Source organism: Paenibacillus sp. FSL R7-0312 (genome assembly GCF_038004445.1).
Classification (GTDB): domain Bacteria; phylum Bacillota; class Bacilli; order Paenibacillales; family Paenibacillaceae; genus Paenibacillus_AQ.
Map to the genome: position 1 here is coordinate 4,724,352 of NZ_JBBORE010000001.1, position 230,686 is coordinate 4,955,037.

179 protein-coding genes and 2 riboswitches (2 of these 181 only partly in view) are annotated in these 230,686 nt (G+C 52.2%); of the genes, 137 read left to right on the forward strand and 42 right to left on the reverse strand.

The window, feature by feature from the left end; all coding sequences use genetic code 11:
• The 6 genes from MKX70_RS20745 to MKX70_RS20770 all read left to right on the forward strand — a co-directional run.
• Nucleotides 1–112, forward strand: partial view of an MFS transporter gene (locus tag MKX70_RS20745; RefSeq protein ID WP_042242679.1) — the end only. Its footprint begins 1,025 nt before the window's first position; 112 of the gene's 1,137 nt are visible here — the last part of the coding sequence; its start codon lies off the left edge, out of view; its stop codon occupies nt 110–112.
• 89 nt (nt 113–201) lie between these two features.
• Nucleotides 202–927: a phosphonate ABC transporter ATP-binding protein gene (locus tag MKX70_RS20750; RefSeq protein WP_042137817.1), complete on the forward strand. Its 726-nt coding sequence runs from the start codon at nt 202–204 to the stop codon at nt 925–927.
• Between the two features lie 36 nt (nt 928–963).
• Nucleotides 964–2,250, forward strand: coding sequence for a hypothetical protein (locus MKX70_RS20755; RefSeq protein WP_340785714.1), 1,287 nt, complete (start codon nt 964–966; stop codon nt 2,248–2,250).
• On the forward strand, nt 2,243–2,941 hold the full coding sequence (locus tag MKX70_RS20760) for a response regulator transcription factor (RefSeq protein ID WP_039299112.1): 699 nt from the start codon (nt 2,243–2,245) through the stop codon (nt 2,939–2,941). The genes MKX70_RS20755 and MKX70_RS20760 overlap by 8 nt, the downstream gene beginning before the upstream one ends.
• Nucleotides 2,938–4,344 carry a sensor histidine kinase gene (locus MKX70_RS20765; RefSeq protein WP_042236839.1) on the forward strand — a complete coding sequence of 469 codons (1,407 nt, stop codon included), beginning with the start codon at nt 2,938–2,940 and terminating at the stop codon, nt 4,342–4,344. The genes MKX70_RS20760 and MKX70_RS20765 overlap by 4 nt, the downstream gene beginning before the upstream one ends.
• Entirely contained in the window at nt 4,341–5,426 is a 1,086-nt protein-coding gene (locus MKX70_RS20770; RefSeq protein ID WP_340840638.1) for a GNAT family N-acetyltransferase, read from the forward strand. Before MKX70_RS20765 ends, MKX70_RS20770 begins: the two co-directional genes overlap by 4 nt.
• Nucleotides 5,427–5,518: 92 nt before the next feature.
• Here the strand turns inward: MKX70_RS20770 and MKX70_RS20775 are convergent, their stop codons facing one another.
• On the reverse strand, nt 5,519–6,742 hold the full coding sequence (locus tag MKX70_RS20775) for a glucose-1-phosphate adenylyltransferase (RefSeq protein WP_340840639.1): 1,224 nt from the start codon (nt 6,740–6,742) through the stop codon (nt 5,519–5,521).
• Between the two features lie 218 nt (nt 6,743–6,960).
• On the opposite strand from MKX70_RS20775, the gene glgB reads away from it, so the two are divergent.
• Nucleotides 6,961–8,880 carry a 1,4-alpha-glucan branching protein GlgB gene (gene glgB, locus MKX70_RS20780; RefSeq protein ID WP_042236836.1) on the forward strand — a complete coding sequence of 640 codons (1,920 nt, stop codon included), beginning with the start codon at nt 6,961–6,963 and terminating at the stop codon, nt 8,878–8,880.
• Nucleotides 8,881–8,910: 30 nt separating this feature from the next.
• Entirely contained in the window at nt 8,911–10,347 is a 1,437-nt protein-coding gene (gene glgA / locus MKX70_RS20785; protein ID WP_340785723.1) for a glycogen synthase GlgA, read from the forward strand.
• A gap of 62 nt (nt 10,348–10,409) precedes the next feature.
• On the opposite strand, the gene MKX70_RS20790 is transcribed toward glgA, so the two are convergent.
• Nucleotides 10,410–10,781, reverse strand: a complete 372-nt coding sequence (locus MKX70_RS20790; RefSeq protein WP_340785725.1) for a nuclear transport factor 2 family protein — start codon at nt 10,779–10,781, stop codon at nt 10,410–10,412.
• Between the two features lie 159 nt (nt 10,782–10,940).
• Nucleotides 10,941–12,686, reverse strand: coding sequence for an alpha-glycosidase (locus MKX70_RS20795; protein WP_042236833.1), 1,746 nt, complete (start codon nt 12,684–12,686; stop codon nt 10,941–10,943).
• A gap of 369 nt (nt 12,687–13,055) precedes the next feature.
• Between MKX70_RS20795 and MKX70_RS20800 the strand changes: the two genes are divergently transcribed.
• From MKX70_RS20800 to MKX70_RS20815, 4 genes are all read left to right on the forward strand, one after another.
• Nucleotides 13,056–13,871, forward strand: a complete 816-nt coding sequence (locus tag MKX70_RS20800; protein WP_042236830.1) for a transporter substrate-binding domain-containing protein — start codon at nt 13,056–13,058, stop codon at nt 13,869–13,871.
• A gap of 134 nt (nt 13,872–14,005) precedes the next feature.
• Nucleotides 14,006–14,665: an amino acid ABC transporter permease gene (locus tag MKX70_RS20805; RefSeq protein WP_042236829.1), complete on the forward strand. Its 660-nt coding sequence runs from the start codon at nt 14,006–14,008 to the stop codon at nt 14,663–14,665.
• Nucleotides 14,652–15,374, forward strand: coding sequence for an amino acid ABC transporter ATP-binding protein (locus MKX70_RS20810; protein ID WP_039299084.1), 723 nt, complete (start codon nt 14,652–14,654; stop codon nt 15,372–15,374). Before MKX70_RS20805 ends, MKX70_RS20810 begins: the two co-directional genes overlap by 14 nt.
• A 128-nt stretch (nt 15,375–15,502) precedes the next feature.
• Nucleotides 15,503–17,029, forward strand: coding sequence for a Ppx/GppA phosphatase family protein (locus MKX70_RS20815; protein ID WP_042236827.1), 1,527 nt, complete (start codon nt 15,503–15,505; stop codon nt 17,027–17,029).
• Here the strand turns inward: MKX70_RS20815 and ppk1 are convergent.
• Nucleotides 16,977–19,097 (reverse strand): polyphosphate kinase 1, encoded by a 2,121-nt coding sequence (gene ppk1 / locus MKX70_RS20820; protein ID WP_042236825.1) that lies wholly within the window; start codon nt 19,095–19,097, stop codon nt 16,977–16,979. The genes MKX70_RS20815 and ppk1 overlap by 53 nt on opposite strands.
• Nucleotides 19,098–19,488: 391 nt before the next feature.
• Between ppk1 and MKX70_RS20825 the strand changes: the two genes are divergently transcribed.
• Complete coding sequence (locus MKX70_RS20825) at nt 19,489–20,166, forward strand: 3D domain-containing protein (protein ID WP_042236823.1); 678 nt, start codon at nt 19,489–19,491, stop codon at nt 20,164–20,166.
• Nucleotides 20,167–20,319: 153 nt separating this feature from the next.
• Here the strand turns inward: MKX70_RS20825 and MKX70_RS20830 are convergent, their stop codons facing one another.
• Entirely contained in the window at nt 20,320–21,183 is an 864-nt protein-coding gene (locus MKX70_RS20830; RefSeq protein ID WP_340840640.1) for a polysaccharide deacetylase family protein, read from the reverse strand.
• Between the two features lie 193 nt (nt 21,184–21,376).
• Here MKX70_RS20830 and MKX70_RS20835 point away from each other — a divergent pair, with 193 nt between their 5' ends.
• The 8 genes from MKX70_RS20835 to MKX70_RS20870 all read left to right on the forward strand — a co-directional run bounded on the left by MKX70_RS20835 (nt 21,377) and on the right by MKX70_RS20870 (nt 27,965).
• A complete protein-coding gene (locus tag MKX70_RS20835) occupies nt 21,377–22,417 on the forward strand; it encodes an NADH:flavin oxidoreductase/NADH oxidase (RefSeq protein WP_042236820.1) in 1,041 nt (346 codons plus the stop codon).
• Nucleotides 22,418–22,503: 86 nt separating this feature from the next.
• Nucleotides 22,504–23,208 (forward strand): dihydroorotate dehydrogenase electron transfer subunit, encoded by a 705-nt coding sequence (locus tag MKX70_RS20840; RefSeq protein WP_042236818.1) that lies wholly within the window; start codon nt 22,504–22,506, stop codon nt 23,206–23,208.
• A complete protein-coding gene (locus MKX70_RS20845; RefSeq protein ID WP_042236817.1) occupies nt 23,201–24,133 on the forward strand; it encodes a dihydroorotate dehydrogenase in 933 nt (310 codons plus the stop codon). Before MKX70_RS20840 ends, MKX70_RS20845 begins: the two co-directional genes overlap by 8 nt.
• A 97-nt stretch (nt 24,134–24,230) precedes the next feature.
• Nucleotides 24,231–24,569 (forward strand): prenylated flavin chaperone LpdD, encoded by a 339-nt coding sequence (lpdD, locus tag MKX70_RS20850; protein ID WP_042236816.1) that lies wholly within the window; start codon nt 24,231–24,233, stop codon nt 24,567–24,569.
• Between the two features lie 79 nt (nt 24,570–24,648).
• The gene (locus MKX70_RS20855; protein WP_039299055.1) at nt 24,649–25,317 is read left to right on the forward strand and encodes a PspA/IM30 family protein; all 669 of its coding nucleotides are present in this window, start codon (nt 24,649–24,651) and stop codon (nt 25,315–25,317) included.
• Between the two features lie 138 nt (nt 25,318–25,455).
• Nucleotides 25,456–25,866 (forward strand): DUF350 domain-containing protein, encoded by a 411-nt coding sequence (locus MKX70_RS20860; protein WP_042236814.1) that lies wholly within the window; start codon nt 25,456–25,458, stop codon nt 25,864–25,866.
• Between the two features lie 104 nt (nt 25,867–25,970).
• Nucleotides 25,971–26,477, forward strand: a complete 507-nt coding sequence (locus MKX70_RS20865) for a DUF4178 domain-containing protein (RefSeq protein WP_340840641.1) — start codon at nt 25,971–25,973, stop codon at nt 26,475–26,477.
• A gap of 195 nt (nt 26,478–26,672) precedes the next feature.
• The gene (locus MKX70_RS20870; protein ID WP_340840642.1) at nt 26,673–27,965 is read left to right on the forward strand and encodes a molybdopterin molybdotransferase MoeA; all 1,293 of its coding nucleotides are present in this window, start codon (nt 26,673–26,675) and stop codon (nt 27,963–27,965) included.
• Nucleotides 27,966–29,082: 1,117 nt separating this feature from the next.
• On the opposite strand, the gene MKX70_RS20875 is transcribed toward MKX70_RS20870, so the two are convergent.
• Nucleotides 29,083–29,961, reverse strand: coding sequence for a pentapeptide repeat-containing protein (locus MKX70_RS20875; protein ID WP_231637671.1), 879 nt, complete (start codon nt 29,959–29,961; stop codon nt 29,083–29,085).
• A gap of 60 nt (nt 29,962–30,021) precedes the next feature.
• Nucleotides 30,022–31,116 (reverse strand): tyrosine recombinase XerS, encoded by a 1,095-nt coding sequence (gene xerS, locus MKX70_RS20880; protein WP_042242666.1) that lies wholly within the window; start codon nt 31,114–31,116, stop codon nt 30,022–30,024.
• 171 nt (nt 31,117–31,287) lie between these two features.
• Here xerS and MKX70_RS20885 point away from each other — a divergent pair, with 171 nt between their 5' ends.
• The 8 genes from MKX70_RS20885 (at nt 31,288) to MKX70_RS20920 (ending at nt 37,658) form a co-directional block, all read left to right on the forward strand.
• Nucleotides 31,288–31,797 carry a GNAT family N-acetyltransferase gene (locus tag MKX70_RS20885; protein ID WP_042236810.1) on the forward strand — a complete coding sequence of 170 codons (510 nt, stop codon included), beginning with the start codon at nt 31,288–31,290 and terminating at the stop codon, nt 31,795–31,797.
• A gap of 105 nt (nt 31,798–31,902) precedes the next feature.
• Nucleotides 31,903–32,934 (forward strand): hypothetical protein, encoded by a 1,032-nt coding sequence (locus MKX70_RS20890; protein ID WP_340840643.1) that lies wholly within the window; start codon nt 31,903–31,905, stop codon nt 32,932–32,934.
• 81 nt (nt 32,935–33,015) lie between these two features.
• Complete coding sequence (locus MKX70_RS20895) at nt 33,016–33,417, forward strand: RrF2 family transcriptional regulator (protein WP_042236806.1); 402 nt, start codon at nt 33,016–33,018, stop codon at nt 33,415–33,417.
• A gap of 110 nt (nt 33,418–33,527) precedes the next feature.
• Nucleotides 33,528–34,181, forward strand: a complete 654-nt coding sequence (locus MKX70_RS20900; protein ID WP_042236805.1) for an MBL fold metallo-hydrolase — start codon at nt 33,528–33,530, stop codon at nt 34,179–34,181.
• Nucleotides 34,182–34,205: 24 nt separating this feature from the next.
• Nucleotides 34,206–35,312: an AbrB family transcriptional regulator gene (locus MKX70_RS20905; RefSeq protein ID WP_340840644.1), complete on the forward strand. Its 1,107-nt coding sequence runs from the start codon at nt 34,206–34,208 to the stop codon at nt 35,310–35,312.
• A 287-nt stretch (nt 35,313–35,599) separates the two neighbouring features.
• Nucleotides 35,600–36,229: a TetR/AcrR family transcriptional regulator gene (locus tag MKX70_RS20910; protein ID WP_042236801.1), complete on the forward strand. Its 630-nt coding sequence runs from the start codon at nt 35,600–35,602 to the stop codon at nt 36,227–36,229.
• A 35-nt stretch (nt 36,230–36,264) separates the two neighbouring features.
• A complete protein-coding gene (locus MKX70_RS20915) occupies nt 36,265–37,131 on the forward strand; it encodes a hypothetical protein (protein WP_081956560.1) in 867 nt (288 codons plus the stop codon).
• Between the two features lie 41 nt (nt 37,132–37,172).
• Nucleotides 37,173–37,658, forward strand: a complete 486-nt coding sequence (locus tag MKX70_RS20920; RefSeq protein ID WP_042236799.1) for a flavodoxin domain-containing protein — start codon at nt 37,173–37,175, stop codon at nt 37,656–37,658.
• A gap of 365 nt (nt 37,659–38,023) precedes the next feature.
• Here MKX70_RS20920 and MKX70_RS20925 read toward each other — a convergent pair whose 3' ends face one another.
• Entirely contained in the window at nt 38,024–38,959 is a 936-nt protein-coding gene (locus MKX70_RS20925; RefSeq protein WP_042236797.1) for a Gfo/Idh/MocA family protein, read from the reverse strand.
• A 118-nt stretch (nt 38,960–39,077) separates the two neighbouring features.
• On the opposite strand from MKX70_RS20925, the gene MKX70_RS20930 reads away from it, so the two are divergent.
• Nucleotides 39,078–40,034: a helix-turn-helix transcriptional regulator gene (locus tag MKX70_RS20930; RefSeq protein ID WP_340840645.1), complete on the forward strand. Its 957-nt coding sequence runs from the start codon at nt 39,078–39,080 to the stop codon at nt 40,032–40,034.
• 180 nt (nt 40,035–40,214) lie between these two features.
• On the opposite strand, the gene MKX70_RS20935 is transcribed toward MKX70_RS20930, so the two are convergent.
• The gene (locus MKX70_RS20935; protein ID WP_340840646.1) at nt 40,215–41,456 is read right to left on the reverse strand and encodes an MDR family MFS transporter; all 1,242 of its coding nucleotides are present in this window, start codon (nt 41,454–41,456) and stop codon (nt 40,215–40,217) included.
• 142 nt (nt 41,457–41,598) lie between these two features.
• Here MKX70_RS20935 and MKX70_RS20940 point away from each other — a divergent pair, with 142 nt between their 5' ends.
• Nucleotides 41,599–43,374 carry an ABC transporter substrate-binding protein gene (locus tag MKX70_RS20940; protein WP_340840647.1) on the forward strand — a complete coding sequence of 592 codons (1,776 nt, stop codon included), beginning with the start codon at nt 41,599–41,601 and terminating at the stop codon, nt 43,372–43,374.
• A gap of 144 nt (nt 43,375–43,518) precedes the next feature.
• On the forward strand, nt 43,519–43,878 hold the full coding sequence (locus MKX70_RS20945) for a hypothetical protein (protein ID WP_340840648.1): 360 nt from the start codon (nt 43,519–43,521) through the stop codon (nt 43,876–43,878).
• 106 nt (nt 43,879–43,984) lie between these two features.
• On the opposite strand, the gene MKX70_RS20950 is transcribed toward MKX70_RS20945, so the two are convergent.
• Nucleotides 43,985–44,158: a hypothetical protein gene (locus MKX70_RS20950; RefSeq protein WP_179093450.1), complete on the reverse strand. Its 174-nt coding sequence runs from the start codon at nt 44,156–44,158 to the stop codon at nt 43,985–43,987.
• Nucleotides 44,159–44,509: 351 nt separating this feature from the next.
• On the opposite strand from MKX70_RS20950, the gene MKX70_RS20955 reads away from it, so the two are divergent.
• The gene (locus MKX70_RS20955) at nt 44,510–45,727 is read left to right on the forward strand and encodes an aminotransferase class I/II-fold pyridoxal phosphate-dependent enzyme (protein ID WP_042236788.1); all 1,218 of its coding nucleotides are present in this window, start codon (nt 44,510–44,512) and stop codon (nt 45,725–45,727) included.
• 12 nt (nt 45,728–45,739) lie between these two features.
• Here the strand turns inward: MKX70_RS20955 and MKX70_RS20960 are convergent, their stop codons facing one another.
• Complete coding sequence (locus tag MKX70_RS20960) at nt 45,740–47,068, reverse strand: outer membrane protein assembly factor BamB family protein (protein WP_042236786.1); 1,329 nt, start codon at nt 47,066–47,068, stop codon at nt 45,740–45,742.
• Nucleotides 47,069–47,292: 224 nt separating this feature from the next.
• On the opposite strand from MKX70_RS20960, the gene MKX70_RS20965 reads away from it, so the two are divergent.
• On the forward strand, nt 47,293–47,649 hold the full coding sequence (locus MKX70_RS20965) for a hypothetical protein (protein WP_052416472.1): 357 nt from the start codon (nt 47,293–47,295) through the stop codon (nt 47,647–47,649).
• Between the two features lie 130 nt (nt 47,650–47,779).
• On the opposite strand, the gene MKX70_RS20970 is transcribed toward MKX70_RS20965, so the two are convergent.
• Nucleotides 47,780–48,730, reverse strand: a complete 951-nt coding sequence (locus MKX70_RS20970; RefSeq protein WP_042236784.1) for an alpha/beta hydrolase — start codon at nt 48,728–48,730, stop codon at nt 47,780–47,782.
• Nucleotides 48,731–48,920: 190 nt separating this feature from the next.
• Nucleotides 48,921–50,237 (reverse strand): APC family permease, encoded by a 1,317-nt coding sequence (locus tag MKX70_RS20975; RefSeq protein WP_042236781.1) that lies wholly within the window; start codon nt 50,235–50,237, stop codon nt 48,921–48,923.
• Between the two features lie 117 nt (nt 50,238–50,354).
• On the opposite strand from MKX70_RS20975, the gene MKX70_RS20980 reads away from it, so the two are divergent.
• Both MKX70_RS20980 and MKX70_RS20985 read left to right on the forward strand, forming a co-directional pair.
• Nucleotides 50,355–51,269, forward strand: coding sequence for a LysR family transcriptional regulator (locus MKX70_RS20980; protein ID WP_042236779.1), 915 nt, complete (start codon nt 50,355–50,357; stop codon nt 51,267–51,269).
• Nucleotides 51,266–52,198, forward strand: a complete 933-nt coding sequence (locus MKX70_RS20985) for a tyrosine-type recombinase/integrase (protein WP_042236777.1) — start codon at nt 51,266–51,268, stop codon at nt 52,196–52,198. The genes MKX70_RS20980 and MKX70_RS20985 overlap by 4 nt, the downstream gene beginning before the upstream one ends.
• A 368-nt stretch (nt 52,199–52,566) precedes the next feature.
• Here MKX70_RS20985 and MKX70_RS20990 read toward each other — a convergent pair whose 3' ends face one another.
• The gene (locus MKX70_RS20990) at nt 52,567–53,490 is read right to left on the reverse strand and encodes an L-lactate dehydrogenase (RefSeq protein WP_042236775.1); all 924 of its coding nucleotides are present in this window, start codon (nt 53,488–53,490) and stop codon (nt 52,567–52,569) included.
• Between the two features lie 267 nt (nt 53,491–53,757).
• Between MKX70_RS20990 and MKX70_RS20995 the strand changes: the two genes are divergently transcribed.
• The 17 genes from MKX70_RS20995 (at nt 53,758) to murB (ending at nt 72,581) form a co-directional block, all read left to right on the forward strand.
• A complete protein-coding gene (locus MKX70_RS20995; RefSeq protein ID WP_042236772.1) occupies nt 53,758–55,143 on the forward strand; it encodes an APC family permease in 1,386 nt (461 codons plus the stop codon).
• 34 nt (nt 55,144–55,177) lie between these two features.
• The gene (locus tag MKX70_RS21000) at nt 55,178–56,470 is read left to right on the forward strand and encodes a WD40/YVTN/BNR-like repeat-containing protein (protein ID WP_042236770.1); all 1,293 of its coding nucleotides are present in this window, start codon (nt 55,178–55,180) and stop codon (nt 56,468–56,470) included.
• 214 nt (nt 56,471–56,684) lie between these two features.
• Nucleotides 56,685–56,861 (forward strand): hypothetical protein, encoded by a 177-nt coding sequence (locus MKX70_RS21005; RefSeq protein WP_197072938.1) that lies wholly within the window; start codon nt 56,685–56,687, stop codon nt 56,859–56,861.
• A 226-nt stretch (nt 56,862–57,087) separates the two neighbouring features.
• Nucleotides 57,088–57,480: a DUF2500 domain-containing protein gene (locus tag MKX70_RS21010; protein WP_042137749.1), complete on the forward strand. Its 393-nt coding sequence runs from the start codon at nt 57,088–57,090 to the stop codon at nt 57,478–57,480.
• Nucleotides 57,481–57,772: 292 nt separating this feature from the next.
• Nucleotides 57,773–58,195, forward strand: coding sequence for a cell wall hydrolase (locus tag MKX70_RS21015; protein WP_042137747.1), 423 nt, complete (start codon nt 57,773–57,775; stop codon nt 58,193–58,195).
• Between the two features lie 268 nt (nt 58,196–58,463).
• Entirely contained in the window at nt 58,464–58,877 is a 414-nt protein-coding gene (gene gerQ / locus MKX70_RS21020) for a spore coat protein GerQ (protein ID WP_231637903.1), read from the forward strand.
• A gap of 313 nt (nt 58,878–59,190) precedes the next feature.
• Complete coding sequence (locus tag MKX70_RS21025; RefSeq protein ID WP_042236768.1) at nt 59,191–60,507, forward strand: hemolysin family protein; 1,317 nt, start codon at nt 59,191–59,193, stop codon at nt 60,505–60,507.
• A gap of 206 nt (nt 60,508–60,713) precedes the next feature.
• A complete protein-coding gene (locus MKX70_RS21030) occupies nt 60,714–62,633 on the forward strand; it encodes an ATP-binding protein (protein ID WP_052416469.1) in 1,920 nt (639 codons plus the stop codon).
• Between the two features lie 93 nt (nt 62,634–62,726).
• Nucleotides 62,727–63,482, forward strand: a complete 756-nt coding sequence (locus MKX70_RS21035; protein ID WP_052416467.1) for a DsbA family protein — start codon at nt 62,727–62,729, stop codon at nt 63,480–63,482.
• On the forward strand, nt 63,479–63,913 hold the full coding sequence (locus tag MKX70_RS21040; RefSeq protein ID WP_039298958.1) for a disulfide oxidoreductase: 435 nt from the start codon (nt 63,479–63,481) through the stop codon (nt 63,911–63,913). Before MKX70_RS21035 ends, MKX70_RS21040 begins: the two co-directional genes overlap by 4 nt.
• 226 nt (nt 63,914–64,139) lie before the next feature.
• A riboswitch (cyclic di-AMP (ydaO/yuaA leader) is annotated at nt 64,140–64,299 on the forward strand.
• Nucleotides 64,300–64,427: 128 nt separating this feature from the next.
• Nucleotides 64,428–66,245: an APC family permease gene (locus MKX70_RS21045; RefSeq protein WP_042236765.1), complete on the forward strand. Its 1,818-nt coding sequence runs from the start codon at nt 64,428–64,430 to the stop codon at nt 66,243–66,245.
• A gap of 198 nt (nt 66,246–66,443) precedes the next feature.
• Nucleotides 66,444–67,466, forward strand: a complete 1,023-nt coding sequence (locus tag MKX70_RS21050; RefSeq protein ID WP_081956558.1) for an iron-hydroxamate ABC transporter substrate-binding protein — start codon at nt 66,444–66,446, stop codon at nt 67,464–67,466.
• Nucleotides 67,467–67,684: 218 nt separating this feature from the next.
• Complete coding sequence (locus MKX70_RS21055; protein WP_042236764.1) at nt 67,685–68,743, forward strand: FecCD family ABC transporter permease; 1,059 nt, start codon at nt 67,685–67,687, stop codon at nt 68,741–68,743.
• Between the two features lie 11 nt (nt 68,744–68,754).
• On the forward strand, nt 68,755–69,777 hold the full coding sequence (locus MKX70_RS21060) for a FecCD family ABC transporter permease (RefSeq protein WP_042242642.1): 1,023 nt from the start codon (nt 68,755–68,757) through the stop codon (nt 69,775–69,777).
• A gap of 58 nt (nt 69,778–69,835) precedes the next feature.
• Entirely contained in the window at nt 69,836–70,642 is an 807-nt protein-coding gene (locus tag MKX70_RS21065) for an ABC transporter ATP-binding protein (protein WP_042236762.1), read from the forward strand.
• Nucleotides 70,643–70,683: 41 nt separating this feature from the next.
• Nucleotides 70,684–71,493 (forward strand): (2Fe-2S)-binding protein, encoded by an 810-nt coding sequence (locus tag MKX70_RS21070; RefSeq protein WP_042236759.1) that lies wholly within the window; start codon nt 70,684–70,686, stop codon nt 71,491–71,493.
• A 173-nt stretch (nt 71,494–71,666) separates the two neighbouring features.
• Nucleotides 71,667–72,581: a UDP-N-acetylmuramate dehydrogenase gene (gene murB, locus MKX70_RS21075; RefSeq protein ID WP_042236756.1), complete on the forward strand. Its 915-nt coding sequence runs from the start codon at nt 71,667–71,669 to the stop codon at nt 72,579–72,581.
• Nucleotides 72,582–72,716: 135 nt separating this feature from the next.
• On the opposite strand, the gene MKX70_RS21080 is transcribed toward murB, so the two are convergent.
• Nucleotides 72,717–73,052 carry a hypothetical protein gene (locus tag MKX70_RS21080; protein ID WP_042236754.1) on the reverse strand — a complete coding sequence of 112 codons (336 nt, stop codon included), beginning with the start codon at nt 73,050–73,052 and terminating at the stop codon, nt 72,717–72,719.
• A gap of 215 nt (nt 73,053–73,267) precedes the next feature.
• On the opposite strand from MKX70_RS21080, the gene MKX70_RS21085 reads away from it, so the two are divergent.
• The 12 genes from MKX70_RS21085 to MKX70_RS21140 all read left to right on the forward strand — a co-directional run bounded on the left by MKX70_RS21085 (nt 73,268) and on the right by MKX70_RS21140 (nt 82,291).
• Nucleotides 73,268–74,116, forward strand: a complete 849-nt coding sequence (locus MKX70_RS21085) for an ABC transporter ATP-binding protein (protein WP_052416461.1) — start codon at nt 73,268–73,270, stop codon at nt 74,114–74,116.
• A gap of 134 nt (nt 74,117–74,250) precedes the next feature.
• Entirely contained in the window at nt 74,251–74,796 is a 546-nt protein-coding gene (locus MKX70_RS21090) for an ABC transporter permease (RefSeq protein WP_331281872.1), read from the forward strand.
• A gap of 98 nt (nt 74,797–74,894) precedes the next feature.
• Entirely contained in the window at nt 74,895–75,635 is a 741-nt protein-coding gene (locus MKX70_RS21095; protein ID WP_042236748.1) for a ZIP family metal transporter, read from the forward strand.
• A 90-nt stretch (nt 75,636–75,725) separates the two neighbouring features.
• Nucleotides 75,726–75,769, forward strand: a riboswitch (PreQ1 riboswitch).
• Between the two features lie 175 nt (nt 75,770–75,944).
• Nucleotides 75,945–76,445, forward strand: a complete 501-nt coding sequence (gene queF / locus MKX70_RS21100; protein WP_042236746.1) for a preQ(1) synthase — start codon at nt 75,945–75,947, stop codon at nt 76,443–76,445.
• Nucleotides 76,446–76,493: 48 nt separating this feature from the next.
• Nucleotides 76,494–77,156, forward strand: a complete 663-nt coding sequence (gene queC / locus MKX70_RS21105) for a 7-cyano-7-deazaguanine synthase QueC (RefSeq protein ID WP_042236744.1) — start codon at nt 76,494–76,496, stop codon at nt 77,154–77,156.
• Nucleotides 77,156–77,638 carry a 6-carboxytetrahydropterin synthase QueD gene (queD, locus tag MKX70_RS21110; protein WP_042236742.1) on the forward strand — a complete coding sequence of 161 codons (483 nt, stop codon included), beginning with the start codon at nt 77,156–77,158 and terminating at the stop codon, nt 77,636–77,638. Before queC ends, queD begins: the two co-directional genes overlap by 1 nt.
• Complete coding sequence (gene queE / locus MKX70_RS21115) at nt 77,631–78,353, forward strand: 7-carboxy-7-deazaguanine synthase QueE (protein WP_340785801.1); 723 nt, start codon at nt 77,631–77,633, stop codon at nt 78,351–78,353. The genes queD and queE overlap by 8 nt, the downstream gene beginning before the upstream one ends.
• A 215-nt stretch (nt 78,354–78,568) precedes the next feature.
• Entirely contained in the window at nt 78,569–78,730 is a 162-nt protein-coding gene (locus tag MKX70_RS21120) for a hypothetical protein (protein WP_167549552.1), read from the forward strand.
• 213 nt (nt 78,731–78,943) lie between these two features.
• Nucleotides 78,944–79,090 carry a hypothetical protein gene (locus tag MKX70_RS21125; protein WP_156123175.1) on the forward strand — a complete coding sequence of 49 codons (147 nt, stop codon included), beginning with the start codon at nt 78,944–78,946 and terminating at the stop codon, nt 79,088–79,090.
• 89 nt (nt 79,091–79,179) lie between these two features.
• Nucleotides 79,180–80,316, forward strand: a complete 1,137-nt coding sequence (locus tag MKX70_RS21130; RefSeq protein ID WP_042236738.1) for a zinc-dependent alcohol dehydrogenase — start codon at nt 79,180–79,182, stop codon at nt 80,314–80,316.
• 158 nt (nt 80,317–80,474) lie between these two features.
• Nucleotides 80,475–81,389, forward strand: a complete 915-nt coding sequence (locus MKX70_RS21135) for a DMT family transporter (RefSeq protein WP_340840651.1) — start codon at nt 80,475–80,477, stop codon at nt 81,387–81,389.
• Nucleotides 81,390–81,454: 65 nt separating this feature from the next.
• Nucleotides 81,455–82,291: a class I SAM-dependent methyltransferase gene (locus MKX70_RS21140; protein ID WP_340840653.1), complete on the forward strand. Its 837-nt coding sequence runs from the start codon at nt 81,455–81,457 to the stop codon at nt 82,289–82,291.
• A gap of 451 nt (nt 82,292–82,742) precedes the next feature.
• Here the strand turns inward: MKX70_RS21140 and MKX70_RS21145 are convergent, their stop codons facing one another.
• Nucleotides 82,743–83,672 (reverse strand): LysR family transcriptional regulator, encoded by a 930-nt coding sequence (locus MKX70_RS21145; RefSeq protein ID WP_340785808.1) that lies wholly within the window; start codon nt 83,670–83,672, stop codon nt 82,743–82,745.
• A 259-nt stretch (nt 83,673–83,931) separates the two neighbouring features.
• Here MKX70_RS21145 and MKX70_RS21150 point away from each other — a divergent pair, with 259 nt between their 5' ends.
• From MKX70_RS21150 to MKX70_RS21190, 9 genes are all read left to right on the forward strand, one after another.
• A complete protein-coding gene (locus tag MKX70_RS21150; protein WP_039298912.1) occupies nt 83,932–84,879 on the forward strand; it encodes a phosphate ABC transporter substrate-binding protein PstS family protein in 948 nt (315 codons plus the stop codon).
• 99 nt (nt 84,880–84,978) lie between these two features.
• Entirely contained in the window at nt 84,979–85,881 is a 903-nt protein-coding gene (pstC, locus tag MKX70_RS21155; RefSeq protein ID WP_039298909.1) for a phosphate ABC transporter permease subunit PstC, read from the forward strand.
• Nucleotides 85,878–86,774, forward strand: a complete 897-nt coding sequence (pstA, locus tag MKX70_RS21160) for a phosphate ABC transporter permease PstA (protein ID WP_039298906.1) — start codon at nt 85,878–85,880, stop codon at nt 86,772–86,774. Before pstC ends, pstA begins: the two co-directional genes overlap by 4 nt.
• Before the next feature lie 95 nt (nt 86,775–86,869).
• Complete coding sequence (pstB, locus tag MKX70_RS21165; RefSeq protein ID WP_042236732.1) at nt 86,870–87,646, forward strand: phosphate ABC transporter ATP-binding protein PstB; 777 nt, start codon at nt 86,870–86,872, stop codon at nt 87,644–87,646.
• 151 nt (nt 87,647–87,797) lie between these two features.
• On the forward strand, nt 87,798–88,007 hold the full coding sequence (locus tag MKX70_RS21170; protein ID WP_042236731.1) for a helix-turn-helix transcriptional regulator: 210 nt from the start codon (nt 87,798–87,800) through the stop codon (nt 88,005–88,007).
• Complete coding sequence (locus MKX70_RS21175; RefSeq protein WP_340840654.1) at nt 88,004–88,477, forward strand: DUF6773 family protein; 474 nt, start codon at nt 88,004–88,006, stop codon at nt 88,475–88,477. Before MKX70_RS21170 ends, MKX70_RS21175 begins: the two co-directional genes overlap by 4 nt.
• Nucleotides 88,478–88,611: 134 nt before the next feature.
• The gene (locus MKX70_RS21180) at nt 88,612–89,340 is read left to right on the forward strand and encodes an MBL fold metallo-hydrolase (RefSeq protein WP_340785816.1); all 729 of its coding nucleotides are present in this window, start codon (nt 88,612–88,614) and stop codon (nt 89,338–89,340) included.
• On the forward strand, nt 89,333–89,917 hold the full coding sequence (locus MKX70_RS21185) for a TetR/AcrR family transcriptional regulator (RefSeq protein WP_340840655.1): 585 nt from the start codon (nt 89,333–89,335) through the stop codon (nt 89,915–89,917). The genes MKX70_RS21180 and MKX70_RS21185 overlap by 8 nt, the downstream gene beginning before the upstream one ends.
• Before the next feature lie 24 nt (nt 89,918–89,941).
• Entirely contained in the window at nt 89,942–90,634 is a 693-nt protein-coding gene (locus MKX70_RS21190) for an AlkZ-related protein (protein ID WP_340785819.1), read from the forward strand.
• Between the two features lie 138 nt (nt 90,635–90,772).
• Here the strand turns inward: MKX70_RS21190 and MKX70_RS21195 are convergent, their stop codons facing one another.
• From MKX70_RS21195 to MKX70_RS21205, 3 genes are all read right to left on the reverse strand, one after another.
• Complete coding sequence (locus MKX70_RS21195; RefSeq protein WP_156118649.1) at nt 90,773–90,946, reverse strand: hypothetical protein; 174 nt, start codon at nt 90,944–90,946, stop codon at nt 90,773–90,775.
• Between the two features lie 298 nt (nt 90,947–91,244).
• Nucleotides 91,245–92,474: an aminopeptidase gene (locus MKX70_RS21200; RefSeq protein ID WP_340840656.1), complete on the reverse strand. Its 1,230-nt coding sequence runs from the start codon at nt 92,472–92,474 to the stop codon at nt 91,245–91,247.
• Between the two features lie 53 nt (nt 92,475–92,527).
• A complete protein-coding gene (locus tag MKX70_RS21205) occupies nt 92,528–93,766 on the reverse strand; it encodes an aminopeptidase (protein ID WP_340785823.1) in 1,239 nt (412 codons plus the stop codon).
• A 166-nt stretch (nt 93,767–93,932) separates the two neighbouring features.
• Between MKX70_RS21205 and MKX70_RS21210 the strand changes: the two genes are divergently transcribed.
• Nucleotides 93,933–94,214 (forward strand): hypothetical protein, encoded by a 282-nt coding sequence (locus tag MKX70_RS21210; RefSeq protein WP_039298880.1) that lies wholly within the window; start codon nt 93,933–93,935, stop codon nt 94,212–94,214.
• 133 nt (nt 94,215–94,347) lie between these two features.
• On the opposite strand, the gene MKX70_RS21215 is transcribed toward MKX70_RS21210, so the two are convergent.
• Complete coding sequence (locus MKX70_RS21215) at nt 94,348–95,694, reverse strand: TrkH family potassium uptake protein (RefSeq protein ID WP_340785826.1); 1,347 nt, start codon at nt 95,692–95,694, stop codon at nt 94,348–94,350.
• Nucleotides 95,695–95,844: 150 nt separating this feature from the next.
• Here MKX70_RS21215 and MKX70_RS21220 point away from each other — a divergent pair, with 150 nt between their 5' ends.
• Genes MKX70_RS21220 through MKX70_RS21230 form a run of 3 tightly spaced genes read left to right on the forward strand, consistent with a single transcriptional unit; the run spans nt 95,845 to nt 97,232 of the window.
• Nucleotides 95,845–96,204, forward strand: a complete 360-nt coding sequence (locus MKX70_RS21220; RefSeq protein WP_340785828.1) for a VOC family protein — start codon at nt 95,845–95,847, stop codon at nt 96,202–96,204.
• A 58-nt stretch (nt 96,205–96,262) separates the two neighbouring features.
• Complete coding sequence (locus MKX70_RS21225) at nt 96,263–96,697, forward strand: GNAT family N-acetyltransferase (RefSeq protein ID WP_340840658.1); 435 nt, start codon at nt 96,263–96,265, stop codon at nt 96,695–96,697.
• Nucleotides 96,698–96,713: 16 nt separating this feature from the next.
• Nucleotides 96,714–97,232: a GNAT family N-acetyltransferase gene (locus MKX70_RS21230; RefSeq protein ID WP_340840659.1), complete on the forward strand. Its 519-nt coding sequence runs from the start codon at nt 96,714–96,716 to the stop codon at nt 97,230–97,232.
• Between the two features lie 111 nt (nt 97,233–97,343).
• On the opposite strand, the gene MKX70_RS21235 is transcribed toward MKX70_RS21230, so the two are convergent.
• Nucleotides 97,344–98,666: a hemolysin family protein gene (locus MKX70_RS21235; RefSeq protein ID WP_340785834.1), complete on the reverse strand. Its 1,323-nt coding sequence runs from the start codon at nt 98,664–98,666 to the stop codon at nt 97,344–97,346.
• 115 nt (nt 98,667–98,781) lie between these two features.
• Between MKX70_RS21235 and MKX70_RS21240 the strand changes: the two genes are divergently transcribed.
• From MKX70_RS21240 to MKX70_RS21260, 5 genes are all read left to right on the forward strand, one after another.
• Nucleotides 98,782–99,546, forward strand: a complete 765-nt coding sequence (locus tag MKX70_RS21240; protein ID WP_340785836.1) for a DUF1836 domain-containing protein — start codon at nt 98,782–98,784, stop codon at nt 99,544–99,546.
• Between the two features lie 82 nt (nt 99,547–99,628).
• Nucleotides 99,629–100,840: an MFS transporter gene (locus tag MKX70_RS21245; RefSeq protein ID WP_042242629.1), complete on the forward strand. Its 1,212-nt coding sequence runs from the start codon at nt 99,629–99,631 to the stop codon at nt 100,838–100,840.
• A 676-nt stretch (nt 100,841–101,516) separates the two neighbouring features.
• The gene (locus MKX70_RS21250; RefSeq protein ID WP_340840660.1) at nt 101,517–103,166 is read left to right on the forward strand and encodes a TerB N-terminal domain-containing protein; all 1,650 of its coding nucleotides are present in this window, start codon (nt 101,517–101,519) and stop codon (nt 103,164–103,166) included.
• A gap of 8 nt (nt 103,167–103,174) precedes the next feature.
• On the forward strand, nt 103,175–104,494 hold the full coding sequence (locus MKX70_RS21255; RefSeq protein WP_340840662.1) for an ATP-binding protein: 1,320 nt from the start codon (nt 103,175–103,177) through the stop codon (nt 104,492–104,494).
• Nucleotides 104,491–106,692, forward strand: coding sequence for a DEAD/DEAH box helicase (locus MKX70_RS21260; protein WP_340785842.1), 2,202 nt, complete (start codon nt 104,491–104,493; stop codon nt 106,690–106,692). The genes MKX70_RS21255 and MKX70_RS21260 overlap by 4 nt, the downstream gene beginning before the upstream one ends.
• Before the next feature lie 149 nt (nt 106,693–106,841).
• Here the strand turns inward: MKX70_RS21260 and MKX70_RS21265 are convergent, their stop codons facing one another.
• On the reverse strand, nt 106,842–107,678 hold the full coding sequence (locus tag MKX70_RS21265) for a class I SAM-dependent methyltransferase (RefSeq protein WP_340840663.1): 837 nt from the start codon (nt 107,676–107,678) through the stop codon (nt 106,842–106,844).
• Nucleotides 107,679–108,244: 566 nt separating this feature from the next.
• Between MKX70_RS21265 and MKX70_RS21270 the strand changes: the two genes are divergently transcribed.
• From MKX70_RS21270 to MKX70_RS21290, 5 genes are all read left to right on the forward strand, one after another.
• A complete protein-coding gene (locus MKX70_RS21270; protein WP_340840664.1) occupies nt 108,245–109,618 on the forward strand; it encodes an extracellular solute-binding protein in 1,374 nt (457 codons plus the stop codon).
• 171 nt (nt 109,619–109,789) lie between these two features.
• The gene (locus tag MKX70_RS21275; RefSeq protein ID WP_039301056.1) at nt 109,790–110,680 is read left to right on the forward strand and encodes a carbohydrate ABC transporter permease; all 891 of its coding nucleotides are present in this window, start codon (nt 109,790–109,792) and stop codon (nt 110,678–110,680) included.
• Nucleotides 110,681–110,698: 18 nt separating this feature from the next.
• Complete coding sequence (locus tag MKX70_RS21280; RefSeq protein WP_042236710.1) at nt 110,699–111,523, forward strand: carbohydrate ABC transporter permease; 825 nt, start codon at nt 110,699–110,701, stop codon at nt 111,521–111,523.
• A 93-nt stretch (nt 111,524–111,616) separates the two neighbouring features.
• Entirely contained in the window at nt 111,617–113,395 is a 1,779-nt protein-coding gene (locus MKX70_RS21285; protein WP_042236709.1) for a cache domain-containing sensor histidine kinase, read from the forward strand.
• Complete coding sequence (locus MKX70_RS21290) at nt 113,392–114,603, forward strand: response regulator (protein ID WP_042236707.1); 1,212 nt, start codon at nt 113,392–113,394, stop codon at nt 114,601–114,603. The genes MKX70_RS21285 and MKX70_RS21290 overlap by 4 nt, the downstream gene beginning before the upstream one ends.
• 61 nt (nt 114,604–114,664) lie before the next feature.
• On the opposite strand, the gene MKX70_RS21295 is transcribed toward MKX70_RS21290, so the two are convergent.
• The 4 genes from MKX70_RS21295 to MKX70_RS21310 form a co-directional block, all read right to left on the reverse strand.
• Nucleotides 114,665–115,030, reverse strand: coding sequence for a DUF4190 domain-containing protein (locus tag MKX70_RS21295; protein WP_042236705.1), 366 nt, complete (start codon nt 115,028–115,030; stop codon nt 114,665–114,667).
• 91 nt (nt 115,031–115,121) lie between these two features.
• Nucleotides 115,122–115,895, reverse strand: a complete 774-nt coding sequence (locus tag MKX70_RS21300; protein ID WP_197072937.1) for a GNAT family N-acetyltransferase — start codon at nt 115,893–115,895, stop codon at nt 115,122–115,124.
• A 52-nt stretch (nt 115,896–115,947) separates the two neighbouring features.
• Nucleotides 115,948–116,724 (reverse strand): glutamate racemase, encoded by a 777-nt coding sequence (gene murI, locus MKX70_RS21305; protein ID WP_042236701.1) that lies wholly within the window; start codon nt 116,722–116,724, stop codon nt 115,948–115,950.
• Nucleotides 116,725–116,937: 213 nt separating this feature from the next.
• Complete coding sequence (locus MKX70_RS21310) at nt 116,938–117,108, reverse strand: hypothetical protein (protein WP_179093454.1); 171 nt, start codon at nt 117,106–117,108, stop codon at nt 116,938–116,940.
• Between the two features lie 192 nt (nt 117,109–117,300).
• Between MKX70_RS21310 and MKX70_RS21315 the strand changes: the two genes are divergently transcribed.
• On the forward strand, nt 117,301–117,861 hold the full coding sequence (locus MKX70_RS21315; protein ID WP_231637669.1) for a GrpB family protein: 561 nt from the start codon (nt 117,301–117,303) through the stop codon (nt 117,859–117,861).
• Here the strand turns inward: MKX70_RS21315 and MKX70_RS21320 are convergent.
• From MKX70_RS21320 to MKX70_RS21330, 3 genes are all read right to left on the reverse strand, one after another.
• Nucleotides 117,767–118,915, reverse strand: a complete 1,149-nt coding sequence (locus MKX70_RS21320; protein ID WP_042236697.1) for a C45 family autoproteolytic acyltransferase/hydolase — start codon at nt 118,913–118,915, stop codon at nt 117,767–117,769. The genes MKX70_RS21315 and MKX70_RS21320 overlap by 95 nt on opposite strands.
• Nucleotides 118,916–119,470: 555 nt before the next feature.
• Entirely contained in the window at nt 119,471–119,593 is a 123-nt protein-coding gene (locus MKX70_RS21325) for a hypothetical protein (protein WP_269322068.1), read from the reverse strand.
• Between the two features lie 93 nt (nt 119,594–119,686).
• On the reverse strand, nt 119,687–119,908 hold the full coding sequence (locus MKX70_RS21330; protein WP_042236694.1) for a hypothetical protein: 222 nt from the start codon (nt 119,906–119,908) through the stop codon (nt 119,687–119,689).
• A 298-nt stretch (nt 119,909–120,206) separates the two neighbouring features.
• On the opposite strand from MKX70_RS21330, the gene MKX70_RS21335 reads away from it, so the two are divergent.
• Both MKX70_RS21335 and MKX70_RS21340 read left to right on the forward strand, forming a co-directional pair.
• Nucleotides 120,207–122,753, forward strand: coding sequence for a diguanylate cyclase domain-containing protein (locus MKX70_RS21335; RefSeq protein ID WP_340840666.1), 2,547 nt, complete (start codon nt 120,207–120,209; stop codon nt 122,751–122,753).
• A 157-nt stretch (nt 122,754–122,910) separates the two neighbouring features.
• Nucleotides 122,911–123,591 (forward strand): succinylglutamate desuccinylase/aspartoacylase domain-containing protein, encoded by a 681-nt coding sequence (locus MKX70_RS21340; RefSeq protein ID WP_340840668.1) that lies wholly within the window; start codon nt 122,911–122,913, stop codon nt 123,589–123,591.
• 11 nt (nt 123,592–123,602) lie between these two features.
• Here the strand turns inward: MKX70_RS21340 and MKX70_RS21345 are convergent, their stop codons facing one another.
• Nucleotides 123,603–125,087 (reverse strand): hypothetical protein, encoded by a 1,485-nt coding sequence (locus MKX70_RS21345; RefSeq protein WP_340840670.1) that lies wholly within the window; start codon nt 125,085–125,087, stop codon nt 123,603–123,605.
• Nucleotides 125,088–125,307: 220 nt separating this feature from the next.
• Here MKX70_RS21345 and MKX70_RS21350 point away from each other — a divergent pair, with 220 nt between their 5' ends.
• The 3 genes from MKX70_RS21350 to MKX70_RS21360 are packed head-to-tail and all read left to right on the forward strand — an operon-like array spanning nt 125,308 to nt 127,185.
• Entirely contained in the window at nt 125,308–125,688 is a 381-nt protein-coding gene (locus MKX70_RS21350; RefSeq protein ID WP_039291902.1) for a GntR family transcriptional regulator, read from the forward strand.
• Nucleotides 125,685–126,554 carry an ABC transporter ATP-binding protein gene (locus MKX70_RS21355; RefSeq protein WP_340840671.1) on the forward strand — a complete coding sequence of 290 codons (870 nt, stop codon included), beginning with the start codon at nt 125,685–125,687 and terminating at the stop codon, nt 126,552–126,554. The genes MKX70_RS21350 and MKX70_RS21355 overlap by 4 nt, the downstream gene beginning before the upstream one ends.
• Nucleotides 126,547–127,185 carry an ABC-2 transporter permease gene (locus tag MKX70_RS21360; RefSeq protein WP_042236684.1) on the forward strand — a complete coding sequence of 213 codons (639 nt, stop codon included), beginning with the start codon at nt 126,547–126,549 and terminating at the stop codon, nt 127,183–127,185. Before MKX70_RS21355 ends, MKX70_RS21360 begins: the two co-directional genes overlap by 8 nt.
• A 101-nt stretch (nt 127,186–127,286) precedes the next feature.
• Here MKX70_RS21360 and MKX70_RS21365 read toward each other — a convergent pair whose 3' ends face one another.
• Nucleotides 127,287–127,634: a ribosomal protein L7/L12 gene (locus tag MKX70_RS21365; RefSeq protein WP_340785876.1), complete on the reverse strand. Its 348-nt coding sequence runs from the start codon at nt 127,632–127,634 to the stop codon at nt 127,287–127,289.
• Nucleotides 127,635–127,814: 180 nt separating this feature from the next.
• On the opposite strand from MKX70_RS21365, the gene MKX70_RS21370 reads away from it, so the two are divergent.
• The 42 genes from MKX70_RS21370 to MKX70_RS21575 all read left to right on the forward strand — a co-directional run bounded on the left by MKX70_RS21370 (nt 127,815) and on the right by MKX70_RS21575 (nt 222,868).
• Nucleotides 127,815–128,159, forward strand: coding sequence for a hypothetical protein (locus MKX70_RS21370; protein WP_039291910.1), 345 nt, complete (start codon nt 127,815–127,817; stop codon nt 128,157–128,159).
• A 77-nt stretch (nt 128,160–128,236) separates the two neighbouring features.
• Entirely contained in the window at nt 128,237–128,428 is a 192-nt protein-coding gene (locus MKX70_RS21375) for a hypothetical protein (RefSeq protein WP_039291913.1), read from the forward strand.
• Nucleotides 128,429–128,571: 143 nt separating this feature from the next.
• A complete protein-coding gene (locus tag MKX70_RS21380) occupies nt 128,572–129,552 on the forward strand; it encodes a patatin-like phospholipase family protein (RefSeq protein ID WP_340840672.1) in 981 nt (326 codons plus the stop codon).
• A 352-nt stretch (nt 129,553–129,904) separates the two neighbouring features.
• Nucleotides 129,905–131,653, forward strand: coding sequence for an indolepyruvate ferredoxin oxidoreductase subunit alpha (gene iorA, locus MKX70_RS21385; protein ID WP_340840673.1), 1,749 nt, complete (start codon nt 129,905–129,907; stop codon nt 131,651–131,653).
• A 7-nt stretch (nt 131,654–131,660) separates the two neighbouring features.
• A complete protein-coding gene (locus MKX70_RS21390; protein ID WP_042236675.1) occupies nt 131,661–132,251 on the forward strand; it encodes an indolepyruvate oxidoreductase subunit beta in 591 nt (196 codons plus the stop codon).
• Nucleotides 132,241–140,697, forward strand: coding sequence for an SDR family NAD(P)-dependent oxidoreductase (locus MKX70_RS21395; RefSeq protein ID WP_340840675.1), 8,457 nt, complete (start codon nt 132,241–132,243; stop codon nt 140,695–140,697). The genes MKX70_RS21390 and MKX70_RS21395 overlap by 11 nt, the downstream gene beginning before the upstream one ends.
• Before the next feature lie 5 nt (nt 140,698–140,702).
• Nucleotides 140,703–147,005 (forward strand): beta-ketoacyl synthase N-terminal-like domain-containing protein, encoded by a 6,303-nt coding sequence (locus tag MKX70_RS21400; RefSeq protein ID WP_340840676.1) that lies wholly within the window; start codon nt 140,703–140,705, stop codon nt 147,003–147,005.
• 34 nt (nt 147,006–147,039) lie between these two features.
• Nucleotides 147,040–153,375 (forward strand): SDR family NAD(P)-dependent oxidoreductase, encoded by a 6,336-nt coding sequence (locus MKX70_RS21405; protein WP_340840678.1) that lies wholly within the window; start codon nt 147,040–147,042, stop codon nt 153,373–153,375.
• Nucleotides 153,368–155,506, forward strand: a complete 2,139-nt coding sequence (locus tag MKX70_RS21410; protein ID WP_340840679.1) for a beta-ketoacyl synthase N-terminal-like domain-containing protein — start codon at nt 153,368–153,370, stop codon at nt 155,504–155,506. Before MKX70_RS21405 ends, MKX70_RS21410 begins: the two co-directional genes overlap by 8 nt.
• A 60-nt stretch (nt 155,507–155,566) precedes the next feature.
• Complete coding sequence (locus MKX70_RS21415; protein WP_340840680.1) at nt 155,567–168,013, forward strand: SDR family NAD(P)-dependent oxidoreductase; 12,447 nt, start codon at nt 155,567–155,569, stop codon at nt 168,011–168,013.
• Entirely contained in the window at nt 168,010–171,837 is a 3,828-nt protein-coding gene (locus MKX70_RS21420) for a beta-ketoacyl synthase N-terminal-like domain-containing protein (protein ID WP_340840681.1), read from the forward strand. Before MKX70_RS21415 ends, MKX70_RS21420 begins: the two co-directional genes overlap by 4 nt.
• Nucleotides 171,821–181,063 carry an SDR family NAD(P)-dependent oxidoreductase gene (locus tag MKX70_RS21425; protein ID WP_340840682.1) on the forward strand — a complete coding sequence of 3,081 codons (9,243 nt, stop codon included), beginning with the start codon at nt 171,821–171,823 and terminating at the stop codon, nt 181,061–181,063. Before MKX70_RS21420 ends, MKX70_RS21425 begins: the two co-directional genes overlap by 17 nt.
• A gap of 53 nt (nt 181,064–181,116) precedes the next feature.
• Nucleotides 181,117–190,098 (forward strand): SDR family NAD(P)-dependent oxidoreductase, encoded by an 8,982-nt coding sequence (locus MKX70_RS21430; protein ID WP_340840683.1) that lies wholly within the window; start codon nt 181,117–181,119, stop codon nt 190,096–190,098.
• Nucleotides 190,095–192,653, forward strand: a complete 2,559-nt coding sequence (locus MKX70_RS21435; protein ID WP_042236669.1) for an alpha/beta fold hydrolase — start codon at nt 190,095–190,097, stop codon at nt 192,651–192,653. Before MKX70_RS21430 ends, MKX70_RS21435 begins: the two co-directional genes overlap by 4 nt.
• Before the next feature lie 141 nt (nt 192,654–192,794).
• Nucleotides 192,795–193,472 (forward strand): MBL fold metallo-hydrolase, encoded by a 678-nt coding sequence (locus MKX70_RS21440; RefSeq protein ID WP_039291928.1) that lies wholly within the window; start codon nt 192,795–192,797, stop codon nt 193,470–193,472.
• Between the two features lie 26 nt (nt 193,473–193,498).
• Nucleotides 193,499–196,897 (forward strand): ACP S-malonyltransferase, encoded by a 3,399-nt coding sequence (fabD, locus tag MKX70_RS21445; protein WP_042236667.1) that lies wholly within the window; start codon nt 193,499–193,501, stop codon nt 196,895–196,897.
• Nucleotides 196,894–197,133, forward strand: a complete 240-nt coding sequence (locus MKX70_RS21450; protein ID WP_042236666.1) for an acyl carrier protein — start codon at nt 196,894–196,896, stop codon at nt 197,131–197,133. Before fabD ends, MKX70_RS21450 begins: the two co-directional genes overlap by 4 nt.
• Nucleotides 197,120–198,424, forward strand: a complete 1,305-nt coding sequence (locus tag MKX70_RS21455) for a beta-ketoacyl synthase N-terminal-like domain-containing protein (protein WP_042236665.1) — start codon at nt 197,120–197,122, stop codon at nt 198,422–198,424. Before MKX70_RS21450 ends, MKX70_RS21455 begins: the two co-directional genes overlap by 14 nt.
• Nucleotides 198,425–199,657: a hydroxymethylglutaryl-CoA synthase family protein gene (locus MKX70_RS21460; RefSeq protein WP_340840684.1), complete on the forward strand. Its 1,233-nt coding sequence runs from the start codon at nt 198,425–198,427 to the stop codon at nt 199,655–199,657.
• A 12-nt stretch (nt 199,658–199,669) separates the two neighbouring features.
• A complete protein-coding gene (locus MKX70_RS21465; protein ID WP_340841681.1) occupies nt 199,670–200,452 on the forward strand; it encodes an enoyl-CoA hydratase-related protein in 783 nt (260 codons plus the stop codon).
• A 10-nt stretch (nt 200,453–200,462) separates the two neighbouring features.
• The gene (locus MKX70_RS21470; RefSeq protein WP_340840685.1) at nt 200,463–201,236 is read left to right on the forward strand and encodes a 4'-phosphopantetheinyl transferase family protein; all 774 of its coding nucleotides are present in this window, start codon (nt 200,463–200,465) and stop codon (nt 201,234–201,236) included.
• Between the two features lie 33 nt (nt 201,237–201,269).
• Complete coding sequence (locus MKX70_RS21475) at nt 201,270–201,782, forward strand: flavodoxin domain-containing protein (RefSeq protein ID WP_340840686.1); 513 nt, start codon at nt 201,270–201,272, stop codon at nt 201,780–201,782.
• 31 nt (nt 201,783–201,813) lie between these two features.
• Complete coding sequence (locus tag MKX70_RS21480) at nt 201,814–202,566, forward strand: electron transfer flavoprotein subunit beta/FixA family protein (protein ID WP_042236659.1); 753 nt, start codon at nt 201,814–201,816, stop codon at nt 202,564–202,566.
• A gap of 139 nt (nt 202,567–202,705) precedes the next feature.
• Nucleotides 202,706–203,728 carry an electron transfer flavoprotein subunit alpha/FixB family protein gene (locus MKX70_RS21485; RefSeq protein ID WP_340840687.1) on the forward strand — a complete coding sequence of 341 codons (1,023 nt, stop codon included), beginning with the start codon at nt 202,706–202,708 and terminating at the stop codon, nt 203,726–203,728.
• Between the two features lie 4 nt (nt 203,729–203,732).
• On the forward strand, nt 203,733–204,002 hold the full coding sequence (locus MKX70_RS21490) for an acyl carrier protein (RefSeq protein WP_340840688.1): 270 nt from the start codon (nt 203,733–203,735) through the stop codon (nt 204,000–204,002).
• A gap of 26 nt (nt 204,003–204,028) precedes the next feature.
• A complete protein-coding gene (locus tag MKX70_RS21495) occupies nt 204,029–205,102 on the forward strand; it encodes a 3-oxoacyl-ACP synthase III family protein (RefSeq protein ID WP_340840689.1) in 1,074 nt (357 codons plus the stop codon).
• 17 nt (nt 205,103–205,119) lie between these two features.
• Nucleotides 205,120–206,154: a hypothetical protein gene (locus MKX70_RS21500; RefSeq protein ID WP_042236650.1), complete on the forward strand. Its 1,035-nt coding sequence runs from the start codon at nt 205,120–205,122 to the stop codon at nt 206,152–206,154.
• 22 nt (nt 206,155–206,176) lie between these two features.
• Complete coding sequence (locus MKX70_RS21505; protein WP_340840691.1) at nt 206,177–207,823, forward strand: class I adenylate-forming enzyme family protein; 1,647 nt, start codon at nt 206,177–206,179, stop codon at nt 207,821–207,823.
• A gap of 56 nt (nt 207,824–207,879) precedes the next feature.
• Nucleotides 207,880–209,034: an acyl-CoA dehydrogenase family protein gene (locus MKX70_RS21510; protein ID WP_340840692.1), complete on the forward strand. Its 1,155-nt coding sequence runs from the start codon at nt 207,880–207,882 to the stop codon at nt 209,032–209,034.
• Nucleotides 209,027–210,634 carry an amino acid adenylation domain-containing protein gene (locus MKX70_RS21515; protein WP_340840693.1) on the forward strand — a complete coding sequence of 536 codons (1,608 nt, stop codon included), beginning with the start codon at nt 209,027–209,029 and terminating at the stop codon, nt 210,632–210,634. The genes MKX70_RS21510 and MKX70_RS21515 overlap by 8 nt, the downstream gene beginning before the upstream one ends.
• A 30-nt stretch (nt 210,635–210,664) precedes the next feature.
• Nucleotides 210,665–210,928 carry an acyl carrier protein gene (locus tag MKX70_RS21520; RefSeq protein WP_231637901.1) on the forward strand — a complete coding sequence of 88 codons (264 nt, stop codon included), beginning with the start codon at nt 210,665–210,667 and terminating at the stop codon, nt 210,926–210,928.
• Nucleotides 210,929–210,933: 5 nt separating this feature from the next.
• Nucleotides 210,934–213,870 carry a non-ribosomal peptide synthetase gene (locus MKX70_RS21525; RefSeq protein WP_340840694.1) on the forward strand — a complete coding sequence of 979 codons (2,937 nt, stop codon included), beginning with the start codon at nt 210,934–210,936 and terminating at the stop codon, nt 213,868–213,870.
• Nucleotides 213,867–215,237, forward strand: a complete 1,371-nt coding sequence (locus MKX70_RS21530; RefSeq protein WP_042236638.1) for a radical SAM protein — start codon at nt 213,867–213,869, stop codon at nt 215,235–215,237. Before MKX70_RS21525 ends, MKX70_RS21530 begins: the two co-directional genes overlap by 4 nt.
• The gene (locus MKX70_RS21535) at nt 215,234–215,482 is read left to right on the forward strand and encodes a phosphopantetheine-binding protein (RefSeq protein WP_039291970.1); all 249 of its coding nucleotides are present in this window, start codon (nt 215,234–215,236) and stop codon (nt 215,480–215,482) included. The genes MKX70_RS21530 and MKX70_RS21535 overlap by 4 nt, the downstream gene beginning before the upstream one ends.
• A 46-nt stretch (nt 215,483–215,528) precedes the next feature.
• Nucleotides 215,529–216,233: a response regulator transcription factor gene (locus MKX70_RS21540; protein ID WP_042236637.1), complete on the forward strand. Its 705-nt coding sequence runs from the start codon at nt 215,529–215,531 to the stop codon at nt 216,231–216,233.
• Nucleotides 216,230–217,261: a sensor histidine kinase gene (locus tag MKX70_RS21545; RefSeq protein ID WP_340785929.1), complete on the forward strand. Its 1,032-nt coding sequence runs from the start codon at nt 216,230–216,232 to the stop codon at nt 217,259–217,261. Before MKX70_RS21540 ends, MKX70_RS21545 begins: the two co-directional genes overlap by 4 nt.
• An 87-nt stretch (nt 217,262–217,348) precedes the next feature.
• Nucleotides 217,349–218,116 carry an ABC transporter ATP-binding protein gene (locus tag MKX70_RS21550; protein WP_042236636.1) on the forward strand — a complete coding sequence of 256 codons (768 nt, stop codon included), beginning with the start codon at nt 217,349–217,351 and terminating at the stop codon, nt 218,114–218,116.
• Nucleotides 218,106–220,064: an ABC transporter permease gene (locus tag MKX70_RS21555; RefSeq protein WP_340840695.1), complete on the forward strand. Its 1,959-nt coding sequence runs from the start codon at nt 218,106–218,108 to the stop codon at nt 220,062–220,064. Before MKX70_RS21550 ends, MKX70_RS21555 begins: the two co-directional genes overlap by 11 nt.
• A 181-nt stretch (nt 220,065–220,245) precedes the next feature.
• Nucleotides 220,246–220,698, forward strand: a complete 453-nt coding sequence (locus tag MKX70_RS21560; RefSeq protein ID WP_052416434.1) for a hypothetical protein — start codon at nt 220,246–220,248, stop codon at nt 220,696–220,698.
• Nucleotides 220,699–220,763: 65 nt separating this feature from the next.
• Nucleotides 220,764–221,327 (forward strand): GNAT family N-acetyltransferase, encoded by a 564-nt coding sequence (locus MKX70_RS21565; RefSeq protein ID WP_340840696.1) that lies wholly within the window; start codon nt 220,764–220,766, stop codon nt 221,325–221,327.
• 130 nt (nt 221,328–221,457) lie between these two features.
• A complete protein-coding gene (locus MKX70_RS21570; protein WP_340840697.1) occupies nt 221,458–221,880 on the forward strand; it encodes a MerR family transcriptional regulator in 423 nt (140 codons plus the stop codon).
• Nucleotides 221,881–221,896: 16 nt separating this feature from the next.
• Nucleotides 221,897–222,868 (forward strand): aldo/keto reductase, encoded by a 972-nt coding sequence (locus MKX70_RS21575; RefSeq protein WP_042236631.1) that lies wholly within the window; start codon nt 221,897–221,899, stop codon nt 222,866–222,868.
• Nucleotides 222,869–223,056: 188 nt separating this feature from the next.
• Here the strand turns inward: MKX70_RS21575 and MKX70_RS21580 are convergent, their stop codons facing one another.
• The 9 genes from MKX70_RS21580 to MKX70_RS21615 form a co-directional block, all read right to left on the reverse strand.
• Entirely contained in the window at nt 223,057–223,728 is a 672-nt protein-coding gene (locus tag MKX70_RS21580; protein WP_052416432.1) for a hypothetical protein, read from the reverse strand.
• Between the two features lie 903 nt (nt 223,729–224,631).
• Entirely contained in the window at nt 224,632–225,054 is a 423-nt protein-coding gene (locus tag MKX70_RS33465; protein ID WP_445323673.1) for a rhodanese-like domain-containing protein, read from the reverse strand.
• 75 nt (nt 225,055–225,129) lie between these two features.
• A complete protein-coding gene (locus MKX70_RS21585; RefSeq protein ID WP_042236629.1) occupies nt 225,130–225,363 on the reverse strand; it encodes a rhodanese-like domain-containing protein in 234 nt (77 codons plus the stop codon).
• A 40-nt stretch (nt 225,364–225,403) separates the two neighbouring features.
• Nucleotides 225,404–225,673, reverse strand: coding sequence for a metal-sensitive transcriptional regulator (locus MKX70_RS21590; RefSeq protein WP_340841682.1), 270 nt, complete (start codon nt 225,671–225,673; stop codon nt 225,404–225,406).
• Nucleotides 225,674–225,785: 112 nt separating this feature from the next.
• Nucleotides 225,786–226,571 carry a sulfite exporter TauE/SafE family protein gene (locus MKX70_RS21595; protein ID WP_340840698.1) on the reverse strand — a complete coding sequence of 262 codons (786 nt, stop codon included), beginning with the start codon at nt 226,569–226,571 and terminating at the stop codon, nt 225,786–225,788.
• A 314-nt stretch (nt 226,572–226,885) separates the two neighbouring features.
• Nucleotides 226,886–227,113, reverse strand: a complete 228-nt coding sequence (locus MKX70_RS21600) for a sulfurtransferase TusA family protein (RefSeq protein ID WP_042236625.1) — start codon at nt 227,111–227,113, stop codon at nt 226,886–226,888.
• A 17-nt stretch (nt 227,114–227,130) separates the two neighbouring features.
• Entirely contained in the window at nt 227,131–228,279 is a 1,149-nt protein-coding gene (locus MKX70_RS21605; protein ID WP_340840699.1) for an MBL fold metallo-hydrolase, read from the reverse strand.
• Between the two features lie 19 nt (nt 228,280–228,298).
• On the reverse strand, nt 228,299–228,694 hold the full coding sequence (locus MKX70_RS21610) for a DsrE/DsrF/DrsH-like family protein (RefSeq protein ID WP_042236621.1): 396 nt from the start codon (nt 228,692–228,694) through the stop codon (nt 228,299–228,301).
• 35 nt (nt 228,695–228,729) lie between these two features.
• Complete coding sequence (locus tag MKX70_RS21615; RefSeq protein ID WP_042242596.1) at nt 228,730–229,296, reverse strand: sulfurtransferase TusA family protein; 567 nt, start codon at nt 229,294–229,296, stop codon at nt 228,730–228,732.
• A 254-nt stretch (nt 229,297–229,550) separates the two neighbouring features.
• Here MKX70_RS21615 and MKX70_RS21620 point away from each other — a divergent pair, with 254 nt between their 5' ends.
• Nucleotides 229,551–229,760 (forward strand): hypothetical protein, encoded by a 210-nt coding sequence (locus tag MKX70_RS21620; RefSeq protein ID WP_081956545.1) that lies wholly within the window; start codon nt 229,551–229,553, stop codon nt 229,758–229,760.
• Between the two features lie 87 nt (nt 229,761–229,847).
• On the opposite strand, the gene MKX70_RS21625 is transcribed toward MKX70_RS21620, so the two are convergent.
• Together MKX70_RS21625 and MKX70_RS21630 are read right to left on the reverse strand one after the other, a co-directional pair.
• Nucleotides 229,848–230,066: an SHOCT domain-containing protein gene (locus MKX70_RS21625; RefSeq protein WP_052416427.1), complete on the reverse strand. Its 219-nt coding sequence runs from the start codon at nt 230,064–230,066 to the stop codon at nt 229,848–229,850.
• A gap of 21 nt (nt 230,067–230,087) precedes the next feature.
• Nucleotides 230,088–230,686, reverse strand: the 3' end of a protein-coding gene (locus tag MKX70_RS21630) for a sensor histidine kinase (RefSeq protein WP_340840700.1). The gene runs 754 nt beyond the window's last position; the window shows 599 of its 1,353 coding nt (coding positions 755–1,353); the start codon falls outside the window, past its right edge; it ends in the stop codon at nt 230,088–230,090.

The following is a 230,686-nucleotide window of genomic DNA, read 5'->3' on the forward strand; positions in this document are numbered from 1 at the left end:
CGGGTTGCTCCTGCAATTCGGCTGGGGTGGCAGTGTATTTGCAGTAATGGGTGGTTTATATATTCTGTTCGGACTGACAGGCTTATTATTCTCGCCACGGAAGAACATTTGAGGTAAGATAAGAACGAATGCTCGCATGGAATTTGATCCCGCTTTCAGAGTACACTATAGAGTAGAGTTGAAGACAGGAGAGGCTGAACTATGATTACAGTTGAACATTTGGCCAAAGCGGTCGGGGAAGATAAAGCACCGGTTCTGCAGGATATCGGATTTCAATTAGAACCGGGTGAATTTGTGGTTATTCTGGGAGCCAGCGGAAGCGGGAAATCGACACTTCTGAAATGCCTGGCGCTGCGCGAGAAATGGGATAGAGGGAATTTCCGGGTAGACGGCAAGGACATCATGAAGAGCCCTTTTGCCGGCAAACGCAAAATCCGCCGCGAATGGGCCTATCTGGAGCAGAATGCGGAGCTGAATCCGAACCGTACGGCACTGAAGAACGTGCTGATCGGACAAGCCTCACAGACACCTCTGTGGCGGATGGCTACAGGAATGGTCCGCTCTGATGATTATATGGGGGCGATGGACCAGCTTGATCTGCTGGGTCTGCTGGACAAAGCAAAGATGAAGACGAGCCACCTCAGCGGCGGTGAACGTCAGCGTGTGGCCATCGCCCGCGCATTGGTTCACGGTGCTAAGGTTATACTTGCCGATGAACCTGTTACTGGTCTGGACCCCAAGACTGCGGAGAATGTGCTTGAAACGCTCCGTAAGCTGTGCAAGGAAACTGGACTAACCGTGATTACCGTACTGCCGATTGAACTGGCGGAGCGTTTCGCCAGCCGGTTATGGGTACTGGAAGACGGAAGAATCAAACATGATGTGAAGGGGCGCCGGCTGACCTCACAGGAGCGGCTGCATCTGTGAAGCGGCAAGGCGTGCAATAAGGAGAGAGTGATGAAGTTGAATAAACGGTTACTCGGAAGGCTTACAGCAGCCTCTTTGTCCCTGTTTGTAATGTCCGGCTGTACCTTCATCAGCGATCCTGTTTCCCAGATGAAGGTGCCGCAGCTGTCCGCTGACAAAGCTTCGCTGATGACAGCGATTAATTCCTCGCTGAAGCCGCTCGATGCAACGCTGATCCGTCCGGCCAATGATGATGACAGTTCTATTTTCACCGAGGATCTGGACAAGGATGGGATTATGGAGACGCTTGTCTTCTACCAGACGAAGAATGAAGCTGTAGTGATCCACGGGATGATTCTGGAGAAGCATGAGGACACCTGGGTCAAGAAGCTTGTTTTTGACGGGGACGGAACCATGCTGGATTCGGTTGATCTTAGAGATGTGACGGGTGACGGGAAGCTTGATATTGTTACCGGCTATTCGCGCGGGGAAGAAAAGGGCATGGTGGTCTACAGTTATTCCGGCGGAGAGCTGGAAGAAATTCTGACAAAGCCTTACACCAAATATATACTGGATGATTTGAACGAGGACGGGGTTGCCGACATTACAGTCGTGTATTTCAAGCGCAATGAATTCGCCACAATAACTACCTACCAATATAACGACAGCTTCAAGGTGCTTGACGAACTGGATAATCTGGACCCCTATTTCGATAATTATTACAATATTGTCTCAGGAAAAGTGGCGGAGAACAAAGAAGGTATAGTTCTGGACTCTGCTGTGGATTCTCGCTCTGCCTATACAACAATTGTTGTTATGGAGAATAACAAGCTGCGCGTAGCCATTCCGGGGGATGTACGGACCTTCAAGGACCGGAAGATTGTCAGTGAGGATATTGACCTGGATGGAATTATTGAGATCGGAATGCTGGAGCCTCCCTCGGGATGGGAGTATTTCGACCCTGAGACTATACCCTATTTCAATTCTTATTACAAATGGGACGGAAAAGACGGCTTGACCTTTAGTACTCAGTTGTATAATGATCCTTCGGACCGGTTTACCATTAATTTTTCTCCGGAATGGCATAAGAATGTCACAGTGGATACCAAGTCCGTTCAGGACAAATCGCTTAAATTCATTATGCTCGACACCGGGGAGACTGTCGCTGAGGTATCGTTCTTCTCACCGGCAGAATGGGATAGGGTAAAGAACTCCGGCTGGAAGCTTCTGGGGCGTGATCTGGACAAAATGATCGGCTACCGGGGGGAGCTGGAGCAAAACACCATCGGGGGAGAGAACGGAAGAGTCAAATCTTCTATAGAGAGGAAGGGAATCGATGAGTAAAGTACTGATTCTGGAGGATGAAGAATCCATCCGCAGTTTTATTGTAATCAATCTTAAACGCAACGGGTTTGAAGTGCTCGAAGCCGCTGACGGCAATGAGGCCCTGCATAAGCTGACAACGGTTCCGGATATTGATATTGCCCTGCTGGATGTCATGGTGCCCGGCATCGACGGCTTTGAGGTCTGCAGACGCATTAGAGAAACTAACGAGCGGCTCGGCATTATTTTTCTGACAGCCAAAGTTCAGGAGCAGGATAAGGTATACGCACTGTCTGTGGGTGCAGATGATCATGTCAGCAAGCCGTTTAGTCCAACCGAACTGATTGCCCGTATCCAGTCCCTGCTGCGCCGGGTCAATGTTCACCGTGAGCAGTCGGCCAAAGTCTCTTTTCACTCGGGCCCGTTTACACTGGATCTGATTTCGAAGCAGTTCAAGAAGAGCGGTGAAGCGATTGAGCTTACGCCTACTGAATTTTCGCTGGTGCAATTCTTCCTTGAGAAGGAGAATACGCCGCTCAGCCGCGACTCCCTGCTTGATCACGTATGGGGTAAGGAGTACATGGGTGATCCCAAAATTGTTGACGTGAATATACGCCGCTTGCGCCAGAAAATCGAAAATAATCCGTCAGAGCCTGAATTCCTGCAGACGGTGTGGGGGCACGGCTATAAATGGAAAGGCCAGGTACAATGATTAAGAAGGGGATGCGCAGACAGATCGTACTGCACTATATTCTTGTAGTCTTTGTGGCGCTTCTCCTCGTGGAGACTATTTTTCTGCTGGCGATCCGGACGTATTATTACGACAGCATCTACAGCAAAATCACCACTCATATCAGTGCGGGGGAGACTTTCGTAAAATATGAATTCTCAGCGGAACGATCGCCGAATCAACTCCTGAACCTGCTCGACTTCTTCAACTTGGAGTATACCGAACTAGAAGTTCTGACATTGAATGGAGATATCATTACCAGTTCCACCGGATTTCAGCCGGACCGGACCATCACCACCAGTGATGTTCCCGAGGCTGTGGGCGGTAGTGTCGGGCGCTGGGTGGGGCGGCAGGCCGGGACGAATGAAAGTGTAATGGCCGTCTCCAAGATGGTGCAGATCAACTCGCATGAAACTTACATCTTGCGTTACCTGACTTCCATGGAGGGGGTCAACAAGGATCTGCTTAATCTGACACTGCTCTCTATTGGCATCGGGGCGGCGGTTATGTCGATCGTGGTCTTGTTCAGCTTCGGTCTCGCGAATTCCATTGTACGGCCGCTCAACAATATCACGGCTGTGTCAGCGCAGATGGCCAAAGGGAAGTTCACCACCCGCATCAAGGGGGATTACCGGTACGAAATCGCTGAACTGGCTTCAACGCTCAATTATATGGCAGAGGAGATTGTCCGCAGTAATCAGATTAAGGATGATTTCATTTCTTCGATCTCCCATGAGCTGCGGACACCGCTGACCAGCATCAAGGGCTGGAGTGAAACGCTCATCTCAGGCGGCTACGACCCCGAGGAAACCAAACTGGGCATGGGTATCATCTCCAAGGAGAGCGACCGGCTGATCGGGCTGGTGGAAGAGATTCTGGACTTCTCCAAGCTGCAGCAGAACGAAATGAAGCTGTCGATTGCCCAGGTGGATATCAAGGTGCTACTGCAGGAGACGCTGCTGAATATCTGGGCCAAGGCCGAGAAGAAGCGGATTCACCTGCTGCTGGAATGCGAAGAGACTATCTTCATAAGAGGCGATGCGAACCGGCTGAAGCAGGTGTTCCTCAATCTGGTCGACAATGCTGTGAAGTTCTCGCCTGAGGATTCCAGTATCGTCCTGTCCGCTGAACGCCTGTCGAATACGGAGATGGCCGTAATCGTAAGGGATAGCGGGATCGGCATCAGCGAAGCGCATCTGTCCAGAGTGCGGGACCGGTTCTTCCAGGTCGATGCGCTTAACGGCGGGACCGGCCTTGGCCTTGCGATCTCCCAGCAGATTGTAGAGCTTCATAACGGCAAGCTGGAAATGGACAGCGAGCTCGGCAAGGGTACTCAGGTTACCGTTATTTTGCCGCTTGTTGATGTGCAGGAGGAGAAGGCATGAATACACAGGAACCAGGGAAATCTTCTTCAGAACAAAGGCTCGAGATGATCCGCGGCGGACGTGAACATTCAGCGGATATTCTGAAGCTCCTCCGTGAAGCGGCAGGCTGGATGGAGAGTAAAGGAATCAACCAGTGGACACCGGGGCAGTTCAGCATCCGCGATGTAGAGGATTATTTGAGCAGCAGAGAGGTTTATCTGGCCATGGAGGGAGCAGCTCTTGCCGGGATGTTCACCCTGCAGTTCAGCGATATCCAGTACTGGGGAGACCGCAATGACGAATCCTACGCCTATCTGCACCGGCTCGCTGTAGCCAAATCCCACCGCGGCATGGGGCTTGGCGGCCAGATGATCCGTTTTGCGTTACGAAGAGCGGAGGAACGGGGATGTGCCGGTCTAAGGCTGGATACAGTAGCCCATAATATTAAGCTGAACCGTTACTATCAGAGCCTGGGATTTCACTATATGGGTACCCGGGATGTCAGCGCAGGCCGGTTGGTTAACCTGTATGAGTATGAAGCGGAGACCGGCGATCCGGGCAGCGTAATTCTCCGGTATATGGGGGAAGCTGATTACGCTTTAATGAGGGAATGGAGTGTTTCCCCGGAGTATTTGAAGAAGTGGGCAGGTCCATCGTTGTCCTACCCTCTGGATGACCGGCAGCTAGAGCGATATCTGGACGGAGCCAATCATCCGGCAGAATCTGGTCTGCTGGTCTATTGTGCGGTGCTAAGAGCTACCGGTCAAACGGTTGGACATATAAGCTTATCCGCAATCGACCGTGAAAACGGTTCGGCCAGAATAAGCAGGGTCGTCGTCGACCCCGGGAGCCAAGGGCAGGGAATCGGACTGCAGATGGTTCGTGAAGTCCTGCGTATCGGCTTCGACGGGCTGCGGCTCCACCGGATATCCCTTGGAGTATTCGATTTCAATACGGCGGCTCAGAAAACCTACGAGACAGCCGGTTTTACACGGGAGGGGATCTCACGTGAGGCCGCAATATTCGGCGGGCGCTATGCCGATTGCATCGAGATGGGCATATTGGACAGGGAGTGGAGGACAAGCCGCCTCTCCGGCAAATGAATAGGAAGAACCTACAAAAGGGATACAGCATAAGGTCGGATAGACCATAGCTGTATCCCTTTTATGTAGCAGCCGTAAAGGCTGATTAAAGATTATGAAGGCATCCCTTCCGCGCGCAGACGGCCGGTCTTCTCATAGACTTCCTGAAGGAGACGGGAAGGCTGGGTACGGATGATTGGTTTGGCTGCTACGATCTCATGCGGGCCGACAACTACAATATTGTCCGCGCTGCCTTTAATCACAGCGCCGTCTTTGATGACTGCACCCTCACCGATAATCGCATTCTCAATCAGAACACCGCGGCCGATGCGGACGCCCGGCATAATTACACTCTGCTTGATCTTACTTAGCTTGCCGATCTCTACACCGCCGAAGATAACGGAACGCTGAAGACTGCCTTCCATCGTGCAGGATTCGTGCATCAGGCAATCTGCTGGCGGTGCCTGAACCCGTGGTTTATAGGCAGCCAGCTTCGTACGGTAAGCCCGGCTGTACATCGGCCAGCGGGAGTTGTCGAGCTTGAAGCCATTCTCGGACTGCAGAAGATCCATATGCGCCTCCCAGAGGCTGTCAACCGTACCTACATCTCTCCAATACCCGTCAAAGCGGTATGCGAACAATGGGTCATTGGCATCCAGCATGGACGGAATGACATCCTTGCCGAAGTCATGGCCGGATTCCGAATTAGCAGCATCCCGCAGCAAATAACCCTTCAGATATTCCCATTCAAACATATAAATACCCATGGAAGCGAGGTTGCTCTTCGGAACCTTTGGCTTTTCGGCAAATTCAGAGATCTGGAGATCGTCATTAACATTCATCACACCGAACCGGCTGGCTTCATCCCAAGGCACTTCCATGACCGAAATGGTGGCTTTGGCTGCTTTGCCTACATGGTAATCCAGCATTTTACGGTAATCCATATGATAGATATGATCTGCAGACAGGATAAGTACATTCTCCGGATTCTGGCTGTCAATGTATTCTATGTTCTTATAAATGGCATCGGCTGTACCCGAGTAGCTGTCTCTGCCTTCAATCCCTGAAGGAAGCAGCTTCACGCCTTTATCGCTGCGGCTGTGCAGTCCCCAAGGTTCACCTTCACCAATATGCTGATGCAAGGAATCGGCTTCATATTGTGTTAGTACCCCGATAGTGTCGATCTTGGAATTCACACAATTGCTGAGTGGAAAATCAATGATTCTATACTGTCCTCCGAAAGGGACTGCAGGCTTAGCCATACTGGAGGTCAAGGGGGCTAATCTGCGGCCTTCCCCGCCAGCCAGGAGCATGGCGATACAATCTTTTTTACTCATTTGTTATCCCTCCCATTTTTTTGTCAATGCTTGTAATATAACCTGCCGGCAAGCGCTTGAAACGACATAGGTGAATTATATTGCTGTGCTTCAAGAAAAATTACATTATTAATTTTCTTTATTCAGAAATCATTGAATCCGCCTGCAAAATTCATTTTCAAACGGCACATATTGGGGTAATGTAATAGGTGCATCCTATATATTAAGGTGGTGATGATTTGGCCGAAATACCAAAAACAGTAAACCTCCCGTCAACTGAAGATATTTATCTGTTCCATGAGGGCACGAATTATCGCAGCTATACGATGCTTGGCGCGCACATTGCCGTGGAAGAAGGGCAAGCCGGCGTTCGCTTTACCGTGTGGGCTCCTCATGCGGCATATGTAGGACTGGCTGGTGATCGTAATGGCTGGGATGGAACATTGGACTCCGACTCGTTATATAAGATACCCGATTCAGGATTTTGGAGTCGTTTTTTTCCGGGTATAGAGCCGGGAACTTTTTACAAATACAGGATTCATGGTGCAGATGGAACAAGCTTCCTCAAGGCTGATCCTTACGCATTCAAAGCTGAAGTACGTCCGGCCACCGCTTCCGTTGTGGCGAATCTGGATGGTTACCAATGGGGCGACGCCGCATGGCGCCGGAAGAGCAAAGCTCCGTACAATGCGCCTATGAACATTTATGAAATGCACTTCGGGACCTGGCGCCAGAAGGACAATGGGGAACTCTATACTTATAGAGAGATGAGCAGCCTGCTGATTCCGTATCTGACGGAGATGAGTTACACTCATGTGGAGTTTATGCCGCTTGCTGAGCACCCGTATGATTTGTCCTGGGGGTATCAGGGGACCGGTTATTTTGCGGCCACCAGCCGCTTCGGCGAACCGCAGGATCTGATGTACCTGATTGATCAGCTGCATCAAGCCGGCATTGGGGTTATCCTCGACTGGGTTCCGGCCCATTTTGCCAAGGATGCCCACGGCCTGAGAATGTTTGACGGTTCGCCGCTATATGAATACGCCGATCCGATGCTGGCCGAGAAGCCGGGCTGGGGCACGCTATCCTTTGATTTCAGCAAACCGGAGATCATATCGTTCCTGATCTCTAATGCTCTTTTTTGGTTTGAGATGTATCATATTGACGGCATGCGTGTGGATGCCGTAACCAGTATGCTGCGGCTTGATTTCGAGAAGCAGCACCATCAGTACAGAAAGAACATGCACGGGGGCCTTGAGAATCTGGAAGCGATCGCGTTCATCCAGCAGTTGAATACGGCGATTTTCCGGTATTATCCGAAGGCTCTGATGATGGCCGAAGAATCCAGTGCCTGGCCTGGCGTAACCTCACCTGTTCATGAAGGGGGGCTCGGCTTTAATTACAAATGGAACATGGGCTGGATGAATGACACTCTTGGGTACATAGAACATGATTTCGGGGCGCGGCCCTACCATCATAATTTGTTGACCTTCCCGATCGTCTATGCCTATGCCGAGAACTATACACTGCCTCTGTCCCATGACGAAGTGGTGCACGGTAAGAAGTCGCTGCTGAACAAAATGCCCGGCTCCTATGAGCAGAAGTTTGCCGGTCTGCGGGCATTGCTCGGTTACCAGATTAGTCATCCGGGCAAAAAGCTGCTGTTTATGGGCGGTGAGTTTGGTCAATTCATCGAATGGAAGGATCAGGATCAGCTCGACTGGCTTCTGCTGGATTATGAGGCCCATCGCCGGATGCTCGCTTACACCGCTGCCCTAAATAAGCTCTATCTCACGGAAAAAGCGCTGTGGGAGCTCGACCATGACATGGAGGGCTATCAATGGATTGACGCCGATGACAGCGGCCAGAGTGTTGCCTCCTACATCCGCAGAGGGAAGAGGCCTGTGGATACTTTGCTGATCATTATCAATTTCCAGCCGGTGGAACGGCGTAATTACCGGATCGGTGTGCCGCGTCCGGGGACCTATGAAGAGATATTCAGCTCGGAGACCCGCGAATACGGCGGTTCTGGTATTCATAATGAACCTGTTAAGAGTGAGAAGAAGGAATGGCATAACCAGCTGAACAGCCTGGAGCTGAACCTTCCGCCGCTTGGATTCCTGGTGCTCAAGAAATCCGGACGCAAAACGATTAAATAAACTATTCTTATCTATAAGGGGGAAATCTGGATGAAAGTTCTATTTGCTGCAGCTGAAGCCCATCCATTTATCAAAACAGGCGGGTTAGCCGACGTAATTGGCGCCCTGCCGAAGGCGCTTAAGGCGGCCGGAGTGGATGTTCGGGTAATTCTGCCCAAATACAAGGGGATCGCTGAGAAGTATTCCTCCCAGATGGAGCATGTCGCTGTCCTTGAGGTGCCGATCGGCTGGCGCAATCAATATTGCGGGATTGAACGGATTGTCTTTGAGGGAGTTCCTGTATACTTTATCGATAATGAGTATTACTTCGGTCGTGACGGCATCTATGGGTATATGGATGACGGCGAACGTTTCGCTTTCTATAACCGCGCTGTGCTTGAATGCCTGCCGGCGATTAACTTCCAGCCTGATGTGCTGCATTGCCATGACTGGCATGCGGCCGTAATTCCGCTGCTGCTGCAGGCGCACTACCGCCATAATCCGTTCTACAGTGAGATGCGTACGGTGTTCACCATACATAATCTCCTGTATCAAGGCGTGTTCCCTTATTCCGTACTGGGTGAGCTGCTGGGTCTCGACAACAGCTATTTCCCTGGGGTAGAGTATTACGGGAACGTGAACTATATGAAGGGCGGAATTGTCTACAGTGATCATGTCACCACGGTCAGTCCGACCTATGCCGATGAAATCCGAACACCTTATTATGGATATGGCCTGGACGGACTGCTGACCTCACGTTCAGATGCCCTAAGCGGAATTGTCAACGGGATTGATACCAAGAGCTACAATCCATCCAGCGATCCGTCTATTTTCACCCGTTACCGTTCTAACCTGGTCAAAAAGGCTGAGAATAAGCTGGGACTCCAGCAGGAACTGGGCTTGCCTGTAGCTCCTTATATTCCAATGGTAGCTATGGTTACACGTCTCGTGGATTCCAAAGGGCTGGATCTGCTGACCCGGGTTCTCGATGAACTGCTCTACTATGACGACATTCAGTTTGTCCTGCTGGGCACCGGTGATGAGATCTACGAACGCTGGTTCCGTGAGGCACAGTGGCGTTATCCGACCAAGCTGTCGTCGCAGATTACATTCAGTGATGCCTTGTCCCGCAAAATATATGCGGCCAGCGACCTGTTCCTGATGCCGTCCAAATTCGAGCCTTGTGGCATCAGCCAGCTGCTGGCTTTGCGTTATGGCAGTATTCCTGTAGTGCGTGAGACCGGTGGACTTAACGATACCGTTCATGCGTACAACGAGGAGACCGGAGAGGGCAATGGCTTCACCTTCAAGGACTATAACGCCCATGATATGATGCATACGCTCCGCCGCGCCGTATCGTTCTACCACAAGCCGGAACACTGGAAAAAAGTAGCGAAGAATGCCTTCACCGGCGATTACAGCTGGAATGTATCCGCGCAGCAGTATATTGATATATATAATAAGATTTCGGATAAAGTTACGGAGTAGAAGAACTATTGTATAGAAAAGGCATTCCCCGATCATGGTGATGGGAGGAATGCCTTCTTGTACTATGTATACGGATAATAATGTGGTGTTTTTGATTGGAACTCCTTTACATTCACAATCAGGTTCTCCGTATTGAATTCAATTAATGAGACCCCGTCAAATGCTCCGGTTTCTGACTCATACTCACATTCGAAGTACCATTCTACGGCAGTCATGCTGTCTTGGTGAATAAATTGTTTTATCGTCCAGACCAAAACTGTACCTCGTGTATTCCAGTCGTCAAACCATTTTTCTATAGTGTCTAATCCGTGATATTCAGGTCCGTAACATTCTGTATAGACGATATTTGGATCGAAGATTTTGCTTAATACGGTAATATTTTTATCAATCCATGACTGAAAATAGTTTTCAATAATCTGTTCTCGTTTAATCATCGTATTCCCCCCTTTTATTGCTATAAGTGTACTACAGAATATCTATCATCCGTGTGGGATTTTCCAACTCTCCGAGCCAAAAAAGGTGATGTTCCAAGCAGCCACTTCCAGGCTTCTGGGACACCACCTTCTTTTGTTTACAGTTATCTGTTAGTTACCTCAGCTTAAATTCCGGTACAGAATCCGGTACCCATACGGATCAAGCGCAACATTCATCATTCCGCCCTCCGGAACCACAGCTTCTCCCGTCAGTGCATCCAGCCAGTCATCGGTCTCCATCGGGTGGCTGAGCGTGCGGGGCTGCAGTGAATTGTTCATCCAGACGGTGAAATGGATCCGCTCATCTGCCCGCTCATAGACGATGCACGGGTCATTCTCACAGGCCTGGAGAATCCGGAAGCGGCCTTCACGGAGTGCTTTATGTTCCTTACGCAGCGCAATCATCATCCTGTAGAAGTCATACAGTTCAAGGTCCTGCTTCGTTTCATCCCATTCCATACATTTGCGGCAGTCCGGATCTTCACCCCCGGTCAGGCCGATTTCGTCCCCGTAATAGATACAGGGAGTGCCCATGAACGTGAACAGGAAGACGACGGTCAGCTTCAATTTGCGTTTATCTTCCCCCAGTACGGTGAGCAGGCGGGGGGTGTCATGGCTGCCGAGCAGATTGAATACAACCTCGTTCGTCTGCTGGGGATAACGCATGAGGAGCCCGCCGATCCGGTGGCCGAAGGTGATTCCGTCCATCCCGCCGTTGAAGAATTCCAGCACCGTCCCCGAGAAGGGATAGTTCATCACAGAATCAAACTGGTCTCCGAGCAGCCAGGTTAAGGAGTCACTCCACACCTCGCCTACAATATAGGCATCCGGGTTCGCGGCTTTGACTACTTTGCGGAAATCGCGCCAGAAGTGATGATCCACCTCATTGGCCACATCCAGCCGCCAGCCGTCCACCTTGATCTCCTTGATCCAATACTCAGCAACTTCAAGCAGGTAGGACTTCACTTCATGATTGGCGGTGTTGAACTTTGGCATATTGCCATAAAAGCCGAACGTGTCGTAAGTGGGAATACCGTCAACAATCTCAGCCGGAAAAGAATTCATATGGAACCAGTCGCGGTAGACGGAGAATTCGCCTTTTTCGAGAACGTCCTGGAATGGTGGGAATTTGTCACTGCAGTGGTTGAACACGGCGTCCAGCATGACGCGGATACCCCGTTTGTGGCATTCTTCTACGACCTTCTTCAGCAGCTCATTATCGCCGAAATGCGGGTCGACTTTTTTATAATCCACGATGTCGTATTTATGGTTGGAAGGGGAGACGAACAGCGGTGTGAAGTAGACAGCATTGATGCCCAGCTCCTGCAGATCATCCAGATGATCCAGCACACCCTGAAGGTCACCGCCAAAGAAATTATCGAGCTTCGGTTTGCCGCCCCAGGGTTCAGTGCCTTCCGGATCGTTCAAGGGATTGCCGTTGGCGAACCGCTCGGTCATGATCTGATAGAACACCGCATCCTTAGCCCATGTGGGCACTTTGAACAAATCAATTCCGTGTATATAAGGAAACTCGTAGAAGTGATTTGGCGGCTGTGGACAATCGGAACGGATGCCGTTATCGAGCAGGTACACAGTCTCCGAACCTTTGCTGACGCGAAAAGTATAGCTGAGGCGCTTATATTTTGGACGGACAGCCGCTTCCCAGTAGTCGAATTTATCATCGGAGGCAGCTTTTTCCATTATGATGTCGTAAGAGGTATGCTGCCAATCGTACTTGTCGCCAGTGAGCGCAACTACGTAGTCAACATCATCACGTTTGGTACGCACCCGCAGATGTATGGTTTTGGCATCGTAGGCATAAGCCCACTTATCGCGGGGAACATGGTACATCGCTTCCAGCAGCATGACTTCACCTCCTAAAAGTTTTGTAAGCAACTGCTTTCCGATAACGCTACGCAAAACTCGCTTCGAAAGCATACGCTTAAGTATTGTGAGCCTATTCACCTTATCCGTTAAATAACGCCTGCAGCGGCATCTGAACCAGCCCGGTTATTCCGGCGGCAAATGGAGATAGTAAATAGTATATACCTCTTTTCATAGGATGTGCAAAATGGGGGAATAGCAGACCCGGCCAACAGCCTGCAATTCATTCATGAATTTAACAGGTTTTGTCACAAATTTGTCTTTGCATATTCATGCGGAGTGATTTATAATAAATCGGTCAATGAGACTACTTAGAGAAATGAACATAAAGAGAATAGGGGAGAGAGACAAATGAACAAATGGGGTAAGCTTTCAATGGGACTGCTGCTGGCAGCGGGACTACTAGCCGGATGCGGCTCTAATAACAACGAGAATAATACCGCAGCAAGCGGAGACGCCAATAAGGGAACTGAAGCTAAGACGCTTACTTTGGGTACCAGCGCGGATTTCCCACCGTATGAATTCCGCAAAATGGTAGACGGCAAGGATACTATCGTTGGTTTCGATATTGAGATTGCCAAGGATATCGCCGCTGATATGGGTGCGACACTTGAGATTAAGGATCTGCCCTTTGACTCCCTGCTGAATGAATTGTCGAGCGGCAGAATAGATATGGTGATCTCCGGACTCAGTCCGACACCGGAGCGTGCAGAGGCTGTAGGCTTGTCTGATATCTACTACAAAGCCGAACAGGCTGTGGTCGTGCGTGAAGCAGACAAAGATAAATATGCAACAATGGACTCGCTGAAGGGTGCCAAGCTTGGGATTCAGACCGGTTCGATCCAGGAAGATATCGCCAAAGGCATTGAAGGCGCACAGCTGACATCCCTGGGTAAAATTTCTGAAATCGTACTGCAGCTGCAATCGAACCGCGTAGACGCTGCTATTATGGAGGGACCAGTTGCCAAGTCCTTTGTGAAGAATGTTAAAGGACTGGTAATTACCGATGCCAAACCGGAAGTGGAAGATGACGGTTATGTAATCGGGGTGAAGAAGGACAACACAGAATTGCTGGAACAAGTGAATAAGACATTGACCCGCCTGAACTCGGAAGGCAAGATTGATGAGTATGTAGCGGCAGCAAGCGAGCTTGCTGAGAGCAAATAGAACGCGAAACCGTCCAACGGTTAGCCTGAATTAAGTACAACCCGCAGACTGCTGCGGGACAATGCTCTACTTTGCAGAAAATGGCGGTGATCCGCTGTTTTCTATTTTTTTGAGAACAGGAGGATTTGCCGACTATGAGTGTATTGGAACTTGCCTATGATTACCGCAATTTTTTCCTATCCGGTCTGAAGTACACACTGCTGCTTGCTGTGATGGGCGTATTCTTCGGCTTCGTGCTGGGTATCGCGGTTTCGCTGCTGCGGATGTCCAAATGGAGAATTCTGCGCTTTATCGCCACCGCCTGGGTGGAGTTTCTGCGCGGTACGCCGATGCTGGTGCAGCTGTTCCTAATCCACTATGGCCTGCCGGAGTTCGGTATTTCGCTGTCCCCGATCCAGTCGGGTGCGATAACGCTAACGATTAACAGCTCAGCTTACCTGGCGGAGATTTTCCGTGCCGGAATTCAAGGGGTGGACCGCGGTCAGATGGAAGCGGCACGCTCGCTCGGGATGAAGCAGGGGATGACCATGCGTTACATCATTCTGCCGCAGGCGCTGAAGAATGTGCTGCCCGCAATCGGAAATGAATTTATTACCATTATTAAAGAGTCTTCCATTGTATCGATGATTGGGGTGGCTGATCTGCTGTTTGAAGCAAGAGCCATTACTTCGATCACCTATGAAGGACTTAGCCCGCTGATCGTGATTGCCGCCATGTATTTTGTGCTGACCTTCACGTTATCCAAGCTGCTGGGCATTTTGGAACGGAGGCTGAACACGGATGATCGAGGTTAAGAACCTGCAGAAGAGCTTTGGTAAGCTGGAGATCCTTAAGGGGATTGATCTGAATATTCACAAGGGTGAGGTTGTTGTAGTGATCGGTCCCAGCGGTTCAGGCAAAAGCACCTTTCTGCGTTGTCTAAACCTGCTGGAGCAGCCAACCGGCGGTGAGATTTCGTTTGAAGGCCAATCAATCACAGCCAAAAAGCATGATATCAACGTGACCCGTGAGAAAATGGGGATGGTATTCCAGCAGTTCAATCTGTTCCCGCATAAGTCGGTGCTGCAGAACATTATGCTCGCGCCATTGAAGGTACGAAAACAGCAAGCTTCCGAAGCGGAAAAAATCGCCACGGAGCTGCTCCGCACCGTCGGCCTTGAGGACAAGCGGGATGCGTATCCGGCCCAGCTCTCCGGAGGACAGAAGCAGCGGATCGCTATTGCCAGAGCACTGGCGATGCAGCCGCATGTGATGCTGTTCGATGAGCCTACATCGGCGCTTGACCCGGAGATGGTCGGCGAAGTGCTGGAGGTTATGAAACAGCTGGCTGTAGACGGTATGACGATGGTCATTGTGACGCATGAAATGGGCTTTGCCCGTGAAGTCGGCGACCGGATCCTGTTCATGGATGGCGGGGTTATTGTAGAGCAGGGGACCCCGGCAGAGGTGTTCGGTAATCCCAAACACGCCCGTACCCGTGATTTCTTGAGCAAAGTTTTATAGAATTACTGGAACAGCCGCTGAAAATTCCTTCAGCGGCTGTTTTTATGAGGGAAGTATATTTTGGCGGAGCGTGAAATGGGTGATATAGTATACAAATGATCAATCTACTTGAAAAGGAGTACATACAGATGAGAGATGATCTTTGCCGGATAGGCATTATTGATATTGGTTCCAACTCCATACGGCTTGTAATTTATGATACGACGCAGGCAGGCGGCTACAAAATTATTAAGGAATGCAAGTACTCTGCCCGCCTGAGTGAGAAAATTACCAGGGAAGGAAGACTGGAGAAGAAGGATATGGATACGATTATTCCTGTCCTCCACCAGTTCAAGGAAATCTGTGATGATTTCGAAGTGGATAACATCCGCGCAGGAGCTACCGCCGCAATCCGTAACGCAGCCAACTCCGCCGAGATTATAAGCTATCTGTCTGAGGCGTCATCCATCCGGATTGAAGTAATCAGCGGGCATCAGGAGGCTTATTTCGGATTTCTTGGGGTCATCAATGCCTTTGATATTCAGGACGGGTTCGTCATTGACATCGGAGGCGGAAGTACAGAGGTCACCTTGTTCCGAGGACGGCGTTATCAGCACAGCATCTCTTTCCCGTTCGGTGCGGTCAATACGAATCTGATGTTCAGCCAGGGCGGCAACTGGAACGCTGATCAGGTCCGTAAGCTGCAGCTATATGTTACCGGCAGGCTGGTAGAGCATGATTGGCTCACTACGGGCAACGGGCTTCCGTTATATGGACTCGGTGGAACGCTGCGTTCACTCGGCAAGCTGGACCAGAAGAACCGGGACTACTCGCTGCCGAACTCCCATGGCTATGTGCTTGAAGGGGAGACTATAGAGAAGTTCATGGAGACCCTGCCAGCGACTCCATATGAGAAGCGCAAGGACCTGGATGGTTTGTCGAAAAGCCGGGGAGATATCATCGTGTCCGGTCTGGTTATTTTCCATACGGTGTACCATTATATCGGGGCCAGCCGTGCTGTGATCAGCGGGGAAGGCTTGCGTGAGGGCATGCTGCATGATCTGCTGAAGCCGGAGCAGCCGGTCCGTGACAGCGCGCTGGAGTACAGTCTGGATACCATTATCCGCTTTGATATCCGTACCTCCAAGCGGCATCTGGATCATATCTATAAGCTGGCACTCGGCCTGCTGGGGGCTTTTGAGAGGGAAGGTGACCGGGAGGAGCATGAGATGCTGATCTACGTGGCAATTATGCTGCACCGTACCGGCTCCAACATTAATTATTATCAGTCCAAGCGGCATACCCGCTACTGGCTGATGAATTCCCCGATCCGCGGCCTGACCCACCGGCAGCTGATTCTAAGTGCGTACATTGCTTCCTACAGCACCAAAAGCCGGAAGCAGAAATTGTCCCAGATGCATAAGGACATTTTGCTGGCTTCCGACGAAGAGTGGATTCATAAGCTGGGTACGCTGGTGCAGTTAAGCATTGCCCTGGACAGCACCGAGATTGGCATTGTCAGCGGGGTCAACGCCCGTCTGCATAACAATACGCTTGATCTGGAGCTGCAGGGCGGACAAGTTCTTATCGGGCTGGAGGACATTGAGAATGCGCTCAAAGCCTTCAGGAATGCTTGGTCGGTGAAGGTAAAGCTCGGCTTCCCTTCCAGCGGTTAACATTCATAGCAGCGAACTGGCTCCGGAACGGGGCCTTTTTGTCGTCCGCCCGTTCGTAATACCCATTAGGCTGCAGGAAGCTGGATTTCACATTATCCATCAGCGACAGGTCCAGTATTTTGACGATCTGATTGCGGATGCTGCTGTCCTTCACCGGACACATCAGTTCGATCCGCCGCGTCAGGTTCCGGGTCATCCAGTCCGCACTGGACAGATAGACCTCCGGTTTGCCGCCGTTCTCAAAATAATAGATGCGTGAATGCTCCAGGAAACGGTCAACAATGCTGCGGACAGTAATCCGTTCGCTTAATCCTTCAATGCCCGGACGCAGACAGCAGACACCGCGTACAATCAAATCAATCGATACACCGGCCTGCGCTGCGCTGTACAGGTTGTCGATGACCTCCTGATTGGACAGGGAGTTCATCTTGGCGATGATCCGTGCAGGTCTGCCTGCGGCAGCATGCTCTGCTTCGCGCAGGATCAGCTTCTGGAGTGACAGGCTCATATTAGTCGGTGCCACAATGAAGGAGTTCCAGTTATAGTTGGCAGAATAACCAGTCATCTGGTTGAACAGCTCCGAGGCATCCAGGCCAATCTCATGATTGGCGGTGAACAGGCTAAGGTCTGTATACGCCTTGGCCGTGCTGTCATTATAGTTACCTGTCCCTACATGCACATAACGGCGCAGCTCAGGGCCTTCCTGGCGGACTATCAGCGTGACCTTGGCATGGGTTTTGAGACCGACAAGGCCATAGACCACGTGGCAGCCGGACCGCTCCAGCTTACGCGCCCATGCAATGTTGCGTTCCTCGTCAAAACGGGCTTTCAGCTCCACTACTACCGTAACCTGCTTACCTGATTCTGCGGCGTTCGCCAGTGCTGTGATCAGCGGGGAGTTTCCGCTGACCCGGTACAGAGTCATTTTGATCGCCATAACCTGCTCATCTTCAGAAGCCTGAATGATGAAGTCCGTCATGGCATCGAAGGATTCATAAGGATGATAGACCAGCACATCGCGTTCGCTAAGCACCTCGAAGAAATTCTCATTCTCCTCAAATTCCGCCGGATAGAGCGGCTCGATCGGTGCATGATGCAGATAGCTGAAGCCCTTAAGGCTGCCGGCAAACCCCCGCAGGAAACTGAGATCCAGCGGACCTTCAATTTCAAACACGAAATCTTCAAGCTCGAATTCGGCCTGCAGCTGCTCCAGGGCATAAGGGTGAATCCCTTTCTGTACTTCAAGGCGGGCAGGGACGCCGCGGCGGCGTTTGCGCAGCTCCTTCTCAATCTCCTCCAGCAGATCCTCTGCGCCTTCCTCATCAATGGTCAGATCGGAATTGCGGGTCAGGCGGAATTCACTGACAGCCACAGGATCATACCCGCTGAACAAAGTCTGGATATGCTGGCGGATCACATCTTCAATGAAGACAAACTGCCGTTTCTTACTGTTGGAGCGGTGGGGCAGCGGGATACAGCGCGGCAGATTCGATGGAATCTGCAGGATTGCGAAATAAGGTTCTTCTTCCTGGCTGTTCTTGCGTGTCAGCACTACTGCCAGATAGATGAACTGGCTGTGCACAAGTGGAAACGGACGGCTCTGATCTACGGCCATCGGCGTTAAGACTGGATAGATGATATCACGGTAATATTGCTCAATGGATTGCTCCTGGGCATGCGTGAGGTCCTTGTAATCGACGAACACGATCCCTTCCTTGTGCAGACTCCGGGAAATATCCTTGAATGTACGGTATTGGTCGGCGATGATTTTGGTGACCCGTTTGATCAGACGCTTGTACAGGCCGGAGGGGGTGTAGCCGGTGAAATCCTTTTTGGTATAACCCGCCCGGATCTGATCCTGAATGCCCGCTACCCGGACACTGATGAATTCATCCAGATTGCTGGACACAATCGCCAGGAATTTGGCCCGCTCCATAAGCGGGTTCTCCGGATCCTGTGCCTCTGCAAGGACACGGCGGTTGAATTCAATCCAGCTCAAATCGCGGTTCAGATAGGCTGTTGCGGGACTGGTGTGGTTGTTTTTTTTCTCTTCTGCATTCACGTTCATTGACCCTCCAAGTTATGCTTCAGTCTCTACATTATCTATCGTATTCTATCATTCTACTATTTGCCAAAGGGAGAAATGTTAAAACTGTGTAAAATTTTCGCGAAAACTTAAAAAAAATTGCTGAAATCACGATAATTCCAACGCTAAATATTAAGAATATGTAATAATTAACCCGATGAAAACGCTGTATATAGGCAAAATATTTCCAAACGTAACAAAAACATAGCCTCTGGTTACAAAGTTGTGATATATTCATAACTGTTAGTTTACAAAGCACCGCAATTCCAGAGACCTGGCAACAAAAAAGTACATAGGTCCAGCGTTATCTTGGCGTCACTGGCGGAGCGTATCCGTTATGTCCTGGACGCCCACTAATGAAGGAGGCTATTCAATGAAAATCAAGTTCGGAGCCATCACAGCCCTGGCTGCTGTACTGGGACTCGGCACCTTGCTCCAAGCCGCCCCTGTTCAAGCTGACAGCGTACATATCGCTGGAGAAGCTACTACCTATTATACTCTATCCAATCACTATGGCATCAGCATGGAAGAACTGATGAACGCCAATCCGCAAATTTCTGCGAGCAACATCTACCCGGGGCTTAAGCTGGCCATTCCGGGCACCGTTCAGGCTAAAATGGTCGCAGTAACAGAAACGGCAGCCGATTCGGTTGTAACTAATGGAGACTTGTCCTTACTAAGTGTTGAACCTGCGTCGAACACCGTTCAAGCCTGGGGCAAAGCTTTTACGTATGCCAAATCCATTCAGGTGAAGGCTTCGGCCTATTCCTCGGCTGCCAGTGAGAACGGAAAGTGGGGAGCGGTTGATTATTTCGGCAATGCGCTTAAGCTGGGAACGATTGCAGTTGACCCTAGTGTCATTCCACTGGGTACCAAGGTTCTCGTTACCGGATATTCTCATCCGGGTCTCCCGAAGCAGGCATTCCTGGCGACCGCTACTGACATGGGGAGCGCGATCAAGGGCAACCGGATTGATATCTTCATTCCCGGCAGCCAGAGCTTTGTAGCCGACTTCGGCTATCAATATGTACAGCTGTATATTATTCAATAACCCGATAAATGAATAGCTGCACCATTTACCAAAGGAAACAAAACCTGCCGGAGAACGGACGGGTTTTGTTTCCTTTTTTAATATATAAAGGCTTCAGCTATAATTGATCCCTCTGTTTCTGATAGATATGCAGGCTCCGGTGCATCAGCTGGTTCATTTGCTTTTGCTGACTTCAAACATTTGCGGAACAGTCACGAAGCTATACCCGCGTTTGCGCATAATGCTGATGACTTCCGGAAGCGCCTGTATGGTACCCTGCAGATTGCTGCCCCGGCCGCCGCCGCCGTGCTGGAGTATAATTGCACCTTTTCCGGCCCTGGAGAGGATATTGTTCCGTACCTGGGTCTTGGATAAGCCTCTCCAGTCCAGGGAGTCGACGTTCCAGTTCACCAGCTTGTAGCCGTGGGCTCTGGCCCATTTCAGCTGCTGCTCACTGATGTCACCGTACGGGGGACGGATCAGCCGCGGTTTATAACCCGCAAGAGCCTGGATAATATTCTCGGTACGGATAATCTGGGTGCGGAATTCATTCATCCCCAGCTTACCGAATTCGGGATGATTGTAGGAGTGGTTGCCGATCGCATGGCCTTCACGGATGATCCGCGCAACCAGACCGGGATGTTTCTCGGCACGGCTGCCGACCACGAAAAAGGTAGCCTTAACATTATATTTATGGAGAACATCCAGCAGCTGCGGGGTAAAGCGCGGATCAGGCACATCGTCAAAGGTCAAGGCAATGATCTTGCGCCGCGGACCCTGGGTCTTGATCGTATCCGGATATTTGCGCAGCAGCTGGCTTAGAGAAAGTCCTTTATTTCTTTTGTGGCGCCGGGCTGAAGACTGGGAGGAGGCGGTGGAACCGGCCGGAACGGCAGGATCTTCTTCCATAGAGACATTCGGCCGGGCGGAGGCTGGAGCCGATGCAGAAGCAGACGTAGCTATCGGGATGATGCTGGGCAGGATCACTATTATTATGAATATAAGGAGCAAAACGCGGCGGATTCTTGCCAACTTCATGGGTTATGCCTCCTCTGATCACACAGCTGGATATTTTGAAATACAAGGGTTGTTATTCCCAGCCTTTGCGAAATTATGCTGTCAGTATGTGAATCATCTAAAGATTTAACCTGTCCGTAAATACGTGTATACTTAATGAATACGGGGGTAAGTCCGCCAAATGATGAGAGAAACGGGAAGGATGGAGACAAGCATGACAGATTTGTTTACACCTTATGAACTGAAGGCCCTCACTTTGAAGAACCGGGTGGTTATGCCGCCGATGTGCCAATACGCAGTTGAGAAGCAGGATGGGATTCCTACGGACTGGCACTTTGTGCATTATGTCAGCCGCGCTGTCGGCGGTACCGGATTTATTATTGTAGAGATGAGCGGAATTCATCCAGACGGGCGGATTACCAATCAGGATACGGGGATCTGGGAAGACGGGCAGATTGCGGGGTTTAAGCGGATAACAGAGGCTGTTCATGCTCATGGTGCCAAAATCGCCATTCAGCTCGGACATGCCGGCCGTAAGGCGGTGGATGCCAATCCCCCGGTTGCGCCTTCGGCGATCCCTTTTGATGCACATTCTCAAACGCCCCGTGCGCTGACCCGGGACGGGATTACAGAGATGATCATGGCATACCGGGAAGCTGGTCGCCGGGCTGTTGAGGCCGGATTTGATACCGTTGAGCTGCATGGGGCCCACGGGTACCTGATCCACCAGTTCCATTCCCCGCTATCCAATGTCAGGGATGATGAGTACGGCAGCGATCCCGCGCTGTTCGGTGTGCAGGTAGTGGAGGCGGTGCGTGATGTGCTGCCGGCAGAAATGCCGCTTCTAATGAGAGTTTCCGCCAAGGAATATGTAGAAGGCGGATATAATGAAGCTTACGCGCTGGAATTCTGCCGCCGCTACAAAGCTGCAGGAGTAGACATGTTCCATGTATCATCTGGCGGGGAAGGTCCGATCGGCTCAAATGGAGGTCCTACTGCAGGGCCGGCTTATCAGGTGGAGCTTGCTGAGTACATACGCAGCGGACTGCAGGTGCCGGTAATAGCTGTAGGCCGTCTTGAATCCTACAGGGAGGCCCAGGCGGTAATTACTGAAGCGAGGGCAGAACTTGTGGCTGTCGGCAGGGGGATGCTTAGTGATCCGTACTGGGCTTTGCATGCGGAAGAGACGCTCGGAGGGGTACATCAGGCCAATTTGCCTAAACCTTATATGCGCGGGATTTGGAACAAGAAATAGAAGGCTGTGATTGTGAACTATGTCACAGATTTTAAGCTCCTTCTAAGGCATGGTTAATAAGATTAAATTTGAAGGAGCTTGATAACGTGGCGACGGTGATTAGTAACGAGCGGCTGGGAGACGGAGTATACCACCTGGTGGTTGAAGGAGGTAACGGCGGTGCGATGGGTCAATTCTACATGCTGCGGGCATGGGGAGCCTATCCGCTGCTGTCCAGACCGCTTAGCATACATCAGGTGAATGACAGCGGTGTTGATTTTTTGTATCACGTAGTAGGGGAAGGCACGGAGATTCTTGCCGGACTGAAGCCGGGCGACAAGCTTGAACTCGAAGGGCCATTCGGCACCGGCTTCCCGCATGTGGAAGGCAAGGTCGCGTTAGTAGGCGGGGGCATCGGAATTGCTCCGCTCTATTACTGCGCCCAGGAGCTTCCGGAGAGTGACATCTACCTCGGCTTCAGCCGGGAATCTTTTCGTACCGAAGCCTTCCGTCCGCTTGCTGCCGAGCTGACTGTCGATGTGGGCGGCCACATTCTGGACAGCGTGGATTTCACGGATTATGATCATATATTTGTCTGCGGTCCGCATCCCATGCTGAAGGCGGCACAGCTCAAGGGTATAGCTGCCGAAACAGCCGGCAAGCGCCCTGACGTGTATCTGTCGCTGGAGAACCGCATGGCCTGCGGCATCGGTGCCTGTCTCGTCTGCAGTGTATCCTGCAAGGATGGACAACGGAAGGCCTGCGCGGACGGACCCGTCTTCCTGGCTGGGGAGGTGCTGTTCCATGATTAATACAACTGCTACTATTGCCGGTGTTCATTTCAAGAATCCAATTGTTATGGCTTCAGGCACGTTTGGCTTCGGCCGTGAATACGGGAAGCTCTATGACGTGTCCCTGCTTGGCGGCATCTCCGGCAAAGGGCTCACACTCCATGCCAAAGCGGGAAATCCCGGTGTACGCGTGTATGAGACTGCTTCGGGTATGCTGAACAGTGTAGGACTTGAGAATCCCGGAGTGGAAGCGTTCCTGGCCAAGGAGCTTCCATACTGGGAGACACTGGACACGGCGCGTATCGTGAATCTGGGCGGCAACACACTGGCTGATTACGTGCTCGGTGCCCAGCTGATCCAGCGCGATGCGGATGCCCGTCTGCTTATAGGCAAACCGGCAGTGGATATGATCGAGCTGAATATCTCTTGTCCGAATGTGAAGGAAGGCGGCATCGCCTTTGGCGTGAAGACTCCGGCAGCGCTTGAGGTCGTCCGGGCAGTTAGAGCAGCAACCCGTCTCCCGCTGGCCGTGAAGCTGTCGCCGAACGCCGAGGATATCGCAGAGATGGCTGAGATGTGTGAGGCTGAGGGGGCGGATGCTGTCTCGCTGATCAATACGATCTCAGGAATGAAGATTGATGTGCGCCGCCGCCGCAGTGTATTTCATAATCAGTATGCCGGGCTATCGGGACCTGCGATTAAGCCTGTAGCCTTACGGATGGTGCATCAGGTATCCAAACGTGTATCCATTCCGGTTATCGGGATGGGCGGCATCACCTCAGCTACCGATATTATAGAATTCATTATGGCCGGTGCAGCCGTCATTCAAGTGGGAACGTACAACTTCATGAATTTACGGGCCGGCAGTACGCTTGTCGAAGAACTGCAGCAGTTTATGGCTGAAGAGAATATCAGCTCGCTGGATGAAATCCGCGGTATTGTATAGCTGGAAGGCTGAGCCTGCGATTTAGTATAACTTTTTTGCACAGCCTGAGAGATCTTCACTTGCCATGGTTAATATAATGGGTAGGGGGAATTCTGTTATGATATCCGATCAGCTGCATCCTGATGACATTGAGCTGTCTGAAATCACGGTTGGCCGTGACCTGCTGCTGCTGATTACCGGAGGTGTCCGTCATATCGGTTCGGCAAGCACCGCTTATATGGACGGTGACACTGCCAGGGTCATGACTTCGGCGGTACCGCATCATAAGGAGCATACGATCAGCGAATCCATTGCACTCCGGACAGCAGCTTCACTGAACCGGACAGTCACGGTTGTGATGGGGATTCATTATGACAATCTGACTAAAGATGGCATTATGGAAGTCGTAAATATTGTGAATTCCAAAGTGGACCAATATTTATTGCAAAAGATTTAACAATTTTGAAACGATAGTGGCACTCCCTGCGTAAAAGATACCAAATGAGCAACTAACTTTTATTTTGGAGGAATGAACCATGTCTATATTTAAAAGATTGCGTGATCTGACCATGTCCAATGTGAATGCGATTATTGATAAAGCGGAAGACCCGGTCAAAATGACCGACCAATACATTCGTGATATGACCGAGGATCTGGAAGATGCCGAGAAAGCGGTAGCTGCCCAGATTGCCATTGAGAAGAAATTCAAGCAATTGTATGAAGAGCAGGAAGCTCTGGTGAACAAGCGTAACCAGCAGGCACACGCTGCCGCTCAAGCCGGTAATGCCGATCTGGCCCGCCGTGCACTGGAAGAGAAGAAATCGGCTGAAGCTAAGCTCGTAGAGTACAAGACCAGCTTCGACCAGAACAAGGCTTCAGCGGACAATCTCCGCGGCAAGCTAGAAGAAATGCGCAAACAGCTTACGCAGATGAAGAACAAACGTGAGACACTTGTTGCCCGTTACAACGCAGCGAAGGCCCAGACTGAAATCAACAAAGCTATGAGCGGGTTCAGCTCCGATTCGGCTTCCGCAGGTCTCAAACGGATGGAAGACAAAATGCTTCAGGCAGAAGCACAGGCAGAAGCTAGCAACGAGATGAGCTCCGGCAACAAATCGCTGGATGATGAATTCGAGAAGCTGGGTAAAGACCAGGCGGTTGAGGATGAGCTGGCTGCACTGATGAAACAGTACGACAAACAATAACATATAGGCATAAGCCGGAGTTCAGGCGGTTGTCCACAGGCGAAGGGGAGACAGAACTAGCGGTTTCTCCTTCGCCTTATCTTTGTCTTACCTGTTGTCTTACCTGGAAGGTAATCTGAATAAGCGGGGGCTAAAGCAATGGATTTCCATTCCCTGGTGTCCATGGTAGTGTGGACGGTCAGCGGCGCAGTGCTGCTGTGTGTGCTGATGTTTGTGGATTCGCTGTTTACCCGTTATGATGATTTGGAAGAGCTCAAGGCAGGCAATATGGCAGTCACAACGCGCTTCATAATGAAGCTGGGGGCTCAAGGCTATATCTTATCGTCGTCCATTGCTGCAGCAAGCCGGCTCGGGGAAGCGATGGTTGTCTCTATTGTATCTTTTGTACTGTTGTTCGTTCTGGAAAAATCAGCCGAGCTGCTGCTGGGCAGGGTAGGCAAGCTTGATCTCGATCATGGCACTCAGCTGGGCAAAGTCGGCTACGGTCTGCTTGCAGGCTCATTGCATGTAATCGGGGCTCTAATTATTGCTGCATTTATTCGTGGATAACATACTTACTCTGACAGAACTTAAGCGGATACTTTCGAAACGAGTTTTGCGGAGGGAAATCGATGTAGTGTGTGCTGACAAAACTTTTAGGAGGATTGATGGCTTTGGGTTTATGGAAAAGAATCGGTAATATGTTCTCGAAGCCGGAGGCGCCTGCGGTGCCCAAAAGCATGCTCGACCTGTCTCCCGGAGATATTTGTGAAGTATCCCTGGTAACATACGAAGTAACGGGCCGGACGAAGACCAGCGGCCGCAATGCTGCTGTATTGACGCTTCGTGACGGAAGCCAGATTTCCTACCTGTATATTGAAGAACGGGAGCAGCTGCAATACAGATTGTATCATCCGATCGACGGGCGTCTGGATAGCCCTTCCGAGGTGCCGGCTACCCTGGAGCTGGATGACTGTACCTTTTATCTGGAGGAAGAATACGAGGGGTATGCAGCAGTTACAGGTCAGACTCCTTACATGAATGGCGGAGAACAGCACGTCTGGCAGTACCAGTCGGATGATTCGCAGCTGCTACGCGTGGAATGGCAGAATGGCCGGTTCATGCTCTATGAAGGTGAAACTGTCATTCCGGCTGATGTCAGAGTGATTCGTGCGTCTTAAGGTTTACATGGAGCAGAGGAGATCAGTCTGCTAGAAATCAAGGGATGCCACCGCCTGTTGCAGGCCGTGTGCATCCCTTTTTGTCTGTGAGCCAACCCGAAGCTAAATTTCCCTTTGTAGTGCCGCATGTTAAAATGGGCGTAGCTCAGCAGATGCAGGAAACTGCCAACTTAACAAGGAGGATGGACTACTTCCATGGCTAACCCAGAGAACAATAACAAGGAATATACCAATGATAAATTTCAGCGCTCAGCGCTTCAGGTGACAGAGGCTCAGGTCCGGCTGACAGCATATGCATTCCCCCTTACCGATGAAGAGGTTCCTTTGAATCAAAGCTGCGGGCGCTATCTGGCCCAGTCCGTTCATGCACCGCATCCTTTTCCGGCATTTGACCGCTCAAGTATGGACGGCTATGCTGTTATCGCAGCAGATACAGCATCGGCTGGCGATAACAACGTGGTGTGGCTTGAAGTGGTCGATGTTATTCCCTGCGGCGCAGTAGCGTCAAGAGAGATTACGACGGGGACTGCTGCGCGGATCATGACCGGAGCGCAGGTTCCGGATGGCGCGGATACTGTAATTATGCTGGAAGCCACAGAGAGCCGGATGGAAGGTGGTGTTACTTATGTGGGCATTCGCAAGCCGCAAGCGGAGGGACTTCATATTACGCCGCGCGGCCTGGAGCTGGGGACAGGAGAACTGGTGCTGCCTGAAGGGCAAATGATCGGTGCCGGTGATATCGCTGCACTGGCTGCGCTGGGTGTCGCGAATGTTCCCGTACATCGCCGACCTAAGGTGGCAATCTTCGCCACCGGGACTGAACTGCTTGAGGTGGACGAGCCGCTGGCTCCGGGTAAAATCCGCAACAGCAACTCTCCTATGCTGGAGGCGCTTGTACGGGAAGCAGGCGGAGAACCTGTAATGCTTGGTGCGATTGCAGATGATCTGGAGCTTGCCCGGAGTAAGGTGCAGATGGCTCTGGAAAGCTATGATCTTGTAATTACTACGGGCGGTGTATCCGTAGGGGATTATGATATTATGGGTGATCTGATCCGCGAGCAAAGCGGCGAAATGCTGTTTAACAAAGTAACCATGCGACCGGGCAGTGTTACAACAGCGGCTGTACGTGGAGGAACCCTTCTGCTGGCCTTATCAGGCAACCCGGGAGCCTGCTTTGTAGGGTTTCAGCTGTTCGCCCGGCCTGTCATCGGGCTGATGCAAGGGGCGGCGCAGCCTTTTTTGCCGGAATGGACTGCAGTGCTAGGCGTGGATTATAAGCGGGTAAACTCCTTCACCCGGTATGTCCGGGCCCGGCTGGAGATCCGGGAGGGCATTCTCTATGCTTATCCTGCCGGCGTAGACGAATCCTCCGTGATGGTTACGATCAAAGACAGCGATTGCCTCATCGTCATTCCGCCGGATAGCGGGCAGATGACTTGCGGGGACAAAGTAACCGTGCTTAAGCTGCCGGGGGAGACCCGGGGGTAAATAGTGGGGGAGACGGGAACTAACGAAGCACGTATTAGCTTTGAACGGAAAGGCTTAGAAACTGTACAGATGCAAATAGAGCAAGTAGAGCCCGGGCGCGAACCCGGACCGGACGCGCGAACCCCGACTTTAACCTGAACGGGAATCTGGGCGAAACCTCATAGATGGGCGCTCACCAGTGTGGACAAGCGTATGACCATGCTGAGCATGTCATTTTGTAAGAAAATGTAATGGGAATACTGGGGTGAACATTATTTAATATTTTCACCATATGAAAAATTCGAAATAGAGAAGTGACTTATGGGGACCTGAGATGCTAAAGTTTGCTTAAGTTTCATATCGAAGCGGTTTAAATGTTGTACGTAATGCAGCTCGGCCTCTAAGATATAGGAGTGTTCGGACAGATTGTTGTATGAAATACAACGATTGTTTCGCTCAACGGCTTGGGGGAGGAGAAATGATGCCTTTTGTACAACAATTCTCGATAATAGCCGGAATCATATGGTAATTGTTGTATTCTGTGCAGGATTTGGCAAAGTAATCAGTTCCTCACACGCTGCGGGTTGAAAACGTAAAATCTTGCCCCAACATCTCAAAAGATCGAATATTTACTGTGATGAAGGCAATAATTGATGTGATTATTTTCAATTCTGCTATGGGCAGCAACGGGGCTAATTATAATATTACATCATATGAAAAATTCACAATAGAAAATCAAAAATCGTAGAGCAACCTGCCAGCAGGATCATCCCATCGTGCTCCTATTTTCATAATGCGCCTACCGAAAGACGGGTTACAAGGGAAAGCCCTAAGTTCTCAGAATACTTAATGAATATCAAAAAGAAACCCGGATCAACTACGATCCGGGTTTCTTGATAATCTAAGCTCAGAAGCAGAAGTACGCTTCAACCCGCTGCTTTGTTGAGTAGAGCCCGAATCAGGCATATGGATACCCATGATCATTCGCATGCGGCTGAAAAAAGGAGAATCAGGTGTACAAATGTGCTTGTATCCGAAGATATGGAACAGACAGTCTGATAACCACAATCAACACACAAATAAGCCAGTAACTAGCCACCTGTTGCTATATAAAACAGCAGAGCAGCCTAACTTAGTCTCACCCTTTGTCCGCTGACCAGTGCTCAGGATGCGTAAGCGATCCCGGCAGCTTGGTAGCCGAATCTCCCTTAGCAGCCTGCAGCTGCGCTTGGGTAAGGAAGAGGCTATCCCGCAGATCGGCGCCGCTCAGATTCGTGTCGCGGAGATCAGCGCCGATCAGGTCAGCATGCCGCAGATCCGCACCGCTGAGGTCAGCGGCGATCAGATAAGCGCCGCGTAAGCTGACACAGCGGAGATCGGCCTTACGCAGCTTGGCGCCGATCAGATCAGCCCCGCGGCCGTAGTTTTTCTGCCGCTTGGGAGCTGGTTCCAGCTGCGTCCGCGCGGTATTGCGTGCCAATTCGCTGGCACGCAGCAGCAGTTCATTGACTTCAGCACGATGAACGTGCACATCGAGCTTCAGGAGTTCCGCAGGACTTAGTATGGTCAGATTCAGGGTCTGCTCCATCATCAGCATGAGAGAATCATGCAGAATATCAGCGCCTTGGAATGCCAACGCTTCACGCAGATACCACAGCAGCTCGTGAAGCTGGCGCATCACCAGGAAGACCTCGAACATCTGCCCGGCGGTTTCAGGGGCCTGCCGCCAGTCACGGCTTCCATAGGTCAGATTGGAGACCTTCTGCCCGGCTCCGAAGCAGTCATACACTGTGCAGCCACGGAAGCCTTTCTCCCGCAGTTCCGTGTGAATTCCGCAGCGGAAGTCCTCCCGCAGATTGGGGCAGGGCTGTCCGGCATTCTTATCTATTGCGAAGTCGGAGGAAGCGGCAAAAGGAAGCGCCGCGCAGCACAGGCCAAAGCAGTTCAGGCAGTCAGAATGCAGTTCAAGCAGTCCAGTGTCCTGAGTTTCAGTCCAATTCAAATAATTTTCTATCAAAGGAATAATACCTCCACATCAATAATGAGACTCGGCCCGTAGCCTTTCGCAAATGTCAGACTATTGGGAGGATTCACTCTCCAGACGGCGTTCAATAGCTTCTGACATCGTTTTGTCCGTGAGATGGGCATAGATTTCGGTGGTTTCAGTTGAAGCATGTCCGAGCTGTTCCTTCGTTCTGTAGATATCATTTTGCAGATAATAGTCGGTTGCGAAGGAGTGCCGCAGCTTGTGTACAGTCAGATAAGGTTTGCCGAACCGCTTGGCGTATTTGATAATCATCTCTTGAATCGCCCGCTTGGTCATCCGTTTGCCCTCAGTGCTGCCATTTGGCAGGGTGATGAAGAGCGCCTTTTCCCGTTTCGGAGTCTTGTATCTGGACTGGCGGAGGCTGAGGTACAAGCTGAGATCGTCCTTGGCCTGCTCGCGGAAATAGACTGGAGTCTTGAAGGTTTCGTCATTATGACCCTTGCGGAAGACATAGAGCAGCTTGTTGTTCACATCCAGATCATCCACATTAAGATTGACCACCTCGGATACGCGCAGGCCGGAGTTCAGAATCAGACTGGCAATACAGGCATCCCGCTCACGATTCAGCTGAAAAGAATAATAAGCCTGCTTGTTGGCTTCTACATCTTTGCCATAACCCTCATAGATATAGCCTACGAATTCCAGCAGCTCCTCATCCTCCAGAATTTTGCCCTTTAGCTTGGCAGCCGTATCCTTCGGTTTGTGAATCCGTTTGATCTCCACCTTGGCCATAATATTACGCTTAAGCAGCGGATAAAAGTTCTCATCCTCCGCAATCTGGCTTAAGTAGTGGAAGAGGGAGCGAAGTGCAGACAGCTTACGGGACACGGTAACGCGTGTATTCGCACTCTCAGCCCGGGTTGTCAGATGCAGGCGGTAACCGACAATGCTGTCCATATGCAGGGTCTCCAGATCGAGCAGCGTAATTTCAGTATTCTTCGCAGCTGCGGATAGACCTTCACCGCGCAGCCAGCCGAAAAAGGATTCATAATCCCGGATATACTCTAACAGCGTGGAGGGGGACAGATCCGGACGCTTATAATCGATGAACTGCTGCACGAACCAGGGCATCTGCGGCAGACGCTGGTCGAGGTTTTTCCGGTCGGTGGTTTTTTGAATACTGATAGGAATCACCTTCTTTTTAGTTTGCCGGAAGCCCGATAGGGCTGTCATTCTATCTTAACATGTTTTAGCATTTTATGGCTTGAATCTGTATCCGGGAGAGGTAGTGCCCTTGCTCCTGATGTGACAAAGTTATATGATGTGAAGTAAACGAAAACGGCAGAGGTGAACCTGATGGAACTTGGAATCGAGCTGGTTCCTAAAGAGCAGAAGCAGATTATAAGCAGATTAATGCAGTTCTATTTGTATGATTTTACGCGGTACCTGGAGCTGCAGGTGGACCGTGACGGATTGTTTCCGTCCTATCCCGGGCTGGAGGCCTACTGGAACAGCGGTCTAAACAAGTTTGCCTACTTATTCACGGTAGACGGCAATATTGCCGGCTTTGCGCTTGTAGACCGGCTACTGCGTGATCCGGAGGGACAGTTCTATATGACGGAGTTTTTTGTGATGCAGAAATACCGCCGCAGCGGCGTAGGAACCTGGGCTGCACACCGGCTGTTCGATATGTTCCCCGGCGATTGGAAGGTCTCGCAGATCCGTGCGAATACACCTGCGCGTAACTTCTGGCACCGGGTGATCGGTTCGTATACAGGAGGGGAGTTCCAGGAGAGGTTCAACTCCCGGCAAGGCAATCCCAGTCAATACTTCAGCACATTAAATACTAATCGAATTAATAAATAAATGTGGAATGCCTGAACATGAATTCACCGGTTCATCACATACAATTCCCAGAATGGCACGCAACTTTAAGGAGCTTCCAGCGTCTGGTAACTGAGGTGATCACAAATGTCCATGCGTAAGAGTGTATTCGGAGCGGGCTGCATTACAATTGTATTAGCGTTCAGCTCAGGCTGCGGCAACGGGGCAGAGATTCATTCGTCCGGTGCCGGGGGGATGGCACAGCCGTCCGCAACGACAGCTGCAACAGCCGCAGTATCCGTTACTCCTTCCCCAGCCCCTGCTACGCCAGCAGTAATCAAGACTGAACCCCCTGGGGTCAAGTCAGTGGCTCTGATTCCGGCAGTACCGGATTATAATGAAAGCGGCAGAGGATATGAAATTAAGGGTGAGATTGTCCAAGCTGCGTTTTCCGCAGATCAGACCCTACCATTGGGGCTGTTCATGCCCGAAACGATGGTGCGGTTTGAACAGGATAGAAGATCTGCCTGGGGCACACCGGATAAACAGAATTATATTACTTTGATGAAACCTGTTGCAGGGGATGCGGCAGCTGGTGATGGAGAATTTGAGCCAGGCAATGATCGTGAGCTGCTGAAATACAAGGAATACCTCGGAAGCAAGGTAGAAGGAGACCAGACGGCTGAAGCATTCGAATTTACAGCCAAGGAGCAGACTTACAGAGCAGAACTTCATCTACAGGCTGAACAACGCGCAGCGCTGCTTCCCGTGTTCATTGCTATGCTTAGAGATGTAGAATATATGGAGAAACAACCGCCCCTCACTCCAGGTGTGTTCTTAACAGCGCCAGATGTTGGAAGTGATCCCGGGAATAAGCAAGCGCTGCAGGAAACAATGGACTGTCTTGAAGCCTGGTCGGCAGGGGACAAGGAGAAGTTCGCGGCTACTATGTTCTCCCCGCAGCTGAATGAAGCTCTGCAGTTTTTCCTGGATAATAAGAATGTCTACCGGTTCTATGAATTAACACTGACAGGCATCCCGATTGAAGGAACCAAGCGGGCCGGCTTCTGGGTCAGGTATACGCGGATGAACTCAGAGGGCTACATTATTGGCGGAGGGAATGAGATCTCCCTGCTCAAGAACAAACAGGGCGAGTGGAAGATTGCCAACATTGATTAGATGTAAGAAGAAGATTGTACGCAGATAATAAGTGTGCTATAATTTGCACATTAAAACCGCAAAGAGGAGTCAATACTTCCTATGGCAGAGATCAAACGATTTGGTTATGGATTGCAGGCGTTAGTCGTGCTGGCTTCAACAGCAGGACAGTACTCGAGTGTGGAGATTGCAGAACAGATCCGCTGCGAGCCGACTGCACTGCGTAAAATTCTGTCCCGGCTTACAGAAGCCGGTTATATCGAAGTACGCCAAGGGCGGGGTGGCGGTTATACACTGGCTAAACCACCCGGAGAGATTACTCTGGCAGAAGTATATTTGTCCATGCATGATGATGTGCCTATGCTGGACGGTATGCTGGATACTACCGGCAATCATTTGTTTGGACAGAAGGTCCGCCTGTCGTTCGATCAGATTATGACGGATATCCGTTATCAAGTGGAGCATGTGCTGAAATCTTATACGATTGCTGACTTAGTGGAGTGACGTGAGAGGTCCGGGAAGCCAGTTTCAACAGCTGGTTTTTTTTGTGATAAAGTGTGCTGATAAATGCACATTTAACAGCCTGATCATTTTATTTTGGAGGAGAGAAAATAATGAAAATTCACTGGTTTGGACACTCCGCATTTCAGCTCATATCACAGCAGGGGACGGTAATTCTGATTGATCCCTACGGGAAATTCCTTGGTTACCGGATGCCTAAAGTTAAGGCGGATATTGTAGCCATTACCCATGATCATAAGGACCACAGTCAGATTCAAGTGGCTGAAGGTCCCTATGAACTGATTAACCAGCCCGGGCATTTCAGTGTACGGGGAGTGGAGATTCAAGGGGTAGCCACGTATCACGATAATGTGGAAGGGGCAAAAAGGGGCAATAATATCATCTTCGTGTTCACGGTAGACGGACTCCGGATTTGCCACGCCGGTGATCTCGGCCATGCTTTGAATGTCCAGCAGTTGGAGCAGATTGGCAGGGTTGATGTACTTATGATCCCTGTCGGCGGAAAAGCAACGCTTGATGGTACGGGTGCGGCAGCCGTAATGAAGCAATTGCAGCCGGCGGTTGCCATACCTATGCATTACAGCACCAAAGCGCTGGGGTTGCTTGGCCGGTTGTTTTTTGCCAAAGCAGATAAGTTCTTGCAGGCTGCAGGGCAGCCTGTTAACGTAGTAGAAGAACTGGTCGTTACCAGCGAGACTCTTGCCAGACAACGTGGTGTATATACTCTCCAATATGAACCAAGCTGAATGGGCTGGAAAAGAGGATTATCAATGTCAACCCTATCTGTGACTCGGCGTAAGTCCCTATATGTCCTATTTACCCTAATTACGGCGTTGGCTGGCGGGGGGATCTTTGTGCTGCTGCATCTCCCGCTGCCTTGGCTGCTCGGCCCTATGATCGCTGTGCTGACCGGTTCCAATCTGCGTAAGCAAGTATATATCTGGCCCGGACAAATACGGAATACCGGGATGATTATCGTCGGCTATACGATTGGTCTCTCGTTGACCGGTTCTGCACTGAATCAAATAGCTTATCAGTTGCCCTCCATGCTGCTTATGACTACGCTTCTGCTGCTGTTCTGCGCCGGAATTGCGGTCATTGTATCTAAGGTGTCGGGGACCAACTACAAGACTATTCTGCTTGGAAGCATCCCTGGCGGCTTAACCCAGATGCTAGTGCTAGCCGAAGAGTCTGAGGATATCAATCTTACGGTTGTAACCGTCATTCAGGTGGTCCGGCTGATGATGATTATTATCTGTGTGCCGCTGCTGATCTACAGTCCGCTGTTTGCCTGCTACGCTGGCGGGGGAGAGAATACAACTCTTCTGGTTGAATCTGCGGCCGGTTGGGGAGAGCTATTCCCGAATATCTTTTATTTTGGCGTCGCTTGTACGGTATGCGGAATTGTAGGCCAAAAGATTAAATTTCCCACCGCGTATCTCCTCGGTCCGGCTATTATTACAGCTATTCTGCAGATCAGCGGTCTTCAGGGGCCCGCACTTCCGGATATTCTGATCAATGCCGCGCAGCTGATGATTGGCGTATATGTCGGACTGCTGCTCGATCCGCGTAAGCTGAACAATAAACTGCTGACACTATCGCTGGCTGTAAGCAGCGGGGCAGTGCTGATAGCAGGGGCGTATGGCCTGAGTCTGCTGTTCGCTTACCTGGATCCGGTATCATCAGCAACTGCGCTTCTCAGTCTTGCTCCCGGAGGGATGGATCAGATGAGTCTGATCGCGCATGAGGTAGGGGCGGATTTGCCAACGGTGGCGGGCTATCAGTTATTCCGGACGTTTTTCATCTTTTTTGCGGTTCCGCCGTTGTTTAAATGGATCTTCCGGGAGAAAAAACGCAAGACGGCAACGGTTAGTTAACATAATAATGATTATGTTAACTAAAATCTGAGTTTGATCTGCAAAAGCGGGGTTGAAGTGAAAAGAGAACTTAAAGGAGAACTTAAAAGAGAACTTAAAAAAAAGCTTGGGATGCCCTCTGGGGGCTGTCCCAGGCTTTTTCTGCTCGTGTAATTGGGGAATTTCTCAAAATGTAAAAATAATCACATCATTTAAGGTATCCCGGTGCATATAATCTGTATTGAACAGTGTTAAAAAACATTGCAGTGTTAAATTTAATAACGCCTTGTTAAAGGAGTCTTACAATCATGAGTAAAGAAGAGAGACAAGAGCAGGAACGGAAAGCGATGCGTAATTTGATTCTGACAACGGCTGGTGAATTAGTGGCCGAGAAGGGGATTGGGCAGCTGTCTATCCGAAAGATCGCTGAACGGATGGAGTATTCCGCCGGGATCATTTATCACTATTTTCAAGGAAAAGAGGATATAGTGGAGCAGCTTCTTCAGCAGGGGTACAGGGAGTTGATGGGCGGACTAGCAGCCGGATCAGACACTGCGCAGAGTGAAGTATCAGCTGAGGATAACTTAAGCCAGTCGCTGTCACAGTTTATCCGGATGACCATCGCGGAAGGATCGCAGTACCGGAATATGATGCTAAATGATTCGCCTGCTGTACTTAACCATACTGCAGTACTGCATAAAGGGGCTGCACTGGAGCGTAATGCAATCAGCATGCTCTGCAGGGCTCTACGTCAATTCAAAGGGATGGCCGCCCGCAAAGAGGAGGAAATTGAACTTACTGCCCAAGTGATTTGGAGTGCGGCATTTGGACTGATCATGAGGCTGAGCGTCGAGAAGAATCTGCCCGAGGAGCAGAAGGAAGCGCTGATTACCCGGCATGTCGAGGCAATGCTGCTTATTGCAGGGAGTCGGGAATAAGTTTTTACGACTATTCGGATAAGGGGTAGAAGGCGATGGGGTATAGACGATCAGTTGGCATTTTAACAGGTTTAATTATTATCCTTGCGATTGTCGCGTCGGGGTACGGATTGCTGTCAGGTCACGGGCCGGGTTCTGAATCCTTTACCTCAATCCGGGGGGAGAAGGTCGAATTATATGGTAGCGGGATCTATAAATACGATTCAATTTCCGTCGTCGCCCAGGCCAAAGCCCAGGATGGAGTTACACTGATACTGGGGGTTCCCTTGCTGCTCGTTTCACTGGTTATGAGCTTCAGAGGGCGGGTCAGAGGGCGGCTGCTGCTAGCTGGAGCCTTGGGATATTTTACGTATACTTATGCGTCTTACAGCTTCCTGTCTATGTACAATAACCTGTTTCTAATCTATGTAATATTGTTCTCATCCAGCTTATTTGCATGTATTCTGACTCTGCTGTCATTAGAGAAGGAGAAGGTAGAACGATTTTTTAGACCAAGTTTACCGGCACAAAGCATAGGGTTATTCCTGCTTTTCACCTCAACAATGATCATGTTGTTATGGCTGGGCAGGCTCGCGGATTCTTATCGCCAAGGGACAGCACCTGAAGGATTGGAGCATTACAGCACATTGGTGATTCAGGCACTCGATTTAGCCATTGTTATTCCGCTATCTTCAATTACCGGGGTACTGCTCATTCGCAGACGGCCTTATGGTTATTTGCTTGCTTCTGTAGTCATAGTAAAAGCCGCAGCCCTGCTAACCTCGATTACAGCCATGATCATTGGGATGCTGAGGGCGGGAGTAAGTGTATCTACAGTAGAGCTGGTAGCGTTCCCTGCGTTTAATGTAGGTGCTATTGTTTGTTTATACCTTATATTGAGCAATGTACAGGAACCGGGATAGTCTTATAACCTATTCACCATAGATAAGGGGCGGCGGATAATATGAGTAATAGAACACTGATTTTATATGCAGGCAAGTATGGATGTACCGAGAAAGCGGCATTTCTGTTGAAATCGAGGCTTGGAGAGGCTGAGGCTGTGAATCTAAAATATGCCAAAGTGCCGGCGCTGGCTGCCTATGACACGGTGATTCTGGGCGGCTCCATCTACTACGGTAAAATCCGTAAAGAAATGGCGGCATTCACTTCCAAAAACTTGCAGGAGCTGTCGGGTAAGCGGCTCGGGTTATTCATCTGTGCAGGTGTGACGGGGGAGAAAGCGGAGCAGGAGCTTCAGCAAGCCTATCCTGAGGTTTTATACAAGAAGGCACTTGCCAAGGAAATCCTGGGCGATGAGATTTATCCGGAGAAAATTTCAGCACTGGACAAATGGGTTCTGCGGATGGTCAAGGGGAAAGGGAATGAAGCTGGAGCAGGATTATCGATGAATAAGCTCGAAGGATTCGCGCGGGCAATGACAGTGAGTTAGATTAACTGGAAGCCAACGGTGGGGCTGGAATGGTACAGTTTCTGTAAAAGAGCGGCAGCTAAGGAGATTGATCCTGTGCAAAGAGCTGCCGCTGCATTGATTTTGGGAAGATATTGCACTTAGGGTAACATAAATATAATTATGTTAACTAACATTCTGTATGTATCTCTAAAATAACAGATCGTCACCCATGTGTTATACTATTTCAACATATGAAAAATTCATAATAGAAAGCCCTCGCCAAATACTCCACTTAGCTACCACACTCGTCTGCAAATTCAATATGTATCTATCAATTAACAGACGGAAAAAGGATGGAAATACCACAACTAGCTACAGAAATCAACAGTATTTATCGCGAATAATTAACGGAGTACTTCCGTCAATTTGGACGCCATTTCCAGGGACTTCTGCGCATGCTGCAGAGAAAGGATGGAGTCCGTACCGTCCTGCAGACATTGGAGTGCATGGCGTAAGCTTTTTTCATATGGATTGTTAGGGGTCAACGGAATACTCTCTTTGCCTATAGACGTATATGCGGTTAAGCTGGCCTCTATATCCCCGTTCGCATAACCGATCTCGTGGAACACCAGCTTCGCCTGATCGAAATAAGCTTCATAACCGACGGTAAAAGGATAAGACTCCGGCATCTGCGAAGAGACAATCAGCTGTGCGCTCACCCCAGGTTGAAGGAAGGAAGCATGCACCAATGCTTGACCGTCTGTAGCTCCAGAGGCACCCCAGACCGCAGAAGGTGCAGGTGAATCCAGCAGCCATTCAATGAAATCCAGATCATGAATCATCAGATTAGCTGCGATCTTGGAGAGGCCCAGGTCCCCCCATAGCGGTGCCGTTTCCCGGCGCAAGGTGACTTGCAGCAATTTTCCATATGTAAGATCCTGAACTGCCTTATATAAGTACTCATAAGCATAATCGAATTTGATGAATTGATTGACTAGAATTCTCCGGCCGTATTGCTGCTCAGCCAAGAGCATCTCCCGTGCATCTTCCGGCTCCAGGGCAACCGGCGTTTCGCAAAATACATGCTTCCCGCGTCTCAGCGCCTCCACAGCATAAGTCTTATGAAGCGCAGAAGGCAGACAGATATCTATTACATCCAACCCGGGATCAGACATTATATCTTCTATAGACAACGTGATCTCTACCCCAAGCTCTTCCTTCAGCTTCAGTAGCTTGGCCTCATTACGTCCAAAGATGACCACACGGTCTGTAGACTCCAGTTGCTTCAAGATCGATGCATGATAGGCTCCAAAACCTGTTCCCAATATGCCAATATTCATTTACAGCAGCTCCTTAGATTTGATACATTCATCATAACGTCCTATTGTTGACAACAGAGTGGCAAGAATAGAGTTGTGAAACGATGCGTCATTGAAATGTAGAAACTGGAGGGATAGGATGCGGCTGCACCGATTGATTGCAATTCTTTTATTGGTTGAATCCAGGGGCAGGATGAAGGCAGCTGCTCTGGCAGAGGCCCTCGAAACTTCTGTCCGCTCCATATACAGAGATATTGATGTCCTGGCTGAATCGGGCATACCTCTCGTTACAACAACCGGGCCCAACGGCGGAATTTCATTGATGGAGGGCTATACGGTGAATCTGCGGCGGCTGCATGGCGAAGAGGTGGTTCAGCTGTTTTTGACAGGGATGGGGATGCCTGCAGGCGGTTCGGGCGAGACCGGCCTTCTGCTCCAAAATGCTCTGCTGAAGCTGGAAGCAAATCTGCCCGCTCCTTATCAGGAGGATATCCGTACCGCGCAGAGCCGTTTTCTGTTCGATGATACACCGTGGTGGAGTGATCGGGCGGCAGTGCCATATCTGGAGACGCTGCGCACTGCGGTGTGGCGAGGCAGACGGATTGAGACGAAGTACCGCAAAGTGAATGGAGAGCTCTCCTGCCGGAAGCTGCATCCCTATGGACTTGTTGTCAAGCAGGGCGATTGGTATCTGGCCGCTTTTTGCGAGGGGGCAGAGGCTATTCGTACGTTTAAATGCGAGCGGTTTGCAGCGGTGTCGTTAATGGAAGAGACCTTTACTATCCCTGAGCAATTCTCCCTGCAGGAATACTGGAAGGAAGGAGAGCTTGCCTTCATTAATGCCAGCAAAGCACGGGAAATCTACCCCGTAGTCATCCGCACGCCTGTGCATAATCAGGGGATCAGTAAGAGGTTAGAAGTTATGAACACGGAATCAGAGGGTGAATTCCAGATCATCACTGCGAATATGTACGACTATGAGACTGCGTGTGAGAAGGTGCTGCTTTTGCTCGCCCAAGCTGAAATTAGGGAACCGGCAGAGCTTCGGGAGTACATTAGCAGTCAGGTGAGTATATGGAAAAAAATGTATTGTTAAGATTGATATTATTGAAAATTGTTAACATAATTAATAATATGTTAACTAATCAACGATAAGAGGTTGTTAAGCAATAGCTCGAGAGTGAATTTATGGCAGCGTGTTATTGTTATAGAGCAAGGTAGGCAAAATAATCCCCAGACCTAAGCTTCTCAGCCGAGTCTGGGGATTATTGATGTCTTAGGCACTTATGTTAGCCTTATTTGCAGCTTCGGCAAGCTCTCTGCTCCGGAGTCTTTTGTGCGCCGTAATCAGGAAAGGAAGACCCAGCGCGGTTGTCAAAGCGAGCGGCACGAATACGGCCGGACCATTCGCCGTACCGAATTGATCGAGCAGCAGGCCTCCCAGAATAGGTGCTATCACATTGCCTAGATTATTGAAGCCGATCGTTCCGAAATAAGTACCTTTCCACTCCGGACGGGCAATCCGGTCAATCAGCATATCCATCATCGTAAAGAGCAGGACTTCCCCGACTGTGAACAGCACGACACTGAACATAATCAGCGCGACTCCGCCAGGCATGCCAAACAGCAGCAGACTGAGAGCAACGCAGCTATTACCCAGGATCAGAGGAATGACCGGTGGGAATTTGCTGGCTGTGCGGACGATCGGATACTGTACAATCAGCACCGTTATCGCATTCAGAGAGAGCATGTAGGAGAAGAGCTGTCTGCCATTACTGAAATGGGGGTTGTTCGCCAGATATTGCGCCAGTGTTGAACTAAAGTGCCCATATCCCAGCACGCAGAAGATCGTACCGAGCAGAACGGGCAGGAAGACCTTATCCCTTCCGGTGGTAGACAACGCTTCTAGCAGCTTAGGTGTCCGGGCTTCGCCATGAACTGGCAGGCTGGCACGGTGTACAGAGAATTGCAGGAACAGTACAAGTCCATAGGCGATATAGACGATCCCGGCGATCATGAACGGGAATGTAGATTTGGCTGAGCCCAGCTGCAGGCCAATGATCGGCCCGAAGACTACACCCAGATTCACCGCTGCATACCGGAGATTGAAGACCAGCAGCTTGTGATCCGGAGGTGTAATATCCGAGAGTAAAGCCCGCGAGGTCGGTTCGAATACTGCACGGCATAGCCCATTTAGCGTATTGACGAGGAAAAAGACCCATAAATGCTGCGCGGCTGAGAAGCCGAAGAATACGCAGGCCCAGCCGAACACAGAGACCAGCATAACGATTTTGCGGCCGATCACGTCAGAGATGTAACCGCCATAGAAGCTGATCAGAACACCCGCCAGAGAGCTGACGGCTACCGTAAATCCTGTTTGGGTGGCAGTAGCGCCCAGGACCTGCGTCAGGTAAATCGATAGAAAAGGGATACTCATGGAGGTGACCAGCCGGCCAAACATCGTTCCGATGATAATGGTCCAAGCCAGAGGATGAATGTGCCGCAGATGCTGTTTCATAGAATCAGGTGTCTCCTAATCGGGTGGTTTGAATTTGTGAATGCTTCTTGATGCTGGATTAAGTATAATTGTATAGATAAAAGGATGAAATAAAAGTGTAAGAATTTCATGTGACTTTTCACCTTTAAAGGAGTCTGGATATATGGACAATAGCAGCATGAATTATCTCTGTTTGGCTGCGGCTTTAGACCCGGCTTTTTGTATACAGCAGCCCATTCCGGTCACTATTGAGCAACTAACCGGCATCCTGTGCTGCACCCCGCGCAATGTAAAGTTTATTCTGCGGAAGCTTGAGGAACAGCAATTGATCACATGGATACCCGGCAGAGGCAGAGGGAATTATTCGCAGCTGACGTTCCTGCGCAGTGTGGACGAGGTGCTGGAGGAGAAGTTTCAGGACATGGTCCATAAAGGCCGGATTAAACCGGCGATCGAGTTAATTGGCCAATATCAGGTTAACGAGCCGCTTAAGGAACGCCTGCTGGCAGTACTCGACAAACAAATGGGCTTCTGGAGTGAGCCGGACTCCACATCCGGGCAGGAGGTGCTGCGGATTTCACGTAACCGCCCGATGGAGAATCTGGACCCGGCGATGGTGTACACAGCTTTTGAAACCTATTTGCTGGGGCATATTTGCAGTACATTAATTACGTATGATGCAGAGAATGGCAGTTTTCTGCCTGGGCTGGCGCATACTTGGGAGGCCAATCCCGACAGTACAAGTTACCTGTTCTACTTGCGTAAGGGGGTAAGGTTTCACCACGGACGGGGGATGACTTCACGAGATGTCAAAGAGACCTTGCAGCGTCTGACCGATCTGAATAGTCCGGCGATCAGCCATTTTAAGGATATCTGTCATGTTGAGCTGGAAAGTGATTATCGTATCCGGTTTGACCTCGTGCAGCCCAATACCTTTTTTCTGCATCTGTTCAGTTCAATCTATATGTCTATTCTGCCTTATGATGTGGATTTCGCCGCTAATCCGGTAGGGACGGGGCCATATCAGGTACTGGATCTGAATGAGGATGTACTGGTGCTAGGCGCATATGACCTCTATTACGGAATCCGCCCACTGCTGGACCGGGTAGAAATCTGGTATTTACCGCATTTGGGATCGAGTGTCCGCCAGTATCAGCTTACGGATGCCGGGCACAACCCGCCTCCTGCCGGGGAAGAGCAGGGTCATAGCATTGATTACCCGGCCTTGGGCTGCCGCTACATCCTGTTTAATTTTAGAAGAGAAGGCCTTCATCATCAGCAGGCTGTACGGGAAGCGTTACGGATATTGTACAATCAGCCGGCTATGATCCGGGAGCTCGGGGGCAACCGGATTATGCCGGCGGACAGCTTTTTGCCCTGGAAGAGTAATCAGCAGGAGTTCAGAGAGCCATCGCTTGAGGAAGCAAGAGCGCTGCTTCAGGCTGGCGGCTACGGGGGGGAAGTGCTGACGATTGCCTACCGGAGCCGGAAGGAGGATCAGGAGGAGGCTTTATGGCTGCAGGAACGCGGCGGGAGGATCGGACTTAAGCTCCAGCTGCATCCTTTGACCGAATACGATCTCGCAGATATCATGGGCTATGCCGACTTGCTGATTGCCGAAGAGGTGCTGGAGGATGACTGGCAGTGGGGGATGATCAATTATTTCCGCAATGAGTCGAACTATCTGCATGATCTGCTGCTGGATCGTCAGAAACTGGCGCTGCAGCGGGTTCTGGAGCATTTCTCCCGACTGCCTGCTGAAGAGCGGGCGGAGCTGCTGGATCTGGCGGAAGACCAATTGCGCGACAACTGCTGGGTGCTCTATGGCTGTCATATGAACAAAAAAGCGCAGCTTAGCCAAAACCTGTTCGGACTTCAGACCGGCTCTTTCGGATTTCTGGATATTTCGAAGCTATGGGTTAAATCGGGATTCCAGTAATTAGACCTCAACTCACCGCAGCTGATAGAAAATTACCGCATGGGGTATATAGATACATAGACCACGGCGGGAGCCGTACGAAATCAGCTGCGCTTAAGGAGGCTGCCGGCTTTCGGTATATGAGCTTAAGAAGGCTGCCGGATAATGGAGCAGACAAACGAAAGCATAAGAAGCTTAATCAAGAAGAGCAATAAATCCTCAGGCTCGGCTGCCATCGGCAATACAGGTATTGCCATCGTCAAGGGAATCGCTTTTGCACTTACGGGTAGCGGTTCAATGTTTGCCACAATGATGCATTCGATTGCCGATGCCGTGAATGGGCGTTATTACCACGTCGAAGGGCGTATCGAGCTGAAACGGGGATTGACGCTTGCCGATGCCGACGACATTAAGTTCAAGGTAAGGGACAAGTTGCTTGCAGATCCGCATATTTCCGATGTGACACTCGGCATACTCGAGGATAACGGCATTCAGAACTGGGTGCCGCAGTATGATCTGCAATGAGTCTTAGCTTAAGCTGGAACTGGAGAAAGGGTTTAACTGTAGAAACGGCTGCTTCCCCTAGGGGACAAGCAAGCCGTTTCTTTGTGCAGGCGAAGCTGGGATTAGCTCAGACCGCTGCCTGTTGCTTGCCGTCACATTTCTTGCAGACGGTGAGCTTCTCGCCCGCAGGACCTTTTCCGAAATACAATAGCTTAATACGGGTGCTCCCGCAAATCGGACAGGTGCCTCTTGCTCTGGAAGGCGTGCGCCAGAGTGCTTTGCCGCGCTTGTTTTTGGCCATGATACGTCCCACCTTTGTAATGTATACCCTATCTTATGCCCGGAGGGAACTTACGGTTCTGCCGGAGCTGAAATCATTTGAAGGGAAAGGGTGGCGTTGAAAAAGGGGCTAAAATGGCCGAAATATGCCCCGAAAAAACAGCGTATAACATAAATTATACGCTGTTTCAGTTCTGAGAGATTTTTATATGAATTCAGGCACTAGTGATCAGCTCAAATAGAGTCAAATTGGTAGAATAATAATATATTAATGTAATATAATCCCATTCGCGAAATTTGCTTAGGCTTTCATGGTTTCTGCACTCTGAACGCATGCTATAATAATTGGAAAACAAATGCAGGAGGTATTGTATTGGTACATAGCAGCCCGAAACATAAATGGAGATCGGACAAGCTGTCTCATCTGGGGTCGTCGATTTTTGCAGAGGTGGCCATCTGGAAGGCGGAAGCACGAAAGTCTGGACTGGAGGTCATTGATCTCGGAATTGGCAGTCCGGACCGGGCGCCTCTGCCTGAAATCCGTCATGCCTTAAGCGAAGCGGTGCTGCGGGAGGACAGTTATTCTTATCCGGCTTCCAAAGGAAGCGATGCGTTCCGCAAGCAGGCGGCCAAATGGATGAAGTGGCGTTTCAACGCTGAAGTTGATCCGGATGAAGAAATCGTATCCCTGATGGGTTCGCAGGACGGACTGGCGCATCTCGCACTCGCGGTCTGCAATCCTGGGGATCTGGCGATTGTGCCGGACCCCGGCTATCCGATCTATTCAGGGTCATTAGCTATAGCGGGGGTTAGAGCGTGGCCGCTACCTCTATTGGAGGAGAATGCCTTCCGACCCGACCTCGAGAGCATCCCTGATGAAGTATGGTGTGAAGCGGTATTTATATTACTCAGCTTTCCCGGCAATCCGATATCTGTCACGGTAGATCTGGCTTATATGGAGCGGTTAGTGGAGCTTGCTCTTAAATGGGATGTGCTGATCATTCATGACCTGGCCTATTCGGAGATGGGCTTCGACGGCTACCGGCCCATTAGTATACTTCAGGTTCCTGGAGCGCTGGATACTGCCGTTGAATTTCATTCCTTTTCCAAAAGCTTCAATATGGCCGGCTGCCGCATCGGCTTCATGACGGGCAATGCTGAGGCCGTCGGAGCGCTGCGGGAGCTGAAGAGCAATGTGGATTACGGTGTCTTCGATCCCATCCAGGAAGCGGCAGTCGTAGCGCTGGAGCAGGCGATGACTTCCGGACCGGTGCAGGGAGTGGCTGCGCTGTATGAACGCCGCAGGAATGTTTTTGTGGAAGCCATGGCATGTGAAGGATGGATGGTGCCATTGCCGGAAGCAACGATGTTTATCTGGGCGAGGCTGCCCGCGGAATTTTGTGCCGGTCAAACGGAGCGTTCGCGGCGGCTTGCGCAGGAGCTGCTGCTGAAGACCGGGGTAGCGGTGATTCCCGGAAGTGCTTTTGGGAGCCAGGGCGAAGGGTTTGTGCGGATTGCACTGGTGGAGGATGAAGAGCGGCTTCTGGAAGCCGCCCGGAGGATAGGGGAGTTTCTGCGTACGAACGTTTAAACTTCGCGTAAATTACTGATATTCTTTTGGCAGGGCAACGGCTAAAATATGGTGTTCAGTAGGAATCAGCGCGGTTCCATGATCGATGGTTATATTGCCGAAGTATGGATACTTTGCGCCGCTGTTGATCATCCCCAGCAGTGCGCCGGTATCGGAATGGTTGATCGAGATATAGCCATTCTTGTAAATGGCGAATACAGCCTTGCCAACGCGCCGCAGGTGCTCAATCTTGTCTGCCGGCTGATCGAATGGAACAACGCTGTCGCTCGCAAGGTTAATTCCACTAACCACTGTCTCATGCTGGAAGAAGGCCATTCCGTCTACCGGACCGGCCAACCAGTTGCCGAAGCTAGCATAGCTTGTGGGGGCCGTATAGGTATCCGCTCCACGCTTAAAGCGCGTAAGAGTATATCCATCCTGGTCGAGATTGCCGTCTGCTGTATAAACATAAGAGTTCTGGATGGAGGTAGCGGCACTCCCCAATCTGGAGATGTCGTCCAGCGGATTATAATTTTCACGGCCGGAAATCTTGCCTGTAGCGGGATTCAGCTGTACGAGAGTCAGCTGGTAACCCGGCACGGCCGTTGCCGTATTCCCCGCTGCAGTCTTTGCCTGCTCACGGAGTATTATTTGTCCATTCTGATAAGTCACATAACTGTATAACCCCTCAATTCTCCACAGCCGCTTTCCGGTATCCGGATCAAGACCGTAGAATTGGGTGCGGATGTTATCGACCGTGCTGGAAACGACAAACATACCTGAATATTCTCCATTAATGGTCCCCGCATACATAGGAATATCCATATTATCCCATAGTTTCTTTCCTGTAACCGGGTTATAGGCCGCGACAACGCCGTACTCATTGGCAAAATAGACCTTTCCGTTAATCAGGCGGGCCTGTGCCCCAATCTCTATTGGCCGCTCCGACACCTTAACCTTCCAGATCAGCTTTCCGGTTGCAGCGGATACTTTGACGAGCTGTTCCTGATTGTCGATGAAGATTACGGAGTTATTCGTGACGATTTGCGGATGCGCCCCCTGTTTATAGGACCACTTAATTTTGCCGGAGGCTATATTTTTGGCATAAAGTGTATTGTTGCTGTCTGAGTAGTAGAGAATTCCGTTCATAACAGGCGGCTTGACGTCATACATGCCCATGCCATCCGTGGCTACCTGCCACTTCAGAGGCAACAGCTTATCTTTGGAAATCGCAGTGACTGTATTGTTCGAGGAAGCAGCGTATGCTGTACCCGGCAAAAGGTCTGCTGAAGAGATAGCGGTGAGGGATGAGAGCAGGGAAAGGGCGAGTAAGCTGGTGAAAAGGGGTTTCATTGGCGGCATCTGAGTCATCTCCTTGATGTGGTCTTATTCTAAATAGTAAGACGCCGGGTGGAAGGATAGGTTGCTAAAATAAGGAAGACAATATTGTAACCAAAGGTACAGCCACAACGATAACTATAATCATAGCTATAATGTAACATAATATGTATTATGTTAACTTGGTAATTCACTGAGCGGTATTTAGGGTAATAAGGAGCAACTACAGTTATCAGGAGGTTGCCTTTATGGGATTCAATTTCGGAGGCTTTGGCGATAAAATACAAGGATTAGTTGAGACATTCAAAGAGGGCGGAGTCGGTGAGCTGCTGCAAAAGCTTCCGCTAGACCAGCTGCCTGTCGATCAGCTCCTGGAGAAGCTGCCGCTGGATCAACTGCTGTCGGGTTCTTTTCTGCAACAGTTCACTCCGTTCGAGTCACTGACCGAGCTGTTGCAGAGTGGAGGGTTCTCTGCCGGATCAGCAGAGGAGCTGAAGGCGCTGCCGCAGGATCAGCTGAACGAGCATGTCACGAAAACTACCTCCTTCAGCTCACTGAAGGACATGCTGGTCAAAGCGGCAGAGTTCTATTCCCAGCGGAAGTAGCGCATTTATCTCCATCATTTGACCACTGGGAACCAGTCTAATTCAATAAAACAGCGGCAGTTCTGGATGTATATCATCCATGGCTGCCGCTGTTTTCATTATTATGTGATTTCGTATTTTAACGTAATCTTTATTGCTTGAGCCAGGCCGTTGCCAGCAGCAGGGCCCCTTTGTTGGCATGGGTCTCTGCCAGGGCGTTAAGCATCACGAAGTCGTGGATGATGCCCTGGAACCGGACTGCCGTAACTGGTACTCCAGCTTCGCGGAGTTTGGCAGCGTAGGCTTCGCCCTCATCCCGCAGCACATCTGCTTCGCCAGTGATGATTAAGGCTTCCGGCAGACCGCTAAGCTGCTCCAGGCTGGCCCGCAGCGGGGAAGCGGTAATCTGTGCCCGCTCCTCCGGATCAGTGGTATATTGATCCCAGAACCATTTCATGCCGGTGCGCTGCAGGAAATATCCTTCGGCGAACAGGTGATACGATTCTGTATCGAAGGCAGCATCGGTTACCGGATAGAACAGCAGCTGCTTGGAGATTGCCGGGCCGCTGCGTTCCTTGGCCATCAGTGTGATGGCCGCAGTCATATTGCCGCCTACACTGTCTCCGGCAACACTAAGCTTGGACGCATCTAATCCGTATGTGGAGCCTTCTTGGGCGATCCATTCCAGTACAGCGTAGATTTCTTCAATGGCTGTAGGATATTTGGCTTCGGGAGAGAGGCTGTACTCCGGGAAAACGACGGCAGCTTCGGCACCAACGGCCAGCTCGCGGATTAAGCGGTCATGCGTATGGCTGTTGCCGAATACCCAGCCGGCTCCATGAATATAGAGTATGACCGGAAGAGAGTTAGAAGCAGAGCCGATAGGACGGACAATGCGTACCTTCACCTCACCACCAGGGCCGCCGGATACCGTCAGATCCTGAATATCGGCTTCGGGCTTGAATATTTCACTGGATTGGACTGTATTTACAGTTTCGCGGCCTTTCCCAGGCCCAAGGTCGGGCAGAAAGGGAGGCTCGGAGTTGTCATCAGCGAATTTCTGGGCTGCGGGCTCAAGAACAATTTTGTTGTCTTCAGGCATGGTTTATAGTCTCCTTCTTAGATCTGGTTTAAGTCAGGCTCTCCTTCATCCATAACCATCTGACACTTTTCTGAAACGTAAAGCGAACGGAAGACCCTCGTCAGGGGCTGGAAACTCCGCCGCTCATATAGAAAAAACAGGCTGCATCGTCCAATTAAGGAGGAGTGCGGCCTGTTTCTTTTAAGCGTTCTTATAATGCGTGCCGGGAAATCTCTTCTGCATCCGTAGCTACAGGATTATTCCCTTCACGTTTACGTGCCTGTCTTAAATAATCCACCAGAACAAACAACAGTGTGATCAGCAGCGGATACACGATCGCCCAGCCTGTGAACGGAAACACGGCTACCGTTGCGGCAAAAGAAATCCAGCTGATCATCACGCCTGCCCGGCTGCCCCGCAAGAGGCGGATTCCTGCAGCACAACCGCCAATATAGGTGAGGATGAAGGTGGCATTGGGGAATTTAATCAGTGTCGTAATCGAGAGCAGGCCGCTACCGTAGAGCGATAACACTGCTGCGAAGCAGAGGGTCAGGAAGCCGATCGCTCCGACGGGTGTCTGATAACGGTCCGATAAGCGGCCCATCCATTTCGGGGCATATCCCTGCCGTGACAAGGCATAAGCTACACGCGATGCAGCGCTTGAATAGGCAATAATCGTCGCCGTACAGATGAATAATCCGGTGAGTCCGGCAATGAATCCGCCCCAGGCTCCAAGCGGCTGGCTGATGATCCAGACCAGAGATGAGTCGGCTCCTCCCCGCAGATAGCTCTGCGTACCGACTGTAGCAAGTGCCGAGAGGAAATAGAGGACTCCGACAATGACCGCAGCAATGGTCACACCCTTGACGGCAGCGCGCTGCGGGTCCTTGAATTCTTCAGACAGATGCGAAACGGCCTCCCAGCCGATGAAGCACCAGAAGAGAATCGCTGCCGCCTGCCCGACACTCATCCAGCCATGCGGAACAAACGGTGTGAAGTGGACGCTCTCCATTCTTGGCAGAGCCGCAGCAAAAGAGAAGACCAGCACGGCAACAATCGCGATAACCACGGCGATTTGTACTTTCCCGGCCACTTTCATCCCGATCCAGTTGACAATCAGGCCAATGGCCAGCATTCCTGCAGCGATGGCAATTCTGGCCGGATCGCCCCAGCCCATGGCGGCTGTCATATACCCCGCTCCGGTCAGTGCAGCGACAGGACCGCCAATCGGCACGGACATGAGGAAGAACCAGCCAACCAGTGCACCTGCCTTAGGGCCGAAGGCCAGGGTGACAAAGTGGGATACTCCGCCGGCATTAGGGAATTTGGCCGAGAGCAGACCCATGGACAGCGCAAGCGGGAGAATCAGCAGGGTCATGAATCCCCAAGCCAGCAGAGAAGCCGGTCCAGCCATCTCCGCTGCCAGTCCGGGTACGATTAACACACCTGAGCCGAGGACGGCTCCTATGTACAGGGCAATAGCCTGTGGCATCCCGATATTCCGTTGTAATGATTTATTTTCCTTCATATAAATAGTCCCGCTTTCCTTGTATTTAAATATAGAGTATCAGATAATAGATCCATTGGAAAAACGGAATTATCGAATGGAATCGATTCGAATAACCGATAGGTTGAAGGAGGTACTATGGAGTCTAAGCATCTGTTCACCTTTCTCGTTGTAGTTGAGACCGGCAGCTTTACCCGCGCGGCCCAGAAGCTTGATTACGCCCAGTCCAGCATTACCGCACAGATACAGGCGCTGGAGGCAGAACTGGAGCAGCCCCTGTTTGACCGGATCAGCAAAAAGATCATTCTCACCGATGCCGGCCGCCGTCTCTTGCCGTATGCCCAGGAAATCTCCAAGATGCACACGATGGCCGAGAACGCCCTGCGGTCGGAGACGGAAATATCCGGTTCGCTGCGGATTGGTGCACCTGAATCTTTGGCGGCCTTCCGCCTCCCGGGCATTATCAAGGAATTCCGCAGCCGGCACCCGCAGGTGCAGATTACGCTGAAGCCGGGAGCCTGCTGGGAACTGACGGAGTTCGTCCGCTCAGGAGAGCTTGATCTAGCCTTTCTTCTCCAACCGGAGACGGAATATAAGGAGATGTACTGTGACACGCTGATCCATGAAGTCATGACGCTGGTCGCTCCGCTCGATCACCCGCTGCTGGAATTGGAAGAAGTACATCCTTTGCATCTTAAAAATGTTACGATTCTGCATACGGAAACAGGCTGCACCTACCGCACCTTATTTGAGCGGCATCTGAACAGTTATGGAGTATTCCCCGATCCGAATCTGGAGTTCTGGAGCATTGAAGCGATCAAGCAATGCGTAATGGCAGGACTCGGTATCTCATTCCTGCCGATGATTACGGTCCGCAGGGAATTGGCGGAAGGCAAGCTGGGCAGGCTGAACTGGAATGATGAATCACAGCGGGTAGCGACCCAAATTGCATATCACAGCAAAAAGTGGAAATCCCCAGCGTTAAGTGAGTTTCTTGGAACGGTGCAGAAGCATGCTGTAAGGTGGAGGGAAGAGGAGGAGCACAGGGCATGAATGAGCCGGAGCTTGAATATGAAGAAGAGCTGGATGCCTTCCTGATCTGGATGAAGGACGCCGGCTACACAGCATATACGCAGAAATCCTATCTTGCTGATGTACGGGAATTTCTGGGCAGTCTGAACGGACGGGAGCTGGGTACTGTAAAAAAACTGCAGGTTGTCTCCTATCTGACTTCGGTGCGGGAACGCGGGGTAAGTGATGCGACACGAAACCGCAAGCATGCGTCAATAAGCTGCCTCTTCAAGGCGCTGACGGAGCTGGAGCTGCTGAATATCAACCCGGCTTCCGGAATCAAGAAGTCCAAAACCGAAAAAAACCGTGAGCCTGTCTATCTGGATGAACAAGACCTGCAGCGGTTTCTGTCAGCGGTAGACGGCAAATACAGAAGCCGCAATCTGGCTGTTTTTTTGCTGATGTCGTATATGGGGCTGCGGGTAGGGGAAGTACACACGCTGAATCAGAGTGATTATAATGTAGAGAGACGTTCACTGCGTGTCTTCGGCAAAGGACGCAAATGGCGCAACGTCCCGGTTCCTGAGGATATTGCCCCGTATCTTGACCAGGCGCTGACGGACCGGCTTAATCCTTGGCACAGCAAGGAGGAGGCGATGTTCATCTCGCAAAAAGGCCGCCGGCTCTCCATCCGCGGCATCCAAGGGATTGCTGCGGATACATTCAGCCGCTTCCAGAGTGAAGTGCCTTCGTCCCAGCGCCGGCCGTACTCCAGCCATAAGCTGCGGCACTCCTTTGCCACCATGCTGCTGCGCAAGGGAGCGGATCTGCGCACGGTGCAGGAGCTGCTGGGCCATTCCTCGATCCAGACGACCACTGTATACACACATATTACGAACCGTGAGAAGGAAGAAGCTATGTCCAGACTGCAGATCGGTATGCCGTATAAGACAGGCAGCGGTGATTTGTGAACCTGGGGCTAACAGCGTCAATACACACTATGAACTATTGTTCAAAACATAACGCATAAATCACACGGAATGTGCATTTTTATAATGACAACACCGCCGTGAATTGCTACCATGAGAAGGGGTTATTATTCAGAGTAGAAGGCGCAGAGGGACAAGCCTCGAAGTCGCAGACACAACGATTAAACCATGGATAAAATAAGTTGATAAGCTGGACGGCGATTTTGACTTTAATTGGTTAACGCGTCTTCGCACGTCTGATGGTAAGGCGGCTGGAGAAGAAGCAGAGTCTGTATCTTGAATCTCTTCCTATAAGTAAAATAGCCGCCAATCCCAAACGGATTGGCGGCTGGCTTGTCCATGCGCTGATATTAAAGCTCCAGCTTGGCGATCTCACCTTTGAGCTTATCTGCGGACTGCTGGAAGAGAAGCTGCTCCTCGTTGCTGAGCGGAAGGTCAAGCACTTCACGCACACCGGAACGGTCTACGACACACGGAGCACCGAGGAACACATCTGACACGCCGTTGTAATTGTTCAGCAGTGTAGATACATTCAGGACGGAGCCTTCATTATTCAGGATGGAAGCGACAATCCGGTCCAGAGCCAGTGCGATGGCATAGGAGGTAGATCCTTTGGCATCTATAATCTCGTAGGCGGCATTCTTGGTGTCATCGAAGATCTCATTACGTTCCGCTTCATCGAAGCCCAGATCAATTCCCGCGACATTGGCGAGACTCCAGACCGGCAGCTCGGAATCGCCATGTTCACCGATGATCTGTCCATGGATACTGCGCGGATCGATTTCCTTATGAAGCCCAATCAGGTATCGGAAGCGGGCACTGTCCAGTACAGTACCGGAACCGATAACCCGTCTGCGGTCGAAGCCGCTGATCTTCAAGGTGGCATAGGACAGAATATCGACCGGATTTGTGGCAATCAGCAGGATAGCGTGATGATTGTATTTCGTGATTTTTTGGATAATATCTTTGAAGATCGAGATGTTCTTGCGCAGCAGGTCGATCCGGGTTTCACCAGGCTTCTGGGAGGCTCCGGCAGTGACGATGATGATGTCCGCTTCCTTGCAGTCCTCATAGGTGCCGGCCCACAGCTTCACACCGCCGACAAATGGCATGCCATGGTTCATATCCAGCGCTTCACCAAGCGCCTTCTGATGGTTCACATCGATGAGTACTAGTTCGGGCATGCGCTTACGCAGCAGCAGCGTATAGGCTGTCGTTGTTCCGACTGCACCGGTGCCGATCACTACGACACGATTGGGCTTAAATGGGGCCATTGTTAGATCTCCTCCAGCTTTCGAATTTTGAAATATAAGGGTTTATGTGTTAAACACCATCATTCCTCCTTATATTTCTTGCTGAAACGGTACCATCCTATAGAAGGAAGGCAAAGCCGCTTCCACTTACGGTCCAATCTTATCCATCATAATCTCTAGGAATAGTGTTTTCAAGCTGTCCACTTTTAATCCATTACCCCAAAACGGGCATGCTAACAATGTATTTCTTATTATCCACTCAACCATTTGACAGGAGCGAATTTCAGAATGGATTTATTCCGCAAAAAACCGCTGGCTATTCCAGAGAATACCGGAGCGGAGAAACTTAGCAAGACACTGGGTGCAATGGATCTGACCATGCTCGGTGTAGGGGCCATTATCGGCACCGGAATTTTTGTAATGACGGGAGTGGCTGCTGCGGAGCATGCAGGCCCCGGACTTGTGCTATCCTTCATTATCGCCGGCTTTGCCTGTGTGTTGTCGGCACTGTGTTACTCCGAATTTGCTTCTACACTGCCCGTATCCGGCAGCGCTTATGCATACAGCTATGTCGCCTTCGGTGAACTGCTGGCCTGGATTCTCGGATGGGATCTGGTGCTCGAATACGGCGTAGCCGCAGCAGCGGTAAGCAGTGGGTGGTCCGGTTATTTCCAGGGACTGCTGGAAGGCTTCGGCATTCATTTGCCCACCGCTTTGTCAGGGGCGTATAATGCAGATACAGGAACCATTATTAATTTACCCGCAGTTATTATTATCCTGCTTATTTCTTACCTGCTGACACGTGGGGTCAAGGAGACCGCCCGTTTCAATGCAGTGATGGTTGTGATCAAAATATCAGTGGTGCTGCTGTTTATTGTCACCGGTATGTTCTATGTGAAGCCGGAGAACTGGACGCCATTCCTGCCGTTTGGTTTCCATGGTGTAGTGAATGGTGCGGCAACCGTATTTTTTGCCTATATCGGATTTGATGCCATTTCGACTGCTGCGGAAGAAGTGAAGCGTCCACAGCGCGATCTTCCGATCGGTATTATCTCGTCGCTTGCGATCTGTACCGTGCTCTATATCGCTGTATCCTTAGTACTTACAGGGATCGTGCCATATCAGAACCTCAATGTAAGTGATCCGGTATCGTTCGCCCTGCGGTTCGTTGACCAGAATATGATTGCCGGTCTGATCTCTGTAGGTGCGATTGCCGGGATGACTACCGTGCTGCTGGTAATGCTGTTCGGACAGACCCGTCTGCTGTTTGCTATTTCCCGTGACGGATTGCTGCCGCAGAGCTTGTCCAAGGTCAGCCCCAGAACACATACACCGGTGCGCAGCACATGGATGGTCGGCGGACTGATTGCTGTTCTTACCGGCTTCGTCCCGCTTGACCGGCTGGCCAATCTGACCAGTATCGGGACCTTATTCGCCTTCCTTGTGGTTTCGCTGGGTGTTATTGTGCTCCGCCGTACGAAAACGGATCTCAGAAGAGGCTTTAAGGTTCCCTGGGTTCCCTTTATTCCGCTCCTTAGTGCAGCGGCCTGCGGGTATCTAATGTATAATCTGGGAAGAGAAACTTGGATGGGCTTCCTGATTTGGCTTGCGGTAGGACTGCTAATCTACGGTCTGTACGGATACAAACGCAGTAATTTAAATACGAAGAAATAGAAATAACGGATTAACGGGAAGAGGAGAGAGAGCATTGTCATCCACAGCTTCAGGTTACAAGGTTCTGAGAAGGGGGCTGCTGCTTCTCCTGACCTTACTTATTCTCTCGGCTTGTTCTTCTGCTCCCGCTCCCGAGCCTTCCCAGCCCCCGCAGCCGACGGAAGCGCCGGAAGAAGGGCAGATGATTACGGTCATCACACCGGATGCCAAGAACGTCGATAATGAGAATGCCCCGAAATATCAGATTCAGACCCGGCTGACAGACTTCAGGCTGCTTAACCCGTCAGCGGGAATAGCCTGGGGCGTCACCAAAAATGAGCTGCGCATGTATATGACCCTTGATAACGGCAAAACCTGGGCCAATATCTCGCCGGCTACGACTGTACAGTTTCTGAGCAACCCGGTATATGGCAAAGAGATTTTCTTCACCGATCCAAGCAACGGCTGGATTATACGAAGCTCTTTCGGCACGACCGAGACCGTGGTGCTGCGCACGACAGATGGGGGACACACCTGGAAAGTTTCTGCTTTTCCTGACACCAATACCTTGTCTTCGTTCTACTTCAGTTCACCGACCCATGGCTGGCTGATGACTTCCTGGGATGCCAGCTCCACCAAAGAGAGCAAAGCCTTGTATGCTACGCAGGACGGCGGTGCTACCTGGGCCCTGGTCATGCAGAACGAACAGTATAATCCGAATCTCCCTAACAATACAATTCCGCTGCCGGGCGTTACGACCGGAATGATATTTAAGGACGGAAGCCGAGGATTCGTAACACTGCAGACCGGGGCACTGCCTAAGATATATGTCACCAAAGACGGAGGCGCAACCTGGGCGGCAGGCTCTGAATTTCTGGTTAACGAGAGCTTTGGAGGCTGTGACCGGGTCATTGCCGGTGAACCTGAATTCTTTGGTACGGATCATACAAGCGGATGGCTGTCTGTAGGGTGTCAAAAAGAGAAAGAGGCCAGCATGACCTACAACGGCTATTTCACTGCAAACGGGGGAGAGAACTGGAAGTTCATCAGCCTCAGCCGGCCGGCGATGACGGGAATTAACCGGCATGTGGCACCTGAATTCCTCAGCTCGCAGGCGGGCTGGTCTTTAGAGGGGAACCTGTTGTACAAGACGATGAATCAGGGACAGACCTGGACGGTACTTCCGGCCAGCAGTGTACTGCAGTCCAAGCTGCTGGAATATCCGGAAGTAGTGAAGCTGCAATTCATCTCTGAGGATGTAGGCTGGCTGCTGATCCAGAAAGAAGAGGACCGCAGATCTATCCTGCTGCAGACTACGAATGGCGGAGTGAGCTGGCGGGTCATGTAAAGGTAATTAAGAGGTTGTCCGCATTAGCGGGCAGCCTTTTCTTTTGTGAATACGGCCGCAAAGCCCTCTTAATATAAGGAAAAAACTTATTTAAAATTTTCTTTAAAAATGTGAAAAAAATCACATGACAAACTTTCACTCCTGTGATATATTTAACACATAGAGAACAAGTTCATTTTTTCACAAACTTTCATCCCGAAGAGGAGAGATTATTATGAAAACATTTGAAACGGATTATATGACAAGAAACCTGCTGCAATTGTGCTACAACTGTGCCGATGCTCACCTGTGTGAAACGGAAGAACAATGCAGAGCTTGCTGGGCAGATAGCGGTATGCTGCCGGAAGAAACAAGCGAAACCAGACAATTGCTAGACCTCGTACATGCATAATGTGATCGCCTCACTTGGTATAATGAAGACCATTTAGGTCCCCGGATATAGGGGGATTTAGGTGGTCTTTTTGGCGTGCTGTCATCATCGCAAGTGAAGATTCTTCCGGAGCAGCCGGGGTTATTACACATTTGTTATGCTGTCTTGAAGGGAAGAGGCATATACATGTACAGAAGACCTGCAAGCGCAGGGAATCTAACCAGATGGGAATAAGGGGGAAGAGACCATGGGAACGGGACCGGATCCATCCTGGATGTTTGATTTTACAGGAACGGTATTGCCGATATTCCTCGCTGTAGTCGTGGGGATTATCGCTGTGTCTGCAGGCAGAGGACTGCTTCAGTGGAGCCGGAACAATAATGCCCCCCTGCAGTCCATACCCGCCCGCATTGTAAGCAAGCGCAGTGAAGTCCGCCAGCAGCAGGCACAGGATGAGAGCAGCCGTACCAGCACAACCTATTACCTGACGTATGAAGCGGAGGATGGCGTCCGCAGAGAGTTCAAGGTAGACGGCCATGAATATGGCATGAGTGCTGAAGGGGACAGGGGGGTGCTGACATATCAGGGTACAAGGTATCATGGCTTTCAGCGGCGCCCGCATTACTCCACTGCAGAGTAGTGAACAGGCTTGTTTATTGATAGAGTGAAGATTATTTGAAAAGCATTACGCAGTACCCTCTTGTTATCGTAATCGGTGCAAGGGGGTATTTGGGTTGTGTCTGGCCTCAGGCTCAAAGCAGGGATTCACGGTATACCAACGTATTGCTGTAGACCCTCAGGAAATTGGGCGGGGACTGTCACCTCTTAGGCGAATGCACATACAATACAGCGAGCAGTAAAGAACAGCGGATGCTTGGCGTTACAGCTTTGTTCCATAACTGTCAATGAAGTGATTACAAGGAGGAGAACGCGTGGCCGTCATCAAAACGAACTCGGAGGATGTAAGGGTGCTTGCGCGGCTGATGCGGGCGGAGGCCGAAGAGGATGGGGAGTCAGGCATGCTGATGGTCGGCAATGTCGGGGTCAACCGGATTCTCGGTAACTGTCTGGACTTCAACAACATCCGCAGTGTGAATGATATGGTGTACCAGAGTCCGGGAGGCTTTGAAGCCCCGCAGAAGGGGTACTTCTATCAGCGAGCACGGGAGGCCGATATCCGTTTGGCAAAACGCGCTATCGCAGGGGAAAGAACCTGGCCTGCATCCAATGCGCTGTGGTTCTTCCGGCCTGTCGGGGCCTGTCCGGCCAACTGGTACAATCAGCAGAACACCGGCCGCTACAAGGCACACTGCTTCTTCACGCCGACCCAGGTGGATTGCCCGTCATTATTCTAGGTACCGCCAGCCAGGAGAGGACTGGGCTTACAGCGGCTGCATGCAGTAGCCTGGGCTCCCGGGCTGGATCTGAAAGAAGCCAATGGTCACATTACTTAAGTGAAGGCTAATCTAAATTCTAGGAGGTTATTCGTAAATGATCGTTCAACCCTACCGTCCCGTTACTTATACGATGGGCAGCAACCCAGCAGGTGGCATGAGCAATATGAACAACATGAACAACATGAACAACATGAACGGCATGGGCCCGATGAATACTATGGGTGCCATGAGCAACAAGGGAAGCATTGGAAACATGGGCACCATGGGCACGATGGGTACTATGAGCAGCATGCCGCCACAGGTCACCAGCGGCAGCCCCATGACGCCAGCCGGAACCGTGGTCTCAACAACTGCACCGGTGTTCGAACAGTCTTATGTAGAGAACATCTTCCGACTCAACCTTGGCAAGGTCGGCACCTTCTACTTTACCTATGAGAATAACAAAGACTGGAACGCCAAGGTCTACACGGGTGTGCTTGAAGCTGCCGGCCGCGACCATCTTATTATCAGCGACCGGGCGACCGGACAGCGGGTTGTGCTGCTCATGGTCAACTTCGATTATGCCACCTTTGAAGAGCCGCTTGTCTATCAATATCCCGGAGTTATCGGAAATCCGGCGGTTGTACGGAGCTGCCGATAAGCTTTCTGGCCATTTATCCATAGAATAACGCAAAAACGGCTGTCCACCTTTGTTTAAAGGCGGTCAGCCGTTTCTTTTGCTACCGTGCGCACATATGCTGTATTTTTCGAGGGGACACGCATGCTTGCTGTTTCACCTAATATATTTATATAATAAAAGTATTATTTATAATCCGTGATTTATGTACAGGAGATGAAGGCATTGGGAAATTGATACGGAAAGGAACAGTCGGCATGATCCAGTCTGACATTTTGAACAAACGAAGGAGGTGGGCCTATCCGCCTGCACAGGAAACGGCGGATAGGAGTATAAATTGAGCGACCCTTTACCCGGTATATTAAATGTAGGTCTTATTATTTTGATTGTGCTGCTTAACGGTTTTTTTGTTTCGGTTGAGTATGCGATGGTGAAGGTGCGCAGCGGGCGCATCGATTCACTGATTGAAGAAGGCAGCAAGAGAGCCCCTGCCGCACGAAAAATCGTTCATAATCTGGATGGTTATCTATCGGCCTGTCAGCTTGGCATCACGCTTGCCTCGCTTGCGCTGGGCTGGCTCGGAGAACCGGCAATTGCTACGATTGTGGGGCCTATTATTACGAACCTTGGCTTCGGAGAAACAACTGTTTTTGTGGTTTCGCTTATCATTGCCTTTATGTTTATCACCGTTCTGCATATTGTACTGGGCGAGCTTGCCCCGAAGACCATTGCGGTAAATAAAGCGGAGGCTGTCCTTCTGCTTGCCGCGGGTCCGATGAATGTTTTTTACCGGATCATGTATCCCTTCATCTGGGTGGTTAACGGCCTGGCACGCGGGCTGCTGCGTATCTTCCGTCTGGCGCCGGCATCGGAGCTGGCTACAGCACATACAGAGGAAGAAATACGCATTCTGATGCAGGAGAGCAACAAAAGCGGATTGATCGACAATACGGAAATGACGCTGGTGGACAATATCTTCGAATTTGCCGACACGATGGCCAGGGAAATCATGATTCCGCGCACGGAAATGATCTGTCTCAACACACATCTGGAGACGGACGAGAATCTTGAAATTGCCTTTGACGGAATGAGAACCCGTTATCCGGTCTGCGACGGAGACAAGGACCATATTCTCGGCTTCATTCATATCAAGGATATGATCCGAGATAATGCGCCCAAGTATAACGAATTGATCCGTCCGATATTGACTGTCCCGGAATCGATTCAGATTAGCAGCCTCCTCAAGGTCATGCAGCGTGCCAAGACCCAAATCGCTATCCTGATTGATGAGTATGGCGGTACCTCGGGGATGGTTACTCTGGAGGATATTATGGAAGAGATTGTAGGAGAGATTCAGGATGAGTTCGACGAGGAACGTCCCGGCATCGAGAAGCTGGGGGAGGATGAGTTCTCAATCGACGGCTTGATGCTGATCGAGGAGATCAATGATACGCTCGGAATCCATATGGAGACGGATGATTACGATACGATAGGCGGCTGGCTGTATTCCAAGCTGGAGGTCAATCCTCCGCAAAAAGGCCAGACGGTGGAGTTCGACAACCATTTATTCGTGGTTGAAGAGACCGATAATAAGCGGATTTCCCGGATTAAGCTGCTGAAGGTGCAGTTTTTGACGGAGGAAGCCGGAGCATAGGTTACGAATAGACAAGAGCATGGCGCTATTACAGAGCGCTGTGCTTTTTTGCATACAGGGGCTCCTGTTCTGGTGGCGCTTTGCTTAGGCAAAAACTGTCTGTCCCATTAGGCACAATCTACGATTCGACTGGATTCACCCAGGGTAAGGTTAGTGTAAATAGGTGAAATGCAATATCTTAATGTTCATGAAGGGAGAGAGAGGCTATGGAGCATCATCCGAATCATTACAATGATCTGCTTGTCCTCTTATCTGTTGCTATAGCATTTCTATCGTGCTTCACAGCCCTTGATCTGGCGGAACGGCTGCTCCGTGGCCGCAAGGGGAATCTCTATATTCTGCTTATCTCTGTAGTGCTGGGCACAGGGATGTGGAGTATGCATTTTATCGGAATGCGGGCGATGGATTTGGGAGTTCCGGTATCGTATGATCTGTTGCTGCTTGTGTTCTCGCTGATCATTCCTGTGGCTGCTTCTTATATGCTGTTCGTAATGCTCGGCAACCCCCATACCCGCAGCCGTGTCTATCTGGGTCTTGGCGGTATGCTGTTCAGCAGCGGAATCCTGATCATGCATTTCAGCGGCATTCTGGCGATGAAGCTATCGGCAACGTATGAACAAGGGTTCTCTTCCATTATTTTGTCTATCCTATTCGCCCTGGTTGTCCCTGTCATTACTGCATCCTACGACCCGAAATGGCTGGAGAATGCCTACAATATGCTTAGTGTCAAAAAACTGCTGCTCGTGTTAACCCTGACCGGAGTGTTCACAGGAATACATTATTCTGCAATGGCCGGTGCATCCTTCACAATAGTAGACTCATTCTTGTATACAGGTCGCGCTCCGCTCTTGGATGAATCACTGCTGGGCATCATTCTGGGCGGTTCCTTCTTATTCATTGTGATGATTGTGCTTGGCCTGCTCTATAGGGACCGGCAGCATGTACTCCGCTTTGCAGCGTTTAATGAGCAGCGTTATATGGCCTTGTTCGAGCATAGCCCGGATATGGTGCTATGTATTGATCCGGCCCTTAAGAAGATCATCAGTGCTAATCCTTCCCTGCGGTATACCACGGGATACGGAAGAGAAGAACTGGGGGAATTCAAGAACATCCTGTACAGTGCCAGGGATGAAGCCGCAGTCAAGGAAGCTGTGCGCAATGCCTCCCAAGGGAAGTCCTCCAAGCTGGAGCTGAAGGTAATCACCAGGGACGGCCAGCAGATGATCTGCAGCGTAACGGTGTTTCCATTGCTTCACAATAAGCAACAGCTGGTCTATATCGTTGCCGAGGATGTCACTGCCCTGATGCAGTACCAGCATGAACTGATTCAAGCCCGGGACGCGGCAGAGAGTGCAGCCAGGATGAAAAGCGAATTTATGGCGACAATGAGCCATGAAATCCGTACGCCATTGAACGGAATTATCGGCATCAATCAGCTGCTGGCCGAAGAGATCAGCAAGCCCGAGCATCTGGAGCTGCTGAAGCTGCAGAGTACCAGCAGCCAGGCGTTGCTCCATGTAATGAGTGATGTTCTCGATATTTCCCGCCTGGAAGCAGAGGGTCTCGTGTTGAACCAGGAGCCGTTTCAGCTGAATGTGCTGCTGCAGGAGTGTATGGATCTGTTCGAAGTGATCACCAGAGACAAGCAACTGTCGTTTGTGCTGTCTGTAGAAGAGGGGCTTCCCGGCAAGTTCGTAGGAGACATTGCAAGGATCCGTCAGATCCTGGTTAACTTAATCGGCAATGCGGTGAAATTCACTCCTTCGGGAGCGGTTACAGTTACTGTTGAGTCCTGCGGCCTGGAGGGAGCGTCTGAGACGCTGCAATTCAAAGTGCATGATACGGGCATTGGCATTCCGCCGGATAAGCTGCAGCTGCTGTTCCAATCCTTTTCCCAGGTGGATGCTTCCCACACGCGTAAATATCCGGGTACCGGTCTGGGATTGGCCATTTGCAAGAAGCTGGTGGAGCTTATGCAGGGAGAAATATGGGCGGAACCGGCGCCGGGCGGCGGGACCCAGTTCTTTTTCAGAATTGTGCTACAGTCGCTGGATTTATCGCCGGAGCTGATTTACAACCAAGAAAATGAAGACAGCGGAGTGCCTGCGACTACCAAAGCCGTATAATGTAGAGTTTGCCAAGGAGAGAACTTTAATTATATAATTTTAAAGTAACTTATCTTTTATCACGAAAGTCCTATGGACAGAAAGGAACTCTCTTTGAGCAAACCGAAAAAGAACAATGTCGCGCTTCCCCAGATGAGCAAGCAGGAGAAACGCCGGGCAGAGCAGGAGCAGCAGAAGCAGAAAACGAGAATCCTGATCGTGAGTACAGTGGCGTTAGTCGTTATTATTTTTGTGGGATTATTCATGCTGGCCTCGAAGGACGGCTCAACCACAGGATCTGCTGCGGCTCCCGTTGACTTCAATTACAGTGAAATGGCACGGCTGGGCAAAGAAGATGCTCCAGTCAAAATCGTTGAATTCGGCGATTACAAATGTCCGGCTTGCGCCCAGTTCACCGGGGTGATTAAACCGCAAATCGTTCAGGAGTATGTCAATCAGGATAAAGCAGCCTTTTACTTCGTCAACCTGGCCTTTATTGGTACAGATTCGAGAACAGCTTCACTAGCGGCACTGTCCGTATATCATCAGAATGAAGAGGCTTTCTGGAAATTCTTCGATGCCATCTATGCTAACCAGGGTGAAGAAAAGGTGGAGTGGGCAACACCGGACTTCCTGGTAAGTCTGGCACAGCAATTAGAACTGCCCATTGACTTCGACCTGCTGCGTAAGGATATTGAAGACAAGACCTATGAAAGCGAACTGGAGAGAGATATCCAGGTTGGCACAGACACCGGTGTAACCAACACGCCATCACTGTTTGTGAATGGAGTCAAGGTGAATGAACCTTTTAATATGGAGGAAATTGATGCTCAAATCAAGGTAGCTGCGGAAGCTGTGGCTGCACAATGAATAAATTCTCTGCATTCTGCCGCCGGAATTGTCTCTACTTGGCCTGGTTCGTCTCGGTTGTTGCTGTAGCAGGCAGTCTGTATCTCAGTGAAGTGCTGAAATATGAGCCCTGCAAGCTATGCTGGTTTCAGCGGATATTTATGTACCCGCAGCTTATTTTGCTCGGAATCGCCACTTACCGGGGGGATAAGCGCATTATCCCTTATGTGCTGCCCTTAAGTTTGATTGGCGGAAGCATTTCGATCTATCATTACGCAGAGCAGAAAATTCCGGCACTTAGCAAGGTGCTTCCATGTACAATCGGTGTCCCGTGCAACACGGATTATCTGAATTATTTCGGATTCATCACCATCCCGCTGCTGGCACTCATTGCGTTCGCATTAATCACAATTCTGCTATGGACAGGGCGTAAAGAGGATGCAGGTGAGTAAGAAGCCGTCAGGCAGAATGAAGAGTAACTATTTCCCTTAAATTGAGTGTAAATTATTAAGCAGAAATGCTGTAAAATCACGCGATAAAGTGATAATGAAAGAGAATGAAAGATCAAGACATACCGGATCATGGATTTGGTTGTTTTGGTTGTTTTTCATTCTTTTTTCATTTGTTTCAACGCTTTACGGAAGAGTCATTGTAGATTAATATTAGTCCTTGTGAGAAGTTGAATATGCGCTGAATTTTCCGGAAGGAAAAACGGGGGAACCAAACTTGGCCGAGTGCCAACGGGGTGAATCGGAAGCGGGTCAGCAGACTCGAAAACCGTAGGGCTACCACAGCCCGAATCCGCCAGCTAACCTCGTAAGCAATAGTGGGATAATGACCATGCACTCAAGGCATGCGGATCATTTCCGTATGCCTATTTCTGTGCCTGCATTTATGAAATCCACTTATGAAAACAGCGCGCGGTACTGCCGTTTCAACTTAACAAAGAGAGGAAATGTTACTACAATGGTAAGCAAGGTAAAACGACTATTGATCGGGCGTCCGATGAAGTCGAACGAACTCGATCATGAAAAGTTATCCAAGGTGAAAGCACTGGCTGTCCTGTCTTCTGATGCGCTCTCGTCTGTAGCCTACGGAACAGAACAAATCTTAATTGTACTCGTGGCCGCAGGCTTCACAGCTATCTGGTACTCATTGCCAATTGCATTAGCCGTATTGGGCCTGCTGGTCATCTTAATCCTGTCTTATCGGCAGACCATTTTTGCTTATCCGCAGGGCGGAGGCGCCTATATTGTCGCCAAAACTAATCTCGGGGTTCATACCGGCTTGCTTGCCGGAGGCTCTTTGCTGGTGGATTATATTTTAACGGTGGCGGTAAGCGCCTCGGCGGGAACGGATGCGATCACATCAGCGTTCCCGGGTCTTCATAATCATAGTGTACTTATAGCGGTTACTGTCATTCTGCTCTTAACGATTGTCAATCTGCGGGGGGTTACTGAATCAGCTTCATTCATAGCCATTCCGGTATATCTGTTCGTCGTCTCCATCTTTGTGCTGATTATCGCGGGAGTCTTCAAGTATGCAACCGGCGGTGCTCATGCCCAGGTTCCTGAGATCGGCTCGGCGGTATCGAATGTCAGTATGTTCCTTCTGCTTAAGGCCTTCAGCTCCGGCTGTTCGGCACTGACCGGGGTAGAAGCTGTATCTAATGCGATCCCTAACTTCAAAGCACCGGCTGAGAAAAATGCGGCTAAAACACTGGTGCTTATGGGTCTGATTCTCGGGGCTATGTTCACGGGGATTACGCTTTTGGCTTATTGGTACGGTATCATGCCGAACGAGAAAGCAACGGTTGTGTCGCAGATTACCGAGTCTACCTTTGGCCGCGGCGGTTTGTACTTCTTCATCCAAGGCATCACCGCAGTAATCTTGTTCCTGGCGGCGAATACAGCGTATTCGGCATTCCCGCTGCTGGCATTCATGTTCGCCAAAGACAAATATTTACCCCACGCCTTCATGGTACGCGGAGACCGGCTGGGATTCTCCAACGGCATTATTTTCCTCGGCGTAATGTCGGCTGTGCTTGTAGCCGCTTTTCACGGTAATACCGAAGGGTTGATTCCATTATACGCCGTTGGGGTATTCATTCCGTTTACCCTTTCACAGCTTGGCATGATGGTCCAGTGGTACAGAACCAAGCCTAAGGGCTGGCAGAGCAAATTCGCAGTGAATACAGTAGGCATGCTCACAACCTTGACCATTACGCTCATCTTCATTATTACTAAATTCTCGAGTGTATGGATGGCCTTCATCTTCCTGCCGCTTGTAATCATCGTGTTCCACCGGATTCACCGCCATTATATGAATATTGCCGATCAGCTGCGCATTTGTCCGGCTACGGATAAACCTTGCATTAAAGGAAGCACAGTGGTTGTACCTGTTGCCGGTGTCACCCGCGCGGTACTGCATTCAATCAGCTATGCGAAGTCATTGACTGAGAATGTGGTGGCTGTATATGTCGGATTCGATGAAGAAGAGATTCACAAAATGGAACAGAAGTGGGAAGAGTGGAACCCTGGGGTTCGCCTGATTGTACTCCGCTCGCGTTACCGCAGCATCATCCGCCCGCTGGTGAAATTCATCGATACGGTGGAGTGGAAAACCGCTTCAACAGACCATATTACTGTACTCATTCCGCAATTTGTTACGAAGCATTGGTGGCAGGCGATTCTGCATAATCAGACCAGCTTGTTCATCCGCTCTTATCTGATGAATCAGAAGGATATCGTTATAGCAACTGTGCCGTATCATTTGCACAAATAGACATACCCTTTATATGTATAACGGTTGTTTCCGCAGGTTGCGGGAGCAGCCGTTTTTTGTTATGCGCAGTGTGAGTGTACATGGAACCAGATAATTTAGTTGACAGAGAGAATGAGAATCAATATCATCAGTTTATGTGAGGCGAAGGCCACAATCACCTTTGACCAATAATGAATGTATATACAGGAGGGGTATTATATGTTTTCGTTCAACCTGCAAAGATCAACAAGCATGAAGCTGGCTATGGCCGGACTCATGACCACGACGTTGTTACTATCCGCATGCGGGAATAACAATGCAGTCAATAACGGAGGAGCGGCAACTACGGCACCTGCAACAACTGCAGAAGCTACAACTGCACCGGAAGAAACGACAGCCCCAGCGGTAGACCAAACAGTAACGGATGCCATGGGACATAAAGTCACTATCCCTGCGAACCCGCAGCGTGTGCTTGCTTCTTATCTGGAAGACTATCTGGTCGCACTCGGCGTGACTCCGGTTGCCCAATGGTCCGTGACAAACGGCACTCAGGATTACCTCGCAGCTGAGCTTAAGGATGTTCCAACCATCAGCTATGACCTTCCACTCGAAGCCGTAACTAGTTTTGCACCGGACTTCCACATCGTACAATCGGAAGGCACAGTCCAGAACGGTCTGTATGATCAGTTGAACAAAATCGCACCTACGTATGTACTCGGCGATGAAATCAGTAAAGACTGGCGCAAATCGCTGCTCCAGATCGGTGAGCTACTGAACAAAACGCCGGAAGCTGAAGCAGCCATTGCTGCCTATGATCAAAAAGCGGCGGAAGCCAAAACAAAAATCTCTGCTGCGATCGGCGATGAGTCTGTTGCCATCCTCTGGCTGGTATCCAAGAACTTCTATATAGTAGATGAAACCCGCAGCAGCGGGGCAGTCCTGTATGGTGACCTTGGCCTGAAGCTTCCGAATCTGGTTACCGAAATTCCTGCAGAGTCCAGAGCAACGTGGAATCCCATTTCACTTGAGAAATTGTCTGAGCTGACTGCAGATCATATCATCCTTGTGAACAGTGACGGGGCGGATGCTGCTGAAGTTACGGATGGCGCGATCTGGAAGGGGATTCCGGCTGTTAAGGCGGGGAATGTTCATGAGTTTGGCAGATCAACCAGCTGGCTGTACAGCGGTCCTATAGCTAACTCCAAAACAATTGATGATGCTCTGAGCAGTCTTGTAAAATAAGCAGCGTTCAAATGCCGGTAATCAGCTTTTGCCGGTAGAGAGTGTGCAGGTCCTTGTATCCCCGGATACGATGATCTGCACCTTTTTTAAATGGAGCGATAGATGAGGGCGTCCAGTATAGATTACGCGTTATCTGCTTGTACAATATTCATATATTTGCGATAATGAGAATGATAATCAATTAGAAGCAAGTAATAATCCTGTTAAGGAGACGGCTTATGGTTTCATCCACACGTTCTAACCTCAATCCTTCTACGGCTGCAGAGGATAAACCCATCAAGTCGCGGCCGGTGGCTGCAGCTACGATCCTGCTGCTCGGAATAGCCGCCATCGTCTTCGGGCTGATGCTGTCTGTATCGGTAGGAGCGGCAGATATCCGGCTGGCTACTGTATGGGAAGCTGTCTTCCGTTTCAATCCGGAGCTGGGACAGCATCAGGTCATCCGGGAGCTGCGGATCCCCCGCGCTTTGGCCGGAGCGCTGGTGGGTGCATGTTTTGCTGTTGCCGGCGCGATCATGCAGGGGATGACCCGGAATCCGCTGGCGGATTCGGGGCTGCTGGGACTTAACGCCGGAGCCGGTGTTGGCCTGGCATTGGCTTTCGCCTTTGCCCCTTCGCTGTCTTTCATGTATATCATGATCTACTGCTTCATTGGAGCAGCTGTGGCATCGCTCTTAGTCTTCGGCATCGGTTCGCTGTCCCATAGCGGGCTGACACCGCTACGCCTGACCTTAGCGGGTGCTGCGGTCAGTGCCATGCTGCTGGCGCTCAGCCAAGGCATCGCCATTCTGTATCACCTCTCCCAGGATATCGCGTTCTGGATGGCAGGAGGGATTGGCGGAGCCAACTGGACACAGCTCAAGATTATGTCCCCCTGGGTTGCATGTGCGCTTATCGGGTCGCTGGTGCTCTCGCGTTCCATCACGCTGTTAAGCCTGGGAAGGGATGTTGCCGCAGGACTGGGGCAGCGCACACGGCTGGTACAGACCGCAGGGATGATCATTGTGGTCATTCTTGCCGGAGCGGCAGTCTCGACGGTGGGGCCGATTGCTTTTGTCGGATTAATGATTCCGCATATTACCCGTTATCTGGTGGGGGTGGATTACCGCTGGATCATTCCTTGCTCGGCAGTACTCGGGAGCGTGCTGATCCTCTTTGCCGATATCGCTGCGAGAATGATTAATGCGCCTTATGAAACACCAATAGGTGCCCTGATTGCAGTAATCGGCGTACCGTTCTTCATCTATCTGGCCAGCAAGCGCAAGGGGGAGCTGTAATGAACAGGACCATGTCTGTACCCTCAGCGAAATCGCGCCGCACCAGAGAAGCCGGTATTCTAATGCTGCTTGCTGTACTTATCATCATTATTTTTATTGTCAGTATGAATACCGGCTTCATGCGCTTATCACCATTTGATGTTCTACATACTCTGCTCGGTGAAGGAACCAAACAGCAGAACCTGATTCTGTTTGATTTTCGGCTGCCGCGTATAGTGATCTCATTGCTCATCGGGGCGGGATTCGCAGTATCAGGATCTATTCTGCAAGGCCTGTCGCGCAATGCTCTTGCCGAACCTTCAACTCTAGGTATTAACGCCGGAGCAGGATTTGCAGTGCTGATCTTCATTTCATTTGTCCCGGCAACCACGGCGGGGCCCATCTTTGTTCTTCCGCTGCTGGCGCTGGCAGGTGCCGCGCTTACGGCCACACTGATCTATTTTCTCTCCTACCGGAGAGCCGACGGACTCTCGCCGACACGCCTGATCCTGATCGGTATTGCCGTAGGTGCCGGCATTTACGCTTTTCAGCTGATCCTGTCGTTGAGACTGGACCCGCAGAATTATCAGTTCGTAGCCATCTGGCTGGCCGGTAAAATCTGGGGCGGAGACTGGCGATTCGTGCTGGCACTGCTCCCCTGGATATTGATTCTGCTGCCGTTCGCGTTCTACAAAGCTCGGGTGCTTAACGTACTGAACCTAGGGGATGAAACCTCCAAGGGACTTGGGCTGCCGCTGGAGCGGGAACGTCTGCTGCTCTTGGCTGCTGCAGTGGCTCTCGCAGGCGCCTGCGTTTCGGTCAGCGGAGGCATCGGCTTTGTCGGACTGATTGCACCGCATCTCGCCCGCAGACTTGTAGGCCCGCGTCATCAGATCATGCTGCCTGCAGCCGCTTTGATAGGCGCGCTGCTGCTGCTCACCGCAGACACTATCGGGCGCTGGATTCTGCAGCCAACAGAGATACCTACAGGTATCGTGGTGGCAATCATCGGCGCCCCGTACTTTTTATATCTTTTGGCAAAATCTAAGGCTTAACATAGGCATTCATAAGCGAAGTTATCATGAAAAATTAAAATTCTGAGGAGTGAGTATCATGTCGGAACGTTTGAATACAGAACAGCTGAGTATCGGATACGCAGAGGCGCTGATTGTGAAGGGGCTGAACCTGTCACTTCCGACAGGGAAGATTACAGCGCTGGTTGGTGCGAACGGCTCAGGTAAATCAACTATTCTGAAGACGATGGCGCGCATCATGAAGCCGAAGAGCGGCAGTGTCATGCTCGACGGCAAATCCATTCATAACCTGTCCACCAAAGAGGTGGCCAAGCAGCTGGCGATTCTGCCGCAGAATCCTACTGCGCCTGACGGTCTGACTGTATCTGAGCTTGTGGGTTACGGCCGCTACCCGCATCAGAAGGGCTTCGGCACCATGACGCCTGAAGACCGCAGCATCATTGCTAATGCAATCGAAGTTACCGGTATGACAGAATTCCATGACCGCCCGATTGACCGGCTCTCCGGCGGACAGCGTCAGCGGGCCTGGATTGCCATGGCTTTGGCGCAGCAGACAGATATTCTGTTCCTTGATGAACCGACGACATTCCTGGATATGGCCCATCAGCTGGAGGTGCTCCAGCTGCTGCAGAAGCTGAATGAAGAAGAAGGCCGGACGATTATCATGGTGGTACATGATTTGAACCATGCTTCCCGTTATGCACAGCATATGGTAGCGATCAAATCCGGTAATGTGATCAGTGAAGGGGCGCCGGTTGACGTAATGACACCGGTAGTTCTACGCGAGGTATTCGGCATTGAAGCCGATATTGTGCCTGATCCGCGTACCGGAGTGCCGCTGTGCCTTCCTTACGAGCTGGCCGCGTACAAGGCAGCTGGACTATAAGCGCGAGCTGTGCGGACTAGTGAGCGGAAAGGGGCAGTGCAATGAACGAACAATTGATTCAGGAATTCACCACCAAGTTTGACCTGCATCCTGCGGTGCCGGAGGGGGCTCTGCACTCCTTCGCTGCGGCTGAACTGGTGCATGAGCAGGGTATGAGGGCATTTGTAGACACTTACGGGCCGTTAATGAAAGCGTTGGACGATAAAGCAGTTGCGGCATATTTCGGCGGCTATATGTCCAATCTGGCGCTTGCGGTTCAGTATTCAGTCACAGGATTCTCCTTCGTTCCTGGGCTCAGCCTAGCGAATCTGGGGATTCATCTCATTCCGGCAGACGGATATTGCCGGATTGCCTTCTCCCTTCACGTGTGGAAGACCGAGCAGGCTCCTGAGGAACAGCAGAGCAGGGACGCGTGGCGAAATGATGTGTTTGCCCGCTTTTATCAAGAGACTGCCGGGCCTCTGGTACGCTGTATTTCACAGGTGAGCGGTTTATCACTTGGTGAGGTCTGGGGACAGATGCCGTCCAAATTCAATTATTATGTGGAGTCCTTTGCAGCCGGAATTACTGATCCTGCGGTGCTTAAGCAGATTGAAGCAGATTACAGCTATCTGAAAGATGAACTGCCTGCTGAAGTATTCCAGATGCCCCGGAATCCGTTTCATGTGAAGGTACGGAGAATTGAATCGATCGCTGACCCGGAGCAGACTGTACAGATGCGCAACCGCTGCTGTATGTATTACCGGACAGAAGGCGGCCGTCTATGTTATACCTGCCCCCGGATGAAAGAAGAGGAACGTGCAGCGAGAAGGGAAGAATTCCGCTCAGAGCGTGCTGCGGCCGGGAGTTAGGTTATAATCGGGAATGATGAAACATAATAATGCTGTATGCAGCTTCCAAACAGGCTCCTGTCATTGACAAGGGAGCCTGTTCGTTGTTAAAGTTGTGGTTGCCGCGATGCACAGACAGTTGAGGCAGGCAGACGATCACGATCATCATTTCCATAGAGTTAGGAGCATGAAGTATGAATATAGACAACATATATAAAGACCTGCAGCAGCTGGTCACCGCAGGCTCGCTGAAGCATCATGAGAGTCTTAAGCATCTGGTGTATACCCGCATGGGCGGGGAAGCGGATATTTGGGCTGCTCCGGCAACCTACGATGAAATTCAGAGAATATATACATATGCGCAGGATCATAATATTCCGCTTACTGTACTTGGAAACGGCTCGAATGTCATTATCCGTGACGGCGGCATCCGTGGTATTGTGCTTCAGACCTCTGACATGACGGAAATGGGCATCCGGGACGGACTGCTCTACGCGCAGTGCGGGGCGAAGATTATTGATGCTTCAAGATATGCGCTGGAGCAGGAGCTTACGGGGCTGGAGTTCGCCTGCGGCATCCCCGGAACGGTAGGCGGGGCGCTGTATATGAATGCCGGAGCTTACGGCGGTGAGGTTAAGGATGTGCTGCAAAGTGCACTTGTGATTGATAAGGACGGACAGCTAATTACTATGCAGGGTGACCAGCTTCAGTGGGGCTACCGCAAAAGTATCTTTGCCAGCGGAGAGTATATTGTGCTGGAGGCCAGATTTGCCCTTCAGCCGGGTGATCCTGCTGCGATCAAATCCTCCATGGATGAGCTGACCTATCTCCGGGAATCCAAACAGCCGCTGGAATATCCTTCTTGCGGCAGTGTGTTCAAGCGGCCGCCGGGCCGCTATGCCGGCCAGCTGATTCAGGAGAGCGGCCTGCAGGGTACCCGCATCGGCGGAGCGGAGGTATCGCGCAAGCATGCCGGATTCATCGTCAATGCGGATAATGCCACGGCCAGTGATTACATCGGACTGATTCAGCATGTGCGTTCAACGGTCAAGGATAAATTCGATGTCGAGCTGGAGACGGAAGTCGAGATTCTCGGGGAAGAAGCATAGATCAGCTAGTAAATTCTTATATTTGAATCATAGACGTGTGTAAGGCCATGGGTGTGTTTCACCCATGGCCTGTATGTGTCTCAAGTAGAGGGGAAATAACAAGACGCGCTCAACTTCCCTGCAGTACTAGAGCATTTAGCTCAAAGCCAGCGAATATTTCGCTCTGTCCGTCTCCAGTTCAACATTATCCTCAGCTATTGTATTCAGCTTCAGCCCGCTTACTGCGATCTCATAATTAGGCTGCGGAAGCGGCACAAGCTCACCGTCTGCATTGAGTGTATTTCCCGTTCCCCGCAGAATCAGTGCACTGCCCAGGTATTCATCAAGGACATCCTCGGCATTGCGGTAGTCTACCGTGTCCAGATTAAAGTGAACAGTATCCAGATCATCCAGCTCCTGCTTCTTGATCACCAGGGTTGCATGCTCCGGCGACTCCAGCCAATCGATAAGCTTCTGTACATTTTGTTCCATATAGGATCCCATCCTTTGGTTAGTAAGAGATTGATAATTCTAAGTTACCCTTTTCCCGGCAAATGAATCCATCGGCCTGTCACATCTCCGCTCTCCCATCACAGGAAACGCAGGAGCTTAAGGTGAATGTTATAAATATCATGCCGGAGGGATGTTCATCTGCTTATAAGAATAAGCTTGGATAAGGCAAACTATAAGCAAAGGTGGTTAGGCCATTGATTCAGCTTAAGGAGGTCTCCAGACTATATCAGGGTAGGCGGGCCGTTGACCGGTTGTCATTCACCGTGGAGCAAGGTGAGATCTTTGGATTCCTCGGTCCAAACGGCGCCGGCAAAACAACAACAATCCGTATGATGACCGGACTGCTCACTCCCAGTGAAGGTGAAATATTAATTAATGGAATGAATATTTCACAGCATAAAAAGAAAATTCATAGTTCAATCGGGGTCGTCTTTGAGCTTCCTAATCTCTACATGCGCAGTTCGATCCGCGGTAATCTCAACCTCTTCGCCGATCTGTACGGCGTATCCAGGCAGCGAATTGATGAGGTGCTGCAAAGCCTTCAACTGGAGGAGCGGCAGCATGCCAGAGTGAGCAGCTTATCCAAAGGGTGGAAGCAGCGTGTGCTGATTGCCAGGAGTCTTCTGCACAATCCCGCAGTCCTGTTCCTCGATGAACCTACCAGCGGACTGGACCCGAATTCAGCGGCGTTAATCAGAGAGTACATACAACGAATCAAAGCAGAAGGCACGACTGTTGTGATGACTACCCATGATATGCTCGAAGCCGAAGAGCTAAGTGACCGTGTAGGCATCATGCACGGCGGCAGACTGGTAGCGCTTGATCGGCCGCAGCGTCTGAAGCAGAGATACGGGAAGGCAGAGTTAGCCGCTGAATATTGGCAGGATTCCAGGGTCGCACGTGAATCCTGGCCGCTGTCAGGAGAAATCACTAAGGATCGCGTGTATCAGCTGCTGTCCGAAGGACAGCTCATCAGCCTGCACAGCAGGGAAGCCACGCTCGCGGATGTCTTCGCGGCTTTGACGGGAAGTGAGCTGAGTTGAGTCCGGTGCTGAAGCTGATTAAGCATGAATGCAGGGATCTGTTGCGTAATCCTTCTTGTATCATCCTCTTGTTATTGCCAATCTTCATGTCTAAAATACTAATATCCGTTATGCAGACCGGTGAATCCAATTTCATGCTGCTGTCTACCTGGATTCTGTTCGCCGAGGTGATGGTAGGCATTATGCTCACCGGCCCGTCCCTGCTGGAAGAGCGCGAGAGCCGCACCTTCGATGCCCTGCTGGTATCTCCGCTCGGACGGGGACAGATTATTCTCGCCAAAGGCGCTACCGTGCTGATGTTCTCTTTACTGGCACAATGCGTCGTTTTTCTGCTGAATGAAGGAGCGCACAGCGGTTTACTGGCGGCTCTGCCATATATGCTGGCCGGAGGGATTATTTTCGTCGAGGTCGGGATGGTCATCGGGCTTAAGCTTAGCTCGGCGAAAAACGGCGCAGCCGTCAGTTCAGCAGCGATGATTGTGTTTTTTCTGGTGGTTTCCGTATATGGTTCCTTGCCGGACTGGGCTTATCCGCTATTCGCCCTACTACCGAGTGTGGAGGTCGTAGAGAATTTGAATAGTGTCCTGAACGGGAGCGGTCCCTTGCTGGGCGAAAGCCTGTTATTGCTCCTCTGGATCTCCGCGCTGGCCGTATGGATATGGAGAATAGATCTCGAATAGGTGCCCGCCGGAAGATGCATTGTTTGCAGTGCCCCATTAGGGTGTAAACTACATCTATGCACTTCAATAACAATACATGAACGGGGAAGGTGAGCATAATGTGGGGTGCATTGATGTGGGGAGCCATTTCCGGCTCTGCTGTATTACTCGGGGCGCTGCTCGCTCTGTTCCTGTCCATTCCCACCAAGCTGATCGGATTCATTATGGCCTTCGGGACAGGCGTACTTATTGGAGCAGCTGCTTATGAACTGCTGGAGGATTCCGCGAGTGACGGCGGGCTGACCCCGACGATCATCGGTTTTACCGCAGGGGCATTGGTGTTCACGCTGTTCGACTGGTATATCTCGCGAAAAGGCGGAGCCGGCCGCAAACGCTCAGCCAGAGCTTCAGGGAAGAAGGAAGCTAAAGGCGGGAGCGGCCTGGCTATTTTTGCCGGAACGGTACTGGATGCTATTCCTGAGTCGATCATGATCGGGGCCAGTCTGATTGCCGGTCAAGGTGTAAGTCTGCTGCTGGTCATCGCTATTTTTATCAGTAATATCCCGGAAGGGCTGTCGAGCACGGCAGGGCTGAAGCAGGACGGCTACGGCAAAAGAAAAATTATGCTGCTGTGGTTCGGCGTACTGGTGATCTCCACCCTGGCTTCAGGGGCGGGTTATACGTTTATGGACCATGCAAGCGGATATACGGAGGCGATGATTGCTTCTTTTGCCGGGGGCGGAATAATCGCGATGGTCTCCTCCAGCATGATGCCCGAAGCTTATGAGGAAGGTGGACCGCTAACGGGATTTATCGCCGCCATGGGTCTGCTGTGCTCGCTGATTCTGGATCAGCTGTGAGGGTTGTCAAGCCTCCGGCAATCATGGTATAGTTCAAGACGCACCATATGTACAGTTATCAGCATAAAGAAGGAATCTGCGTGCGCAAGCGCAGGAGAGGTTCGCAAACTCCCTCTATAAAAAACTAAGACCGCTACAGGCATGAGCAGCTTTCCGGATATCCGGGGGCTTTAGAAGTACGGGCATTTGCCTGTACTTATTTCTTGTTATGCCGCGCGTGTCTCAACTTAGTAGAGCCAGGTTTTCGAAATCTCGTTCTTCTTTCCAGTTCAGGCCAGGAGCCTAGGGAAAAGAGAGGGGTTTTTTGTCATGTCAGAAGGCAGACTGAAAGAGGAAATACAGGAGGTTACCCTGCTGGGAAATCAAGGTACGAAGTATAATTTCGGCTATGACCCGGAGATTCTGGAGGCGTTCGATAACAAGCATCCCCGCCGTGATTATTTTGTCAAATTCAACTGCCCGGAGTTCACCAGCCTGTGTCCCGTTACCGGACAGCCGGATTTCGGCGTGATGTACATCTCGTATATTCCGGATATCAAAATGGTTGAATCCAAATCCCTGAAGCTCTATCTGTTCAGCTTCCGCAATCACGGGGATTTCCATGAAGACTGTGTCAACATTATTATGAATGATCTGATCTCGCTGATGGAGCCCCGCTATATTGAGGTCTGGGGTAAATTCACGCCGCGCGGCGGCATTTCCATCGATCCTTACTGCAACTGGGGGCGTCCGGGAACGAAATATGAGGCCATGGCCGAGCACCGGCTGATGAACCACGACCTGTATCCCGAGAAAGTGGATAACCGTTAATCCGGGAGATCTGCAGCACACAGAACAATAAGGAGGAGAGAACTTACGATGAATAAAAAAGCACTGGTCGTCTTCAGCGGCGGCCAAGACAGCACCACCTGTCTGGTATGGGCTTTGCAGCAGTTCCAGGAGGTTCAGGTGGTTACTTTTAATTATAATCAGCGCCATGCGGCAGAGATTGAAGTCGCCAAGGAGATTGCCGCGAAGTTTGGGGTGAAGCAGCATATTCTCGATCTGGGACTGCTGAATCAGCTGGCCCCGAACGCGCTAACCCGGGATGATATCGAAATCGCTGCCGGGGAGGGCGCGGAGCTGCCGAGTACATTTGTAGACGGACGGAACCTGCTATTCCTGTCCTTTGCAGCGATTCTGGCCAAGCAGCTGGGCTATAGCAATATCATCACCGGTGTCTGCCAGACGGACTTCAGCGGATACCCGGATTGCCGGGATGTGTTCGTGAAATCACTGAATGTTACACTTAATCTGTCGATGGATGTTGAGTTCGTAATCCATACTCCGCTGATGTGGCTGGACAAAAAAGAAACCTGGAAAATGGCCGATGAGCTTGGCTACTTCGACTATATCCGTGAGCAGACGCTTACCTGCTACAACGGGATGATCGGCAGCGGCTGCGGCACCTGTCCGGCATGTCTGCTCCGCCAGCGCGGCCTTGAGCAATATGAGGCGGAGCGTCAGGAGGCTGGACTATAATGCTTGGCGAAATATCTGTCTGCAAAATCTTCACCTTCGATGCCGCCCATCAGCTGATCGGGCACAAGGGGAAATGCAGCAATCTGCACGGGCATACGTACAAGCTTGAGGTTGTGCTGAAAGGTGTACCTTCTGTCGCACAGGGTCAATCGGACGAGGGGTTTGTTGTCGATTTCAGTGACATCAAAACAATCGTGAAGCAGCTTGTAGTCGACCGGTTGGATCATGCTTTTCTGGCAATGGGCAATGAGCCTGTGCTGGAGACACTTACATCTACAGGCTCTAAGGTAGCACTGCTGTCGTTCCGTACGACGGCGGAGAACATGTCAGCATACATCGCTTATGAGCTGAAGCAGGCTTCTCTGCCGGTCTATTCCGTTAAGCTGTGGGAGACTCCGACCTCCTGGGCGGAGGTGCTGGCGGCAGACATTCCGGAAGCGGGGCCGTCTTACCGTCTGTACGGAGGCTGTGACCATGAGTAAAATACCGGTAATCGAAATGTTCGGCCCGACGATTCAGGGGGAAGGGGCGGTCATCGGTGTCAAAACGATGTTCGTCCGCACCTACGGCTGCGATTACCGCTGCGGCTGGTGTGATTCAGCCTTTACATGGGATGGTTCGGCGAAGGATAAAGTAATCCTGATGGAACCGCAGGAGATTCTCGCCGGGCTGCTTGAGCTGGCAGGAGATAATTTCAATTGCGTAACCATCTCCGGAGGCAATCCGGCGCTTATCGGGGAAGCCATGGGTGAATTCATCGCCCTGCTCCACGAACGCGGTATCCAGGCGGCTATAGAGACACAGGGCAGCCGCTGGCAGGACTGGTTCAGTGATGTCGATGTGCTGACGATTAGCCCCAAGCCGCCAAGCTCCGGGATGAAGACCGACTGGGGGAAGCTGGACGAGATCATGGTTAGAGTCGGTAACAACGGCAAGGCGGCTCATAGCCTGAAGGTAGTTGTATTTAACCAGGAGGATTATGAGTATGCCCGGAAGGTACATTTCAGGTACCCGGAGGTCCCGCTGTTTCTTCAGCCGGGGAACGATAATGTCACCGAGGAAGGCGACATTTCAGGCCGCCTGCTGGGCCGGCTGGAGTGGCTGTTTAATCTGGTAATTGCCGACCCGCAGATGAACAAGGCGCGGGTGCTGCCGCAGCTTCACGCACTAATCTGGCATAATAAGCGGGGCAAGTAAGGCTTGCGCATTATATATTGAATGAAGACCGAACCTCTGCGATGCGGAGGTCCGGTCTTTTTGGTGTAGTCCCCGGTCCACCGGCTCTTCCTTCGGGGTGACCACATCCAATTCCTTTTAATGTAATTATTAGGATTTCTGTAACAAGCGGAGGAGAATCACCCCTTCCAGGCGTAATATACTTGATGGATGATCAAGCACGAGGGGGAATTGAAATGGAGAACGGATACTACGCAGGCTGGGGAACCTTGGCACTGATTAATGCGGGAATTGCCCAGGGGAAAAACCGGAGCGGATTAAACTGGTTTCTGCTGTCATTGCTGCTGGGACCATTAGCTACCTTCATCTTGGTGATCTCGGATAAGCTTCCAGAGTGAATTATCAGTTATAATATTTGGGGGTATTCGTGCCGAAACGCTAGGGTACAGCATATGGAGGAGGGAATGAAAATTGATGATGTCAGCCGCATTACTGATCATTGATGTTCAAGAGGCAATGTTTGCTTTCATCTGGATGATACCCATCTGCACGGGGAATGGCGTTGTGACAGCCGGCAGCTCTACAATTATGAGGTCTATGAAGACGGCCATATGATCAGCCTGGAACCGTGGGGAGGATATGTACGCAGTAACGCTATCCGACGCAGGGTGCTTACCCATACAGGGGAGCTCGCGGGTGATGAGGCTGTCGCCGAGAATCATGCACTGATGATGTATTCTCCGCTGCTGCACGGATAAATTCGGAGGATTTGGGGTTATAACATAGTATAGCGTGATTTTACAGCCTGTTATGTCCATACCCTACTTCTGAAGGAGTGACTCTCAACATGAAGGCAGTAACCTATCAAGGCAAGAAGAAAGTCGAGGTTAAGGAAGTCGCTGATGCGCGGCTTGAGAAGAAGGATGATATCATTGTCCGCATTACCTCAACCGCCATTTGCGGATCGGATCTGCATATCTATAATGGCGAAATCCCCGGCATGCATGATGATTACATTATCGGCCATGAGCCTATGGGAATTGTGGAAGATGTGGGACCGGAGGTTACCAAGGTCAAGAAGGGTGACCGTGTCATTATCCCTTTTAATGTAGCCTGCGGGCAATGCTTCTTCTGCCAGCACGAGATGGAGAGCCAATGTGACCACGCGAATGAAGCCAAGGATACCGGCGGCTATCTGGGCTATTCAGATACTTACGGCGGCTTCGCCGGAGGGCAGGCCGAGCTGCTGCGTGTACCGTACGGCAATTTCGGCCCCTTTGTCGTTCCGGAGGATGCTGAAATGGAAGACGAGAAGCTGCTGTTCCTCTCGGACATTGTACCGACCGCCTGGTGGGGGGTTGAGAATGCCGGCGTGAAGCCCGGAGATACCGTAATTGTGCTCGGATGCGGGCCAGTGGGGCTGCTGACTCAGAAATTCGCCTGGATGAAAGGCGCGTCCCGGGTCATTGCCGTCGACCATATCCCATACAGGCTGCAGCATGCGAAGCTGACGAATAACGTGGAGATATTAAATTTTGAGGAAATAAAGGATTTTGAGAAGCACTTGAAGGAGATCACCCGCGGCGGTGCCGATGTGGTCATTGATTGTGTAGGTCTCGACGCCAAGAAGACGGTTGTAGAAAAGGTAGAAACAGCCTTGATGCTGCAGGGCGGTTCACTAGGGGCGTTCCGTATCGCATCAGAGGTGGTCCGCAAGTTCGGTACAATTCAGCTTGTAGGGGTGTATGGGCTGAACTATAATATGTTCCCGCTCGGTCATCTGTTTGAACGCAATATTACGCTGAAGATGGGACAGGCTCCGGTCATTCATTATATGCCGGCCCTCTACAAGATGATTAAGGAGAATAAGTTCGATCCCACAGATATCATCACCCACCGCCTGCCGATCAGTCGAGCGGAGCATGGGTACCAGGTATTCCAGGAGAAGGAAGAGGACTGTATCAAGGTTGTGCTTAAGCCATAGATACAGATGCTTATTAGCACTGGTAAAGGCTCATACGAGGCATGGAACCCGCTGAAAGACGGATTCTATGTCTCTTTTATTGAAAAATGCTGCTTTTTTCTGCAATTTGCGTTAAATTAACATAATGAGTCTTACCAAACACGAAGGGGCGACTACGTATGATTCCCAAAAAACCGCCCGTTCCCGTACCGCTGTTGATGGTGATCGGAATTGTGGCCATATCCTTTTCTTCTATCTTCATTAAATGGTCGTCTGCTCCAGTGTCGGTTCAGGGGATGTACCGGCTGCTGTTCACCTCGCTGCTAATGCTGCCGTTCGCCCGCCGTTACAGCGGAGCCGCTTGGGCTCTGCGCCTGAAGGATTGGCTGCTGCTGGGTGCTTCCGGTGTGATGCTGGCCCTTCATTTCCTGCTCTGGATGGGTTCGCTGAATTACACGTCAGTGGCCAGCTCGACGATGATCATGGCTCTGGAGCCGTTATTCATTATGCTCGGTGCGTACATACTGTATAAAGAGCGCAACAGCGCCTCTGCTATGCTGGGTATGGCTATTGCAATCTTTGGGGTTGTCTTTATCGGCTGGGGTGATATCGGACTGTCCGCCGAGAACCTGAAGGGTGACATGCTGTCGGTTGGGGGAACCGTAGCTGTAGCCGCACATTTACTAATCGGTCAGAAGCTGGTGGCGCGTATGCCTTCCTATTTGTACAGCCTGATTGTATTCATCTCTGCGGCCGTTGTGTTTGCTGTTTATAATCTGGTAACAAGTACACCTTTCTTCGCTTATCCGGCCCGGGAATGGGGCATCTTTGTCCTGCTGGCGGTAGTGCCAACCGTATTCGGCCATATTCTGTTTAATTGGCTGCTGCAGTATGCATCTGCGACTACAGTCTCGATGAATATTCTGGGAGAGCCTGTCGGCGCGAGCATTCTTGCGTTCCTGTTGCTGGGTGAACAGCTGAGCGGTTTACAATGGGCAGGAGGCGTGCTGGTCATGGCCGGCCTCGGGGTCTATCTGTATTCCGGACGCAGGAAGGCGCTTAAGCTTCAGGAGCCTCTGCCGAATGCGTCATAATGCGTTAGAATGGTCGAGCGATGACATGATTTTCACAGAACATATATAAAGGGGTAACGAACGTAATGAATGAACATGATCAGAACGAACCGTCAGGTCTAAACGGCGGGGCCGCTCCTTCCAGTGAGGAGTTGTGGAATGAGGATACCTATGCGGCATGGACAAGCCGGTTCGGATCACCAGCCGAGGCAGCAGAGAAGCTGGCCAAAGATCCGGCAGGGAGGCTGTTCCCGCTGAATGCATATATGGGCGATGTGAAGGGCCGTAAGATTATGAACCTGATGGGTTCGAACGGCATGAAGGCGGTAGCGCTCGGCCTGCTGGGGGCGGAAGTCACCGTTGCCGATTTCTCGGAGGCGAATGGGCGTTATGCTGCTGAACTGGCGCAGGAAGCTGGAGTGAAGCTGAATTATATCGTCTCAGATGTGCTGGGACTGCCTGAAGCAGAACTGGACGGCTCGTATGACCTGGTGTTTGCGGAGATGGGAATTGTCCACTATTTCACCGACCTGGCTCCGTTTATGACTACCGCATACCGGCTGCTGGCACCCGGCGGGAAGTTCGTATTGCGCGATTTCCACCCGGTAACGACCAAGCTGATCTCCTCCAAGGGTTCAACCGCCAAGGTGCGCAAGCACAAAGTGAGCGGTGATTATTTCGATACGGCACTGGAAGAGAAGCAGGTATCCTACTCCAAGTATATGCCTTCTTCCGGAGAAGCAGCGGGGGCAGACAGACCTAATGTTGTCTACTGGCGGCGCTGGACACTCGGCGAGATTGTAACCGCTGCTGCGGCCAGCGGGCTTGTTATTCAGGAGTTGGTGGAAGAGCCGAACCTGTCGTCGGATGTATATGATAAGGGAATTCCCAAGACCTTCACTCTGGTGGCGCAGAAAAGATAATCAACGAAGTGGAAACGGCTTTGCAGTCCTTTTTAAAGACAGCAAAGCCGTTTCAGCGGGAAATAGCAGTAATTTATAGTGTGAAACCTAAGAAGTCATATAAACGGTATCTCTTGAAGCGCGGTTACGTTCGTGCGCTAAGGGATACCGTTTTGTTATGTAAATGTAAATAAAGCCGCACTGTAGACATAAGTGTTGTATGTTTTACAACTTTGATGTATGGGTAGCCAGGTGTTCAGAAGGATTGTTGTATGAATTACAAGAATAATCCTGCTAAGCCGCTTGGAAAAGATGAAATGTTGCCTTTTTTACAAAATTTTAGTTTAGGGTCAATATAATGAGGGAAATGTTGTATTATGGGCAGGATTTTATATAAAGTTACCGGATTCCTGCTCAGGATTGCGGATAATCTGGATATTCCTGCGATGACATCCGCCGCCCGGAAGTCCAACTATTTACTGGGTACCGGATCTTCGCGCTGGTCCTCCTCCTGTAAATTGCCACCACCTGCCATTCCGGCAAAAGCCTTCTGTAACGGGGAGAGGGTGTAGTCTTTGCGCCAGGCCAGCACAAATGCACCATCTCCGGGATGAAGTCCCGGCAGCGGGGCATAGGCCAGACTTCCGGCCGCCACCTCGGCCTCAATCCCTGATTTGGAGAATACTCCGACCATCCCGCCGCCGCTAATCATACGTTTGACCGCCTCCGGCGAGCCGAGTACGGCATGGTTCCACACTTTCACATGATTGAGCTGCGTCCACTTGTCGGAGATTCCGCGCAGGAAGGAGGCGGCTTCATGCTGCACCCAGGGCTCTCGTGCTGCCGCTTCTACCGTAATTTCCTCCGCTCCGGCAAAAGGATGTCCAGGCGCAAAAACCAGCACCGTTTCATCTCTGGCAATCACTTGAGTATGGAAGGAATCATCCTGTCCGTCCGCACTGTGCAGCACGGCCAGCTGAATCTCACGGCTCCGCAGACGCTCCCTGACGGCATCATCCGGCAATATGGACAGGAACACATCAATTCCATCATGCAGGCCAGTGAATTGGGACAGCAGTTTAGGCACAAGATAATTACCGGGGATGTCGCTTGCTGTTAGCTCCAGATTCCCCGACGCCAGAGAGGTGAACTGCTTAACTGTCCGCTCTGCTTCTGCCGTCAGCGATACAATCCGCACAGCATATTGATACAGGGCCCGTCCGGCATCGGTCAGCAGCACCCGGCCGCTCCGGAACTGGAACAGTGAAGCGCCAAGCTCACTCTCGAGACTCTTCATATGGAAGGAAACGGTCGGCTGCTTAAGCCCCATCTCGGCGGCTACGTCCGTTACCTTTTTATATTTTTCAATCAGGACTACGATTTGTAATTTCACAAGATTCATGCTGATTCCTCCGGTTAGATGGCGATAAATTAGCGATTGTTGCTTATATATAGATTATATCTATGGCATTATTCAAAATCTATTATAACTTTTATCTTCCGCTTTACAAACTCAGTACTTTTACATAACGAACGAGCCCTAGAATAAGAAGAGTCAGAAGAGAAGCTGACATGAGCACAGAAATGCTTCCAAAGTGAGTTTTGTACGAAGCAGACCAATGAAGCAGACACTCACAAAACCTTTAGGAGGAAAAAAAACAATGCAATTCAGAAAATCTTGGATCATGGCTTTGGCTTTAACAAGCGTAGTAGCACTTTCGGCATGTGGCAACGGGGGAAATAATGCGGCAACCAATAACGGAGGCAATGCAGCTGCAACAAATACACAAAACAGCAGCGGCGCCGAATTAAGCGGATCTATTCTGGCTTCGGGCTCCACAGCACTGCAGCCGCTCGTAGAGCAGGCAGCAGAGAAATTTATGGATGCTAATGCAGGCGTCGATATTCAGGTTCAAGGCGGCGGAAGCGGAACAGGCTTGACACAAGTTGCTGAGAAGCAAGTGGATATCGGTAACTCCGACGTCTTCGCAGAAGAGAAATTGAAAGATGCTGATGCTGAAAAAGCGGCAGCACTCGTTGATCATCAGGTAGCTGTTGTAGCTATCGCAGCAGTAAGCAATCCGGATGCAGGTGTAGATACACTGACTAAGCAGCAGCTGGTTGACATCTTCACTGGCAAAATCAAGAACTGGAGCGAAGTCGGCGGTGCTGACCAGGCGATTCAGATCATCAACCGTCCTGCAAGCTCAGGTACACGCGCAACCTTCGAGAGCTTCGCGCTTGGCACCAAAACGGATGATCTTCCAGGATCGATTCAAGAGGATTCTTCCGGTACTGTTAAGAAAATTATCGGTGAAACACCGGGAGCTATCGGTTATCTGGCTCTGTCCTACCTGGATGATTCCGTTAAAACCTTGAGCTATGACGGTGTTGAACCTTCTGTAGACAACGTAATTGCCGGTAAATATCCGGTATGGGCTTACGAGCACATGTACACTAACGGTGAGCCGAATGAAACAGTAAAAGCTTTCCTGGACTTCATGATGACTGATGAAGTACAGACAGGAGATGTAGTAGAGCTTGGTTACATTCCGGCTTCGCAGATGCAGGTATCCCGCGATGTAGCAGGAACTGTAACACCTAAGTAAGTACTACAGATTCATTCACAGGTATCATCCATTAGAACTTCATGTGATTAGAGGCGGATTTCTTCTGCCTCTCTTTTCACTTTAGAAAGAGGGAGCATCTTGAGGGTAAAACCAAAGAAAACGCGGTTTGAAAAACATCATATAGAGAATTTTATCGGACGCGCTTATATGTCCTTTTGTGTACTGCTATTGATTGTAATCATTGTATCGATGGTTTATTTCGTAGCCTCTAAAGGAATTGCGAACTTTGTAAGCGGGGAGGTTAAGGTTTCCGATTTCCTGTTCGGCACGAAGTGGTCGCCTGAAGCGGATACGCCTTCTTATGGAGCTTTTCCGTTTATAGCCGGTTCCTTCCTGGTAACACTGCTTGCCGCGCTTATCGCAAGTCCGCTTAGCATCTGTGCCGCATTATTTATGACTGAAATCGTCCCTGGTTGGGGCAAAAAACTGCTGCAGCCGGTTATCGAGCTGTTGTCAGGTATTCCGTCTGTCGTATACGGGTTCGTTGGCTTAAGTGTCATTGTACCTTTTTTGCGGAATACATTGCCCGGACAGGGCATCGGGGTTGCTGCAGGCGCGCTAGTGCTGTCGGTGATGATCCTGCCGACCATTACCAGCGTGGCTGCAGACGCGCTTGCTTCTTTGCCGCAAAACTTGAAAGAATCCTCATTTGCGCTCGGTGCCACTCGCTGGCAGACGATCTCCCGTGTCATTCTCCCGACGACCTTCCCGGCTATTATGACGGGGGTGGTACTGGGGATGGCCCGTGCATTCGGTGAAGCACTTGCTGTACAGATGGTTATCGGTAATGCGCCTTTTGTGCCGCGTTCGCTGTTCGAATCCGCGTCTACTCTGACCAGTGTTATTACGCTGGGTATGGGGAACACGACGATGGGTTCACCGCAGAACAATGCGCTATGGAGCATGGCTCTCGTGCTTATGCTGATGACATTTGTATTCGTACTGCTTGTTAGAATGCTCGAAAGGAGAAATAAAATTTGAAGCCGAGAACAGCAGACAAAATTGCCACTGCTATCATTGTAACGTTCGCTTTGCTTATCGTAGCTATTCTGGTTGGCCTGCTTGGATATATCCTCATCCGCGGGATGAGTCATATCAGCTGGGACTTCCTGACTTCGGCACCACAGAAGATCCGTGCAGGAGGCGGGGTAGGACCTCAGCTCTTCAACTCCCTGTTCCTGCTGGTGCTGACCCTGATTATTACTATACCGCTTGGACTTGGAGCGGGGATCTTCATGGCAGAATATGCCCGTCCCGGCAGACTGACTAACTTCATCCGTCTGGTTGTGGAAGTGTTATCTTCCTTCCCGTCCATCATCGTCGGTCTATTCGGTCTCTTATTGATCGTCAATACCTTCAATCTCGGATTCTCCCTGATCTCGGGAGCACTCGCGCTTACCTTCTTCAACCTTCCGCTGATGGTTCGTATCACCGAGCAGGCTTTCCGCACGGTGCCTAAGCAGCAGAAGGAAGCGGGCTTCGCGCTTGGTTTATCCAAGTGGAAGATTGTGACTTCGGTACTGCTCCCGGTAGCTCTGCCAACGATCATTACGGGAACGATCCTGTCCGCCGGACGCGTCTTCGGTGAAGCGGCAGCATTGATGTTCACGGCGGGGATGAGCAGTCCGCGTCTGGACTTCAGCAACTGGAATCCGCTTAGTCCTTCTTCACCGCTTAACCCGTTCCGTCCGGCAGAAACACTGGCGGTTCATATCTGGAAGGTCAACAGCGAAGGTCTGGCGCCGGATGCGCTGCAGATCGCAGCAGGTGCTTCGGCAGTGCTGGTGCTGACCGTATTAATCTTCAACCTGGCTGCCCGTTTCTTCGGCAGATTCATCTATCGCAAGCTTACCGCTTCCAAGAGAATGAACTAGGCTAATAAGACAAAGAGAGTTTACGCTTTTGAAGCGAGTTTTGCGTAGAAGACTCAGAAAGCGGATGCTGACCAAACTTTTAGGAGGAGTAAGAGATGGGCATAGCGGAACCGGTGGTACGCGAATCATTTCAAACTGAGGATCTGAGTATTTATTATGGCACTTATGAGGCGGTTAAAGGAATTAGTCTTCCCTTCGCCCAGAATACGGTAACAGCATTGATCGGCCCTTCCGGCTGCGGGAAATCAACCTTTCTGCGTTCCCTTAACCGGATGAATGATGATATCTCCGGCTCGACTACCAAAGGCAGCATCTGGATTGACGGTATAGATATCAATGCTTCCGGAACAGATGTTATCAAGCTGCGCCAAAAAATCGGCATGGTCTGGCAAAAGCCGAATCCTTTTTACAAATCCATCTATGACAATATCGCCTTTGGTCCTAAGTATCATGGAATTAAGGGCAAAAAAGCACTGGATGAAATCGTGGAGAGCAGCCTGCGCCGCGCCGCCCTGTGGGATGAGGTCAAAGACCGCTTGAAGGACTCTGCACTGGCATTGTCTGGCGGACAGCAGCAGCGTCTGTGTATTGCCAGGGCACTTTCGGTTAACCCGCAGATCCTGCTGCTTGATGAGCCGGCTTCAGCACTTGATCCTGTATCGACAGGCAAGGTGGAGGAGCTGATTAAGGAACTGAAGGAAGAGCTGCGGATCGTAATCGTTACCCATAACATGCAGCAGGCAGCGCGGATCTCGGATTATACAGCCTACTTCTATCTGGGCTCGCTTGTGGAATATGACAAGACCGAGAAGGTCTTCAGCAATCCGGAGAATCAGATGACCCAGGAATATATTATGGGCCGTTTCGGCTGACGGACAGGCATTACAATAGTTACAGGAGCCATAGGCACCATTCCTTGCGAATGGTGTTTATTTTATACCCTGAATGCAATATATAATGTACATAATGGTTGATATAGATTACAATGTAGTGGAAATACATATCATTCCAGGAGGATTCCGGGTGGGTGAGCATAAGAACATCAAATTGAAGCTGGCGCGGGTGCAGAAAGACCTGTCGCAGGAGCAGCTGGCAGATGCGGTAGGGGTAACGAGACAGACCATCGGTCTGATCGAAGCGGGAAACTACAACCCGACGATGCGATTGTGTATTGCCATTTGCAGAGTGCTGGGTACAACGCTTAACGATATTTTCTGGGAGGAAGAAGAATGAAGCATCGGGGAATTAAGGATGAACGGATCATTACCGAGTTTCAAAAGCTTAATTCGCATGGATTCGCGATTTGTTTTGCAGGACTGATGATTAGCCTCGCGGTGAAAGTATTTATACTGAATTGGGATATAAAATTATGGCTGGATACCTTTCTGATCTTGATGGCGGCTTGTTTATATGTCGTTATTCGAGGAATCCGTGCAGGACTCTATCAGCTGCCGCCTAAGGAGGGGGAGCTGAAACGCTTCAAGAAAATAAATCTTATTGGCGGCTTGTTCAGTTCTGTGGTGTGGGGTTCTCTTATGTTCAGCTATGATCTGTTGGACAGTGATCCGATGGATCTGTCAAATAGCATAATGAGTAACGGGGCTGGAGCAGTTATATTCTTCTTAGGAATTACCGCGCTGCAGTGGCTAATGATCAAGCGGTCCAATAAAAATGCCGACAAAATGCTGGACTCGGAGAACTAGGAAGAATCCGCAATCAGCGGGGATATAACCCTCGTTTTTCTCAGTACAAATGTAGAAAATACAGTTCCCTCTTGCAAAACTAATGTTATTAGTTTATTATTTAACTAATAACATTAGTTTTGAGGAGGATCCTTATGAGAGTAACTCAAGAAGGTTATCTGCACCAGCTAACCTGGCTGCCGCGCTTATTTCCCGTTAACTGTTATCTGGTCGAAGAAAAAGAGGAGCTTACTCTAATAGATGCAGGCATGCCTTATAGTTTACAAGGTATCCTACAACAGTCCGCCAGGCTTCAGAAGCCGCTTACCCGGATCGTGCTAACCCATGGCCATATGGATCATGTCGGGGCGCTGGATGCGCTCAAGAAGCTTGTTCCTGGGGCCAAGGTCTATATCTCGGAACGCGATGCGGCGCTGCTGGCCGGTGACCGCTCGCTAAGGGCAGGTGAGCTTCAGACCCCGATTAAGGGCAGTGTACCTGCCAAGATAGCAACGAAGCCCGATGTGCTGCTGTACGAAGGGGATACCATCGGCTCACTGACGGCCATAAGTACGCCCGGGCATACTCCGGGATCTATGTCTTTCCGGGATCAGCGCAGTGGCGCACTAATTGTAGGGGATGCGTTCCAGACCTTCCGGGCAACCGCTGTGTCCGGCAAGAAGGTACCGTTGTTTCCTTTTCCGGCTATGGCGACATGGAGTCTGGAGCAGGCACTGGCCAGTGCCTATAAGCTAATTGATCTAGCGCCTTCAGTGCTGGCTGTAGGACACGGAAATCTGGTGAGGTACCCGGTAGAAGCCATGAAACATGCGGCAGCAGAGGCGGGCAGGCTATTGGTGAATGGAGGGAAAGTGCATGGCTAGAGCCGGTTTGGACACACATACTCTGGTGCTGGCAGCAGCAGAGCTGGCTGACGCACAGGGTGTTCAGGAGGTGACGCTGGCTGCACTTGCGGCCAAGCTGGGCGTTCGCCCCCCGTCGTTGTACAATCACATTAACGGACTCGCGGGTCTGCGGACGCTACTGGCGATTCATGGGCTGGAACAGCTCTATGATGCCATGTCAGCGGCAGCGGAAGGCACCCAGGGAGAACAGGCGGTCCATGCGCTGAGTCAGGCTTACATCAGATTCGCCAGACAACATCCGGGATTGTATGAAACAACATTAAGAGCACCAGAGCAGGGAGATACTTCTTTGGAGGCTGCGGGCGGGAAGGTCCTGTCGCTGATTATTCAAGTCCTGTCCTGCTTTGGGCTTGATGAGGAAGGGAACCTGCACGCAGTCCGGGGATTGCGCAGCATACTACACGGGTTCTCTGCCCTTGAGAATCAAGGCGGCTTCGGAATGCCGCTGGACTTGAATGTAAGTCTTACCCGGCTGATCCGCGCTTATATTGCCGGAATCCGCTGCATGGGTGAGGGAGCAGATGAGCTTGAATGAAATTACATCAAGGAGGCGGAATGAGTGGGTAGTGTAGAAAGCCTAGAGAGTATTACAACATTTGAGGAGATGGCTGAAGTTGTGGCCAAGCTGGGGATCGTACCGCTGGCCTCGTTGATCCCTGGGCATCCTTCTGTGAACGGGCTGACCCTGGCGGAGAACTGGCATACCGGTTCCGAGCTGGACCCCTGGGGCTGGCGGGTGAGATTTCCGGGAGAAGGGTTGGCCGGATACGGTAAGTTTATTAAGAAAAAAGCCGTTCTGGTATCCCGTGAGTGGCTTCCCGCTTACCTGGCGGCGGCGGGCAGTCCGCGTTCCCTGGAGGAGCGGTATGACAGCGGTCTTGCTACCAGAGAAGCGTTAACGTTATTGCAGATCATCCGGGAGCACGAAGGCATAGAGACACGCCAGCTGCGTTCTATGGCTGATATGAAGGCCAAAGAGAAGAAAACGGCTTTTGACAACGCGGTAACCGAGCTTCAAGGCACTCTGGATATTGTAATCTCTGGAGTTAAGCAACGGCTGAATGCGGACGGTGAGCCGAACGGGTGGAACAGTACCTCTTTTGAAACAACGGGCCACTGGATGAATGATGCGGGAATCGAAACTTTTGAAGGAATGAGAGAAGAGGCGGTGGCGTGGCTGCGTTCGAGAATGGACGGGAGCTGGACACCGGAAGCAATAGCCTGGATCAGCAAGGCGTTGGTCTGGAAATAAGCATATCATGGTAGTCCTCGAGATTAGCGGGGACTATTTTTTTGTACCCCTGTCTACAAAATAAAACGGCTAATCCATTTCCCGCAGGAACAGACCGGCCGTAAGCGCTTACGGGAAAGCGTATATATTGAAGCAGCCTTATAGCATAGGGGCGAGGTATGCAATCAGAAAATACAAAAACCCGAACAGCAGCATGATATAGGCTGTGTACTTGATTGCATCGGAGGCTACAATACTTAAGTCTTTGGGGGCCTGGACTTCCAGACGTTCCGGTTCAGTCGAATCCACTTCTTGATTAAAAGATTCTTTCATCAGGATTCCCTCCTAAGTGTTTGGTAAGCATAAACTTCCAGAGTCGCTTCACAGGTTCTGGCATCAGAAGCTTCGTAATAACTTTGGGTGCGGGACTTGTAAACACTATCCTTAATTGTATTGTGACATATTTGTGAATTAAATTCAACAATATTGTGAATATTCTTTTAACTATCTTCAAATTTGGGCTAGCTCTCATATACAAAAAGACCCCGCCATTCTCCCATATGGGGAACGGCGGGGCCACCACAATTCATTAACAAACATCAAATCTCAATCCTCAACCTACAATAAAGGCTTAAGCCCAATCCCCGTTACGGAAGATCGGATCAACAGAGCCGTCATCGGCAATTCCGTCAATGCTCATCTCTGGGGAACCCATCATGAAGTCTACATGTGTCAGACTCTGGTTCATGCCTCTTTCAGCGAGCTGTTCTTTGGTCATATTGATGCCGTCCTGCAATGTGAAAGCATAAGCAGCACCAAGCGCCAGGTGACAGGAAGCATTCTCGTCATACAGCGTGGTGTAGTAGAGAATGCCGCTCTCCGAGATCGGGGAGTGGAAAGGCACCAAGGCCACTTCGCCGAAGTATGCCGCCCCCTCATCCATAGCCAGCAGGGAAGCCAAGGCCTCCTGGCCGACTTCTGCGGTAAAGTCTGTGACCTTGCCATCCTTCAGAGTCAAGGTGAAGCGGTCGATGATGTTGCCGCCGTAGCTAAGCGGCTTGGTGCTGCTGACCTTGCCGCTAGCACCGGTCTTCAGCGGGGCGGTGAACACTTCCTCGGTCGGAATGTTAGCCAGGAAGGTCATGCCGCGGCTGTTCACCGCACCGGCCTGACACCAGATATGGCCTTCAGGCAGCTCGATCGTCAGATCAGTGCCCGGTGCTGTGTAGTGAAGCTTGCGGTACTTCTTGGCGTTCAGCAGATCACAGCGCTGCTTGAGGCCGCCCAGATGGGCGCTCCAGGCTGCAACAGGGTTCTCCTGGTCTGCTCGCACAGCTTTGAAGATTGCATCCCATAGCAGTTCAATCTGCTGCTCAGGCGCAGCGTCCGGGAATACCTTGGCGGCCCATGAAGGAGAAGGGAAGGCGATGCCGCTCCAGCTGACATGGTTAGCCATCATCATCTCCCGGTAAGGAGCCATAGCCTGGCCGGCAGTCTTCTGGTTATCAGAGATCCGGCTTGGTTCTACCCCGCTCAGCAAGTCCGGATTAGCCGAGATAATGGTCAGGAACGCAGCGCCATTCCGTGCGAGATCCTCCAGCTCATCCGCCTGCCACTTCGGCGGCTCGAGGAAGCTCTCGGATGGAGCAAGATCATAACGTGTCCGTGTGACGAACTCATCGGTATAATTAACCTTTACCAGCTTCGCTCCTGCTTCATAGGCTTGGCGTACAATGAGCCGTACCAGCTCTGCGGAGACGATATCCGCATTGACTACAAGCGTTTGACCGGGCTGAATGTTGACGCCGATCTTTACAGCGAGCAGGGCGTAATTTTCGAGCTTTTGCTTGAAATCCAGCATGATTTCAGCTCCCTTCACTATCTTCTATTTTGTAATATGGAGTAGAAAAGGCATTAGAATGCCCAGTTGCCCTTCAGGAATACAGGCTCACGCGTACCGTCAGCCGTGATACCATAAATATCCATCTCTGCTGAGCCGATCATGAAATCGACATGGGTTACACTAGTGTTGAGTCCATGGGCGATCAGCTCATCCTGATTCATTTCTTTGCCGCCTTCGAGGCAGAAGGCATATGCGGTGCCGATTGCCAGATGGTTAGACGCATTCTCATCAAACAAGGTGTTGAAATAAAGGATGTTGGAGTCGGAGATCGGCGAGTTGTGCGGCACAAGTGCGACTTCACCCAGGTACTTGGCGCCTTCATCCAGGCTGATCAGATATTCCAGGGCCTCCTGGCCTTGCTCGGCCTTTACGCTGATAATCCGGCCCTGTTCAAAGGTAATCGAGAAGCCGTCAATAATATTTCCGCCGTAGCTGAGCGGCTTCGTGCTTCTGACAGTACCGTTAACGCCGGTTTTCTTCGGAGCCGTGAACACTTCTTCAGTTGGCATGTTGGCGACAAAAGAATGACCTTTAGCATTGATGCTGTCGCCCTGGGCCCATAGATGGCCTTCAGGCAGCTCAATACTAAGGTCGGTTCCAGGTGCTATGTAATGCAGGCTTTTGTATTTCTTTGCATTGAGAACATCCGCTTTCTGCTCCAGTGTATCCAGATGCTCCTGCCAGGCGGCTACAGGGTCTTCGCGGTCCAGGCGTACGGTGTGGAAGATTGCCTCCCAGAGTTTATCTACGCGCTCTTCTTCAGGTACGTCAGGGAATACCTTGTCTGCCCAGGGCTGGGACGGGATGGCTACAATGCTCCAGCTGACTTTGTCGGACATCTGCATTTCGCGGTATTTCGTAAGTGCAGCCCCCCGGGTCTTCTGGAAGTTGGCAATCCGCTCAGGATCAATGCCTTTGAGCGCGTCAGGATTCTCGGCAATAACGTTCAGAAATGCAGCGCCGTTCTCGGCGAATTCGGTTACTTCACCCGCGTACCAGGTTGGAGCCTTGGTGAACACTTCCGGTGCAGCATGCTCGAACTGCTGGCGCGTAATGAACTCGTCACTCCAGTTAACCTTGACCTGGCTTGCGCCGATGGCATATGCTTTGGCGGTAATCAGGTGGACGAACTCGGCTGCAGAAATCGGAGCGTTCACGACCAGGATTTGCCCCGGCTGAACATTTACACCGATCTGCACAGCCAGATCAGCATATTTACTTAGCTTGGATTGAAGCTCTGTTTGAGTCATTGCAATTTCCTCCATTACCATAATTTTAGCTCGGAATAAGCATTGTACTAAATTATTAACCGCCGGATGAAAAAAGTCAATTACAGCGCAAAAGGAAAGGAATTGCTTACATATCAATGTTATACTGAATATTGTGGGCATGATCAGATGAAAGGAAGGAAAGAGTATGAACCTAGAAATCACCAAGGCAGAAATGAAACGCGTAGAGGATAGAAGTTTTGTCGGGAGAACGGTGTTTACACTGGAGAATCACAGCTCCCCTTATGAGATCACTTTCTTCAGTTCACGGGGAACCGAATGGGATTACAGCCTGAGCTTCGCCGGTGAACCGGGAAGTGAGGAGCAGTTCCTGGAGGTGGATGCCCTGCTGGAGAATGATGACGATGTTTACAATCAGCTGCTGGACGCGGCACTCGACACTCAGGAGATTCCGGAGGAAGAAGCTTAGAACCTTTTCCGGATAGCCTTGTCATACAATAGCCTTTCTATGTACAGCCTTTCATTAAAAAATGCGACTCCGTTCCGGCAGAATAACTTTGCCGCACAGGGTCGCATTTCACATTTCACAGGTAACGCAGAGTTTAGCCGATGGTAATATTGCCTTCAGGGTACCGGTAGAGTTCCTTACTGTTCTTAGGTTTGAGTGCATAAGCAAGTGTAAGCGGTCCTGTCCGGCCGACAAACATCAGAATGATCACCAGTATCTTACCGATTGACGTAAGCTCCGTAGTCAGTCCCATAGTGATACCTGAAGTTCCGAAAGCGGACACCGCCTCAAACAGCACAGTCAGAAAGTCCGCGCTCTCCGTCACCGACAAAAGCATGGTAGAGATCAGCACCAGCATCAGTGACAGCAAGGTTATTGTAATTGCCCTGTAGACATTCTCTTTCGAGATCCGGTGCCGGAACATGACAATATCATCCTTGCCCCGGAGCTTGGCGTAAGCGGTACTGGCCAGAATCGCAAAGGTGGTGATCTTGATCCCGCCGCCGGTGGAGCCCGGAGCTGCACCGATAAACATCAGCAGAATCATCAGGAATTGTGTGGATTCACGCAGGAGCGGAATCTCAATGGTCGTCACGCCGCCGGAGCGGGGCGTTATGGCCTGAAGGAAGGAGGCCATAATCTTGCCTCCGGCATGCAGCGGTTTCAGCGCAGCGTTCAGCTCCAGCCAGAAGAAGATAGCCGCGCCGATGAGAACGAGTGCAGCAGAAGTGGTAAGCACCACTTTGGAATGGAGTGTCAGACGCTTGCGCTTGGGAAAGTCTATCACGTCGGATAATACGATAAAGCCGATACCTCCGAGGAAAATTAGCAGCATCGAGGTGATATTTACAATCGGGTCCTCTACATAACGGGTTAGTCCGCTGAAGGGGCCATGAACATCACCGAACAGATCAAACCCCGCGTTATTGAAGATTGAAATGCTATGGAATACTCCGTAATACGCTGCTTTGCCAAAAGGCATGTCCATCATAAATCTCGCGGCCAGCAGAACGGCCCCGGTCAGCTGAATCACCAGCGAGTAGATCAGCACCCGGCGGATCAGCTTCACGATACCTTGTATTGAATTCTGGTTCATGGACTCCTGCAGCAGCAAGCGTTCTTTCAGCGAGATCCGTTTGTTCAACACTAGTGTAATCAGGGTTGCCATTGTCACGAATCCAAGCCCGCCGAACTGGAACAAGACAAGCAGTACGACCTGTCCAAAAGTCGTCAACTGGGTTCCTGTGTCGATGACAGCAAGTCCGGTTACGCAGGTAGCTGAGGTTGCCATAAACAGCGCATCAATGAAAGTAATTCTCCCGCTGATAGAGGCTGCCGGAAGAGACAGAAGCAGGGTGCCGGCAGCGATCAGCACCATAAACCCGAGTGATAGTATTTTGGGCGGGGTCAGCCTGAGATACCCAAAGGATAAGTTAGCCAAGTCTCATTCTCCTGACATCTGGATAGGATCTGACAAAATTATAGCATAACTTATATTCCCGTCATCAAAGCGGCAGGAAATTGACATATTTTATCGAAATGATTAAAGGCTCTACCTACTACTGTACTTTTAGAGGAGGCTCTACTTGCTGTGACAAGTCCCATAAGGAATCAGGTTGGCGCTGTCTTCATCCCGGTTAGTGATATCGAAAGGTCCAAAAACTGGTATTGCAGCTTGCTTGGACTGCCGCTTGACGGTGAAATTTTGTTCGGGCATCTGTATGACGTGCCAATGCAGGGTCCGGGAATCGTGCTGGACAGCAGAATTTTTACAGCCGAGGCTGTGCTGAAGGTGCCGTCCTTCCATCTGCTTACCGACGATATTGATGCTGCCTTTGATTATGTCAAAGCCAGTGGAGCAGAGATTCTTACAGATATTGAACATGATCACTGGTTTAATTTCAAAGATCCGGACGGAAATGTGCTGATGATTTGCCGTTTAATCAATTAATTAATTGAATTAACTATATTAATTAATGTTGTTAATTATAATACAGGGAGTATTGTGAATGATACGAGAAGCCACACCGGAGGATGCCTCCGGCTTAGAGAAGCTGTACCGGATTCTGCTGCCGGAGCACACAGATATCCAAGTGTCACCGCAAAGAATTAGTCAAATTGCCAATAATCCGGACAGCCTGCTGATCGTATACGAAGAAGACGGGGAGGTAGCAGGTACGTTACATCTGCACTTGTGCATGGATGCGCTTAGCGGTGACCGCCCGTTCGGGGTCATAGAGCGTGTTGTAACTGCCCCGCAGCTGCGCGGTAAGGGAATAGGTGCCTCCATGATGAAATGCGCCGAGGAAGCTGCTGCAGCCAGGGGTGCACTAAAGGTGATGCTGTCCAGCAAGAGCTGCCGCACGGATGCCCACCGCTTCTACGAGCGTCTGGGGTACGACGGAGAGGGAAGCAAGCTTTTCAAAAAATACATACCGGTCTAAATGCAGGAGGAATGACATGGACATTACACTGAGGGAACTGATTCCTGAAGACGCCGCCGCACTCTTAAGTCTGCAGCACCGGCTGGATCAGGAAACTTCGTACATGCTGCTTGCATCCGGAGAGAGGCAGACCGGAATTCCGCAGGTGGGAGAGATGATTGCAAGCTTCGGGAATGCACATACTTCTATCCTAATCGGAGCCGAAGCAGACGGTGAGCTGGCGGGCTACCTGTCGGTCAGAGGAGGAAGCGTCAGCCGCAATAAACACAGTGCCTATATTGTCATTGGCATCCTGAAGCAATATCAGGGTATGGGAATCGGCAGCGCATTATTCCATGAGATAGATTTGTGGGCGAAGCGGAGCGGTATTGTACGTCTGGAGCTTACGGTAATGAAGCATAATAAGCGGGCTATAGCGCTGTATACGAGGTATGGGTTTGAGATTGAAGGCGTGAAGAAAAAGTCACTGCTGGTGGATGGGGAATGGGTAGACGAATATTATATGAGTAAAATATTTGACCCCGCCTCTATATAGTTAATGGTATTAATTATGGGTGTGATTACATTAGTATTCACTAAACTATGCAAGAAAGGCGCTTCCCTGGGGAAGCGCCTTTCTGTATTATTTGCAGCGTATCTAGCCGCTTTAGTCGCTGTGTACTGCGGAATCTTCGGTGACCGGAAGATCAATCTGAATCTCAACCTTACGAATACGATGGCGGTTCATCTCACGCACAGTCAGAGTGACATGCTCATACACATGGCTTTTGCCGACAACCGGCTCTTCCAAATGACTATACAGCCATCCGCCGATGGTAGTGACTTCGTCGTCGTGGAAATCAAGCTTGGTGAGATCCTTGATCTCCAGGAGAGACACGTTGCCGTCGAACAGATAATGAGTCTCGCTCAGCTTCTCCACATTTCTGCGTTCATCCCCGTCGAACTCATCGCGGATCTCACCGACGATCTCCTCAAGGATGTCTTCGATCGTAATTAGGCCGGAGGTTCCTCCGTATTCATCCAGCAGCAGGGCGATATGCACGCGCTCCTTCTGCATACGGGTCAGCAGGGTTTTCACCGGCGTGACTTCCGATACGGTAAGCAGAGGCAGGATCAGGCTTTTGAAATCAAAATCAGGATTGTTGTCATATTGCAGGTACAGCTGCTTCGTATTGATCATGCCGATGATATTGTCTTTGCTGCCGTCTGCCACAGGGAAACGTGTATACTGCTCCTTGCGGATGATAGCGATATTCTCCTGCAGCGAGTGGTCGGTGAATAGACATACCATATCCGTCCGGGGAACCATAATTTCTTTGGCCAGCATTTCATCAAAGGTGAAGATCCGGTTCACATATCCGTATTCCGCTTTGTTGATTTTGCCGCTCTCATAGCTCTCGGACAAGATCAGGCGGATCTCGTCTTCACTGTGGGCATCGCCATGTTCACTGGCCGGCTTCATTCCGAACATACGGACGAGCAGGTTGGCGGAACCGTTCATGATCCAAATCAAAGGGTACAATACTCTGTAGAACCAAATAATCAGCGGTGCGGTAATCTGACCGATTTTCTCCGGAATGTTTATAGCGGCCGTCTTCGGTGCAAGTTCACCGACAACGACATGCAGGAATGTGGCGATAATGAAGGCCAGTGCAAAAGCAATAGGCTCACTAACGCTGTGGCTCAGGTTCGTCAGGTCAAACAATGGTATCAGCAGCTGCTCAAATGCAGGCTCTGCCAACGCCCCGATCCCGAGTGCAGTAATGGTGATTCCAAGCTGACAAGCAGACAGATATCCATCGAGGTTAGCAGATACCCGCTGTACTGCTAGCGCATTCTTCTTCCCGTCGAGTACCATCTGGCTTACCTGGCTTCCTCTTAATCTCACTACTGCAAACTCCGTTGCTACAAAAAATGCGGTTAAAATAATCAAAATTGCCACGAGCGTCAAACTAAGTCCTATACCCATATAATCTTTACCATCCCTTTCGTCCCTAAAATAGGTTATACTCATATTATGAGTTCACATGAACCTATTGTACGAACTTTTGGGTGAAATATCAAATGGTGGAGGGTTGCCATCTATGGAAGCATTTACACTTAGCCGGATAGAGATGTCCGGACTACTACTGTCTCTAAGCCAAAACTCGGAGCGGAAGCCGCTCCATATTCTGCAGGAAGCCTGGATCAAGTTCCACCGTGAAGAGGTGAGGGAGGGGACGTCATTGCCGGCTTTTCTCTCTACGGATATTCCCCCGATCCTGCAGAAATTGATCAAAGGCAGCGGCATCAAAGGGTTATCCCTTGGTGAAATCGCCTCGCTCGGCAGTCTGATTGAGTATTCCACATTATCTGTTACGGCTATGCAGAACTGGGTAAAGCGTGACTTCAAGGAATATCTCGGGGCGCCGCGTGAAGGGAAGAAGTATTCCATTAATCAGGCTGCGCTTCTATTTATAATTGATGATCTCAAGGCTGCGCTCGATTTCGAGAGTATCCGCCAGCTCTTCCGGATGCTGTTCCTCGCACCTGAGCGCGATGATGATGATCTGGTTGAACCGGCACAGTTGTATCACGGGTATGCAGAGCTGTTCGAAGAGATCAAGACCCGTTCCCCGATGGTGCAGGGACAAGCTCAGCCTGGTAACCCCAAAGAGTATTTGCTGAAATCCGACAGTGCGCTCAAATCGGCGATGGACGGAATGATGAAGCGGCTCAGCCATCTGACCAGATCACAGCGGGATGCCGTACAGAATATGCTCCTGATCGCTGCCATATCGGTTCAGACCTGTTATTTTCAGGCGATGGCCCGGCAATATTTCAATGCGGTGTTATTCCTTGATTTTTGAACCGTCCGATTCTAGAATGTGTAAGTGACACTAGTCTCACTCCGAGACTTAGCGGGAATCAGGGAAGAGGGTGCTTGTTATGATGAACCAAATGTCGATGCTGCAGAATCCGAAGCAAAGAAAACTGCTCTTCAGTGCAGGACTCAGCTGGATGTTCGACGCGATGGATGTGGGGATGATTTCTTTTGTGGTGGCTGCGCTGGCCAAGGAGTGGGCGCTGGGACCGGAGAAGATCGGATATTTAACCAGTATTAACTCGGTGGGTATGGCGGTGGGAGCGGCTGCGGCCGGGATTCTTGCGGACCGGTTCGGCCGCAAATCCGTATTGCTGTGGACGCTGCTGATCTTCTCCATAGCAAGCGGCCTGTCGGCATTCGCCGCAGGGTACGTAATGCTGTGTGTGCTGCGCTTCATTGCCGGCTTCGGGCTGGGCGGTGAGCTGCCGGTTGCTTCCACGCTGGTGTCGGAGAGCATGCCGGTCAAAGAAAGAGGACGGGCCGTCGTGCTGCTGGAGAGCTTCTGGGCGGTGGGCTGGATTCTTTCAGCGCTGATCGCTTATTTCGTGATTCCGGATTACGGCTGGCGGATTGCCTTCGCGATTGGTGCAGTCCCGGCGCTCTATGCGCTCTACCTGCGTAAGGCGATTGATGACTCGCCGAAATTCGCCGAGATCAAGAAGGCTCCGGTATCTCTGCGGAACCGGATTAAGGCAGTCTGGTCAGCGGAATACCGCCGTTCAACGATTATGCTGTGGATTCTGTGGTTTACGGTTGTATTCTCCTACTATGGCATGTTCTTGTGGCTGCCGACAGTTATGGTGCTTAAGGGCTTCAGTCTGGTCAAAAGCTTCGAGTATGTGCTGATCATGACGCTCGCCCAGCTTCCGGGATATTTCACCGCCGCTTATTTCATCGAGAAATTCGGCCGGAAGTTCGTGCTCGTGATCTATCTGCTGCTGACAGCGGTCAGCGCGGCCTGGTTCGGGAATTCCACAACCGAAGGTATGCTAATGGCAGCCGGGATCTGCCTCTCCTTCTTCAACCTGGGGGCATGGGGCGGGATGTATGCATATACACCGGAGCTATATCCGACTACCATCCGTTCAACAGGTGCAGGACTTGCAACCTCTTTCGGACGGATCGGGGGTATTATTGCACCTACACTGGTCGGGGTGATGGTGGGGAATTCGGTCGCGATCAGCACGATCTTCATGCTGTTCTTCGTGACGATTATCATTGGTGCAATGGCCGTGCTGTTCCTGGGGAAGGAAACGAAGGGTACAGAGCTACTCTAAGTTTAACTTGAAAAATCATCAGGAGTTATACTCCAATCAGGCCAGCCGGAGCTTCCGGCTGGCCTTTGTTATGGTTATAGCCAGTTAAGTTCGTGAAACGCGCGATACAAAAAACCACCCGCTATGCGGGTATAGGGAATCCTCCACTATTGCAGCCCATAGGGTGAATATAGTATATTCTTAAGGAAGACACAAACGAACGTTCTCATTGTCCGGCAGTGCGGTGACAGACACTCTAATCTAGGATCTTGAGCAGCCAGTCTCTCAAGGTCTTTTTTGAAATATACGCCAGCATGGATATGTTTACGCCTGCCGAAACGGCGGTTACCATCCCTTAGAACGCAGAGAAGCAGTTTCTGCCTAATGCTTGGGAAATTCAGGGAGTTATAAATCTTTACCTCGCATGCGGACTGAGAAGCGCTTATTTCATCAAAAAACCACGTAAAACTGCCCAAGCGGACTGAGAAGCGCTTATATTGTTCATTCGATCCTTAAATGGGGGGTGGCCGTTCATTTAAGGGATTCTGAGTCCGCTTCATCGTCAAATTTGCTTAATTTGTTCAAATAGCGGTTTTTCAGTCCGGCTTGCCATTTGACGGAGTGTGCTGCATCACCGTCATAAGTCATATGGTATACTGGTAAAAATTATTATGGCACACAAATGGAGCGGGTAAGTATGGCTAAAGACAGGCAGGGCCTGCATTTCACGGAGCTGGTCTGGGAGAGCACGGAGCAGAATATGGAAGTTCCGCCGCGCAGCTCTGCAGAAGCGGTTATACCGAAGCCTCCGGAAGGTCCGGGCAAGAAAAAAACGTCTCAATATAATACAGTACAGCTCCAGTTATGGGATATGGAAGAGACGCAGGAGCCGGTAACCACTACGGAGAGCCAGTTTGTCCAGCGGGCCCGGGAGCTTGCGGATCATAAGGAGCCTGCGGCTTTATTTGTCCCGTTCAAGAGCTATTGGCCGACTTACGGCCATATGACAGGTGCGCAGAGCCGGTGGTATTTCTTCTGGCGGGATGAAGTCCGGCAAGGAAGATACCCGAAGACCGACCTCTCCTATATTTTTCTGCATATATATGAGCTGATTAACGGTGTGGGCTGGGACGAGCCGCAGGATGGCTGCCGTCAGCTCGGCTTGCTCTGGGAAGCCTACCGTGACAAGTATAAACGTCTGGATCAATACCTTGGCGGATGGATTGCGGATTTCTCATTCGTGCATAAGCTGGATATCCCGCTCTCGGAGATTGTCATCCGTACACGCGGGCTTGCAGGGGATCTGGCCGAGCTTGAGCTTGTCCGCTGCCTGTCTGCTGCCCCGGAGCAGCTTAGCATCGAGGTACTGAGTGTGATGTCGGATTATGATATCAGCAAATCGAAATTCTATACTGGTGAAGGAAAAGCTGCTGCGGAAAAGTACATCCCCCAAGTAGTGGCTCTAATTGATACGTATGTCGCGCGGAAGCACGGCTCGAATCTGATCACAATGTTCCCGCCCGGTCCTCCTGTTGTCCGTGAGCGGTATTTGTTCCGCAGCGCAGTATATGATATCTCACTCTATGGCTACTCTGTTCTTGTACCTGTCGTACGAATCAGCAAATCGCCTCCGCTGCGCAGCCTGATTACACGCTTATTCCGGCTGACCGAGAACAAGCTGCGGGCGCTTATGGGTTATCGCGGACGGCTCAAGGATGTCAAAGTTGATGCTGACATGGAGGCCTTGGTGACCAAGTTCCTGCAGCGTGAATTCCGCAAGGCGGAGCAGGAGGAGAAGGGTCCGGCAGTTGTGATTGATCAGCGGAAGCTGGAACAGCTGAAGAATGACTCCGAGGTGGTGCGTTCGCTGCTCACGGTGGAGGAAGCGCTGGAGAAGGATGATGGAACGGATTGGGGCATTGAGACATTGGACGAAGCTGAACCGGGAAGTGTCGCGGTTGCGGCTGGTTCCAGGTCAGAGGAGACAGCGGGTGAAGGAGAGCCAGCGGTTAGAGTAAGTGACGAAGAGAAGCTGGACATTATTGTGGAAGAACCTGCTGTGCAAGGACAAGCAGATTCTCCGCTGCCAAATATTGATGGCGAAGCGGACAGCTGGACGTCCTTCGCTTCTGAACTGAGTCTGCTGCAGCGGGAAACGTTGCTTGCGCTGGCGGAGGATGAAGGCCTGGCGAAGGTGAACCGGCTGGCAGCGGGCGGCGGAACCATGGCAGAGCTGCTGTTCGATGAGATTAATGAACTTGCTATGGATAGTCTGGGGGATCTCGTCATCGACGGTGAAGAGCTGACCGAAGAATGTATATCCATGCTGCACTATATAAAGAGGTGAAATCAGGAATGAACCCACTCAAAATACCGAAGCGGATGACCACCGCGCTCGTCAACTCGCTGACAGCGGGAGTTGTGCCGCGTATCGGTCTTGAATATATTGCCGTCGGCCGCCGGCCGGAGGTTGAAGCCATTCTCCGCGATATGGATAACATAGCCGAGGGCGGAGCCGCCTTCAAGCTGATTACGGGCAAATTCGGCAGCGGCAAAAGCTTCCTGCTGCAGATTATCCGCAATTACGCGATGGACCGAGACTTCGTGGTCGCGGATGTGGACTTGTCGCCGGAGCGGCGGCTCGTGGGTACGAAGGGGCAGGGGCTTGCCACCTACCGTGAGCTGATGAGCCATCTGTCGACCCGGACGCGCCCCGATGGCGGGGCACTGGAGATTATGCTGCAGAAGTGGATTATGTCTCTGCAGCAGGCCGTCATGCAGGAGAAGGGATACGGGCCGGATGCGCTGGAGCTTGGTGAAGAAGTGGAGCAGCGGATCTATGCGGTTGCCTCCGAGATGCGCGGGCTTGTGCATGGCTTCGACTTCGCGAAGGTGTTGGCCTCTTACTGGAACGGGCATAAGCTGGCCGATGACGCACTGAAGCAGGATTCGCTGCGCTGGCTGCGCGGCGAGTTCGCAACCCGCACTGAAGCGCGCAAGGCGCTGGGCGTGGGCGTGATTATCGATGACGACAACTGGTATGATTATATGAAGCTATGGGCGGAATTCACCGGGGCTATCGGCTATAAGGGGTTGCTGCTGTTCATCGATGAGGGAGTCAACCTCTACAAGATAACCAACAGCATTTCCCGCCAGAGCAATTATGAGAAGCTGCTGACTATGTTCAACGATACGATGCAGGGCAAGGCAGAACGGCTGGGGATCTTCGTCGGCGGCACACCGCAGTTCGTAGAAGACCACCGGCGCGGCTTATTCAGCTATGAGGCACTCCGTTCCAGGCTGGTAGCCGGGCGGTATGCGGGTGCCGGACTGAACAACTTCACCGGGCCGATCATTGCCCTGGACATGCTCTCCCATGAGGAGATTCTGATTCTGCTGCAGAAGCTGCGGGACATTCACGCGCTGCACTACGGGTATGAAGCCAGACTGACGCAGGAGCAGCTGGTGCATTTCATGGAAGAGGCTGTGAACCGGCTGGGTGCAGATGAGCTGCTTACCGCGCGTGAGGTCGTGCGAGACTTCATGGATCTGCTGCATACGCTGAACCAGCATCCGGAAATGTCGTTCGAGAAGCTGGTCGGGGAGCGGACTCCGCGGCCTGCCGAGACCGGGCAGAATGAACTGGACGGATTCCTGGCGGAGTTTGACCTATGAGTGATAACCCGTTCTACCGGCTCGCTCCGTTCATTAAAGAATTCATCTACAAGAACCGCTGGGATACGCTGCGTGAGGCCCAGGTAGATGCGTGCCGGGTGCTGTTTGACACACCGCATCATCTGCTTATCGCTTCCGGGACCGCTTCGGGCAAGACAGAGGCGGCTTTTTTCCCCGCGCTTACGGAGCTGTATGAGCGTCCGTCCGCATCGGTAGGTATTCTGTATATCGCTCCGCTGAAGGCGCTGATCAACGATCAGTTCACACGGTTAAATGATCTGCTGCGCGAAGGGAATATTCCGGTCTGGCACTGGCATGGCGATGTGCCGCAGGCGGATAAGACGAAGCTGATGCAGAACCCTTCCGGGGTGCTGCAGATTACACCGGAATCGCTGGAGGGTCTGCTGATGAACCGTCCGAATGCCATCCCGGCGCTATTCCATGATCTGCGCTTCATCGTAATCGATGAAGTGCATGCCTTCATGGGGGCAGACCGCGGCATTCAGGTGTTGAGCCAGCTGGCCCGGATCTCGCGGATGGCTGGCTGTCATCCGCGGCGGGTGGGTCTGTCCGCAACGCTGAGCGACTACGCCTCCGTCACGGAGTGGCTGGCGGCGGGCACGCGGGAGAGCGTGGAGGTCAGTGCACCGCAGGGCGGGCGCAGGCTGCGCCTGAGCGTCGAGCACTTTTCTTTCCCGGATGCGCGGAATGAGGAAGAAGCCGAACACCTGGAGCGGGCGCGACAGGCTTATTACGGCTTCATCTACGACCATACGCATGTGAAGAAGGCCTTGATCTTCACGAACAGCCGCACGGACGCCGAGGAGGCGATTCTGGAGATGCGGCGCATTGCCGCTAAGCGCGGCGAGCGGGATGTCTTCCATGTGCATCATGGAAGCATCTCCGCGATGCTGCGCGAGGAGACGGAGGCCGCGCTCCGCCAGGGTGCGGGGCCGGCTGTGGCTGCAGCGACGCTGACGCTGGAGCTGGGGATTGACCTGGGCGAGCTGGAGCGGGTGCTGCAGCTCGGCGCGCCTTACAGCTGCGCGAGCTTCGTGCAGCGGCTGGGCCGCTCGGGCAGGCGCGGGGACGCCGCCTCCGAGATGATCTTCGTCACGCCCGAGGAGGAGGACGAGGAAGCGCAGCTGCCTGCGCGGATGCCGTGGACGCTGCTGCGGGCCATTGCCGTTATCGAGCTGTACGTGCGCGAGAAATGGGTCGAGCCGCTGGTCGTGCGCCAGCTGCCGGTCGGGCTGCTCTATCATCAGACGATGAGCATCCTGAAGAGCATGGGGGAGGCGGAGCCGGAGGATCTGAAAGAGGCGGTGCTGAGCCTCCCGTCCTTCCGCAGTATTGATCCCGCTGATTATGACGCCTTCATGGAATACATGCAGGGCATGGGCCACATTGAGAAGATGGATGAGGGGAGTCTGCTGATCGGCATGGCGGGGGAGAAGATCGTCAACAACTTCCGTTTCTATGCGGTATTCAAAGACGATGAAGAGCATGTCGTCTATAATGGCACCGAGGAAATCGGTTCAATTACTACAGTGCCACCTCCGGGCTACTGCTTCACCCTGGCCGGCAAGCTGTGGAAGGTGGAAGAGGTAGATAACCGCCACAAGGCGGTCTATGTCAAAGGATCGCGGGGCAAGGTAGACACCTTATGGCTTGGAGCCGGAGGAGATGTCCACACCCGGATTATGACGAAGATCCGCGAAGTGCTGGGATCGACAGCCTTGTATCCGTATCTTGCGCCAAGCGCGGCCGCCAGATTGGAGCGGGCCCGCAGGCTGGCCAAAGAGAGCGGATTGCTGACGCGTTCTGTCCTGCCTGCCGGAGGCGACTCCATGTTCATCCTCCCATGGGCGGGCAGCCGGCAGTTCCGTACGCTGGAGCGCCTGCTGAAGAACAATCTGAAGGGACCGCTTGGTCTGCGGTCCGTCGTACCGATGGAACCTTATTATATGGTTGTCGCCGGCAAGGCGGATGCAGAGACGCTGGAGGAAGAGATTATTGCCGAAACCGCCGCAGCTACGGATGCTATTTCCCTGCTCGGACCGGATGAGGCACCTTACCTCGGCAAATACGATGAATTCATCCCGCATGATTTGCTGCGCAAAGCTTTTTCGCTCGATGGGCTGGATGTTCCGGGATTGCTTAGCGTGATTAAACAGTGGAAGCAGCCGCCAGCATAATTGATATAGTAATAATCAAATAGCGGAGGTAAACTGGTTTTCTTGTAGCCCAAAGCAAAGGGGGGGCTGATTGGTAACTCATTTATACAACAAGAAGCAGCCGATCCTAACGTGATCGGCTGCTTCTGTTGAACAATTAGTGGCGAAATTTATAACTTTTGCACCACATAGATGAGATTCATTCCACAATCAAGAGTGCCCGGTAATTTGGTAAACGCAAGTTCTTGTTCGACAATTAGCTTCCAAAAATCTTTGTCGTTGCGAGCCTTTTCTAAAGCAGAATCTCCTGCTTGCGTAAATAAACCAGCGGAGCTTCTCTCTTGAATTCTTACAGGAAACTGAGCAAATAAAGCATCCATTTCGGTGCTCCTCATCATATGGATGTAATGCTTGCTTTCAACGGGATAATGTTCTTCGTCTTGAATACCTGTATCAAAAATCCATCTTGTAGCTTCAAGCCCGAATTGGTCTTTTTCATACCTGATACCTTCAAGATAATAAAGCGAAGCTCCAATGAAACTCATGGACCCAACGATCAGTACACCATCCGGTTTTAATACTCTTAGAATTTCTTGTATTCCATCTTTCTCTTTGTCCAAAAGATAATTGATTACGCCACCTATACAGACAACGCAATCGAAAGAAGAATCTTCAAAAACACTCATATCGAGAACATCTAGTACATGGTATGCCTTTATTCTGTCAATCAGTGATAGCTCGAGCATTTTGGACTTATTGAACTCCATTTGATGACTAGATATATCTGTAACAGTCAATTCAGCACACATTTGAACGATATCCTTTGTATATCTTCCTGAACCCGCACCAATTTCTAAAACCTTATTGGTTAGTTTAATGTAACGCTTCAAAATATCAAAATGCACCTGATATAAAAGTTCGCCATGCCCATCTTTTTCAAGTCGTGTCCATTCACGGTCACCATAGTTATCATATCGGCTTCTTGGAATTTCGGGGTTGTAACTCATAAAAGCATCTCCCTTTAATTTTTGATTTTATAATCGGGGTAATATCACTAATATCGCTTTCACTCATACAACCACCTCCTAAGAAAATATGAATTGTCTCCCGCTTGTAACCCATTATACTAAAACTTGCCACGATTATAACCCTTAATATTCCAAAAGCACTAATAATGTAGCATTGCTGAACTCAAGAAAACATAAAGACCGGGTATTCGGACGGAAAATAACCGCCCTCATCATTCGCTTAGCATGTCGAGGGCGGTCAATATCTTAAATGTTTGACGGGGATATCGACTCTGTGTGAACCCGGCCTTCACCAGCCATTGCATTTCATGATGGACGCTGGCTCCATGAGCAAGGCCGACAAGCTCGAACTTAATTTGGAATGAATACGCGGATCATTCGCCAATTCCGACGATGAGCAGATGTTAGAGAAAAGGTTAGACGATTAGGGTGCTTAAGTGGGGCATACCTAGAAAAAACAAACCTTTATTCTGTAGTTCCTACCTTGTTGGAAACGCTTCACCGGTTGATAATAAACATATCACGAACACAGGGGGCATCAATTAATGGTCAACAGAAAAATGAAGCAATCCGCTACCATCGCTTTCACCGCAGTTATGGCGTTAAGCCTTGCAGCATGCGGCAACTCGAACAATAACGCAAACGACGGCGCCAAGAACAACGCCGCACCGAACACAACAGATAGCGGAAATGCCGCAGCAACAACTGCACCAAGCGATAAGAAAGTAACAATTACCTTCCAGAACATCTATCCTGACCCTGCAACACCAGCTTACAAAATGATCAACGAGCTGAGTGAGCAGTATCAGAAAGACCATCCGAATGTAACAATTGAACTGGATACGCTAAACACAGACCAGCAGAAGGTGAAGCTCAAGACACAGGCTGCTTCCAAAGAAGTGCCGGACATCACCATCGTTAACCCGGCTGCACAAATGAAGCCTTTCGTAGATGCAGGATTATTCGCACCGCTGAATGATATGCTCGAACAGAACGGCCTGAAGGACACTTATCAGGAAGGCCTGCTCGACTACTACAGCTTCGACAACAATGTGTATGCGCTGCCTGACGGAAACAACATCGAAGTCGTGTACTACAACAAAGACCTGTTCGCACAGGCAGGAATTGCTGCTCCTCCGACAACCTTTGAAGAATTGCTCCAGGATGTCAAAATCCTGAAAGATAAGGGAATTACCCCACTGGCTATCGGTGAAAAAGATTCCTGGACCGGCTCGTTCCTGTTCATGAACATCCTGCTCCGCACCAACGGCGGCCCTGGATTCCTGCAGGATGTGCTTGACGGCAAGAAAACCTTCGAAGATCCTGCATTCGTAGAAGCTGTAGAAGCATTCCAGCAACTGGTTCAAGCTGGTGCATTCCCGGATGGAGCTACCTCCATTGATGCCAATGCCGGCGGTAACATCTTCAAAACAGGTAAAGCAGCCATGTGGTCGATCGGATCTTGGGAAACAGGCGCAATTGACGCATCCCCTGTAGCCGGTAAAGTTGGAGCTTTCCAATTCCCTACAGTGAACGGCAAGGGCGATCCTAACGAATTCATGCTTGCACCAGGCAGCGCATTTGCCGTATCTGCAAACAGCGAACACCTGCAAGAAACCAAAGACTTCCTGAACTACTTCGCTTCCGAATATCCTAAGAAACAGTTTGAACTGAAAAATGCTGTAGGTATCGGTCAAAAGGTAGACGGCGACCTCAAAGCTGCCGGTTACTCTGATCTGGCTGTTAACATTGCCGGCCTGTTCAACCAAGTTAAAGGCGGCGACCTGGCGTTCGATAACACGATGAACCCTGCAACAGCTCAAGTTCACCTCAGCAGCATTCAGAACCTGTTCGTACAGAAAATGGATTCCGCTGCAGTGGCGAAAGAGCACCAGGCTGCATTTGAAGCCAACAAATAGGCAATAAGCCATACGCTATAGGCAACCGTAAAGCTGTCCTTCTCGATGCGAAGCAAGCTGATCCAGGCTTCTTCGCATCGAGTTTATCATGAAGATTTTCAATGTAAATATCGTGAATATCGTGAATATCGTAAATAGACAAAGAATCTGCTTGTTTAGGAGGCGGGAAAGATGAAAGTACTTAAGGTGCCAGCACGCACAATAGCCGTCTTCATACTGCCATGTCTGCTCTTGTACGTGTGCCTTGTGTTTGTTCCCATACTGGTATCATTATATACGGGCTTATTGAAGTGGGACGGTCTTACTACTGCGGAGTTTATTGGTTTAGGCAATTTCAAAGATATGTTCTTCAATGATCCTGTGTTCTGGCCTTCCGTACGAAGAACCCTGCTGTATGCAGTAGCTTCCATGCTGGAAATTCCACTTTGCTTAGGAATGGCTATCCTGCTTAACCGTTATCTCAAAAAAGCCAACACACTGGTGTCGATCTACTTCACACCGGTTATCCTGTCGGTTGTTATCATTGGACAACTCTGGAAGACCATCTACAACCCTACTTCCATGGGAGGCATGCTGAACGGCGTGCTGGTGTCACTGGGTCTTGACAGCTGGACTCACAACTGGCTCACCGAGCCGAACATCGCCATGTATTCCCTTTATCTGGTATCCCTCTGGCAGTTCTTCGGCTACCATCTGCTGATCCAGTATACCGGCGTGCAGAATATTCCTGATGAGCTATATGAAGCGGCCAAAATTGACGGAGCAGACGGTTTCAAAGCGGATCGTTATATTACCCTTCCGCTGATTGTTCCGATCTTCAAAATATCGATTATCCTGGCGTTTATCGGCTCCCTGCAGGCCTTCGATCTGGTCATGGTCATGACAGGCGGCGGTCCGGCGCATGCGACGGATGTCATCTCAACCCATATGTATAACAGTTCCTTCATGTCCTTCAAGTATGGATACGGCAGTGCGATCGCAACGTTCCTGGTTGTTGTCTGTCTCATCTTTACCGGAGTGATCAATACCATCTTCAATAAACTTGAGAAAAAATACAACTAGGAAAGGAGTGCGCGAATCATGCGTAAATTAAAAAAAGGAATCGTGTATCTTCTTTTTGCCATCCCTGTGGTCACCCAGCTATACCCGCTGTTATGGCTGCTTCTTTACTCCTTGAAGACCAATGAAGAAATTTTGGACGGCAGCTTCTTTTCCTTCCCGAAAAAATTTCAATGGCATAACTACTACGAGGCTTATACCTCGGGCAGCTACTTGAAATACTTGTCCAACAGCGTATTTGTTACTGCGTTTACGATGATCTGTGTCATCCTGCTGGCCTCAATGGCTGCTTATGCAATCTCACGGTTCCGCTGGAAATACGGTAATCTCGTGATGACCATCTTCCTGATGGGGATGATGATTCCGATGCAGGCCACCCTGCTGCCTCTGATGATTATTTTCAAAAACATGCATATCCTAAATACTCATTGGTCGCTGATTCTGCCTTATGTCGCATTCTCCACGCCAATCGCCGTCTTTATCCTAAGCGGATTTATGAGAGCTATCCCGCATGAGATTGAAGAGTCGGCGTTCATCGACGGAGCGAGTGTGTACCGGATCTTCCGCAGCATTATTCTTCCGGTGTCAGTGCCACCGGTAATGACGGTATGTATCCTGACCTTCATCAACATCTGGAACGAGTACATCCTGGCGGCAACGTTCATCTCGTCCGAGAAGCTCAAAACCCTGCCATTCGGGGTCTACACCTTCGTCAGCCAGTATTCGGTCAACTACGGCAACATCGGTGCATTCCTCGTTATGGGCGCGCTGCCGGTTATCCTGATCTACTTCTTCCTGTCCAACCAGATTACTAAAGGCATGGTGGCAGGGGCTGTCAAAGGCTGATCTGCAGAATTATTAATTCACGCGTTGCATATAAAATTAGGTTAGATTTATAATAGGAAACGGCAGGACAGGGTGTTGAAAGGAGAGAGTCCTATGAAAAGCGGCTTTCATTCCATCCATCATCGGTTGTTCTTGCTGTTTCTTTTTTGCATGTCCAGTATTCTGCTTATTGTCAGCTTGCTGTACTATAACCGGACTACGGACCAGTTGCATGAGAAGATCAGTGATTTGTCGCAAAAAAACGTCGCCCAGACCGCAGGGTTGTTCACACTCCTCTACAAGGGCTATGATGCATTGTCCAAATCGCTCAGCAATAACTTCGAGATGATTCGTCTGATTAATGAGAAAACCGATGGGCCGGCGGTGGCTTATATTAATGAGCAGACCGTGACGAATATCATCGGCTCGATTTTTTACTCACGGGATGACCTGGTGGGCATTCATGTGATTACAGACAGAGGGAAGATTTATAATTACGGGAATTATATGAACGTGGTCGATCCGGATTACGCCGATGAAGACTGGTATCACCAGTTGCAGGCCTCGTCAGGTAAAATGGTCTGGCTCGGGGTGTACCAGCATTCCCTGATCGATCAGGTGGAAGACAGCCCGGTGTTCGCCTTCGGCCGGCAGATTTATGATCTGAATGAGCATAAGCCGATCGGGATTGTGCTGTATGAGACGAATCCGCAGCCGGTTCTGGATGCCCTTGAGAACCTGAAGCTCGGTGAGCACAGCCAGGTGTATCTGATGTCTCCGGATGGACGTTTTGTCACTTCTGCTACAGATCCGACGCCGGACGTCTCCAATCTGCCTATGCTGCCGACTTCGCAGAATGTGATGGTTGAGCAGCAAAGCGACCGGCTGGTCGTAGCCTCCAAGCTGTCTTTCTCCGGCTGGTGGGTGATGAGTATTACCCCGGACAAGGATTTGAATGTAGAGCTGATTGAGATGAAGCGTTATTTGTTGATCGTCATCTCGGCACTGGTTATTGTCTCAACGCTGATTGCCTCGATCGTATCTCAGACCATCTCCTCGCCGCTGAAGAAGCTGATCCGGGAGATGAGGCAGGTAGAGGTCGGTAACTTCCGCGGAATGGTCAATGTCTCCTCCTATCAGGAGATTAATATTCTAGTGGCTTCCTTCAACCGGATGGTCCGGCGGATCGAGGAGCTGATTGAGCGCGTGAAGCTCTCGTCCGTCAGTGAGAAGAATGCTGAGCTGCATGCGCTGCAGTCCCAGGTCAATCCGCATTTCCTGTACAATACCCTCGATATGATCTACTGGATGCTGGATGAGGAAGGCAATGAGCAGCTGGGTGAGCTGGTCTTGTCCCTGTCCTCGATGTTCCGTTACAGCAGCCAGTGGGAGGATGGGGCGGAAGTGAGCCTGCGCGAAGAGCTGGAGCAGATTGGTCATTATCTGAAGATTATATCGATCCGGCTGGAAGGCCGGCTGCAGATTATTACGGAGATCGATGAACGCTGGCTGGACATCCGTGTTCCCAAAATGACGGTCCAGCCAGTAATTGAAAATGCCGTCAAGCACGGTCTGGAATCACTAGGCCGGCAGGGTATTCTGAAGGTATATACCAGAGAAGAAGGTTCCGTTCTTAGACTGATTGTGGAAGACAACGGAAACGGAATGAATGAGGAGCAACTGGAAACGCTCCAGGGCTCACTGAACGGGGACAATCCGGGTCCGGGCCCCAAGGAGAGCGGCAAAAGCGGTATCGGCCTGCAAAATCTGCACCGCCGGCTGCAGTTCATGTTCGGAGAGTGTTACGGTCTGCAGATTCAGAGTTTCCCCGGAGAAGGGACACAGGTTGCCATCGTGCTGCCGATTTCAGTGGAAGGAGATCAGACTACGTGAATATTCTTATTGCCGATGATGAACGGGTCATCCGTGAAGGCATCAAGCGCACCATTGGGCAGATTAGCCCGGAGCATCAGGTATTCGTGGCCGCGCGGGCGGAAGAAGCGGTTAAAATTATGGAAGAACAGCGCATCCACATTGTGCTGACTGATATTCTGATGCCGGGAATGAACGGCCTCGAATTCATGAAGATCTCGAAGCGCCGCTATCCGTATGTGAAATGGATTGTCATCTCTGCCCATAGCGAATTCTCCTATGCGCAGGAAGCAGTCCGGCTGGGTGCGAGAGACTATCTGCTTAAGCCGATTGGCAAAACAAAGCTGACGGAGCTTATTGATAGCCTAACGACGGAAATCCAGCAGGATAATAATATTTCGCGGCAAGGCGAGCGGCTGAAGGCCAGTCTGAGATTCCTCCGCGAGGGGGTATTCCAGCGGCTGGCTTCGGGGCTGGATATCGGGAATCTGGATATTGAGCCTTTTATTGAAGATTACAACCACTTCTATCTGGTAATGGTCCAGCTGGACCCGGGTGACAAAAGCGTCCGCCTGGAGCATTTCATCGTCGAGAATGTGCTGTCTGAGCTGATCGACCTGCATGGACGGGGATTCGTTGTCAGCTATGACCGGCAGAGTCTGCTTGGCCTTATAACGCCGGGTGAGAATGTCCGGGTGGAGCTTTTCCAGGAAGAGGTCAAGGCTCATTTGACGCATTATCTGAAGATTCCTTTCCAGATCATCCACTCCGGGCTCAGCTACGACTTCAACACCGTGCCGCAGGTTGTGAAGCGGATGCGGGAGGCTTCGGCCTCCCAGGCGCTTGAACTGGAGCCGTTGAAAGGCAGCGGGGAGAAGGCCATAGATGTTGCGCTGCACTATATCAAGGAGCATTTCTACGAGGATCTGTCTCTGGAGAAAATGGCTTCGGTGGTGTTCCTGAATCCGGCGTACTTCAGCCAGCTGTTTAAGCAGAAGACGGGGCAGGGCTATAAGGAATATGTAACCTCCCTGCGGCTGGAGCAGGCTAAGCTGCTGCTGCTCAATCCCAAGCTGAAGCTGGCTGAAATTGCTGAACGTGTCGGTTATCAGGACATGCGCCACTTCACGCAAATGTTCCGTAAGAAATTTCAGCTTACACCAACGGAATACCGTCAGCAGGAGAGCATCAACATACTCATGAGCAGGGGTACTCCGCCGCAACAATAAAAGGAAGCTGGCACTGGTTATCGAAACCGGTGTCTGCTTCCTTTTATTAATTTTTCACCATTTAGAAGCTGTTTAAATTATTGAAATAATTCACCGTGTCGGTGTCAATATTACCAAAAAGCACGAGTGCAAGAACAAACAAGAGGATTAGTACAGCATAAATGATGGTGCCGACAATCCCGCAGACCAGCCCGGCAATCGCCAGCCCCCGCCCTTGCTCAAAGCGGAGACGGATCTCCTTGAAGGCGAGTGCAGCCAGAACGATCGCAATAATCCCGAAGATAAGTCCGATATAAGGAACTACGATGGAGAGAATGCCGAGCACCAGTGCTGCGATCGCTTTGCCGTTCGTCCGCTCTTGGCGGGGCGGCGGGGGAAACTGTTGATAAAATTCCTGATCTCCAAAGGGTGGGGGTTGATAACTCATAGGTTAACTCCTTCATAGTTTGTGAGCAGAGGCTCCAAAGACAGATACCTGTTTCTAACAGTATATATTATTTTGAATGCTGAGATAACCGTTAATAGTTAATCCAGTGCTCAAGCTTCACTGCGGGGGTAAGCCCAATCGATTCAGCCAGACGGATGGAGCTGAGATTGTCTTCAAGTACCTGATACCTCGGAATATATCCTCTTTGCAGAGTGTGGTATAACGCTGTACGGACTACGCGCTGCGCCAATCCGTTTTTTCTTGCGGCAACAGCCGTATGTACAGCTCCAATCTCCCAGACAGACTCCTCATTGCGGAATACAAAACAAGTGCTGAGAGGCACGTCTCCCTCAAACAATGCTACAGAGAAAGCCCCCTCCTGAAAATATTGACTAATTTCCCCTTGTGAATAATCGTTTGCCATCCATAACGGCAGTAGCCGTTCATCTATTGCTTCACTTACGATGCATGCCCCGTCTGCGATGAAGGTTTGGCCTTCGGCCGTAGAATAAGAATAGAGACTGCGGACTTTATGCAGCGTGAAATATGGTTCCAGCGCCTGGCGGTAAGCATCCTCCTGCAGTTTAAATATGAGCCTGGCGTCCCTTGGCAGCAGCTTCAGCAGGGCGGGGAAGACCTCCGGGCTGCTGTAGTCCATAAGCACAACGGTGTCGGCTTCCGGATAGGTTCTGTGATCGTAGGGGAAGGTCACGGCAGGCATCAGCAATAACACCCCCCAGCGATCACGCTGTTCGATCAGCGTACTGTCAATCTGATTGTGATAGGCGGTCATCATTTTGAGCAGCGTTATATTCTTCAGGGGGCTACGGCGTAATCTCCCCATGATCGCTTCATAGTGGCTCAAGTCATACACTTCCTTTTCTCCGGTAATCATCAGCAGCTGAACATAATTAAATTCACAGTTCATCCAGAAGTTTAAACAGTCGATGGTAATTTCCTAATGTGCAGGTATTCTCAACTTTCACACCAGACTTGAAAAAAATGATATCACCAGTACCTTGGTTAACCTGACCTTTGTGTTCGAGTATCCGTTTCAGGTGCCTGGCTGTTCCAATACTTCCTGAGATGAAATCGACGTCTTCAGGGAAAACCTTCTTGAGACTATTCTCGAAATAAGGAAAATGAGTGCATCCGAGTACCACTGTGCCGTACTGCTGCAAATTGAACCGGGACAATTCTTGATGTAAATAGGGGATGATTTTCTTTTCATCAAATTCAAAGCTTTCAGCGAACTGCACCAGTCCGGGAAGAGGTAAACTGTTTACAATTTCCCCATGATCTATACGGTGAACTAAATCATGATACTTCTTCTCCTGCAGCGTAAGTCTTGTGGCTAACACCAGAACCTTTTTTTGTTTTCCTTCTGATTGTTCAATGGCTGGCTTCACAGCCGGCTCGATGCCCAGGATAGGAAAGTCATACCGGCTTCGGAGCTCCTCAATCACGATACTGGTGGCAGTATTACAAGCAATAACCAAAGCTTTTATATTGTGTTTAGCAATGAAATCTACAGCATTTAGAATGTACTTTCTAACTTCTTCTTTTGTTTTCTCTCCATAAGGAACATGTGCAGTGTCTGCGTAAAAGAGGTAATCTTCTTGCGGCAGAAATTTCAGTGCCTGATGAAGCACCGTTAACCCGCCTATTCCGGAGTCAAAAAATCCTATTCGCATATTTCCACTCTTCCCGTGATTATTAGAATGATTGTATTATTCTATCACTACATTAACTTTATCACTACATTGCCCGTTCAGATTCACACACTCTAATTCATATATGAATTCTGATTCCCGGCTGTGCTTGAGATCTGGAATTTCATCGGAAACATAAAAAAAGACCGGACTTCCGCCAAATGTTTCCATCGGCGAAGCCCGGTCCTTTTACATTCAGCTTTCGTTCTTGGTCACGCCATTTAAGCTTGGCACATAATCTTCGGCTTTATCCGGATTCACCATCTGGGGGATTTCGGTGATGCTGGAGTGATTCTGCTGGTTGTTCTTTTTATCGGCACGGTTATCAGCACGGTCATGCTTCGGATCTGCACTGTTCTTGGGCACACTGTTCACCTCCATATCTGATGGATAGTATGAGATAGCGGTTTGCATTTTATCCCGGCAGACTTAACGAAACATAGAATACTTGGCAGGCAGGCATCCTCTCCCGTTGACAGGTGCGCTATAATATATTTACTAAAAACTGTTCTCACCAAGGAGGGGAAGATCATCGCTGAGAAAACAAAAGTTGTTGAAGTGGTTCCCTACGACCCGGCCTGGAAGGCAGAATACGCCAGAATTGAAGCGCGGATGCTGGAGATCGCGGGAGATCTGATCATAGCGGCTGAGCATGTGGGCAGTACCTCCATCGAGGGGTTATCGGCCAAACCCGTTATCGATATCGATCTGGTGATGGAGAGCTATGAGAGGCTGCCGGAGATCATCCGGAGATTACAGCAGTACGGTTATGAGCATCAGGGCAATTTGGGGATTGAGGGCAGGGAAGCCTTCCGGAGCGTGAAGGAGGACGGATTTATGAAATACCACCTTTACGTATGTCCGAAGGACGGGAAGGGATATCTTGAGCATATCGCTTTCCGCAATTATCTGCGCAACCGTCCGTCTGCCCGTGAGGAGTATCAAGCGGTTAAGCAGCGACTCGCGCAAGAATATCGTTATGATATTGATTCGTATTGTGAGGGGAAGACTGCGTTCGTGCACTCTATTCTGCAGAAGGCAGCCGATCCCAGAACCCGGCTGCGGAAGGGCGGTCAGGAAGAACCGCGTGATATTCGCGGACTCCGGCGGGGTCGTTGAACCCAAAGCTCCTCCAGCTGTTCAGCTGCGGGGAACCGAAGCAGATATGCGCCTCTCGGGCCGAGTTATCACAGACCATCGACCATAACGTTCCGAAGCCCTCACTGTAATGATGACAGCAGTCTCCCTTAGGGTATTCTGTTCCTGCGATAGCTTGCATGGCTGCCACGGGGCTTTGGAGGGCAACTTCGTCCGTAAGTGCCGACTGCAGCGCTTCATGCCTTGTTCTCGAATTCCCCATTACCTGCAGATTATGAACCTGCATGGATGGAAGCGTATAATGGTTGGCTGAGAGGACAAGCTGGTTGCGTTTCCCGCCAGCCGCTGCCGGATAATATTGGACCTCTTTTTGTGTACCGGCAGTTTCAACGAGTACGATATCGCCTTTGGCGTCTGCGATCAGGAAATTGCGGTAGTCAGAGATGGGGATACTACGCATAAGCAGCGCCGCTTCTTCCGCAGTGGAGCAGTTATCGAGCAAGACGCGGACCACTCCCGGAAAAATAAAGCCTTCCCCGGTCATCTCCGGCCGGATTCTCCCCGATGTAGTTGTTACGGTAAGTCCTGCATCGTTCATTCCGTCATAACGGCCGAACAGCTGGAGCGCAAAGCCGGTATGCGCAGGTTTGCCCTTCACCCGTGTTGTACTGAGCAGCAGCTGATTATAAGGCTCATCCTCCCAGCCAAAATCATAATTACGCATATGACAGGTATGCCCGCCCGTCCGGTATACAGCCTGCGTGCAGTGGCCGGAAGGCTGGAAGTAGGAGTAATAGAACACAACCTTGCCGGGTTCAATACCTGTCTCGTCGGCGAAGCCTTTGATTTCTTCGTTCATGCCGGGGCAATACTTCTCGAAGTTCTCCATAACTCTATCTGCCGCAGACGGCAGCAGCGGGGAAGCCCCCATGAACGGCGAGGTTAAGAATGAGATGAGCTCGGAATTATGCTTGTAATGAGCGCCCAAGGCACGGCCGACCTCATAATGAGTGCCTTCCGTAACGATATGGGAATATTGTGCGGTCCTGCATTGAATTGGGGGATTAGCATCCATAGTATAATAACCTTCTCTCGTTTACTCTCTGCGCAAAGTAGGTTCATTATAACGGGTGTGCTCGTCAGTCGGCAAAGTCCGTTCCGGCCGAAATATCCGCATGGGCTGCTATACAAGGAAGCACAGTCATTAGATGATCTTATTTTCTTGGACGGAGTAGGAAATACTTGTATTATTGTCATTTTTAAGGTAACTTATTGATATAACTTCCGGATTAACTTTTGCCGGAGGCGCAGTTCAAATGACGGTATATGCAAGCCGAAGAGGAGCATTCCCCCAATGCTCCTTTTTGCGTTGGAATAGGAGCTATGCTTTCTCGATGACGAAGGAATCCAAAAAAATCCTGCACGAAATACAACATTCTTCTCTTGAAATTGAGCTTAAACGAAAAATGTTGTACAAAAGGCAGGATTTCCCTGTGTTGAAGCTTTTGAGCTGAGGAATTGTTGTATTTCATACAACAAACCTTACAAATTTCCTAATATCTATGAGTCCAAGTTGCATTACGTACAACATTTCAAAGCTAAGTAGTGACAGGACTTTCTCAGCCCACCCCTAAGGCCCGAACGAAACATTCTGAAGAAGATACCGGATAACGAAGAAGGCAATGATCAGCACAGAAGCTAATCCCAGCAGAAAAGAAACAATGTCTCTGCCTGAACGTTTATATTTACTCATTACGGTCACCTCGGATTAGTGGGATACGTTAGACCAGAAGCATCCTGGTATAAGAATAATAAAGACCCCTGTGGAGGGGTCAACTCTGGGGCATCAGGCTGTTGTTGCAAATTTCAAGAGTTCATCAGGGACTGCGATTTTACCCAGAACCGCTTCTGCGGCTGCCCAAGCCTGACTGAACTCCGTACCGCTGTATAGGGTGCGGTTACGGGTAGGGCTGGAAAGAGACATATCAAAGACGATAAACTCCCCAGCATCTACTGCAACTCTGAAGCTTACGGAGCGGTCCTGCTTCTGAATCCGTACTTCTTCCATAAGATTTAACCTCCTAAGACTTTCCGCTATCCATAGATATTATACATAATTATTCTATTTCAAACATTAGTGTTTACTGATTTAGTCTTACCCCAAGGACACTCCTAACGGTCCTGCCAGTTCTGAACTGGCGGGATTTTTGTATACATCTGTCCCGGAAAATAACCCGCCCTCCCAGATAGAGTCGTTCCTAAACGTACTGCGCGATTTGTTAACTCTGCCGAAAATAAGATAAAATGAATGAAACTACGCATCATTAATGCTTGGAAATCTTTCACTTCATTGGAGGCGTCGCATCATGTCAGACTTTAAAGCCCATAACGAAAATGATCCGCTCAACCGCACCCTGCTGAACGAAACCGGTCTGGAACTGAGGGAATCGCTGGACCTCACGAACTGTGACAAGGAGCCGATCCATATTCCCGGGCTTATTCAGCCGCATGGCGTGCTGCTGGCAGTGACGCAGGGCAAGGACAATCTTATTGTCCAGGCCAGCCGCAACACAGATGTACTGCTGGGAATTCCTGCAGAGTCGCTGCTCGGAACTTCTATGGCTGAGCTGGTAGGCGATAGTCAGCTTAAGGCCTTACTGGAGCGAAGTGTGAATGCAAAGGAAACTGCAGATTTACAATATATTGTCCTGAAGATTGAAGTTGAAGGAGAGATGACCGGTTTCTTCAGCATTATTCACGAAAGTGAAGGGCTGATGATCGTCGAGCTGGAGCCTGCCTCGGAAGAGGAGGGTGCAGGAGCCAATGATTTTGAATGGATCCGCACATTCTTCGGCCGTATGAAGCAGACTCCAGGCCGGATTGAAGCCAGTCAGGCAGCGGCTGAACAGGTCAAGGAAATGCTCGGTTATGACCGGGTGATGATCTACGAATTCGATGAGGAGTGGAACGGGAAAGTTGTAGCTGAAGCGAAGGAAGAAGGTCTGGAACCGTTCCTCGGGCATCACTACCCGGCATCTGATATCCCCAAGCAGGCGCGTGAGCTGTACTTGCGCAACTGGCTGCGGACCATCGTGGATGTGCACTACACGCCGGTACCGATTATCCCGGTGATTCAGCCCTTAACCGGCAAGCCGCTGAACCTCAGCCTGTCGATCCTGCGCAGTGTCTCCCCGCTGCATATCGAATATTTGCAGAATATGGGGGTTGGAGCGACTACCACCATCTCGTTAATTCATAATAACAAGCTGTGGGGACTGATCACCTGCCATCACCATTCGCCAAAGTATGTACCGCATCGCATCCGCAATCTGTGCAATTTCCTGGGTTCCTTCTTCTCCAGTGAGCTGTACCAGCGCCAGCAGCTGGATACGTATCAGACAGAGCTGCAGCTGCGGACCAAGGCGACACGGATTGTCGATGTTTTCACAGGGAATTCAAGCTCCTTCCGTGTAATTGAGCAGCTGGGAGAGGAAGAGCAGACGCTGCTTGCGCTAATGGATGCTTCAGGAGCTGCTGTATGTTACCAGGACAAGCTGATGCTGTACGGGGTTACGCCTTCCCAGGATCAGGTACGGGAGCTTGCGGGCTGGCTGGCCGGTAAAGCCAGGGATTACACCTACTGTACTTCGGGGCTCAGTCTGGAATACGAATCAGCCAAAGCCTACAAGGACAAGGCCTCCGGCGTGCTGTATCTGGCGCTGACTCCCGGACAGCAGAACTATATGATCTGGTTTAGACCAGAAGTTGTAGAGATTGTGGACTGGGCAGGAGATCCTGCAAAGGCTGTTATTCAGGAGAATGACGGGATTCGTCTGTCTCCCCGGAAATCTTTTGAGAAATGGCGTCAGGTCGTTCAGTCTACTTCACTTCCCTGGAAGGATCAGCATCTCAACATTCTGCCTCAGCTGAAATCTATCCTGCGCGGCCAGACGGAGAATCAGCTGCGTCTGGCCGAAGAACAGGCACTGCAGAATGCACGCAGTCTGCGTCATAATGAACAACGTTATCTGCAGCTGATGGAGCTGTCACCGGTAGCTTTTTTTATGATTACCGATGATATTATCGTCTATAGCAATAACCGTGCGCTGGACCTGATGGCTATAGAGAGGGACAAGTCCCTAACGGGTCAGCCGTTCCTGAAATATGTGCACGAATCATACCGTCCTGCATTGCGTCAGTATTTCTCGGAGCTCAGCCTGAACAAGAGCCAGTTCGTAACCGGCAGCGGACAGTTTCAGAATGCGGATGGACTAACGCTGGACATGAACCTGACACTGGCCTCCGTAATTCACGGCGGCAAACCTTCCATTATGGCTGTTCTGAGTAAGGGGTCTAACGCTGATGCGAAGGGTGAAGCCTACACCACTGTAACTACCCAATTGCAGAGTTACCTGACAACGGATTCCTTAACGGATCTGCCGAACCGGCTGGCGTTCGAGAACGAGCTTACTAAGACATGGAAGGAATGTCTGCGCGCCCAGGATCCGCTTCTTTTACTGTCTATCGACATCGATGATTTCCATTCCTATAATGCGGTCCACGGATTAAAAGGCGGAGATCTGTGTATTCAATCGGTGGCGGATGTACTGAACATCATCAGCAAGCAGCATGGCGCTTACGTCGCCCGCTTCAGCGGAGCTGCCTTCATCCTGACCTTGTCCAGGGCAACCGCCGGAGAGGCGGAGCAGCTGGCCGAAGCTGTGCGCAAGGGTGTCTATGATCTGCAAATTCCCCGCGACCGTTATGAAGAAGAAGGTGTGGTCACCGTAAGTATTGGCGGTCTGCTGAAAGTCCCTCTTACAACGGACCGTACTTCAGAGTTCATTGCCGGGTCGGAGAAGGCGCTCTATGAGGCGAAATCCAACGGAAAAAACCAGGTTGTATTTCATTGAATAACCGTTAAGAACACAGAAGCCGGGTAAGGTCCATCTGGACTTTACCCGGCTTTTTACCGCGCCTGTCTATGTGTCCAATCCACCATTGTCGATCCGCATACATTACAGAATAAAGTGAATGTACTTCTGCATACCTAAACGGAGGTGAAACGCAGTGTCTGTCGAGAAGCATATGCTAGCAGCAGGAACTCCCTATGCCACACCTTATTATGTCGTGAACAGCGTAGCTCCCGGTCCTGTATTTATGATCATCTCCGGTGTCCATGGCAATGAACCGGCGAGTACCCGTGCGGCACAGGGGATCGTAAACCGGTTCAACCGCGGAGAGTGGGTTCTGCGCAGAGGAAAGCTGATTATTGTCCCGCTGGTGAATGTATCCGCACGGCTGAAGGGCATCCGCGGCAAACCTGATTTGAACCGTACCTTCCCGATGGGTACAGGCGCTAAGGCTAGACATCCGTTGTCAGCAGCGGTGTTTCAACTTGCCGCGCGTTATCGTCCATCCTGGTATTTGGATCTGCATGAAGCGAACGGGCTATCACAGCTTAATCCGCGGCGCGTAGGGCAGACGCTGATTATCAGTCCGGCTAGCCGGGCGGCAGGTGTAGCGAAGCAAATTGTGAAGAAGATGAATTTGTCGGTTCCGAATAAAGCTTACCGCTTCAATATCCGCCGCCGGGAGCGCGCCGGGACTTCACGGATGGCTATGCAGCGTCTGCTCGGAGCGAGAGCCGTTACAGTGGAAACCTGCTGGAGTCTCGATTTCTCCTTAAGGGTGCGGCTGCAAAGTGAGATTGTCAGCCATTTCCTGCGGGCTGCGGGTTTAACCGGCTGATGCCGTATAGTTCAGCTGCTCTGGAACACAGGATCTTCCTTGGACTGCTTCCCGTTGCCGGGAACAAATACACTCCCGTAGCTTCCTTTGTAGACAGGAGTGCCGAGTGCTTTCACCCAGTCCTGATACAGCCTCCCGGAGCTGCCGTTCCGCACAATCACATAATCCGGGCGGTCATATTTCACGATATCAGGCAAGTATTCGGAGAAGCCGTACATCGAGCGTTCGAAGGCATTCCAGCCCATGATCCCAATCGAAGCCTTGGTGATAAAAGGGTCCTGGCGCCCGTCACAAAGCACATCCCCGCCGCGGAACATCACATAACCTGAAGACCCATAGCTGGACAGCACCTTAGGCCGCCTGCCTGCCGGTGTATGCTCCAGTACATAGCTCATCTCTAAGACAGGGTAATCTGAAGCAGTCACCACTGGCGGGACCGCGAAGATATATACAGTGTTGATCAGCAACCCGGTGACAAGTCCAAGGGCAACCGCTCTTCCGCTTGCCCGCAGCTTGAGCTTGCCCGGAAGCGGAACCGCTTCGAAGAAGACTGCCGCGAAATAAGGAATGAACAGCCACATGAACAGATTCTGCTTGAAATTGGATACTCCGAGATAGAGAATACCGGTCATCAGGAAGAAGCGAAATGGCCTCCGCTGCAGGGAGAAGGGCAGGGTGACCGCGAAAAAGAGCAGCAGAAGCAGAATAGGCAGCTGGTCCGGCCGGCTGAAGGAGAGTGGCTGCCATTCATTAATGAGCAGATTGTAGTTATTGTGTGTGACGGTGAAGATAAACAGCAGTGCTTGAAGTCCTCCCGGATTCGGCAGGCCGGCTAGCAGGACCAGCAGGAAGACGGCAGCTCGCTTCCAGCTGAGATTGCGCGCAATCAGCGATTCCAGTACGGCCATACCGGTAAACACGGCAATCACCAGCCATACGCCAGTATGGACATTGGCAACGGCACAGGAGAGTATTATCATTGGTGCCGCATATCTGGCCCGGGGCTTCAGCTGATATTCCCGCATGCAGATGAAGAACCAGAGGATCAGTGGAGAGGAGACCATCTGTGGTCTTCCCTTGAAGTAGTTATAGTAGATCCAGCAGGAGACCAGCAGGACAAAGGGCAGGAGCAGAACATGATTCTCCCGCAGACCCAGCTCTTTACGTGATACTTCTCCAAGACGTATAAGCCCCAACAGTAAGCCGAACAGGCACAGGGCGGTTAGCAGATAGATCCCCGGCCAGCCGAACCACTGGTACAGTGGTGTAATCAGCAGCTGAAACCCGGCTTCATGGGGGGTATACGGCAGCTGGTCTCCATAAAAGGTATGTATCGCATGATGCAGCACCTTCCCGTGCTCAAGCATGGAGCGTCCGACCTCCAGATGCCAGAACGTATCTGGATCATTATAAGAATATTTAGGCTGCATGAGCAGCATAACGGCAGCCGTCAGCAGCCCGCAGCTGAGTGGATAAACAATGATTTTTCTAGACATATGAGCTTCTCCTCTGTGTTGGCATTTGGCTTCCGCCTCTATATAACAACACCACTTCCCATAAGTGATTAGATCAATACCTGCGAGAGAGTGGTAGTCCAAATATGCCGCAGCTCCAACCGGAGCGTTGCTAATTAGAGGATTGACACCACTGAACATAGTGTATATATTATATATATACATTAAATACAAATACCGCAAAGGACGCTGGTGCTGCTGCATGAATATTTTGATATCAAGTACGTCCGGTGAACCGATCTACGCCCAGATTGTAGGACAAGTCCGCCAGATGATTCTGCAAGGGGAGCTGGTCTCCGGTACGCCGCTGCCATCGATCCGCTTATTGGCCAAGGAGCTGCAGATCAGTGTCATTACCACGAAGCGGGCTTACGAAGAGCTTGAGCGGGAAGGGCTGGTTAACTCGATTGTCGGTAAGGGCTCTTTTGTTTCGGGGGCGGATCAGGAATATATCCGGGAGCAGCGGCTGCGGATTGTAGAGGGCAAGCTGAAAGAAATCATTGATGAGAGCAGACTGCTGGGCATGGAGTACGCCGAGCTGGCGGAGATGCTGAAACTGCTCTATGAGGAGGAACAGGAATGAGCGATGTAATCCGGTTAGACCATTTAACCAAAAGCTACGACCGGTTTGAGCTGAAGGATATCTCATTGTCCATCAAGGAGGGGTTTATTACAGGCCTGATCGGCCCGAATGGTGCAGGCAAAACTTCGCTGATCAAAATGATGATGGGGATGATCTACCCGGATCAAGGCAATATCACGATATTCGGCCAGAATAACCAGCTATATCAGGCAGTGGTCAAGGAGCGGATCGGTTATGTCTCGGATGAGAATATCTATTATGAGAATCTCACCGTCAAGCAGATGAAGAGAGTTATCGCTCCGTTCTACACCCGCTGGAATGAAGATACATATGTGAAGTTTCAGGAGCTGTTCAAGCTTCCGTCCGGCAAGAAGATCAAGGATCTGTCCAAGGGGATGAAAATCAAATTCTCGCTCGCCATCGCCCTATCCCATGGTGCCGATCTGCTAATCATGGATGAGCCCACCTCGGGGCTTGATCCGATTTTCCGCAGAGAGATGCTGGAGCTGCTCAGTGAGCATATTCAGGACGAGAAGAAATCGATTCTGTTCTCCACCCATAACACGATGGATCTGGACCGGATTGCCGACTATATTGTATTCATCAATGAGGGGCGGATTGTTTTCAATGAGATGAAGGAGAGCATCAGTGAGCGTTACCTTCTGGTCAAAGGCGGGAAGGAACTGCTCGACCGTGATGTCCGGCGCTGGTTCGTCGGCATCCGCGAGAGCGGACTGGGGTTCGAGGGTCTGATCAGCAACCGTTCGGAGGGCGAACGATATTTCAAGGATACTGGGATTTGCGAGACGCCTACTCTGGAAGAAATCATGTATTTTACGGTAAAAGGAAGTGAAGCGCATGTATAGCTCCCTGTATCTGATCCGCAAAGACTTCATCCTTACCCGGAAATTCATTATGCTGCTGGTGCCGTATTATATACTCGTGGGATATACGAATGCGGAAGCCTACACCTTGTTCTCGGTGTTCCCGGCTATGCTGCTGCTGATCAATGCCTGCGCTATTGATATGCAGCATAACAATCAGAAATTTCTGGTCAGTCTTCCTGTACCTAGGCAGCGTCTGATTCAGGCCAAATATTTAACGCTCATTCCTTTCTTGGCCTTCAGCATCCTCTGCACACTGCTACTCTATCTGTTTGCATTTGCGATGGGGAAGATAGACGCTCCGCTCCGCTGGAGAGAGCTGGGCCTTGCGGCCGCGTCTTTTCCGCTGCTTGCTTCCTTCTATCTGCCGCTGTATTTCTGGCTGGGACAAAAGGGCATGCAAGTAGTCAATTTCATATTCATCATGTTAATCATACTGAACGTCACGGCACTCAAAAGTTTATCTGAACGGGTTCCAGCACTCGCTGAATGGTTCCGGACCGGCAGGCTGGACAGCATGCTTCTGCCCCTCATCGGTGTTCTGGCCTATCTTGTTATTATCTACAGCTCTTATATGCTCTCTATGCGGATTTTTGTTAAAAAGGACGTATAACCCCAGCCGGGTTGCCAGCAATCCGGCATCATAAAAAAACGACCTCAGCTTCCACTTTAAAGTGGTGGACGGGGTCGTTTTTGGTTCTGTGCAGGGTCAGGTCAGCGGAAGGGACCGCCTTGTTCCAGATTGTCGATGAAGTCCTTGGCATCCTTCAGGGATAAATTCCGTGCTTCCCGCATTACCTTAATCGCTTGAATCTTCTTGCCCTCCCCGAGCAGCAGATGCAGTCTCCGCTCCAGATCAGGAGCAATCTCCGGGTTCTGCACGAACAGCGGGGTCGGAATGCCGGCTATCCTGCCTCCAGCTCCTGCAGGTCCCCCATAAGCATCCCTCTGCGCCAACTGAGACTCCAGCTCTGTTACGCGCTTTTTGAGACGGAACACACTTAACATAAGCAGCAACACAAGAACCAAAGCCAGAATTGCAATAATATCCGTATTGTCCATGGGAGCGGCTCCTTTCTGCCCTTATAGCATTGATCACAGTAACAAGACCTATCATATTCTACTACCCGCTGAGCAGAAGAATGAACACTTCACTTTATGCAGAATGTCATATTCATCGCTCTAAAAGTATGATATTTTTATGCGAAATTTCAAATATTTATAGAAATGGGGGGCTTACCGGTGATAACTCCGTACAATCTTGAAGAGTATTATGTAAGGATCGGCCGTCTGAAGCAGCGTTATTTATCAGAGCGCTTTGAGCAGGAGCTTCCGGCATTCCATTCTCACCTGGAGGCGGCCCAGTGGTTCCGCAGCATGTTCCCGGGCGGGTTCATTTTTGTGGAGGAGATGGAAGCGGCTAACGCTGAGAGCTATTACTTGTATGACATCATCCACGACCGGGAGCTGTGGGAGCGCAGACAACAGGATTTGAAGACCAAAGGCACCGCTTCCGGACTTGGCATGCTCCTATGCACCCAGCGGGTCGATATTTACGAGGACGGATCCGTGCAAATCGCTTTTTAACAATAAATACTGTTTCAGGACAAATGAATCAAAAGTGAGATTAAATGGTGTATAATCATGGAAAGGGAGGTGATTTCATGGCTGACTTCTTTAATCCGGGGCCACATGCGAATTCGACTGATCCCGGCGGGCATAAAGCCAACCATGACGTGAATGCGCAGAAGTATCACACCGAAGGCCCTCCAGGCTTATGGAGGCAAATATCCGATCTGGTTATTGCCATAGCTGTCATTGCCTTTTTCATTTTTGTGATCATGTGGATCTTTTGATCTGTCTCCCCAACAAGCGGCTGTCCAAGACTGGCTTCATGGTCCTGGTGCATCCGCTTGTTGTTGTTTTACAAGTGAATAAATCAGAGTATCCAACACATACTTACAGAACATCTTTTATTTGTAACAGGAGGGGTACTCAGGTGGAGGCAGATGCAGTCTTTGAAGGCGGTGGCGTAAAGGGAATTGCTTTTGTAGGAGCCATTGAAGTGATGGAATCCAGAGGATACACCTGGAACAAGCTTGCGGGGACTTCTGCCGGCGCGATCATTGCAGCTTTGTTGGCCTGCGGTTACAATAGTGCTGATATCAGAGAGCTGATGAGCTCGCTTGACTATATGAAGCTGCTCGGGCGTACCAGAATGAACAGCCTGCCGATCTTGAACAAAACGCTTCCGTTAATGATGAAGTCAGGCATTTACAGCAACCACATTTTAGAACAGGTAATGACGGAATGGCTGAAGCGTAAGAAAGTTGTAACGTTTGGAGATATTCCCGAAGGCAAGCTTTCGATTATAGTTTCGAATATAAGCAATGGGCGGATTGCAGTTTTCCCGAATGATTTGCCTCACTATGGCCATAAGGCGTCCGAATTCCCCATAGCCGCAGCAGTACGGATGAGCACCACGCTGCCTTTCTTTTTTCAACCCTATGTCTGGCATACGCCCCTTCAGAAGAAACCCTATTATATGCTGGACGGAGGAATGCTTAGCAATTATCCGATCTGGCTATTTGACGTTGATGGAGTCCCACGGTGGCCAACCTTCGGATTCAGACTGTCGGAAAGGCGGACCTATGCCCAATCGATTGAGATCAATGGTCCGGTCTCGTTACTCAAAGGGATGTTCAAAACCATGCTGCAGGCTCATGATCAAAGACATGTAGACAAACATGCGGAAGAGCGCACAATATTTATTCCCACTGGAAAGGTAACGACGACAAAGTTCGAATTGACGGAGGAAGATAAGCATTTCTTGCTCTCATCCGGCCACGCTGCGGCAGATAAATTCCTGGAGACATGGGATTTCGAAGACTATAAGCATAAATTCCGCGAAAATCATGCAGCCGTACCGGTTCAGCCTTTTTCCAGTGAATCCCAGCAGGAGTCCGGAATTTATCACTGAAATCCAAGGCTACTTCTTCCACATTGAGGAGCAGTAGCCTTTTGCTTTGGCCTTTTGCGAGGAAACGACAATAAATGCTATATAAGATAAATATATGTTTTAATTTGGAAAGTCTGCAACAATAGGTTGCGGGCTTTTTAATTATTTCAATTTTGTGAAAATTAGCAGATTAAGGAACTAAATATCTGGAATTTATTAAAAAAAAGTAACAAAGTTAATAGTAACACTATAATATTGATTATAGCCTATAAATAAGTAGTAAACGCCTATAAATGTTAAAAATGTAATCTATGATTTGGGAGTAATGCAGCTGCGCGGTTCTGTTAAATGAGATGAACGAGAGGACGATCCGATGAAAGCTCTAATGATGGGTAATGAGGCAATTGCCAGAGGCGCTTATGAAGCAAATTGTAAAATCATTTCATCCTATCCCGGAACACCGAGTACGGAAATAGTCGAGAGCATCAGTGTCTATGAGGGTGTATATGCCGAATGGGCACCCAACGAAAAGGTAGCTCTGGAAGTAGCAGCAGGCGCCTGTATCGCCGGTATCCGCAGTCTGACCACCATGAAGCACGTAGGGGTGAATGTTGCGGCAGATCCGCTGTTCAATATGACCTATGAAGGTGTAAATGCCGGTCTGGTCATTGTTTCAGCAGATGATCCGGGGATCCATTCCTCTCAGAACGAACAGGACAACCGCATTTATGCCAGTCATGCCAAGATGCCGCTACTCGAGCCGACCAGCTCCCAGGAATGCAAGGATATGATTGTCGAAGCCTATGAGATCAGCGAGCGTTTCAATACGCCTGTTCTGTTCAGGACCACAACCCGGGTGTCCCATTCGAAGGGAATTGTTCACTTCCAGGAAGACCTGGCGGTGGAGGAGAAATTCAGAACCTATAAGAAAAACAAGCTGGACAGGCTGCTCCTTCCGGCCATCTCCAGAAAGCGGCATCTGGAAATCGAAGCGAATCTCCTGGATATTCAGGCGTACTCCAATGCCTCCCCTCTAAATGTAATAGAGTACAGCTCTCCGGAGATCGGCATAGTGACAAGCGGAATATCCTATCAATATGTTAAGGAAGTGTTCGGAGATACGGTAAGCGTGCTGAAGCTGGGCATGAGTTATCCTTTTCCGGACGAGAAGGCCAGAGAATTCGCTGCATGGGCCAAAACAATCTATGTCGTCGAGGAGGGCGAGCCCTTCATCGAAACCTCACTTAAAACGATGGGCATTGCCTGTACTGGTAAGGAGATCATTCCCGTCTGCGGCGAGTTGAACCCGGAAATTATCAGAAAAGCGATCACCCGTGAAGAATTCGACTGCTACGAGGGTGTCCAAGTACCGCCAAGGCCGCCAAGGCTGTGTGCAGGCTGCGGTTATCTGGGGCTGTACAGCGCAGTCAAGCAGCACAGGGACATTATAGCCGCCGGCGATATCGGCTGTTACACGCTGGGCGGCACGGAGCCGATCAAGGCGCTCGACACCGTGCTCTGCATGGGCGCTTCCATCTCTATGGCAACGGGCATGCAGCGTACTCAGGATTTCAAACCGATGGGCAAGAAGGTATTCGCCTTCATCGGTGACTCCACCTTTTTTCACTCAGGTATGACCGGACTGCTGAACGCAGTTTACAACAAGACCCCGATTGTCATCTGTATCCTGGACAATCGCTCCACATCCATGACCGGCAATCAAGAGAACCCGGGCACCGGGCGCACACTGCAGGGCAGCACGTCGGAAGCCATACGGATTGAAGATATCGTGCTCGCACTGGGCATTAAACCGGACAACCTCAGAATATTAGACCCCACCAACCTCCAAGAAACGCAGCAGTGTGTGGAGACAGCCAAGCTCAGCACTGAACCGTTCGTAATCATCTCCAGACATCCTTGTGAACTTCTCAAAAGCAAAGCGGAACCCACAAAAAAATACATCATTAACAATGTTACCTGTGTGAATTGCAAAAAATGCACTATGCTAGGCTGCTCGGCAATCAAAATTGTAAACCGCCAAATTATGATTGACCCGCTGGACTGCAAGGGCTGCAGCATCTGCCAGCAGGTTTGTCCCTATGACAGTATTAAGGAGGCTTAAGCGACCTATGACAGCAGCTACAAGCATTATTTTAGCCGGTGTGGGCGGAAAAGGTGTCATTACTGTAACCAATGTGTTATCCCAGGGATTGGTTGCGCTCGGGTATGACGTGAAGGTCTCCGAGGTGCACGGCATGTCGCAAAGAGGCGGAAGCGTGCATGCGCAGGTTCGTTTTGGCGACAAAATCTACTCTCCCCTGATTGAAATGGGCACAGCAGACTATATTGTCGGCTTCGATCAGATCGAAGCGCTGCGCTGGGGAAGCTTCCTGAAACAGGAGGGGCGGATGCTCGTCAATCTGGCAGAGCTGAATGAAGATACATACAAAGGAAAGTACGAGGACAGCTTCAGCCGGTACAAGCATGTCACTTATGTCGAAGGAACAGCCATTGCCAAGGAAACGGGAAATGTGCGGAATGAGAATTTCGTCATGCTGGGCGCGCTGCTGCAGGCGCTTGGATTTGAATTCGGGGCCTGGAAGAGCACGATGGAGAAGTATATCAAGAAGCAGTATCAGGAGGACAGCATTCTCTCTCTGCTTAGAGGGATGAGGGAACAACGGGTCGCCAGAGAAAAGGAGACGGTATATGAGCTCTAAGGCTTCGGCAAGCAAGCTTAAGCCGCGGAGGGCAGCAGCCGAGCAGGATGTGGCGATTGTCGGCATCGGGTGCAGATTCCCAGAGGCAGAGAATTACAGCAGCTATTGGAACAACATGATCAATCATGTGAATTCCGTCAAGCCTATCAGTTATGACCGCTGGCAGAACGGAAGATACGGACTGAAGAATGAGGCCGACCTCGGCTGGGACAATGAGCAATTTGTGAAATACTGCGCTTCATTATCCGGCATCGACAAGTTTGACAATACCTTTTTTAACTTGTCACCCAGAGAGGTGGCGAGCATGGACCCCCAGCAGCGGATTCTGCTGGAAGAAACATGGCATTGTCTTGAGGATTCAGGGATTCCGCTGCATGAACTCCAGAAGGAACGGACTTCTGTGTATGTCGGAGTTACCGGCAATGACTACGGTCTGATTGCATTGACCGGCGGTGATAAGGTCGATCATTATGCGGGCCTCGGCAACTTCGAGTGTATTGCGGCGAACCGCATCTCGCATGCTCTGGGCCTGACCGGAGAGAGCCTCTCTCTGGATACCGCTTGCTCCTCCTCACTGGTTGCTGTTCACAAAGCAAGACAGAATCTCCAGGCCGGAGAAGCGAAGTATGCCATAGCGGCAGGCGTGTGCCTAGCCTATCATCCATGGCGGTACGTGAGCTTCTCCAAGTCGAATATGATGAGCCGGGACGGACAATGCAAGGCTTTTGACGAGAATGCGGACGGATTTGTGCAGGGAGAGGGCGTTGGCGTCCTGCTGCTGCAGAAGCTGGAGGATGCGGTGCGGGACGGCAACCATGTCTACGGCATTATCCGGGGAACCGCAGTGAACCACTGCGGCGCTTCACAGACCATCGCTGCACCGAGCATGAAAGCGCAGAAGGAATTAGTTGAAGCTGCTTTGCGGGAAGCCCGGGTAGATGCTTCGACCGTCAATTATATTGAGGCGCATGGCACCGGAACCGCTCTTGGCGATCCGATTGAAGTCGAAGCGTTGACCCAGGTGTTCAGGCAGTACACCGATCAGGAACAGTTCTGCACCATTGGCTCGGTCAAGACCAACATCGGTCATTTGGCAAGTGCCTCTGGCGTTGCCGGGATCATCCGGGTGCTGCTGATGATGAAGCATAAGACTATTCCCAAGCTGCTCAACCTTACCGGTCTGAATCCGCTGCTGGACTGGGAGCATACCCCGTTTAAGGTAGCCACGGACAACACAGAGTGGGTGCCGGTAAATGAAGAGACCCCGCTGCGGGCAGGCGTAAGCGGCTTTGGCTTCGGCGGAGTTAATGCCCATGTGATTCTTGAGGCTTACGAGCCGCCGAAACCGGCCAGAGCCAGTAACAAATCCGTACCGGGTGCGCAGCTCTTCACTCTCTCTGCCCTGAACAGCGACAGTATGTACGAGAGTATAGCCGTCTGGAAGTCTCATTTGAATTCGCCGGAGATGGCGGACGCATCCATCGGAGAGTTATGCAAAACGCTGCTTGCAGGCAGACGTCATTGCCGGGAGTACAGAATCGGCGCTGTCATCCGGAGCAGGCAGGAGCTAGCCGAGTATCTGCAATCCGCTGCCTCCGCTGTTAAGCGGCTGGAGCCGGGCCGCAAGCAGTGGTCGGTACATTTCACCAATGTCATCTATACAGGATTCACGGAGATTAAGAGGGTAATGGAAGAGCCGTATATCCGTGAAGTTCTTGAAGAGGTTATTGCCGAAACTGAGCTGCGCGATGGGCCGGCCGCTATCCGAAGTGGCATTACAATTGCCAAATGGAACAAGGATAAGCTTGCCGCCTACTCTTTCCTGATTAATTATACGCTGGCTAAAGTCCTGATCAGTCTTGGGGTAGATGTCGCGTCCGTAAGCGGTGAGCAGCAAGGGACGCTGCTCGCGATGGCGGTCAGCGGAATGATTACGCCTGTTCAGGCGTATGACATGCTGACCGGCAGGGCTACTCTTGCGGAAACTGTGCTGCAAAGACCGAAGCTGACCTTCATAGACCCTGTTCATCAAGTGAGGATTCACCGTATTAACATTGGCCCGGCTTATATTGCTGGCTTGCGCAATGTGTGCATCACCGATGCTGACGCTGCGGCGTTCAGGCATTATGTGAAGAAAGCCAGAATACTCAGCCGGACCCAATTTACCTTTAAGAAATATTTGCGGGATTGGGATCAATCCCCGGCGCTGCAAGCAGCGAAGATGTCCACAGACTCGCTGCTGCATCAGGAGCAGTTGTTAGCTGCCGGTGAGGGCGGCCAGGCAATAGAGCGGCAGCGTGTTCTTCTGCTCTTGATCGCCTACGGTTCGCTGCTGAAGCTGAATCAGAAATGGGATTTGTCGGAACGCATCACTTTAAGTGATACGCGGCTGAGTGAATGGGTCCAGCTTATTCTGGATGAGGTTATATCCAAGGAACTGGCCGTACGGCTGTTAACTACCTCTGATGAAGAAGAGGCTGGAGTGATGGAAGCTGTCCGGAATCAGCTCAATGAACGTCAGGAGCAATTGAATTTAAATGTCCCCTACACCTGTCTGCACGAAGCCAATCACCATATGACAGAAATTGCCGAGCCTGCAAGCTGGAGAGAACAGCTTCAGGAGCAATGTGCAGGGCAGAGCGTTTTGCAGTCTGAGATAATCCGGTTGTGTGCAGGGGACAAGGAAACGGCAGCATTATCGCCTCAGAGTGACGGAGCCTTTGGCTTCCATGAGGTTCTGCTGAAGTTATGGCTGGCTGGCGCAGATTTGGAATGGAACAGGCTGTATCCCGGCGGCAGCTTCATGAAGCAGCCATTGCCCGGCTATGTCTTTAACCGTTCTTCGCATTGGATGGTGGCCCCTCAGGCCGCTCCGGCTCAGAGCCATCCGATGATTGATCTGGCGAAGTCCAGCCCAGAGCGGCTGTTATACGTGAAGACACTTAAGGTGAGCGATTTCTATGTTGGCGAGCATATTGTGGATGAACGGGTGATTTTGCCGGGAGTCGCTTATCTGGAGATGGTCAGGGCGGCCGGCGAATTCGCAGCTCGGACACAGTTGCACTCCATTAAGGATGTGCTATGGGTGAACCGGCTGGAAGTGACCGATACACGGGATGCCTATATTCAGCTCACTCCCGAATCAGGGTACATGAAGTTCCAGGTGTATACAACAGAGAACAGCACCCGGCTTATTCATTGCACAGGCAAGCTCTATACCGGGACTGGACAGCAGGCGACGCGGCACAACTTCAATCTTGACGCTATTCAGGCCCGGGGCGGAGTCAGAATTGCCAAGGATTTCTGCTACAACGAGGTCTTTGGCAGCTCTATCGGTTTTCAATATGGACCAAGCTTCCAGTCTACAACAGAAGCACTGTGCGGAAGCGGAGAATCGCTGGAGAAGCTCGACCTTCCTCCGGACCTGCTGCCTGCATTTAGCCAATATATGCTGCACCCGTCCCTTGTCGATGCTGCGCTACGGGCAGTGACCTGGATCGGCGGAGCCGAAGCGTACAAGCAGCTTAGATTACATATTCCGTTCGCACTCGGTGAAGTCCGCATCTACGGCAGGCTGACGCCAAGCTGCTATTCATATGCGGAGATCGTACCGGAGACAGCAGGCAAGGCTGCGGGGATGAAGCGGTTCAATGTCTATATTCTGAATGAGCAGGGGGAAGTGCTGGTGGAAGCCAGAGACTTCACGATCCGGGCTATTCAGCCAACCAATCCGGTGAGTACGGCAAGTCGCATTCACCTGTATACCGAGCGCTGGCAGGAAGCACAGCTTCCGGAAGCCTGGGGGCTTGGCAGCCAAAGTGAAGGGATCAGCAAGGCCGAAGTGAAGAATATGCTGTATATGGTCCGGGACAAAGGGAAGGTTCAACGGCTGACAGAAGCATTCGCCCGGGAGCATACGGTGCCGGACAACATCATTATTGTGAATCCGGGAGCGGACTACAGCGCAGCTGCAGGAAATAAGGAATACAGCATCCGGCCTGAACAGGAAGCGGATTATAGCAGGCTGCTCACGGAGCTGCTGGCAAAGGGGATAAGGATTGACGCTATTCTGTATGAGTGGGATGGGGAACAGGCAGAGATCCTGAACGCTTTTTATCCGGTTCTGTATCTGTTCAAGGCGGTTACTCAGCTCTATTCCCAAGCACAGGTCCGCTTCTTGCTGGGCGCAGTCCGCAGCGGCAGCCAGCCGGGAGCGGGAATGCTGCGGGGGCTGTCCAAGGCCCTTCAGGCCACCAACCGCAGCTTCATCCCGTCCATAATGTATTGCGACTATGCTGAAGAAATTCCGTTCTACGCGGCGCAAGAGCTGCTGTACCGCAAGCAGGCGTCCTTTGTGGAAATTAGTTATACAGGCGGAGCGAGAGCCAGCCGTGTCGTCCTTCCGCTGGAGTCATTACCGGAAGCAGAATTCAGCGGTTTCCGCAAACAGGGTACCTACCTGATTACCGGCGGAATGGGTAAGCTCGGACTTGCCGTGGCCGAATTTGCCCTGCGGAATTATGAAGCCAATGTGGTGCTGACCGGAAGATCCGCACTGGATGAACCGAGAAGACGTGAGCTTGAGCGGCTGCAGAGTTATCCCGGGCAGGTTATTTACTTGCCTGGTGATATCGCGGAGCGGCGAACTGCCGTAGAGATCGTGGCGCAGGCCCAAGAGGCTTTTCATTCCATTCAAGGCGTCATTCATTGTGCCGGAGTGCTTGGTGAGCATCCGCTCATGGAAGCCAGTCCTGAACAGATGGCAGAAGTGCTGCTGCCCAAGATCCAGGGAGCGATCAACCTGGATGAAGCTACGCAGCTGGAGAAGCTGGACTTCTTCGTGCTTTTCTCGTCCATTTCCGCAATCATTGGAGATTTCGCCAGAGGCACTTATGCGGCGGCGAACAGTTATCTCGACCGCTTCGCCTTACTCCGGGCTGAGCAGGTTAAGGAGGGGATCCGTTCAGGTGCATCCCTGTCCATCAACTGGCCGGTGTGGAATGACGGCGCGATGCAGTTGTCCGGAGAGGAAGCCGTACAATACCGCCAGCAGGCCGGGATGGAGCAGCTGGATACACAGACTGGTCTTGAACTGCTGGAGCAGCTGGTCCGCACGGGTGAATCCCGTATTATTGTAGTCTGCGGAGAACGGCAGCAGCTGAGCCGGGTACTTGCGGCAGTTACAGAAGAGAAGCCGCAGCAGGAGAGGGTGCTGAATGCTTCCGCGCAGAGTGTTCATGAGCGGCAGCGGGCAGCAGCGGTAACGGTAACGGGCGGGGCAACAGCTCCACTGAAGCTTCCGTTTCCGCCAATCCAGCAGCAGCCGCTTCATAGCGGTCTTGTCTCCACCGTTAAGGTGGAGGAAGCTGTTCAGCAATACTTGAAAGGAGTCGTGTCGCAGGCGACCGGGGTTCCGGCAGCGCAGCTTGAAGCCTCAGCCGACTTCTCCAAATACGGCATCGACTCCATCATGATCATGGAGCTGAATGGGATCCTGGGCAAGGACTTCTCCGATTTGCCAAGCACGCTTTTCTTTGAATACAGCACGATTGCTCTTCTAGCGGCATTCTTTATGGATAATCATGCGGAATTCTTTCAGCAGTCCGCCGGGGAACCAGGTCAGAGCGGGGGATCAGAGCAACGAGGAACCGCAGTGGAAGAAGCGGCCGAACAAGTGATGCCAGAAGCGGTGTCAGCAGAAACGGGAACTGTCCATGATGTGGCTGTAAAAGAGGAAGCTGCCCCCGCCATGTCCCTGCATCAGGGTGCAGAAGCAGTAAGCGGGGATATTGCGATTATCGGCTTAAGCGGACAGTACCCGATGGCGGATACGCTGGAGGAATTCTGGGATGTGCTAAGCGGGGGGCGGGACTGCGTTACGGAGATTCCGCCGGAGCGCTGGGATTACCGCAAGGATTACCATCCAGAGAAAGGCAAGCCGGGCAAAGTGTACACCAAGTGGGGCGCGTTCATGAAGGATGTCGAGAAATTCGATGCCGGATTCTTCCATATCTCCCCGCGGGAAGCGGAGCTGATGGACCCGCAGGAGCGGCTCATGCTCCAGACCACCTACCACACGCTGGAGGATGCGGGAGCTGCCGCGGATACCCTCTCCGGCAAAAAGGTTGGCGTGTTTATCGGCGTAATGAATTCCCATTATCAGCTGCTAGGTGTCGAGCAATACCATAACGGCCGGCTCATGGATGTCCGTTCTTCGTTTGCTTCCATCGCTAACCGGATTTCATATCATTTCAACTTCAAGGGACCAAGCCTGGCCATTGATACGATGTGCTCGTCTGCGCTGGTGGCTATCCATATGGCCTGCGAGAGCATCCGGCATGGTGAGAGTGAGATGGCGGTGGCCGGTAGTGTCAACACCCTAGTACATCCGGCAAAATATATCTTCCTGACCGATCAGCGATTCGGCTCCACGGAAGGCAAGTGCCGGGCCTTCGGCCAGGGCGGGGACGGCTATGTTCCCGGTGAAGGCGTTGGCGCGGTTCTGCTGAAACCGCTGGAGGCGGCGCTCCGCGACGGGGACTCAGTCTATGGTTTTATCAAAGGAACGGCAGTCAATCACGGCGGCAAGGTCAGTTCTTATACTGTGCCTAATCCGAATGCCCAGTCTGAGCTGATTGAGGAGGCGCTGCGGAGGTCTGGCGTGCATCCCGAGCAGATCAGTTACATTGAGGCCCATGGTACCGGAACCGCGCTGGGAGACCCGATCGAGGTGGCCGGGTTAACGAAGGCGTTCAAGAAATTCACCGCCAAAACGCAGTTTTGCGCCATTGGCTCGGTCAAGAGTAATATCGGACATCTCGAATCAGCAGCCGGGATGGCCTCCTTGACCAAGGTGCTGCTGCAAATGAAGCACAAGCAGCTGGTGCCTTCAATTCTCGCGGAGCAGCTCAACGAGAATATAGATTTTGTCAAGACACCGTTCTATGTACAGCGTTCGCTCCAGCCGTGGAAGCCGCTTATGGAGGAGACGCCGGATGGCCTGAAGGTTCAGCCGCTCAGGGCGGGCATCAGCTCCTTCGGGGCAGGCGGCACCAACGCCCACATTGTGATTGAGCAATATGAGCCGGACGTACCTCCCGCAGCGCAGAGTGAGGAGCAGCTCATCGTGCTGTCCGCCAAGAGCAGGGACAAGCTGCAGGCGCAGGCCCGGCAGCTCGCGGCATTTATCGCCCGCCACCGGACGGGTGGACGGGCTGTGGACACAAGTGAGCTAATAACCGCCCGATTACAGGCTGTCCGTAACCGCTGTCTGGACGTTGTCGCGGAAGTGCTTGGCGTGAACCCCGGGCAGATCGACTATGACGAAATTCTGACTGAGCTGTGCGCGGATGCTGTACACCAGGTTAGGCTGGCAGATGCCATCAATGAGCTGGTTCAGGAACATGCTGCCGACAGCACATTAGGGGCTACCCGGTCGCTGCGTGAGCTGATGAATCATCTGGAAGCGGCTGAGCTTAGCCGGAGGAATGCCGGAATCGGATTTGATACCCAGGCTTACGCCGAGACTGCTGCGGCTAGTGCAGCGGGGATGGATGCCGCCCATACAGAAGGATATACACTGCGCCTGGAGGATATCGCTTATACGCTGCAGGTTGGGCGGGAAGCTTTTACCGAGAGAGTGGCCATTGTCAGCCGGAATATAGGAGAGCTTAGGGAAGTATTAATCCGCTTTGCCTCCGGAGAACCGAATTTGCCGGATGTCTACACAGGCAGCCTGGACCCGCAGCGTGATATTGCCGCCATTCTGTTCCAGAACGAATCCGGGCATCAGTTTATCGACAGCGCGGTTCGTAACAGACAATGGCCGCAGATTGCCCAGCTCTGGCTGCTGAAGGCGAAGATAGACTGGAAGCTGCTGCATGATGAACGCAGCCGTGCACGGGTGATTCCGCTGCCGAATTATATTTTTGACAAAAAGAGATATTGGATCGGCAATAGCTTCTCGGCGTCTGCCGCAGAGGCCAATCGCTACACGCTTGAAGCGGAGCCGGATTGTGAATCGGAACCGGCCTGTGATGAGCAGAACAAGAGCCTTCGGCCACAAACATCACAGACTCCGCAAACCGTGACGCCGGCAGAATCGATCGGATATGTAGAAACGTCAGCAGACTCGGTGGAGCAATGTCTGAACCGCACGCTGGAGGAGGTCATTTATTTGGAGGCCGGAGAGGTTAACGCCGATCTTCCCTTCTCGGAACTGGGTGTGAATTCTGTGTTGACGCTGGAACTGATAGACAAGCTGAACGATCGCCTCGGCCTTGCGCTGCATTCCAATGATCTGTTCAATTACAACACGGTACGGCTGCTAACTGCCCATATTCTGGAGACAGCAGGAACGGGATCTGCGACCTCCGGGAACTCCGGGCTGACGGTGGATAGCCCTATAGATCTGAATGAACTTGAACTCTTACTGGAGGGGAGCTAATGCCTATGCAGAGCAGAACACATACACCGGACTTTACGCAAAATAGTGGGAATGTGCGCAGCGATGATATCGCCATTATCGGCCTCTCCGGCAGATTCTCCGGCGCCCGCAATGTGCAGCAGTATTGGGACAACCTTGTACAGGAAGTGAGCAGTCTTCAGGAAGCGCCTGCTGAACGAACGGAGCTGACCAAGCTGACCCCTTCGCAGAAGGCACATATCCGCTATGGGGGCTTTCTCCCTGGCGCGGATCAATTCGATCCTTTGTTCTTCCACATCTCTCCCAAAGAAGCGGAGCATATGGACCCCAGACAACGGCTGTTTCTGGAAGAATCCTGGAAGGCCATTGAAGATGCGGGATATTCGCTTCAGGATATGTCAGGCAGCAAATGCGGCATATTCGTGGGCCTTCAGCAAGGGGAGTATCTGGAGCGGTTCCTGGGTGAGACGAACGAGCATGTCCCTACAGGGAACAGCTTGTCGGTCATTCCGGCGAGAATTTCCTATCTGCTGAATTTAAAGGGGCCGAGCATCGCCCTGGATACCGCCTGCTCCTCGTCACTGGTAGCTTTGTCACTTGCTTGTGACAGCCTGCATAGCGGCAGCAGCGAGATGGCGATCGCCGGAGGTGTCCAGCTTATGCTCACGCCTTGGATTTATATGTCGCTGGGCAAGCTGGGGATGCTGAACACCGACGGAATCTGCAAGCCGTTCGCCGAGGAGGCAGACGGCATAGGCCTGGGCGAAGGCGTAGGCGCTGTGCTCCTCAAGAAGTATGCTGCCGCGAAGCGGGACGGAGACCATATCTACGGAGTCATCAAGGGCATCGGGGTCAATCAGGATGGTAAAACCAATGGCATTACCGCCCCGAATGGTCTCTCACAGGCAGCGCTGGAACGTGAAGTCTATGAGAAATCCGGGATTAACCCTGAGCATATCAGCTATGTGGAGGCGCATGGCACGGGCACCCGGCTGGGGGATCCGATCGAGGTCGCTGCCCTCACGGAGACCTTTGGCGCATTCACTGACAAGAAGCAATATTGCCATCTCGGCTCAGTCAAAGGCAACATAGGGCACACCCTGTCCGCCTCGGGCATGGCGGGTCTGATCAAGGTTCTCCTGAGCCTGCAGCACGGCAGAATTCCCGCCACGCTTCACTCCGGTGAGGGGAACAAGCTGATCGATTTTAAGAACAGCCCATTCTATGTGGGAAAAGAGACCGAGGAATGGCGCAGGGAAGCCGGACGGCCAAGAATGGCGGCGGTCAGCTCGTTTGGAATGAGCGGAACCAACTGCCATGTGGTGGTTGCGGAGCATATAGAGCAAGAAGAAGCCGCCACCGGTACAGCCGGGAACAATGACGGGAAAGTACTGCTGTTCGCTTTGTCAGCGAAAAGCGATACGGCACTCGAGGCCAAGGTACGGAATCTGCGGGATTATCTGCAGGGGCGCACAAGCTTGGGCAGACTGGCCAATGTATCGTATACACTGCTGGCCGGAAGAGATCATTACACCTACCGCAGCATGTTCATTGCCGCAAGCAAGGAAGAGCTGGTCCGGGAGCTGGGGGCTTTTCTTCATAAACAGCCAAGCTCAGGCTGGTATAGCGGCGGCGGATCGGGCGGCAGTGAGCGGGTAAACCCTGCGCTGAAATCCAAGATGAAGCAATTGCTGGTCCAGTTCCATCAGGACCGGCTTACTCCGCAGGAAAGGGCAAAGGCAGCGCAGTTGATTGCCAATTATTACATCAAAGGCTATGCAGCCGATTTCAAGAGCCTGTCCGCTGCCGGGAGCTTCCGCAGAGTACCGCTTCCAGGCTATCCCTTTGATTATATGCGCTGCTGGATCGAGGCAGTGGATGAGAAGGGAAGCGCGGAGAATGGCGGAGTTGACGGAAGTACCGCAGCTGCAGGAGGGGCTCGCGGAGTATCCGGGAGTGGCGGAGCTGCCATAGGAGCTGACCAAGTATCCAGAAGCAGCTCAGCTGCCGGGGCTGCCGAAAGTGCTGGAGCAGCGGCAGAGGGGCAGCTACATCCGCTGGTTCACCGCAATGTGTCAACGGTGCAGGGAATCGGCTTCATAAGTGAACCGGAGGCTGCCGGAAAGGCCGTGTTCGGCAAGTCCATTTATGGGGTAGCGGTATTCAGTGAAGCTATTCTGCTGGCCATGGGCGCGCAGGCTGCACTGCTGGGAAGCGGTGCTCCGGGTATTGCCTCACTGGAGCAGATTCAATTCTGCCATCCTGCTTCTGACAAGCAGCAAGTGAAACTGAATATTCAACTTCAAGGTGAGGGTGAGGGGGATTCCCTCCGGTTCGCTGTCCTGCGAGAAGGATCGCAGCAGGATATCCTGGCAGCAGGTACGGCCAGAACAGGCCTGGCTTATCCGTCTCACGAACCGGCAGCGGTGGATATAGGCAAGCTTAAGCAGGAAGCAGCGCATGTTCGGACTGGGGATGAAGTCTACCGGGTACTGGAGAATCAAAGGATAGCTTATGAAGCACAGGCACAGATCATAACAGGCATGTACAGCAGCTTGACAGACCACTTGGCAGTAATTTCACCAGGCCCGTTCCATTCGGCGGACGATGTCCTGGCAGCTAGGTTAACTGAAGCTGTCCTGCAGGGGCTGAACATGGACATTATCGGCAATGGCGGCACGGCGTCTGCAGCTTATGAGATCGGCGAAATACAGCTTATCCGTCAAGCCTCATCGGCGAAATATATTCATTTTCAGTCGGGTGGTCTGGAGACTGCCGGCGGTGAGCTTCATTATGACGTTCATGTGCTGAATGAGTCGGGTGAAGCGGTGCTGTCCTTTAAGAACATCCAGATGGTTCCCGTCAGCACCCGTGAGATTGTTACCGGGGAGCAATATGCTCTGCTTAAGAAGGAATGGATGAAATCGGAGCAGCCTCGTGAGCCCAAACAGGGTGAAGGGCAGTATCTCATCATCGTAAATGAAGAGATGGGTGATGACGCACTTGCAGCGGTCAGAGCTAGCTTTGAAGCGCCGCTGATCCTGTGTGACGGAAAGGCCCAGCAAACCCGTGACTCCGTGTTACCCGTTGACTTCACGCTTACAGAGGATAGTGAGCAGACGATTGAAGCCGTACTCGGGATGAAGCTGAAACTCAAGGGAATCGTTGATTTCTCCGATCTCCATGCACAGCCGAAGCCCATGTCCAAGCAGAGCTACGGTAAAATCATGCTTTTGCAAGCGCTGGTCAAGCAGGCGGGCAAGGATTTTCGGATTGTTCATTTGACCGGCGGGGTTCAGAATCCGGAGAACCGCACGGTTACTCTGGCCGGAGCGGATATCGCCGGGATCATCCGCACGCTTGGCGCAGAATATAGACAAGTTACCGCCCGCACCGTGGATATCGGCCTGGATGTTTGGGATATTAACCGGCAGCTCCGGATTGTCCTAGGTGAATTAAGCCTGGAATCGGATACTGCTGAAGCGTGCTATGCGGACGGATTGCGATATGAGCCGGTGATCACCACGCTGAAGCAGCAGAATAAATGGATCGGCCGCGAGCGGCATAACCGGTTGAAGGTAGACCCCAAGAAGGTCTATGTCATTACCGGAGGCACGCGGGGGATCGGGGCCGAGGCGGCCCGCCTGCTGGTCCGAAGAGGCGCACGGAAGCTGGTGCTGATGGGGGTTCAGGCTTTTCCTGCCCGGGAGGATTGGCCGGACATCTTGACCGGCGCTATCCATAATCCGGGAAGTCTGGCACGAATCAAGCGGGCAATGGAGCTGGAAGCCTCCGGCGCCCAGGTTGAGGTATATTCCGGTTCGCTGACCGATGCCGGGCAGCTTAAGCCTTTTGTAGAGGGCATCCGGCAGCTGTGGGGCGAAATTGGCGGTGTTGTGCACTGCGCAGGCTCCAATCTGAATCAGCACCCGGCTTTTGTGAACAAAAAAGTCGCCGATATCCGGCAGGTCTTTGAACCTAAGGTTGAAGGGGTGGCGGCACTCCAGCACATTTTTGCCCAGGATAAGCTGGAATTCTTTATACTTTTCTCCTCCATTTCCGCTCTGGCGCCGCTGTTGTCTGCCGGGCTTAGCGATTACAGCGCAGCCAACTATTATCTGGACCTGTATGCACAGCATCAGCACACCCTCGGAAATAGTTATTATCAGTCGATCATCTGGCCGAGCTGGTCAGAGGTCGGGATGCTGGCGGATTCCGGATTTCAGCTTAGCCCGCTCTATACACAGTCAGGACTTACCGCACACAGCCTTGCCGATGGCCTCTTTATGCTGGAGGACATCATCATTGGCAGTGATTCGCCAAGTGTGATCCCTGCTATCCTGCAAATGGACCTTTACCGCCCGGAATTATTAATCAAGGCAAGTGCTGAACGGGTTAAGGGTTCGCCTGGGTTGAAGGCCGTTGTAAAGAGTCAATGCAGTCCTTACGCTGCGGTAGCCGGGGAGAATGTACAGAATACACTGATTACCCCAAGTGAGCTGCAAAAAGCGTCCGCCCTGATCCTGGATATCTTCTGTGCAGAGCTGAAGCTGCCGCGGGACCGTGTACGTGAGGATGTTCCATTTGCCGAAATCGGCGTGGATTCCATACTGCTGATCGAGGTCATTAAGAAGCTGGACACCGCTTTTCAGACCCGCATAGATCCGGCGCTGTTCTTTGAGCTTAGAGACATGCGCGCGCTGGCAGAGCATCTCTGCTCAAACGGCGCAGAATATAAGAGTCAGCCGGAGCTGGAGCAGGACGCTAAGCCTTTGCTGACAGGCAATAGAATCAGATTCGCTGAACCGTATAACCGGGTGCCGGAATTTCATTACGCCCGAAGCAGGGAAGCAAGAATGCAAGCGGTACACAACGTACAGGACGAAACGCCAAGCCCTGAAGGCAGGCATGACGGACGGATTGCCGTTATCGGCATGGGCTGCCATTTTCCGGGGGCTGGAGACAAGGACGCCTTCTGGAACAATCTGCGGCAGGGACTGGACAGTATTACGGAGGTTCCGGCCAGCCGCTGGGACAAGGATGAATGGTACGCACCTGTCTATGCGGAAGGCAAAAGCATCAGCAAATGGGGCGGGTTCCTGGACGATATTGAGCGCTTCGACGGCGGGTATTTCGGCCTTAAGGAGAATGTGGAGCAGATCAGTCCGCTTATGCGGCAGTCCCTGGAGGTTACAGCGGAGACCATTCTGGATGCGGGCTATGAGATGGAGGACATCAGCGGGAAGAAGGTCGGTGTATTCATCGGCGCCCATCCAGGCTCTTATCCGGGCTGGGTGCAGGATATCAATAAGAATACGATTATCGGCATCGGGCAAAATTTCATCGCGGCTTATGCTTCCCATTTCTTCAATCTTAAGGGTCCCAGCCTAACGGTGGACAGCGCCTGTTCTTCCTCGCTCCTCAGTCTGCACCTGGCCTGCCAGAGCATCCGCTCCGGCGAGTCGGAGATGGCTATAGCGGGAGGGGTGGATCTGCTTTTGGATGAGCGTCCCCATCTCGTATTCAGCGCCTCCAAGGCAATGTCGCCGGACGGCAAATGCCATACCTTTGATGAGGAGGCGAACGGCATCGTCCCGGGAGAAGGCTGCGGAGCGGTGCTGCTCAAGCCGCTGGCCAAGGCCCTCGCCGAGGGGGACAGAATCTACACGGTTATTGAAGCCTCGGCAACCAATAATGACGGCCGTACGATGGGGGTTACCACCCCAAGCATGCAGTCCCAGGAAGAGGTTATCGCTGAAGCGATCCGCCGTTCCGGTATTCACCCGGAAACGATTGGTTACGTGGAGACCCACGGCACAGGTACGATGATCGGCGATCCCATTGAGCTGAAGGCCCTGACCTCAGTTTACAAAAGATATACCGGTGCCACAGGCTTTTGCGGTGTGGGCAGCGTGAAGACCAATATCGGCCATTGCCTCAGCGCGGCCGGCATTGCCAGCTTCATTAAGGCGGCGCTGTGCGTCCACCACAAGATGCTTGTTCCAACGCTGAATTGCAGCCGGCCCAATCCGCGCTTCGACTTCGGGCACTCGCCTTTTTATCCGGTGCTTGAGGCCGCAGCCTGGGACAGCCACGGGGAGGCCCGGCGGGCAGCCGTCAGCTCCTTCGGATTCGGCGGCACCAATGTTCATATGATCATCGGGGAGTGCGGGGAGGATGCACTCAGCGGTTATGCCCGGTACAGATATCCGTTGCCTGCACCGCTGTATAACAGGCAGCAGGCCTGGGTAAACCGCGGGAAGGAAGAGGGCAGGCAGACACAGGATGAGCAGGATCAGTTGTCCTTTCTGCAATTCGTGGAAGAGTAGGCATGAATACGGGAGAGCGGAGAGGTGTGCACGCATGGACGCTTTAAACGGTGTGAAGTTCAGTACAGTAATTAAAAACAGCAATTATATCGTCAGAGATCATCGGGTTCACGGTGTACGGATCATGCCGGGTGTGACGCTGCTTGATATGATCTACCGGTTCCTGCAGACCAAGGGCATCAACCTGCGGGATATCGAGCTGCGTAAGGTTCTGTTCAGCGAGCCGGTCTCCACCAGCGGACAATATGATAAAAAAATCCAAATCTCGTTCACCAAGAAAGCGGACGGATACGAGGTCGTGGCGCAGAGCCGGAAGATTAAGGAGCACGAGCTCCTGGACAGTACCTGGGATGAAAACCTGCGCTGTGAGCTGCATTTGTCCCCTGCGCGCACCGGCGAGCGGAAATCAATCGACATTCAGCAGATTAAAAGTCTGAGTCATCGCGTAGAAGATATGGACCATGCCTACAGCTATGTGCGGAAAATTGATATCCGCCATCTGGAATTTATGAAGGGTCTGGGGAAGCTGTATTACGGCGATCAGCGTATCCTGGCTGAGATTACCCTGGGCGAGCTGGCGAGGGAATATATGGACCAGTTCTACATGCACCCTTGTTATCTGGATGCGGCAACGCTGGTTCAGGGATTCGTCGTACTGCAGGAGCTGGATTTCTCCAGGGAGATTCAGGCTTCCATTCCGATGTTCATCGAATCCTTCCGTTCCTATGAACCGATGAAGGAGCGGATCTATGTCTATATCAAGGATGAGGGTTATCCGGATGGAGACATCAAGGACCTGATGTATTTCGATATCGAGGTGTATAACGGGCAAGGACAGGAGATTGCCAGCTTCAGACGCTGGGGTCTGAAGAAGATCCGCTCCAGGGAACTGATCAGCGGGCCTCAGAAGGTTCAATCTCCAGCTGCTTCCCCACTGGCTTCGTCCGCACCTGCTAAGCTGGAGCCGGTCCAAGTCAAAGTCCAAGCTCCGCTGGCCCGTAAAGGAGATCCGGCGGAAGAAGGTATGCGCAAGGCTGCCGTCACCGCTTCTTTGAAGCGGCTGGTAAGCAGTCTGTCCGGAAGGGATGAAGCTGAGCTGCGGACCGATGAGGGCTTTTACAATCAAGGGCTGAACTCACAGCATTTGCTGGACATCGTCAAGCGGCTGGAAGAGAAGCTGGGAAGCCCTCTCTACCCAACGCTGCTGTTTGAATACGCCACGCTGGAGGAGTTAAGCCAGTATATTCTCCGGGAGCATAGCGAGTCATTTTTTAACTGCGATACAGCGGCTGGCGATGTGCACCAATCGGCCAAGCCGGAACCGTCCGCTGCGGCCATTCACGCCTATACGTCTGCTTGGATCAACAGCCCGCTAACAGAGCATAGCGAGTCTGGATACCCTGTGCAGCAGGAGCAGGTACTGGTCTTATGCGGGCAGCAGGATGAACTGCTGTCTCTGGCTGGAATGGAGGCAGGCAATCGCTACACCTACGTGCTTCCGGGAGAGCAATTTGCCGCAGCAGAAGCCGGCATTTACCGCATGAACTTTAACCGCGAGGATGATTACAAGCAATTGGCAGATGAATTACAGCTAGCGGACCGCATTCCCACAGTTCTGGTCAACAGCCTGAATTGCGGCGGGCGGAAGCAGGGCGGTCTGCCGGAGTCCGAGCAGCAGGTGATTCCCATGTTCTATATCCTGCGGGAGCTGCTGAGAAGCAGAATTAAATCGGCAGTAAAGGTGCTGTATTTCTTCGATCAAGAGGGGGCTGCCGCTCATCCGGGCGATGCAGCGATGGAGGGATTCCTGCACTGCATCCAATCCGAAACGGATAAGGTGGCTTATAAATGTATCGGCCTGGATGCGGAGAACCGCAGGCAGCTCGGGACTATTTTCCAAGATGAACTCTACAGGGGCTGGGATAGCGGACGCCGTGTGGTGTATGAGCAGGACATACGGAGAATACAGACCTACCGTAAGGCAGGACACGTAGCTGGCGGAGGTAAAACGGCCATTCGCGGCAATCAGGTCTACTTGATTACAGGGGGAGCCGGAGGCATTGGGCAGAAGCTGGCAGCCCATGTTCTGCAGCAAGGCGGGACAGCCATTCTCTGCGGCAGAGCTGCCAATCTGCCGGCAGAAGCTGCAGCCGGGTTAGGCGCGCATCAGCGTCTGGATTATGTGGCTTGTGATGTAACGGACCGGACATCGGTCGAGCGCCTGCATGCTTTTGTGAAGGAGAAATATGGGGAACTGGACGGAATCTTTCACTGTGCGGGACTTACACGCGATTCGTTACTCGTGCATAAGGACAGTGATGAGCTGCGTCAGGTGCTGCGGGTGAAGGCGGAGGGGACGGCCAATCTCGATGAAGTGTTCAAGGGGGAGCCGCTCACGTTTTTTGCCGCATTTTCCTCCGTGGCGGGAATTCTGGGCAATCCAAGTCAAAGTGATTATGCGTATGCCAATTTATATATGGACGCCTATATACAGCAAAGAGAACTCTGGAGAGCGCAGGGGCTGAGAAGCGGCAAATCCCTGTCCGTCAAGTGGCCTCTCTGGCGCGAGGGCGGTATGAAAGGCGACGAACATACGGAGCTTGCGCTAAAACACAGATTTGGCATCTCGCTCCTGGAGACTTCCGCAGGGATAGAGGCGCTGGAATGGGCGCTGCAGCGGGAAGAAACCCTATTGCTCATGGTTCCGGGGGAAGAAAGCAGGATTGATGCTGTCTTGGTCCGGGACGGGGAGTGGAAGGAGGAGTTACATAAGGAAAAGGCGGCCACGCAGCCTGAGATGGCTCCCAATCCGATTCCCCGTTCTGCCGGAAGTACAGAAGAGGATGACCTCGCGATTATCGGAATCAGCGGGAGATTTCCGGGTGCGGACAATCTGTCGGAGTATTGGGAGCTGCTTAAGGCAGGACGGGACGCCGTATCGGAGATCGATCCGCAGAGGTGGAGTTATGAGGAGCAGCAGCAGATTGCCCGGGAGAGCTGGGGCAAGGAGAGCTCCCGGTGGGGCGGCTTCCTCCGCGATGTGGACAAGTTCGATTCACTGCTGTTCAATGTGGCACCTTATCAAGCCGTGCTGATGGACCCGCATGAGCGGGTGTTTCTGGAGCTGGCCTGGGAAGCATTCGAGGATGGCGGGTATATCCGGTCTGCGCTCAAAGGTCAAAAGATAGGCGTATTCGCTGGAGCCATGTGGATGCAGTACCAGCTCTACAACACCAGCCGGCAGGTCTCCACTTCGACCCTCTCGTCGATTGCCAACCGGGTTTCATATTATTTTGGACTGACCGGACCTTCGCTGGGCATTGATACCATGTGTTCCTCCTCGATGACGGCGCTGCACATGGCCTGTCAAAGTGTGAAGAATCAGGATTGTGCCATGGCCCTGGTTGGAGGGGTTAATCTCTCCGTGCACCCGGATAAGTACCTTCTGTTGTCCCAGGGGAATTTCGCTTCCTCAGATGGCCGATGCCGCAGCTTCGGCGAAGGCGGAGATGGTTACGTGCCCGCCGAGGCAGCGGGCGCAATTCTGATCAAGCCGCTGAAGCAGGCGGAGAGGGACCATGACCGGATCTATGCAGTCATCAAAGGCAGCGCCATTAATCATGGCGGGGAGGCCAGCGGGTTCACGGTTCCCAATCAGCGGGCGCAGGAGGAAGCCGTGTCCGAAGCGATCCGCAGAAGCGGCATCGATGCTGGCACCATCAATTATATCGAAGCGCATGGCACCGGGACCTCGCTGGGCGATCCCATTGAGATCAAGGCACTGATGAATGCTTTTGCTCCCCATAAGGACGAAGCCTTCAGCTGTGCCATCGGTTCAGTCAAGTCCAATATCGGCCATGCCGAAGCGGCTGCAGGCATATCCTCCATCGCCAAGGTGCTTCTGCAGATGCAGCACGGGCAGCTTGTGCCTTCAATTCATTCGGAACGAATTAACCCGCATATCCGGCTTGGCGATTCGGGCTTTTATATTCAGCAGAAGCTGGAGCCGTGGAAGCCGGTCATCCGTACCGCAAACGGGCGGACAACGGTGTACCCGAGACGCGCCGGCATTAGTGCTTTTGGTGCGGGAGGTTCTAACGCCCATGTCATTCTAGAGCAATATACCGGCAGCAGAAGCAGCGGGAATCAGGATCAGCAGAATGTTGATAATGATCCGTATATCTTCATATTATCCGCGCAGACCCCTGAACGGCTGCAGGCCTATGCCCGGCGGATGAAAGCTTTTATGGAACAAAGAACAACAAAGGGCCACGGTAGTCACAAGGACATGATAGCTGCCCTTCAAGAGGTCATTGCTCAAATGCTAGACCTTCCGGTCACCGGGATCGGACAGGATCACTCTCTGGAGGAGCTGGGCCTCGGGCCTGTTGAATTCATCCAGTTGTGTGACAGGCTCCTGGGGAGCTTTGGCATCCAGGCAAACGCTTCTGCCGTAAGCGGTGACTTAACAGTGGAAGAGCTCAGCAGTCAGCTTGTACACGGAGTTGCAGGGTTGGAAGGGCATGAGGCTGCTGAAGTCAGGGCCGGGGCTGTGCAGGAACTGTCGTTGCCGGGGCTCAGCTATACACTTCAGGTAGCCCGGGAACCCATGAAGCACCGGCTGGCTGTCGTGTACCGTACACTCAGTGAACTGCTGGTGACGATCGGGGATTATTTGGAGCAGCGCGCATCCGCTCAACTGTTCACGTCAGAGGCAGGCTTGGCTGCACAAGGGCATGCAAGTAAGGCTCAAAGGCAGAGACATGTACAAATCCAGGCTAATCCGTATACGCTGGGCGATGCTGAACGCCTGGCCCAAGCATGGGCGGAAGGCGCAGCTATAGACTGGCGGACATTATACGGGAATGACGCACCTGAGCTTCTTTCGCTGCCGCATTATCCGTTTGCCCGTAAAAGCTATTGGATCGAGCCGATCAACCCTTCACAACTAATTACAACTATACAAGAGTATGCAGAACCCGCTCCAACTGCCGGATTCGCAGCGCTTGAGGCATTTCCGGCGTATGCGGGAAATGAAGTTATGCTGGAGCATGTGGAGGGCGGCGTCGCTATCATTCGGATTCAGGACGCGATGCATAACAATACGTTTACCCATGAGGTTATACAAGGGCTTACCCATTGCTTCCAGGCCGCACAACAGGATGAGCAGATCAAGGCGATTGTGGTTGCCGGGAATGACCGGATCTTCTCCATGGGCGGAACCCAGGAGCAGCTGCTGGATATTTCCGACTCGAAGCTGAGCTTTACAGATGCGCCGATTTTGTACAGGGGTATGCTGGAGTGTCCTATCCCTGTGATCTCTGCAATGGAAGGCCATGCTTCCGGCGGCGGCCTGCTGTTCGGACTGTATGCGGATATTGTGGTTATGGCTGAGGAGAGCTTGTATTCCGCTGCTTTTGCCAAATACGGCTTCACTCCGGGAATGGGCGCAACCTTCATTCTGCAGGACAAGCTGGGGAAGAATCTCGCTGTTGAGATGATGTTCACAGCCAAAATGTATTCCGGCGAACAGCTCAAAAGCAGATCAGCCTCCGTCATCTTCCGGGCAAAGGACAAGGTGCTGCAGGAGGCGGTGTCGATTGCCCGGCTGATAGCCGAGAAGCCGAGAACCACGGTCAGTGTGCTGAAGCAGGAGCTGTCCAGCCGGGTGCTGGATTCATTACTGCAATGCGTGGAACGTGAGAATGAAATGCACCGGATTACCTTCACCACCTCAGAGGTCAAAGCAAAGATCCGCCACTTATACCGGGCCGCGGAACCCGTGGGGAATGAGCGGGAAGCTGTAACGGCAGCACCCCTGTCTGCACCTGAAGATAAAGGAAACAAGGCAACCCTGCTGACCGGGGGGATATTGGTGCATGCCGGTTTAACGGATCATACCGGTTCAACAGGTTTTGACAGTTCAACAGATTCTGCTGGCTCCAGTCCTTCCATACACACTGCAGGAGCCGGACGGAACATCAAGGACGAGCTAACCCGGATCATCGCTAACCGGATACAACTGGATGAAACGGAACTGGACGAGGATATGAATTTCAAGGATATGGGTGTGGATTCCATCAGCGGCGTCGAGATTGTACGCGATCTGAATGAGAGCTTCAGCCTGCAGCTCGATACCATCGATATTTATGATTACTACACCCTTAACCTTCTGGCAGCGCATATCGGGCGTAAGCATGGACCCCTGTCCCTGGCTCCAGAAGCGGATGTACCGGGAGTATTGGCAGTCTCAGGAACATCATCGGTTAACCAGGAGGACCGTGATCTGCTGGAGCTGTTGTCCAGGCTGAACGAGGATGAGCTGGATGTGGACGAAGTAGCCCAGTTTTTGGAGGTGTACTATGAGTAACGGCGAGACGATCAAGGACATATTGCAGCAGATCAAGGACCATAAGCTGGAGGCCCGCGAAGGTCTGAGACGCATCCATGAGCTGAAGCAACGGGGAGATGCGGTTTCCGGTGCAGAGCAGACCCTCTCTCCGGAAGCCGTGGAGCAGCAGGTCAAGGATGTGCTGTGCCGGGTAGTGAAGCTCCAGCCGGAGGAGCTGAGCTATGAGCTTTCTTTTAAGGAAATGGGCATTGATTCGATCAGCAGTGTGGAAATTGTCCGGGATCTGAATGAAGCGCTGCATATCCAGCTTGACGGCATCGTGCTCTATGATTATCCGACCATTCCCGAGCTGGCCCGGTATATGGTAGATGAGATTCAGAAGAACAGCGGCGCAATGCCGGAGAAGGGAATAAATCCCAATGCTGTGAATGCGAACCCGCAAGAGCAGATACACGAACCTGTCCAATCCCAACGCTTAAACCACAGATATGAATATATGAACGATCTAATCGACCAATTCTCGACAAACAAACCGGCAGCAGCGCCGGTCAAACCGAAAGCGCCAATGAAGGAGCCAGCCACACGATCCCTGAAGCCACTAACCGGGCGTCAGACCAAGGAGGAACAAGCACCTGCGCCGCAGGCTCCCTTTTCCGCTGGACAACCGGCCTCTGGAGCGCCCAAGCTGACACTGAAAACCGGCGCAGCCCCCATAGCTCCCGCAGCTTCAAGTACAGAGGCTACAGGTAAAATCAAACTGGGCTTTGCCGCCTCCCGCCCTGCGGAAGAACCGGTAAAGATCATGCCGGAAGCTCCACCAGGAGTTTCCGTTGACCAAGCCACAGCCGCTGCGGCAGAAGGCATTGCGATTGTCGGGTTATCAGGCAGGTTTCCCGGTGCCGCTTCGGCAAGAGAGCTGTGGCGTAATCTCCGAGACGGCATAGCCAGCACGGGAGAAATTCCCGCCAGCCGGTTCGATATTCAGGCATGGTATGACGAAGACCGGAAGGCGGATCAGAAAACCTATTGCACGGTTGCCGGACTGCTTGACCATGTGGATGAATTCGATCCGTTGTTTTTCAATATATCTCCTAAAGAAGCGGAGATTATGGACCCGCAGCAGCGGATTTTTCTGGAGGAGGCCTGGAAGGCGCTGGAGGATGCCGGATATTCCGACCAGGCGGTGCAGGATACCCGCTGCGGCGTATTTGTCGGCTGTGCACCAAGCGATTATACCAAGCATCTGGAAGCGAACCGTCTAAGCAATACCGCAGATGCGTTTACCGGGACTTCTTCGTCGATTCTGGCTGCGCGAATCTCGTATTTTCTCAATCTGAAAGGCCCGAGCATTTCAATAGATACCGCCTGTTCCTCGTCGCTGGTTGCCGTACACCAGGCATGTGTCAGCCTCTGGAATGAGGAATGCGACATGGCGCTGGCCGGAGGCATCCGGTTGATGATTACCCCGGACAGCATGGTGCAGAGCAGTCAGATGGAGATTCTGTCAGCGCAGGGCGTATGCAGACCCTTCGATCAGGAAGCAGACGGAACCTTGCTGAGCGAGGGCGTAGGGGTCGTGGTGCTGAAGCCGCTGAAGCAGGCGCTGGAGAACAGGGATCATATCTATGGTGTAATCCGCGGCTCAGGTGTGAATCAGGACGGCCGGACCAATGGCATTACCGCACCTAGCGTGAACTCGCAGATTCAATTGGAGAAAAGGGTGTATGAGAAGTTCCGCATCGATCCGGCCGAGATCAACTATGTCGAAGCGCATGGAACGGGCACCGCTTTGGGTGATCCCATCGAAGTAAAGGCCCTGACCGAAGCGTTCCGCGAATTTACACAGGACAGCCAGTATTGCGCGCTTGGGTCCGTCAAAGCCAATATCGGACATGCCACAATGGCCGCCGGTGTCGCCGGAATGATCAAAATCCTGCTGTCCCTGAAAAACAGACAAATCCCGCCGCTGATCCACTATAACCGGCTTAATGAGAAGATCAGGCTGGACGAAAGCCCCTTCTACATCAACACCGAGCTGGTAGATTGGCCGGAGAACAAACGGGGCTCCAGAATGGCTGCAATCAGCGGGTTTGGCTTCAGTGGCACGAACTGCCATATCGTCATCGAAGAATACCGCAGGGGAAGCTAGGAGCTGTAAGAGCGGCCGAAATTCATACATTCATTAGGAAGAGAAGTGGAGGCTAAACAGATGAGCAATAATGGCATACATAGCGGCGAACGCCCTTTTTATCTGTTTCTCTTTTCAGCCAAGACCCGGGAGGGCCTGATTCGGAGACTTGCGGATCTACAAGAGTGGATCAAGGAAGAGGCGGATGCCAGCACGGATGTCGGAAATATCGCCTACACGTTATCCGTCGGCAGAAGCCACTTTCCCGAGCGGGCGGCCGTGATTGCCGGCGATCTGCAGGAGCTGGAAACGGAGCTGCTGCGCACCCATGAGGCGCTTGCTGCGGATACGGGCAGCGCCTCCCGTGTGCTGCGGCGAAACCAGAACGGGCGTGAGGATCAGCGCAGGCTGGACGGGATAGTGGGGAAAAGAATAGCTGACGGGACAAGTGGGGCTCCAGTCTCCCGGCAAGCGCTGGATGAGGCCGCAGGACTGTATATGGAAGGCTGCATTTGCAGCTGGAACGTCTTGTACAGCGATCGCCAATATAACAAAACACCGCTGCCTACTTATCCGTTTCAGAAACACCAGTATTGGCTGGAGCTGAACACCGCAGCGCCTTTAGCTGCAACAGGAGGCGCTGCGGTACAAGCGATAAGCCCGGTATTGGATAGCAACCAGTCTACGGTGCATGAACAGTGTTTTGCGAAAAAGCTGACGGGCACAGAGTTCTACCTGAACGATCATATCGTATCCGGACATAAGCTGCTTCCTGGTGTGGTCCAGCTGGAGATGGCTTTGTCCGCTGCGGCTGCTTCACTGCCGGGTACAACGGTCCGCAGGATAACCGGTGTTGTCTGGGCTTACCCGATTCAACTGGAGGACGGCGAAGCCGCTAAGACTGTGCAGGTGCGCCTATATCCGGGAGAAGCGGAAGCTGAACTAGATTACGAGATTACAAGCCTGTCCGAAGGAAATACGGTCGTTCATAGCCAGGGCAGTATCAGTTATACAGCGGAAGAACCGTCTGGTAATCTGCTGGACACCCTGGATATTACCGCGTTAAGCCAAGGGAAGACGCGCATCAGCGGAACCCAAATCTATGACAAGTTCAGAAAACATCAGCTGCTGCTCGGCCCGTCCTTTCAGTCGATAACCGAAATGTTTGCGGGGGAGACAGAAGCGTTAGCTTTCATCGAACTGCCTGCACATTTACGCGAAGGCTTCAAGGAATTTACACTGCATCCCACCGTGGTTGACGGAGTACTGGAAGCAGTCATCGGTCTGGTCAGCTCTCAGGAAGAACTGGAGGGTGCGGTGGCTCTGCCGTATTCTTTTGACAAGCTGGAAATCTTCGGGACCCTGCCGGCGAGCTGTGTATCCTATGTGAAAAAGCGGGAGTCCGCCAATACCGGCGGTGACCAGGAGTTCGACGTCGTGCTGGCCGACGGGCAGGGCCGGGTCCTGCTGAAGTTCACCCGCTTTGTACTGAAGGTCTTCCATCAGGGAAGACAGCAGAGTACAGAGGAGATGAGCTTTGCCTATGAGTGGAAGGAGAACGGTACGTCCCTTCCGCAGCAGGATACTATTCAAGGCGATGTACTCGTATTTACCGGGCAGCCGGAGCTATACAAGGAATTTGCCAAGGCCAAAAGCCGGGCTGATCAGGGCCAGTTAACTATAGTGGGAGCCGGTGCAGAGTACCATCAGGACCGAGAAACGCATTACCGGATTAACCCGGAGCGGCCGGCCGATTATGCCCGCTTAATTCGTGAATTGAAGAGCAGAGGCTGTACGCTGGAGACCATCGTGTATGAACAACCTGAGGTTACTGCTGCTTCAACCGGGGCCGCTGCCGCGGGGGCATATCTGCACCAGCTGTATCTGGCGCAGGCGCTGATGGCTGGCCAGGAAAACCGGCATACCCGGGTGATCCAGTTATGCAAGGGCGGGGAGAAAGAGGCTGTACTACCGGAGCTTGGAGCACTGAGAGGCTTCAACAAAACGCTCAAGCTGGAACATTCCAAGCTGCATTTCAGCACGCTGTTCACCGGACAGGCCAGCACGGAGGAGCTGTACCGGATGGTTGCCGCCGAGGTTCGCTCGGCTGACGATGAAGTGCTGTACCAGCAGGGCAGAAGATATGTTCATGCACTCAAGGAGATCGCTCTTCCCGAGAAGGAAGCCGCGCGTGATATCCTCCGGCCACAGGGCGTTTACCTCATAACAGGCGGACTGGGCAAGCTGGGGCTGATTGTGGCGGAGCATCTTGCCGGGCAGGTTCAGGCCAAGCTTGTGCTGATTGGCAGATCCGTACTTCAGCCGGAGCAGGAACAGCAAATCATCCGTTTACAGAAGCTCGGTGCAGAAGTGCTGTACGTGCAGGCGGATATTTCGCAGGAACAGGCAGTAGCAGCGGCTGTTGCCGAAGCAAGGAGCCGGTTCGGCAGTCTGCATGGCATCATTCATGCGGCGGGAGTCACCCGCGATGCACTTATCCAGGTGAAGGACGCGGAGCAGGCCGGCGAAGTGCTTGGGGCCAAAGTCCAGGGGCTGATCTATCTCGACCAGGCAACGCAGGAGGATAAGCTGGATTTCATAGCGGCATTCTCCTCAATAGCTGCGGTCACAGGAAATACCGGGCAGAGCGATTACGCGTATGCCAATGCTTTTATGGACGAATATATGCTATCCCGACATGCATTGGTACGATCGGGTCACAGATACGGAAAGTCCATCTCCATCAACTGGCCGCTCTGGAAAGAAGGGGGGATGCAGGTAGAGGAACAGACGCTCTTGTTCTTCCGGAATACCGTGGGTCTGAAACCGCTGGATACTGCGGCGGGACTAGGCTATTTCGAGGCAATCCTGAACGGGAATGTACCACACATATTGCCGCTTCAGGCAAACCGCAAGAAAATCAGCGGCATTCTTGGCCTTGAATCAGCGGCTTCCGGTGCAGCTATAACCGGAGAAGGAGCCGGTCACCGGGCGAATCTGGCGGCCGAATTACTGGAGCAGACTCAGCAAGCCATCACCGGAGTCATCAGTCGCTTGATGAAGCTGGATGAAGCTGTGATCCATCCCGATCAGGATTTGGGCGAATACGGTATGAGTTCCATTACGTTCACTGATGCCGCAAATGCGGTCAATGATGCGTTTCAGGTGCGGATGACACCGGCGGTCTTTTTTGAATATCCGACGGTCCGTGCATTATCTGCCCATCTGGCGGAGAGCTATGCGGACGAATTAGTTGGATATTTCAGCCAAGGAGCCGTGCAGGCAGCTGCAGCTACTGTTGATTATGGGCCGGTTAAGGCGGGGGCCGCCGGTACGAAGACCAGACAAGGGTGGAAGCTGCCTCAGCCGGAGTCAGCCGGAGCCGTCAAACGCGAGCCGGTTGCCATTGTCGGGATCAGTGGAGCTATGCCTGAGTCGAGGGATCTGGAGACATTCTGGGACCAGCTGCGGCAGCAGAAGGATCTGATCTCGGAGATTCCCGGCGACCGCTGGGATATTCAGGAACTGAACCGGCTGAAGGGCCGCGGCCCGGACAAGCCGATCTCCTGCTGGGGCGGCTTCATGAAGGACATCGACAAGTTTGACCCGGGCTTCTTCGGCATTAACCCGCGTGAAGCCGATCTGATGGACCCGCAGCAGCGGATATTCCTGGAAACCGTGTGGTCCACCCTTGAGGATGCCGGATATAAGGCTTCGGCGCTGTCAGGCAAGAAGGTGGGGCTGTTCGTCGGGGTCTCTACGAATGATTACAGCACTCTTCTGCAGGATAACGACATCGAGATTGAAGCTTATTCTTCCACAGGCAGCTCTCACTGCGTACTCGCCAACCGGATTTCTTACCTGCTCAATTTCCGCGGACCAAGCGAGCCGATTGATACGGCCTGCTCCAGTTCCCTGGTGGCCGTGCACCGGGCGGTGGAGAGTATTCAGAACGGCGACTGCGAACAGGCGATTGCCGGCGGTGTGAACGTGATTGCCGCCCCAACCCTGCACATCTCCTTCAGCCGTGCAGGCATGCTGTCACCGGACGGACGCTGCAAAACCTTCGATCAAAGCGCAAACGGCTATGTGCGCGGAGAAGGTACAGGAGCAGTTCTTCTGAAGCCGTTAAGCCAGGCCGAAGCAGACGGGGATTATATATATGCGGTTATCAAAGGAACGGCGATCAATCATGGCGGCAAGGTCAGCTCGCTGACGGTGCCGAATCCGAAGGCGCAGGCAGAGGTGCTGGTGGAAGCCTATGATAAAGCCGGCATTCCCCCGGATACTATCGGTTATATCGAAGCGCATGGCACCGGTACCAGCCTGGGTGACCCGGTGGAGATCAATGCGCTGAAAAGCGCTTTTAAAGAGCTGTATCACAGACACGGAATCCCGGTGAGCCGGGAGCAGTATTGCGGACTGGGCGCGGTCAAGACCAATATCGGCCATTTGGAAGCCGCCGCAGGCATTGCCGGAATCCTGAAGGTTGTGCTGGCGATGAAGCATAAGACTTTGCCGGGGAACGTTCACTTTAACCAGCTGAATCCTTATATCGAGCTAGAGCATTCGCCTTTTTATATCGTGGAGAAGACGCAGGAATGGACAACGCTTGAAGATGCGCCAAGACGGGCGGGGGTCAGCTCCTTCGGCTTCGGCGGGGTGAACGCCCATGTGGTACTGGAGGATTATACGCCTGCAGCCGCCATGGATTCTTCCGGTCCTGGCTCCGGTTCCGGGCAATCCGGGAAGTCGGAACAGTCGGGGCCGGGCAACGTGATCATCCTGTCCGCTAAGACCAAGCCCCAGCTTCAGCAAAAAGTGCAGCAGCTGCTCAGCTACCTGACGCTTCACGGCGATAAGGAAGAGCTTACGCTGCATAACATCGCCTTCACGCTGCAGACAGGAAGAGAAGAAATGGCGGAGCGGATGGCTTTTGCCGCCACCGGCAAGGAGGAGCTGGTGAACATTCTGCGCAGCTGCCTCGCCGGGCCGGAACAAGCCTATGCAGTGTGCTACGGTCGGGTACCCGCACAGCCTGCGGCTTCACCATCGCTGTCCGCCAAAGCCGGAGACCGCTTATCGGCGCAGCCGGTTACAGCCCTGGAGCTTTCGGAGCTGCCGAAACAATGGACCTCCGGAGAGGCGGTGGACTGGAGCAGCCTGTATGTAAACCGGAAGGGCAGACGCATTCCGCTGCCGGTGTATCCTTTTGCCAGAGAAATCTGCTGGGTCCGTAAAAATACACGCCGTATCGCTCCCAAGCTGTCTTCCGCAGAAGCGGCTGCCGCCGTACTCCATCCGATGGTTGACAGCAATGTCTCCACTATGGAAGAGGAGAAATTCCGAACAGTGCTGCGGCTGGACCAGTTTTTTGTGAAGGATCACGTGGTTGGCGGGAAGGTTCTGCTGCCTGGTGTAGCCTATCTGGAGATGGTACGAGCTGCTGCCGCTTTGGCGGGAATCACCCCGGTAACGGGGCTGAAGGATGTCCGGTGGATTAAGGCCGCGGAGCTGGAGGTAGACCGGAAGGAAATTTACACCTCTTTCCGGCTTGTTGAATCAGGAGAGCTGGAGTACCGGGTGTTCAGTGAAGCCGGGGATCAGCGCGTTCTGCACTCCTCGGGGATTATTTTGCAGGAGACACCGGCTTCCGCCCAAACGCTGGAGATTGCGATGATCAAGGAGAGAAGTACATCCACCTTCGATCATGCACAGTGTTATGACCATATCTTCAAGGGCGTCGGCTTCGATTATGGCCCCTCCTTCCGGGTGACGAAGACTGCTTATGGCTCTATACAGGAGGGCTTGTCCGAAATTTCTCTGCCGGAGCATCTAGAAGCGGATTACGCGGACTATGTGCTGCATCCGTCGATCATTGACGGTGCGGTGCGGTCGCTCTCCTGGGCAGGCAACCGCAGCGATGAGGACTTGACACTCCGGGTGCCGTTCGCCCTGGACCGTATGGAGCTGGTCGGTGAGGTTCCCCGGCAGTGCTACGCCTATGCGAAGACCGCAGAGGGGGCAACCGGCACGGATGATGAGGGAACGCGGAAGTATGATATCCGGATTACAGATATTGAAGGCCGGGAGGTTGTGCGGCTGTTTGGATTCTCGATTAAGCAGTACGCCACAGCCAAAGGAGCCGCACCCGGGCAAGCTGCCGGTTTATCGCTGTATGCTCCGGAATGGGTAGAAGCTGGTCTGCCGCAGGAATCCGCTGCGTTGTCCTCAATTGTGGTGTTCGGCTCAGCGGCTTTGGCCGGTTCTATCCGGGGGCAGGCTACGCAGCAAGGCTTGGCGCCAGACCGCTGTATTCAGGTTCAGGCCGGGGCCGGATATGCCCGGCTGAGCAGCACAGAGTATGTGATCAACCCGGGACAGGCAGCGGATTACCTCCGGTTACTGGAAGCTTTGAACACTCAGGGCGTGGAGCTACAGCATATTGTGCATGGCTGGAATGTGAATGCCGATGCCGGTGCAGGGGTTGGGGCTGCGCTGGAAGATACGGGAAGTCTGCAAGAAGGGCTGGCGGAATTTCTGGAGGTGCAAATGGATCAAGGGCTGTATTCCCTGCTGCATCTCTTGCAGGCGGTGTCAGCATCGAAGCCGAAGTCCAGAATCAGATGCTTATATGCCTATGACAGTGCAGAACATGTGCTGACGCCGCTGAATGAAATGGCTGCCGGATTAGCCCATTCGATCTCTGCCGATCATCCGTTGTTCCAACTGAGTCTTGTTCAGCTAAATGCAGCGGCACCAGCAGAAGCTGCAGAGCGGTTGGTTCAAGAATTACTGCCGCCGCAGCTTGCCAGCGGGACAGAGATCAGATACGACGGCGGAGCACGTTATCTGCGGAAGCTCCTTCCGCAGCCCATGCTTCACCAGGCCGGGGAATCCAGGTTCATCAGAGGCGGTGTCTATATTATTACCGGCGGCACCGGAGCACTCGGCATGCTGGTGGCGGCTGAACTGGCCGCTACGGTTCAAGCCAGGCTGGTGCTGGCCGGAAGGCAGCAGGTGGATGTGGAAATTCAGGCGAAGCTGGAGCATTTGGCGGGTCTTGGCGCAGAAGCGGTCTACCTTCAGGCCGATATTGCCGACATGGGCGGTACAGTCCGGTTAATCGGACAAGCCAAAGCTCGCTTCGGCGGGATTAACGGCATCCTTCATTGTGCCGGAATCGGCGAGACGGTGAAGGCAGCGGAGAGCAGCAAAGCAGGCTTTGCCCGCATTCTCGGCCCCAAAGTCAACGGGACCCTGAATCTGGATCTGGCCAGCAAGGAGGAAGCGCTGGATTTGTTCATCCTGTTCTCGTCCACCTCTGCACAGATCGGGGATATGGGAGCGGGCAGCTATGCGGCTGCCAATAGCTTCATGGACCGGTTTGCCGTCTATCGTGACCGTCTTGCCGCACAGCATCAGCGGCAGGGCAAGACCGTATCCATCAACTGGCCGCTCTGGCAGGATGGAAGATATCAGGTTGCCGCAGCCCAGCAGCAGGTGCTGGCCGATTATTATGGCATGCACCTGCTGGACAGCAGAACAGGCCTGGATATTCTGGAGGCTGTGCTAAAAGAGGATGCCGTGCAGGCCTTCGTCGGCTACGGCGATCCGCACAAAATCGCCCGGGTGCTCGGTATAAGCGGAGCTGGTCAAGCTGGTCAGGCGGCGACAGCGGCGCAGTCAGCAAGCAGCAGCGTTGACAGCGGGGAACTGCTGGTACGGACGCAGGCTTATCTTGTCAGCCTGCTTGCCAAGACTCTGGGCATCTCCAGGGACCGGATCGGCCAGGCTTCACCGCTGGATGCCTTTGGTTTGGATTCGATCATGATTCTGGAGCTGAATGAGTCGCTCCAGCGCGATTTCAGCGGACTGCCGACCACATTATTTTACGAATATAACACGGTAGAATCGCTTGCCGGTTACTTCACCGGGCATTACGGAGCACAGCTTGCTTCCCTATTGAAGCTTGAGCAGCCGCGGAACCCGGAGGCGGTGAAATTGTCAGTAGATCCGCAGGCTGCGGCAAGTGCAGCAGTGCAAATGCACAGCAGCAATTCTGTCGGCCGCACTGGTGCCGCAGCGCAGGGCGGACGCTTCCTGCCGAAGGCAGGGGAAGCTGCACCGCCGGTAAGAAACGCGGTGAACAACGGCGGTATGGATATCGCGGTCATCGGCATGGATGGCAGATTCCCGATGGCGGGCAATATTTCCGAGCTGTGGGATAACTTGAGGGAAGGGCGGGACTGCATAACCGAAATTCCCGCTGACCGCTGGGATTACATGCGTGACTACGATGCGGAGAAGGGCAAGAAGGGCAAAATTTACACCAAATACGGCGGTTTTATCGACGATGTGGACAAATTCGATCCGTTATTCTTCCAGATGACACCGCGGGATGCCCAGTTGACGGACCCGCAGGAACGGTTGTTTCTGGAATGCGCCTACCACACCGTTGAGGATGCCGGATACACCCGTGAGAAGCTCGCCCGCTCCAAGGTCGGTGTTTTTGTCGGCGTCATGTATGGCCATTATCAGCTTATCGGGACGGAAAGCTACGCCTCAGGCAATCTGGTAGCGCCTAACTCGTCCTTCGCGTCCATCGCCAACAGGGTGTCGTACTTGTTCAACTTCCAGGGGCCGAGCATGGCGGTTGATACCATGTGTTCCTCCTCGCTGACCGCGATTCATCTGGCCTGCGAGAGTATCCGCAGCGGTGAGAGCGAGGCTGCGCTTGCCGGAGGCGTCAATGTGACGATCCACCGCAACAAATACGTGTTCCTGTGCAGCCAGCGCTTCGCCTCCAGTGAAGGCAAATGCCGGGCCTTCGGCGAAGGCGGAGACGGTTATGTGGCCAGTGAAGGTGTGGGCGCAGTTCTGCTCAAGCCGCTCAGCAAGGCCATAGAAGACGGAGATCATATCTACGGAGTCATCAAGGGTACGGCAGTGAATTCCGGCGGTAAAACCAGCGGCTACACCGTGCCGAATCCGGGTGCCCAGGCTGCGGCTATTACTGAGGCCCTCCGCAAGTCGGGCGTACATCCCAGAACAATTACCAGTCTCGAAGCGCATGGCACCGGGACCTCACTGGGCGACCCGATTGAAATTGCCGGACTGTCCAAGGCGTTCGGCCAGTACACGGACGAGAAGCAGTTCTGCTCGATCAGCTCGGTCAAATCGAATATCGGACATCTAGAATCTGCTGCAGGGATTGCCTCAGTAGCCAAGGTCATGCTGCAGATGAAGCACCGGATGCTGGCACCGTCGATTCATACGGAGGAACTGAACAGCGGTATCCATTTCGAGGATACACCGTTCTATGTGCAGCGCAGCCTGGACCGCTGGGAGCAAGCTCCGGGCAGCGGAGAGTTGCGCAGAGCCGGCATCAGCTCCTTCGGGGCAGGCGGAGCCAACGTGCACCTGATTGCCGAAGAATACCTACCGGCGCAGGCCGCTGCAGAAATTACCGGAAGCAAGCTGATCGTATTGTCCGCCAAGAACCGGGAACGACTCATGGAGAAGATTCACGAGCTGCACAGTTTCCTGGAAGCACCGCTTACGGGAGAATACACACTGGCAAATATCGCCTACACGCTGAGCACGGGCCGGGAGGAGATGGAGGAACGGCTGGCTTTTGCCGCCTCGACACTGGATGAACTGAAGTCAGCCCTGCAAGCTATTGCGGACGGTGTTGTCCACGAAGGGGTACACCAAGGCAATTCAGCTGCGGCGCTAACGAACGGAGCCGCCATTCTCGGGAATGACCCCGAGGACATTGCTTATATCGCCGCGCTGGCCCGCAAGAATCAGCTGGAACGAATTGCGAAGCTATGGGTCCTCGGCACGCCGATTGACTGGAGTCTGCTCTTTGCAGGCTATAAGCCGCAGAAGGTTTCCCTGCCGCTGTATCCTTTTGCCAGAGAACGATATTGGCTGGAGAACACGGGCAGCATCAGCACAGGAATAGCTGTAACTGCAGCGAACGGACAAGCGGAGAACGGTCTAATGCCTGAAGGGCTGCTCTCTCTGCACCCGCTGCACCCGCTGGTGGATGTCAATATCTCCACACTGCGCGAGCAGCGGTTCCGCAAGCGGCTCTCTGTCGAGCAGTTCTACCTGCGGGATCATATCGTTGCGGAGCAGATGCTGCTGCCCGGGGTCACTTACATTGAGATGGCCAGAGCTGCAGGTGAAATTGCAGCCGAAGCCACAGTCAGCGCGGTCCGGGACATTGTCTGGCTGAAGCCGGTGGTGATGACAGAGGATTCCATGGACCTGGATATCGTTCTGGAGCCTGAAGGGGAGGCCGTGCATTATGAAATCTTCAGTAATGCCCGGAGCGGCAAGGTTGTGCATTCCAGAGGCGTTCTGGAATTCGCTGAGGTGCCTGCATCCCGGAGAAGCCGGAGCCTGGACCTGGATGGAATCAAGGGCCGCTGCCCGGGCCGCAAGGATAAATACGAATGCTACCAGCATGTATTCAAAGGAATTGGGTTCGATTACGGTCCTTCCTTCCAGGTGACAGAAGAGGTGCTGAGCGGGAAGGAAGAGACGCTGGCCCGCTTGTCCCTGAACGAGGCCTACAGAGCCGCATTGCCTGAATTTGTACTTCACCCCGCGTTATTCGACGGGGCGGTACGCTCGGTGGCCGCAGGCAGGGATGAAGCAGGCAGAGCCACGCACATTCCATTCTCGATGGGGAACATCGGGATATTCGCACCAATTCCTACCGACTGCTATGTGTACACCCGGGTGAAGGAGCAGCCGGGAGAGAACAACCAGGGACTGAACATTTTTGATATTGCCATTCTCGACCTGGACGGCCATGAAGTGGTCAGAATCGAGGATTTCATCGTCCGGCCGTTTGCCGGTAAGCCGGAAGGCCGTCGCCCGGAGGAGGAGATATTCTACTATACTCCGGTCTATGAGAATGAAGCGCTTGTCCCGGTAATGGGTGCAGAGCGGCGGAATGTTCTGATCTTTGGCGAACCGGCAGGCGGCGGGGGCAACGGTGATAAGGATGCCACTCATCCGCCGCTGCACATGATGCCAAGCGGAGCAGACGGCTGCGTCTGGATTACACCGCATACGGAATACCGGGCACGTCAGGGAAATCATATGGCGATTAACCCGCAGAGGGAAGCGGATTATGTGAGACTGCTGCAGGAGCTGCGGGAGAGCGGCTTTGACGCCACTCATGTCTTGCATCAGTGGGCAGGAACGGCAGCGCCGCTGCCGCTGACTGCGCTAAGTGATGACATGATCCAGCCTGTGCTGACAGAGATGCTGGAGAACGGCGTATTTTCCGTCGTCTCACTGTTTAAAGCCTTCGTTCAGGTGTACGGACAGCAGCCCCTGAAGCTGCTGTTCATCTACCGGACAGACCAGGGAGCCTTCTCGGCTCCTCATGAACTGCTTACCAGCTTCGCGAAGTCGATTGTAACGCTGCACCATAAGTTCCAGATTGCCAGCGTATCGGCGGATGACCATACAATCAGCGGTGTGGGCTTCCAGGAAAGACTTTATCAGGAGCTGTTCTCTTCAGAGAACACAGGTCATACGGATATCCGCTATACCGTAGAACAGCGGCAGGTGCGCAAGATTAAGCCGCTGGAGCTTGGCGGCAGGAAGGCAGCCGTGTCAAGCACCGTTGTTTTTAAAGAAAACGGTGTGTATCTGATTCCGGGCGGTACAGGCGCGCTGGGTATGATTTTTGCCAGATATCTTGCCCGCACTTACCAGGCCACCGTTATTTGCACCGGCAGACAGCCGGCAAGTGAGCGGACGGATGTCTTCATGGAGGAGCTGGAGCGGCTTGGAGGAGAGGGCCGTTATCTTCAGGGCGATATCGCAAGCGCCGGGGATGTGAAGAAGATCATGGGCATCATCAAAAGCGGGTTCGGCGTGCTTGACGGTATCATCCACTGTGCAGGCCAAGGCGGATCAGTACCCGTAACGGAAGCGGACCGCGCGGCAGGCCGGGAGATCATGAATTCCAAGGTACAAGGCTTGATCCACCTGGACCTGTTCAGTACGGATTTTGATCTCGGTTTTCTGATCCTCTTTTCCTCCATTTCGGTGGAGCTGGGTGATCTGGGCGTCGGTTATTATGCCATGGCCAACAGCTTCATGGACCGTTATGCACAGCTCAGAAATGAATCAGTGTCACAAGGGAAGCGCAAGGGCCAGACGATTTCGGTCAATTGGCCGCTGTGGAAGGACGGGGGATTTGAAATTCCCGATAGCGAGTCGGCATTCTATTCCAGCTACCTGGGCATGAGCATGATGGATGAAGATACGGGCATCCGGGCTTTTGAAGCCATCTGCCAGGCGGGCTGCGGCAATATCATAGTTGCTGCGGGGAACAAGCCCAAGATTGATCATGCGTTCAAGCTGGAAAAAAACACACCGGTGCAAGAAGTTCCGCTAGAGGACAAGGAGGCCATTGTTGACCTGCTGACCCGGCTGCAGGCCGGAGAGATGAGCGAAGCGGAAGTGGAACAGTGGATGGGGGGCCTACGATGAGTGACGCAAACCTGGAAATGGGCAGAATTCTGGAGCAGATCAAGCGGGGAGAGATAGACCCCGAGCAGGGCTATACGCTGATCCGGCAGCTGAAAAGCCAGCCCACAGTGCCAGCAGACACCAAGCGGGCAACCGGATCAAATGCAGAGGCACAGGGAGGCCAGGGGCTTCATGACTATACTGTCCAGTATTTGAAGGGGCTGCTCTCGCAGGTCATCGGTCTGGACACAGACCGGATCAATGCGGGGCAGAGCCTGGAGGAGTACGGGGTGGATTCGGTGGCGATTATGGAGATCAACTCGCTGCTGGACAAGGATTTTCCGAATCTTCCGAAGACGCTGATGTTCGAATACGGTAACTTGGCTGAGCTTGCCGGGTATTTTGTACAGAATCAGCGGGAGCTGCTGGAAGGGCAGGCCGGGTACCGGCAGACCCGCGAGAATCACCAGGCGGTTAAGCCCGCCGTACCGGCGGCAGACCTTGCACCGGTTCAGAAGAAGAGTGATGAACCTTCGAAGAAATATAGATCCTTCGTAACGCCCGGCAAGAGCCGGGACCAGGAAGTGGAGCAGGCTCATCCGGCAAAGGACGAGGGGATTGCGATCATTGGCATCAGCGGCGTTTTTCCGGGTGCCCGGAACCTGGATGAATTCTGGAATAATCTGAAGAATGGTGTGGACTGCATTTCCGAGATTCCGCCGCAGCGGTGGGATCACAGCCGGTTCTACGATCCGGAGAAAGGCAAGAAAGGCAAAGTGTACAGCAAATGGGGCGGTTTTATCGACGAATATAACTGCTTTGATCCGCTGTTTTTTCAGCTGACGCCAAGGGATGCGGAGCAGCTAGACCCGCAGGAACGCCTTTTCCTGGAGAGTGCACACAGCGCGATTGAGGATGGCGGCTATACCCGGCAATCCCTGTGGAACAGTAAGACAGGTGTGTTCGTCGGTGTCATGTACGGCCACTATCAATTGTACGGAGCGGAGGAGACCGCCAAAGGAAATACTCTGACACTCAGCTCGTCGTATGCCTCCATCGCCAACCGGGTGTCCTATTTCTTTAATTGGAGCGGGCCCAGCATTGCGCTGGATACGATGTGTTCCTCGTCGCTTACTGCGCTGCATCTCGCCTGCGAGAGCATTTACCGGGGAGACAGCGAGATTGCGATCGCGGGGGGAGTGAATGTCACCATTCACCCAGATAAGTATCTGTTCCTCTGCAATCAGCGGTTCGCCTCGAGTGAAGGCAAATGCCGCGCCTTCGGCAGCGGCGGAGACGGGTATGTGCCCGGCGAAGGGGTGGGTGCACTGCTGCTGAAGCCGCTCGCCAAAGCAATGGAGGACGGAGACAACATCTATGGGGTGATCCGGGGAACCTCGATTAACCATGGCGGCAAGACGAACGGCTACACCGTTCCCAATCCGAATGCGCAGTCGAATATTATCGCGGAGGCGCTGCGCAAATCGGGCGTCCATCCACGGCATATCAGCTATATGGAGGCACATGGAACGGGAACCGCGCTCGGTGATCCGATAGAGATCAGCGGCTTGACCAAAGCCTTCAGAACCCGGACGGCAGATAACCAGTACTGCGCAATCGGCTCGGTCAAAAGCAATGTCGGTCATCTGGAATCGGCGGCCGGGGTGGTCTCCATCATTAAAGTGCTGCTGCAAATGAAGCATAGGCAGCTTGTACCCTCGCTCCATTCCGAGGTGCTGAATCCGAATATTAACTTTGCGGAGACCCCTTTCTATGTTCAGCGCCGCCTGGAAGAGTGGAAGCCTGCCGTTATTGAAGAGGGAGGCGTGTCCAGGGAATGCCCGCGTTACGCGGCGGTAAGCTCATTCGGCGCAGGCGGCACGAACGTGCATGTCATCCTGGAGGAATACATGGGGAAGCCGGAAAGTGTCTTGTCCGCACCGCACATTGACCGCGGCTGCGGGCCGTACATCTTTATTTTATCCGCCAAAAACAAGGACCGGCTGAACGCTTATGCCAAGCATGTCCTTGATTACATTGATCTGCACACGGTGTGGCAGGGAAATGTGCCGGAAGAGATCAGCAGCACTGCACTTAGAAAATATGTGATCGCCGACATCACCGCCTGCTTCCTGCAATCGGCCCTCCTGCCTGCATACATCAGCGCCCGGGAGGCCATTGAGGAATACGGCCTGTCCAAAGAAGAGCTGATGGCTGCTGCGGACGCTCTTTATGAAGCTTATCCGGTCCGGCTGCCTATGGGCCTCCTGACGGGCAGCGCCACGATTGAAGGCATTGCCGGTCATCTGCTGGAGCAGCTGGGTTCTGCAGCCATTACGGCCAGACACGGACTTGGAGCGGGAACGGCAGAATCAACGGAAGATGTGGAAAGCGCAATAGATGCGAACCGTACGGCCGTCTATGATTTCCGCCTGGAAGAGCTGATCTATACACTTCAGGTTGGCCGGGAGCCCATGGAAGAAAGACTGGCGATCGTGGTATCCGGTACGCAGGAGCTGAGGGAGAAGCTGAACCAGTTTCTGGCCGGCAGCCGCAAAGTCTCCGAGGTCTATGCGGGAAATATCAGCGCCGGCAGCGAGATCCGCGACGTTTTCTCGGAAAGTGAGGAAGGGGAAGCCTTCCTGCTGTCCCTGCTGCAGTCCGGCAAGCTGAGCCAGCTCTGCAGATTGTGGGTTAGCGGGGTGAGCTTCAACTGGCAGCTGCTGTATGCGCAGAGCAAGCCGGGCAGAATCTCCTTACCGACTTATCCGTTCGACCGGACACGCTACTGGTATAACTCGGCGGAAGCCGCTGCAGCAGTATTCAGCAGCAAACCCTTAGCGCTGGCGGCGGTCATCGATTCCAATGAATCGGTATTTGAGGAGCAATGCTACAAAAAAAGCTTAAGCGCAGCCGATGCCTACCTGCGCGATCATGTGGTCCAAGGCCGGATGGTGCTGCCGGGAGTGGTCTATCTCGAAATGGCCTGGCGGGCAGGGGCGCTCTCCAGCCGGGAGTGGAAGGTGCAGTCGGTGAACGATGTGAAATGGCGCAGAACGCTGGAGCTGCCGGCAGACAAGGATGTCCAGGACATCTTTGTGGCGCTGGTTGCCCAGGAAGACGGGATAGGAGCCAGTATCTATTCCCTGAACGGGAACGGTCAAAGAGTACTGTACTGCACCTGTACGGTGAATTATACGGACGGTGAAGCCGAAGCCGCGGATGTGAATGCTGTGGATATTCCGCACATCCTCCAAACAGCCAGCCACACCCGTTACCGCGAAGACTGTTATGAGCTGTTCTCGGCTCACGGAATGAAATACGGCCCGAATCTGCGGACCATTGAAGCGGTATATACCGGGGATCACGGCACCTTGTCCAAGCTGACACTGCCGGTACACACGCAAATGCCTCTTCAGGAATATATCCTGCATCCTGGATTTGCTGACGGAGCGATGCAGACAGCATTGTATTCGGTGCTCAGCGGCCAGCGGCAGTATGGAACCTTTGTTCCGTTTGCCTTACAGACTGTAGAGGTCTACAGACCGTTGACACCTGTGAGCTATTGTCTGGTTGCGCCTGCCGCTTATGCGAAGGAGCAGGATATGCAGTTCGATTTGCTGCTGCTCGACAGCTCAGGCCAGCCGGCGGTGCGTTTCTCCTGTCTTTCAGGAAGAGATTTGACGTCTTCTGTGCAGAACACGAGGGCGGCGGAAGCAGATTCGGCGGCTTTGGCGGGGACTGCGCTGCTGGATAAGATGCTTACCAAGCTGCTGAACGGAGAAGCCGGGGTAGACGAAGTTGAGAGAATGCTGGGGGGGAATCTAAGTGAGATCAATTATTGAAAGGATCGCCAGCGGAGCCATCTCCAAGGAGGAAGGCCTCCGGCAGATTGCGGCGCTTAAGCGCTCGGATAAGCAAGTGTGCCTAACCTTCACCAAGACTTTGACGGAACAGCCGCTTACAGACCTTAAAGGGGATTCTCTCGGACATGTGCTCGTTCTGGCAGCCGATAGGGGTCTTGAGCCCAAGCTGCGCGGCCAGTTTGCCTCCTTGTTCCATTCGCTTACGTTTGTCACGGTGGATGAAGCCGGCACCGGCGCGGAAACTGGGCAGGACAGGCCTCCTTTGCAGAGTCAGGAGGATTATACACGGCTGCTGTCCGGCCTGGAGCAGCAGGGACGTTTTCCCGGCAGCATTCTTCATCTCCTGTCCCAGGAGGAAGTGGCCGATGGAGAGACGGATGCTGCCATGGAGAGCGGTGTATATTCAATGTTTGCGCTGACCAAAGCCCTGCTCTCCTTCAAAAAACGCGCAAAGGTTAATATCCTGTTCCAATATAAACATGCAGAGAATCATGCGGTGCATGCTGCACTGGACGGTTTTGTGAAAAGCGTCATGATCGAGAATCCCGGCCTGCTGTACAAGACGGTATCCACCGATCTTGGCCGCGAAGCTTTTGACCCGCAGCTGCTGGAGCAGCTGCTGCTGGAGCTGGGCTCTATGCTGAACGGCCACCGGGAAATCCATTACCGGGGTTCCCGGCGGTATGTGCCGGTTCTTGAACGGTATACTGCTCCGGCAGATCACGTCCCTGTACGGCAGCAAAGTCCCGCAGCTCATCCGGTCTACCTCATCACAGGCGGGCTGGGTGCGCTCGGCTACACGCTAGCCCGCCATTTGGCGGATACCTGTTCGGCCAGCCTTATTCTAACCGGAAGAACGCCGCTGAACCGTGCGCTGGAAGAGAAGCTGCAGGCGCTGCACAGAAACGGCAATCAGGTGAGGTATGTCCGTGCCGACGTGGCAAGTCCAGCCGATACCCTGGCGCTGCTCTCCGAAGTCAAAGCCAGCTTCCCCCGGCTTCGTGGCATCCTGCACTGTGCCGGAATGAGCAGCGATTCCTTCATCCTGCATAAGAAGCGGGAAGAGCTTGAACGGGTGCTGGCCGCGAAAGTTGCCGGTACGCAGAACCTGTATGAGGCGTTTGGGCAAGAATCGCTGGGGTTCATGCTGCTGTTCTCCTCCATCTCCGCCGTGACCGGCAATGTGGGGCAATGCGATTATGCTTACGCCAACAGCTTCATGGACCATTTTGCCAATGAAAAAAGAGCCGCTGCCGGTGTAAACATCCTCTCCGTCAACTGGCCGCTGTGGCAGGAGGGCGGGATGATGACGACAGCGGACAGCCTGGACATTATGCGGAGGAACCTGGGGATATCGGTCCTGCCTACGGCCGAGGGACTGGATGCGTTCGATAAGCTCAGCCGTCAAATGGTGGAGAATGCCTTAGTACTCTATGGCGATGCTGCACGGATAGAGCAAGCGGTAGAGGCAATCAATTATCCGCAGCAGAGGGACAAGCCAAGGGCTGACACGGCGGTTGCCGGTGGCGGAGCAGTATTATTGCCTGAAGCATCACCCACTATATCTATAGATACGGAGGCGCTGAAGCAAGGCGCGGAGCAATATTTGAAGAGTATTTTCATCAAAGTCACCAAAATTCCGCCGCATGCCCTGGGCCTGGATGATTCGTTTGAGAAAATCGGCTTTGATTCCATTATGGCGATGAGCATTAACGAGGAGCTGGAGGCCAGCTTCGGCGAGCTGTCCAAAACGCTGTTGTTCGAATACCAGACGCTGCGGGAATTAAGCGAATATTTCACTGAACAGCACAGTGAGGCACTCGCCGGACTGATTGATCCTCCGACCCCCCAAAAGGCTGCTACGCCGCAGGCCCTTCGCCCGGATGCGCGCCTGCAGCTCTCTGGCAAAACGCCTATTCCGCCTAAGCGGATTCAGCCTTCCGCAAACGCCGTGCAGGCTGCCAGGCAGCGGGACCGCAGCCAGGTGAATGAGGATATTGCGATCGTTGGCGTCAGCGGGAAATTCCCGATGTCCCCGGATCTGCAAGCCTTCTGGAATAACCTGCTTCAGGCGCAGGACTGCATTACCGAGATTCCCGCAGATCGCTGGAGCATTGACGAATATTACACTACGGATAAGAACCAGCTCGGCAAAATGTACTGCAAATGGGGCGGTTTCCTTGATGATGTAGACCGCTTTGACGCTTTGTTCTTCAATATATCGCCCCGGGAAGCGGAGATTATGGACCCGCAAGAACGGCTGTTCCTGGAGTGCGCCTACAGCGCCATTGAGGATGCCGGATATACACCGGGTACGCTGGGCAGCCGCAAGGTCGGTGTTTTTGCCGGTGTGATGTATGGCCAGTATCAGCTCCTGGATGCCGAGATTGACGGCAATAAAATCGCCCTATCCTCCGTCTATGCGTCGATTGCCAACCGGGTGTCCTATCATCTCAACCTGAATGGACCGAGTATCGCACTGGATACCATGTGTTCCTCGTCGCTCACTTCGATCCATCTTGCCTGTGACAGTATCCGCCGGGGCGAGAGCGATTTTGCCATCGCAGGGGGCGTGAATGTCTCCATTCATCCCGATAAATACATATTCCTAAGCCAGCAGAAGTTCGCGGCCAGTGATGGGCGGTGCAGAAGCTTCGGTGAAGGCGGAGACGGATATGTTCCCGGGGAAGGCGTTGGCGCTGTTCTACTGAAAACGGTGGACCGGGCAGTACAGGATGGCGATCATATCTATGCCGTAATCAAAGCCAGCTCCATCAACCATGGCGGCAAAACCACAGGCTATACCGTGCCGAATCCGTCCATGCAGGGTGCGTTGATCCAGGAGACCTTGCAGGCTGCTGGGATTCATCCGCGTACGGTCAATTATATTGAAGCCCATGGTACAGGAACCTCGCTCGGTGATCCGATTGAAGTCAGCGGACTGGTCAAGGCCTTCAAGGAGGGGACAGGCGACAAGCAGTTTTGTGCCCTCGGCTCAGTGAAGTCCAATATCGGACACTGCGAATCTGCGGCCGGCATCGCGGCCATCACCAAGGTGCTGCTGCAAATGAAGTACGGTGTGATTGTTCCCTCGCTTCATTCCGAGGAGCTGAACGGCCACATTAACTTTGAGGAAACGCCTTTTTATGTGCAGCGGCAGGCGGGTCCGTGGGATCGTGTATCGCTGCCGGAAGGCGGAGTTCAGAAGGAATATCCGCGCCGGGCAGGAGTCAGCTCCTTTGGGGCAGGCGGAGCCAACGCGCATATTATTCTGGAAGAATATATCCCGGCCCCGCAGAGCAGCAGTCAAGACAGCAAAGGCAGCGGAGAGCCGCACATCATTGTCTTATCTGCCAGAGCAGAGGACCGGCTGAAGGTTTACGCGCTGAAGCTGGCACAGTATCTGGAGTTGCCTGAAGCGGAAGCGGCCAGTCTTAAGGACATTGCCTATACGCTGCAGGTGGGACGGGAGTCTTTTGCAGAGAGGCTGGCGATCATTGCCGGTTCGGTCTCCGAGCTTAAAGCGCTGCTGGATGAATTCAATCAGGGCCGATTGCCGGGCGGCAAGGTATACCGTGGCAATGTCAAAGGCTTCAAGGATTATATCGAGCTGTTCAACGCGGGTCAGGCGAGAATCTCTTATGTAGACCTGCTGCTGGACGGCGGCAATACCGGTAAAATAGCCCAGCTCTGGTCCCTGGGACTGGATGTCGACTGGCGGAAGCTGTACGAAGCAGGCAGTTGCACAAGAGTTCCGCTGCCGACCTACCCCTTTGCCCGGAACCGTTATTGGGTCAGCGAGGTGAAGCGGCGGGAAATCCGCATCCCGGCTCTGGTCCCGGAGGCTGCCGGTATGGGAGAGCTGGTCGAGCATAATCTGTCCACCATTGACGGCTACCGTTTCTCTTCCCGGTCTGCGGTGATCAGCAGCTGCTATGAACCCTACACCTGGCAGGGACAAGAATATATGAACGGTTTCGGGCTGCTGGCGTTTGCGCGGGAAGCACTGGAGCTGGCCGGTTATAAGCAGGAAGGGCTGCTGCTGGAGAACATGGCCTGGTCGGGTCTGATGGACCGGCAGCAGCTTCCACCGGCACTGGACATTCACATCTTCCCGGACAGGGGAACCGCAGCGGGCGAGATCCGGATCGGGGAGCAAGTCGTCTTTCAATGTGAGGCAGTTGAAGAGGCTAATCAGAACGTAGATGCGGTCTATGCAAAGAAAGATATCCCGGAAGCAGGACAAGGGGAGCCGGTCCTGAAGCAGGCCCGGCAGGCACTCCGCTTACTCTATGGCATGGAGTCCGGACTGAAGCATGTCACCGGCTTGCGGCAAGACAAGAACATCTTGCTGGCCTTTGTTGATCTGGGAGAAGCTCCGGCATCGGACTCCTTCTCCGCAGAGGCCGTGAATTCAGCTTGCCACACTCTGCTGGCCCTCGCTGCGCTGGAGCAGCCGCAGCATCCGGTGGTGCTGCATTCCATCCGTCAAATGTCATTCCGGCACAAGCCGTTGCAGCAATTCGTGATTCGTGCCGAGCGCATTGCCGGGGATGAATACACACTGGCTGTATTAACCGGAGATGGGGCAGTGGTCTGGATAATGCAAGGCGTTCGTCTTACCGGTCTTCAGGTACAGGAGGTACAGGAACGGGAAACCGTCCAGTATTACACCCCCGCATGGACCCTAAGTCCGCAGGAGACGGCCGGAAATCTGACGGGTGATGTAGTGCTGTTCCTGGATGATATGCAGGAGCTGCCGCACTTCAAGCGCAGCTTCGCAGCGGGTGCAAGGCTGATCTTCGTCACCGCCGGGGAGCAATATGCCCAGCTCGGTGACAATCTCTACAGCTTGCGCTTTGACGACAAGCAGCATATTCATATGCTGCTGGAATCTCTGCAGGCGCGGCGTGTAAGCCTGACGCAGATTATATATTTGGCAGCTTCGGCTGCAATGAAGCCGCGCGACAAGCTAAACCACAGCGTATACCCGCTGCTGTTCCTGACCCAGGCGCTGATGGAGAGTAAGGCTGCGGCCGGCATCCGGCTGCTGTATGCCTTCAGGGAGACAGGGGATGCAGGCAGTCTGCTGGATGCCTCAATGGGCGGATTCATCAAGACGCTGCACCTGGAAAGCCCGAACTACAACTTCAAGACCGTCTCCCTGGCAGCTTCGCTGCCGCAGGAGGAGCTTCATTCCATTCTGGAACAAGAGCTGCTGCTGGACCCTGGGGAGCAAGAGGTTCAATACAGCAGCGCGGGCCGGTTCGTTAAGCGGCTCGTTCAAGCCGGAAGTGAAGCAAAGCCCGGCACTCCGGTAACCGTCAGAGCAAACGGTGTGTACATCATTACAGGAGGGCTTGGCGGGCTGGGGCGCGTGTTCGCCGCTTATTTGGCCGAAACGGCGCAGGCGCAGCTTGTCCTGACCGGCCGTTCGCCGCTGGACCGGGAGAAGGAGGCGAAGCTCGCGGCGCTCCGGGCGCACGGGGGTTCTGCCGAATACCTCGTATCGGACGCCGCAGACGAACAGGGAGCACGGGAGCTTGTCGGCTATGCGAAGCAGAAATACGGCCGGATTGACGGCATTCTGCACTGTGCGGGGATTCACCGGGATGCTTTTATTCTGAACAAAGACCAGGCAGACTTTGACCAGGTCATCTCCTCCAAGATCCTCAGCACACTGAATCTGGATCAGGCTGCACAGGAGGAGAAGCTGGATTTCATCCTGCTATTCTCCTCCATTACCGGAGAGACAGGCAATCCCGGGCAGGCGGATTACGCCTATGCGAACAGCTTCATGAATGAATTCGCGCTCTACCGCGAACGGCTGGCCGAAGCAGGCGCACGGTCCGGGCGCACCTTCTCGGTGGCCTGGCCGCTGTGGGAAGCAGATGGCATGCAGCTGACCACGGAACAGCGGAGGATGCTGGAGCTGCAGACCGGCCTGACGCCGCTCCCTGTGCAGCATGGCATAGCATCTTTTGAATTCTTGCTCCAGCAGGGCAATATCAATCCGCTGATTGTCGGATACGGTCAGCTGGAGCGCGTAAGCAGGCTGCTGGAGCGGATTAACCGCGTTGATCCGGCGGAAGCGGAGATTCACCCGGATCAGCTTGAAGACAGCAGCCTGTCTGACACTGAATTGCTGGACCGGACGCTGCACTACCTGACGGAGCTGTTCAGCGGACTGCTTAAGCTTCAGCCGGAAGAGATTGATATTACCGCCGAATTTGAGGAATACGGCATTGAATCGGTGATGGTCGGCTATTTCAACGGCAAGCTGGAAGAGGATCTCGGCGAGATTTCCAAGACCCTGCTGTTTGAATACCAGACCCTTAAGAGCCTCGCTGCACATATGGTCAGCCGCTACACCGGTGCTTTGAACAAGCTGTTCCGCGTTCACGGGGCAAGCCGGGAGCCCATGGAGCAGACTATTACTTCTTCAACCGCTGATTTGGCAGGCCAGCCGGTAATCTCTGCCGCCCAGCCGCCGTTATGGAAAGAACTGACCTCCTTCGCGGGACAAGGCGGGCAAAGGGGTACGGCCCATGCGGCGGCCGGGAAGGGCGAAGAGATCGCAATTATCGGTCTAAGCGGGAAATATCCGCTGGCCGGAGATATTTACGAATTCTGGGACAATATCGCTGGCGGAAGGGATTGTATCCGCGAGATCCCCGCAGACCGCTGGGATTACAAGAAATATCTGGGCGGAAGCTTCGAGAAGGTGCAGGAAGGCAAGATGTACAGCAAGTGGGGCGGGTTCCTCGATGATGTGGACAAGTTCGATCCGGCATTCTTTAATATTGCGCCGCGGGAAGCAGTGATCATGGACCCGCAGGAACGGATGTTTGCCGAGACGGTCTGGTCGGCTCTGGAGGATGCGGGCTACACCAAGAAGAAGCTGCAGCGGGACGGGGAGGAGAACGGCGCGAATATCGGCGTTTTTGCCGGAGCGACCACCTATTCGTACCAGCTGTGGGGACCGGAGGAATGGGAACGGGGCAATCTTTCGGCCATGCCGAACGTGTCACCCTGGTCCATCGCCAACCGGATTTCCTATATGTTCAACTTCAGCGGTCCCAGCCTGGCGATAGACACCGCCTGCTCGTCGTCACTTGCGGCCATTCATGCGGCGTGCGAGAGCCTGAAGAACAAAGAATGCCGCCTCGCGGTAGCGGGCGGAGTGAACTTATATCTGCATCCTTATAAATATGTGCTGATGTGCCAGACCAAGATGCTGTCTCCGACGGGGAAATGCCACAGCTTCGGCGATGCCGCTGACGGCTTTGTCCCCGGCGAAGGGGTGGGGGCCGTTCTCTTAAAGCCTCTGAGCGAAGCGATTAAGGATAAAGATCATATCTATGGCGTGATTAAGGCGACCGGAATCAACCATGGCGGCAAGGTCAGCGGGTATACCGTTCCGAATCCGAATGCCCAGGTCAGCCTGATCTCCAAGGCGCTGAAGCAGGCGGGAGTGGATGCTAGCAGCCTCTCTTATGTCGAGGCGCACGGCACAGGGACCAAGCTGGGAGATCCCATCGAGATTAATGCGCTCAATCAGGTATTTGCTGAAGCGAATCCGCCCAAGCAGTCCTGTGCCATCGGTTCGGTCAAATCCAATATCGGCCACCTGGAAGCGGCAGCAGGCATTGCCTCCATTACGAAGGTGCTTCTGCAGATGAAACACCGGCAGCTTGCCCCTTCCATCCATGCGGAGCAGACCAATGCCAATATTGATTTTGCGAATTCTTATTTCCGAGTACAGCATGAGCAGGCACCTTGGACGGTGGCCGGACCGGACGGCTCAGCCATAAGGCGGGCCGGTGTCAGTTCCTTCGGGGCCGGCGGAACCAATGCCTATGTGCTTATTGAGGAATACACCGCTGAAGTCCAGGCGGGTGTGCCTTCGGCACAGTCTGGTTCCGGTAACGGACACAGCAGCGGCGCTCAGTTCATCGTGCTGTCAGCCAAGACACCTTATTCCCTGAAGCAAATGGCCGTGAAGCTGCGCTCATTCCTGGAAGGCAATCCGGATACCGCGCTTGCGGATGCCGCATACACCTTACAGACCGGACGGGAAGAAATGACCTGCCGCCTGGCCTTTGTATGTACCAGCATCGCGGAATTACAGGCGAAGCTGGACAGCTATCTGGCCGGTGAGAACCTGGAAGACATCTTTTCCGGCAAGGTATCCAAGCGGACGAAAGGGACAGTGTTTACGGCCGGAGATGCTGCAGAAGTGGCAGCTGAATGGGTGCAGGGGGCCGAGGTTGAGTGGCCGAAGCTGCATTCGGGCGAGGAAGTGCGGATTATACCGCTGCCGACCTATGCTTTTGAAAGAGAGCGTTACTGGATTACCCGGACCGAATCGCCGGCTTCCGCAAAGGGCGGGGAAGGACGCAAGCTGCATCCGCTGGTGGACCGCAACCTGTCCAGCTTCAGCAAGCAGCGGTACGAGACGGTCCTTCAGGCGTCTGATAGGAACAGCGGACTGGCGAATACAGCCTTTATCGAGCTGTTCCGTATCACCGCAGAGCTGTCACTGGAGTCGCCCTGCCATGTGATTGAGGATGTGATTTGGGGCGTGCAGCCGCAGCCTGTGGCGGCGGACAGCCTTATGACTTCCCTGTATGAAGCTGGTGCGCACATTGAATGTGAGACAGGCTATGACAACGAGCAAGGCGATTATGTTATTTGTGCCCAGGGAAAAGTCACAGCAGCTCCTTACAGACCTGCAGCCGCAGTAATGCCATTCCGTATGGCTGAACTGGGAGCGCCCGCTGCATGGCCTGAGCCTAATACCACCGCCTTTCAGCATATTGAGACTATTCATGAGCTGCGGACCGGCGCACATCAGGCAGCAATCAGCGTTCGCCTTAAGGAAACTCTGGACTCCGCGCAGAACCGGGCGCTGCTTCACTATTCAGCTGTTGAAGAACTGCTGGCTAGCCTGATGCAGCTGGCCGTACAGGCTGACCAGGTGGAATACCGCAAGATGCTGAGATGTACGGTGCTCGGTCCGATGACCCGGGATGTTCAGGTACTCGCCCGGTGGCGGACGATGAGTGACGGGCTGACGGCAGTTGACATCTCTATCCTTGATCCGCAAGCGCGGGTTCTGATGACCATGGAAGAGCTGACCCTGAAGCTCACAGGAGCCTCAGTCTTAGACGCAGAACGGCGGGGAGTACCCGCAACCGTCTGAAGAGGGCAAGCGCCAGAATATAGCATATCAAACATAGGTTGGTGGTCAGCACAATGAGCATGGACAAACCGGAAGACCGTAAGGAATTAATCTATTTCCAGGAGCTGTGGGCGGAATCCGCCCCCGTTCCGCAAGCCCGGGCGATCCCCTCTAAGGAAGAGGCTAAGGCAATGCTGCTGTTTATGGAGGCAGAGGACATGGAGGGCCAGGCGGCAGCGAAGGAACTCAGCCGGGATTTCACTGTAATTACCGTGCTGGCGGGAAACTCCTTTCACAAACAGGACGGTCATACGTACACGATCAATCCTGCGGTGGAGCAGGGTTATACCGCTGTGCTGGCTGAAGCTGCCATGGACAACCTGCAAATCGCCTATATGGCGATGCTCTGGAAGAATACCGCGCCGCCGGATGATTTACTGACACCGCCGGACACCGGTGCTATTTTCACTATTTTTCATTGGGTCCAGGCCTTTCATGCCCTGAAGCTGCGGCTGAATATCCGCTGGTTGTCCGTATCCCGGAGCGGCGGCGGAGAGCAGCCTGCAATCGAAGCTTTGGGAGCCTACGGCAGCTCGCTGCAGCGGGTATATCCGCGTCTTCGCTTCACCCATATCGGGCTGCAAGGTGGAGAAACGAATCTGGCGGAACTCATCCGGGAGGAAAGCCTGCTGACCCGCTTTGCTTTTGCACATGAAGTGAGATATACGGGTGGCTGCCGATTGGAGCAGCGGTTCAGCGAGCTTAACCTGGGGACAGACGGGCCTGCTCTTCTGAAGCAAGGCGGCGTGTATATGATTTCCGGCGGAGCCGGTGCGCTGGGCATGATTCTGAGCACTCATCTCGCGGAGAATTACCGGGCGAAGCTGGTTCTGCTGGGAAGAAGTCCGCTTACAGCCTCATTGGAGGATAAACTGGCGGCCTTGCGTGCCTCCGGTGGAGACGCGCTGTATCTGACCTGCGATATTGCGAAGTTCGCTGAAGTGCATTCGGCAGTCCGTCTGGCCAAGCAGCATTACGGAGTCCTTAACGGTGTGATTCATGCGGCGGGACAAGCGAGCCATCAGCTTATTTTTCAGAAAAGCACGGCCGCCTTCACAGAGATTCTCCAGCCGAAAATCGCGGGTATTGCTGCTCTGGATGAAGCCACGCAGCAGGAGCCGCTGGATTTCTTTGCCGCCTTCTCCTCAACTTCATCCCTGCTTGGTGATTTCGGACAGTGTGATTATGCCGTGGCGAACCGGTTTTTGGACCGGTTTTGCCGCCGCAGGCAGCAAAAGACCGAGAAGGGCGAACGGCAGGGCAGAAGCCTCTGCCTGAATTGGCCGCTATGGGAAGCGGGCGGAATGCACCTGGACAATCAGGGGGAACAGCTCTATCTGCAGACTTCCGGAATGGGGTATTTAACAGAGGCGCTGGGCATCAGTGCTTTTGAAGCCATCCTGGCAGGCCAGGAGCAGCAAGCTGCAGTAGTGTACGGGGAACGAACAAGGCTGGAAACGCAGCTGAGGCTGAAGCCGAAGGAGGCCGAGCAGGCCAGAGGAGGAATAGCTAAGTTGGAGGAGCATACGGGGAATACAACCGAGTCCATGGAAGAACAGGTAATGCGCGATGTGCTGCACCTGGCGGCGCAAATTTTGCAGACACAGCCCGGCAAGCTGAATCCGGAGGAGAACATGGGCGATTTCGGCTTTGATTCGATTTCACTGAAGGAATTTGCTGACGGGTTAAGCGAGCTGTATGAAATTGAACTGTCTCCGGCTGTCTTTTTCGCCAAAACCACACTGAGCGAGCTGACCCCGTTCCTGATGGAGGAATTCAGCCGGGAGGTTCAGGCTCATTATGCAGCGGCGACTCTTGTGACTGGTTCACTTGAGCAGCAGATACGTATTGCACCGCTGCCCGCACAGGAGGCAATTCAGCTGAAGCCACAGACCGCTCCGGCACCGCAATCTGTTCCGCAGGAGGATCCTGCCGGTCTGCCCCGCTCCATAGAAGCAGGTGCAGGGGAAGCACAGCCGCCTGCGCTGCTGCCGCTGGCACAGAAATTCTCCGGCCGCAGCAAGACCAGCCGCACCAAGGCCGTGCCGGAAGCTTCGGCGCGGCGGGATGTGGCGGTGATTGGCGTGAGCTTCAAGCTGCCGGGTGCGGACACGGCGGAGGAGCTGTGGAATTTCCTCGATCGCCAGGAGAGTCAGATCCGGGAGATTCCTGCAGACCGCTGGGACTGGAAAGCCTATTACAGCACCGACCCGCAGGCTGAGAACCGCACCAATTCCCGCTGGGGCGGCTTTATCGGCGGCCATGATACCTTTGACGCCAAGTTCTTCCAGCTGTCGCCCCGCGAAGCGGAGCTGATGGACCCGCAGCACAGATTATATATTCAGGCGGTCTGGAAAGCGGTGGAGGACAGCGGTTATAAAATGTCTACACTTGCCGGGAAGCCGGTGGGTGTATTCTCCGGCGTACAATTTACCGATTACCAGCAGTTATTGTCCGCGAATATGGAGAAGATTCAGGCCCAGTCCAGCATCGGCAACGCAACGGCCTTGCTCAGCAACCGCGTCTCTTACCTGTTCAATTTCAAAGGGCCCAGTGAATCAATTGATACCGCCTGCTCCAGCAGTCTCGTAGCCTTGCACCGGGCGGTGAAATCCATTCAGCACGGCGAGAGCAGCCTTGCGCTGGCCGGCGGGGTGAGCCTGATGCTTGATCCCAATACCTATGTAGGTGCGGGAGTTATGGGGGTATTCTCACCGGAGGGACAGTGCAAAACCTTTGACCGCAGTGCGAACGGTTATGTCAAAGGAGAAGGCGTCGGCGTTGTAGTGCTGAAGCCGCTGGATCAGGCTGTGGCGGATGGCGATCACATTTACGGCGTTATTAAAGGCACAGCCGAGAATCACGGCGGCCGGGGGCATTCCCTTACCGCTCCCAATCCGGATGCGCAGGCTGAGCTGGTGGTGCAGGCTTTCACCGAAGCGGGCGTAGATCCGGCTGCGGTATCGTATATCGAAACGCATGGAACAGGAACGGAGCTGGGCGACCCGGTGGAAATCAACGGGCTGAAAAAAGCCTTCTCCGAGCTTTACCAGAGCCGGGGCCAGGCTCCGTGCCCCGGTCCGCAGATCGGTCTGGGCGCGCTCAAGACGAACATCGGGCATCTGGAGCCGGCTTCCGGTATTGCCGGAGTGATTAAGGTTCTGCTCTCCCTCTCCAGGGGCAAGCTGCCGGGTAACCTGAATTTCAAGGAGCTGAATCCTTACATTCAACTGGAAGGCTCCCCGTTCTACGTGCTGGAACGCACGAAGACCTGGGAGGCCAAGGTGAACGCGTCCGGCCAGTTCTTACCACGCTGCGCAGGTGTCAGCTCCTTCGGCTTCGGCGGCACGAACGCCCATGCCGTCATCGAGGAGTATGTGCCGTCTGCGGCTCCTGCTCAAACTGCGGATGAACCTGTAGTATTCCTCCTGTCGGCCAAGAATCGTGACCGGCTGCGCGAATACGCCGCACTCTTCCGCGGCGCTCTAGCTGAGGCTGTAGATATGCGAGGGATCGCCTACACGCTCCAGGTGGGACGTGAAGAGCTGGAGGAACGGCTGGCTATCGTCGCAGCCACTGCAGAGGAGCTGCGGGACAGGCTTGCCGCCTATTGCGGCGGATATGAAGCATCCGGCCTGTACACGGGCAGCGTTAAGAAATCCCGTTCAGAGACAGGAGCTGAGGACTATTCACAAGCGGTTATCGCCCATGCCTTGGCGGCTACGGATCACGTTACCCTCGCCAAGGCCTGGTCAACCGGAGCCCGTATTTCCTGGACCGAGCTATATGGGAATCAGCGTCCGGCGAGAGTTTCCTTGCCTGGCTATCCATTTGCACAGACCCGGTATTGGATGCCGCTGAAGAAGGCAGACCCCGCTTCCGTCAAGACGGTGGTCTCGGAGCCAGCCTTGCACGCCCTGATCGACCGCAACCTGTCGACGCTGTATGAACAGGAGTTCGGGAAGACCTTTCAGGGCGACGAGTTCTATCTGGCTGATCATGGGCATGTTCTGCCAGGCGTTGTCTATCTGGAGATGGTCCGGGCAGCCGGAGCCTTGGCCGATCCTAAGCATGTTGTAACCGGAATCCGCAATGTGGTCTGGTCGACTCCGGTGCTTGTGGACAAGGAAGCGTTACTGGTCAGAACTGCTGTGCAGCCCGGACCCCAAGGGATTGACTTCAGGATTTACTCCGAGCAAGGCGGGCAGCGGGTGGACCATGCCCAGGGCAAGCTGGAGCTGGGTTCTTCCGGGAACTTCCGGCAGGAGAGCCTGGATATCAGCGCCTTAATCGGCAGAAGCAGCGGAGGCGAACAGGAAGCGCGTGCCTATTATGAGCTGCTGGGCAGCCTGGGCGCTGAGCTGGGCAGCCGGTTCTCGGGGATTCAGGCTTTGTACTGCAATCCGTTTGAAGCCGTCTCCAGGCTGGCTGTTCCGGACAATCTTATGACCACATTGGATCATTATCAGCTGCACCCGACCCTGACCGACGGAGGCTTGCAGTCTGCGGTGGCTTTTGCCTACCGGACCGGGCTGATTGACCGGCAGGTGCTGTTTGTGCCGTTCGTGCTGGGACAGCTCGAAATTCTGGATGCTTCAGTACAGCCTGCCTACGCCTATGTTCAGCGTTCGCCGGGTCAGGGACTGAAATTCGATATCGCTTTTCTGGCAGAAGCAGGACAAGTGGTTTCAAGAATGAGGGAGCTTGCCATCCGTCCGTTTCAGGTGAACCCGCTGGCGGGAGCCTCCGCAGCATTGCTGCAGCCGAATTTCGCCGGAAGTGAGCTAGTCTATTTGACCCCTGGCTGGGTGGAGAGTCCCATAGATCCACTTGCGCTGCCGTCTGCTCCGGGAACCAGACTACTGCTCATGGGCGGCGCTCTGGCGGAGAAGGAGGCGAGTCTGACAAACTCACTTGGGGACCCAGCTGTACGGGTAAGCTTTGGCTCAGTGTACAAGGCACTAGCCGTTAATCAGTTTCAGATTGATCCAGCCGATCCGGAGAGTTATACGAGACTGGCGAAAGCCTGCGGCATTGCTGAGGATACGAAGCTGCAGATTGTTTATCTGCTTAGCGGCACAGGCGCCCGGACGGTCAGAGAGTGTGTGGCTCAGGACGTCTATCCCGTGTTTCATCTGTCCAAATGGTTGGCTTCCTTCGGGTTTCAAAGCCCGGTCCGACTGTTCTGCATATACCGCGATGAGAAAACAGTGGCCGCTTATAGCGCATTGTCCGGCTTCTTCCGCTCAGCCGTGCTGGAGAGTCCCAAATTGCAGGGCAGCCTGATCCATATTAAGGATCACAGGAGGTTGAATCATGTGCTGGAACAGGAGTTATCAGCCAGCCAGCCTGAGCATGAGGTGAAATATGAAGCGGGCTGCAGATATACCCGACAGTTAATTCCTGCACAGCCGCCCCGGGAGCGTACGCGCAGGCTGAAGGCCCGCGGCGTCTATATGATCGTCGGCGGACTCGGCGGACTGGGCTATAGGGTTGCCGAGCATCTCGCAGAGAATTACCAGGCGCGCCTGGTGCTGTGCGGCAGAAGCCCGGAAGGTGACCCGGCCAAGCTTGAGCGGCTGAAGTCGCTGGGTGCAGACGCGGTCTATCTTCCGATGGATTTGGCCGATGCGAAAGCGGTGGAGCTTACGGTAGCTGAGGTTAAGAATTTGTTTAATCAGCTGGATGGAGTCATTCATTGCGCCGGTGTAATCAAGGATTCGCTGCTGGTTAAGAAGAACATGGCGGATTTTGCCGATGTGCTCAGTCCCAAGGTATACGGAACGGTATATTTGTACCGGGCGTTGTCACGGGAAAATCCGGAGCTGCTGTTCGTGCCCTTCTCCTCCTCAACCGCCTTAGTCGGAAATATCGGCCAGTGCGATTATGCCTATGCCAACAGCTTTTTGGATCATTATGTGGCGCTGATGAATGAGAAGCGGGGCAGAAGCGATACCGCAGTGAACTGGTCCCTGTGGGAAAATGGCGGCATGCAGGTGGACGGCGCTACCAGGGAATTGCTGTGGTCAAAGTTCGGGATGAACCCGCTGTCCGATGAACAGGGACTGCGGGCCCTGGAAGACAGCCTGTCCTTCCGGGAGGATCAGGTGATGGCGGTATCGGGAGACAGGGAGAAGCTCATCCGTACCTTCACCGGCCAACTTCGCCAGGCCAGCTGGCAAAGCCGGCAGCCGGAAGGCAGTTTCACCGCTGCGGCCGCTGCGCCTGGGGATAACGGACAAAGCCATCAGCTGGAGGAAGCGCTCATCGGCATCATGGCGGATATTCTCAAGAGCAGCCGGAGCGAGGTCAGCCGGGATTCCGATCTCAGTGAGCTTGGCTTTGATTCGATCTCGTTCACTGAGCTGTCGAATGCCATCAACCGGGCCTTGGGAGTGGAGATTACACCAACGCTGTTCTTCGAGCAGTCTACTCCGGCTGCTATTGCGGAAGCGATATACGGTGAATACCGGATGGTGATCGACCTTCATTTTGCACCGCCGGAACGAGGCGGCGAACGCCTCCCGGTTCAAGCCCTGCAAGCGGAAGCACGGCCCCCCTACCTTCAGCCGGAGTCTGCATTCAGGCTGCTGCACCGCAAACCGGATCCCTCCTTGTTCCCGGACCTGGCGGATCGTTCAGGGCGGAACGCCGGTTCCCTGCCGGACACCAAAGAGCCTATCGCTATCGTGGGCATGAGCGGGATGATGCCCGGAGCGGACAATCTGGAGCAGTTCTGGTCCAATCTGGAAGCACAGAAGGACATGGTCACGACCATTCCTGAAGACCGCTGGAGCTGGCAGAACCGCTACGGCGACCCGCGCCGGGAGACGGGCAGAACCGATGTGAAATACGGTGCTTTCCTTAAGCGCATCGACACCTTTGATCCGCTCTTCTTCGGCATTTCGCCGGTGGAAGCGGAGAAGATGGACCCGCAGGAAAGACATATGCTCCAGACCGTATGGCATACGCTTGAGAATGCGGGCTACAAGCCGGAGGAACTGTCGGGAACCCGGACCTCGGTATTCATCGGGGTATCGAACGGGGATTATCAGGAGCTGCTGCTGAAGGATGAGATTGCCACCACACTGACACGCACGATGCTGACGAACCGGATCTCCTATTTCTTCAACTGGAGCGGACCCAGTGAACCGGTTGATACGGCTTGCTCCAGCTCGCTGGTAGCCATCCACCGCGCGGTGGAGTCGATCTGGCATGAAGGATGCCCCTATGCAGTCGCAGGCGGAATCAATCTGATTGCCAGCCCGAACCTGTTCATTGCCGGCAGCAGCCTGGGGATGCTGAGCAAGGACGGGAAATGCAAGACCTTCGACAAGGACGCCGACGGGTATGTGAGAGGCGAAGGAGCGGGGGCGCTGCTGCTGAAGCCGTTGTCTGCCGCGCTAAGGGATAAGGATTATATCCATGGCGTAATCCGGGGGACGGCGGTCAATCATGGCGGGAAGTCGAATTCCATTACTTCCCCGAATGCCAAATCCCAGGCGGAAGTCATTATCCGCGCACATGAGAGGGCAGGCATAGATCCTTCCACGGTCACTTATATTGAGACGCACGGAACAGGCACCAGCCTGGGCGATCCGATTGAAGTAGAGGGACTGAAAAAGGCATTCAAGGCTCTGTATCAAGAGTGGGGCAAGCTGGAATCAGAGCTGCCGCAATGCGTAATCGGCTCGGTCAAAACAGCAATCGGCCATCTGGAATCGGCGGCTGGCATAGCGGGCGTAAGCAAAGTGCTGCTGTCCATGAAGCACGGGAAGATTCCGGGCAATATCCACTTCAAGGAGCTGAATCCCTATATCAAGCTGGAAGGCAGCGGTCTAAGCATTGCAGCGCATACAGCCCCATGGAAGCCGCTCACCGGCAGCCGGGGCAGCGAGATTCCGCGCCGGGCGGGCATCAGCGCTTTCGGTGTAGGCGGAAGCAATGCGCATATTATTCTGGAAGAATACCGCAATCCGCCGGTTGAGCTGCCTGCAAACAGTCGCTCCCGGCACATCATTATCCTGTCTGCCAAAAGTCAAAGCAGTCTAAAGGAGAACAGCCGCAGACTCCAGGCCTTTGTCGCCCGCAGCCTTGCGGGAGAGGCGGCCCTTCCTGCGGAGGACAACGCCCACAGTCTGGAAACAAGCCTGCGGCGCGATGTCATCGCCTTGTTCCGGCAGGTGATGGTTCTTGACGGTGAGGACATTGATCCTGCGGCAGAGCTTGAGGAATACGGACTGGACGCGGTCAAGAACGTGCAATTGCTGGAATTGCTGAAGGACAAATTCTCGCTCGAATTCAAGGACGCCGTGTACGGCTTCTCTTCGCTGAACAGTCTGGTGATGTTCCTGTTGCAGCACGACCCCGGCGGGATCAGCAATTACTACGCGGCGGGACGCAGTGTAGTGCACCTGGAAGGAACTGCTCTGCCGGACAGCCTCTCCCTGGAGCAGCTGGCTTACAGTCTGCAGACCGGACGCGCTGAGATGACGGAACGGCTGGCCATTGTGGCCGACAGCCTGAGCACGCTTCACGGGAAGCTGGGAATGTACCTGTCCGGGAAGCAGGATCAGGCGGGCATACATGAAGGACAGAGCAGCCAGCGCTCGGCGCTCAGCAAGCTGTTCGACGGCGAGGAGAGCCGCTTGTTCATGAATGAGCTGCTGCTGGGAGAGAAGCTGGACAAGATTGCCCAGCTATGGGTGCAGGGCGTTGCCATCGACTGGACGGCCTGGTACCCGCAGCCGCTGCGCAAGACGCCGCTTCCCGAGTATGCCTTTGATGAGGAGAGATACTGGCTGCCCGGACCGGACCGCATAAGCGCGCCAGAATCTGTCCTAAGCCCGGTTCATACTCCGGAAGCAGGAGCACATGCGGAAGAAGAGCCTGTTGTTCTGGATGACGATCAGCTGCTGCTGTGGCTGAACAAGGTACACAAAGGGGAAATAAGCGCCGAGAACTTAAATCTGTTAGTGGGGGATCTCTTGGAATGAGCACCTATTCGAGAATGCAGTTGTTAAAGCTGGTGGAGAACCAGCAAATGTCTCCGGAGGAAGCATTGAAGATCATCAGGGAGAACAGTCAGCGTCCTGCAGGCCAGCCACAGCATCAGCCGCAGCCGCCGATTCAGGAGGATCCGCTTAACGCGGTTCCTGGGGACCGGCAGGATTTGGGCTCGCAATTGAACAAGCTCCTGGTGGAGGGAGTAGCCACGCTGCTTAAGGTACCGGCGGGCAAAATCCACCCGGATGCCGACTGGAAAAGCTTTGGGTTTGATTCCATCAGCTTCACGGCCTTTCACAGCTATCTGACAGAGAAGCTGGGATTCAGCTTTCCCCTGGATGTCTTCTTTGAATACAGCACAATCCACACCTTAACCGGGTTTCTACTGACCCAAACCTCCGGTGCAGACGTCAGCTTCAGCGGGGAGCCTGCTGTACAGCCAACGGGCCACCTGCCTTCTCAAAGCCCCGCTGAGACTGGGCAATTGATCCCTGCCCGGCAGGATTTCCTGTGGCTGGTCAACAGTGCAGATACCTTTTTCCTCGACTTCTGGAGCAAGCTTGCCGACTCCTCCATCAACGCTCCCGGGACGGGTTATCCTCCGCTGTCCACTGCTGAGCTGGATAGCGTCCCGCACAAATACATCCAGCTGCTGGTGAATACCTCGGCCGGTCAGAAGATGGAGGTAGTAATCTCCGGTCAGGGCAAGCCGCTGGTCATTGTCGGAGGTGTGGGTATGGCTTCGCCGATGATTCTGCATCAGCTCGATTATTTCTCAAGCCGCTGCCGGGTCATCAGTATCCATAATCCGGGCTGCGGACTCAGTGAGGATATTGACAATTACTCGCTGGAGCACAGGGTCAAGGTGATTGCGGAGGTGCTGGACAATCTGGGAGTGAGTGGGCCGGTGGATTTTGTCGGCATTTCCTGGGGGGGACTCGTCGGGCAAACGTTCAGCGTGGAGTATCCGGAGCGGGTATCCAGCCTGATCCTGGTCAGCTCCATCTATGAAATCGTCAATGAGAATCCGCAAATGAATGCCGACGCAGCGATGAAGAAGGATCTTGAAGCAGTCGAGCGGGGACTGGATTCCCTGGAGCTGATGGAATACGGGAAGAGCATCAACAAGCAGATTTTCACGAAGTACATGGAATATTATCTGCCCGGCAATCACAAAAGCTACTCGACCATCCAGCTGATCGGCCGCATTCAGGTGCCTGTACTGATCGTTTATGGCAAGAACGACACCATCATCAATACCCGGCAATCCAAGGAAATGGCAGTTGCAATTCCGGGGGCCCGCTGCGTTGAAATGGAAGATGCCGCCCACTTCCTGTTCATGACGCATCATGAGCAGCTGCACCGGGCGATGGAAGAGTTCATCTTCCGGCCGGAGGCTGAACCCTTCAGCCTGCGGGACAGCTATGCGCAAATTCTGGATGCTGAGCAATTGCGTAGAGCAGAGCTGAATATACGGGGAATCGAAGGCTACGAGGGACTGGAAGAGCGTCTGAATGAGCTGTGCATGAGCTATGCCTACCGTTATATCAGGCAGTGCGGTCTCGACACCACTCCCGGCACGATTCATGACCGGACAGAGTGGGTGAAGCGGCTGAAGATCCTCCCCGGGTATACCAAGCTGCTGGACTGCATGATCGACATGCTGGCAGAAGACGGTGTAGTGAAGCTGCTGAACAGCCGCGTCAAATTCATCAAGGCCGAAGCGGAGATTCCCCAGCCGCAGGAGCTGTATGAGGCCTGTCTGCAGGATTTCCCTGAGTTCCGGGGGATGCTCCAGTTCCTGGATTATTGCACCGGCAATTATAAGGATGCGCTTAGCGGACGGGTCCCTCCGGTCAGCGTGCTGTTCCCTAAGGGCAGCTCTGACGCCCTGGAGCGGAGCAACCGGGATACCGTGGAGCATGGCAGGGAACGGGTCTATGCCCGGGTGGTGCATGATATTCTCTCCATGCTGATCTCCAGGGATGGAGGCGGCGGGCCGCTTAATATCCTTGAGGTCGGCGGCGGAACCGGACTCTTGACCCGGCAGCTGCTGGATCTGGCAGAACTCCCGAATGTGAACTACTATTTCACCGATATCGGCGAGTATTTTATTAACAAGGCGAAGGATGAGCCCGAATTCACTTCCCTGCGCTTTAAGACTTTTGATATCAGCAAAAATCCGGCGGAGCAGGGCCTGGCACTGTACAGCTTTGATGTTGTGCTCGGGCTGAATGTGGTTCATGCCACTAAAGATATCGGCGGAACGCTGGCTAATCTGCGGCAGCTGCTTGTGCCGGATGGTCTGATGCTGCTGATTGAGGCCTGCAAACGCCTGCGCTGGGTGGATATGGTCTGGGGGTTGGCGGAAGGCTGGTGGATGTTCGAGGACCGGAGCCTGCGCGATAAATCTCCGATTATTGACCCGTATGCCTGGGAGAAAGTATTCACGAATGCCGGTTATCAGGACATTCAGGTCTTCCCTGGCGACGATGAACGGCGCTTTATGGCCGACTGTGTTCTTGTCGCAGCGCATAAAAGGTAAAAATTCAAAAATATGATACTAATTTTAACATTATACAGCATAAACATTCATTGACATTGAAGGAAATCGTAGATGATAATTTAGTAGATTCATCAAGAAAATTGTGGAAATATGACAAACCAGATTTTCGAGGAGGCGGACATGGAAGCAACGTATGATCTGTTTACCATCAAAACGCAGTGTATGACTTTTTCTAACTACGCTTATCTCGGAATTGACAAGACCTCCCGTAAAGCTTTTGTTGTTGATCCGTCCTGGGATGTATCGCAGATGATTCAGATTTTGGAGAAGCAGGGCGCTTCCCTGGAGGCTGTACTGCTGACGCATTCTCATTTCGATCACACCAATATGGTCAAAAAACTGGAAATGCTCTATCACCCATCGGTCTATATTTCCAGAACAGAGGCGGACTACTACAGATACCGCTGCACCCGGCTCAGAACCGTTGAAGACATGGACCGGATACGTATCGGTGACACCCAGATTACTTGTCTGGTGACTCCCGGGCATACGCAGGGAAGTGTCTGCTACTGGGGTGAAGACAACCTTTTCTCCGGGGATACGGTATTTATCGAAGGCTGCGGCTTATGCGACAGCGAGGGGGGCTCGGCAGAGGATATGTATTACAGCATCCACCGGCTGATCCGGCTGATTCCGGCACATGTGCGTGTTTTCCCGGGCCATTCCTTCGGCGATCCGCCGGGCAAAGAGATGAGCTATCTCTATAAAAGAAATCTGTATTTCCAAATCGATGACATCAATCATTTTGTGAAATACAGGAACAGAAAGAACAATGCCAGAGTTTTTGATTTCAAATAAGCTGCTCAAATTCAGGAGGTACCGTAATGCACAGTGAAATGGTGTTTATGTTCTCCGGGCAAGGCTCGCAATACAACAAAATGGGTCTTGAATTATACGAGAATCAGCCTGTGTTTCGTCAAGCCATGGAACAGCTGGACCGTATTTTTCATGATTTGACCGGCAAAAGCGTAATAGAAGAGCTATATCTCAACACCAAGCGCAAGGGTTCCAGATTCGAGGATATCCTGTATACCCATCCTGCGATCTTCATGGTTCAATATGCGCTGGCGGAGACATTGAAGGCTGAGGGAATGACTCCCCGCTATACGCTGGGGGTTAGCCTGGGGGAATATGTGGCGCTGGCGGTGGCTGGGGTGCTGACGGCTGAGCAAGCGCTGGAGCTTATCGTGAAGCAGGTCGAGCTGCTCAAAAAGACCTGCAAAACCGGTGCGATGATTGCCATTCTGGACAATGAACAGCTGTATCACGGGAATGCGGAGCTGAACACCCGCTCGGAGCTGATTGCTGTGAACTTTGAGAAGCATTTTACAATCGCCTGCAAACGCGAGCATGTCAAAGAGATCCAGCAGTTCATCAAGGAACGTAACATCGCCAGTCTGAAGCTGCCTGTGAACTATGCCTTTCATTCCGCTTCCATCGATGAACTGGAGGAGCCTTACCGTACATATTTGCAGAAGATTGACTATAAGACTCCAGCCCGGGGAGTCCGTCTGGTATCGGCTATGACCGGGGGGAGCGTGCAGGCTGTGGGAGAGTCCTTTTTGTGGGATGTGCTAAGGAAGCCGATGAATTTCCGCGGTGCACTGGAGAGCCTGTCCTCCGGCGGGGAGCGGCTGTTTCTCGACCTGGGTCCGTCGGGTACGCTGGAGAATTTCAGTAAATACATTCTGGAGCAGCCGCAGGCCCGGCAGGTACGCTCTGTGATTACGCCAATGGGCAGCGAGCTGAAGAAGCTGAATGAGATCGTGGCTGAGTATGGGCAAATGAACCTTAAGAAAGAAGCGTGGGAGGCGAAGATGAAGATGAAGTCTTATTTATTCCCGGGACAGGGCGCGCAATTCATGGGTATGGGAGGCACACTGTTCAAGGAGTTCCCCGAATACACCGCGATTGCCGACCGGGTGCTGGGCTACTCCATTGAAGAGCTATGTCTGAAGAACAGCAGCAGGCTGCTGGATACTACCGCTTATACGCAGCCCGCGCTCTATGTCGTTAATGTCTTGTCCTACCTTAAGGAGCTGCGGGATTCCGGGGAGGCTCCCGATTTCGTAGCCGGACACAGCTTAGGCGAGTACAGTGCGCTGTATGCGGCAGGCGTGTTCGATTTCGAGACCGGACTTAAGATTGTGCAAAAGAGAGGCGCGCTCATGAACACGGCGACCGGTGGCGGTATGGCCGCCGTCATCGGGCTGACCGAGGAAGCCATTCACCGGATTCTCGCCGACCACCGCCTCGATAAGCTGGATGTGGCCAACCTGAATACGCCTACGCAGATTGCCCTTTCGGGGCTGATGGAGGATGTGCAGGCCGCCAAAGAGATTTTTGAACAGAATGGAGCTTCTGCTTATGTCGTTCTGAATGTCAGCGGCGCCTTCCACTCCCGGTATATGCGCAGCTCGGCGCTGCAATTTCAGGAGTTCCTCAGCCAGTTCGAGTTCGCTCCGCCCTCTATTCCGGTTATCGCCAACTTGACGGCGCGGCCTTATTCCGTAGGTGATGCCGTACATTACATGACAGAGCAGATGGTCAGCAGCGTGAAATGGTCCGAATCGGTCCGTTACCTCATGGGCAGACACCCCGAAATGGAGCTGACCCAGATCGGCCCGGGTCACGTCATCGCAGGCTTGGTCAGCAAAATCAAACGGGAAGCGGAGCCGCTGATCGTGGATGATGCCGCCGAGGCCCGGCTGTTATTTGCCGAATCGGCATCAACTGCCGAAGCCGAGACAGCGCCGGAAACGGCTGAGTCCGATGCAGCAATTGAAGCTCTGAACACAGCTGAGCCTGCTGTAGTTGAAGCTCCGGCCGCAGATTTCACAGTGGAGCCGGAGCCTGTCCAGACGCAGGAAGAGGCGCTGGTACAGACTGCCTTCACCGGAACCCGGCTCGGAAGCGCGGCATTCAAGCAGCGCTACGGACTGGATTATGCGTATTTGCTGGGAGGGATGAATGACGGAATCTCCTCCTCAGAACTGGTTGTACAGGCTGGCAAGACAGGCTGTCTCGCTTTTCTGGGCGCAGGCGGGATGAAGCCGGCAGAGCTTGCAGATGCCATCCGCCATATCCGCCGGGAGCTGGGGAACAGCAAATCTATTGGGGTTGCCGTAACCTATCATCCGATCTATCCGAACCGGGAAGAGGAGCTGATAGATCTTCTATTGAGAGAGAAGATTCAATTGGTTGAAGCCTCCTCGTACCTCACCCTGACACCGGCGCTTGTAAAGTACCGTTTGCTGGGACTTACGAGAGCGGAGGATGGATCTGTGCGCCGTGCCAACCGGATCATTGCCAAGGTATCCCGGCCGGATATCGCTACACTGTTCATGCTTCCGGCTCCGGCCCGTATCGTGGACAAGCTGCTGGCTGACCGGCAGATTACGGCAGAGCAGGCAGAGCTGGCCCGGTTAGTTCCGGTGGCGGATGATCTTTGCGCAGCAGGTGATTCGGCAGGACCGACCGATCAGGCCAATCTCATCAGCCTGTTGCCGACGCTACTGCGTCTGAAGAAGGAATTGTCCCGTACCTTCGCTCCGGTGCAGGAGATGCACATCGGTGCCGCTGGAGGGATTGGAACCCCGGAAGCTGCAGCTGGCGTATTCCTGATGGGCGCAGACTTTATTTTGACCGGATCGATTAATCAATGCACGGTGGAGAGCGGCGCAAGCCCGGAGGTGAAGGAGCTTCTGGAGCAGGTGAATGTCTACGACATGGCCTATGTCCCTTCCCTGGAGCTGTTCGAGCTGGGCGGCAAGGCCCAGGTGCTCAAGAAGGGGTTGTTCTTCTCGGCAAGAGCCAACAAATTGTATGAGCTGTACCGCAATACCGGCTCTATTGCACAGCTGGACAGCAAGACGAAGTCTCAGCTGGAAGACAAATATTTCGGCCAGCCGATGACGGACGTCCTGGAGGTATGCAAGCGTGGAATGTCTGCGGAGGAGAAAGCAGCTGTCCAGGGTGATTCGAAGCAGCAGCTTGCGGCCGTCTTCAAATGGTATATCGCCAAAGGCAAAGCATCCGCCATCGCCGGTGAATCCGCCAATAAGGTCAATTACAGCATTATGTGCGGTCCGGCCATGGGAGCCTTCAACCAGTGGGTGAAGGGAACACCGCTGGAAGCCTGGAGAAACCGCCGGGCTGGCGAGATTGCCGTCACAATGATGAACGGGGCTGCCCAGATCATAAAAGGAGAGGTTCTCGTATGAACAAAGACCAGGTACTGGAAATTATGAAGAGTAAAATGATCGATATCCTGCCGGATTTGACCACCGAGCAGATTCAGAGAGAAGTAAGCATGAAAGACCTCGGCGCGAACTCCATTGACCGCTTTGATATTATTTCCGACACCATGGATGAGTTGAATATTAAGATCCCGCTGCTGCAGTTCGGGAGCCTGAAGAATATCGGTGAGGTCGTAGATTTCCTGCATGAGAATCTATAACGGTGCAGCCGGCTGGCGGTTTGAGGATTTCCGCCTGGTGACCGTCACCGGGATGGGTATCCTCAGCCCGGCAGCAAGCGGTGTGGAAGCCTTCGGGCGGTCCCTGAAAGACGGCCGCAGCGGAATTGGCTATCTTTCAGGATTAACCTATGCGGACGGACAGCCGCTGATCGGTGCTGAGCTGAGCGGGGAAGGGCTGCAGGAATCCTTCGGCCGCTATGAAGGGGATTTATCCCGGAACGCCGGCCGCTTGTTCAGAATTTCCGGCAAGTCGGTCAAGGCCTCGGCGCTGGCCGGGGCTGAGGCATGGCAGCAGGCGAAGCTGAATGTAAGCAGGCCGGAGGCAGAGCGGATCGGCCTGATCATTGCCGGAAGCAATATTTCTCCGGCGGTCAGCTATGCAGCAATGATGGAATGCGGACACCAGCTGGAGCTGCTCCATCCCAGATATGCGCTGAATTACATGGATACCCATCAGCTTGGGGTACTTAGTGAAATGTTCGGCATTCAGGGAGAGGGGGCGACGGTTGGCGGCGCCTCAGCCAGCGGCAATGCGGCGGTGCTGAGGGCAGCGCAAATAATCCAGCTCGGGATTGTCGATGTCTGTATGGTTATCGGACCTTTGGCCGATCTGTCCCCGCTGGAGCTGCAGGGCTTCCTCAATATTGGGGCGTACGGAGGCCGCAGCTTCCATGATGCACCCGCCGCGGCGTGCCGGCCGTTCGACAGCAGGCATGAAGGCTTCATCTTCGGACAGGCTTCCGCCTGCCTGATCCTGGAGGGGGAGGACAGTGCTGAGGCCCGGCAAGTGGAGGTACTGGCAACTATAGCCGGCGGGGCGGCTGCTCTGGACGGACACAGCCTGTCTGACCCGAGCGAAGATGGACAGGTGCGGACGATGGAGCAGGCGCTCCACACCGCCGGAATCGCCCCCTCTGTCATTGATTACATCAATGCGCATGGCACTTCTACACCGTTGGGGGATGTGACGGAGCTGAAATCAATCTCACGGGTGTTTGGCGGCCAGCTAAGTCACATCCGGTTGAATTCGACCAAAGCGCTGACCGGACATTGCCTGTATGCAGCCGGAGTGGTGGAAGCAGTGGCGACGATCCTTCAGCTGCAGGGGAATTTCCTTCATCCGCTGCCCTCTCTGGAGGACCCCATCAGCCGTGAGCACTATTTCGCTTCCAGCCTGGCGGAACCGGCGGGATTTACTTATGGGCTTAGCAATTCCTACGGCTTCGGAGGAATCAATACCAGCATTATCATCAGAAAAGGAGCAAGCTGAATGCGAGTAGGAATTGAGAGTATCAACTTTTACGGGGGGCCGGCGGTGATCTCCGCCCGCAGTATCTTTGAAGGCAGAGGCCTTGACCTCAGCCGGTTCGATAATCTGATGATGGACCGGAAATCTGTGGGTGTAGCCTGCGAAGATGCTGTAACAGGCGGAGTCAATGCGGCGAAGCCGATCATCGATGCCTTAAGCGAAGAGGACAAGAACCGGATCGAGCTGGTGATTACAGCCAGCGAGTCCGGTGTGGATTTTGGTAAATCGCTCAGTACCTATATCCATGACTATCTGGGGCTGAGCCGCCATTGCCGGTTGTTCGAGCTGAAGCAGGCCTGTTACGGCGGAACAGCCGGGCTGCACATGGCTGCCTGCTTCATCGCCTCGGGTGCTTCCCCCGGAGCCAAGGCGCTGGTCATCGCCACGGATGTAGCGAGAGCCGCAGCCAAGAGCACCTACGGTGAGCCGACTCAGGCTGTTGGAGCCGTGGCCATGCTCATCAGTGCCAATCCGGAGATTCTGGAGCTGGATTTCGGCGCAACCGGACATTACAGCTATGAGGTGATGGATACCTGCCGGCCGCTGCCGGAGATCGAGACCGGGAACCCGGATTTGTCGCTGCTGTCTTATCTGGACTGCCTGGAGAATGCCTATAAGAATTATAAAGAGAAGGTGGACGGTGTCCATTTTCAGGAAACCTTTGATTTCCTGGCCTTCCATACACCCTTCGGCGGCATGGTCAAAGGTGCACACCGCAAGCTGATCCATGAGGAGCTGAAACTGAGAGGCCCGGCAGTCCAGCAGGATTTTGACAAAAGAGTCGCCCCGTCCCTGACCTACGGCATGCAGGTGGGCAATGTCTATTCCGCAGCTTTATACCTCAGCCTATGTAGTCTGATTGATCAGGCGGACATTGCGGATTACCGCAGAGTCGGGTTATTCTCCTACGGCTCAGGCTGCTCTTCGGAATTTTACAGCGGGGTGATTACGCCGGAATCCGTAAGGAAGCTAAGTGCGATGAATATTCAGGCGGGGCTGGACAGCCGATATGAGCTCAGCTTTGAGGAATATGACGACATCCTGGACCAGAACGTGGAGTGGCTGTTCGGGATTCGGGACAAGAAGGTGGATTTCTCCGGATTCAGCTGCATCTATGATCACTTTTTCAAGGGCAAAGGTTATCTGGTTCTGACTGAAGTCGATGACTTTCACCGCAAATATGCGTGGAGCTGACAAGTGACTGCTATGGAGTATCATTCTATTGCCATAAGTCACTTGGAAGAAGGGCTCTACAGCATCCGGCTGAACCGTCCGGAGCATAAGAACAGTATCACCGCCACCCTGGTATCAGAGCTGCAGCATGCCATAGGGATGCTGGAAGAGCTGAGCGCCTGCCGGGTGATTGTCCTTGAAGGTACGGGCGGCTATTTCTGTACCGGGATGAATTTTCAGGCGTTTACGGACGGGGAGGTCGACGCACCCGGTGATTCTGCCGCCCCGCCATCCGTAGATTTTTTGCAGACGATGAAGAGGATCGGCGAGCTGTCCAAGATGGTGATCGCCAAGGTAGACGGGCAGGTGCTTGCCGGTGGTGTGGGGCTGATGGCTGCCTGTGATTATGTGGTCGCTTCGCCGCGTTCCACCTTTGCCCTGCCCGAAGCGATCTGGGGCCTCGTGCCTGCTCTGGTCAGTCCTTATCTAATCCGGCGGACCGGCTATTGGCAGGCGTACAAGATGACCTTGACCACGCTGCCCTTGTCCTCGGAAGAAGCGCTAGGGTGCAGACTGGCCGATGAAGTGGCTGCTGATCCGGATGCCAGCATTCTGCGGCTATACCGGAGAATCAGCCGGATCACGCCGCAGACAGTAAGGGAGATCAAAGGCTTTTTCCGGCAAATGTGGATTATCAACGAAACGATGGAAAATGACGCCGTAGCCGAGATTGACAAGCTGACCGCTTCCGCAGAAGTCAGAGAGAACATTCAGAATTATGTGCGTTACAAAAGATTTCCCTGGGAAAAAGAATAGGGGCACAGAGATGCTATATACAACCTTTGCAAGGCAATACGAACAGTTCCTCTCCCAGACGGTAAGAAGGCTCAGCTTTGAGCTGGAAGGCCCGGAGGATCGTTATGGGCTGAAGCTGAGTGTGGTCTCCCTGCCGCAGGAGGACGGGCCTCTGGATTATCTGAGTGCGGCGGAGAAGGAGCAATACTTCGGCTTCAAATATCCCAGACGCCGCAACAGCTACCTGCTCGGCAAGCTGGCCGCCAAGATGGCTGTGGCCGGGGAGCAGGATGATCTGTCCGAAATTAGGATCGACCACGGGATTATGTGCCAGCCGCTGGTGGCCGGAAGGGACCGGAAGATTACGATTACCCATTGCGACACCCTGGGAGCGGCGGTTGATTATGACCCGCGCCTGCTGCTGGGCGTTGACATGGAGCTTGTGGATGAGAAGGCGATGGACGCGTTAAGAAGGATTACCTCCAAGGAGGAAGAGGGCCTGATGAAGGACATAGGACCTGAGCTTGCGCCGCCGTTCTTCCTGACCCTGCTCTGGACGGCGAAGGAAGCGATGTCCAAGGTGCTTCAGACCGGCTTCACCGTTCCCACCGATCTGTTCGAAATCAAAGCTTGCGCATGCAGCGGACATGGAGTGATCAGCCAGTTCAAGAATTTCCCGCAATTCAAGGCCATATCCGTTCTGCGCCGTGAATATGTTTTTACCATTGTGCTTCCGGCCAAGGCCATGACTGACGGCTCGGAAGCCCGGTTATTGCAATGTCTGCAAGAGATGCTGCCATTATAACGTAAGAGTATCAACCATTTCAGGAGGTGCTTTATGAAAAGTCTCGTCCTTTACACAAGCGTCTATGGAAGTACGAAGCAGTATGCGGAATGGATCGCGGAGGAGCTTGGAGCCGATCTCGCGGACATCGACACGTTTGACATTAAGCAGGCAGGCCCGTATGACACCGTAATTATAGGTACCTATGTCCGGGTTCAGAAGCTGGTCATTGCCGATTATCTCAAGAAGGTCTGGGACCAGCTGAAGCATAAGAAGGTCATCCTCTTTTCCGTCTCCAAAACGCCTGTGCAAAGCGAAGCCTCCGTCAAAAACTACAACAAAAGCATACCCGAAAAAATCCGTGCCGGGCTGAAATATTTCCCGCTGGAAGGCCGGTTTAACTTTGAACAGCTGGCCGACAAGGATAAAACCATGATGAAGGTCGGACAGAAAATGACCCGGCTGTTCATGGGCAAGGAAATGGCCGAAGAAATGGTCAGAAACTGCGACGATGTGCGTAAAGAAAACATTTCGCCGATTCTCCAGGAACTGCGCCAGACCTCATGAGCAGGCCCGTGTCCAGGAAGGAGTGAGCGGATTGCAAATCGCTGTATGTGTCAAGCAGGTACCCTCCGCTCACATGGGGCCTGTTATGAACCCGGCGGATGTCTTTGCCCTGGAAGAGGCGCTGCGGATCAGGGAGCGCCAGGGCGGAAGTGTAACCGCCGTAAGCATGGGAGCAGAATCCGCAGCCCAGATCTTGCGGAGCTGCATCTCACTGGGTGCGGATGCAGGCGTGCTGCTGACGGACAGGCTGTTCGCAGGCGGGGACACACTCGCAACGGCCACTGTGCTCTCCCGTGGGCTTGAGCTAACAGGCAAGCCGGATCTGATTCTCTGCGGCACCCATTCGACTGACGGGGAGACCGCGCAGGTCGGTCCCGCCCTGGCGGAGAAGCTGGGCACTGCGCACATCACGCATGTGCTGGAGATCCTCGCCCTGGAGGAGCAGCACATCACCTGCAGGCGGATGACAGAGACCGGTTTTGAAATTGTGCAGCTGATGCTCCCGGCCCTGATAACGGTGCATAAAGGCATTAATCAGCCGCGGATGGCGACCATTAATGGAATTCTGAAGGCTAACCGCTGTGAAATCACCAGGCTGTCCGCCCAGGACCTGAGCCTGGACAAGCAAGCCTGCGGGCTTGCGGGATCGCCCACCCGGGTGCAGGCAACCCGGAATGCCGCAGACCGGCAGGTGCCCTTCACAGTAAGCGGCAAGAGCCTGCGGGAGCAGATTGAGGAGATCGCGCAGCTTTTGACAGCTAAGAATATGTCACCGGGTATATGATGCTTTTTCTAAAATATAAGAATTTATATGTTTCACATGATAACTTATCCTTCTATTTCTCGCTGAAACAGTACCGTTCTTACAAAAGGACGGCAAAGCCGTTTCCACTTGTTATTTTCATTCAGATAAGGAGGCTCCCATGCCGGATCAGAGCCTGCGGGCCAGAGAATATGAAGGTCTCATGATTGCCGGTGAATACGCGGAAGGACAGCTTAGCCCGGCTGTATATGAGCTGCTGGGCTCAGCCCGTGAGCTGAACCGGAAACTGCAGACGGACATTGCCGTCGTGCTTATCGGAAGCGGTACTTCAGCCTATACGGCCTCCTGCATCAGCCATGGCGCGGACACCGTCTATGTGCTCGATCAGCCCGGCCTCAGTCCGCTGAGCGAAGAGGTTCATACGGAGCTGCTGCATCAGCTGGTATTGGAGGTTAAACCGGAAATCCTGCTGCTTCCCTCCACTATACATAGCAAATCCATCGCCGCAAGATTAGCTGCAAGGCTTAACACCGGATTAACTGCGGACTGCACAGAGCTAGACATTGATCTGCCTAGCCGGGTACTGCTGCAGATCCGGCCAGCCCGGGAAGGGGCGTTAATGGCGACCATCTGCTGCCCGGAGGCCAGACCGCAAATGGCGACAGTCCGGCCCGGGGCCATGCCCCCTTGCGTACCCGATCCGCAGCGGACCGGACGGATTATACATCCGCAGCTCCAGCTTCCATCCGTGCTACGCACCTCTATCCTTGAGGTGATCAAGAGCAGAGAGGCGCCAGGCTCCGCCGCTTCCGGTATTATCGTTGCCGCAGGAAGGGGCGTGTGCAGCAAGGAAGGAATAGAGCTGGTCAGAAAGCTTGCCGCATGTCTGGGTGCAGAGCTGGGTGCAACAAGACCCGTGATTGACCAGGGCTGGCTGGATTATTCCCGGCAGATTGGCTTAACAGGCCGGAATGTGAGCGGCAGAATCTATATCGCCGTCGGCATTTCGGGAGCGGTTCAGCATACTGTGGGCATCCGCAGAATGGACACCGTGATTGCTATCAACAAGGACCGGACAGCCCCTATTCTGGGACTGGCTGCGCATGGCATTGTTGCCGATCTGTTCGAGGCGGTGCCGCTCCTGATTGACCAGGTTAGACAAAACATAACAGTAGGCAGGTGAGCATATGGAAGAACGGATAAGCTTTGTGCAGTTCCAGGGAATCTTTGCCGAATATTTGGGGATTGAAGCTTCAAGACTGACCCCTGAGGTCAATCTGCTGCTGGAGCTGGGGGTGGATTCTTTATCTTTGGTCAATGTGATGCTTAGGCTCGAAAGAGAGTACCAGGTCATGTTCAATCCCGAAGACCGGGTAATGACCCGGACACTGGGCGAAGCCTATGAGCTGTTTGACAACTATAGAAGTTTGGTCCGGGACGCGCAGACCGGCAGTTAATCATCTTGATGCAGAGGAGCATGACCATGTTGAATCTGTCTATACGTGCCCTATCCTATTACATCCCCAAGGGGCGGATGACCAACGGGGAGATCGTAGATTTGTTTGCGGAGAAGTACTTTCACCATCTGCCGAAGGATGATTTGGAGCAGCTGGTGTACGGCAGCAAGCGCAAGCTCGATTTCCTGGAAATCACGAACCGTTCCTGCTCTGCGGACTACCGGGAGGAGAGCTCTGTGCAAATGGCCGTTAAGGTCTCGCAGGAAGCGATCCGCAAAGCGGGAATTACCGCAAGCGACATCGATCTGCTGCTGTTCGTCGGTGTGTGCAATCCCTTCCGCGAGCCGTCGTATTCGATTATTCTGGCGCATGAGCTGGGAATGACCCGGGGCAATTATTACGACATCAACGACACCTGCAACGGGTTCCTGAAAGCGATGGAGCTGTCCAGCCTCTATATTCAATCGGGCAAATACCGCAATATCCTCGTTGTAACCAGTGAGAATCCGCTGGAGCTGCTGGAGGCCTCCAACTATGCGGGCAAGGTCGGCAGTCTTGAAGAAGCGGATTACAAAATGAATCTGCTGTTCGCCGGAGCCGGAGCCGCCGCGATGCTGCTGAGTGCCGACAATGGCGAGAAGTCCATTAAGTACTACGGGGAGCAGAGGAACCATGCGGATTGGGAGCTGTCGCTGTATGTATCGCCCAAAATCCATATGCCCGCACCAAAGTTCGAGGGAATGGATTTCATGAGCTGGGCGGACGGGCGCGGGATTGCCGCCAAGGTCATCCGCGACATGCCCGGCTTTGTCTATGAATTCCTGGAGGAGCATGAGCTGCGCAAAGACAACATTGATTATATCTTCTCCCACCAGTTGGGCCGCAATATCACCAATTCGCTGCTGAACAAGCTGGAGGTCAAGACGGAGAAGGTCTTCCCCGTTAATACCTTCCCCGAGAACGGCAACATGGGCAGCGCCAATATTCCCGCCGGTCTGGCGATCGCCGAAGAGCAGGGGCTGCTGCATAAGGGCGACTCAATCCTGCTGCTGGGCAGTGCCTGCGGCTTAACCTACGCGGCGGCATACCTCATATGGTAAGGGGAGGAAGGCAGATTATGACGGCCACGAATTTTCCCGTTCCCAAGCTGATCGTAAGAGAACCGCTCGACACAGCAATCATCCGTAAAAAGGTCGCCTACGGCAACTATTCCTGCACGGACAAGCTCGTGCCCATGATCAGGGCGCGTGGCACCAATCTGCAGACGGATAGTGAAGGGAATCTGCACATTATCGGCTGGCAGCGGGATATCACCCGCATGCGCAAGCAGGATGTCTCCCTGTCCTTCATGGTTCATCTTACCGTCAGCCCGGACGGACTGATTCTGGAAGCGGCGGTGGATGATCTTTTTAACGGCGGCAAGGGTGTGCTCTGTTCCAGGGATTACTTGGAGCAGAAGCTGAAGGAGGAGCTGGAGGGTCAGTGGTTTGACAAAAAACTCGCTGCCCGGCTCCGCTTTGACCGGTTTAAATGTTTTCATATTTTTGAGATTATGAGCGGGATCTACAGCTCCTATTTCATGCACAAGCAGCATGGGGACACTGGACCCGGCGCTTTATTTTATGAGGAAGATATCGTAGACATTTACGCCGCTGAAGGCAATCTGTATTTGACCGGGCTCCAGGCGTTCAGCGGTAAGGAGGACATCAAGTATACGGTCGTCCTGTACGATGTGTTCAATCATATTACCTTCGACCAGGAAGGTTATATGAAGCTGAAATCTCCGATTCTGGCGGAGTTCTACCTGGACAGGGAGCTGGTCCATACAGACGAAATCTATCAGAAGGACAAGGATTATATCTTCATCCGTATGCAGAAGTTTCTGTTCGTATGCGTGGAGAAGCTGAAGGCGGTGCTGTTTCCGGATTTTGCGGACAAAATGATGAACACCAACCTGGCTCCCGGCGCGTTCATCGGGATCATCATGCAGGCCATCGGCATCCGCTCGTTCTCGAACAACTTCAATTATATCCAGTATATTATGACGGCCATGCAGCGCCCCCGCAGGCTGCCGGGCTGTATTGGCGCCATTCTGAATGAAGAAGAGGCTGCGCAGCATTTCGAAGGCTTTGATTTATCCTATTTGGGCTAACAAAGGAGACTAGGGCACACCGATGATCCAATATGAACGTTTGACCATTGACTGCGTGCTGGACACACTACAGAGGGATTTCCCGGACAAGCCTGCGGTGGTGTTCGAGCAGGAGACTGTCACCTTCACGCAGCTGTATGACTATTCCCTCACCATTGCCGGTAATTTGCTGGACCTTGGGATCAAGAAGAACGACAAGGTGGCCGTGCTGCTGCCCAACAGTCTTGAATATCTGTACGTCTACTTCGCCCTCTTCAAAATCGGCGCGTGGATTGTTCCCGTCAGCACGCGATATGAACCGGATGAAATCCGGCGGATTCTGGACAATTCCGATGCGGAGACGATCATTTACCAGGACCGGCTGGGCATTTTCAACTATGAGGAAATTCTCTTGAACGGGCTTCGGCCCGAACTGCCGGCGATCCGCAATTATATCGTGCTTGGCGATGAGCCTGCACCGGGCAGCATGTCATTTGCCGGGCTGCTGAAGCCGCTCACAGTCCCTTTTCAGGACAGACAGCTCGAGTCTATTGATCCTGAGGATATTGCGATTCTCGGCTACACCTCCGGAACCACCGGCCACCCCAAGGGCGTGATGATCACGCACCGCAATCTGGTGGCCACCTCTTACTATGGCGGACAGCTGCTGGATATACACGATGATATCGGCTTCTCGATTGCTCCTCTCTATGCTGCGCAGGGCTTCAATGCCGTGCTCGTCTACTTTGTCTCCTGTATCACGATGAAATGGATCGCAAACTTCAATCCGAATGATATTCTGACCCATGTCGCCAAAAACGGGATCAACCTCTTTCACACCCAGCCGACGATGTGGAGCCTGATCCTGGCCATGCCTTACTGCAAGCCCGGGCTATTCAGGGAGCTGCGCAAGGTCGTGGTCTCCGGTTCCCTCTGTACCCCGTATTTAGCCCGCTCCATCGAGGAAACGACCCGCTGCACGCTAATCAATGCCTACGGCATTATTGAGGCTACGGGTCTGGTCACAATGACCCGGCTGGATGATCCGCCGGAGGTCCGGCTGAACACAGTCGGCAGGCCGATTGAAGGCTTCGAGGTCAAGATTGTAGACCGGGACCGCAAGGAGCTGCCGAAGGGCGAGATCGGGGAGCTGGCGATCCGGGGCTATCTGATGAAGGGCTATTACAACAACGAAGCCAAGACGCGCGAGGTAATTGATGAGGAAGGCTGGCTGTACACCGGGGATTTGGCCTGCTATTACAAGGACGGCGTCAATATTTGCATTGCCGGCCGCATCAAGGATATGGTCATCCGCGGCGGCTTCAATGTCTACCCGGTAGATATTGAAGAATGTGTGCTGAACATGGACAAGGTTGAGGATGTATCAGTTGTCGGGGAGCCGGACGAGATTCTGGGTGAGGCCCTGGCTGCTTTTGTGATCCCAAAGCCCGGAGTTCTGCTTACCGAAGGTGAGGTCAAAGCCTATTGCCGCGGCAAAATCGCCAACTATAAGGTTCCGGACCGGGTGCATCTCGTCTCCCAGCTGCCGGTGCTGGAATCCGGAAAGGTGCAGAAGAACATCCTCCGAAGATGGGCCGTAGAGGGTATTCCGGCGGAAAGCCAGTTTTTGCTCAATGACACGATCGTCAGAGGCATGGCCGGGGAGCTACAAGATAACCCCGCTAAGTGAGGCTTTAGCTTCAAATTCTTATATTTCAATAAATTACAGGTCGAGGGGCGCTTATTGTGGATTTCAGCTATACCGTGGAGCAGCGGCAGATCTGCGGCTTAATGGAGGAATGTTGTGAGCGGTATTTGAATGACGGAGTGTATGCGGATGACGAGAGCGGCACCTTCCGCAGGGATAAGTGGTCCCGATTAGCCGGTACCGGCTTGCTCGGGCTTCCCTTTCCGGCAGCGTATGGAGGAGCGGAGCAGGGAATGCTGACCACGGCGCTGGCGATCCGTTCGCTGGCGCGCCGCTGTCAGGATGAAGGCCTGGTCTTCTCGGTATGCGCTCAAATGTCAGCGGCCCAAGTGCCGCTATGGGTATATGGTAGTGAGGAGCAGCAGGCCGGGTATCTGGCACCGCTCATTGATGGAAGATTCATCGGCAGCAGTGTAATTACGGAAGCTGGGGCGGGCTCTGATTCTTCCGCCATGACCACCTCTGTCGAGAAGGAACCGGAAGGTTATATCCTGAACGGCATCAAAACCTTTGCTACACTCGCCCCGGAGTCCGACATCCTGCTGGTGTACGGCAAGCATGCGGGAGGCCTGCCCATGCTGGATGTGTCGGCCTTTATTCTGGAAGCGCGGCAGCAGGAATACGAGATTGGACAGGTCTTTGAGAAGATGGGCCTGCGGACCAGCCCGATGAGTGAGGTTCTGCTGAACCACACCCGCATTCCGGCCCACAGGCTGCTGGGACGGGAACGGCAGGGGATGGGTATTTTTTTCAAGGCGATGCTGTGGGAGCGGATTATAGTCAGTGCTTATCATGTCGGAGCTATGGAACAGCAGTATGAACAGACCTATCAGTATGCGGGCCAGAGGAAGCAATTCGGACAGGCTATCCGCTCCTTCGAAGGGGTCTATGACAAGCTGGTCCAGATGAGAATCCGGCTGGAAACAAGCACGCTGATGCTGTATAAGGTGTGCGAGGACTTTGACCAGGGGCGCTGCGGAATGCACAGCGCCTCCATGCTGAAGCTGCATACCTCCGAATCCAAGGTGCAGAACAGCCTTGCGGCAGTGCAAATCTGGGGAGCTTACGGCTATGTGAAGGAGAGCCCGCCGGAGAAACAGATGCGGGATTCCCTTGCTTCCAAGCTGTACTCGGGAACGAGCGAGATGCAGAAGAAAATTATGCTGGAAGGTCTGGGGGAAGGGTATGAGTGATTTTCTGCTGCAGCATTACCTGCTCCGCAGCGCTGAGCGCTGCCCGGACCAGACTGCGCTGCGCTTTGAAGGCAGGGAGCTAAGCTACGGTGAGCTGCTTCGGCGCAGTATTCAAATCTCCGATGCACTGATCGATACCGGCATGGAGCCGGGGGAGACCGCTGCAATCTGTCTGGACAAGTCCCCGCAGGCGGTATGCGCCATGTTCGGCGTGCTGTTCACCGCAGGGGCGTACATCCCGCTGGACACGAGCTACTCTCCTGTACACAGAATGTTGACCATTCTGGAGCAGAGCGGGACGCGGTTTCTGGTTACTGATGGTGCGAATCTGCTGAAGCTGCTGCAAGGTGCGAATCCGGAGCAATTGGAGCGGCTGAGGTTACTTCATATACTGCTGGTGGAGGGGGGCGCCGAACTGGACGACGCAGATTTCGGCATGATCGTTCAAGCTGCGCCGGATCAGCCCCTGCGCCATTTGTACAAGGGCAGAAGACAGCCGATCAGCGAGGATCTGGCTTATATTCTGTACACTTCAGGCTCCACAGGAGTACCCAAAGGCGTGATGATTACCCACCTGAATGCCAGAACCTTCATTGACTGGTGCTGCGGTTACTTCAAACCGGAAGGACATGAACGCTTCGCGGCCATCGCACCTTTTCATTTTGACCTTTCGGTGTTTGATATTTTCGTGCCGATTGCCGTGGGGGCAACGCTCGTCCTCCTGTCGGCTGAAGTCATTCAGCATCCGGCGCGTTTTACCACGGCCATCGAACAGGGGGAAATTAGCTGGGTCTATTCCGTGCCCTCACTCTGGGCTGCCGTGGTCCAATACGGCCGGTTGCCGGCAGGCGGGCTGCCTTCGCTGCGGGGCGTGCTGTTTGCGGGCGAGGTTCTGCAGCCGAAGCTGCTGCACCAGGTGATGGAGCTGCTGCCAGAGGCGGATTTCTACAATCTGTACGGGCTGATTGAAACCAACGTCTGTACCTATTATCCGCTGAGTGAGCAAGACGGTATACAAGGCACTCCCGTACCGATCGGGTATCCCTGCGGAAATACCGGAGTTGTCGTGGTAACCGCTGACGGACGCATTGCCGGTGCCGGTGAAGAGGGTGAACTCTGTGTAAGAGGCTCAATAGTCATGAAGGGCTATTACCGCAACCCTCTGCTTACAGAGCAGAGCTTCCGCAGCATACCGCCGAATTGGGGTCTTGGAGACAAGCTCTACTGTACCGGGGACATGGCTATGGTTAACGAAGACGGAGCGCTCGTCCTGATTGGCCGTAAAGACGCCTTGATTAAGCGTTCTGGCTTTCGCATTGAGCTTCCGGAGATTGAACGCGTGCTGCATGACATGGAGAATATTCTGGATGCCGCGGTCGTGGATATCCAGGATGGTGAAGGCTATCCGCTGATCTGCGCTGCCGTGATTGTGCATGAAGCTGGCAGCTTCACCGTGCTTGGGCTGAAGCAGGCTGTCGGCAAGCTGCTGCCCCGGTATATGATTCCCGATATGGTGCATGTCTTTGACAGGTTCCCTACAGGGGGGAGCGGCAAGGTTGACCGGCAGCAATTGAAGCATGAATTCCGCAAGCGGCTCTGAAGGAAGATGAGGGGAGAGAAGACTGTGCAGATGCAGGACAAGCTGTATGAGATTATCGCCAGCGTATGCTACTTCGACAAGGAGGAGCTGCATCCCGGCTTGTCGGTTGAGGGTGATCTGGCCATTACCTCGGTGATGATTGTAGAGATTATCGCGATGGTGGAGAGCAGGCTTGACGTGAACCTGGAAGAGCATGTAGATGAGCTGCTCAGCTGTGAGACGCTGGGCGAGCTGACAGCGCTGACCGCTGAGCTGGGCAGGGAACATTCGCTGGACAGCCTTCCGGGGAGGTGAGACCTTTGGCCAACTTTCATTCCAATTCCAAGCAGTCCCTTTCTGCTGCTGCCACGCTTCATGGAGGGTTCGAAGTCCGGGCAGCCCTGCATCCGGAGCATACGGCCATTGTTTTTGCCGGACAGTCAATAAGCTACCAGCAGCTGAACCTGCGTGCCAATTGCCTGGCGCATGAGCTGATTGCCCGGGGCGTTCGTCCGAATGATCATGTAGGCGTAAGTGTGAAGCGCAATATGAATCTGGTTATTGCCCTGCTTGCCGTGTTAAAAAGCGGCGCGGCCTACGTCCCGGTGGAGCCCGGCTATCCGGCCAGCCGCAAGAACTATATTCTGCAGCATTCCGGGGCCTCTGCTGCGATCTGTGAAGACGATGAACCGCTCGATGTGCTGGTTCAGATCCGCCTAGGGTCTGCCGAAGCTGGCGCAACCGCTGCTTCCTCAGCATCCGGCTATCCGTCAGACAACCCGGATCTTTCCATTGACGGCAGTGCTTTGGCCTATATCATGTACACCTCCGGCTCTACCGGCACGCCCAAAGGCGTAATGATCGAGCACCGTTCCGCCGTGAATTTAATCTCCTGGGTGAACCGCGAGCTGGATATGGGCAGCCGTGATAGAGGCTTGTTCGTAACCTCGGTGTGCTTTGATCTATCTGTGTATGATATCTTCGGCCTGCTGGCCGCCGGAGGCACGATCGTCCTGTGTCCGGAGCCGCAGATTACTGATCCTGACAGCTTAACACGGCTGCTGCTGGAGCAGAGGATCACCTTCTGGAATTCCGTCCCGACCACACTGCATGTTCTGGTCCGGCACTTGGCGGAGTGTATCCCTGATTTCGCCCAATTGGAATTGAGGCACATCTTCCTGAGCGGAGACTGGGTTCCCCTGGAGCTGGCGAGGAACTACTCCCGCTATTTCCCCCGGGCGAAGCTGACTGCTCTCGGCGGGGCTACGGAGGCTGCGGTCTGGTCCATCTATTATCCGGTTACGGAGGTCCGGGAGGACTGGACAAGCATTCCCTACGGGCTACCGGTTGAACAGAATTATTGGTACATTCTTGACGAAGACCTGCAGCCGGTTACGGCGGGAGAGACAGGTGAGCTGTATATCGGCGGTATCGGGGTAGCGCGCGGCTACATCAAGGACCCGGTGAAGACGGCACAAGCCTTCATGCCGGACCCCTTCCGCGAATCTGAGGCAGACCGGATGTACAGGACTGGCGACCTGGGCCGGATGCGGGAGGACGGAACTATCGAATTCCTCGGCCGCCGCGATGATCAGGTCAAGATCCGCGGCTTCCGCATCGAGACGAAGGAAGTGGAGAAGCTGCTGCTGGAATATCCGGGCATCCGGGATGTTGCCGTTATGGCCAGGAGCCACAGTTCAGGGGATAAATACCTCTGTGCCTATCTGACTGCCGCTCAAGCCGTCTCCGGCGCTGCACTTAAGCAGTACCTGGCTGCGCGCCTGCCTGCTTATATGCTCCCGTCCGTGTTCGTCCGGCTGGAGCAGTTCCCGCTGAATGCCAACGGCAAGGTGGACAAAAAGCAGCTGCCTGAGGTTTCTCTGCACAACATGCTTACGGATAGTGATTTCTCACCCTGCACCACTCCGTTGCAGCAGTCCATTTGCCAGGCATGGCAGGCTGTCCTGGAGCTTGAACCCATCGGAGCGGACCATGACTTTTTCGAAATTGGCGGAAGCTCGATTGAGGCGGTTACGCTGCAGAGTGAGCTTGCCCGCAGGGGCATTGCCCTTTCTTACGAAGAGCTGCTGAGCGCCTCTACTATTAGGGCTCAGGCCGGGCTTGTGGAAGCGGGAGTTACTCAGCGGATAAGTGCGGTCTGCATCCCGCCGGTTCAGGTTCACTGCGGGGAAGTCGCAGTTGCCTCCAGCCTCCCGGTAAGGATCATAACGGAGCCGAGCTTGTCCCGCCATTTCACACAGCCGCAGCCGTTTAACGATCTCTATTACAAAAGCTGCTTATATAACTCACTATTTCCTGTACTGAATGTCTTTGGCCGGAATATCAACACGTTTCTGAGCAGCGATATGTTTGTGTATACTCTTGATTCTGCACAGGCAGAGCCGTACCTCTCTGCGGTCTGCATGGAATCCGCACCCCCGGAAGCTATTCTGGAGCAGCTGCACCTTACGGCCCGGTATGAGTCCCCGCAGGGCGGCCACGGGCTGAAGGAGAGGCTTATCACTGGGCTGGCCCGGCAAAGCCTGTTCATTCTCTGGGTGGACAGCTTCTATGAACCGGCCCGTAGAGACGCTTATATGAAGAAACATCTTGCCCACACGCTGCTGGTCTACGGTTATAGTGAGGCGCAGGATCAGTTTATTGTGCTGGAGCACAGCCATAAGGATGCGCTGAACTACAGGGAACGGACTCTGGCAGCAGAGGATCTGCTGAACAGTTATCAGGGGTACCGCCAGCATCGAATGTCATCTGCGCAGACGTACACCTTGATGGAATTCCCGCGCTTCCAGCAGCCGTACACCTATGAACTGCTGCCAGATGTTAATCGACTTAATTGCCTGTACCGCACACAGCGGGACGCCATTACGCAGAGCCTGCTGACGTTGTCCGCCTTCAAAGATCACTATACTTCACAGCACTGGAGTTATACAGAGCAGCACGTCAACCGCCAGATTGCTGGCCTGAACGCCATCATTGATTCTAAGCGGGCTGAAAAGTACCGGCTGGAGCGTCTTCTTACCGAACGGCAAGCGGCTGCGGCCAGGCTCGGAGAAATTACCGGTGCATGGATGGACATCCGCAGTGACCTGATCAGGTGCAGCAAAGGCATTGCGCTGCCGGACACTTGGAGAACTGTTCATAGCCGCTTACTGGAAGACATTGTACACAAGGAGCAGGAAGTCATGGAGATGATGGGCCGCCCGGCAAGCCGGGGCAAGGAGGGAGCTTGGCAATGAATCAGACCATTCAGAATCAGCTGCATTATTTATCGCAAAAGTACAACGAATATAACCTTCCCATGTATTTAAGCTATCCGGTGGACAGCCACTGGCGCCAGCCTGCGGATGAATCTGCTATAGCTCAGGAGCTTAAGGAAATCGAAGAAGCACAGGTTTATGTGCATGTTCCGTTCTGCAAGTCGATCTGCTATTACTGCTGCTGTGACCGGGTGCTGAGCGGCAAGGATGAAGACAAGGATCAATATATCGATGTGCTGGAGCAGGAGCTGGCACTCAAGCTCTCCGGCCGTGCCCGGAAGCTGAAGTCCGGTAATCTGCACTGGGGTGGGGGGACCCCGGCATATTTGAATGAACGGCAGATCGAGCGGCTGTACGGAATTATTGCCCAGTATGTGGACTTTGAAGATAACGCCAGAATCAAGCTGGAGGCTTACCCGGACAAGCAGATTGTTACCGAAGGCAAGCTGCGGCTGCTGAAGGCACTGGGTTTTAACTATATCAGCTTTGGCATTCAGGACTTTGATGCCCGGGTTCTGAATGCAATTCACCGGGAATGCGATCTTGAGGATACGCGGGAGATTATCGGCCTTGCCCGGAGCATGGGCTTCACCGTCAATGTGGATTTATGTTATGGCCTGCCCTTTCAGGGACTCGGAGAATTCGAGCGTACCTTGCAGGAGATCGTGCGGATTGCCCCAGATAAAATCGTGGCTTTTCCCTATGCCCATTACCCGGCCATTTATCCGCTGCAGCGCAAAATCCCGCATCTCAGCCTGCCCAATAATTACATGGTGTCCCGCCTGTTCGAGCTGGCCCGCCAGGTTTTATCCCAGGACTACACTGAGATGGGCAGTGATACCTTTATCCGCAACAACGGGCGGGAGAAGCATCCCGGAACGCATGTGGTTCGTGATTTCATGGGCTCCTCCGAAAGAAGCAGCCAGCATCTGCTGGGTCTGGGCAAGTCGGCCGTTAGTAAGATTGGCAGTCTCTATTATAAGAATGTCCCGGCGATGGATCGGTACCGTGCCGCACTTGATTTGAGGAAATTCCCAATTGAGACCGGCAAAACCCATCTATTGTCCATCGAAGATGCCATTCGTGAGGATATCATCCTGAAGCAGCTGCTGGGCGGTAACCCTATTGACAAGCCAATGCTTCAGGAGTGCTTTGGTATCGATTTTGACTCTTATTTTCAGGAGGAGCTGAGCGTGCTTAGAGGCATGGAGAAGGATGGCCTGCTGCTGGGTGTGGACTCTCCGCGAATTACAGTAACCCTTACCGGTACGTACTTTATCCGGGCGATTGCCCATGTTTTTGATCCCTACTACAAATCCACCAGGAATGGAGAAAATAGTATATGAAAATCACAGAACAAGTTACAATGATCGTAGCGGGTTTGACCCGTATTCCGGCAGGGGAGCTGCACCTGGATACCGATATTTTCGAGTCCAGATTACTGACCTCCCTGGGTCTCCTGGATCTGGTTGCCAGATTGGAGCAGGAATTCAAGATTATTATTCTGCCCGAGGAACTGATTCATGAACACTTCGCGAGCATTGCTACAATTATCGGGTTTATCGATAACAAGCTGGCGGAGGCTTCATAACAGCGAGAGTCTCAGGACTTGCCCGGGCTGCTAAGAGGTGAGCCAATTGTTCAAGATCATGATCGTCGAGGATGATATCAAAATCAGAACCCTGATGACCGATATCCTGCGCAAATACAGCTATGAAGTGGTGGAGGTTGCGGATTTCCTGCAGGTGGAGAAGATCTTCGAGCAGGAAGCGCCGCAGCTTGTGCTGCTTGACCTGAATTTGCCTTATTATGACGGGTTCTATTATTGCCGGGTATTCAGAAGGAAAACAACGGTGCCGATTATTGTGATCTCAGCAAGGGATGAGGAATCCAGCCAGGTGCTCAGCATGGAGCTGGGAGCGGATGATTATATCGTGAAGCCGCTGAATATTCAGGTGCTGCTGGCTAAGATTATGGCGATCATGCGCCGGAATTACGGGGAGTATGCAGGCAAGCCGGAACTGGAGAAAGAGCCGTTGCCGATTCATCTGGATGACCGTAATTTCAGCATTTCCTGCAAGGGAGCCGTTGAAGAGCTCAGCAAGAATGAATACAAGCTGCTGAAGAAGCTGATGGAGAATAAGGATACCATTGTCACCAGGGAAGAACTGCTGGGAGAGCTGTGGGATGATGTGCATTTCGTCGTGGATAATACGCTGACGGTCAATGTCACCCGGGTCAAAAGCAAGCTGGCCAGTCTCGGCTTTCAGGATGTAATCAAAGTCAAAAGAGGCGTGGGTTACATTTTTGATTCGGCTATGATCGGAGGGACCCGCCAGTGAGCATTAAGCTGTTTCGGGGGTTCATGCGCGATCATCTGGCGTTTACCCTTGTCTATTTTTTAAGTCATATCCTGGTGAGCGTATACTGTAATTTCTTTATCAGCAGCAATATCCAGCTCATGTACCTGCTTAGCATCTATTTTTACGTATTTATCATATTTATGTGCTTCCGTTTGATCAAATACGTCTCCACCCACCGGGAAATACAGCGGTTATCCGAGAATATCGAGATTGAGGAGAAGGGCTTTTCGTACGAGCAGCAAGCCGTCATTCAGCTCATTCACCGGATACACCATAGCTATCAGGACCAGATCTACGAGGTCAAAGCCCAGGCCGACAACACCCATAAGTTCATCTCGCAGTGGATACATAATCTCAAAACGCCCTTGTCAGTCATCGACCTCATTCTGCAGAACTACAAGCTGAATCCAACGGGCCATGCCCTGGCTCTGCAGCATGTGGAAGAAGAGAAGGATAAGCTCCTTAGCATGCTGAACCAGATGCTGAAGTTCTTCCGCCTGGAGCATTTCACCCGGGACTATAATCCGGAGCCTATCAACCTGCTGGAATCACTCAGAAGCCTGATTAACAGCAAGCGGAATCAATATATCTATAATAATGTCTACCCGGTCATCGAATGTAAGGACGAGCGCATCACGGTCATGACGGACAGCAAATGGAATACCGCGATGCTGGATCAGATCATCTCCAATGCAATTAAATACTCTGACTCGGGCGAAGTGGCGAAATCCATCCACTTCCACATTGAGCAGCGTGGCGACAAGGTGGTGTTATCCATCCGGGATGAGGGGATCGGCATTGAGCCCGTCGATTTGCAGCGGGTCTTCCAGCCCTTTTTCACCGGAAAAAACGGACGTACCCATCACCAGGCGACAGGCATCGGCCTCTATGTCTGCTCAGAAATTGCCCGGAAGCTGGGCCACCGCCTCACGATTACCTCGGAAGTCAATCAAGGTACAGAGGTGCAGATTTCTTACCTTTCAAAAATGAAAGATAACGTAATGTAAATGGATGGATATGGAATCCAGTGTCTACTACAATGAAGTTATAAGTTGTAATTGAGGATAAATATACGACAAACGGGAGATGAAACTGTGAGCGTAGTACTGGAAGTCAAAGAGGTTAAGAAAGTTTATGGTGTGCAGAACGGTGAGAATTCCACAGTGGCACTGGATTCCGTCAGCTTTAACGTAGAGAAGGGGGAATTTATCGGCATCATGGGCCCCTCAGGCAGCGGCAAAACCACATTGCTGAATATCCTGAGCGGCATCGGTAAGCCGAGCTACGGCGAGGTTTACATCGGGGGCAAGAATATCACCTCCTTGGATAAGAATGAAATGGCGCTCTTCCGCAGACAGCATCTCGGCTTTGTCTTCCAGGAATTCAATCTGATGGACAGTCTGACACTGAAGGAGAACGTCATGCTGCCCATGATCCTTGATAAGCGGGACCAAGCGCAAATGGAAGCCAAAAGTGAAGAGATTATGAAGCTGCTGGGCATTGAAGAAATTGCCGGCAAATATCCCTACAACATATCGGGCGGCCAGCAGCAGCGGGTGGCGGTCAGCCGGGCGCTTGTGAATGATCCGGATATTATTTTCGCCGATGAGCCTACAGGCAACCTGGATTCCAAGTCCTCCAATGCAGTGATGAAATGTATCGAGAAGATGAACCAGGAACGTGAGAGCACTATCCTGATGGTGACGCATGACGCTTTCGCCGCGAGCTTCTGCAAAAAGATCATCTTCATCAAGGACGGTGCCATCAGCATGGAGATTGTCAGCAGCGGGGTCCGCAAGGAGTTTTTTGATCAAATCCTCGACTGCCTGGCGATCATCGGAGGGGAACGAAATGACCTTTAGAGATGTCACGATTAAGAACTTCAAACGCAATGTGCGGAATTTCTTCTCCTATTTCATTTGCAGCGCCTTTGCGATTACGATCTTTTTCCTCTATGCCGCCTTGCTGTTCAATAACAGCATCCGGGAAGGGGCGACAGAGGATGTGATCCAGATTGTGCTGATGCTGAGTCTGGCTGCACTGACCCTGTTCTCGGTGTTCTTCATCAACTATGCGCATTCCTCGTTCATCAAGTCGAGAAGCAAGGAATTCGCCATCTTTATGTCGCTTGGGATGCACAAGAACGATCTGCAGAAGATTATCCTGCTGGAGAATCTGATTATCAGTGTCTCCTCGCTCATTGCCGGGATTATCACGGGCGCGATCTTTTCACGGCTGTTCCAGAATGTGGCGATTGATCTGCTGGATCTGCAAGGGGTGTCCTACTCACTCAGCGCGGCGAGCTTCATCGTTACTGTGGTTGTATTTACCGTGATTTTTGCCGCCTCACAGATGATTTCAAGTGTTAAGGTCGGTAAACTGGACATCGCAGACCTGATGAAGGATTCCCGCAAGCAGGATAACCAGGCGAAGAAAAGTGACACCCGGCTTGGGCTGGTGGGAGTGGGGCTGGTTTTGGCCTCGATCATCTTCCTGGTGGTCATCTCCAATCACGAAAGTCTGAATACGAATCCCTTCATGATCATTACCTATATCCTGCTTAGCTTCATCGGGATCTACATGGTCATCTCCCATCTTGGGAACACATTGATCAGCTTCCTGAAGAATAAGAAATTCTATTACCGGCATATCCTGTCCATCACCGAAATCAATCACAAATTCAACCAGAACAAGCGGATTATGTTCATTCTGAGCATTCTCAGCGGGATGACTATCTTTCTCGTTGCTTCGCCATTCTCGCTGCTGCAGTTGTCGGAGAGCATCGCGGAACGAAATAAGTATGATATCGAGTATATCTCGGTAGCCGGCGTGCATGTGCTGGAGAGCGGACAATTAGAGCAGGTGCTGAAGCAGTCCTCCGAGCCGCTGAAGTCGATCCAGGAAACCAGCTTCCTGAACCTCAAAATGAATCTGGAAGGAGATAAATACGATGTCCTGAAGACGAAGCCGATTGTGTCGCAGGACATGTACAACTCTCTGACCGGGGAGAAGGTAACGGTCGGCGCCGGAGAAGTTCTTAATATTGTTACAGCCTGGGAGCCGGGCACCCATGGCATTGGCGAAGGGGAGGCCATTCAATTCACGGATGGCACGCAAACCTTCAATTACAAGGTGAAATCATCCTATCACGGGGATTGGTTTGCCACAGCGAGCTCTTATCCAACTAGCTCAGGGATCGTAGTAAGCAATGAGGATTACAAGAATATGGAGTCTAAGGTAAGCCCGAATGCAATAGGTACCCACTACGGAATTGATTTTACAGCCTGGAAAGGGACAGAAGGGGTTGTCCAGAAGCTCAAGGATACGCTGAATGCTACGGATAAGGATGGAAGCGGGCAAATGTTTGCGGTAGCCTCCAAAGTGGATGCCTACAAGGAGCTGAAGAAGAACTATTCACTCTTCGTGTTCGTCACCTCGCTGATCGGCGTACTGTTCTTTGTAGCAGGCGGAATGGTGCTGTATTTCAAGCAATATACCGAAATCGGGAACGCCACCGTCTTTTTTCGCAAGCTGTATAAGATTGGCATCAGTGATAAGGAGATAAGGTCGGTAGTATCGGCAGAGCTGCTCATCACCTTCTTTGTTCCGCTGCTGCTGGGCAGCATCTTCGGCTACTGCTTCATCTATCTGATCACCCACGTCATGAGCGGGTCCGACATCATAGGCGAATTCATGAAGAACACAACGATTGTGGTCGCGATCTATTTCGTATTCCAGCTCAGCTTTTACTTCATCACCAAGCGCAAGTACAGCCAGGAGGTTGTCCGTAAGCTGACCCGTGCGGCATAAGGTATAGTATTATAGTATAGCTGGCAAAAAGGCAGGCTGGGAATCGTCTCTGATTCTTGGCCTGTTTAAATGATATGGATCTTTTGATTCGTTTCTCCCAAAAGCGGCAATCAAAGGCTGAATTCACGGTCCTGGTGCATCCGCTTTTTTGTTGCATCCAACTAAGGGAAGGATAAGCCTCATGAAATCTATGAACAAATCTAAGGTTATTGGCTGTTTGGCTTTGCTGTCATTCGTGATATTGGCCGCACTGTGGGTGTATTCGAACCATTCTCAGTCCGGTAACATGAATAAGTATGTTAGAGAGTATGTGATTGGTGCTCCTGGAATCAAAGGCTCTGTAGACATTACGCAGTGGGGAGATGATCCGGCATATCACATTGGGGCAGACCGCAAAGGGTATGCAGTTTTTAAGGACCCGGAACAGGCGTTCGCCCGGATGAAGATTGATTATGCTGCAGGTATTGAAGCTATCCGTAAAGAGTTTGAGCTGCGTCCTTTGTCTATGGAGAACTATCAGCAGTATGGTACATACGGATGGCAATTGACGGAGACGGAAGATGCGGATGCAATAGCGCAATCGCAACGGGTGACCGCTTTTATGGATATTTTTGAGAATAGTTATGTAGATTGAGGGATTCCAATATACAAGAATTTCATAGCTGTTCATTTTATGATATAGAGAGTAGGAGAAGTCAGATGAAATATAACCGTACAGACCGGACCCTTGAAACGGACAGATTACTTCTGCGCCTATTTAAGCCAGTGGATGCGGAGGAAGTTAGAGACTATTGTAACAATTACAATATCTACCGGAGTACATTGACCTTGCCGTATCCGTATCCACTAGAATGCGCTGTGTCCTGGATGGCCAATCATGAGCAGAATTTTGACTTGGACCGGATGTATGAATTCGCAATCACAGATAGGAACACAGGCAAATTGTATGGAGCAGTCGGCATTTCCAACCATCAGCCATATCATAACGGTGAGATCGCTTATTGGATAGGGGAAGCCCATTGGGGTCAAGGTTATGGAACCGAATCAGCCCGGGCAGTTATTGAATTTGTTTTCACCGAAAAGAACTACCACCGGGTATACGCACGTCATTTCGCATCTAATCCGGCATCCGGTAAAATCATGGAAAAGTGCGGAATGAGCTATGAAGGCACATTGAAAGATCATATTTACAAGAACGATTCATATGAGGATATTGTTTATTACGGGATACTTAATCCTGTGAAGGAAAATCCCGAAACATAAGAATATAACAATCAATCGGCAGTTTATTCTCCTAAAATAGCGCTTGCCTTAAAGTGTACTTTAAGGTTTAGGATGAGGAAGAACCAGCTGATTCTGCCCTGAAAATAACCGACAAGGAGCGATCAGGCCAATGGCATTTACGATCAAAGAAGCTTCAGAGCGGCTTGGTTGCCCAGCTCATACGATTCGTTTTTACGAGAAGGAGGGATTGCTCCCTTACATTAAGAGAGATAAGAACGGGAATCGACTGTTCGAACAAGACCACCTAGATTGGATCCGGCTGATGACATGTTTCCGGGCGACAGGGATGAAGCTGTCGTTACTGAAGGAGATGGTGGATCTTGCGCTGGGTGGTGATTCCACGATTCCACAGCGCAAAGCGATCTTGAACCAGTACAAGGAAGATTTATTTCGCCGCCAGAACGAATTAGCCGAAGCGCTCGACGCCGTCAATAACAAACTGTCGATATACGAAGATATCGAGAAAGGGAGAATCCCTTCCGAGAGCCAGTTGTTAACCAAGATGGAGGAGTCAGAGCGACAACAAACATAGAATGAGGGATTAACAAATGCAGCAAAGAATTTTGGGCAATAGCAATATCCTCGTCTCTTCGATCGGACTGGGAATTATGGGAATGTCTCCAGGCATTTACGGGGAGACTAACGACGAACAGTCGATCCAAACGATCCATCGCGCTTTGGACATAGGCGTCACGATGTTCGATACCGCGGACGTGTACGGGAACGGGCATAACGAAAAGCTGCTTGGCCGTGCTCTTCAAGGGCGCCGCGAGCAAGCCATTATCGCCACCAAATTCTCGTACACCCCAAATTATGAGAGCATCAGCGGCCATCCTGATTACGTCAAGAAGGTAGTGGAGGATAGCCTTCGCCGTTTAAATACGGATTACATCGATCTATACTACCAACACCGCGTCGATCCGCAAATCCCCATAGAGGAGACGGTCGGAGCGATGGCAGACTTGGTCAAGGCAGGCAAAGTTCGGGCGCTCGGCCTGTCCGAGGCTTCCGCTCCCACCATTCGCCGCGCTCATGCCGTGTATCCGATCTCCGTGCTAGAGAGTGAGTATTCGCTCTGGAGCCGTGACATCGAAGAGGAGATACTCCCTACCGTAAGAGAGCTGGGGATTACCCATGTGGCCTACAGTCCACTAAGCAGGGGCTTTATCTCCGGCGAGCTTCGCACTTTCGAGGATCTGCCCGCCGATGATCTTCGCAGATGGATGCCGCGGTTCCAAGGAGATAACTTCCGGAAGAACATTGAGGTTGTCGACAAGATTAAGGAGATCGCGATGGAGCAGAATTGTACACCATCCCAATTGGCCATTGCCTGGACGATTGCCAACGGGGCGCTGCCTATCCCGGGTACGAAACGTATTAAGTACCTGGAGGAAAATGCGGCCGCGGCTGATATCCTTCTCATGAAGGAGGACCTCGAACGAATCGATCAGGTCAGCCCCAAGAATGTCGTTCACGGCATGCGTTATATGAAAGAACAGATGACGCTGCTCGACGGCTAGTCGATAATCAGAAGAAGAAAAGGTCCACGGGCTCCGTGGACCTTTTGCAATTGGATATTGTCTCTTGAAATTGGTTGCCATAAAACGCTCATTTTACAGATCGAATCAAAATCCCTCCAGGCTTCTGGACGAACCTAAAAGAAATCGGATAGAACCCATTGACGTTGCGCTCCAATTGAATCTTCCGATTAAAAGCCGCGTTCTTCGGTGGTTTCGTAACCATAGTCGAAGGTTTCTATAGTACCGTCATCATATTGAAGAGTAAGCTGGTCAATGATAATCCGGTCCAGTGTATTCTGGTATGTAAAGTCACTATAAATAAATAAAGTTTCATCAGGCTCAACCGGCCCCACGTATTTAACAAGAAAGTTGCTTTCACCGCTCAACTGATCATACGAAGGATCGCCCACCGGATTATACGTGCTGATATGAGCTGTATAATAATTGATTGTCTTTCCGGTTAGGTTGTAGGCTTCCCAGGTAAGCTTAACAGCATCGGCTGAGTTCATGCTGTACTTGAAATCAATGGGCTCTCCAATGCCTTCTCCGGATGGGACGTCTGCCGGTAGCTCCTCAGCGTCATAGCCGACAGAGTCATCACTGATGGTACCCGTATCATTGTCCGAAGGCATATCTTCCAAGACAACGGGTTCCAGGGATGGAGAAGGTGCAGGTGCGACGTCTACTGCAGCAGCAGAGGGGCTCTCAGTAGGGATCGGCGGGTTTTCTGCCGCAATGGGACTGCTTGCCACGGTCTGCCCGCTCAGACGGGGGTCAATGCTAGGGGCCACATAGATTCCCAGGAGAAAAGCTATCATGATGGATAAAACAAAGATGAGAACTAGATTAAACCGACTCAAAAACACACTCCCTTTAATGTTATTTATAATACGAACCTACTTATAATGACATGATTATTAAGGATTTGACAATATTTTTCTGGAAAATCAGATGGCAACGCCTTCTCATTGGCTGAGGGATCTTGTATTGTGGGTGGACTGATGAATTCTATAAATAATTCTGAAATAGCGTAGATATATAAATAACATAATATGTTAATTAATTAGTATGAGGGCAGGGGTGGGGATTTTATTGAAAATTGTAACAAACGGCTAATGATTAGCAACAGGACTAACTTAGAACTATATGAGAAGAGTTAAATAAATCAGCTCGAATTATGATACTGAGATTCAGGATTATAATTAAGACTGAATTAGGAATAACCTGGGATTCACGGGATGATTCAGGCGGTCGAGTTAATAATCATCAAGCACAGCCTAATTAAGACCGTCATAAACATTAACAATATTTGAATGACGGTACTAGCTAAATGAAAAGTGTTGTGCCGATAAAAGAAAAAACGATTTACAAAATGATCTATGTAAAGTAAAGAGAAAGAGGATTAAATCAGCATTAAAAGTACATAAGTACAATGAGCCAAATCAGATGCAAAAACGGATTGAAACAGCTTGAATTAGGCTGGTCTTATTTATTTACTTGGTACTACTTCACAAAACCCGTATTTTGTACATAAGTACTAATTTCTCTGATGGATGTTTTGACACCAAGTCTATCAGGGCATCCATCCAAGCAATATATGCGCAGCATGCAATTACCGCCCGCTTTCGAGCAGCTTACATGTGGTAACCATCCGTTAAGCTCATCCAAATAAAACAAGCCCAGTACCGACGGGTACTGGACAGTAGTTAATATGAAATCCACTCCATTCAATCAGAGCATTATAACAAAATGTACATGCAATGTTAATGATTGAACCTGTGTCCACAATACCCTCCTTCTTTTGCTGGTATTTTATGGTGACATGATAGTGCCGACCAAACGTTACCTTGCATTGTGAACAAACTGTGGAATCCATACTTACGGAGGATTCTTGCTGCTTTATTGCTTTGGTACCAATTCTTGGACAGAATTAGTACCTTATCATCAGGAAATAGATCGTGTTGCCATACATAAGGAAGACGCCCCAAAGATATATTTATCGAGCCGGAAATATGTCCTTCTAAATAATCCGAAGCATCCCTGACATCGAGCATTTTCAAGTTTAAGTTATCCTTTTCTTGGACCCAGTCGTGAGCATTCATATAGGAGAGTGAGCGAACGGGCCACAACTGGCGCGCGCCCCATAAAACCACTGCTCCAGTCAAAAAGTACAAAAGTATTATCATGTTGATCCAGTCCTTTCAATAGCGTTGCAGCTGCTGGTTATTGCCCCGGCTACTGCATAACCGACTTGTAAGGCGTTAATTACGAACCAATTCATCCGTCCAGGCCTTAAGCCCACCGGTCATGTTCACAACATTAAATCCTTTTTCAGTCAGCAGTTCGCAAGCCAGACCGCTCCGGCTTCCGCTTCGACAGATGACAATGGTTTCTTGTGCGGGTTCGCGTACATCAAGCATATTAAGAGACTCCCCTTTCTTGAGCTGTGCTGCTACCTTTTGGGGTGCGATTTCTTTTGAAATTTTGAAAGCCATGTTAATCTCTCCTTTATTTTTTTATTCTTAAAGTTATCCGTTAATGACTTTTTACTAGAAGTGCGATGGCTTCCTTGACTAGTTTCTCGGTATTTTGGTTACCCTCAACTTGTTCAGCTAAAATACATTGATGCAGATTCTCTGCGACGATTTGGGCAATGGCTTTATCGGATGCATTGCGTACGGCAGACAATTGAGCCACAACTTCTTTGCACGACTGCCCTTCTTCCATCATTCGCAGCACACCTCGAACTTGCCCCTCGATTCTGCGTAAGCGTGTTTTCATTTCATCCGAATAATTGTAATCCATCATTAATCATCACCTTTCTTCTTATTTCATTTTACTTAATACTCATACCCCTATGGGTATTATAACATGAATAATCGTTAGTACAAATCTTTTTATGATTTATAAGGCATGATTATAGAATGGAAGACCATACCTTTACTGCCGTGAGGGCAATTAAGACGACTAATCCATACCGCAACACATTAACATTCATTTTGGAGCTAATCCTGGATCCAAGCGGTGCTCCGAGTAGACTCCCGATTATGGTATAGATTGTAGGTTCCAGAGGAATACCCCCTGCCGAGAATTTACCGATTAAACCACCGATTGCTGATATAAAGACGATAGCAAGCGAGGTGGCAATGGTTGTACGAGTGGGGATTTTGAGAATAGTAAGCATAATAGGAATAAGAATAAATGCACCGCCTGCTCCTACGATTCCTGAAACGATACCTACCAATATAGCGGCGCTTATTGCAATGAGTTTATTGAATGTTAAATGTTCCGACTGTTCTTCGCTTCCTTTTCTCGGGATAAGCATGAGTATAACCGCTAAAACTGCAAGGATTCCGTAGATCAAGTTGATCACATCTCCATTTAGCAGCCCCGAGATATATCCTCCAGCCAGGCTGCCCACAAGAATGCTGCTCCCCATATATGCTACTAGACCCTTATGAACAACCCCCCCATTGTTTTTTTTTCGGCGAAAAGCAATAACTCCTGCAAGCGAAGCGAAAAAAACTTGGAACATGCTTATCGACGACACTTCATGGGCGGAGAAATGAGCTACCCCAAGCAAGGAGGGTACATATAAGAGCAGCGGATAATTAATAATCGCTCCACCAATCCCAAGCAATCCCGAAAAGAAAGAACCGACCAGACCGAGCGATACCATTACGATAAAAAGCAGTATGTCCATCGGATTTCACCCCCCTGTATATGGTAAAGAAGAAAAAATAAAATTGTATACGAATCAGAAATAGGCGGGTATAATATTACCAAGTAACTTAATGCGAAATGAGTGATTAAACATGTTTAGCGTGTTGAAATCTCTTTTTGAAGATAAGTGTCCAGTATGCAGCGATAAATTGAATGCCCATAGTAATGCTGCCTGCTGTACCAAGATATGTCCCAAAGGTCATTATAAGGAGGAGAGCTATGGCTCTCTTGGTGTAAGATTTGTCTATGACGGCTTGAAATAAGCGAACACGCTCGTGCGTGTTCGCTTATTTTCTAAATCTTCTTTACAAAGAACTTATAGATACCATTTTCTTCTTCATATTTAATAAGCTCGTGTTTGGTTTGTTTGACCCATGCCTGAAAGTCATTGATAGAACCTTTGTCCGTTGATTGTACTTCCATGATTTGACTAGTTGTAAGACTGTCCAAAGCTTTTTTTGCTTTTACGATCGGCATTGGACAAGCTAATCCTTTTGTATCGACCACAAGATCTACTTGCATGTTATTAAATCCTCCTTTTATTTATCGTGAACGGCACAGCGGTTTGGACCAATTTCCATCTCTTGCTGCTCTTCTTCACTTGGTGTCATTTTACCCATGTTCGTTTGACGGATTTCTTGGTAGGCATTCGGTTGAGGTGGAAGGTTTTCCGTTACAGTGCTCCGGAATGCCTCTTCATCTTGAATATTCAGACCTGGATTCTTACCAAAGAGTTCCGACAATTTCGCCATTACTTTTCCTCCATGCCCAAGTTCGGATACTTTTCCGAAATGTGCAGGAAGAACGATTAAGTCCTGCGATAGTTCTCTGTAACGCTTATAGAGCGTTTCACGAAGGTCGCCGACCCAGTCTTCAGCTTTGCCGGCCAAATCAGGACGTCCGATCGATTCGATGAACAAGATGTCACCGGTCAACAGGAATTTTTCGTCTACGATAAATGAGGTGCTGCCGATGGTGTGACCCGGTGAATAGACCGGCTCAATCCGAATCATTGTATTTCCAACAATAATATCCTGTCCTTCTTCCAATTTCTCATACGAAAAAGTCACTTCTTCAGCATCCTTGGGTGGCAACCAATAGGTGCCTCCGGTCTGTTCCGCCAATTTCCGGCCGCCTGAGATATGATCGGCATGAAGGTGGGTATCTAAGGTATGCTTGATCGTCGCACCTTGGCTTTTCGCAAATTCTTCGAAGACTTCTGTCATCCGGAGTGTATCCACTACGGCCGCTTCACCGCTTGAAACAATCATATAAGACAAGCATCCTTTACCAATTCGAACAAATTGGTAGAGCGCCCCCCCACCCTTCAAATCACTGATCTTGACAGGCTCCAGATGCTCACTCCATGATTTCATTCCGCCTTCAAGATAGTGCACATTACCTCTTCCCGCCTGGACAATCTGCTCAGCCACGAATTTAGATGAACCCTCCTTGGCACATACGACAAGGATCTTTTTACCATTTGGAATTTGATCAAGTGCAGGATCCACACCGTCCAGCAGTTCGAAATATGGGATATTGATGACATCAATCATTTCCCCTTCAATTTTCCAGTCATTAAAATCGCTCTCATTACGAACGTCCAGAATAAACAGTTCTTCCTTGGCCAGAACCAATCTTGTAAGTTCCCTGGCTGTCATTACACTTAATGCTTGTGTAGCTTCCATGTATCGGTTCCTCCTTTGATTAGAATGTTAATGAGACATTGGCATCCTTCGCGAAATCCAGGAATGTCACTGCGCCTCCGACTTCGATTCCTTCGATAAAATCTTCTTTCTGTAAATTCATTACATCCATAGTCATCTGGCAGGCAATGATTTTGACGCCCATCTCCTGTGCCATTTCAACCAGTTCAGGAATGGATGGGACGTTGGCATTTTTAAATCCTTCGGCAAAATGCTCCCGTCCTGCCGGCAATGGCAGCTGGTGATGAGCCTGTTTGTGAATCAAATTCAAACCCTCGAAGGTGAAGAAGATTGCTACTTCGGCATCGGTTGCCGCAGAAGCTGTTGCAATATTGAACACTTTATAGGCATCGAACAAACCACCGTTACTTGCGATAATTGCTACCTTTGTACTCATTAAGTTAAAACCTCCATTTAATGTTTAGTATTGTTTTAGTTTTTTTCTGTTGGTCCTGTCCATTCGGACATGCCAGATTCAACATTGTATACATTACTGAAGTCGTTCGCAGCTAGCAGTTGACATGCCAGATCACTACGTGCTCCAGTCCGGCAAATAACATAGATACTATCTTCTCGTCTGAGTTCATTCAAACGATTCTCCAGTTCACCGAGAGGAATGGAAAATGCGCCTGGAACTCGATCAAATGCATATTCAGCAGGTTCACGAACATCGAGAACTATCACTTTCTCACCACTCGCCAGTTTTTTCTCAAGCTCTTCATTAGAGATAACTTGCATATATTTTTTTTGCTCCTTAATCTCATCCGGGCTGGCTTTGCGAAGATAGTGCTTGAGCACGTTATCCTCTTCAATGGTTCCCAAATATTGATGTCCGGTATTCTTTGCCCATCCCTTAATATCGGCGAGAGAACCCTTATCGGTGGCTTGAACTTCGATGACCTGACCCGCTTCAAGCTGGTCCATCGCTTTCTTGGTTTTCACGATCGGCATCGGGCATGCCAGTCCTTTGCAATCCAGTGATTGATCTGCTTTAATCATTGGCAATTTCAGAACCTCCTTGAAGTAATTGATCTGGATGATATTATTTAATACGTATACCCGTATGGGTATATGCATGAACAAATCATAATTGTGTTGAACCCGTTTGTCAATAGTGTTAGTGATATAACGTTTTGATGAATCGAGGTAATTTCTCAGTCAATGGACAAACAATTTGAAAGCTATGCTCAGGCAGCTGAATTATTAAAGGCTCTAGCCCATCCGGTTAGATTATGTTTAGGGGGAGAATACATATGAATAAAAAAGTATTGATCGTAGGTGGAGTAACAGGAGGCGCTTCAGCGGCAGCTCGTTTGCGCAGATTGGATGAAGAAGCACATATTGTGATGTTTGAACGGGACCCATATTTGTCCCGCAACAGTCTTGTTCAGTTGAGACGAAGCTTGTTGACGGTACTATCGAGGCTTACCTCCGCAAAGGAAATATCAATGATGCGAGCATAAGTAAGTCCTAGCAGGCGACTTAAAAAGAATTATTCACAAAAAAAAGAATCTGCTACTTCTGTGGCAGATTCTTTCTTTGTGATCCTCTCAATCCCGCAAAATGCTCTTCATCCGGTAATATTCTTCCTCCGTGATTTCACCTCTTGCAAAGCGTTCATCCAAGATTCTTCCTGGAGTATTGTCAATAAATCGTGAGTTCCCATCTCCCCTAACCCATTTTAACACCAAATAGATTACACCTACGATCAGCAAGAAATTGACGACTAATCCAAATATTCCGAATCCAGAGCCATAACCCATCATCATTTTCTCTCATCCTTTCATGAATTATCGAATTAATGGAAGACGAACACGAACGGTAGTTCCTTTTTCTATCTCACTTTCAACATGAATAGAACCGGCATGAGCATCAACTATGGCTTTAACAACCGCAAGTCCTATTCCGGCTCCGCCAGTTTTCCGGTTCCTTGATTTCTCTCCGCGGTAAAAACGTTCAAAGATATAGGGGAGTTCATCTTTAGATATTCCCATTCCGGTATCGGAAACGATAACGACGCCTTCTGCTTTCTCTTTTAACACTTCAATATGAACACTTCCAGAACTCGTGTATTTGAAAGCATTGCTTATCAGATTCACAAAAACCTGAAGGAGGCGCGAACGGTCCCCACTGATCCAAACGTCACTTTTATTTATCAGGTCATATGAAAGTCTTTCGTGCCCAAACTGGCTGGATACCGAATTTAAAGAATCACCAACGATTTCGTTAAGTGAGACGATCTCCGTCATAAGCTGAACCATTGGATTCTCTACAGCAGCCAGATTTTCCAAATCACTGATGAGCCTGACAAGTCGCAGGACTTGATCATGGCACACTTGTAGTTTATCCGGCGTCGGTTCCCAAATGCCATCCTGAAAGGCTTCCAAAT

Bases quoted from the DNA above. Each gene is read 5' to 3' on its own strand.
- MKX70_RS20750 (WP_042137817.1), top strand. From the start codon at position 202: ATGATTACAGTTGAACATTTGGCCAAAGCGGTCGGGGAAGATAAAGCA.
- MKX70_RS20760 (WP_039299112.1), top strand. From the start codon at position 2,243: ATGAGTAAAGTACTGATTCTGGAGGATGAAGAATCCATCCGCAGTTTT.
- MKX70_RS20765 (WP_042236839.1), top strand. From the start codon at position 2,938: ATGATTAAGAAGGGGATGCGCAGACAGATCGTACTGCACTATATTCTT.
- MKX70_RS20770 (WP_340840638.1), top strand. From the start codon at position 4,341: ATGAATACACAGGAACCAGGGAAATCTTCTTCAGAACAAAGGCTCGAG.
- MKX70_RS20775 (WP_340840639.1), bottom strand. From the start codon at position 6,742: ATGAGTAAAAAAGATTGTATCGCCATGCTCCTGGCTGGCGGGGAAGGC.
- glgA (WP_340785723.1), top strand. From the start codon at position 8,911: ATGAAAGTTCTATTTGCTGCAGCTGAAGCCCATCCATTTATCAAAACA.
- MKX70_RS20790 (WP_340785725.1), bottom strand. From the start codon at position 10,781: ATGATTAAACGAGAACAGATTATTGAAAACTATTTTCAGTCATGGATT.
- MKX70_RS20795 (WP_042236833.1), bottom strand. From the start codon at position 12,686: ATGCTGCTGGAAGCGATGTACCATGTTCCCCGCGATAAGTGGGCTTAT.
- MKX70_RS20800 (WP_042236830.1), top strand. From the start codon at position 13,056: ATGAACAAATGGGGTAAGCTTTCAATGGGACTGCTGCTGGCAGCGGGA.
- MKX70_RS20805 (WP_042236829.1), top strand. From the start codon at position 14,006: ATGAGTGTATTGGAACTTGCCTATGATTACCGCAATTTTTTCCTATCC.
- MKX70_RS20810 (WP_039299084.1), top strand. From the start codon at position 14,652: ATGATCGAGGTTAAGAACCTGCAGAAGAGCTTTGGTAAGCTGGAGATC.
- MKX70_RS20815 (WP_042236827.1), top strand. From the start codon at position 15,503: ATGAGAGATGATCTTTGCCGGATAGGCATTATTGATATTGGTTCCAAC.
- ppk1 (WP_042236825.1), bottom strand. From the start codon at position 19,097: ATGAACGTGAATGCAGAAGAGAAAAAAAACAACCACACCAGTCCCGCA.
- MKX70_RS20825 (WP_042236823.1), top strand. From the start codon at position 19,489: ATGAAAATCAAGTTCGGAGCCATCACAGCCCTGGCTGCTGTACTGGGA.
- MKX70_RS20830 (WP_340840640.1), bottom strand. From the start codon at position 21,183: ATGAAGTTGGCAAGAATCCGCCGCGTTTTGCTCCTTATATTCATAATA.
- MKX70_RS20835 (WP_042236820.1), top strand. From the start codon at position 21,377: ATGACAGATTTGTTTACACCTTATGAACTGAAGGCCCTCACTTTGAAG.
- MKX70_RS20845 (WP_042236817.1), top strand. From the start codon at position 23,201: ATGATTAATACAACTGCTACTATTGCCGGTGTTCATTTCAAGAATCCA.
- lpdD (WP_042236816.1), top strand. From the start codon at position 24,231: ATGATATCCGATCAGCTGCATCCTGATGACATTGAGCTGTCTGAAATC.
- MKX70_RS20855 (WP_039299055.1), top strand. From the start codon at position 24,649: ATGTCTATATTTAAAAGATTGCGTGATCTGACCATGTCCAATGTGAAT.
- MKX70_RS20860 (WP_042236814.1), top strand. From the start codon at position 25,456: ATGGATTTCCATTCCCTGGTGTCCATGGTAGTGTGGACGGTCAGCGGC.
- MKX70_RS20870 (WP_340840642.1), top strand. From the start codon at position 26,673: ATGGCTAACCCAGAGAACAATAACAAGGAATATACCAATGATAAATTT.
- MKX70_RS20885 (WP_042236810.1), top strand. From the start codon at position 31,288: ATGGAACTTGGAATCGAGCTGGTTCCTAAAGAGCAGAAGCAGATTATA.
- MKX70_RS20890 (WP_340840643.1), top strand. From the start codon at position 31,903: ATGTCCATGCGTAAGAGTGTATTCGGAGCGGGCTGCATTACAATTGTA.
- MKX70_RS20895 (WP_042236806.1), top strand. From the start codon at position 33,016: ATGGCAGAGATCAAACGATTTGGTTATGGATTGCAGGCGTTAGTCGTG.
- MKX70_RS20900 (WP_042236805.1), top strand. From the start codon at position 33,528: ATGAAAATTCACTGGTTTGGACACTCCGCATTTCAGCTCATATCACAG.
- MKX70_RS20905 (WP_340840644.1), top strand. From the start codon at position 34,206: ATGTCAACCCTATCTGTGACTCGGCGTAAGTCCCTATATGTCCTATTT.
- MKX70_RS20910 (WP_042236801.1), top strand. From the start codon at position 35,600: ATGAGTAAAGAAGAGAGACAAGAGCAGGAACGGAAAGCGATGCGTAAT.
- MKX70_RS20915 (WP_081956560.1), top strand. From the start codon at position 36,265: ATGGGGTATAGACGATCAGTTGGCATTTTAACAGGTTTAATTATTATC.
- MKX70_RS20920 (WP_042236799.1), top strand. From the start codon at position 37,173: ATGAGTAATAGAACACTGATTTTATATGCAGGCAAGTATGGATGTACC.
- MKX70_RS20925 (WP_042236797.1), bottom strand. From the start codon at position 38,959: ATGAATATTGGCATATTGGGAACAGGTTTTGGAGCCTATCATGCATCG.
- MKX70_RS20930 (WP_340840645.1), top strand. From the start codon at position 39,078: ATGCGGCTGCACCGATTGATTGCAATTCTTTTATTGGTTGAATCCAGG.
- MKX70_RS20935 (WP_340840646.1), bottom strand. From the start codon at position 41,456: ATGAAACAGCATCTGCGGCACATTCATCCTCTGGCTTGGACCATTATC.
- MKX70_RS20940 (WP_340840647.1), top strand. From the start codon at position 41,599: ATGGACAATAGCAGCATGAATTATCTCTGTTTGGCTGCGGCTTTAGAC.
- MKX70_RS20945 (WP_340840648.1), top strand. From the start codon at position 43,519: ATGGAGCAGACAAACGAAAGCATAAGAAGCTTAATCAAGAAGAGCAAT.
- MKX70_RS20950 (WP_179093450.1), bottom strand. From the start codon at position 44,158: ATGGCCAAAAACAAGCGCGGCAAAGCACTCTGGCGCACGCCTTCCAGA.
- MKX70_RS20960 (WP_042236786.1), bottom strand. From the start codon at position 47,068: ATGCCGCCAATGAAACCCCTTTTCACCAGCTTACTCGCCCTTTCCCTG.
- MKX70_RS20965 (WP_052416472.1), top strand. From the start codon at position 47,293: ATGGGATTCAATTTCGGAGGCTTTGGCGATAAAATACAAGGATTAGTT.
- MKX70_RS20970 (WP_042236784.1), bottom strand. From the start codon at position 48,730: ATGCCTGAAGACAACAAAATTGTTCTTGAGCCCGCAGCCCAGAAATTC.
- MKX70_RS20975 (WP_042236781.1), bottom strand. From the start codon at position 50,237: ATGAAGGAAAATAAATCATTACAACGGAATATCGGGATGCCACAGGCT.
- MKX70_RS20980 (WP_042236779.1), top strand. From the start codon at position 50,355: ATGGAGTCTAAGCATCTGTTCACCTTTCTCGTTGTAGTTGAGACCGGC.
- MKX70_RS20985 (WP_042236777.1), top strand. From the start codon at position 51,266: ATGAATGAGCCGGAGCTTGAATATGAAGAAGAGCTGGATGCCTTCCTG.
- MKX70_RS20990 (WP_042236775.1), bottom strand. From the start codon at position 53,490: ATGGCCCCATTTAAGCCCAATCGTGTCGTAGTGATCGGCACCGGTGCA.
- MKX70_RS20995 (WP_042236772.1), top strand. From the start codon at position 53,758: ATGGATTTATTCCGCAAAAAACCGCTGGCTATTCCAGAGAATACCGGA.
- MKX70_RS21005 (WP_197072938.1), top strand. From the start codon at position 56,685: ATGAAAACATTTGAAACGGATTATATGACAAGAAACCTGCTGCAATTG.
- MKX70_RS21010 (WP_042137749.1), top strand. From the start codon at position 57,088: ATGGGAACGGGACCGGATCCATCCTGGATGTTTGATTTTACAGGAACG.
- gerQ (WP_231637903.1), top strand. From the start codon at position 58,464: ATGAGCAACAAGGGAAGCATTGGAAACATGGGCACCATGGGCACGATG.
- MKX70_RS21030 (WP_052416469.1), top strand. From the start codon at position 60,714: ATGGAGCATCATCCGAATCATTACAATGATCTGCTTGTCCTCTTATCT.
- MKX70_RS21040 (WP_039298958.1), top strand. From the start codon at position 63,479: ATGAATAAATTCTCTGCATTCTGCCGCCGGAATTGTCTCTACTTGGCC.
- MKX70_RS21045 (WP_042236765.1), top strand. From the start codon at position 64,428: ATGGTAAGCAAGGTAAAACGACTATTGATCGGGCGTCCGATGAAGTCG.
- MKX70_RS21050 (WP_081956558.1), top strand. From the start codon at position 66,444: ATGTTTTCGTTCAACCTGCAAAGATCAACAAGCATGAAGCTGGCTATG.
- MKX70_RS21055 (WP_042236764.1), top strand. From the start codon at position 67,685: ATGGTTTCATCCACACGTTCTAACCTCAATCCTTCTACGGCTGCAGAG.
- MKX70_RS21060 (WP_042242642.1), top strand. From the start codon at position 68,755: ATGTCTGTACCCTCAGCGAAATCGCGCCGCACCAGAGAAGCCGGTATT.
- MKX70_RS21065 (WP_042236762.1), top strand. From the start codon at position 69,836: ATGTCGGAACGTTTGAATACAGAACAGCTGAGTATCGGATACGCAGAG.
- MKX70_RS21070 (WP_042236759.1), top strand. From the start codon at position 70,684: ATGAACGAACAATTGATTCAGGAATTCACCACCAAGTTTGACCTGCAT.
- murB (WP_042236756.1), top strand. From the start codon at position 71,667: ATGAATATAGACAACATATATAAAGACCTGCAGCAGCTGGTCACCGCA.
- MKX70_RS21080 (WP_042236754.1), bottom strand. From the start codon at position 73,052: ATGGAACAAAATGTACAGAAGCTTATCGATTGGCTGGAGTCGCCGGAG.
- MKX70_RS21090 (WP_331281872.1), top strand. From the start codon at position 74,251: ATGCTGCTGTCTACCTGGATTCTGTTCGCCGAGGTGATGGTAGGCATT.
- MKX70_RS21095 (WP_042236748.1), top strand. From the start codon at position 74,895: ATGTGGGGTGCATTGATGTGGGGAGCCATTTCCGGCTCTGCTGTATTA.
- queF (WP_042236746.1), top strand. From the start codon at position 75,945: ATGTCAGAAGGCAGACTGAAAGAGGAAATACAGGAGGTTACCCTGCTG.
- queC (WP_042236744.1), top strand. From the start codon at position 76,494: ATGAATAAAAAAGCACTGGTCGTCTTCAGCGGCGGCCAAGACAGCACC.
- queD (WP_042236742.1), top strand. From the start codon at position 77,156: ATGCTTGGCGAAATATCTGTCTGCAAAATCTTCACCTTCGATGCCGCC.
- queE (WP_340785801.1), top strand. From the start codon at position 77,631: ATGAGTAAAATACCGGTAATCGAAATGTTCGGCCCGACGATTCAGGGG.
- MKX70_RS21120 (WP_167549552.1), top strand. From the start codon at position 78,569: ATGGAGAACGGATACTACGCAGGCTGGGGAACCTTGGCACTGATTAAT.
- MKX70_RS21125 (WP_156123175.1), top strand. From the start codon at position 78,944: ATGATCAGCCTGGAACCGTGGGGAGGATATGTACGCAGTAACGCTATC.
- MKX70_RS21130 (WP_042236738.1), top strand. From the start codon at position 79,180: ATGAAGGCAGTAACCTATCAAGGCAAGAAGAAAGTCGAGGTTAAGGAA.
- MKX70_RS21135 (WP_340840651.1), top strand. From the start codon at position 80,475: ATGATTCCCAAAAAACCGCCCGTTCCCGTACCGCTGTTGATGGTGATC.
- MKX70_RS21140 (WP_340840653.1), top strand. From the start codon at position 81,455: ATGAATGAACATGATCAGAACGAACCGTCAGGTCTAAACGGCGGGGCC.
- MKX70_RS21145 (WP_340785808.1), bottom strand. From the start codon at position 83,672: ATGAATCTTGTGAAATTACAAATCGTAGTCCTGATTGAAAAATATAAA.
- MKX70_RS21150 (WP_039298912.1), top strand. From the start codon at position 83,932: ATGCAATTCAGAAAATCTTGGATCATGGCTTTGGCTTTAACAAGCGTA.
- pstB (WP_042236732.1), top strand. From the start codon at position 86,870: ATGGGCATAGCGGAACCGGTGGTACGCGAATCATTTCAAACTGAGGAT.
- MKX70_RS21175 (WP_340840654.1), top strand. From the start codon at position 88,004: ATGAAGCATCGGGGAATTAAGGATGAACGGATCATTACCGAGTTTCAA.
- MKX70_RS21180 (WP_340785816.1), top strand. From the start codon at position 88,612: ATGAGAGTAACTCAAGAAGGTTATCTGCACCAGCTAACCTGGCTGCCG.
- MKX70_RS21185 (WP_340840655.1), top strand. From the start codon at position 89,333: ATGGCTAGAGCCGGTTTGGACACACATACTCTGGTGCTGGCAGCAGCA.
- MKX70_RS21195 (WP_156118649.1), bottom strand. From the start codon at position 90,946: ATGAAAGAATCTTTTAATCAAGAAGTGGATTCGACTGAACCGGAACGT.
- MKX70_RS21200 (WP_340840656.1), bottom strand. From the start codon at position 92,474: ATGCTGGATTTCAAGCAAAAGCTCGAAAATTACGCCCTGCTCGCTGTA.
- MKX70_RS21205 (WP_340785823.1), bottom strand. From the start codon at position 93,766: ATGACTCAAACAGAGCTTCAATCCAAGCTAAGTAAATATGCTGATCTG.
- MKX70_RS21210 (WP_039298880.1), top strand. From the start codon at position 93,933: ATGAACCTAGAAATCACCAAGGCAGAAATGAAACGCGTAGAGGATAGA.
- MKX70_RS21225 (WP_340840658.1), top strand. From the start codon at position 96,263: ATGATACGAGAAGCCACACCGGAGGATGCCTCCGGCTTAGAGAAGCTG.
- MKX70_RS21230 (WP_340840659.1), top strand. From the start codon at position 96,714: ATGGACATTACACTGAGGGAACTGATTCCTGAAGACGCCGCCGCACTC.
- MKX70_RS21235 (WP_340785834.1), bottom strand. From the start codon at position 98,666: ATGGGTATAGGACTTAGTTTGACGCTCGTGGCAATTTTGATTATTTTA.
- MKX70_RS21240 (WP_340785836.1), top strand. From the start codon at position 98,782: ATGGAAGCATTTACACTTAGCCGGATAGAGATGTCCGGACTACTACTG.
- MKX70_RS21245 (WP_042242629.1), top strand. From the start codon at position 99,629: ATGAACCAAATGTCGATGCTGCAGAATCCGAAGCAAAGAAAACTGCTC.
- MKX70_RS21250 (WP_340840660.1), top strand. From the start codon at position 101,517: ATGGCTAAAGACAGGCAGGGCCTGCATTTCACGGAGCTGGTCTGGGAG.
- MKX70_RS21255 (WP_340840662.1), top strand. From the start codon at position 103,175: ATGAACCCACTCAAAATACCGAAGCGGATGACCACCGCGCTCGTCAAC.
- MKX70_RS21260 (WP_340785842.1), top strand. From the start codon at position 104,491: ATGAGTGATAACCCGTTCTACCGGCTCGCTCCGTTCATTAAAGAATTC.
- MKX70_RS21265 (WP_340840663.1), bottom strand. From the start codon at position 107,678: ATGAGTTACAACCCCGAAATTCCAAGAAGCCGATATGATAACTATGGT.
- MKX70_RS21270 (WP_340840664.1), top strand. From the start codon at position 108,245: ATGGTCAACAGAAAAATGAAGCAATCCGCTACCATCGCTTTCACCGCA.
- MKX70_RS21275 (WP_039301056.1), top strand. From the start codon at position 109,790: ATGAAAGTACTTAAGGTGCCAGCACGCACAATAGCCGTCTTCATACTG.
- MKX70_RS21280 (WP_042236710.1), top strand. From the start codon at position 110,699: ATGCGTAAATTAAAAAAAGGAATCGTGTATCTTCTTTTTGCCATCCCT.
- MKX70_RS21285 (WP_042236709.1), top strand. From the start codon at position 111,617: ATGAAAAGCGGCTTTCATTCCATCCATCATCGGTTGTTCTTGCTGTTT.
- MKX70_RS21295 (WP_042236705.1), bottom strand. From the start codon at position 115,030: ATGAGTTATCAACCCCCACCCTTTGGAGATCAGGAATTTTATCAACAG.
- murI (WP_042236701.1), bottom strand. From the start codon at position 116,724: ATGCGAATAGGATTTTTTGACTCCGGAATAGGCGGGTTAACGGTGCTT.
- MKX70_RS21320 (WP_042236697.1), bottom strand. From the start codon at position 118,915: ATGGATGCTAATCCCCCAATTCAATGCAGGACCGCACAATATTCCCAT.
- MKX70_RS21325 (WP_269322068.1), bottom strand. From the start codon at position 119,593: ATGAGTAAATATAAACGTTCAGGCAGAGACATTGTTTCTTTTCTGCTG.
- MKX70_RS21330 (WP_042236694.1), bottom strand. From the start codon at position 119,908: ATGGAAGAAGTACGGATTCAGAAGCAGGACCGCTCCGTAAGCTTCAGA.
- MKX70_RS21335 (WP_340840666.1), top strand. From the start codon at position 120,207: ATGTCAGACTTTAAAGCCCATAACGAAAATGATCCGCTCAACCGCACC.
- MKX70_RS21345 (WP_340840670.1), bottom strand. From the start codon at position 125,087: ATGTCTAGAAAAATCATTGTTTATCCACTCAGCTGCGGGCTGCTGACG.
- MKX70_RS21350 (WP_039291902.1), top strand. From the start codon at position 125,308: ATGAATATTTTGATATCAAGTACGTCCGGTGAACCGATCTACGCCCAG.
- MKX70_RS21355 (WP_340840671.1), top strand. From the start codon at position 125,685: ATGAGCGATGTAATCCGGTTAGACCATTTAACCAAAAGCTACGACCGG.
- MKX70_RS21360 (WP_042236684.1), top strand. From the start codon at position 126,547: ATGTATAGCTCCCTGTATCTGATCCGCAAAGACTTCATCCTTACCCGG.
- MKX70_RS21365 (WP_340785876.1), bottom strand. From the start codon at position 127,634: ATGGACAATACGGATATTATTGCAATTCTGGCTTTGGTTCTTGTGTTG.
- MKX70_RS21375 (WP_039291913.1), top strand. From the start codon at position 128,237: ATGGCTGACTTCTTTAATCCGGGGCCACATGCGAATTCGACTGATCCC.
- iorA (WP_340840673.1), top strand. From the start codon at position 129,905: ATGAAAGCTCTAATGATGGGTAATGAGGCAATTGCCAGAGGCGCTTAT.
- MKX70_RS21390 (WP_042236675.1), top strand. From the start codon at position 131,661: ATGACAGCAGCTACAAGCATTATTTTAGCCGGTGTGGGCGGAAAAGGT.
- MKX70_RS21395 (WP_340840675.1), top strand. From the start codon at position 132,241: ATGAGCTCTAAGGCTTCGGCAAGCAAGCTTAAGCCGCGGAGGGCAGCA.
- MKX70_RS21400 (WP_340840676.1), top strand. From the start codon at position 140,703: ATGCAGAGCAGAACACATACACCGGACTTTACGCAAAATAGTGGGAAT.
- MKX70_RS21405 (WP_340840678.1), top strand. From the start codon at position 147,040: ATGGACGCTTTAAACGGTGTGAAGTTCAGTACAGTAATTAAAAACAGC.
- MKX70_RS21410 (WP_340840679.1), top strand. From the start codon at position 153,368: ATGAGTAACGGCGAGACGATCAAGGACATATTGCAGCAGATCAAGGAC.
- MKX70_RS21415 (WP_340840680.1), top strand. From the start codon at position 155,567: ATGAGCAATAATGGCATACATAGCGGCGAACGCCCTTTTTATCTGTTT.
- MKX70_RS21420 (WP_340840681.1), top strand. From the start codon at position 168,010: ATGAGTGACGCAAACCTGGAAATGGGCAGAATTCTGGAGCAGATCAAG.
- MKX70_RS21430 (WP_340840683.1), top strand. From the start codon at position 181,117: ATGAGCATGGACAAACCGGAAGACCGTAAGGAATTAATCTATTTCCAG.
- MKX70_RS21435 (WP_042236669.1), top strand. From the start codon at position 190,095: ATGAGCACCTATTCGAGAATGCAGTTGTTAAAGCTGGTGGAGAACCAG.
- MKX70_RS21440 (WP_039291928.1), top strand. From the start codon at position 192,795: ATGGAAGCAACGTATGATCTGTTTACCATCAAAACGCAGTGTATGACT.
- fabD (WP_042236667.1), top strand. From the start codon at position 193,499: ATGCACAGTGAAATGGTGTTTATGTTCTCCGGGCAAGGCTCGCAATAC.
- MKX70_RS21450 (WP_042236666.1), top strand. From the start codon at position 196,894: ATGAACAAAGACCAGGTACTGGAAATTATGAAGAGTAAAATGATCGAT.
- MKX70_RS21455 (WP_042236665.1), top strand. From the start codon at position 197,120: ATGAGAATCTATAACGGTGCAGCCGGCTGGCGGTTTGAGGATTTCCGC.
- MKX70_RS21460 (WP_340840684.1), top strand. From the start codon at position 198,425: ATGCGAGTAGGAATTGAGAGTATCAACTTTTACGGGGGGCCGGCGGTG.
- MKX70_RS21465 (WP_340841681.1), top strand. From the start codon at position 199,670: ATGGAGTATCATTCTATTGCCATAAGTCACTTGGAAGAAGGGCTCTAC.
- MKX70_RS21470 (WP_340840685.1), top strand. From the start codon at position 200,463: ATGCTATATACAACCTTTGCAAGGCAATACGAACAGTTCCTCTCCCAG.
- MKX70_RS21475 (WP_340840686.1), top strand. From the start codon at position 201,270: ATGAAAAGTCTCGTCCTTTACACAAGCGTCTATGGAAGTACGAAGCAG.
- MKX70_RS21485 (WP_340840687.1), top strand. From the start codon at position 202,706: ATGCCGGATCAGAGCCTGCGGGCCAGAGAATATGAAGGTCTCATGATT.
- MKX70_RS21490 (WP_340840688.1), top strand. From the start codon at position 203,733: ATGGAAGAACGGATAAGCTTTGTGCAGTTCCAGGGAATCTTTGCCGAA.
- MKX70_RS21495 (WP_340840689.1), top strand. From the start codon at position 204,029: ATGTTGAATCTGTCTATACGTGCCCTATCCTATTACATCCCCAAGGGG.
- MKX70_RS21500 (WP_042236650.1), top strand. From the start codon at position 205,120: ATGACGGCCACGAATTTTCCCGTTCCCAAGCTGATCGTAAGAGAACCG.
- MKX70_RS21505 (WP_340840691.1), top strand. From the start codon at position 206,177: ATGATCCAATATGAACGTTTGACCATTGACTGCGTGCTGGACACACTA.
- MKX70_RS21515 (WP_340840693.1), top strand. From the start codon at position 209,027: ATGAGTGATTTTCTGCTGCAGCATTACCTGCTCCGCAGCGCTGAGCGC.
- MKX70_RS21520 (WP_231637901.1), top strand. From the start codon at position 210,665: ATGCAGGACAAGCTGTATGAGATTATCGCCAGCGTATGCTACTTCGAC.
- MKX70_RS21530 (WP_042236638.1), top strand. From the start codon at position 213,867: ATGAATCAGACCATTCAGAATCAGCTGCATTATTTATCGCAAAAGTAC.
- MKX70_RS21535 (WP_039291970.1), top strand. From the start codon at position 215,234: ATGAAAATCACAGAACAAGTTACAATGATCGTAGCGGGTTTGACCCGT.
- MKX70_RS21555 (WP_340840695.1), top strand. From the start codon at position 218,106: ATGACCTTTAGAGATGTCACGATTAAGAACTTCAAACGCAATGTGCGG.
- MKX70_RS21560 (WP_052416434.1), top strand. From the start codon at position 220,246: ATGAAATCTATGAACAAATCTAAGGTTATTGGCTGTTTGGCTTTGCTG.
- MKX70_RS21565 (WP_340840696.1), top strand. From the start codon at position 220,764: ATGAAATATAACCGTACAGACCGGACCCTTGAAACGGACAGATTACTT.
- MKX70_RS21570 (WP_340840697.1), top strand. From the start codon at position 221,458: ATGGCATTTACGATCAAAGAAGCTTCAGAGCGGCTTGGTTGCCCAGCT.
- MKX70_RS21575 (WP_042236631.1), top strand. From the start codon at position 221,897: ATGCAGCAAAGAATTTTGGGCAATAGCAATATCCTCGTCTCTTCGATC.
- MKX70_RS33465 (WP_445323673.1), bottom strand. From the start codon at position 225,054: ATGATAATACTTTTGTACTTTTTGACTGGAGCAGTGGTTTTATGGGGC.
- MKX70_RS21585 (WP_042236629.1), bottom strand. From the start codon at position 225,363: ATGGCTTTCAAAATTTCAAAAGAAATCGCACCCCAAAAGGTAGCAGCA.
- MKX70_RS21590 (WP_340841682.1), bottom strand. From the start codon at position 225,673: ATGGATTACAATTATTCGGATGAAATGAAAACACGCTTACGCAGAATC.
- MKX70_RS21595 (WP_340840698.1), bottom strand. From the start codon at position 226,571: ATGGACATACTGCTTTTTATCGTAATGGTATCGCTCGGTCTGGTCGGT.
- MKX70_RS21600 (WP_042236625.1), bottom strand. From the start codon at position 227,113: ATGCAAGTAGATCTTGTGGTCGATACAAAAGGATTAGCTTGTCCAATG.
- MKX70_RS21605 (WP_340840699.1), bottom strand. From the start codon at position 228,279: ATGGAAGCTACACAAGCATTAAGTGTAATGACAGCCAGGGAACTTACA.
- MKX70_RS21610 (WP_042236621.1), bottom strand. From the start codon at position 228,694: ATGAGTACAAAGGTAGCAATTATCGCAAGTAACGGTGGTTTGTTCGAT.
- MKX70_RS21615 (WP_042242596.1), bottom strand. From the start codon at position 229,296: ATGATTAAAGCAGATCAATCACTGGATTGCAAAGGACTGGCATGCCCG.
- MKX70_RS21620 (WP_081956545.1), top strand. From the start codon at position 229,551: ATGAATAAAAAAGTATTGATCGTAGGTGGAGTAACAGGAGGCGCTTCA.
- MKX70_RS21625 (WP_052416427.1), bottom strand. From the start codon at position 230,066: ATGATGATGGGTTATGGCTCTGGATTCGGAATATTTGGATTAGTCGTC.